The following is a 230,686-nucleotide window of genomic DNA, read 5'->3' on the forward strand; positions in this document are numbered from 1 at the left end:
TGCTCGGGGTGGGCTGCCAGGTACAGTTCCACCTCGCGGCGGCGCGCCGTCTCGAGGCGTTCGTCGACATAGGCGTGCAACTCGTCTTCGGACGGGATCAGCCGGCTCATTTCAACCTCCGCAATGCCGGGGGCGGCGTATTGCCCTCGGCCAGTTCTCGCATTGCCGCACGCGCCCGCGACAGGCGCGACATCACCGTGCCGATGGGCACGTCCAGGGCCTGGGCGGCCTCCTTGTAGCTCAGGCCCTCGACACTCACCAGCAGCAACAGCGCCCGTTGCTCGGTGGGCAGGCGCGCGAATGCGGCCAGGCCCGACTCGGCGAGCACGATATCCTCGGTGCTGCTGCCCACCGCCTCGTCGCGCCCGAACCACGCCAGCCAGCGGGCATGCCGGCGCTCGCGGCGCTTGGCGTCGATGAACAGCCGGTACAGGATCGCGAACAGCCAGGCGCGCAGGCTGTCATCGCCACGCTGCTGGCTGCGCCGGCTCAGGGCGCGCTCCACCGTGGCCTGCACCAGGTCGTCGGCGCTGCTGGCCTCGCGGGTCAGCCACAAGGCAAAGCGGCGCAGGCGCTGGAGCATGTCGCGCAACTGGTCGTCATCAAGATCGTTCATGGTCGGGGTTCTGGGCGGCTGGCAGTCAGTGTACGAGGCAGACGCTCGCCGCCGAAATTTATTCCCGCCGGCGTGGAATAAAACCTGGTGCGGTGCGTCGTACCGGCTCATTCACTGACCGGATCGCCGCCATGAGCACTCCGTTAAACGGTCGCGCCCGCACCCTGCGCCTGGCCGTCATCGGCCTGGGTATCGCCGCCCTGGGCGCAAGCTTTGCCTACGCTGCCGGCTGGATCGGCCCGCAGCGCCTGACCCCGCAACGTATCATCGACACCTTCGAGGCCCAGGCCGGGCACTACCCCGGCTATCGAAAGAACCACGCCAAGGGCCTGTGCGTGAGCGGCTATTTCGACAGCAGCGGCCAGGCTGCCAGCTGGTCGCGGGCCCGGGTGTTCAGCCAATCCAGAGTGCCGGTGATCGGACGTTTCGCCATCGGCGGCGCCAACCCGTTCAGCGCCGACGCCAGTGTCGCCACCCGCAGCCTCGCGCTGCAGTTCAGCAGCGACGACGGTCAGCGCTGGCGTACCGGCATGAACACCCCGCCAGTGCTGGCCGTCAGCGATGCCGCAGGGTTCTACGAACAGGTGCTGGCCTCGACGCCCGACCCGGCCACCGGCAAGCCGGACCCGGCGGCCCTGCAGGCGTTTTTCGCCAGGCATCCCGAAAGCGCCGCCTTCCGCCAGTGGGCCAGGGACTACAAGCCCTCCGACAGCTTTGCCAGCTCGGCCTTCAACAGCATCAACGCGTTTCGCCTGGTGGATGCGGCGGGCAAGGTGCAGTACGTGCGCTGGAGCCTGCAGCCGCACAGCGACTTCGCCCCGTTGCCAGCCCAGGTCGACGACAGGAACTTCCTTCAGCACGACCTGCAGCAACGCCTGGCCAAGGGCCCGCTGCGCTGGACCCTGCGCCTGACCCTGGCCGGCGCCGACGACCCGGTGGACGACCCCGCGCGCCCCTGGCCCGTCACCCGCCAGCAGGTCGATGCCGGCACCCTGGTGATCGACCACGTCGATGCGCCCGAGCAGGGCGAATGCCGTGACCTGAACTTCGACCCGCTGATACTGCCCGACGGCATCCAGGCCTCGGCCGACCCGATCCTGGCCGCCCGCTCGGCCGCCTATGCCGAATCCTTCAACCGGCGCAGCCGCGAAACCGCCCTGGGGGCCCACCCATGAACCTGCACCCGTCCACCCGCTTCCACCCGTTGGCGCGCCTGCTGCACTGGCTGATGGCCGTGTTGATCCTGGCGATGCTGTTTGTCGGCGTGAGCATGGTCGCCGACCTCTCGCCCCGCCACCCCTGGCTGGTCAGCCTGCACAAGGCCATCGGCCTGGCCCTGCTGGTGCTGGTGGTGCTGCGCATCGCCACACGCCTGCGCTACGCCACCCCGCCCCTGCCCAGCGACCTGCCACGCCTGCAGCAGTGGGCCGCCAAGGCTTCGCACCTGCTGCTGTACGGGTTGATGCTGGGCATGCCGCTGATCGGCTGGGGCATGCAATCGGCCGGTGGCTACCCGCTGCCGTGGCAACTGCCGGCCATCGCGCCCCACGACCTGCGCCTGTACGCCCTGCTGCGCGCCCTGCACGGCTGGCTGGCGTACCTGCTGTTTGCCACGGTGCTGGTGCATATCGCCGCCGCACTGGTGCACGGTTTTGTCCGCCGCGATAGCGTGTTGCGCAGCATGTGGCCGGGGCGCTGAGCGCGCCGGCGCAGCAACAGGCAACCTACCTGGCAACGGGCATAACGTTAACACGTTAACTTTTTTCGCTCGCAAGCCTGCAAAGGCTTTCGGGGCAAAAAGATAATATGTTAATTATATGCCCGCACCGCAGCAGCGGCTGCCGCCAGAACAACAACAAAAGGTAGATTGCATGTCGTTTTCCCGCCGTCCCCTGACGGCCAGCGCCGGCCTGTGCGCCGCGCTTGCGCCGTTGCTTGTGCAGGCCGATTTCATCCAGGACAGCAAGGCCAGCCTGGAGGCCCGCAACTTCTATTTCAGCCGCGACTTTCGCCAGCACGCCGCGCCCCAGAGCCAGGCGCGGGAGTGGGCCCAGGGCTTCATCCTGCGCATGGAATCGGGTTACACCGAAGGCACCCTGGGCGTTGGCCTGGATGCGCTGGGCGAGCTGGGCCTGAAGCTCGACTCCAGCAAGGCGCACCGGGGCACCGGCCTGCTGCCGTTCGGCGCCAGCCAGGAGCCGGCGCACGACTACAGCGAACTGGGCCTGACCGCCAAGCTGCGCCTGGGCAAGAGCGTGCTCAAGCTCGGCACCTTGCAGCCCACCTTGCCGGTTGCCTCGATCAACGACGTGCGCCTGCTGCCCTCGACCTACAACGGCAGCCTGCTGACCTCGCAGGACATCGACGGCCTGACCCTGAACGTGGGCCGCCTGGAAAAACAGAACCTGCGCGACTCCTCGAGCAACGACCAGATGAGCTATGCCGGTGTCCAGAGCAGCCACCTGGACCTGGCAGGCGGCACCTACGCGCTGCGCCCCAACCTGGCGCTGAGCTACTACTACGCACAGATGCACGACCTCTACCGCCAGCACTACGCCGGGCTGGTGCATGACATGCCGCTGGCCGAAGGCGTGAGCCTGCGCAGCGACCTGCGCTACTTCGACACCCGCGAACAAGGCAGCGCCAACCTGCGTTCCGCTGCGCGGGTGGACGGCGGGCGCATCGACAACCGCTTCTTCAACGGCATGCTGACCCTGGGCGTGGGCGCGCACAAATTCGGCCTGGGCTACCAGAACCTCTCGGGGGACGGCGACTTCGCCTACCCGGGGCTGGACCCGTACTCGGTCAACCTGGTGACGGTGAATGTGTTCACCAAGGCCGAAACCGATGCGTGGCAGGCGCGCTACGACTACAACTTCGCCGCGCTGGGGCTGCCGGGGCTGAGCTTCATGACCCGCTATGTGAATGGCAACCATATCCAGACCGCGACGGTGAGCGGCGGCAAGGAATGGGAGCGCGACACCGACATCGCCTATGTGGTGCAGAGCGGGCCGCTGAAGAACGTGAGCGTGCGATTGCGCAATGCGACGTTCCGTTCCAGTGGCGGGTTGACCAGCGATATCGACGAGAACCGCTTGATCGTGGGGTATACGCTGGCGTTGTGGTAATCGCCAAGGGGCCGCGTGGCGGCCCTTTCGCGGGGCAAGCCCGCTCCCACAGGCACACCGCTGCCTTGCAGGACGGTGCAGACCCCGTGGGAGCGGGCTTGACCCGCGATGCGCCCAGCGCTATTTCACCTGCCCTCTTCCTAACATTCTTGGGAATGCTTATCATCTGCATCCTTTTTCCCCGGAAGTCGCCAGGATGAGCGCCCCCACCTCACCCGCCAACGCCGAAGTCGGCCAGCTCTACCAGCACCATCACCTGTGGTTGCAGCACTGGCTGCGCCGGCGCCTGAGCTGCCCGCAGCGCGCCGCCGACCTGATGCAAGACACCTTCGTGCGCATCCTCGCCTCGTCCGAGTCGCTGGAGGTGGTGCGCCTGCTGCGCGAGCCGCGCAGCTACCTGGCGACCGTGGCGCGGCGGGTGATGATCGACCACTTCCGGCGCCAGAAGCTTGAACAGGCCTACCTCGAGGCCCTGGCCGCCCAGCCGGTGTACGAGGAGATCTCGCTGGAAGAGCGCCTGCTGATTCTCGAGACCCTGCGCGAAGTCGACCGCCTGCTGGCCGGGTGCGGCGCCAAGGCGCGCCAGGCGTTCCTGATGGCCAACTGGCTGGGCATGACCTATGGCGAAATCGCCACGGCGCTGGGCGTTTCGCTCAGTTCGGTGAAGAAGTACATGTACAAGACCACCGAGCGCTGCCTGCTGCTCGCCTTCGACGAGCAGCCATGAGCAACGACCGCGAAGCGCAGCGCCAGGCGCTCAAGGAAGCCGCCCGCTGGCATGTGCAGCGCATGGCCGGCGATGCCAGCCCCGGCCTGGAACGGGCCTGGCGGGCATGGTTGGACAGTGCCCCGCAGAACGGCTGGGCCTGGGCCCGGGTCGAGCAGTTGCATGGGCAACTGGCCAGTGTGCCGGGTGGGCTGGCGTTCGATGCCTTCAAGCGTGCCGAAGCCCAGGGCCTGACCCGCCGCGGCGTGGTCAAGGGGCTGCTGCTGGCGACCGGGCTGGGGCTGGGTGGCTGGGCCAGCTACCGCAGTACTCCGGCGCAGGCGTTGCTGGCGGACGTGCACAGTGGCACGGGTGAAATTCGCAGCGTCACCCTGGCCGACGGTAGCCAGCTGGTGCTCGATACGACGTCGGCGGTGAACATTCGCTTCGACAGCCGGCAACGGCTGATTCAGCTGGTGCGCGGGCGCATCCTGCTTACCAGTGGCAAGGATGTGCAGCAGCGGCCGTTGCGGGTGCAGACCGCGCAGGGCGTGGTGCAGGCGTTGGGCACGCGCTTCAGCGTGGCGCAGCAGGCCGGGCGCAGCGAGGTCGAGGTGTTCGAGCATGCGGTGCGGGTCAGCCCCTTGCTGGGGGAGGCGCAGCGCCTGGAGAGCGGGCAGGCGTGCGGGTTCAGTGATCAGCGGGTGGATAGCCCGCAGCTGGCGTCGGCGGCCCAGGCGGCGTGGAGCCTGGGGCAACTGGTGGTGGAGAACTGGCGGCTGGGTGATCTGCTCGACGAGCTGGGGCGGTACCGGCCGGGGTTGCTGACCTATGCGCCGCAGCTGGCAGAGCAGCGTGTGTCGGGCAACTTCTCGTTGACCGACAGTGATGCAGCGCTGTCGGCGCTGGCGCGCTCGTTCGATTTGCGAATCGAGCGGCATGGTCGGTACTGGGTGCGGGTGATGTAGGCGCCGGCCTTGTCTGGCCGGCTCTTGACCTGCACAGCGCAGTGTTTGATGCAGCAAAAAAAATTCCTCCCCCCGCGGTACCTTTTCTCATTCTCATCCGCCTTGTCTGAAACACCCCCTTTCGCGCATCCCTTCTGCATCCGACGAGGCCCCCATGTCACCCCGTTCCCCCCGCCTGCTCCCCGCCCACCTGCTGGCCGCCGCCATGGCCGCCAGCGTGCTGCCAGCCCCCTCGGCGATGGCCGATGAAGTCAGCAGCAGCCGCACGGCCTACAACATTCCGGCCGGTTCGCTGGCCAGCGTGCTCGGCGCCTTCGCCGCCGCCAGCAGCCTCAACCTGTCCTACGACGCCGCCCTCACCCGCGGCAAGCAGAGCCCCGGCCTGCAAGGCCAGTACGCCACCCTCGACGGCCTCGGCCGCATCCTGGCCGGCAGCGGGCTGCAAGCCTTCCCACAAGGCGACGGCAGCTACTCGCTGCGCCCGGCCCCCAGCAGCAACGGCGCCCTGGAACTGGGCGCCACCAACGTCGACGGCACCCGCACCAGCAGCACCGGCGACAGCACCGACAGCTACACCGTGCGCAGCGTCAGCATCGGCAAGGGTCAGCATTCGCTGCGCGAAACCCCGCAGTCGGTCACGGTCATCACGCGCAAGATGATGGACGAACAGAACCTCACCAGCCTCGAACAGGTGATGGAGAAAACCCCCGGCATCACCGTTCACGACTCGCCCATGGGCGGCAAGTACTTCTACTCGCGCGGCTTCATGATCGCCGGCCAGTACCAGTACGACGGCGTACCGCTGGATGTGGGCGGCAACTACGTGCAGGCCAACAGCTTCTCCAGCGACATGGCCTATTACGACCGCGTCGAGATCATGCGCGGCGCCGCCGGCATGATGAAAGGCGCCGGCAGCTCGGCCGGCGGGGTCAACTTCATTCGCAAGCGCGGCCAGGACAAGGCCGCCACCCACGTCACGCTGTCGGCCGGCACCTGGGACAACTACCGCGCCCAGGTCGACACCGGCGGCCCGCTCAACGACGCCGGCACCCTGCGCGGGCGTGCCGTGGTCGCCCAGCAGGACCGCAAGTACTTCTACGACATCGGCGAGCGCGAAGACCAGGTGGTGTACGGCGCACTGGACTACGACCTGAACGAGGACACCACCCTGGGCCTGGGCCTGGCCTACGAAAAGCTCGACGCCAAGCCCTGCTGGCAGGGCCTGCCGCGCTACAGCGACGGCAGCGACCTGAAGCTGTCGCGCTCCACCTGCCTGGGCGCGTCGTGGAACCACTGGGACAGCGAGCGAACCAGCCTGTTCGCCGACCTCACCCACCGTTTCAACGCAGACTGGGCGCTCAAGGTCGCCTCGATGTACACCCACAACGACCAGAACATGCAATACGCCATGGGCGAAGGCACCGTGCCGGTGGGCAGTACCCAGGGCGCCTCGAAGCTGTACTCCGGGCTGTTCGACTACGACCAGGACGACTACGGCTTCGACGCCAACCTGGACGGCCATTTCCAGGCCTGGGGCCTGGAGCACGAGATCATCGTCGGCGCCAACGCCAGCCGCTCCAAGGGCCGCGACCGCTACGAACTGATCAACCTGACCGAGCTGTACGGCGTCACCCAGAACCCGTTCAACCCCAACCCGCACATCCCCAAGCCGGGTGACTCGGTCTACGAGAAGGAGTCCTACCGCGGCGGGCCGATTCCGGTGACCTCCGACACCCGTCAGTTCGGCACCTACGCCACCCTGCGCCTGAAGCTGGCCGAGCCCCTCACCGCCGTACTCGGCAGCCGCGTCAGCTGGTACCGCAACAGCAGCGACAGCTACACCCAGGCCTGGGACTACTGGCAGCGCAACCGCAGCCAGGAAAACGGCCAGGTGACGCCGTTCGCCGCGTTGATCTACGACCTGGACGACACCTGGTCGGTGTACGCCAGCTACGCCGACATCTTCCAGCCGCAAAGCACCTACACCAAGGCCGACGGCAGTTCGCTCAAGCCCAAGACCGGTGCCAGCTATGAGGTGGGGGTCAAGGCCGAGTGGTACCAGGGTCGCCTCAATGGCGCCTTCAACCTGTTCCGCAACACCGAGCAGGGTCGCGCCGAGGCTGACTACAACACGGTATGCGGCGGGTCGTCCGACGGTTTCTGCTACACCGACAGCGGCAAGGTGCGCGCCCAGGGCTTCGAAGCCGAGCTGAGCGGTGAACTGATCGAGCGCCTGCAGGTGCTGGCCGGCTACACTTACACCCAGGTCGAATACCTCAAGCGCATCGACGACACCCGCCAGGACGCCACCTTCACCGCCAGCTACGTGCCCAGGCACATGGCGCGTGTATGGACCAACTACGACCTGGACGGCGCCCTGCAGCGCTGGAGCGTGGGCGGCGGGGTCAGCGCGCAGAGTGCCAACCACTTCGTGGACCGCAACACCAAGATGGTGCAGCCCGGCTACGCCCTGTGGAGCGCCCGCATCGGCTATCGCCTGGATGACAACTGGAGCCTGGCCCTCAACGGCAACAACCTGTTCGACAAGCACTACTACAGCAGCGTCGGCGCCGCTGGCTGGGGCAACTTCTATGGCGAGCCGCGCAACCTGATGGTGACCCTGCAAGGCGACTTCTAACCCACAGCAACAAGGCTGAAGTCAGTTAAATGATTATTACTATCGTTTACAGGCTTTAGCCTTGGGGACAGCTGCGGCACAATGGCCGCCTTGCTCCTCTGCCTTGGATAGCCATGAACACCGCCCAGCAACCCCCGCTGCTCAAAACCCCCGCCTTCGACCTGCGTCCGCTGATGGTGGTCAACATGGCCTGCACCATGGCGATGATGGCCTTCGTCGCCCTGATCGGCCCCATCGCCCGGGTGCTGGGCCTGGCAGCCTGGCAGGCGGGGGCGGCGGTCACGGTAGCCGGGGTGGTGTGGATGCTGCTGGCGCGCCCCTGGGGCCGGGCCAGCGACCGCTTCGGTCGCCGCCGGGTGCTGCTGGTGGGCACCGCGGGGTTCACCCTGGCCTATTGGGCCCTGTGCCTGTTCATCGATGGCGCGCTGCGCTACCTGCCGGCCACCTCCCTGGCCTTTGCCGCACTGGTGATCGGCCGCGGCCTGATCGGTGCGTTCTATGCCGCCCTGCCGGTCGGCTGCGCCGCGCTGATTGCCGACAACATGCAACCGCAACAGCGCGCCCGCGCCATGGCCTCGCTGGGTGCGGCGAACGCCGTGGGCCTGGTGATGGGCCCGGCACTGGCCGCGCTGCTGGCGCGCCACAGCCTGAGCCTGCCGTTCTATGCGATGTCGGTGCTGCCACTGCTGGCATTGCTGGTACTGCAGTTCAAGCTCAAGGGTCAGGAGCTGCACCTGAGGCAACCGCCCTGCCCCGTCAGCCTGACCGACCCGCGCCTGCTTCGCCCGCTCACGGTGGCCTTCGTGGCGATGCTGTGCGTGTCGCTGGCGCAGATCACCGTAGGCTTCTTTGCCCTTGACCGCCTGGGCCTGGCGCCTGCCGATGCCGCCCAGGCGGCGGGCATTGCCCTGACCATGGTGGGTGCGGCGCTGATCTTCTCGCAGGTGCTGGTGAGCAAGCTGCAATGGCCGCCGCTGCGCATGATCCGTGTGGGCGGCTGCATCAGTGCGCTGGGTTTTGCCAGCGGCGCCCTGGCCGACAGCGTGGGCATGCTGTGGGCGTGCTACTTCGTCGCTGCGGCCGGCATGGGCTGGGTGTTCCCGGCGTTCCAGGCGCTGGCGGCGAACGCGGTGGATGCCGGTGAACAGGGCGCGACCGCAGGCTCTGTGGGCGCGGCACAGGCGCTGGGCACGGTGATCGGGCCGCTGGCCGGCACCCTGATCTACGCCCTGGACCCGCGCCTGCCGTACCTGATGGCCGCCTTGCTGCTGCTGTTGATCGCCTTGTGGCCGGTGCCTGCACGCCAGTAGGCGGGTTCGGCGACGGAATGTGTTTTAATGCGTCGCCCATTATTTTTGACATCAAGGCGGCTATGGACACGGGGACACGACTCAAACTGGTACGTGAACGCACCAAGCTCTCGCAACGGGAGCTGGCCAGGCGCAGCGGCCTGACCAACTCGACGATTTCACAGATCGAGCAGAACCGCGTCAGCCCATCGGTGAGCTCGTTGAAAAAGCTGCTGGAAGGCATCCCGATGTCGTTGGCGGAGTTCTTCAGTTTCGACGAACCGCCGCGCGAAGAACGCTTCGTGTTCCGCGCCAACGAGCAGCCCGACCTGGGCAGTGGTGGCTTGCGCATGCTGCTGGTCGGCGCCAGTGTCGAAGGTCGGCAGATGCGCATGCTGCGCGAGCTGTATGCGCCGGGCGCCGACTCCGGCGAAGAGCCGATCGTGCACACCGAGGGCGAGGAATGCGGCCTGGTGACCCGTGGCACCATCGAGTTGCGGGTAGACGGCCAGGTCAGCGTGCTGAACTCCGGCGACGGCTACTACTTCCCCACCACCCTGCCCCACAGCTTCAAGAACATCGGCCAGGACGAAGCCGAGATCATCAGCGCCAACACCCCGGCGAACTTCTGATGAGCATCGCTGCAAGCGGCAAGCTGGCTCGGCCTCGCTTGCCGCTTGCCGCTTGCAACGGCCCTTCTACATCCAGCCCAGCCAGTGCCACCATGTTGCGGCGAACACCAGCATCAACCCGTACCCCACCAGCGTCACCACGATCCCGACCTTGGCAAACTGCCGCGCGTTGAAGGTTTCGGTACCCAGGCACACCATGTTCTGCGGTGCGTTGATCGGCAGGATGAACCCGTAGCTGACCACAAACCCCAGCACCATGGTCATGCCCAGGCGGCTGAAATCCCCCGGCAAGGTCTGCAGCACCGCGATCAGTATCGGCAGCAGCGCCGAGGTCAGCGCCGTGGCACTGGCAAAGCCCAGGTGGATCACGATCAGAAACGCCGCCAGAATCGAGAACACCCCCAGCGTGCCCAATTGATCCAGCCCGGTATTGGCCACCACCTGCCCGCCCAGCCATTGCCCGGCCTGGGTGGTCAACAGGGTGGTGCCCAGGCTGATGCCGACGCCGAACACGATCACCGTGCCCCACGGAATACGCGCCTGCACATCCTTCCAGGTCATCACCCCGAAGCGCGGCAGCAACAGCAGCACCAACCCGGCGTAGGTGGTCGAGGTGGTGTCGAAGTGATGCAGCTTGCCCTCGGTGGCCCAGGCCAGCAGCAACAGCAGCGACACCCCCAGCAGACGCTTCTGCGCCCCGCTCATCGGCCCCAGCGCCTGCAACTGCTCGGCCACCGCCGCCTTGCCGCCGGGAATGCTGTCGCTCTCGGGGGGCAGCATCCTGAGCACCAGCACGATCAGCACCACCGACATGATCAACGCCCACGGCGCCCCGGCGATCAGCCAGTCGATCCATGACACCCGTGCACCGAGCATCTTGTCCATGAAGCCGACCGTCAGCAGGTTCTGCGCGGCAGCGGTCTGGATGCCGATGTTCCAGATGCTGGTGCCCTGGGCCACGATGATCATGATGCCGGCGGCGATGTTGGAGCGCTTGTTCACGCCGAACGCGGCGATCACACCCATCATGATCGGCACCACGCAGGCACTGCGCGCCGTGGCACTGGGCACCACCAGGCTGAGCAGGATGATCACCACCATCGCCCCCAGCAGAATGCGTCGGGTGCTCACGCCCACACGGTTGAGCGTGACCAGCGCGATGCGCCGGTCCAGCCCGGTGTGGGTCATCGCCGCTGCGATGAACAGGGCCCCCACCACCAGTGCCAATGCCGGGTTGGCAAAGCCCGTCAGGGCCATGCTCACGGCTGCCGACGAGCCGTAGATCACCGACGGGTCGGCAAGGGTCGGTGCGGTGCCCAGCAAAAATGCCAGCAGCGAGGTGATCATGATCGCACTGGCTTCGTACGACACCGCCTCGGTGATCCAGATCACCACCGCAAAGGCCAGGATCGCCAGCACGCGGTGACCGGCCACCGGCAGGTCGGCCGGCAGCGGCAACAGCAGCACGCCGACCAGCGCGACGATGCCCAGCAGCAGGCCCACGGGCAACAGGGGTTGAGCGCCAGGCGCTGCGGGAGGATTGGCGGGGGTACTCATGGGCAGGACTTCTTTGGCAACAAAACAGGCCCCTATCATCCCCAGCGCCTGGCCGGTACGCGCTGACGCGGGTCAATACATGGCCAAGACGCCCTGACCAGAGCGCTTTGTAGGACATTCCAACAGCCGGTGGCGCGGCGACCCGTAAGCTCGAAAAAGACTGACCGGTCATTTGTAGTGAATAAAAAAAATCACTACAAAACCTATTGACGGCATTCGTTGCCCCTTGCATGATGAGGCCGTCTCCCTGATCGGGAGCGCTGGCAAAGGGTGTTCCAGACAGTTCGAGCGGTTTCGGGCTGTCCGTGGAGAGGGACTGTCCAAAAGGCAGAGTGAAGAAAGCCCCTGTTGCGACGCTGCTGTAGCAGCCTTGGTAGATCGCTACATGAAGTAGCGCAGGTTTGAACTCACCAACGACGAATAGGTAATAGGGGGCTTTATGATCAACTTGAACAACCAACCCACCATCGACCAATTGGCTCAGCTGTTCGCTGCCCGCAAGGACAGCCTTGATGACCACCTGCTGTGGGTCAGTGCCACAGGTGACGTGCACATCGACAAGATGCCGCCGCACACTGTCGAAGAGGCGATCGATGCGAAGCGTGAAATGCGCGCCCGTTTCAGGATGTTCCGCCGTGGCAAGGGCTACGTCGGCAAGAAGGCAGCGGCAGACACCGCGTTTGTCGCCAAGGTGCTGGAGACCCTGCAACAGGAATGGCCCGCCATCCGCGAGCGCCAGGACGTGAAGGTGATCGACCGGCTGTGCTGAGCCAGGCGAATTGAAAAAGGCGACCTTCGGGTCGCCTTTTTTATGCGTGCCTTATCGCCTCATCGCGGCTCCGGCTCGCCCCACCATCTGCGCACATTCCCTGTGCGCCACGACAGGGCGTAACCGCAGGCATCAGGCCTGTCGACGAAACCGCGGGTGCTCCATCGGCACGGCGTCGGTGGCCAACGCCCGGGCCCGGTCCACACCGCGCACCAGCGCACGGCTCATGGTTTCACCCGGGCACGAGGGGTAGTACTCCTCGAACAGCGCCTTGCCCCGGCGCCCGTACACCCCCAGGAACATCTGCGTGGCACCGGTGCGCGACAACCGCACCTGCACGTCGATGCTGGTGCCATCGCTGAGTTCTTCGTCATGGCTGCGGCTGTGCAGCTGAGAGTCGGCCCACGCCCAATAAGTCTCTTCCCTGATGCGCATCGCACTGCTCCTTGTTCGTTCGAACCGACAGTAAGGCATACAACCGCCAAGGGGGCTAGCGACAGCCGTCGCCCCATTGAGCGAGGTCAAGAAAGCCGCATAAAACGGCAGATTCAGCGTACCGGTCGTCTGTTTGCGGAATAGCCTACAACCCGCATGAAAAAGCCCCACACACCGCAGCACAGGCTGGATGGCGGGGCCTCTTCGGCGCCGTGGCTACTTCTTGCGCAGGCCCGGCAGAAACCGGCGGCGCTCGCTGCGCGGTGGCACCGTGGAGCGCACACGTACCGGCGCGTCTTCCAGGGTCATGTTGGCAAACCCCAGCTGGAACGCTGCTTGCCCGCAACGCACCTGGCTGTTGATGGGAAACTCGTCACCATCGTCTTCGAAATACGATTCCTTCATACCCGGCTCCCCTGCTGTGGATCACTACCGGCACGCAGATGAATGCCTAGGAAATAGTGACCTGTTGCTTTCAGAGACTAGCCGGACATTTGAAGACTGCCTGGTCACTTATTGTCGCACCCGACCAGTGGCCTATGGCTACCTGAGTTTGACCGCGGTGCCGGTGACGAACACCACCACCATGCCGCCACGGGCCGACGGCATGCTGATTTCGTAATCCAGGCCGATCACTGCATCGGCCTGCAGGCTGCGGGCGCGCTGGCGGATTTCGTCGGTGGCCTGGATGCGCGCTTCTTTCAGGGCGCTTTCCAGGGTTTGCGAACGGCCGCCGAAAAAGTCGCGAAAGCTGGTGAAGATGTCGCGTACCACGTTGATGCCCTGCACCGATTCGGCGCTGACTACATCCAGGTAGGCCGCGACTTCGCGCCCTTCGACAGTGCCAGTGGTGGTGAGGATCATTGCATACTCCTGTGCGTTGTCGGGACATGCCCCGACCCAAAAGAACGCGATGGTAACAAACCCGCACTTTCGCCGCCCGTCACTTGCGGCCCGCCCAAGTGCGGCTATTTTCATTGGAACGTTGTTACAGCGTATTAATACTTCGGACGGAGTCGAAGCATGTCGATACCACGTTGCATGAGCGTTCTTGCATTGGGCCTGGTGCTGGCCGGGCTGGCGGGCTGCAGCAGCATCGATGCCCGCACCACACAATACGTCGGGGCGCCCCATCCTTCGCCCACCACTGCGGCTACGGTCGAGGTACTGCGCAGCGAACCGACCCGCCCCCATGTCCGCCTGGGCGAGATCGTGGTCGATGCCAGCGTGTCCCCGCCGCCACCGATCACCGACGTGGAGCAGAAGCTGCGCGAACAGGCCGCCAGTATCGGCGGCGACGCCGTCGTGGTGGTCTACGACCGCATCCAGCCGGTTTCGGCCTATGTCAGTGGCCCGCTCTGGGACCGCGATATCCGCTCCATCGACGGACGCAAGCTCAAGGGCATCGTCATCAAGTATCAGTGACCCTGTGGTCGCCGGTGGTGCCGGCGCCAGCGTACGCGCCCATTCGCCCCCTGGGGCCCCTGCCTCGCTGGCAAGGCCGGCCCCTGCCCAGAAGCGCAACATTGAACAGGCACCACCGTCATGCAAAGGACCACCGCCACTTGTCTCGCGCTGCCCTGCGCCCTGCTGTTCCTGCAGCACGCCCTGGCGGACAACGCCGAAACCGCCAACAAGAGCAACAACCCGCTCAACCTGGCACCGGGCCTGAACCTGCAGGACTACTACACCCCCTCGGTGTACGACAGCAACGTGCATACCAACGATTTTCTGGTGCGCGGCACCCTGCCGGTCGCCCCTGGCGAACTGCTGCCGGTACCGCAACTGCTGCGCGCCACCCTGCCCATCAGCACCCGACCCGACCCCCACGGCGGCTACAGCACCGGCATCGGCGACCTCAACCTGTTCGACATCTTCCTGCTCAAGACCGAAGGCGTGCAGCTGGGCATCGGCCCGCAGCTCACCGCCCCCACTGCCGAGCACGACGAGCTGGGCACCGGCAAGTGGCAGGCGGGGCTGGCGGCGGTGGCCATCGACGCCTCGCCACGCGGGCTGCTCGGGGCGCTGGTGCAGTACCAGAGCTCGTTTGCCGGCGACCATGACCGCGCCCACGTCGAAACCGCCACCCTGCAGCCATTCATCATCCACAACCTGCCCAAGGGCTGGTACCTGCGCTCCACCGGCACCTGGACCTTCGACCTGAAGAACGACACCCACTACATCCCGCTGGGGCTGGGCGTGGGCAAGGCCTGGAAGGCCGGCAGCAACATCCTCAACGCCTTCATCGAGCCGCAGTGGACGGTGGAAAAGAAAGGTGACGGCCTGCCGCAGTTCACCGTGTTCGCCGGCCTCAACGTGACCTTCGGCAAGTAGCCAGCCCATGACCGGACCCTCCGGCAGCCAGCACCCTGTGCGTTCAATTGAAGGAGCACCACCATGCATACCCGACCTGTCCTGCGTTACCTGCCGGTGCTCGTGCTCAGTGGCGCGCCGCTGCTGGTGCAGGCCGACAACGCGCGTGACTGGCAGAACATCCCGATCGACCTGAACATGGTGTTCGGCTACTACAACCGTATCGACACCAACACCCCGATCGACACCGCCCTGCCCATCGACGGCCTGTCCCTGGATGCCGACCTCTACATCCTGCGCCTGGCGCGCTCGTTCAGCATCGACGGACGCAACAGCGCGATCCAGCTGGTGCAGCCATACGCCGACGTGTCGGCCTCGTTCGACGATGCACGTTTCTTCAATGGCACCAAGCACAACGGCGGCATGGGCGACACCCAGATCGTGTTCGCCCACAACTTCTTCGGCGGCCCGGCGCTGACCGCCGAGGAGTTCGCCAGCTGGACCCCGGAAACCTTCATGACCGGCGCCGTATGGCTCACCGTGCCCAATGGCGACTACGCCAAGAACCGCGTCATCAACATCGGCGCCAACCGCTGGGTGGTCAAACCCGAAATCGGCTTCGGCCACCCCATCGGCCCCACCTGGCTGGAGGTCAACACCTGGGTTTCGCTATTCGGCGACAACGACGACTACCTGGGCGACAACAAGCTGGAGCAGAAACCGCTGTATGCCGTCGAAGGCCACTACAGCTACACCATCAACCGCGGCCTGTGGGCTTCCCTCGACGCCACCTACAGCTTCGGCGGCGAAACCCGCATCAACGGCGAAAACCAGGACAACAAGCAGGCCAACACCCTGGTCGGTGCCAGCCTGGGCTTCATGCTCTCGCCGCAGTTCGGTGGCCTGATCGCCTACACCGACACCGTGTCCGAACGTACCGGCTCACCCGATGTGAACACCTGGACCTTGCGCCTGAACTACGCCTGGTAGCCATGGGAGGCCTGATGAAGCGTTCGCACCGACTCACCTGCCTGGCCCTGCTGGCCCTGTTGCCGGCCCTGGCAAAGGCTGCCGACCCGCTCGACCCCAGGGCCCTGACCGCGCTGTCGAACATGGGCAGTTACCTGCACCGCCTGCAGGCCTTCAGCCTGAGCACCCGCAGCGAAACCGACCAGCAGCTCGACAGCGGCCCCACGGTGACCTTCACCCACCACACCCAGGTGCTCGCCCGCCAGCCCGACAAGCTGTTCGTCAGCGTCGACCAGGGCTCGGCGGCGCGCCAGTTCTTCTACGACGGCAAGCAGTTCACCCTGTATGACGGTCGTCACGGCTACTACAGCAAAGGCACGGCGCCGGCGACCATCGAGCAACTGCTCGGACAACTGAGCGAGCGCTACGCCATCACCCTGCCGCTGGCCGACCTGTTCCGCTGGAACGCCCAGACCGCGAAACAGGTCGGCATCACCCAGGCCACGCTGATCGGCAGCGAATCCCTTGACGGCCAGGCCTGTACCCACTACGTGTTCCGCCAGCCCGACATCGACTGGCAACTGTGGCTACGCGAAGGCGCGCAGCCGTTGCCGTGCAAGCTGATGATCACCCGCCGCGACGACCCCGAGCGCCCGCGCCACAGCGTGACCTTCGACTGGGACCTGAGCACGCCCATCAACCCGGCAGCCTTCGACTTCACCCCGCCGGCCAAGGCCGTGGCGGTGCCGCTGCGCGAACCGAACGAGGGCCGCCAGCCATGACGCCACTGCGTACCTGCCTGCACCTGGGCCTGAGCGCCTGCCTGCTGACACCGCTGATGGCCGACGCCTGGCAACTGCGCGGCGGCGGTGGCGGGCGTACCTTCGTGGTGCCCTATCACGCCGGGGGCGGCCATTTCGCCCCCCCGCCGCCGCATTACCAGCCCATGCCGCACCCGATGCCCCCGCATCCGCAGCCGATGCCGCCCCACCCGGCGCCGCCTCCGCATCCGCAGCCCGGCCCGGGGCCGCACCCACCGGGCCCGCCACCGCATCCACCGGGCCCGGGCCCTCACCCGCCCGGCCCCGGCCCGATGCCGCCACCACCGCCACCGCCACCGCCGCACCCGGACGACTGGTATCACCCCTGGGCCGCCGCTACCGTGGTCGGTGCCACCACTGCCACGGCCATCGCCATCGGCACCCAGGTGGCCGAGGTACCGCCGGACTGCGTGTCGGTGGTCGCCAACGGCGTGGCCTACCAGCACTGCGGCGCCACCTGGTACCAGCCGCAATACGTCGGCAGCAACGTGCAGTTCATCGTGGTGCCTGCGCCATGGTGAAACCACCCGACCCAAAGGAATGCCCATGAGCGCCCTCACCGACATCAATGCCCTGCACGCCGCCATCGCCGCCTCGGTGCTGGGCCAGGACCAGGTGATCCGCCAGATCCTGGTGGGCCTGCTGGCCAACGGGCACGTGCTGCTCGAGAGCCTGCCGGGCCTGGCCAAGACCCGCACGGTCAAGGCACTGGCCCGGCACCTGGATGCACGCATGAGCCGCATCCAGTTCACCCCCGACCTGCTGCCCTCCGACATCACCGGCGCCGAGGTGCTGCAACAGGTCGAGGGCCAGCACCAGGTGCGCTTCCAGCCCGGCCCGCTGTTCGGCAACCTGATCCTGGCCGACGAGATCAACCGCGCCCCGGCCAAGGTGCAGGCGGCGCTGCTCGAAGCCATGGAGGAGCGCCAGATCACCGTGGCCGGCACCAGTCACAGGCTGCCCGACCTGTTCATGGTGATCGCCACCCAGAACCCCATTGAGCAGGAAGGCACCTACCCGCTGCCCGAGGCGCAGATGGACCGCTTCCTGATGAAGGTGCTGCTGGATTACCCCGCGCCGGCCGATGAAAGCCAGGTGTTGCAACTGCTGCGCCAGGAGGAACAGCGGGCGGCGGCCAAGGCGGCCAGCGACAGCTTCAGCCTCGGCCAGGAGGTGATCTTCCAGGCCCGCCGGGAAGTGGCGGCCATTCACGTGGCCCCGGCCATCGACAGCTACCTGATCGCACTGGTCAACGCCACCCGCCACCCCGCCGACTACGACGCCGACCTGGCGCGCTGGCTGCAACTGGGCGCCAGCCCACGCGGCGGCATCGGCCTGGACCGCTGCGCGCGCGCCGATGCCTGGTTGCAGGGCCAGGACTTCGTCTCGCCCGACAACGTGCGCGCCATGCTCCACCCGGTGCTGCGCCATCGCCTGCAACTGAGCTACGACGCGGTGGCCGACGGCGTGACCAGCAGCGAGGTACTCGACCGCCTGCTCGACAAGGTGGCCATCCCGGCCTGAGGACCGCATATGCCAGCACCGGCGCAGCAACCCGACGGGCACGTCTACGTATCGCTGGCGCAGCTGATGGCGCTGGCGTTCGATGCCCGCGGCCTGAGCTTTCTGGCGCGCCAGCCCAGGGCCAGCGTGCTGGCCGGCAGCCACGCCTCGCGCCTGCGCGGGCGCGGCCTGAACTTCGACGAGCTGCGCCGCTACCAGCCCGGCGACGACCTGCGCCATCTCGACTGCAGGGCCAGCCTGCGCACCGGCACGCCGGTGGTACGCACCTTCACCGAAGAACGCGACCGCCCGGTGCTGGTGGTGCTCGACCAGCGCATGTCGATGTTCTTCGGCTCGCAGGTCAGCTTCAAGTCGGCGCTGGCCGCGCAACTGGCCGCGCTGTGCGCGTGGATCGCGCTGGCGGCAGGCGACCGGGTCGGCGCCCTGCTGTTCGACGACACCCGCATCGAATACCTGGCGCCGCTGCGCAGCCGCAGCCGGGTCCAGGCGATCTGCGCCAGGGCCGCACAGTTCAACCAGGCGCTGTCGGCGGATGTACCCGATGGCGATGCTGCGCACGGCCTCGACACAGTCCTGCAGCGCTGCCTGGCGCTGGCCGCGCACGACTGCCTGATCTGCTTCATCAGCGACTTCGCCGGTGCCGGCGAACGTACCCTGCATCAGTTGCGCCAGCTGCGTACCCACAACGACGTGATCGCGTTGCAGGTCTACGACCCGCTGGCCCTCGACCTGCCACGCCAGGGGCGCCTGCTGGTGACCCAGGGCCAGTTGCAGGTGGAGCTGGCGGTGGAGCGGCGTCAGGTGCACAAACCCTTGAGCGAGTTTCTCAGTGGCCGCCTGCACGACGTGGCGCAGATGCTGCGCCGCAGCCAGGTGCCGCTGCTGATGTTCAGCACCGCCCTGCCTGCCGCCCAACAGCTGCGCATGGAACTGGGCAAGCTGCGCAGGCCACCGGCATGAGCGCGCCAGTGCCCAGCGTCGACCAGCTCAAGGAGCTGGCGCTGCCGCCCGCCGTCAGCTACTGGCCACAAACCTGGGGCTGGGCGCTGCTGGCGGCATTGCTGCTGGCCGGGCTGCTGCTGTGGGCGGCGCTGCGCCTGCGCCGCTGGCAGCGCGACCGCTACCGCCGCCAAGCCCTGGCACGCCTGCGCCAGCTGGAACAGGCAATGGCAGATCAAACCCGGCGCGTGCAGGCCCTGCGCGAAGTGCCCGAGCTGCTCAAGCGCGTGGCCCTGTCGATGCCCGAGGCTCCGGCCGTGGCCCCGCTGCATGCCGCCGACTGGCAGGCGTTTCTGGTGAGCCATTCACGCACCCCGCTGCCCGCCGACTTCGCCTGGCAACTGGCGCAGCTGGCCTATGCCCCCGACAGCCGCCTGCACGAAATCGATGCGTCAGCGCTGTTGGGCTACAGCCGCGACTGGGTGGAGCATCATCATGTGGCAGCTTGATTACCCCTGGCTGTTGCTGATGCTGGCGCTGCCCTTGCTCGGCTACCGCTACCTGCCGCCCTATCAGGAAGCCCGCAGCGCCTTGCGCGTACCGTTCTTCGAGGCCATCAGCCAGGCCACCGGGCAGGGTCCGCGCCTGCCCGGCACCCGGGCCAATCGCTGGCAGCTGCTGTTGCACTGGCTGGTGTGGGCACTGCTGTGCCTGGCCGTGGCACGCCCGGTGCTGGTCGAGCCCCCCATCGAGCACCAGGCACCGGTACGCGACCTGATGCTGGCCATCGACATCTCCCAGTCGATGCAGACCGTCGACCTCAAGAACGCCGACGGCAAACCGGTTTCGCGCATCAGCGCGGTCAAGGCGGTGGTCGCCGACTTCATCGCCAGGCGCCAGCAGGACCGTCTCGGCCTGGTGGTGTTCGGCAGCGGCGCCTACGCCCAGGCTCCGCTGACCCTGGACCACGCCAGCCTGTCGATCCTGCTGCAGCAGACCGACGTCGGCATGGCCGGGCCCAACACCGCCATCGGCGATGCCATCGGCCTGAGCCTCAAGCTGCTGGAGCAGGCTCACGAGCCGCAGAAGGTGCTGATCCTGCTGACCGACGGCAACGACACCAGCAGCGCCATCACCCCCGCCCACGCCGCCCAGATCGCCGCGGCCCGCGGGGTGTTGATCCATACCATCGGTATCGGCGACCCGCAGGCCGAAGCCGAGGCCAAGGTCGACCTTCCGACCTTGCAGCAGATCGCCACCGTCACCGGCGGGCAGTTCTTCCGGGCCCAGGACCGCGATGCCCTGCAACAGGTGTACGCCACCCTCGACACGCTCACCCCGCACGCGGTGAAGACCTACAGCCACCAACCCAAGCGCGACCTGTTCTGGCTGCCGCTGGGCGCGGCCCTGTTGCTGCTGACGCTGTACCACCTGCTCGCCCTGGCGGCAGCGTGGTGGCGCAGGCGCCTGCCAGCGGAGGCGCCCGCGCATGGACATTGACCTGAGCAACCTGCATTTTCTGCGCCCGCTGTGGCTGTGGCTCTGGCTGCCCGCCGTGCTGCTGGTGCTGGCCTGGCGCCGCCAGCGCGGCCAGGCGCTGAACGTGAGCATTGCCCCGCAACTGCTGGCGCACCTGCGCATGGACGGCCACGACCGGCACCGCATTCGCCCCATACACCTGCTGGCGGCCCTGCTCACACTCGGCGCACTGGCCGCTGCCGGCCCCACCTGGGAGCAGGACCGCCCGCAGTTTCTCGACAACCGCGCGCCGTTGATCCTGGCCCTGGACCTGTCCGGCTCGATGGACGCCAGCGACCTCTCGCCCACCCGCCTGGAGGCCGCCAAGCACAAGCTGCACAGCCTGGTGCAACGCCGCCAGGGCGCAGCCACCGGGCTGATCGCCTATGCCGGCAGCGCACACCTGGTGCTGCCCCCCACCCGCGACCCGGCGCTGCTCGACAGCTTCATCCAGGCGCTGGGCAGCGACCTGATCGAACAGCCTGGCAAGAACGTTTTGGCCGTGGTGGCGCTGGCCCGCCAACTGATCGCCGCCGAGCCCGGCCCCGCCACCCTGGTGCTGCTCACCGACGGTGCCGACACCACGCAACTGGCCCCGCTGGGCAAGGCCCTGGACGCCAGCCTGCTGCAGGTACTGGTGCTGGCCGTGGGCAGCAGCGATGGCGGCCTGGTCAGGGGCGCCGACGGTCAGCCGCGCACCGACAGCAACGGCCGGCCGCAACTGGGCCGCTTCGACAAGGCCGGCCTCGAACAGCTGGCCAGGGCGCTGGATGCACCACTGGGCAGCCTGACCCTCGACGATGACGACCTGGACTGGATCGAGGCCCATGCCCAGCAGCACTTCGCCGACGCCGACCCGGCCAGCCAGCAGCTGCGCTGGAAAGACGCCGGCTACTGGCTGTGCTGGCCGTTGCTGCTGATCGCCCTGTTGTGCATCCGCCGCGGCTGGAGCCTGAACTGGAGCGCGTGCCTGCTGCTGGGCCTGGTGCTGGCCCCGGACGGGGCGCGCGCCAATGCCCTGGTGGATGCATTCATGACCCCCGATCAGCAGGGTCGCTGGGCCTTCGAACACCACCACCTGCCCGCCGCGGCGGCGCACTTTCAGGACCCTTACTGGAAGGGCATTGCCGCCTACCAAGGGGCCGACTACGACCTGGCGCTGGCCAGTTTCGCGCGCCTGCACACCGCACCGGCCTATTTCTACCTGGGCAATATCTACACCCGCCGCTTCAAGTTCGACCAGGCCATCGCCGCCTATCGCCAGGCACTGGCCCTGCAACCTGGGTTTGCCGAGGCCCAGGCCAACCTCGCCCTGGCCATCGCCCTGCAGAAGGACACCGAGTCGGCGCAGCAGAACGCCCCAGAGGTGCAGGCCGACCAGGTGGCCTTCGACAAGCCGGCCGGCAAGGGCCCGAGCAAGCAGGTGCAGACCCCGCAGGCGACCTCGGACGCCCTGTGGCTGCAGAACCTCACCACCTCGCCCGCGCAGTTTCTCAAGCGCAAGTTCAGCCTGCAGGACCAGGCTGCCAGGGGGGCGCCATGAGGCTTGTCGGCCTGCTCCTGGCCTGGCTGCTGTGCAGCTGTGCGCTTGCCGCCGACCCGCAGTTGCGGGTGCAGGCGCAACTGCTGGGGGGCGACAGCGTGGTGGTGGGTGAAACCGTGCAGTTGCAGCTGGACGTGCTCACCGACACCTGGTTCACCGGCGCCCCGCAGTTGCCGACGCTGAGCGTGCCCGGCGCACTGGTCACCCCACCCGGCGACCAGGCCCAGCACCTGACCCTGAACCTGGACGGCAGCACCTGGTTCGGCATGCGCTACCTGTACCCGATCACCGTGCAGCAGGCCGGCACCCTGGACATTCCCGCACTGACCGTGACGGCCCGGCCGGGCAATGCCGCGGCCGCCCTGAGCGCCACCACGGCGGCGCTGCACCTGCGCGTGCAACTGCCGGCCGGGGTCGAGCCGGGCCAGGCGGTGCTGGTGGCCAGCGCCCTGAGCCTGACCCAGCAGGTGAACCCGGCAAGCAGAACACTCAAGGTGGGTGACAGCCTCACCCGCAGCGTGACCCTGCAGGCCCAGGGCGCGCCGAGCCTGATGCTGCCGGTGACGGCGCTGCAGGCCGTGCCGGGCCTGAGCCTCTACCTCAAGTCGCCCCAGGTGCAGGCCCTCGACGATGGCCATGGCCATGTCGTGGGCGGCCAGCGCATCGACACCGCCAGCTACCGCATCGAGCAGCCCGGCAGCTACCAGCTGCCCGCCGTGCAGGTGCACTGGTGGAGCACCACCGAAAAGGCCCTGCGCAGCACAACGCTGCCCGCCGTGCCCTTCACCGCCAGCGCCGGCCCTGCCTACACCCCGGTGTTCTCGGTGGCCGACGATCTGCAGCGCCTTGGCCAGCAGGGCCGCCTGCACCTGTCGCGGCACTGGCTCGGCGCCGCTTTGGTGCTCGCGGCACTGGGCCTGGCGTGGCGGGTGTGGCGTAGCCGCGGGCCGACCTGGCTGGCCCGCTGGCGGCACTGGCAGGCCCGACACCAGGCCCGTCGCCTCGCCTCTGCCGAGCATGCATGGCAACAGGTGCCCGTTGATCTGGCCAGGCATCCGCCGCAGCTCACTGCGCTATACCTGTGGTTCAGGCGCAGCCAGGGCAGCGTGCGCCTGACCACGGCCGACGACACCACCCTGCTGGCGCTGCTGCGACGCGGCTACGGCGCAGACGGCGCCCCCGATACGCTGCTCGCTGCGCTCAAGGCCGAACTTGCACAGCTTCATGCACGGCATTCACCGCGCCAGCCTGCCGCGCCCGCGCGCCACGGCCTGCGCCCGCTCAATCCAATGCAGAACAGGGAGTCGCGATGAAATCCAGTCCGAGTGTTCGTGGGTGGCTGCTGCTGGTGTTGCTGCTGCACTGGCCATTGTCGGCCCAGGCCGATGCGCCGCTGCCCTCATGGCACCAGGGCGCCGCCAGGGCCGCCCTCGTGCAGTTCGTCGAAAGCGTCACCCGCGAGGGCGACCCGCAGTTCGTGGCCCCCGCGCAACGCATCGCGGTGTTCGACAACGACGGCACCCTGTGGAGCGAACAGCCCGCCTACTTCCAGGTGCTGTTCGCCTTCGACGAGATCCGCCGCATGGCCCCCGAGCACCCCGAGTGGAAGACCACCCAGCCGTTCAAGGCGGTGCTGGAAAACGACCAGAAGGCCCTGGCCGCCGCCGGCATGGACGGCCTGCTGAAAATCATCGGCGTGACCCACACCGGGGTCAGCACCGAAGCCTTCATCGGCCATGCCAGGGCCTGGCTGGCCAAGGCCCGTCACCCCACCCACCAGCGCCCCTACACCGAGATGATCTACCAGCCCATGCACGAGCTGCTCGACTACCTGCGCAGCCAGGGCTTCAAGGTGTACATCGTCTCCGGGGGCGACACCGCGTTCATGCGCGCCTTCGCCGACGAGGTGTACGGCGTGCCGCCCGAGCAGGTGATCGGCTCCAGCTTCGTCACCGAATACCAGCTGGTCGACGGCGTGCCGGCCCTGCTGCGTACCGCCAGGATCGCGCACAACGATGACGGCCCGGGCAAGCCCGAAAGCATCGACGCGATCATCGGGCGCCGGCCGATCCTGGCTTTCGGCAACTCCGACGGCGACCTGCAGATGCTGCAATGGACCGCCGCCGGCAAGGGCCCGCGCTTCATGGGCCTGGTGCACCACACCGACGCGAAACGTGAGTGGGCCTACGACCGCCAGTCGCAGGTCGGACGGCTGGACAAGGCGCTGGACGAAGCGCGCCGCCAGCAATGGACAATCGTGGACATGGCGGCCGACTGGGCCCGGGTATTCCCGTTCGAGCCTGCCTCCACCCCGCAATCGCAGTGACGCGGTAACGAGCAAAGCAGTGATGCAACCGACATGTCGCCTGCGGGCGGCTCGAATGGCGAAAGGGAGGCAAGTCAGATGACTCGCATACGCAGATGGGCACCGCAGCTCGCGCTGGTCGCGGCCACGGTGATGGGGCTCGCGACAGGGGCGGCAAGTGCCGCCGACAAGCCGAATATCCTGGTGATATTCGGCGACGACATCGGCCAGACCAATATCAGTGCCTACTCGATGGGGGTGGTCGGCTACCAGACCCCCAACATCGACCGCATTGCCAAGGAAGGCATGCTGTTCACCGACTACTACGCGGAAAACAGCTGCACCGCCGGCCGCTCCAGCTTCATCACCGGGCAGACGCCACTGCGCACCGGCCTGTCCAAGGTCGGCGCACCGGGGGCGCCGGTGGGCCTGCAGGACCGCGACATCACCATCGCCCAGGCACTCAAGTCGCTGGGCTACGCCACCGGGCAGTTCGGCAAGAACCACCTGGGCGACAAGGACGAGTACCTGCCGACCAAGCACGGCTTCGACGAGTTCTTCGGCAACCTCTACCACCTCAACGCCGAAGAGGAGCCCGAGCGCCCCTACTGGCCCAAGGACCCGAACGACCCCTACGTGAAGAACTTCAGCCCGCGCGGGGTGATCCACGCCTTCGCCGACGGCAAGATCGAGGACACCGGTTCGCTCAACAAGAAGCGCATGGAAACCATCGACGATGAAACCACCGGCGCGGCCGAGGAGTTCATCAAGAAGCAGGTGGCCGCCGACAAGCCGTTCTTCGTGTGGATGAACACCACGCGCATGCACGTGTACACCCATGTGCGCGACTCGATGAAGGGCCAGAGCGGCATGCCCGGCAACGAATACGCCGACGGCATGCTCGAGCACGATGGCGACGTGGGCAAGCTGCTCAAGACCCTCGACGACCTGAAGATCGCCGACAACACCATCGTGATTTACACCACCGACAACGGGCCCAACCAGTTCTCCTGGCCGGACGCGGCGACCACGCCGTTTCGCAGCGAGAAGGACTCCAACTGGGAAGGCGCCTTCCGCGTGCCGGCGATCATCCGCTGGCCGGGCAAGATCAAGGAAGGCACGGTGTCCAACGAGATGTTCTCGGGCCTGGACTGGTTCCCCACCCTGCTGGCGGCTGCCGGTGACACCGGCGTGAAGGACAAGCTGCTCAAGGGCTGGGCACCGACTGCCGGTGGCAAGAACTTCAAGGTGCACCTGGACGGCTACAACCAGCTGCCCTACCTCACCGGCCAGCAACCCAAGGGCGCACGTGACGAGTTCTACTACTTCAACGACGACGGCGACCTGGTGGCGATGCGCTTCGGCGACTGGAAGGCGGTGTTCTGCGAACAGCGTCGCCCCGGCGGCTTCGAAGTGTGGCAGGACCCCTTCGTGTGCCTGCGCGTGCCGAAGATCTTCAACCTGCGCATGGATCCGTATGAGCGCGCCGACGTGGTCTCTGACCAGTACAACGACTGGCTGGCAAAGAACGTCTACCTGACCGGCATCGCCACCATGAAGGCCTCGGTGTTTCTCGAAACCTTCATCGACTACCCACCCAGCCAGCACCCGGCCAGCTTCAGCGTCGACCAGGTGCGCAAGCAGGTGGACGCGAAGATCGAGGAGAAGATGAAGCAAGGCAAGCAATAGGCGGCAAGCTGCACACGGATGCCTCGTCCCTGACGGGGCATTTTGCCGACTGCGATACCCGCCAACCCGCCAATCTGCTGCTAGGCTCAAGCACTGGTTGTCCCTCCCGCGAGGGCGTATTCCCAGCACTCACCACAAGGCCCCTTGCCCTGATGCCGGTCGCCAGCCGCTCCTCCCGACACGCCAAAGCCCCCGCCGCCTGCGCTCCACCCCGCACACTGCCCCTGGCAGCGACCCTGCTGCTGGTCTCCGGCAGCGCGGCGCTGATCTATCAGGTGCTGTGGATCAAGCAGCTGTCACTGGTGGTGGGGATGGAAGTACATGCGATCACCACCGGCATCAGCGCATTCTTCGCCGGGCTGGCGCTGGGCGGCTGGTGGCTGGGGCGTCACGCCGATCGGCTGCGCCAGCCGCTGCGCCTGTATGCGCTGCTCGAACTGGCCGTGGCCGTGGTCGGCATCGCGGCCACCCTGGCCCTGGGCAGCAGCGCCGGGTTGTTCGCCCGCCTGCAGGGCAGCATCGGGCTGCTGGCCTGGGCGCTGCCGTTCAGCCTGGTTGCCCTGCCGGCGCTGCTGATGGGCGGCACCCTGCCGGTGCTGGTGCGTGCCGTGACCGCGCAAGGGGCAACGGCCGGACGCGCCGGCGGGCAACTGTACGCGGCCAACACGGCCGGGGCGATTGTCGGCACCCTGCTCGCAGCCTTTGTGCTGATCCCGCTGCTGGGGGTGCGCGGCAGTGCCTGTGCCGCCGCCGTGCTCAACCTGCTGGCCGGGGCCGGCGCACTGTGGCTGCTGCGCCTGACACCGGACGTCGAAGCCGACACCGTGGTAACCGCCAGCGCCCCGCGCAGCCCGGCGGCGCGCCTGGCCCTGGCCCTGTACGCGGTGGCCGGGGGCATTGCGCTGGGCTATGAGGTGATCTGGTCGCAGGCCCTGGTGCAGTTCATGAGCACCCGCACCTTCGCCTTCGCGGTGATGCTGGCCACCTACCTGGCGGGGCTGATGCTGGGCAGCGCACTGATTGCCCGGCGCGTGGAGCGGCTGCGCGACCCGTGGGCCACCTTTGCCATGCTGATCGGTGCGGCGGGGCTGCTGGCGCTGCTGGAAATCGCCGGGCTGGGGCGCTGGCTGATCAGTGCGCAGACCCAGGCCGAAGCGCTGGTACTGGGCCTGGGCGGCAGCGCACTGGCGGGCATGAGTGCCCGCTTTGCGGTGGTGGCGGTGAGCGTAGTGCTGCTGCCCACCACGCTGCTGGGGGCGGCGTTCCCGGTGGCGCTGCGCCTGGCCTGCGCGCCGGGCCATGCGGGGCGCGACGTGGGCGCAGTGGTGGCGCTCAACACCCTGGGCGGGATTGCCGGGGTGATGCTGTGCGGGTTCGTACTGGTGCCCGCGCTGGGGCTGGTGCGCAGCCTGGGGGTGCTGGCGGTGCTGGCGGCAGGGGTCGGGGTAATCGCGGTCGTGGTGGGGGCGGGCCTGGCCGCTTCGCCGGCAAGGCCGGCGCCTGCAGGTACAGGCTCAGGATCTGCTCGAACCCTTTGGGAGCGGGCTTGCCAGCGAACAGGCCTGCTCAGTCAACCCAGATTCATCGCCCTCTACGCCATTGCCCTGGCCAGCCTCCTGACCGCCCTGCTCACCCCACCCCAGCGCCTGGCCAACCTGCTGCCCGGCGCGCGCAGCGGCGAGCTGGTGTTCTATCAGGAAGGCCGTGACGCCACGGTCGCCGTGGTCGAACAGCACAAGCCCCAGGGCAGCTTTCGTCGCCTGTACATCCAGGGCGTGTCCAACACCGGCGATGCCATGCCGTCGCTGCGCTACATGCGCCTGCAGGCCCTGCTGCCGCTGTTGATCCACAACGGCGAGCCGCGCTCGGCGCTGGTGATCGGGCTGGGCACCGGCATCACCGCCGGCGCCCTGCTGCGCTACCCGGGCCTGGAGCAACGCGTGGTGGCCGAACTGCTGCCGGCGGTGGTGCACGCCTCGACGCTGTTCCAGGGCAACTACCACGCCGCCGACGATGCGCGCCTGGACATCCGCCTGCGCGACGGGCGCCGTGAACTGCTGGCCAGCCCGCAGCCCTACGACCTGATCACCCTGGAGCCACCACCCCCCTCGGCAGCCGGCGTGGTCAACCTGTACTCGCGTGACTTCTACCAGCTGGCCGCCAGCCGCCTCAACCCCCAGGGCCTGGTCGCCCAGTGGCTGCCGCTGCCCACCCAGAACATCGACGACAGCCGTGCCCTGGTGCGCAGCTTCATCGACGTGTTCCCGCATGCCTCGCTGTGGACCACCGAGTTCCATGAAATGCTGCTGGTCGGCTCGCTGCAGCCGGTGCGCCTGGACCTGCCGCGCATCAGCGCGCGCCTGGCGCAACCCCACGTGCAACGCACCCTGGCCGAGGTGGGCGTGGACTCGCCGGCCGCACTGCTGGCCACCTGGGTCACCGACCGCGCCGGCCTGGAGCGCTTTGCCGCACAGGCCCCGGCCGTCACCGACGACCAGCCACGCATCGAGTACGCCCCCTGGGTGCGCAGCGACGAGATCACCCGGGTGTTGCCGGCCCTGCTGGCGCTGGGCAGCCCGGTGCCGCTGGAAGGCGCCGATGCCCTGGCCAGCCTGCGCCTGAACGACCAGCGCCAGCGCCTGCAGCGCTTCTACCAGGTGGGCCTGAGCGCCTACCGCGGCCAGCGCGACACCTGGGCGCGACAGGTTCAGGGCGTGATGCGAGAAGATGGCAGCAACCCGTACTACCGTTGGTTCCTGGGCATGCCGTGAAGCGCGCCGCCTGATTGAAGCGCCCCTTACCCCAACAACATGGACGTCTGCATGTCGAAAAAGCGCGCCGTTACGCCGCCCCAACAGCCCCCCGTGCGCGGCACCAGCCTGCTCTGGCCGGTGCTGGCCGGGGCGGTCCTGCTGGCCCTGCTGGGCACCTGGTTCGCCCTCGACCGTGCCCCGGCACGCCTGCCGGTGGCCGCGCAGAGCACGCCACCAGCCCCGCCGGCGCCAAGCAGCCCCGCCCCGGCGCTGGTCGACGAAGCCACCTGCCAGGGTTGCCATGGCGAACAGGTTCGCCAGTGGCAAGGTTCCCATCACCAGCTGGCGATGCAGCCGGCCACCGCCCAGACCGTGCTGGGCAATTTCGCCGACGTGCAGTTCAAGAGCGACCGCGAGACCACGCGCTTCTTTCGCCAGGGCGACCGCTTCTGGGTCAACACCCCAGGCGCCGACGGCCAGCCCCAGGATTTCGAGGTGGCCTATGCCTTCGGCATCGAGCCCCTGCAGCAGTACCTGATCGACACCGGCGGCGGGCACCTGCAGGCGCTCGGGGTGGCCTGGGATACGCACCAGCAGCAGTGGTTTCACCTGTACCCCGGCCAGGGCGTGGACTTCAAGAACCCGCTGCACTGGAGCAAGCCGCAGCAGAATGCCAACTTCATGTGCGTGGAGTGCCATACCACCGGCTTCAAGCGCAATTTCAACGCTGCCAGCGCCACCTTCGACAGCCACTGGAACAGCCTGGGCGTGGGGTGCCAGGCGTGCCACGGCCCGGCCTCCGGGCACCTGGCGTGGGCGGCGCAAAAGCCGGCCAGGCAGGTTGCCCATGCCGGCTTCCAGCAGAGCCTGGTGGAGGGTGGCAACCTGGCCGAAGTCGAGACCTGTGCCCGCTGCCATGCGCGCCGCGCGCCGCTGGGCGATGGCTTTCACAACGAGCGCCGCCTGATGGACGACTACCTGCCCAGCCGCCTGACCCGCGAGCTGTATGAGCTGGACGGCAAGATCAAGGACGAGGTGTTCGAGTACGGCGCCTTCACCCAGAGCAAGATGTTCGCCAAGGGCGTGCGCTGCAGCAATTGCCACGAGCCCCACAGCACCCAGCTCAAGGCACCGGGCGACGGGGTGTGCCTGCAGTGCCACAACCCTGCGGGCAAGACCGGCGTGGCCGGGGTCGACGGCGCCGGGCTCAAGGCCCGCGACTATACCGCCACCGAGCACCATCACCATGCCCCCGGCAGCCCCGCGGCGCAGTGCGTCAGCTGCCACATGCCCGGCAAGTTCTACATGGTCAATGACTATCGCCACGACCACGGCTTCAGCATTCCGGCACCGGCCCAGGCACTGGCGCTGGGCACGCCGGATGCCTGCCTGGGGTGTCACAAGGGCAGTGCCGGGCAGCGCGTCAGCGAGCAGTTCGCGCTGTGGTACGCCGACCGGCCCTCCGACACACCGGCCTACGCTGCCAGCCTGGACCTGCTGCGCAGCGGCAAACCCGGTGCCGCCCAGGCGCTGCTGACGCAACTGGCCAACAGCGAACTGCCGGCGATCCGCCGCGCCACCCTGCTCGCCGAACTGCCCAACTACCCGAGCGAACGTACCCTGCAGGCGGCGCGCAGCGCCCTGGGCGACAGCGCACCGCAGGTACGCGCCGCGGCGGTGGAAGCCCTGGCCGCGCTGCTGCCCCCGCAACAGCGAAGCATGCCGCTGGCCCCCTTGCTGCGTGACCCGGTGCTGGCCGTGCGCATCGCGGCCGCCTACGCCCTGCTGCCGGCACGGGCAGCCGGGCTGGGCGCGGCGCAGGCGGCGTTCGAGCAGGCGCTGGGCGAATACGAAAGCGTGCAGCTGAGCCTGCTCGAACGCGCCGAAGCCAACCTCAACCTGGCCCTGCTGTACCAGGCCAGCGGACGCACCGATGCGGTCGAGCCGTACCTGCGCAGCGCGGTGCTGCGCGACGCCGACTTCCTGCCGGCCCGTGTGGCCCTGGTGCAGTGGCTGGACAGCCATGGCCGCCAGGACGAAGCACGCACGCTGCTGGAAGACAGCCTGCGCCAGCACCCCGACTCGGCGCTGTTGCAGCAGGCCCACGGCCTGGCCCTGATTCGCCAGGGCCGTCGCGACCAAGCGCTGGTGGCGCTGCGCAAGGCCGTGCAGCTGGCCCCGCAGAACGCCGGCTACGGGTATGTGCTGGCGGTGGCCCTGCACGATCAGGGGCAGCGCGAGCCGGCAATGCAACAACTGTGGAGCAGCCTGCAACAACAACCGTTTAACCGTGATGTTCGGCTGGCCTTGATGCATTATCTGCAACAGGCCCGGCAGGTGGACACAGCCAATGCCCTGCTCGAGTCGCTGCGCCAGCTCAACCCCTACGACCCGATGCTGCAACCGCGCCCCGCCAGCGGGAGCTGAGGGCCTGCAATAAATTTGATGAAGGCAATATCGAACTAGAATCAGGCCTGCACACTCAGATGCGCATGTGCCTTACCTACCCTGCTCAGGAGCTTGTCCAAATGGCTGCACTGCAACCTGTCACCCTCACCGCCATCCGCACCCACCAGGCCTCCCTGGTAGCCGAATGGCTGGCCGGGCTGGACGCGTCGGGTGCCACGCGCAACCTCAAGGCCGACGACCTCAAGCGCCAGACCGAAGAGTTTCTCGACCTGCTGCACGCCGGCCTGCAGAACGGCGATGCCAGCAACCTCAACGCCGGTGCCTGGGACGATGTGCGCCTGTTCCTGGAAAAGCTCTCCCATAGCCGCGCCCTGCTCGGCCAGGACTCGCAGCAGACCGCCACCTTCATCTTCTCCCTCAAGGGCCCGCTGTTCGCCCTGCTGCAGCGCGAGTACAGCGAGCAGCCGGCGCAACTGGCCAACCAGCTGCTGCAGGTGTCCGAACTGCTCGATGCCCTGGGCCTGCACACCATCCGCACCTTCCAGAAATCCCGCGAGGCGGTGATCAAGCGCCAGCAGGAAGAACTGCTGGAGCTGTCCACCCCGGTGGTCAAGCTGTGGGACGGCGTACTCGCACTGCCGATGATCGGCACCCTGGACTCGCAACGCACCCAGGTGGTGATGGAATCGCTGCTGCAGCGCATCGTCGACACCGGCTCTGAAATCGCCATCATCGACATCACCGGTGTGCCCACCGTCGATACCCTGGTGGCCCAGCACCTGCTCAAGACCGTGACCGCCATCCGCCTGATGGGCGCCGACTGCATCATCAGCGGTGTACGCCCGCAGATCGCCCAGACCATCGTGCACCTGGGCCTGGACCTGCAGGGCGTGGTGACCAAGGCCAACCTGGCCGACGCCCTGAAGCTGGCCCTGCATCGCCTGGGCCTGTCCGTCGCCAAGGCGGGCTGAAGCCATGGAGCGCATCCCGATTCTGCAAATCGGCGAATTCCTGCTGGTGACCATCCAGGTCGACATGCATGACCAGCTGGCCATGACCCTGCAGGACGACCTGTCCGAGCGCATCAGCGCGACCTCGGCCAAGGGCGTGCTGATCGACATCTCGGCGCTGGACATGGTCGACTCCTTCATTGGCCGCATGATCGGCACCATCTCCGGGGTGTCGCGCATCATGGACACGCAGACCGTGCTGGTGGGCATGCAGCCGGCCGTGGCGATCACCCTGGTCGAACTGGGCCTGACCCTGCCCGGCGTGCGTACCGCGCTCAACGCCGAGCGCGGCATGCGCCTGCTCAACAACTCGGCTGCACCGCAATGAGCGCCGAGCAAAGCGGCACCCAGCCCATCCTGCTGGAGCAGGATGTGGTACGTGCACGGCAACTGGCGCGCACCCTGGCCCAGGGCTGCGGCATGAGCCTGATCAACCTGACCAAGCTGGTCACGGCGGTCAGCGAGCTGGCCCGCAACGCCGTGGTGTATGGCGGCGGTGGCCACATGGACTGGCAGGTGGTCGAGAAGGACCATCGCAAGGGCCTGCGCCTGACCTTTCGCGACGAAGGGCCGGGCATCCCCGACATCAAGCTGGCCATGACCGATGGCTGGACCAGCGGCGGCGGCCTGGGCCTGGGCCTGACCGGGGCAAAGCGCCTGGTGGACGAGTTCGAACTGGATACCGCCCCCGGGGCCGGCACGCGCGTGACGATTCTGCGATGGGCCTGAGTATCCTGGGCAGCCTGACCCAGGTGCTGCCGATAGAAGACGAGAGCCAGGTCGGTCATGCCCGGCGCTGCGTGCAACGCCTGGCCGAACAGCAGGGTTTCGATGCCACCGACGCCGGGCGCGCCGCGCTGCTGGCCACCGAGCTTGCGAGCAACCTGCTCAAGCATGCCGGGCGCGGTGAACTGCACCTGCGGGTGCTGCCCAACAGCGGCTACAGCGGGCTGGAACTGATCGCCATCGACCGTGGCGCAGGCTTCGACCTGCACCACTGCCTGGCCGACGGGTTCTCCACCGGCGGTACCCAGGGCATCGGCCTGGGCGCGATCAAGCGCCTGGCCGATGTGTTCGATGTGTACGCCGACAGCCGTGGCGCCGCCGTGCTGGCGCGCCTGTACCCACGCAGCAGCGCGGCCTGCGACCTGCGCTGGGGCGCCAGCCAGCACAGCCTGCATCACGACCCGGCCTGTGGCGATGCCTGGTACCTGGCCTACGACGGCCAGCGCATCAGTGCCCTGGTGGTCGACGGGCTGGGCCACGGCGAGCTCGCCGAACGGGCCGCCCACGCCGGCACCCAGGCCTTTGCCCAGGCCCCGTTCGCCGACCCCGCGCAGGTGCTCGAGGCGATGCACGTCAACATGCAGGGCACCCGTGGCGGCGCCGCGGCCTTCGCCCAGTACGACAACGGCGCGCTGCGTTTCAGCGGCGTCGGCAACATCGGCGCGCACCTGCTCGCACCCGGTAGCAGTCGTGGCCTGGCCTCGCACCCGGGTATCGTCGGCGGGCAATTCCGTCGCGTGCGCCCCTTTGACTATGCTGATGTGCATGCCAACCTGCTGGTGCTCTACAGCGACGGGCTGCAATCGCGCTGGGACCTGCAGCAGTATCCTGGCCTCATGCATCAGCACCCGGCACTGATCGCCGCCGTGCTGCATCGCGACTTCTGCCGAGGCCGCGATGATGTCACCGTGCTGGTTGTTGCCCTGGAGACCCTAAGTGGCTGATTCCCCTACCCTTGCCGACACCGAGGCGCAGGCGCTGATCGCGCGGCTGCGTGAAGAGGGCGACGCCCTGCGAGCCGAACTCGAAGAAACCAACCAGGGCGTGCTGGCCCTGTATGCCGAGCTGGATATCCAGGCCGAGCAACTGCGCCAGGCCTCGGACCTCAAGAGCCGCTTCCTGTCGTACATGAGCCACGAGTTTCGCACGCCGCTGGGTTCGATCCTGAGCATCGCCCGCCTGCTCAGCGACGAGCTGGACGGCCCGCTGAGCCCCGAGCAGCACAAGCAGGTGACCTTCGTCAGCAATTCGGCGCGCGAACTGAGCGACATGGTCGACGACCTGCTCGACCTGGCCAAGATCGAGGCCGGGCGCATCACCATCTCGCCGGCCTGGTTCGACATGCTCGACCTGTTCGCGGCCCTGCGCGGCATGTTCCGGCCGATCGTCGATGCCTCGGCGGTCGACCTGATCTTCGAAGAGCCCCAGGGCCTGCCGCGCCTGTACAGCGACGACAAGAAGCTGGCGCAGATCCTGCGCAACTTCATTTCCAACGCGCTGAAATTCACCGCCCGCGGCGAAGTGCGGGTGTCGTCGCAACTGGAAGACGACGGCCAGATCCGCTTTGCGGTGCACGACACCGGCATCGGCATCCCGGGCGAGCTGCACGACACGCTGTTCGAGGACTTCGCACAGATCGACTCGCCGCTGCAGAAGCGCCTGCGTGGCACCGGCCTGGGCCTGTCGCTGTGCAAGCGCTTCGCGGCGCTGCTGGGTGGCCGGGTCGGGGTCGAGAGTACACCCGGGGTCGGTTCGACCTTCTACGTAGTGATCCCCTTGGCGCTGGCCCAGGAGCCTGGTGATGAAGCCTGACATCCGCCTGCTGATCGTCGACGACAACATCGTCACCCGCTATGCCCTGCGCCGGCGCCTGGAATGCCATGGCTACCGCATCGACGAGGCCGGCACCGGTGGCGAGGGCCTGGAGCTGATTGCCAGCCAGACCTACGACGCGCTGATCCTGGATGTACACCTGCCGGACATGAGCGGCTTCGATATCGTGCGCATCCTGCGCGCCACCCCGGCCACCGCGTTGCTGCCGGTGATCCACGTATCGGCGGCCGCCATCGGTACCGGCGACATCATCACCGGGCTGGACGCCGGGGCCGACGCCTACCTGATCCACCCGGTCGACCCCGAGGTGTTGCTGGCCACCCTGCGCACGCTGCTGCGGGTACGCGACACCGAGCAGGCGCTGCGCGAGAGCGAGGCGCGCTTTCGCGAGATCTTCGTCAGCACCGCCGCGCCCATCGCGCTGCTGGGCACCGGGCTCAAGGTGCACGAATGCAACCAGGCGTTCGCCCAGCTGATCCAGGACAACCTGAGCCCCGACACCCTGGTCGAGTGCTTTGCCGACGACCAGCAGCCGGTGATCGACGAACTGCTGCGCAGGCTCGGCACCCGGGACCGCTGGAAGGGCCTGCTGCACATGCGCGTCAACGGCCAACTGCGCGAGACCCAGTGGCAGGTGTCGCCCTACCGCAGCGGCGAGTCGAGCCTGATCTTCGTCGAGGACGTGACCGAACAGCGCCACCGCGAACGCACCCAGCGCGCCGAACTGGACAGCGCGACCACCCTGCTGGCCCAGGAAGTGGCCGAGCGCGCCCGTACCGAGGCGCAGTTGCTGCAGGTGCAGAAGATGGACGCACTGGGCAAGCTTACCGGCGGCATCGCCCATGACTTCAACAACATGCTCACCGGCATCATCACCAGCCTGGAGCTGATCAAGAAACGCATCGAGCAGGGCCGCGTCGACAAGGTGCAGTCCTACGCCGACGCTGCACTGGGCGCCGCCATGGGGGCCGCCACCCTGACCCACCGCCTGCTCGCCTTTGCCCGCCAGCAACCGCTGGACCCCCGCCCGGCCGACATCAACCAGCACATCCGCTCGCTGGAGGAACTGCTGCGACGCACCATCGGCGAACACATCAGCCTGCACCTGAACCTGAGCGAGCACCTCAGCGTGGCCCTGGTAGACCCGATCCAGCTGGAGAACGCCGTGCTCAACCTGGTGATCAACGCGCGCGACGCGCTGCCCCAGGGTGGCAACATCTGGATCAGCACCTACGCGGCGCACACCCAGGACGACCTCAAGCTGGCCGATGGCGCCTACGTGGCATTGTCGGTGCGCGACGACGGCAGCGGCATCGCCCCCGAGGTGATCGGCAAGGTCTTCGACCCGTTCTTCACCACCAAGCCCATCGGCCAGGGCACCGGGCTGGGGCTGTCGACCATCTACGGCTTCGCCCGCCAGTCGGCCGGCGACGTGCAGATCCGCAGCACCGGCGGGCGCGGTACCGAAGTGACGCTGCTGCTGCCGGCCAGCCAGAGCCCGCTGTTGAGCATCACCGAACCCACACCCGACACCGTGATCAGTACCGCCGGCGAGCATGTGCTGGTGGTGGAGGACATGTCGGTGGTGCGCAGTTTCGTCTGCGAGGTGCTGACCGATGCCGGGTACCGCTGCACCCCGGCGCCGGACGTCGAAAGCGCCCTGCAGAAACTGCATGCCGACCCGAGCATCGCCCTGCTGCTCAGCGACGTGGGCCTGCCGCACATGAACGGGCGCGAGCTGGCCAATGTCGCGCGCATGCTGCGCCCGAGCCTGCCGGTGCTGTTCATGACCGGCTACGCCGAGAACGCCATCGACCGGCAGCATTTTCTCGGTGAGCGCATGGACATCGTCACCAAGCCGTTCCAGATCCACGAACTGCTGGACAAGGTTCGGCGCAGCCTCGACGCCTGAGCCGCCTCAGCCCAGGGCCCGGGCCAGAAACGGCGCGGTACGGCTGTGGGCACTGGCCGCCACCTGCTGCGGCGTGCCGCAGGCCACCAGCGTGCCGCCCTGGTCCCCCGCCCCCGGGCCGATGTCGATCACCCAGTCGCTCTGGGCCACCACGCGCATGTCGTGCTCCACCACGATCACCGTATGCCCGGCATCCACCAGGCGCCCCAGTTGCAGCATCAGCCGGTCGATATCCTGCGGATGCAGGCCGTTGGTGGGTTCGTCGAGCACATACAGGGTGGCCCCGCGGGCCATGCGCTGCAGTTCGGTGGCCAGCTTGATGCGCTGCGCCTCACCGCCCGACAGCTCGGTGGCCGGCTGGCCCAGGCGCAGGTAGCCCAGCCCGATTTCGTGCAGCACCGCCAGGGCACGCTGCACCGCCGGCTGCTGCTCGAACACCGCCAGCGCCTGGGTCACCGTCAGCTGCAGCACCTGGGCGATGTTCAGGCCCTGCCAGGTGACCGCCAGGGTCTGCGGGTTGTAGCGGGCGCCATGGCAGGTGGGGCACGGTGCGTAGACGCTGGGCATGAACAGCAGCTCGACGCTGACAAAGCCTTCGCCTTCGCAGGTTTCGCAACGGCCCTTGGCCACGTTGAACGAGAAGCGCCCGGCATCGAAGCCCTGCTCGCGGGCCGCATCGGTGGCGGCGAACAGTTTGCGCACGTGGTCGAACAGGCCGGTGTAGGTCGCAAGGTTCGAGCGTGGGGTACGGCCGATGGGCTTCTGGTCCACCTGCACCAGCCGGCGGATGTGCTCCAGGCCCGCCGTGACCTGGCCGCCGCTGGCCTGCGCCACGTCATCCTCCAGGCTCTGCTCCTGGGGCTCGCTGGGCGCAGTGGCCTGGCCCAGGTGCGCGCCCACCAGCTCCAGCAGCGCCTGGCTGACCAGGCTGGACTTGCCCGAGCCGGAAATCCCGGTGACGGCCGTGAAGCACCCAAGGGGGAAGGCCGCATCGAGGTTGTGCAGGTTGTTGCGCGTCACGCCCTCCAGGCGCAGCCAGCCGCCGGGTTCACGCGGGGTGCGCGGCACGGCGGCCTGGGCGCCGAACAGGTAGCTGCGGGTCTGCGAGGCCTCGACCTCGGCCAACCCGGCCGGGGGCCCGCTGTACAGCACCTGGCCGCCCTGCTCGCCCGCCGCCGGGCCCACGTCCACCAGCCAGTCGGCGCGGCGGATGGTGTCCAGGTCGTGCTCGACCACGAACACCGAATTGCCCGCGGCCTTGAGGCGCAGCAGGGCCTCGTACAGCGCCTCGCCATCGGCCGGGTGCAGGCCGGCCGAGGGTTCGTCCAGTACATAGATCACCCCGAACAGCTGCGAGTTGAGCTGGGTGGCCAGGCGCAGGCGCTGCAGCTCGCCCGAGGACAGGGTCGGCGTGCTGCGCTCCAGGGCCAGGTAACCCAGGCCCAGGTCGATCAGGGTGGCCACCCGTTCGAGCAGGTCCTGGGCGATGCGCTGCGCGGCCAGGCGTTTTTCCAGCGAGAGGTTGGGCGTGTGGCGCACGTCCGGGCCGCCGGCATGGGCGTTGTCGCCCCTGGCCGCGCGCTGCTGGCGGGCGTCACGGGTTTGCGCGTGGGTCAGCACCGCACCCTGCTCGTCGCCATGCTCGACATAGGTGGCGCTGGCCACCGGCTTGAGCACCTCGGCCAGCTGCAGCAAGGGCAACTGCGCCAGCTCGGCAATGTCCAGCCCGGCGAAGGTCACGGTCAGGGCCTCGCGCTTGAGCCGCTTGCCCGCGCACAACGGGCAGGCGCTGGCCCGCATGAACTGGCTGACGCGCTTGCGCATCAGCGCGCTCTGCGAATGGGTGAAGGTGTGCAGCACATAGCGCCGCGCGCCGCTGAAGGTGCCCTGATAGCTGGGTTCGAGCTTGCGCTTGAGGGCGTCGCGGGTCTGGGCCGGGGTCATGCCGGCATACACCGGCACAGTGGGGGTCTCTTCGGTGAACAGGATCCAGTCGCGCTGCTCCTGGGGCAGGTCGCGCCACGGAATGTCGACGTCATAGCCCAGGGTCACGAGGATGTCGCGCTGGTTCTGGCCCTGCCACGCCAGCGGCCACGAGGCCACCGCACGCTCGCGGATGGTCAGCGACGGGTCGGGCACCATCGAGGCCTCGTCCACCTCGTAGACCCGGCCCAGGCCGTGGCACTCGGGGCATGCGCCCTGGGGCGTATTGGGCGAGAAGTCCTCGGCATACAGCATCGGCTGGCCGTCCGGGTAACTGCCGGCACGCGAATAGAGCATGCGAATCAGGCTCGACAGCGTGGTCACGCTGCCCACCGAGGAGCGCGCGCTGGGGGTGCCGCGCTGCTGTTGCAGGGCCACCGCCGGCGGCAGGCCTTCGATGGCGTCCACATCCGGCACCCCGACCTGGTCGATCAGGCGTCGCGCATAGGGCGCCACCGACTCGAAATAGCGGCGCTGGGCCTCGGCATACAGGGTCGAGAACGCCAGCGACGACTTGCCCGAGCCGGACACGCCGGTGAACACCACCAGCGCATCGCGGGGGATGTCCACATCCACGTTCTTCAGGTTGTGTTCGCGCGCGCCGCGCACCTTGACCATGCCGGCCGGGCCGGCATGGGGCGTGGTGGATCGAGGTGAATTCATGGTCGGACCTTGGTCGGCGAGGGTCTGGAATTGGAGCGGCGTGCGCGGCGGATCGTTCCACCGCCGCCCTGGGGCCTCAGCTCAGCGCGGCCCGCAGACGTTGACGCAGGCGCGAGCCGAACACGTTGATCAGCAACCCCACCATCACCAGCACCCCACCCCAGCATTGCAGGGTACTCAGGCGCTCACCCAGCAGCAACGCCGAGGAGCTCAGCCCCACCACTGGCACCAGCAGCGAAAACGGTGCGACCTTGCCCGCCGGGTAGCGCGACAGCAGGCCGCTCCACAGGCTGTAGCCGAGCATGGTGGCGATGAAGGCCAGGTACGCCAGGGCCAGGATCGAGTTCAGGCCGATGCCGCGCAGCGAGCTTTCGATCAGCGCCGGCCCTTCGAGCCACCACGACAGGGCGAAGAATGGCAACGGCGGGATCAGCGCGCCCCAGATCACCAGCGCCACCAGGTCGATGTTGCCGAAGCGGCGCGTGATGATGTTGCCCATGGCCCAGCATGCGGCGGCGCACAGGGTCAGCACCAGCGCCAAAAATGGCACGTGGCTGCCGTTCTCGCTGCCGATCAGCGCCAGGCCCCCGGCGGCCACCAGCAGCCCCAGCAGGCTGGCGGCGCGCAGCCGCTCACCGAGAAACATCGCGGCAAAGAACAGCGTGAAGAAGGCCTGCGACTGCAGCACCAGCGACGCCAGGCCCGGCGGCATGCCGTTGCCCATGGCCTCGAACAGAAAGGCGAACTGGCCCAGCGAGATGGTAGTGCCGTAGGCCAGCAACCAGCGCCACGGCAGTTGCGGGCGCTTGATGAAGAAGATCGCCGGAAACAGCACCAGCACGAAGCGCAGGCCACCCAGCAGCATGGGCGGCAGGCCGTCGAGGCCGACCTTGATCACCACGAAATTCAGGCCCCAGGCGACGATCACCACCAGCGCCAGCAACAGGTCCTTTAACGGCATTCTGCCCTCACCAATTTGTAATATTTCGAAACAGCATATCCTTATTCCCAGGTTCAGTTATACCCGTCGGCGGCGCATGCCTGTGTGACCAGGAGCTGCCCGGCAGCCCACACCACAAAAAACGCCGCGCAACCTGCAGAACCGTCGTATAAATACCGGCCCGGTGCCTAACGCCCCGTCCTGCCAGAGGCCAGTCTCCATGCCCCTCAAACCCTTCTGCGGTGCCAAACTCGCCCTGCTGTTCCACGACCACCTGCTCACCTACAAGCGCGACGTGAAAAGCACCATCCCCTTCCCCGGCTGCTGGGACTTTGCCGGCGGGGGGCGCGAAGGTAATGAGACCCCGGTGGAATGCGCGCTGCGCGAGCTGGACGAAGAGTTCGCCCTGCGCCTGCCCCCCGAACGCATCGAATGGCGCCGCAACTACCCCAGCCTGGCCAGACCTGGCTGGGAGTCCTGGTTTTTGGTGGGGCACATCACGCAGGGGGAAATCGATGCCATCGAATTTGGCGACGAAGGCCAGTACTGGCAGATGATGCCGATCAGCGATTACCTGAAACACGCTGAAGGTGTGTGGTATCTGCAGGATCGGCTGCGGGACTATCTGGCGCAGGCCAGTTGAACCCGTTGGGTGGCGAACCACCCGGCAGGAACGGATTGCGCCGGCGCAAGGGCCGGCGCGGCGGGTACTTACATGTGGCTGTGGTCGTGCATCGAGTGCTCGCCGTGACCGTCGGTGGCGGTCAGCGAACGCACCGGGGCGTCGACCTTGATCGACTCCTTCTGGCCCTTGGCGTCTTCGACGATCAGGGTCAGCGGCACCGTGTCGCCTTCCTTCACCTGCTTGACCAGGCCCATCAGCATCACGTGGTAGCCATTGGTGTCGAGCACCACCGGCTTGCCGGCGGGCAGGTCCAGCGCCTTGACTTCACTCATGCTCATCACGTCGTTGTGCATCTGCATCTGGTGCACCTGCACGGTCTTGGCCACCGGCGACTCGACGCCCACCAGCTTGCTGTCGGTGCTGGCAGTGAGGGTCATGAACGCACCGGTCGACTGCTGCTGCGGCACACTGGCGCGCACCCAGGGCTCGCCCACGGTGGTCTGGGCAACGGCGGGCAGCGCCGCACCGAACAGGGACAGCAACGCCATCGCGCCAAGCGCGTGTTTCACGGGAGAACGCATTAACAAACCTCCATTACGGTAAGCAGGTCTTCGGTGCATTCCCTGGCATTGAGGGAGTGCGAGAGGCCAAGGCGCAGCACGCCACGCGAGTCGAACACGTAGCTGGTCGAGCTGTGGGAAATGGTATAGGTGTCGCCGGCCGGCACCTTCTCGTAGAACACGCCGAATTCCTTGGCCACTGCGGCCGTCTCTTCCAGGGTACCGGACAGTGCCACGAACGAGGGATCGAAGGCCTTGACGTAGGCGTCCAGCACTTCGGGGGTGTCGCGCTCGGGGTCCAGGCTGATGAACACCACCTGCAGGAAATCGGCGTCGCGGCCCATCAGCTTCTTGATCTGCACCGCGCGGGCCAGGGTGGTGGGGCACACCGCCGGGCATTGGGTGAAGCCGAAGAACACCATCGGCATCGAGCCCTGGAAGCTCGACAGGGTCATCACGTTGCCTTGCGGGTCCTTGAGCTTGAAGGTGCGGCCGAGGATCTTGTTGCTCAGGTCCTTGCCGTATTTGAAGTCCAGCGCGCCGGAGTTGTTGCAACCTGCCAGGGCACCGAGGCCGAGCAGGCCGAGCCCGGCGATCACCGTGCGCCGGGTCAGTAAATCGTTCATGTAACCATCCTTTTGGGAAGGTGCCGGCCCCGAGAGCGGGAGCCTTGTGCAAGGGTTTTGCGAGGCGGCATTTTGTCACGCAGGGTCGACGGGTTCCAGCGCGCAGCGCCAGATGGGTGCGGTCTGATGTCGCAGCATGGCAGTCAAGATTGTAAGGAAGATTTACCGAGCGAATAGAAATGTTATACAGTAACCATTCAATTCGCCCCCTCTGCCTGCGACCTTTCAATGACTAGCGCTACTGCCCTCCCCGCCGCCAGCAAACCGAGCCAACGCCTGCTGTCCATCGATGCCCTCAGGGGCCTGGTGATCCTGTTCATGCTGCTGGACCACGTGCGCGAAACTTTCTTCCTGCACCGCCAGGTCAGCGATCCGATGGCCATCGACAGCACCGAACCTGCGCTGTTCGTCAGCCGTACGCTGGCCCACCTGTGCGCCCCGGTGTTCGTGCTGCTGACCGGGCTGTCGGCCTGGCTGTATGGCCAGAAGCACCAGGGCCGGGGCGATGTGTCGGCCTTTCTGTTCAAGCGCGGGCTGTTTCTGGTGGTGCTGGAGTTCACCCTGGTGAACATCGCCTGGACCTTCCAGCTGCCACCCAGCGTGATCTACCTGCAGGTGATCTGGGCCATCGGCATCAGCATGATCGCCCTGGCGGCCCTGGTGTGGTTGCCGCGCCCGCTGTTGCTGGTGCTGGGCGCCGCGATCGTGGCCGGTCACAACCTGCTCGACGGCCTGCACTTTGCGCAGGGCTCTGCGCTGCACGTGCCGTGGGCGATCCTGCATGACCGCGGCTGGCTCGAGTTCTCCGACAGCCTGCGCCTGCGTACCTCGTACCCGGTGCTGCCGTGGGTCGGCGTGATCGCGCTGGGCTACGGCCTGGGCCCCTGGTTCGCCCACTCGATGCCGGCCACCACGCGCCAGCGCCGTCTGCTGCTGGCAGGCCTGGCAACCCTGATCGGCTTTGTCGCCCTGCGCCTGCTCAACGGCTACGGCGAGGCGCCATGGACGGTTCAGGCCGATACCGCGCACACCCTGATGAGCTTCTTCAACATCACCAAGTACCCGCCCTCGCTGCTGTTCCTGGCCCTGACCCTGGGGGCTGGCCTGCTGTTGCTGCTGGGCCTGGAGCGCGCCGGGCAGCGCCGGTGGATCAGCACCCTGGCGGTGTTCGGCGCCGCACCGATGTTCTTCTACCTGCTGCACCTGTATGTGCTGAAAGTGGCGTACCTGGCCTGCGTTGCACTGCTGGGCCTGAACCAGGGCAATTACTTCGGCTTCGATGGTATCTGGGCGGTGTGGCTGACCGCCGTGCTGCTGGCCGTGGCGCTGTTCCCGCCGGTGCGCTGGTTTGCCGCGTTCAAGGCCCGCCGTCGCGACATTGCCTGGCTCAAGTACCTCTGAGGCTGGCGGGGTTTTGTTTCCCTGCGGGCGGCGTGATCGACTACCATGCCGCCCGCCGGTTTCCACACGGAATCAATAGGGAATCCGAGACGCCACTGCATGGCGTCAAACGGAACTGCCCCCGCAACTGTAAGTGCCGAGCCTGCTCCTGAAATGCCACTGGGTGACCCCCGGGAAGGCCGGAGCCAGGTGACGACGCACCAGTCAGGAGACCTGCCGGCACAGCAACAATCACTAACCGGCGGGGTGTCCGGGGAGTACATCTGTGCCGCGAGCGCCCCGCGCGCCGAACGGCCTTGCCCTGCCCGCGCGGCAGCGCCTGTCGATGTGTTTCCAGGTTGTACACCCCTGCCCGTGTACGGTTCGAATGGAGATCGCATCATGCAGTTGCCCCGCCTTGTCACCCTGCTCGCGGGCCTGGGTCTGTCGACCCTGGCCCAGGCCGCCCCGACCCACTACCCGCTCACGCTGCAGAACTGCGGCATGCCGCTGACCTTCCAGCACGCGCCCGACAGCGCCGTGACCATCGGCCAGGCCGGCACCGAGATGTTCTACGCACTGGGCCTGGGCGACAGGCTGGTCGGCACCTCGCTGTGGTTCAACGATGTGCTGGCGCAGTACAAGGTGCAGAACGACAAGGTCGAGCGCCTGGCCGACAACGACCCCAGCTTCGAGGCGGTGATCGGCAAGCGCCCGCAACTGGTGGCGGTGCAGCTGGAGTGGATGGTCGGCCCGCAGGGCGTGGTCGGCACCCGCGAGCAGTTCCATGAGCTGAACATCCCCACCTACCTGATGCCGTCCGACTGCGAGGGCAAGGACAACCTGGTCGGCGCCGACGGCACCCGCCTGGAGCCGTTTCGCATCGACAGCATCTACAACAGCATCAGCCAGCTGGCCGAGATCTTCGACGTGCAGGCGCGTGGCGAGCGGTTGAACAGCGAGCTCAAGGCACGCCTGGCCAAGGCTGCCGCCACCGTGAAAGGCAAGGATCTGAAGGACACCAGCGCCCTGTTCTGGTTCTCCAGCGCAGACCTGGACATCGACCCGTACGTGGCCGGGCGCAAGGGTATCCCCGACTACATGCTGCAGACCCTGGGCGTGCGCAACGTGGTGCAGTCCGATGAGGAATGGCCGACCGTGGGCTGGGAAACCATCGCCAAGGCCAACCCCACCTTCCTGGTGATCGCGCGCATGGACCGTCGTCGCTTCCCGGCCGATGACTACCAGAAGAAACTCGAATTCCTGCGCAGCGACCCGGTCACGCGCAACATGGACGCGGTCAGACACAACCGCATCGTGATTCTCGATGCGCACGCCATGCAGGCCAGCACGCGCCTGTTCAGCGGCATGGAGACCCTGGCCTCGGCCATCAACGGCTTCGACCTGGCGCCATGACAGGCAGCGTTGTGCGCGGCCTGCTCGCGTGGCTGGCCCTGCTGCTGGCGATACTGGCAGGGGTGGCGATTGGCGAAACGCCGATCGCCCCCTCGGTGGTGCTGCAGGTGCTGGCCAACAAGCTATGGGCCGCCGGGCACCTGCTGGACCCGATCGATGAAGGCATCGTGTGGAACTATCGCCTGACCCGTGCGCTGGTGGCCGCCGCCTGCGGCGCGGGGTTGGCCACCTGCGGGGTGGTACTGCAGTCGCTGCTGCGCAACCCGCTGGCCGACCCGTACCTGCTCGGCATCTCGGCCGGCGCCTCCACCGGCGCGGTGCTGGTGGCGCTGCTGGGGCTGGGCGCGGGGGCGATCACGCTGTCGCTGGGCGCCTTCGTCGGGGCCATCGCGGCCTTCGCGCTGGTGGCGCTGCTGGCCCGTGCCAGCGGGCCGTCCAACAGCACGGGGCAGATCATCCTCGCCGGGATCGCCGGCTCGCAGCTGTTCAACGCGCTCACCGCCTTTCTGATCACCCGGTCGGCCAGTGCCGAGCAGGCGCGCGGCATCCTGTTCTGGCTGCTGGGCAACCTCAGTGGCGTGCGCTGGCCGTCGGTGTGGCTGGCGGTGCCGGTGGCGCTGGCCGGCCTTGCGGTGTGCGTGTGGCATCGGCGGGCGCTGGACGCCTTCACCTTCGGCAGCGACTCGGCTGCCTCGCTGGGCATCCCGGTACGCCGCGTGCAGGTGCTGCTGATCAGCTGCGCGGCGCTGGTGACGGCAGTGATGGTGTCGATCGTCGGCGCCATCGGCTTTGTCGGGCTGGTGATTCCGCATGCGATGCGGCTGCTGTTCGGTACCCCCCATGCGCGCCTGCTGCCGGCCAGCGCGCTGGGTGGCGCGCTGTTCCTGATTGCCGCCGACGTGCTCTCGCGCACCCTGATCAAGGGCCAGGTGATTCCGGTGGGGGTGATCACGGCGCTGGTCGGCGCACCGGTGTTCGCATTGATACTGATTGGCCGCAGGAGCGCCCGATGAACGCTGTCACCCACCCGCTGGATGAAGCTGCACTGCGCTGCACCGGCCTGGGTTTGAAGATGCGCGATGCCGTGCTGCTGGACGCGGTCGACCTTGAGGTGCGCCGTGGCGAGACCCTGGGTATCGTCGGCCCCAACGGCTCGGGCAAGTCCACCCTGCTCAAGCTGCTGGCCGGGCTGCGCACGCCCACCTGCGGCGAGGTGCAGCTGGGCAGCAACGCGCTCAGGCAGCTGCCACGCCGCGAGGTGGCGCGGCGGTTGGCAGTGGTCGAGCAACAGGCCGACACCAGCGATGCGATCAATGTGTTCGATGCCGTGGCCCTGGGCCGCACGCCGTGGTTGTCGGCGTTGCGCCCGTGGTCGGCAGACGATCACGCTATCGTGCAGCAGGCCCTGGCCGACGTGGATGCCACCCACCTGGCAACACGCAGCTGGCGCAGCCTCTCCGGTGGCGAGCGCCAGCGCGTGCACATCGCCCGGGCCCTGGCGCAACGCCCGCAACTGCTGTTGCTCGACGAGCCGACCAACCACCTCGACATCCAGCACCAGCTGGGCATTCTGCGCCTGGTTCAGGCGCTGCCGGTGACCACCCTGATCGCCCTGCACGACCTCAACCAGGCCCTCACCTGCGATCGCCTGGCCGTGCTCGAGCGCGGGCGCCTGGTGGATGTCGGCCCGCCGTTGCAGGTGCTGACCTCGCAACGCCTGCAGGCCACCTTCGGGGTGCAGGCGCACTACCTGACCGACCCCTTCGACGGCGCGCAGATCCTGCGCGTTCGTTCCTCTTGACCTGAAATGGATAGCCCGCCCATGCGCCTTGCCGCCTTGCCCCTGCTGCTCGCCAGCGCCCTGCTCGCCCCTTCGGTATCGGCCGAGGTGCACGAAGTGAAAATGCTCAACCGTGGTGCGACCGGCAGCATGGTGTACGAGCCGGACTACCTGCGCATCGCCCCCGGCGATTCGGTGAAGTTCATCGCCACCCAGAGCGGGCACAATGCCGCCTCGCTGCCCGGCCTGCTGCCCGAAGGCGCCGAGGCGTTCAAGGGCAGGATCAACCAGCAAATCGAGCACACCTTCAACGTGCCGGGCCTGTACGGCATCCAGTGCATCCCGCACCTGTCGATGGGCATGGTGATGCTGATCCAAGTCGGTGAGCCCGCCGCCACGCCACCGAGCCTGCCGAGCACCTTGCCCAGGCGTGCAGCAGATCGTCTTGCCGCCCTGCTGCAACGCGAGGCCGCACAATGATCGCACTGCGCACCCGTTCGGCCCTGCTGCTGGCATTGGCCGGGCCGGCGCCCCTGGTGCTGGCCGAATCGGCCCAGGAGCAGGCCAACGGCCTGGTCGAAGACAGCACCTGGAGCCTGCTCAACCGCAGCGTGTACGACAACCGCGAATACCGCCACGGCGCGCGCAACAGCGGCGCACGCAATGCCTACAAGCCCCGTGCCGAGCGCAACGGTTATGCCGAGGAATGGGCCTATGGCCTGATGGGCACGTTGCAGTCGGGCTTCACCCAGGGCCTGATCGGCGTGGGCGTGGATGCCCATGCCTACCTTGGCGTGCAACTGGACAGCGGCGGCGGACGCGCCGGCAAGGCGCGCCTGCTGGGGCTGGACAACCACGGCCACCCCAAGAACGAATTCAGCCGCGGCGGCGCGGCGGTCAAGCTTCGGGCCTCCTCCACCGTGCTGTCGTATGGCGAACAGCGGGTCAAGACCCCGGTGTTCAGCTCGTCCGACAGCCGCCTGCTACCCGAAACTGCCACCGGGGTATTTGTCACCAGCACCGAATTCGATGGGGTGAAACTGGTAGGCGGGCACTTCACCGAGAGCACCGACCGCAACGCCAGCAGCCATGACCAGGGGTTCGTGGTGAACTACTCCAACGCAGCAAAGGGCGATGCCTTCGACCTGGCCGGGGTGGTCTACAGTGCAAGCCCGAGCCTCAGCGCCAGCCTGTACACCTCGCGCTACGAAGACACCTGGAACCAGCACTACCTGGGCGGCACCTTCAGCCATGCACTGGACGCCAATCGCTCGCTCACCTTCAACCTCAACCTGTACCGCACCACCGACACCGGCAAGGCGTTGTCCGGGCAGATCGACAACACCACCTGGAGCCTGCTCTCGACCTACGCCCAGGGCCCGCACAGCTTCAGCCTGGGCTACCAGAAGGTCGATGGCGACACACCGTTCGACTATGTGACCCGTGGCGCGATCTTCATCAGCAACGCCGTGCAATTGTCGGACTTCAACGCCCCCAACGAGCAGTCGTGGCAGGCCCGCTACGACCTGGCGATGACCCCGTGGGGCCTGCCCGGGCTGGTGCTGAGTGCGGCGTATGTGCGCGGCAGCCGCATCGATGGCAGCCACGTCGACCCGCGTGGCGGCTATGCGTACCTGGGCTACGGCGAAGGCGGCAAGCACTGGGAGCGCGACCTGGAGGCGCGCTACGTGGTGCAGGGCGGCGTGGCCAAGGGCACCACGGTGTCGCTGCGGCACAACGTGCACCGGGGCAACACTGCCCAGGCCGAGCTGGATGCCGACCAGATCCGCCTGGCGGTGGAATACCCGCTCAACGGGCGCTTCTGAGGTTCAGCCGGCGGGCAGGCGACATTGCATGTGGGTGGTCTGCCACACCGGGTCGGCTTCCACATCGATGATCTCGAAGCCATGTTTTTGCCAGAAACCAATGGCGCCTGGCAGAAACGGATGGGTGTGCAGGTACAGCACCTGCACCTGGTCCTGCAGCGCCAGCTCACGCAACGCGCGGTACAACTCACCGGCCAGCCCGCTGCGGCGATAGGCCGGCAACACGAACAGGCGCACCACTTCCACCACCTTCTGCCCACGGTAGTCGAGCTGGCGGAAGCGGTGGTCGTAAGGCAGGTAGCCGATGGCCGCGACGATCTGGCCATTGCAGCGGGCCAGCAGGAAACGCCCCGCGCCGTGCAGGTAGACCTGTTCGAACTGCTGCAGGTCTGCCGGCATCCCGGTGGCGGCGAGTTTGGGGAACAGCGCGGCGCGGGCCTGCATCACGAACGCGACGGCAGCCTGCCTGTCGTCGGCGCCGGCCTGGTGCAGCGTGATCGGCTCAGGGCGCATAGCGCAGCGGCAGGCGGGTGGAGTACTTGATCTGCTCCATGGAGAAGCTGGAGCTGATGTCGGACAGGCCCGGAATGCGGATCAACTGCTTGTACACCGCGTCGTAGGCGGCCACGTCCGGCACCACCACGCGCAGCAGGTAGTCGGTGTCGCCGGCCATGCGGTACACCTCCAGCACTTCGTCGATACCGGCCACGGCGGCATGAAAGCCGGCCAGCCAGTCGGCGTTGTGCTGGGTGGTCTTGATCGAGACGAACACCACTACGCCGACATTGAGCTTCTTGCCGTCGAGCAGGGCCACGCGGCCGCGGATGATGCCGGCCTCTTCGAGCTTCTGGATGCGCCGCCAGCAGGCGGTGGTGCCCAGGCCGATCTGCTCGGCGATATCGCCCACCGCGCGGGTGCAGTCGGTTTGCAGAAGGTCGAGTATTGCCCGGTCCAGCTTGTCCATGCAGAAGCCTTTTGGTGGGGAGAGGCATCGGGCATTTTCCATCAGGTGGGCGGGGTGTGTCACGGGGCAGGCAGCAGTGCGGTGACGGTGGCGGCCCCTTGCAGGAGCTGGCCTTGCCAGCGAAGGGGCCGGGGAACCGTCAGACACGAAACCCCGGGCCTGTAAAAACGTTACCGCATGCAAACGCCTACAGCGTCGCCACACTGCTCACGATGCGCAGCGAAAGGCCCTCATAGCCATCCAGATTGATAGTCATCTCCCCCGCTTCGCTCAGCTCGCCCTCCAGCCGTTCGTTGATCATGTCCACCACCGCGCCGGGGCTTACATCCGGCAGATGCAGGGTTTCGCTCAGTGGCTCGGCACCGAAGTTGAGTGCGGTGATCTGGATGCCCTTGCCTGCCGGCAGCTCGTGCACCATCAGCAGCAAGGCCGGGTTGGCCACCTCGGGGATCAGGATCTGCCGGCTCGCCGCAATCGCGTAGGCCTGGCGCACAGCGAGCATGCGTTTCAGGCTGCTGGCAAAACTGTCGGGCTGCTGCAACTGGCTGGCCAGGCTGCCATACAGCGAACGCGCACGCGGCAGGCCTTCGGCCGAGAGCTGCGCCTCCACGTCCAGGTCGGCCAGGTCATAGGCGCCGCGATGAATCCAGCGGGTGTCGCCGTCACCCATCAGCCCCTCCACCTGCTCGGGCTCCAGCGGCAAGGCGCCGACCAGGTCCCAGCCCGACAGCGCAAACACCCCCGGCTGCATGGCGTTGTACATGGCCAGCAGCAGGTGCACCTTCTGGATCAGCGCCAGCTGCTCGGCGTCGATGCTGCCCAGGTCGCGAATGCCCAGCGCGGCAGTGATGATGCTGACCGTGGTGCACGACACGCCATTGGTCACGAACTTGAGGTTGTACGGTGCGTGCTCGCCCGCCAGGCCCTCGTACATCTCGCTGCGGATATGCTCGCGCAGGATATTGCCGGGGAAGGTCTGGCCCTTGTACAGGTAGCTGTCGTTGGCGTGCAGGGTCCAGAAGTGCACCAGCTCCAGGGTCAGTTCATCGTGGTTCTGCAGGGCATGGATCAACGAGGCCGGGTCGATCTTGAACGCATGCATCTGGTGCAGCATCAGGCGCAAAAACTCGGTGTCGCCGGTCAGCAGCGCGTGCTGGTAGGCCGGGCGCGTGACGAAGTCGTAGGACAGGTCGGCGCCGCCGTGGGACATGTTGGCGATGTCGTCCAGGGTCAGGTTCAGTTCCTGGAAGCTGAAACCGCCGGCCTTGCGGATCATGCCGCCCAGCAACTGGTTGCCGGTGACCGACAGCGGGTGGCTCTCCGACCAGGCCGGCCCTTCGGCGCGCCGCTCCACGCCGAGAAAGCCATTGGCATCCAGACGCAGGCCACGGGCGCCGAGCACGTCGATGGCGTGCAGGGCGTCGCCGATGATCAGCTGCTGCGCGGCAAAGCTTGGGTCCAGCCAGTTCAGCGATGGCTGGCCCTCCTTGAAGTAGTGCAGGTACACCCAGCGTCGCAGCTTGCCGTCGACCCCGAGTACCGGCGGCGTGGCGCTCCAGTCGGTTTCCTTGATGCCGGGTTCGAAGAAGATCACCCGCTGCAACTGGCCAACGATGTAGTGGCGGGCCTTGAGCTCGTCGCACATGGCCGGCGTGAGGTTGGCCGCATCGCGCCCGGCCGGCACCTCGGGCAGCAGGCCCCAGTCGGCTTCGCGGATCTCGATCATGTGGTACAGCCCGGGATAGTCGCCGTAGGCCATCTCGGCCAGGCGAAAATCGGCGCCCTTGCCGGTGTGCGCCGGGATCGAGTCGTCGATGGTCACCGCGTTGTGCGCCGAGGCCACCTTGCTCAGGTGCACCAGCTCGGCCTCGCTGCCGTAGCGCGGGTCGATGTCGAAGCTGATGCGGTCGAAGTTGCCGTCCACGCTGGGGGTGAACTCGCGCTGGGTGATGCCGCCCGAGCGCTTCAACGGCCCGGTGTGCACGCCCTGGATGCCCAGCTCCGACAGCGCCTGCCACAGCTGCTCATGGGCCAGCGCCTGCAACACCGAACCGCCCTCCTCGACGATGATCGAGGCCGGGTACACCGTCAGCCACACCGAGGCGATGGCACTGGCGTCGCGGGCGCGGGCCTCGGCGTAAGGGTGCAGCCACATGCGCGCCTGCCCTGCATACAGCCGGGCGCGGTCGCGGGCGGCTTGCAGCATGGACTGGCCTTGCAGCCATTCGATGGTGTCCTGGCCTCGCTGGGTCATACGCTTGCTCCTTCGACGGGGGGCGTGGGGTCGTGCCCTCAAGGTGTGAGTGGGTTTGACTGCAATCGTTCGCATTTTTTGCTGCGACCAGCGGGCAGATGTGGCAGAGCTCCGCCGCACGGCGCGCCTACCCCGGCCCACACGCCCTCAAACCCACCCCTCCAGCCGCAACGTCGCGCGTACCAGCCGCTGCTCCTCCTCCTCGATCTCCTTGAGGTTCGCGCAGATGCCCTGGATATGCGCAATCGCCGCCTTGCGCGCCTGCTCCGGCATTCGCCCGGTCACGGCGTTGTACAGCCGCGCATGCTGGCGGTCGATCTGGCGCTTCTGCACATCGCGGTGGTACAGGTTGTTCACCGAGGCGAACACCGAGTTCAACAGCAGGTCGGTCAGCGAGCGCAGCGTCTGCACCAGCACCGGGTTGTGCGAGGCCTCGCAGATCGCCAGGTGAAACGCATGGTCCAGGTGCGCATGCTCAGAGGCCGTCAGTGGCTGCTCATGGGCCGCCAGCAACGCCTCGTAGCTGCGCCGTATGAGCACGAAGTCCGCCTCGGTGCCGCGCAGCGCCGCCAGGCGTGCCGACTCCCCTTCCAGCAGGCTGCGCACCTCGAACAGGTCGTACAGGGTGCGCGGCTGCGAACTGAACAGGTGCATCAATGCCGAGGTGCTGCCCTGCCCCGACAACTGCGCGACATATGAACCCTTGCCATGCGCAGTCTCGATGATGCCTTTGGCGCGCAGCAGCTTGAGCCCTTCGCGCAGGGCCGTGCGCGACACGCCAAGCTTTTCGGTCAGGCGCCGCTCCGACGGCAGCGCCTGGCCGACCTTGAGCACGCCATCGACGATCAGCCGCTCGATGCGCTCGCACACCACGTCTGCCACCTGCATTGAAAGCGGTTCGCCCATCGTTCCTCCAACTGGTATGACCAGACACCGTGGGCTTTATTACCCTTGCCAGATCAATACATAACTAACTGTATTTATTGAATATTCATGAAAAAGCCGGAAAAACCGCAGCAACAAACTGGTTCGACCAGTGATTTGAGCGATAGACACTAAGCCGCCGCCGGCCAATGATGCAAGTGAGCCGTGTTCCATCGAGCTTCCATAACAACAAGACAAGGGTCGTTAGCCTGCCCATGAACATTCTCTACGACGAACGCGTCGATGGTGCGCTGCACAGCGTCGACCGGGCCGAGTTCCTGCACACCCTTCAGAGCCGCCTGCCCGACCTGGATATCCTGCACGCCGCCGAAGACCTCAAGCCCTACGAGTGCGACGGCCTCTCGGCCTACCGCACCACGCCGATGCTGGTGGTGCTGCCGCGCCATCTGGAAGAGGTGCAGAGCGTGTTGCGCCTGTGCCACGAGCGCAAGGTGCCGGTGGTGGCACGTGGCGCCGGCACCGGTTTGTCCGGCGGCGCGCTGCCGCTGGAAAAGGGCGTGCTGCTGGTAATGGCGCGCTTCAACAAGATTCTTGAAATCGACCCGGCCGGGCGCTTTGCCCGCGTGCAGCCCGGCGTACGCAACCTGGCGATTTCCCAGGCTGCCGCGCCGCATGGGCTGTACTACGCACCCGACCCCTCCTCGCAGATCGCCTGCTCGATCGGCGGCAACGTCGCCGAGAACGCCGGTGGCGTGCACTGCCTCAAGTACGGCCTGACCGTGCACAACGTGCTCAAGGTCGAGATGCTCAGCGTCGAGGGCGAACGCATGACCCTGGGCAGTGATGCCCTGGACGCCTCCGGCTTCGACCTGCTGGCGCTGTTCACAGGTTCCGAGGGCATGCTCGGCATCATCACCGAAGTCACCGTCAAGCTGCTGCCCAAGCCGCAGGTGGCCAAGGTGCTGCTGGCCGCCTTCGACTCGGTGGAAAAGGCCGGCCGCGCCGTGGGCGACATCATCGCCGCCGGTATCATCCCCGGCGGCCTGGAGATGATGGACAACCTGGCGATTCGCGCCGCCGAAGACTTCATCCACGCCGGTTACCCGGTAGAGGCCGAGGCCATCCTGCTGTGTGAACTGGACGGCGTCGAGGCCGACGTGCACGACGACTGCGAGCGCGTGCGCGTGCTGCTCGAACAGGCCGGTGCCACCGAAGTGCGCCTGGCCCGCGACGAAGCCGAGCGCGTGCGCTTCTGGGCCGGGCGCAAGAACGCCTTCCCCGCCGTGGGCAGGCTGTCGCCCGACTACTACTGCATGGACGGCACCATACCCCGGCGCGAACTGCCCCACGTGCTGGGGGCCATCGCTGACCTCTCGGCCGAGTACAACCTGCGCGTGGCCAACGTGTTCCATGCCGGCGACGGCAACATGCACCCGCTGATCCTGTTCGATGCCAACACCCCCGGCGAGCTGGAACGCGCCGAGGCGTTCGGCGGCAAGATCCTCGAGCTGTGCGTGAAGGTCGGCGGCAGCATCACCGGCGAGCACGGCGTGGGCCGCGAGAAGATCAACCAGATGTGCGCCCAGTTCAACAGCGACGAGCTGAGCCTGTTCCATGCGGTAAAGGCTGCGTTCGACCCGCTGGGCCTGCTCAACCCGGGCAAGAACATCCCCACCCTGCACCGCTGCGCCGAATTCGGCGCCATGCACGTGCACCACGGCCAACTGCCCTTCCCGGACCTGGAGCGCTTCTGATGAGCACCGTACTGTTCGACCCGGCCCACGGCAGCGACCGCAGCGCCGACCTGCTGGCCCGCGTGCAGCAGGCCATCGCCGAGCGCACCCCGCTGTTCATCCGCGGCGGTGCCAGCAAGACCTTCTACGGGCGCCCCGTCGATGCCCAGCCACTGGACCTCGCCGGGCACACCGGCATCGTCTCCTACGACCCCACCGAACTGGTGATCACCGCCCGCGCCGGCACGCCCCTGCGCGAGCTGCAGGCCGCGCTGGAGCGTGGCGGGCAGATGCTTGCCTGCGAAGTGCCGTGCTTTGGCGACAACGCCACGGTCGGCGGCATGCTCGCTGCAGGCCTGTCGGGCCCGCGTCGCCCATGGGCGGGTTCGGTACGCGACTTCGTACTGGGCACGCGCATGATCAGCGGCCTGGGCACGCACCTGCGCTTTGGCGGCGAGGTGATGAAGAACGTCGCCGGCTACGACCTGTCGCGCCTGCTGGCTGGCAGCCTGGGGTGCCTGGGGGTGATCACCGAAGCCTCGTTCAAGGTGCTGCCCAAGTACCGCTGCCGGGTCAGCCTGCGCCAGGCCATGCCGCTGCAGATGGCCCTGGACAAGCTCGGCGAATGGGGCCAGCAGCCGATCCCGCTGACCGCCGCCAGCCATGACGGCAGCACCCTGTACCTGCGCCTGGAAGGCAACGAGGGTTCGGTACGCGCCGCCGCTGAACGCCTGGGCGGCGATGCGCTGGATGACAGCTACTGGGACGACCTGCGCGAACAGCGCCTGGCGTTCTTCGACGACCCGCGCCCGCTGTGGCGCCTGTCGGTGCCGGCACTGACGGCGCCGCTGGCGATCGAGGGCGAGCAACTCGTCGACTGGGGCGGCGCGCAACGCTGGCTCAAGAGCAGCGCCGATGCCGACAGCATCCGCCAGCTCGCCGCCGCCGCCAACGGGCACGCCACCTGCTTCACCCCGGGCGTGGTGGACAGCCCGTTCCAGCCGCTGGCCGCACCGATCCTGCGGTTTCACCAGACGCTCAAGCGCAACCTGGACCCTCAGGGCATCTTCAACCCCGGCCGCCAGTACGCCGACGTCTGACCCAGGAGCCACCATGCAGACCAACCTGAGCGAAGCGGCCAAGCGCCTGCCCCACGCCGACGAAGCCGAACGCATCCTGCGCAGTTGCGTGCACTGCGGCTTCTGCAATGCCACCTGCCCCACCTACCAGGAACTGGGCGACGAGCTGGACGGCCCGCGCGGGCGCATCTACCTGATCAAGCAGTTCCTCGAGCAGGACACCGTCAGCGAGAAGACCCAGCAGCACCTGGACCGCTGCCTGACCTGCCGCAATTGCGAAACCACCTGCCCATCGGGGGTGGAGTACCACAAGCTGCTGGACATCGGTCGCGACGCCATCGAGGCCCGTGTGCCCCGCCCGCTGGGCCAGCGCCTGCTGCGCAGCGGCCTGCGCGCCGTGGTGCCGCGCCCGGCCCTGTTCCAGGCGCTGGTGAGTACCGGCGAGCTGTTGCGCCCAGTGCTGCCCGTGGCATTCAGGACCCACCTGCCACGCAGCGTGGCACCGGCCCGGCAACGCCCCCAGGCCACCCATGCACGGCGCGTGCTGATGCTCGAAGGCTGCGTGCAGCGCAGCCTGTCGCCCAACACCAACGCCGCCACAGCGCGCGTGCTCGACCGCCTGGGCATCAGCATCACGCCGATTGCCCAGGCCGGCTGCTGCGGCGCGGTGGACTATCACCTCAACGCGCAGGACACCGGGCTTGAACGTGCGCGGCGCAATATCGACGCCTGGTGGCCAGCCGTGGAGGCCGGCGCCGAAGCCATCGTGCAGACCGCCAGCGGCTGCGGCGCCTTCGTCAAGGAATACGCCTACCTGCTGCGCGACGACCCGGCCTACGCGGCCAAGGCCGAGCGCATCAGCGCCCTGGCGCGGGACATCGTCGAAGTGATCCGCGCCGAACCGCTGGAGCGCTTCGAGGCCTGCTGCGACCAGACCCTGGCCTTCCACTGCCCGTGTACCCTGCAGCACGCACAAAAACTTGGCGGCGCAGTTGAAGCCGTACTCAAACGCCTGGGCTTCAACCTTACCGAGGTACCCGACAGCCACCTGTGCTGCGGTTCGGCCGGCACCTATTCGCTGACCCAGCCGGTGCTGTCCAGGCAACTGCGCGACAACAAGCTCGATGCGCTGGAAAGTGGCCACCCCGACGTGATCGCCACGGCCAACATCGGCTGCCAGACCCACCTCGACGGTGCCGGGCGAACCCCCGTGCGGCACTGGATCGAACTCGTTGACCAAGCCCTCAACCCAGGAGCCTGATTTCATGCAAAGCAAACCCGTAATGACCCTGAGCGACGTGCAGCAGATTCTCGCCGCCGCCCGTGCCGAGGCCCAGGCCAACCAGTGGGCCGTGAGCATTGCCGTGGTCGACGACGGCGGCCACCCGCTGGGCTTCGAACGCCTGGACGGCTGCGCGCCGGTGAGTGCCTACATCGCCACCGAAAAGGCCCGCAGCGCGGCGCTGGGCCGACGTGAAACCAAGCTGTACGAAGACATGATCAATGGCGGGCGCACGGCGTTCCTGTCGGTGCCGGTGATCACCGGCACGCTCGAAGGCGGCGTGCCGGTGATCGTCGACGGCCAGGTGGTCGGCGCGGTGGGTGTGTCGGGGGTCAAGTCCGAACAGGACGCCCAGGTGGCCAAGGCCGGCGTTGCCGCCGTTAAAGACTGATCAGGAGCAACCGAACATGAACGACCGTATTCAGCGTCAACGCCTGCAGGTCGCGAGCGCCCTGCAGCACTTCATCGAAACCGAGGCCCTGCCCGGCACCGGTGTGCCGGAGGCCAACTTCTGGCAAGGCTTCGACGCCCTGGTGCACGACCTGGCGCCGAAGAACCGCGCCCTGCTCGCCGAACGCGACCGCCTGCAGGCCGCGCTGGACACCTGGCACCGCGCCCACCCGGGCCCGGTGGCCGACATGCCGGCCTACCGCGCCTTCCTGAGCGAGATCGGCTACCTGGTGCCGGTGCCTGAACAGGTGGCGGTGAGCACCTCCAACGTCGACAGCGAGCTGTGCGAACAGGCCGGCCCGCAGCTGGTGGTGCCGGTGATGAACGCGCGCTATGCGCTCAACGCCGCAAACGCACGCTGGGGCTCGCTGTATGACGCGCTGTATGGCACCGATGCGATCAGCGACGCCGACGGCGCCGAGGCTGGCGAGGGCTACAACCCGCGCCGTGGCCAGAAGGTCATCGCCTTCGCGCGCAAGGCCCTGGACCAGGCTGCACCGCTGGCCGGCGGCTCGCACGCCGAGGCCAAGGCCTACCGCATCGAGGACGGGCAACTGCGCGTCGACCTCATCAGCGGCCTGACCACCACACTCAAAGACCCCGCCAAGTTCGTCGGCTTCCAGGGTGATGCCGCCCAGCCGAACGCGGTGCTGCTGAAGAACAACGGCCTGCACCTGGAGATCCAGATCGACCCCACCAGCGCCATCGGCCAGACCGATGCGGCCGGGGTCAAGGACGTGCTGGTCGAAGCCGCCCTGAGCACCATCCTCGACTGCGAGGACTCGGTGGCCGCGGTGGATGCCGAAGACAAGACCCTGATCTACCGCAACCTGCTGGGCCTGATGAAAGGCGACCTGAGCGAAGCGATCAGCAAGGGCGGCAAGACCCGCGTGCGCCGCCTCAACCCGGACCGCGTCTACACCGCAGCCGATGGCGCAACACTGACCCTGCATGGCCGTTCGCTGCTGTTCGTGCGCAACGTCGGCCACCTGATGACCAACCCGGCGATTCTCGATGGCGATGGTGCCGAGATTCCCGAGGGCATCATGGACGCGGTGCTGACCGGCCTGATCGCCATCCACGACCTGCAGCGGCGCGGCAACTCGCGCAGCGGCAGCGTGTACATCGTCAAGCCGAAGATGCACGGCCCTGCCGAAGTGGCGTTTGCCGCCGAACTGTTCGGGCGTGTCGAAGACCTGCTGGCGCTGCCGCGCAACACCCTGAAGATGGGCATCATGGACGAGGAGCGGCGCACCTCGGTGAACCTCAAGGCGTGCATCGGCGCAGCGCACGAGCGGGTGGTGTTCATCAACACGGGCTTTCTCGACCGTACCGGCGACGAGATGCACAGCGCCATGGAAGCCGGCCCGATGCTGCGCAAGGGCGACATGAAGTCCACGCCGTGGATCACCGCCTACGAGCGCAACAACGTGCTGGTGGGGCTGGCCTGCGGGCTCAAGGGGCGCGCGCAGATCGGCAAGGGCATGTGGGCCATGCCCGACCTGATGGCCGACATGCTGGTGCAGAAGATCGGCCACCCCAAGGCCGGTGCCACCACCGCATGGGTGCCCTCACCCACGGCCGCCACGCTGCATGCGCTGCACTACCACCAGGTGGACGTGCAGGGGGTGCAGAGCGAATTGCAGCGCATCGACCTGGCCGGCGAGCGTGACAGCCTGCTCAACGACCTGCTGACCATTCCGGTATCGCCGCGTCCGAACTGGAGCGATGCGGAAAAACTGCAGGAGCTGGAGAACAACTGCCAGGGCATTCTCGGCTACGTGGTGCGCTGGGTGGAGCAAGGGGTCGGGTGCTCCAAGGTGCCGGACATCCACAACGTCGGCCTGATGGAAGACCGTGCGACCTTGCGTATATCCAGCCAGCACATTGCCAACTGGCTGCTGCATGGCACGGTGAGCGAGGCCAAGGTACGCGAGGTGCTCGAACGCATGGCGGTGGTGGTCGACCGGCAGAATGCCGGGGATGCGGCATACCGCCCGATGGCGCCGGACTTCGCCACCTCGATGGCGTTCCAGGCCGCCAGCGACCTGGTGTTCAAGGGGCGTGAGCAGCCGAGCGGGTATACCGAGCCGCTGCTGCATGCGTGGCGCTTGAGGTTCAAGGCGGCGAACTGACGGGCCTCTTCGCCCGCAAGGCTGGCTCCTGCAGGAACCAGCCTTGCGGGCGAAGGCCCCGGCAACTACACGATGGGCAACCCATTGTTGACCACTTCCCGCGTATACGACGCCAGCTGCTTGGCATCCATGCTGGCCACCAGGTCGGCCTCGATGGGCCGGTGCGCCACGATACTCACATCGGTGCAGCCCAGGGCGTTGTGGCGAATCCGGCGCACCGCCGGGCTGATGGTCACGGGGATGATGCCGATGCCCATTTCCTTGGCGATGCGAAATGCACCGGTCTTGAACGGCAGCACGCCCTGCCCGGTGTTGCGCGTGCCCTCGGGGAAGATCCAGAGCGATGTCTTGCTGTCGGCCACGCGGGTGGCGATGCGCCGCAGGCTGGTGATCGACGCGCGCGGGTTGCTGCGGTCGATGAACAGGCTGCCGGTCAGCCAGTACAGTTGCCCGGCCAACGGCAGCCAGCGCAACGACTGCTTGCCCACGATCACCGTGCCTGGGCGCAGCGCCTGGGCCACGACAAATGCATCGTGGTTGCTCTGGTGGTTGGCCACATAGATGTAGGAGCGGTCGGGCGCGATGGCGTCGAAACCACCGACCTCGACGCGCACGCCAAAGATCCAGTTGATGGCCCTGTAGACCTTGCAGGCCAGGTAGAGGTTGTCCTGCTTGCGCGGGTTGAGCAACAGCACCAGGCACAGGAACGGAAACGTCACCACCACGAACAGCACGACCAACAGCCAACGCACACACGCAATCATTGCTTTACCACCTTCCCTCGACATGTTCACCCGTCACGCTGCCAGTTGCAGTGCGCGGGTCGTCTGGTCATCGATTTCGATCCAGAAGGCCAGCACCGGCTTGTCGTCAATCATCTGCGGACGCGCGATTCTTCGCGTGGTCACGCCCATGCGCTTGAGCAACCGCTCGTTACCCATTGCAGTAAAGGCAATCAGCCTGCGCGCCCCCTGGGCACGGGCCACATCGATCACCTTGCCGACCATCGCCACGGTATTCTGCCAAGCCTGTTCAGCCGACAGGTATTGGCCTTTGGGCGAACTCATGGCGAAGCGCGAGAGCTCCCATATGTCCTGCTGATAGGGGAGCGGCGCATCGCCAACCAGGTGCGGAAACACTTCTGCCAGCAAGTACGGGCGATGGGTGGGGATCAGGCGGGCACAACCGAAAATATTCTGTTGCTTGTCGCATGCCAGCACATACAGCGTATCGGGGCGGTCGAACTCATCCCACTCCTGGCCCTCGGGACACTGCAATGGCCAGCCCAGCTCCCTTACAAACACCTGGTAGCGGTACTCGGCCAGTGCGCTCGCCATGGTGCGCGGAAAGTCTTTGATGGTCCCGGTTACAGCAGTGAACATGAAAACGCCCCAACTCAAAGAGCTGGGAGTACAACAAACCCTCCGGGGCCTATATAGCTGCCCGAAAGGGCAGGTTTATTCGTAGGAAAAACCTGAAATACCAGCGCACTGATGGCCATTTGCTACAGAAGTTTTCCGCGAAAACTGTACCGTACGGTATAATTCCGGCCTGTTTGCACTCTCCATTGGCCGAGCACATTCCACCCATGAAAGGCACATTGCGTGAATGACTGGCGCGAGCACTTCATTGCCGTGGTGACGGGGTGCCGCAACGAAGGCGAGCTGTTCAGCGAGCTGACCCGTCTTACCCGCGAGCTGGACTTCGAGTTCTGTTCCTATGGGCTGAAGAATCCGCTGCCGATCGCCGCCCCGCAGTTCATCCTGCGCTCCAACTACCCCAGCGCCTGGGAAGCCAGGTACGTGGCCGAGGACTATTTTTCCTGCGACCCGACGGTGGCCCACGGGCTGACCCGCACCACGCCCCTGCAGTGGGCCGCCGCGCAACAGCAGCACCAGCAGGCATTCTGGGAAGAGGCGCGGCACTACAGCCTGGACCACGGCTGGTGCCTGTCGGTGCAGGGCGACTACGGCACCATCGGCCTGCTGTCCCTGTCCCGCCCGGATGACCCGATCTCCACACTTGAACTGGACGCCAAGGAAGCCAAGCTCATCTGGCTGTCGCAACTGGCGCACAGTGCCATGACCGGCTTCTTTGCCCAGACCCACCTGCCCGAAGCCCAGAAGGCCCTGACCGCACGGGAGAAAGAAGTGCTCAAATGGACCGCCGTGGGCAAGACCTACAGCGAGATCAGCATCATCCTCACCATCGACAGCCGCACGGTGAAGTTCCACCTGGTCAACGCCATGCGCAAGCTGCAGGCCAGCAACAAGGCCGAGGCGACGGTGAAGGCGATTCTGCTGGGGATGCTTTTCTAGGCCAGGGCTGCATCAATAGCTGAAAATTCCCGACACAGCGACTAAGGTAGGCACAGATCGGTGCCCGCCCCTGGCCCGAGACAACAAGATGACGGTGAGCCGCCCCTGCGCGCGCCACGGTCGACGGGAGCCCAGCATGCAGCATACCCAGACCAGCCCGAGCGATCTCGCGGCCTTCGTCGACGATCACTTCCCCGAGCGCGGCATCCGCCCCGACCCTGTCATTGCGCAGTCCTGGTACCGCAGCGTGGTCGAGCATCGCCTCGACCCCGGCGCCGCCGGGCGTACCCACGTGCTGGGCGCCGACGCCATCCGCCAGCATCAACAGCAGCACCAGCAATACCTGGCCATCGCCAGCCAGGGCGTCAGCGGCCTGGCCAGGCGCGTGGTGCCGGCCGGGTTCGCGGTGCTGCTCAGCGACGAACACGGCATCACCCTCGACACCCGCCTGCCCGAAGCCAGCCACATCTATACCCAGGCCGGGCTGGTGGTGGGCGCGCGCTGGGACGAGTCGATTGCCGGCACCAACGGCATCGGCACCACCCTGGCCGCCGCGCAGCCGCTGATCATCCACCGCGAAGAGCACTTTCTGGCCTCCAACTTTCGCCTGAGCTGCTCGGTGGCGCCGATCTTCGACGCCCAGGGCCTGCTGCGTGGCTGCCTGAACGCCACCTGCCTGAACAGCAACGGGCCCAAGGAGGCGCAGTACCTGACCCTGCAACTGGTGATCCTGTATGCGCGGCTGATCGAGAACGCGCACTTTCGCGAGTGCTACCGCGACCGCCTAACCCTGTCGCTCAAACCCATCGACGACATAGCCGACCTGGCCAACGAGCAGTTGCTGGCGCTGGACGACAACGGCCGCATCATCGGCGCCAACCGCGCCACCTTCGTTGCCCACCAGCGCGATGCGGCGCCGCTGCTGGGTGCGCGCATCGACAGCCTGCTGCCAACCTCGGTGGATGAACTGCTGCACCTGACCCAGGGCGGTGCACGCGGCGTGCGCCTGCGCGGGCAGCAGGACGACGCCTTGCTGGATGTGGGCCTGCGCATACCGTCGCAGCGCCACCGCCCTGCCCCGGCCAGACCGCCGGTGCGCAGCAGCCACCCCGACCTGCAGCAGCTGGCCGGCGGCGATGCGCGCCTGCAACAGGCGGTGCAGCGGGTGCGCAAGGTGCTCGACAAGGACCTGCCGATACTGATCACCGGCGAGACCGGCACCGGCAAGGAGGCATTCGCCCGCGCCATCCACCAGGCCAGTGCGCGGCGCGCCGGGCCGTTCATCGCGCTCAATTGCGCGGCGATTCCCGAGACGCTGATCGAGAGCGAGCTGTTCGGCTACCGCGGCGGCAGCTTTACCGGGGCCGACAAGAAGGGCATGAAGGGCAAGCTGGAACTGGCCGCCGGCGGCACGCTGTTTCTGGACGAGATCGGCGACATGCCGGCGCACCTGCAAACCCGTTTGCTGCGGGTGCTGGCCGAGCGCGAGATCTTCCCGATCGGCGCCCAGGCGCCGGTGGCGCTGGACGTGCAGGTGGTGTCGGCGACCCACCAGGACCTGCACGGGATGATTGGCGACAAGCGCTTTCGCGAGGACCTCTACTACCGCCTGGGCGGCATGAGCCTGGCGTTGCCGGCCTTGCGCGAACGCAGTGACCGGGGCGCGTTGATCGAGCAGTTACTGGCGGCGCAGAGCAGCGGCGTGCGGCTGACCGAACAGGCCCGCCAGTGCCTGCATGCCCATGCGTGGCCGGGCAACATTCGTCAGTTGCTCAATGCGTTGCGCTACGCGGTGGCGTTGGCCGAGGACGGGGTGATCGACGTGGATTGCCTGCCGGCGGAAGTGGTGCAGGTGGTGCGCGACGAGCCGCTGCGCATCGACAGCCAGGACCCGGCCAGCGAGTTGCTGCAAAGGTTGCGGCGCCATCGCTGGAACATCAGTGCGGTGGCGGCTGAACTGGGGGTGGCGCGCTCGACGCTGTATCGGCAGATGAAGAAGTACGGGGTGGTGCAGCCCAATGATCGGTTGTGATGGCAGGGGTTGCTGTGCAACCCATCGCGGGTCGAGCCCGCTCCCACAGGCTGTGGGAGCGAGCTTGACCCGCGATGAGGCCCTAACAGGCTACCTGGGCCTCAGATCTGGATATAGACCACATGGGTATGCGTGTACTCATACAACCCATGCTTGCCATCGGCCCCACCGATCCCCGACTTGCGCGTGCCGGCATGGAAGCCCTGCATGGCCTCGAAGTTCTCGCGGTTGATGTAGGTCTCGCCGAAATCCAGCGCGTTGCTGGCATGCATCGCTGCACTCAGGCTGCGCGTGTACAGCGATGAAGTCAGCCCGTATTCACTGTCGTTGGCCAGCGCAATCGCCTCGTCCAGGCTCTCCACGATCTGGATCGGCAACACCGGCCCGAAGATCTCCTTGCGCATGATCTCCATGTCGGCCGAGCAGCCGGCCAGCACCGTCGGCTGGTAGTGGAAGCCCTGCCCGCGATCGGCCACCGCGCCCCCGGTCACCAGCTGCGCGCCCTGCCCGGTGGCGGTGCGCACCATCTGCCCGACCTTGTCCAGGGCGGCCTGGTTGATCAGCGGGCCCATGTCCAGGTCCGCCTCGGCCAGCGGGTCACCATAACGGGTGGCGGCCATGGCGCTGGCCAGTTTTTCGGTGAACTCATCCGCCACCTCGCGCTGCACGTAAACCCGCTCGGCGCAGTTGCACACCTGCCCGGTGTTGATCACCCGCGACGCGGTGATCGACTTGACCGCCAGCTCCAGGTCCGCATCAGCCAGCACGATGGCCGGCGCCTTGCCGCCCAGCTCCAGGTTGAGCTTGGTGATGTTCGGCGCCGCCGCGGCCATGATCCGCGAGCCGGTGCCCACGCTGCCGGTGAAGCTGATCAGGTCGATGCCGGCGTGGCTGGTCAGGCGCTGGCCCACGGTCGCCCCGGTACCGCACACCACGTTGAACACACCGCTGGGCAGGTCGGTCTCGGCCACCAGGCGGGCGAACTCGAAGCAGTTGATCGGTGTTTCTTCGCTGGGCTTGATCACGATGGTGTTGCCCGTGAGCAGGGCCGGCGCCATCTTGCGGGCGATCAGAAAGAACGGGAAGTTCCACGGCAGAATCCCGGCCACCACACCCAGCGGCTTGCGCAGCAGAAAGATGCTTTCACCGGCGCGGTCGCTGGTGAGCACCTCGCCTTCCAGGCGTCGCGCCCACTCGGCCATGTAGTCCAGGTAGTCGGCGGTGAAGTTGACTTCGACCAGGGCCAGACCGAGCACCTTGCCCTGCTCGGCGGTGATGATGCGCGCCAGGCGCTCGGCGTTGTCACGCACCTTGCTGGCGATCTTGCGCAGGTAGCCGGCGCGCTCGATGGCCGGGCGCGTGGCCCAGCTCTTCTGGGCCTTGCGCGCGGCGGCAATGGCCTGCTCCACCTGCGCGTCACTGGCCTGGGGTACGCGCCCCAGCAGTTGTCCATTGGCCGGGTTGTGCACCTCGATCTGCGCGTCGCTGTCGACGAACGCATTGGCGATGTAGTTCTGGTAGATGACGTCACTCATGGGTCAATGGCTCCTTTTCAATGGGATGACTTGGCGCTGAACTGCTTCCAGGTATCGCCTTCCTGATGAAGGTCGTGGGCGCGCTTGATCAGGTACTGGTGGATCTGGTCGACCTGCTCGGGGGTGAAGGCGTCGGCGAACGACGGCATGCCATCCGGCACGCGGCCACCGAAGAGGATGCCCAGGAACATCTGGTGTTTTTCCGGGGTGAGCTTGCGCAGGTCGGGCAGCACGCCGCCGCTGACCGCGTGGATACCGTGGCACTGCGAGCAGTAACCGTCGTACAGCTTGGCGCCCGCCTCGATCGATGCGGTGTCGTTGCTCAACGCGGGTGGTTTGGGGGTGTCCGGGCGTGGCGCCGGCTCTTGCAGCTTGGCGGTGCCGCCCAGCTTGTAGGTCAGCACCTGGGCGTACGGCTGCACGCCGGCCCGCAGCGACAGGGCCCCGGCAAAGGTGGAGAACGCGCCGCCCCAGCCGGCCATGAAGGTCACGTACTGCTCGCCGTCCACGCTATAGGTGACGGGCGCGGCCATCACGCCGCTGGCAGCCGGTTGCTCCCAGAGTTTTTCGCCGGTGTCGGCGGCATAGGCGATCACCCGCCCGTCGGCGCTGCCCTCGAACACCAGGTTGCCCGCAGTACTCAAGGTGCCGCCGTTGAAGATGGTCACGTAGGGCACTTCCCAGGCGGCCTGCTGCTTGACCGGGTCCCAGGCGATCAGCTTGCCCGACCAGCTCTTGGCCATCTCCAGCAGGCCTTCGGCGCCTTCGGGCATCATCCCGGTGCGCAGGCCCAGCTGGTACATGCTCTTGAACGGGTTGCGCTTGGGCGCCTCGGGGATGTGCTCGTAGTAGGCCGACATGATGTGCGCCGGGATGTACACCAGCCCGGTGTCGGGGTTGTACGACATCGGCTGCCAGTCATGCGCGCCCCAGAACGCCGGGGTCACCAGGTTGCGCTTGCCGTTCTTCCAGTAGGCGGCGTTCTCTTCGTCCAGGATCGGCCGCCCGGTCTTCATGTCCATGCCCTTGGTCCAGCTCTGCGGCACGATGCCCTTGGCCGACAGCAGCTCGCCGGTGGCGCGGTCGATCACATAGAAGAAGCCGTTTTTCGGCGCCTGCATCAGCACCTTGCGCGGCTTGCCGTCGATGGGCAGCTCGGCCAGGATCATGTGCTGGGTGGCGGTGTAGTCCCAGGCATCGCCCGGGGTGGTCTGGTAGTGCCACACGTATTCGCCGGTGTCGGCATTGACCGCCACGATGGACGACAGGAACAGGTTGTCGCCCTTGGCCTGGCTACGCCATTTGGGGTCCCACAGCGAGCCGTTGCCCACGCCGATGTACAGCAGGTTCAGCTCCGGGTCGTAGGCGAACGAGTCCCAGGCGGTGCCGCCACCGCCCTGCTCCACATAGGCATCGCCGAACCAGGTCTTGGCGGCGATCTCCATGCCCTTGCCCTCGGGCGGCAGCTTGGGGTCGCCCGGCACGGTGTAGAAGCGCCACGCCTCCTTGCCGGTTTCGGCGTCGTAGGCGGTGACATAGCCCCGCACGCCGAACTCGGCGCCGCCGTTGCCGATCACCACCTTGCCGTTGACCACCCGAGGGGCGCCGGTGATGGTGTAGCTGCGCTTGTGGTCGGCGCGGGTGTCGACCGACCAGGCGCGCTGGCCGGTCTTGGCGTCGATGGCCTCCAGGCGCCCGTCGAGCACGCCCACGTAGACCTTGCCCTTCCACACCGCCACGCCACGGTTGACCGCGTCGCAACAGGCTTCGCCGGCGCGGTGGCGGTCCGATTGCGGGTCGTACTTCCAGATCAGCCTGCCGTCGCGCGCATCCAGCGCGTACACCACCGAGAACGGCCCGGTGGTGTACATCACCCCGTCGACCACGATGGGGGTGGCTTCCACGCCACGGTCCAGGTCCAGCTTGTAGCTCCAGGCCAGGCCCAGCTGGCCGACGTTCTGGTCGCTGATCTGCTTGAGCGGGCTGTAGCGCTGTTCGTCGTAGGTGCGCCCGGTGCTCATCCAGTTACCGGGCTCCTTGTCGGCGGCGATGATGCGCGCGCCATCGACGTTGGCCGGGATGTCCGCAGCCAGCGCCGGTGTACCCGCCAGGCTCAGCAGCACGGCAACGGCAAGGGATTTGAGGGGAAGCGAGGCGAGGCCAGTCTGTCTCATGGGAGTGTCCTGTTCTTATTAGTGGCGCAGTCTTCGCGCTGCGCCATCAGCTCATCGCAACCGCCATGCCAGCTGTGACATGAACCGCCACAACCGCTCTGGCACGCGGCTTTGCGCGCGCCGCACCGATGCCGCCCACGCTGCAATTAACGCTACAGGTGTTGCATCACCCGCTACACAAGGCGCACACCTGTAGCGCAGTGCTGGCCCGGCGCACGCCACATTCAAAAATCGAATGGCAGGGATTTCAACATTTAATTTGTGGATAGCTAAAGATGGTCATAACGTAGCGGTGCAATCCCTGAACGGGGCCGCCCGCCGCAGGCTGGCCCGGGGGACACAACAACAAACATCGAGACTGTCCATGTCCAGAACCACTTACTTCGCCCCCCACGGCGGGCACCCGGCTCAGACCGAGCTGCTGACAGACCGTGCCATGTTCACCGAAGCCTACGCGGTGATCCCCAAGGGCGTGATGCGTGACATCGTCACCAGCCACCTGCCCTTCTGGGACAAGATGCGCATGTGGGTCATCGCCCGTCCGCTGTCGGGTTTCGCCGAGACCTTCTCGCAGTACATCGTCGAAGTTGCCCCTGAAGGCGGCAGCGAGCGCCCGGAGCAGGACAAGAACGCCGAGGCGGTTCTGTTCGTGGTCGAAGGTGAAGTCGACATCACCCTGCAAGGCAAGCCGTACACCCTCAAGCCAGGCGGCTACGCGTTCATTCCGCCGGGCGCCGACTGGAGCCTGCGCAACAACAGCGCGGCCAACGTGACCTTCCACTGGATCCGCAAGCACTACCAGGAAGTCGAAGGCCTGGCGCACCCGGAAGCGTTCGTCACCAACGAACAGGACGTTACCCCGATCCCGATGCCGGGCACCGATGGCGCCTGGGTCACCACCCGCTTCGTCGACATGGCCGACATGCGCCACGACATGCACGTCAACATCGTGACCTTCCAGCCGGGCGGCACCATCCCGTTCGCTGAAACCCACGTGATGGAGCACGGCCTGTACGTGCTGGAAGGCAAGGCGGTGTACCGCCTGAACCAGGACTGGGTCGAAGTGGAAGCCGGCGACTTCATGTGGCTGCGCGCCTTCTGCCCGCAGGCCTGCTACTCGGGTGGCCCTGGCCCGTTCCGCTACCTGCTGTACAAGGATGTGAACCGCAACGTGAACCTGACGCTGAACCCAAAGCGTTAAGCAGGTAGCAATGCAGAAAGCCCGCCGTGACTGGCGGGCTTTTTTGTGGGGAAGTGACCCGCAGGCTCACACCGCCTGTGCTTCGAGCAGGCCAGTCAACACGCCCGCCAGCGCTCGTACCATCGGGTCGGCCGTCTGGCGATGCAGAATCAGAATCTCGTAGCTGTCGATCACCGGCAGGCCATCCGCCTCGCCGAGCACCCGGTGCTCGGCGGTGACGGCGCGTGGCGGCAGCAGGCTGATGCCCATGCCGTCGGCCACGGCGGCCTGAATGCCGCTGAGGCTGGAGCTGGTGAACGCGATGCGCCAGCGCCGGCCCAGGCTCTCTACTGCGCTGATGATTTCGTCGCGGTACAGCCCGCGTGGCGGAAAGGTCACCAGCGGGATCGGGTCCAGCGCCAGGGCCGGGTTGTGCGCGCTGTCGATCCAGCGCAATTGCTCCGGCCAGCTGGCCACCCCTTCGCGACCGTTGCGCCGCTGCTTGAGCAGCACCAGGTCGAGCTCGCCGTTGTCGTAGCTCTGGCTGAGGTCGCGGCACAGGCCGCTGGTGACTTCGAGCTTGACCTGCGGGTGCTTGCGGTTGAACGCCGACAGCGCGTTGGTGGTGCGCCCGCCAACGAAGTCTTCGGGTACGCCCAGGCGCAGGGTCACGCCGACCGTGGCGCCGGCCAGGGCTTCGAGCATCTGGTCGTTGAGGGCGAGCATGTGGCGGGCATAGCCGAGCAGGGTCTGGCCGGCGTCGGTGGGCAGCACCTCGCGATTGCCGCGCTCGAGCAGGCGGTGACCGACCATCTCCTCGAGGCGCCGGACCTTCTGGCTGATGGTCGACTGGGTGGAATGCAGGCGCGTGGCCGCCGTGGTGAAACTGCCGCAGTCGGCCACCACCACGATGGCGCGCAGCAGGTCGAGGTCGAACAGAGACCTGTTGGGTTTGAGGCTGAGGCTCATGGCGGGATTCAGGTTTTGAATGGGTAGGCGGTTTTCTAGCATGTGCCGGGGGGTTGGGCAAATGCGCGAACCTGCAGGAGCCGGCCTAGCCGGCCAAAGGGTTGGGTTACCCCAGCAGGTTCGGCACAGACGAAATCAGCAGCGAGACACCCGAGGCAGTCAGCAAGCCCAGCACGATGCGGCGAAACTGCAGGTCGCTGATGCCGATGTACAGGCGCGTACCAAGGAAGGTCGGAATCAGCATGGCCGGCGCGACGATGGCGAAGAACGGCAGCATGTCCACCGTAACGATGCCGGTGCCCAGGTAGGTGAGCATGGTCACGAACAGCATCGACAGGTTGAAGTTCTGGATGATCGAGCGCTGCAGGTCGCGCTCGTAGCCCTTGAGGGTGCACCACAGCGTCGGGACCGTGCCGGTGAAACCGCCAAGCCCACCCATAACGCCACCGATCACACCGATGACGCCATCGACCAGCCGGCCGGCCAGCGGGATTCTCGGCAATCTGCCGGCCAGCAGCATGACCGGGCACCAAGTCACCAGCAGGGCCCCGAGCAAGGTCTTGAACCAGTGCATGTCCAGGTTGGGCAACAGCGCAACACCCAGAGGAATACCGGCCAGGCCACCGAGGATGAAGGGCAGCAGGCGTTGCAGGCTCAAGCCCCGGCGCACCGAGAACGCGGCCACCACCTGCCCGGTGAGGCCGCCGAACACCGCCAGGGTGGCGGCCAGCTTCGGGTCGAGCACCCAGGCCCAGAACGACATCGCGACCATGCTGAAGGCGAAGCCCGAAAGCCCCTGGACGAACCCCGCAACAACGGCCCCGAGAGCGACCACCAGGTAGATCGTGAGCATCTGCAAGACATCCGGGGTGACTGTGAACGAGTTAGCGATGATGCCATCGCGCAGGGGGGGCCTGTCCAGCATGTCAGCCCCCACTGCAACATCGTCACACCGCCAGCAGCACGCCCCACAACGGCAACGCTGCGGCCAGCCAAACCATTGCACGCGGCCAGTACGGCAACAGCATCGCCACCCCGAACCCCGCCAGTGAAATACCGCCAAACCAGGCTACCGGCCCCATCGCCCAGCCCCAGGCCACGCCACTGACCCACAGGCTGATGGCCAGCGCCGACCAGCCCGCCGACCGCAGGGCCACCCTCAACCAGGGTGCAGGTGCCCTGCCCCACACCTGCTTGTAGTGCCGCTCCAGCCCCAGGCACAACGCCAACATGCCCACATAGGCAAACACCACCACGCCGATCATCAGCATGTCATTGCCCCTCCACCGCTACCGTCGCACGCTTGCGCGCAGGTTTTTCTTCACGCGGCGCCACGCAGCGCCATGCCGCATACGCCAGCAACCCACCCAGCACCACGCTGGTGGCCTCCAGCACGCGGTGCGCCGGGTCGTGCTGCGCGGTCAACGCGCCCAGCACCGGCAGGCCGATGCACAGTACCGCGGTCAGCCCCAGCTGCTCGGCCCAGGCGCGCTGCGCCGGACGCAAACCGGCATGCAGCAGCGACAGCAACCACACCGCGAAGAACGCCTTGACCTCCCAGTTGGCCCGCTGCGCCAGCTCCACCGGCAGCAGGCGGTTGGCCCACAGCAAGCCTGCGCAGGCCAGCATCAGGCCGGCGACGAACGCCACGTTGAAGCTCTCGGCCACCTTGTACCAACGCTGCGCCGACACCGAGGCACTGGCGTACTTGCGCCGGCGCTTGACGCAGAACAGCACCAGCCCGGTGCCGATCATCGCGGTGCTGACCAACGCACACACGAAGTACAGCCAGCGCATCGGATAGCCGCCGAACTGCGCGAAGTGCAGCCCCGCCATCACCCGCTGGGTGAGCACGGCAGGCCGCATGTCGGGCACATCGCGCAGCAGCTCGCCGCTGACGCCGTCGAACACCATGGCCTGCCCCTTGCTCAGGGCGATGCGATAGCCCAGGGTCGGGCGCACCTCGATCCGCGCGGCGGCCGTACCGGGGTTGGAGATACCGATGCTGCTGATGGCGCCCAGCCGCTCTTGCGCGCTGGCCAGTACCGGGGCCAGGTCGACCAGCGCGGCTGGCTGCTTGAGCGCCGCGCGCGGCGTGGGCAGACGCTGCTCGCCCTGGGCCTTGTAGTACGCCTGGTTGTCACCCTCGAACAGCGCATCCACCGCCGCCGGCATGTAGATCAGCAAAAAGATCACCAGCCCGGTGTAGGTGATCATCAGGTGAAACGGCAACAGCAGCACCGCGCTGGCGTTGTGAAAATCCAGCCACGAGCGCTGGCCCTTACCGGGGCGGAAGGTGAAGAACTCCTTGAAGATCTTCTTGTGGATCACGATGCCGCTGACCAGCCCCACCAGCATCACGATCGCCAGGGCGCCGACCACGAAGATGCCCCAGTTGCGCGGCAGGTTCAGGGTGAAGTGAAAGCGGAAGAAGAAGCTGCCGCCGGCCGTTTCGCGCACCTCGATCGGCTCGCCGGTATGCGGGTCGAGCGCGGTGCCGCCACCGCGTCGACGCTCGCCGGACGCTACCTGCAAACCGGGCGAACGCGCATCCGGCAGGCTGATGTTCCAGTTGCTGGCGCCCGGTGCATGCTGGGTCAGGTAGGCCAGCCCGCGTTGCGCGGCCTGCAACTGGGTGAGGTCGTGGCTGCGCACCTCGGGGCGCATCCAGTTGTCGATTTCGCTGTCGAACACCGCCAGCGTACCGGTGGCGAATATCGCGAACAGCAGCCAGCCGAAGATCAAGCCGGCCCAGGTGTGCAGCCACGCCATGGATTGGGTGAAGGTATTTTTCATCTCACAGGCTCCACAACTGCGGCCAGAAGCCGACCGCCGCCAACGGCACCGCCAGCGCCGCCGGCCACCACGCACGCAGGGCATCGCGACTGGCGAAGGCCCACAGGAACGCGCAGGTGTAGAACGCAAAGGACGGCAGGCTGGCCACGATCACCGCATCCACCGCAGGCATTGGCAGCACACGGGCCAGAAAAGCCGTGGCCGCATAGCTGAATGCATAGCCGCCCAGCAAGGCGGCCGCCGCGCGCGACACAATCAACAACCAGACCGGTCGGGTGTTGCTCATCAGGTTTCTCCTTGTGCTGCCGCTGGCAGGCGCAGGTTCACGCGCAGGCCCGGCTTGAGGTTCTGTGCCCATACCTGGCCGCCCTGCAACTGCACCCGGCAACGGGCGATCGTCAGGCCCAGGCCGAAGCCGTCGCCGCCCGGGCGTGCGACGTCGAGTCGGGTGAAGGGTTGGAAGATGGTCTCCAGCGCAGCCTCGGCCACGCCGGGGCCCTGGTCGTCGATCCACAGGTGCCAGCAATCGCCATCGCGCCGGCCGCCCAGGCGCACCTGCCCGTTGGCAGGCGAATGGCGGATGGCATTGCGCACGATGTTTTCCATCGCCTGGGCCAGGCCGTTGAGGTGGCCGCGCACCAGGCAGTCTTCGGTGAGCGCCATGGGCAGTTGCCCCTCGCGCCAGCCGGACTCGAAACAGGCGTTCTCGCGTACCACCTCCCACAGGGTCTGCACCTCGACCGTGTCCAGCGCCAGTTGCGGGCGCTCGGTGCCGAGCCACACCAGCTCCAGGGTGTCGTCGACCAGCTGGCGCATGCACTGCACCTCGCGGGTCAGGCGCTCGCGCAACACGTCATCGTCGGGCTCGTTTTCGGCGGCCATGTGCAGGCGCGTCAACGGCGTGCGCAACTCGTGGGACAGGTCGGCGAGCAGGCGCTGCTGCAGCGACACGGTCTTTTCGAGGCGCTCGGCCATGTGGTCGAAGGCCCGCCCCAGATCGCCCAGTTCGTCGCTACGCCGGGAAATCGCCGGGTCGACCCGGGTGTCCAGGCGGTCGGCACGCAGGGCATTGGCCTGGGCGCGCAGGTGCGCCAGCGGGCCGATCAGCACGCGATACAGCAGAAAACCCGCCAGCAGTGCCAACAGCGCCGGCAGCAGCCCGTGGATCAGCAGTTGCACCAGCAGCGGACGCATCGACGGCATGAAGCGCTCGGGCAACTGGATCACCAGCCTGCCGGCCTGGGGCGCCTCGGGGAACGGCACGCTGATCGCCGGCAGCTCGGGGGAGCGCTTGCTCATGGGCCAGTCGAGCTCGCGCATGAACGTCACGTACTTCTGCTGCTCATCGGTCAGCGTCTGGCTGCTCAACGAGCGCAGGTCGCTGCCCAGCACCAGCGCCCAGCCCGGCTCGCGGATCTTCAGGTCGGCCAGCCACCGGTCGACGCCTGGCGTACCGCCGCTGCGCCACGCCGCGTGGGCCTCCACGGCGTAGCCCTTGAGCACCTGGCGCGCCTCCTCGCTCAGGTGATAGCTCCTGCGCTCCAGGTGCGCACCGCCCGAGCGGCTGAACCAGATGATCGACAGGCACAGCACCACCAGAAGCGCGCACAGTTTCCACAGCAGCGAGTGACGTCCGGGCAAGCTCATGCCGGCACCTGTGTCAGCACGTAGCCCTTGCCCCATACCGTGGCCAGGCGGCCGGCATAGCCGATGGCGGCCAGCTTGCGGCGCACATGGCTGACGTGCATGTCCAGCACGCGGTCCTGCTGGGAGAACGGCCTGTGCAGCACCTGCTGGTAGAGGAACGGCTTGCTCAGCACTTCCTCGGGGTGCGCCAGCAGCACTTGCATCAGGCGGTACTCGATGGGGGTGAAGCTGGCCACCGCGGCGCCCAGCTGCATGTCCTGGCGCATGTCCTTGCGCAGCGCCGCCGGCTCGCCCTGCGCGCCTTCCGGCGCGGCCCGCTCATAGGCAACCCGGCGCAGCACCGCATCGATGCGCACGTCCATCTCGTTCATGCTGAACGGCTTGGGCAGGTAGTCGTCGGCGCCCTGGCTGAAGCCGACGATGCGGTCCTGCTCGGCACCCAGTGCCGACATCAGGATCACCGGCACCATGAACCGCTCGCGCAATTCACCCAGCAGTTGCAGGCCGTCGCGACCGGGCAGGAGGATGTCCATGAGGATCAGGTCGAAGGCCGTCCAGGCCTGCAGGTCGGTGCTGTCGTCCACGCCATGACAGACGCTCACATCGAAACCGCGGCGACGCAGGTGCTGTTCCAGATGGGCCGCCAGCAGCGGATCGTCCTCGACGGCCAGAATCTTCGTGGCAGGTTGTGCTGATAGATAACTCACGCTTCACCTTGGGTAGTACGGGTGTAGAGGGCCTGAAAACACAAAAAAGCCGCCCCGGGCCGATCGATGCGCGATCGACCCGGGGCAGCCTGTAGGCAATGGCGGCTCAGAACGAGATGTTCAGTGCCGCGAACAGCGCCCGGCCCGGCTGGTTGTAGGTGTTGGCGCCCGAACTGCTGGCGTTGCCACCCCGGTGGATTTGCTTGTCGAACACGTTGTTCACGCCAAAGCGCACGTCGTAGTTCTTGGTGATCTTGTAGCCGGTGCTCACATCGACCAGGCCGTAGGCTTCGACGTCCTGCTGGGCATCCAGGTCGTAGTTCTGCTGGGTGCGGTAGTTGTAGGTCGGCGACTTCTGCTTGCCGAAATAGGTACCGGCGACCTGGAACGACAGCTTGTCGGTGGCACGCCAGTCCAGGGTGCTGTTGACCGTGTACTTGGGAATCACGCTCAGCGGCTCGCCGGTGTCGCGGTTGTCGTTGTTGAGCATCAGGGTGAGGTTGGTGTTCCAGTCCAGCGACGGGGTCAGCTCGACGAAGAAGTTGCCTTCCACCCCTTCCACCAATGCCTTGCCGGCGTTTTCCCAATGGGTCACGCGGCGACCGCTGTTGATGTCGTAGATCACGTCGGTGCCACCGATGATCTTGTTCTTGTAGTCGTTGCGAAAGTACGTCGCGCTGGTGCGCCAGGTGCCACGGTCGTAGAGCAGGCCGATTTCCTTGTTGACGCTGGTTTCGGGGTCGAGGTTGGGGTTGCCCTGCAGGTAGCAGCCACCGTTGTTGGTCTGCTGGGTGCTGCAACCGTTGCCCCGGCTGTAGAGCAGGTAGTTGGGGTTGGCCTGGTACAGGTTCGGGGTCTTGTAGGCCCGTGCGATACCGCCCTTGACGGTGAGGTCGTCGGTGAGCTTGTGCGCCACGTTCAGGCTCGGGCTGTAGTTGTCGCCGAACTCTTCGTGGTGGTCCAGGCGCAGGCCCGGGGTGATGGTGGTGTCGCCGATCACGATGTTGTCTTCGGCGAACAGGGCGAAGCTCTTGGCCGACATCTTCGAGTCGCTGCGATCGAAGCCTGCGATTTCATTGCCGGCACCACCGCTGGGGTCGAAGCTTTGCGGGCGCAGCGAGCCCTTGTCGTTGAGCACTTCGTACAGGTACTCGCCACCCAGGGTCAGCACATGTTCGCTGCTGTCGAGGCTGAACGGCAGGTTCACTTCGCTGGACAGGCGCGTGTTGCGCAGGCGTGACATGTCGGCACCGGTGTCGTTGATCGAGCCTTCCGGGCCACCGGCCAGGCCTTCGTTGAGGCGCCAGTTGCGCACGTATTCATACGACAGAGACGACTTGGTCGAGCCCCACTGGAAGTCGCCCAGGTGCGTGAGGTCGTAGGTGCTGCGTTGCATCACGTTGGTTTCGTGGCCGTACAGGCTGGAGATGCGCTCCACGTCACCGCCGCCGTTGCTGTTCATGGTGTCGCCGGCGTAGATATTGCCCTGGCGGCTGTAGCCGCTGCCCAGCTCCAGGCGGTGTTCATCGTTCAGGCGCCAGCTGAGCAGGCCGTTGATGTCCTTGTTGCGCACGCCTTCGCGGCCGGCCACCAGCGCGCTGTTGGCGCTCTTGGCGTTGATGTCCAGGTCATCGGCGTCGGTCTTGGCCAGGCCGCCATACACACGGAACGCCAGGTCGTCGGTGAGGCCGCCGCTGAGGCTGAAGTTGGTGCGCTTGCTGGCGCCTTCGGCGTGGTCTTCGGGCAGCGTGGTGAACAGGCTGACGTTGCCCTGCAGCTCCTGGGTGGGGCGCTTGGTGATGATGTTGACCACCCCGCCCATTGCGCCGGAGCCATAGCGTGCAGCAGCCGGGCCGCGCAGGATCTCGATGCGCTCCACCGCCTCGGCCGGTACCCAGTTGGTTTCGCCACGGGTGTCGCGGTCGCCGTTCCAGCCGTAGCGCACTGCGTTGCGGGCGCTGGAGGGCTTGCCGTCGATCAGGATCAGGGTGTTTTCCGGGCCCATGCCGCGCAGGTCGATCTGGCGGTTGTTGCCGCGCGCGCCGCTGGCGCTGTTGCCGGTGAGGTTGACCCCCGGTTCGCGACGGATGATGTCGGACAGGTCGTTGGCGGGCGGGTGACGCTTGATGTCCTCGGCGGTGATGATCGAAGAGCCCAGTGCCTGCTTGGCTTCCTGCTCGGCGGTGACCATGGTGTTCTGGATCACCAGGGTGTTCTCGCCGTTCTGCTCGTCATCGGCCTGGGCCGAGGTGGCAATCAGGGCCGGCGATGACAGCGCGACAAAGGCCCAGGCCAGGCTGTTGTGGGTACTTCTGGACTGCATTTCACGTCTCCGTCACATCAAGCACAAGGGCAGCCTGCACGGCAGGGCTGCCACAAAGAGACGCCAAATATAATGATTCTCAAATGGGTTTAAATCTTATTTACGAAATTTACACATGGTTTCGCCTGGGCTGATAACCGATCTGTCTAATTTAATAAACAAACCATCAGTCATCACCCGCGAAAAAACGGAAACATCGGCAATTTTTCGTTTTATCTGCGAACACCCCGCCTCAAAGTGGAAATATTAATTGACACTTGTCTGTCAATTTTCTTATGGTCCGTGCCTCCTGTATGCCATCACTGCGCCACCCCTGCCGAGCACCGCCCAACGATGCCCACCCGCGATCCAGAGCGGGCCGTTGCTGCTCGACACCGTGAAATCAAGGACCTGATCATGTTGCTGCGTCGCCTGCGAATTCAATGGAAGATCACCTTGCTGGCGGGCCTGTGCCTGCTGGCCGTCGTGGTGGTGCTGATGGTGGCGACACGGGTGCAGTCCTCGCGCAGCGCCACGCTGGTGAGCAGCGCCAGCACCCAGATGCTCGACCAGAACGCGCGCCTGCGCCTGCACACCTACGCGCAGCTGCAGGCGGCGCAGATCCAGCGCTACTTCCAGAGCGCCTACCTGTACGGCAACGGTTTTGCAGACCTGGTGATGTACCTGCGCGCCCAGGGCAATGGCGACCTGCGCCAGGCCCTGACCCGCGAAACCGAACGGGCGCTGGGCAACAACCCCGAACTGCTCGGGCTGTACCTGGTGTTCCTGCCCGATGCGCTGGACGGCAAGGACGCGGCCTTCGTCAACCAGGCCGGCGCGGGCAGCAACGAGGCCGGACGGTTCTCGTTGTACTGGTCGCAGCCCAGCCCCGGCACCCTGGAGCGCGAGGCGATGCCTGAATCGATGCTCGCCGACACCAGCGTGTCGGCCAATGGCTCGGTCTCCAACCGCTGGCTGACCTGCACCCTGGAGAGCGGTGACACCTGCATGGTGGAGCCCTACTTCGACACCGTGGGCGACCGCACCCCGCTGACCACCAGCATCTCCATCCCGCTCAAGCACAACGGCAAGCTGATCGGCGTGCTGGGTGTGGACATCAGCCTGGACAACCTGCAGCTGCTGAGCCTGGAGGGACGCAAGGACCTGTTCGACGGCAACGGGCAGGTGAGCATCGTCAGCGCGACCGGCCTGCTGGCCGGCCACAGCGAGGACAGCGGCCAGTTGAGCAAGCACTTCGAGCAGGTGTTCGGCACCGACTCCAGGGCCCTGGCCGAACAGATGCGCGCCGGCAAGGCGGCCGAATTCAACGACAACGGCCTGCTGCAGGTGAGCCAGTCGTTCGCCCCGGTGCCCGGTGCCCAGCCGTGGAGCGTGCTGCTGGAGGTGCCCGAGCAGGTGCTGCGTGCGCCGGCCGTGGCACTCAACAATCGCCTGGACACCTACAATGCCAGCGCCAACCTCAGCAGCCTGTTGATGGCACTGGTGGCCGCGGTGGTGGGGTTGCTGGTGATCTGGCTGACCGCGCGCGGCGTGACCCGCCCGATTCTGGACGTGGCGGCGATGCTCAAGGACATCGCCAGTGGCGAGGGCGACCTGACCCGGCGCCTGGAGTATGCGGGCAAGGACGAGCTGGGTGAGCTGGCGGGCTGGTTCAACCGGTTTCTCGACAAGCTGCAGCCGGTGATTGCCGACGTGAAGGCCTCGGTGCACGACGCACGCGGCACCGCCGACCAGTCGGCGGCACTGGCCAGCCAGACCAGCGCCGGCATGCATCAGCAGTACCGCGAGGTGGACCAGGTGGCGACGGCGTCGCACGAGATGAGCGCGACTGCGCAGGATGTGGCGCGCAACGCCGCGCAGGCCGCCGAGGCTGCGCGCGGCGCCGACCATGCCAGCCGCGAAGGCCTGGAGCTTATTGGCGACACCACCCGCGCCATCGAACAACTGGCCGGCGAGATGACCACCAGCATGCAGGAGGTGGAACACCTGGCCACGCGCAGCGAGCAGATCGGCTCGGTGCTGGACGTGATCCGTTCGATTGCCGGGCAGACCAACCTGCTGGCATTGAATGCCGCCATCGAGGCAGCGCGGGCGGGGGAAGCCGGGCGCGGCTTTGCGGTGGTGGCCGATGAAGTGCGCAACCTGGCCAAGCGCACCCAGGACTCGGTGGACGAGATTCGCGTCGATATAGAAGGGTTGCAGCAAGGCACCCGCGAGGTGGTGGAGGCCATGCACAACAGCCACCGCCAGGCGCAGGACAGCGCGGCGCGTGTGGAGCAGGCATTGCCGGCCCTGCAGCGCATTGGCGATGCGGTGGCGGTGATCACCGACATGAACCTGCAGATCGCTTCGGCGGCGGAGGAACAGAGTGCCGTGGCCGAGGAAGTGAACCGCAACGTGGCGAGCATTCGCGACGTGACCGAATCGTTGTCCGGGCAAGCCGAGGAATCGGCGCAGATCAGCCAGACACTCAACCGGCTGGCCAATCATCAGCAGGGGCTGATGGCGATGTTCAGGGTGTGATGCGGTTGGCGAGGCGCAACGGTTTAGGCATGAATACGGTCGGCGGCGCGCCATAACGAAAAAAATACTAACCCTTTGGATTCAAATAGAAGATTTTTTCTAAAAACACCAAACAAACCGAACAACAGTCAAAAATTTTCTCCGTCATCGTCGGTAGGCTACCTACCTGCCCTTCACGTGCACAAAAAGACGATGACCATGCCAGAACTACCGCTGTACCTCGACTACGCCGCCACTACTCCGGTCGATGACCGGGTGATCGAAGCCATGCTGGCCTGCCTCGGCCGCCAGGGCAATTTCGGCAACCCCGCCTCCACTGGCCACGGCTATGGCCAGGCCGCCCGACAGGCCGTGGACCACGCGCGCCAGCAAGTGGCCGACCGGGTTGGCGCTACCGCACTCGCCCTTGTATGGACCTCGGGCGCCACCGAGTCCAACAACCTGGCCCTCAAAGGCATTGCCCAGGGCCAGCCTGGGCGCCGTCACCTGATCACCAGTTGCCTGGAGCACAAGGCGGTGATCGACACCGCCCATGAACTGGAGCGCCAGGGCCACACGGTCACCTGGCTCAAGCCCGATGCACAGGGGCTGATCCAGCCCGAGGCCGTGCAGGCGGCCTTGCGCGAGGACACCGCACTGGTGTCGTTGATGTGGGTGAACAACGAACTCGGCACCCTCACCGACATCGCCCGCATCGGCGACATCGTGCGCGAACACGGCGCACTGCTGCACGTGGACGCGGCGCAGGCGGTGGGCAAGGTGGCCATCGACCTGGGCACGCTGGCGGTCGACCTGATGTCGTTTTCGGCGCACAAGGTCTATGGGCCCAAAGGCATCGGTGCGCTCTACGTCGGCCCGCGTGCGCGCCCCGTGCTGCAGGCGCAGATGCATGGCGGCGGGCACGAGGGCGGTATGCGCTCGGGTACGCTGGCCACGCATCAGATTGTGGGCATGGGCGCGGCGTTCGAGCTGGCGGGCGTGCAAGGTGATGCGCAAAGCATGCGCATCGAGCAACTGAGCCAGCGCCTGCGTGAAGGCTTGCTGGCCCTGCCGGGCGTGACCCTGAATGGGTGCGCTCAGCAGCGTGTCCCGCACACCTTGAACCTGTGCATCAGCCGCAGCGGGTTCAACAGCGCGCAGGTGGCCGGCAGCCTGGCGCTGTCGTCGACCTCCGCGTGCAGCTCGGCCACCCAGGCCCCTTCGCATGTGCTGCTGGCACTGGGGCTGGATGCCGGCCAGGCGCTGAGCAGTGTGCGGGTAAGCGTGGGGCGGTATACCGAGATGGCGGATGTGGAGCGGGCGATCGAGGTGTTCAGGGCTGCGCTGCAGGCGCCGGCAGGGTTCTGGTAAAGCGGCCTGCAGGAGCCGGCCTTGCCGGCGATGGTGCGTATAGCACCCCTGGCCCGGCATGGCCGGGCATCGCCAGCAAGGCTGGCTCCTACACCCTTGCCACGGCTTACTCGGCTTGCACGTAAGCCGCCGGTTTGTCGGCCACCCGGTTGCGCTTCACGAAATAGGCCACCACCACCAGCACCGTGGTGGCCGCGATGAACCACAGTTGCAGGCGCGATGCCGGGTCGATGGCCTGGCTGCCGATCACGGCGAGCAGCGCAAGCAGTGCCACGACGTTGGCATAAGGGAAGAACCAGGCGCGGAAGGCCTTGGGGTCGACCGGTTCGTGACGGGTTTTCAGGCGCATGGCCAGGTGGGCAATGATGATGAAGATCCACACGATCATCACGAAGGTGCCGCTGCTCTTGGCCAGGGTCATGAACAGGTCGCCGCCGCTGAGAAAGTGCACGGTCAGAATCGTCAGGCAGATGCACAGGCTGAGCAGCAAGGCATTGAGCGGCACGCCCTTGGCCGTGGTGTGCGAGAACAGCTTGGGCGCATGCCCACGCTGGCTCAGGGAGAACAGCATGCGCGAGTTGGAGAACATGAACGAGTTCATCACCGACATGAACGAAACGAACAGCACGATCTTCATCGCCACCGCCGCGCCACCGAACCCGGCCAGGGTGAACAGCGACACATAGGGCGACGCCAGGTTGGCCTTGTCGGTCCACGGCAGGCACAGGATCAGGATCGACACCGAGCCCACGTAGAACAGCATCACGCGCAGAATCACGCTCTTGATCGCGCGGATCACGTTGCGGCGCGGGTTCTCGGACTCGCCAGCCGCCACGGCGGCGATTTCACTGCCGCCCAGCGAGAAGATCACCACGATCACCCCCGCCATCACCGGCGACAGGCCATTGGGCATGAAGCCGTCGTGCGCGGTCAGGTTCACCAGGCCAGGGGACGGGATGTCGCTGTGCAGGCCGAGCAGTATCGACACGCCCAGCAGCATGAAGATGAGGATGGTGGCGACCTTCAGCGCGGCCAGCCAGTACTCCACTTCGGCGAACGACTTCACCGAGTAGGCGTTGCTCGCCATCAGGGTCACCAGCATGATGAACGCGCCCGCCCAGATCGGCAGCCAGGGCAGAAAATCATGCAGGATGGCGCCCAGCAGCACGGCCTCCAGGGTGATCGTCATCATCGACTTGAACCAGTACAGCCAGCCGACGGTAAAGCCGGCCCACTCGCCCAGGTACATGTTGGCGTAGGTGGAGAACGACCCCGCATCGGGGGTGCGGCAGGCCATCTCGCCAAGCATGAACATCACCAGGGTGACCACGATGCCGCCGATGAAATACGACAGGATCGCGGCGGGGCCGGCCGACGCGATCAGCGAGCCGGAGCCCATGAAAAGCCCAGCCCCGATCACGCCCCCCAGCGCGATCATGGTGATGTGACGTTGCTTCAGGCTCTGCTTGAGACTGTTGGATTGCATTTCCTTTACCTCTCTTATTATTGGGAGAAGACGGCAACGTTCTGCAGCGAGATGACGCGTCACGCTTGCAGAAGGCCGCTCCTCACGCAGGCATCGTCATGTGCCTGCGCCGCACGCTTCAGCCTTTTTCAGGCAATGGCTATCAGGGTGGCACCTTGGACGGCAAGGCCGGCTACCTCAAGCGATTTCTGCGCACAACATCCTGCATTTTTTTCCTGAGGGGCTGCAGCGGGTTTGTGGTAGGCGGCGAGCGAGTGGGCCCTGACGGTCATGTGCCGGCAGGGCTCGCAACTATCGGATAAATAAAACTTTATTCACCCGGTTATTACTTGATAACTTCACCTGCCGTGAAGCGGTTGATAACGTTTTAAGTCTCGCGCCCTAAGTAGTACGACTCTCGACCCGGCTCCCCTTCTTTGGTATTCCCCCACCGCGGCTTGCTTGACACACAAGTACCGCCCTCGCAATGCTTGCCCCCAGCAAAACCCCACGATGAATAACAACAATAACAATTGAACAAGGAGTTCGCCGATGCTTGGCTACTATGCGCAATACAGTAGTGTGTACATCACCACCCTGATGATCGTGACCACGCTGTTCTTCGCCCTGCCGATCTTCATTGCGCCACTCACCTGGGCGCGCCTGATGCAATGGACCATCCCGGAACATACCCACCTGGCCATCTATTTCGGCCGCTGCCTGGGCGCGTTCATTCTGGTGGTTGAAGTGGCCATGTTGCGCTCGGCCACCACCGGCACCAGTTTCAGTTATGCCTTCGACATACTCTTCGTGGTATTCACCCTGATGTTTGTGGTGCATGTCTATGGCGCGATAAAACGTATTCAGCCTATTACCGAAACACTGGAAATCGGCTTCTGGATGATTCTGTTCGTATTGAACATGCTGTTCTACCCCACCACCAGCATTACCCTTTAATACCTGACCCAGCCACTTGAAGGCTGACGCCACCGCGGCGTCGGCCTCTGTGTGCCTGCCCGTCGCCTGTCAACTTTTATTCAGGAATTGAAGATGCTCGATACCGAGGAAGCCCGTTCGCACGCCGCCTTGATGGATCTGGTGCGTCAACTGCTGGAGCAGGCGACCGGTGTCGAGGCCCACACCCTGTACAACGATGCGCCCTTCCACGAGATCGGCCTCACGTCGCTGGCCATCCTGAATTTCAACGAGCTGATCCAGCCCCTCTTCGCCGACCTGAACAAGACCCTGCTGTTCGACTGCCGCTGCATCCGCGACGTTGCCACGCACCTGCTGCGCGAGCATCCGCAGGCCAGCGCCAGCTACCTGCAGGGCCGCCCGCCCAGCCCGCCCCCACCAGCCGCAGGCGTCGAGGCCTGGCCCTCGATTGCCCCTCTGGCGCCGTGCAACGAGGAGCCCGCTGGCGATATCGCCATTGTCGGCCTGCATGGCCGCTTCCCCGGTGCCGACGACCTGGATGCGCTGTGGCGCAACCTGCTGGCGGGTGTCGACTCGGTGAGCGAGATACCCGCCGAGCGCTGGCCGCTGGACGGTTTTTTCGCCGCGGGCACCGACGCCCGCAGCAGCGGCCTGAGCTATGCCAAATGGGGCGGTTTTCTACCCGATATCGATCGGTTCGATGCGCAGTTCTTCGCCATCGCCCCGCGTGAAGCCGCCTGCCTCGACCCGCAGGAGCGGCTGTTTCTCGAATGCGCCTGGCATGCCCTGGAAGACAGCGGCCACCTGGGCGAGCGCGGCCAGTTGCTGCGCGGCGCCCAGGGTGCGCTGGATGTCGGCGTGTTCGTCGGGATCACCAGCAACACCTACCCCCTGCTCGGCCCTGCCCTGTGGCAGGCCGGGCAACCGGCGATCCCCAGTGGCCTGCCGTGGTCGGTGGCCAACCGGGTGTCGTTCGCCCTGGACTTGTGCGGGCCGAGCCTGGCCATCGACACCGCCTGCTCGTCATCGCTCACGGCATTGCACAGCGCCATCGACAGCCTGCGCAAGGGCGAGTGCCGGGCAGCGCTGGTAGGTGCGGTCAACCTCTACACCCACCCCGCCAAGTACGTGCAGTTGTGCCAGCAGCACATGCTCTCGCCCACCGGACGTTGCCATGCGTTCGGCAGCGAGGCGGACGGCTTCGTGCCCGGTGAAGGGGTTGCGGCCGTGGTGCTCAAGCCGCTCGAGGTGGCCCGGCGCGACGGCGACCGGATACTGGCAGTGATCAAGGGCAGTGCGATCAACCACAGCGGGCGCACCAACGGCTACACCGTGCCCAGCGCCGGTGCCCAGGCCGCGCTGATCGAGCGGGCGCTGGCCGATGCCAGGGTACCGGCCGCCAGCATCAGCTACATCGAAGCCCACGGCACCGGCACGCGCCTGGGCGACCCCATCGAGTTGCAAGGGCTCAGGCAGGCACTGGGCGGGCAACACTCGGCGACCTGCCATGTCGGCTCGATCAAGGCCAATTTCGGCCACCTGGAAGCGGCCGCCGGCATGGCCGGGCTGAGCAAGGTGGTGCTCCAGTTGCAGCACCGGCGCCTGGCGCCGTCGCTGCATGCCAGGGTGCTGAACCCCGACGCCGGGCTCGAGCACAGCCACCTGCAGATCGTGCGTGACACGCGCGATTGGACCAGCGACAACGGCCCGCGCCGCGCCGGCATCAGCTCGTTCGGCGCTGGCGGCGCCAATGCCCATGTGATTGTCGAACAGGCCCCCGAACCCACACCGTCGAGCGCCAGCACGGGCCCGGCGGTGTACCCGCTGTCGGCGCGCAGCCAAGCGCAAGTGCAAGAACAGGCCGCCGCCCTGCTGGCCTGGTTGCAACGCCACCCCGACGCATCGGCCAACCAGCTCGCCTACACCCTGCAATGCTGCCGCCCGGCGTTCGACCATCGCTTCGCGCTGGTAGCTGCCGACTTGACGCAGTTGCAGGCTGGCCTGGAGCGCTTCGTGCAATCGATGCCGGGGGGCTATCAGGGCCGGCTGCTGCACGGCACAGCAACGCGCGAGCTGAGCGCCAGCGCCCCCGATGAACTGGCAGCGGCCTGGGTAGACGGCACGCTCGCCCGCTGGGGCCGCTTCTGGCCGCAGCCGCCCAGCCCACTGGCCGCGCCGCTCTACCCCTTTTCCAGGGACCGCTACTGGGTGCCGCGTGTGGCGTCGGCCGCGCCCCACGCCAGCACCCAGCTGCACCTGGATGCCGGCCAGTTCTTTCTGCGCGACCATGTGGTGCAGGGCCAGCCGGTGCTGCCCGCCGCCGCCTACATCGACTTGTGCTGCAACCAGGCGCGCCGCCACGGCCTGGACCTGCCGCTGACCCTGCACAAGCTGACCTGGGCCAGCCCGATCCGCGTCGAGCCCGGCCAGCAGCGCAGCATCGAATGCCGCAGCGAACGCACCCACGACGGTGTGCGCCTGGCGTTCCAGCCGCTGCCGGCCAGTGACCCCACCCCCAGTTTTCGTGGCGAGTGCCGCGCCGTGCAGGTGCCCGCCGACAGCCTGCCAAGCCTGGCGCAGGTGCGCAGCGAGTGCACCCGACCGCTGGCCCTCGACGCGCTGTACCCCACCCTCGAGCGCCTGGGCATCGCCTACGGCCCCACCCTGCGCTGCATTGCCGGCGCGTGGCTGGGCGAGCAACAGGCGCTTACCGAACTGCACTGGCGCCCCGAGCAGCGCCAGGGCGAACCGCTGAGCACGCTGGACCCGGCGTTGCTCGATGCGGTGCTGCAAAGCGCCTTCGTCACCGCCGCCCAGGGCAATGCACAGATCGACACCACCTTCGTGCCCTACGCCTGCCAGGCCCTGCACGGCTACCGGCCCTTGACCGAGCGCTGCTTCGTGCACGTGCGCCCGCGTGCTGCCCAGGGCAGCCAGATGCGCCTGTACGACTTCCGGGTGTTCGATGCAGACGGCCAGGTGCTGATGGACATCGAGGCCTTTGCCTTTCGCGAGTACCGCGTCGACCCCGAGCATGCCGTGCACCTGCTCGAACCCTACTGGCAGCACCAGCCCGCCGCCCCGGCCGCGCCCGGGCCGATGCCCACCACACTGCTGCTGTGCGACGACCCGCAAGCCTTCGCCCAGTTACCCGCGCAACTGCGTGACGCCGCCTGGCGACTGGTACCCGCGCAGCAGTTCCACTACACCTCACCACGCACCGTCGAGGCCGACCTGGGCGATGCGCGCCACATCGACCTGTTGCTGCGCCTGCTGACCAGCCAGCAGCAGGTACCCGCACGCCTGCTGATCGACCTGCGCAGCACCGGCAGCCAGGACGCCGGCCTGGGCGAAGGGCTGGACGCCGCCCTGGCTACCGCAGACCTGCTGCGCCACCTGTGCCAGGGCCAGAGCACCCCCGCGTTGCATACCCGGATCGTGCTGCACCCCGGCCCTGTCAGTGCCCTTGAAGGGCTGCTGCGCTCGGTGGTGCAGGAGATCCCCAGCCTGAGCGCCAGCCTGATCGAAACCAGCCACCAGCCCGGCAGCGCAGAGCGTGAAGCGCTGGCGCACGAACTGCTTGCGGCTGAGCAGCCCGGTGTCAACCGGGTATCGCTGTGCGAAGGGCAACGCCACGTGGCGAGCCTGCGCTTTGTCACCCCGGGTGCCGGCACAGCGCCGGCGCAACTGAGCGCCGGCGATGTGCTGGTGATCAGCGGCGGGCTGGGGGCCGTCGGCCGTGCACTGGGTGAAGCGCTGGCGAGCCTCGGTGGCCTGCGCCTGGCCGTGCTGGGCCGTCGCGCCCTCGATGCAGACGCTGCCCGATGGCTGCAGCGCCTCACGCACCTGGGCGCCGACGATGCCGCCTACTGGCAGGCCGACTGCGCCGATGCCGACTCGTTGCACACTGCCCTGGCCAGCATTCGCCAGCGCTACGGCGCCTGCCACGGGGTGATTCACTGTGCCGGGGTTCTGCAGGACGGGTTCTTCCTGCGGCAACCTGCCCAGGAGCGCGCCAGCGTACTCCAGGGCAAGACCCTGGCCGCCCGCCATCTGGATGCAGCCACCGCCGATGACCCGCTGAAACTGTTCATGGTGTGCTCGTCGCTGGCCGGGGTGTACGGCAATGTCGGGCAGAGCGCCTACGCGCTGGCCAACGCCTGGCTCGACCGCTTCGTGCAGGCCCGCCAGCAGCGCTGTGCCAGCGGCCAGCGCCAGGGCCGCTCGCTGTCGATTGCCTGGCCACTGTGGCAGACCGACAACGGCATGCAGGCCCCGGCGCCGGTGCGCCAATGGCTGGCTCGCCATGGCCTGGCCCTGTTGCCGAGCGATCAGGGGGTGGCCACGTTCCTGCGCTGCCTCGCCTTGGCGCAAGCGGTGTTGATCCCGGTGTGCGGCAAGCGCGACGCGGTTGCGCGGTTGTTCGGCATCGAGGCGCCGCCTGCGACGCCTGTGCAGGTCGCGCCGCAGGCGGCCAGCGACGCGCCCTGCCTGCTCGACTACCTCACCCGTCAACTGGCCGAGGTGACGGCCACACCGCTGGACAAGGTCGACCCCGACACCTCGCTGGAGGTATTCGGCCTGGACTCGATCCTGGTGATGGAACTCAACGGCCGGCTGGAACAGCACTTCCCCACCCTGTCGAAGACCGTGCTGTTCGAAGTGCGCAGCCTGCGCGAGCTGGCCGCCCTGCTCGGCAACGAGCACCCGGCCGAAGTCGCCCGGCTGGCACCGGGCCCCGTGGTGGTCGAGCCGCCAGCACCCGCGCTGTCGGTGGTCACGCAGGGCACTGCCGACACCCAACGCCAGGACATCGCGATCATCGGCCTGGCCGGGCGCTACCCCGGCGCACGCGATGCCCAGGCGCTGTGGCAGCACCTGGCGGCCGGCGATGACCTGATCAGCGAAGTGACCTCGCGCTGGGAGCAACCGGGCGGCGACGACCAGCTGTATGCGCGCTGGGGCGGCCTGGTGGATGATTTCGACTGCTTCGACCCGCTGTTCTTCGGCATCTCGCCGCGCGACGCCGAGCGCATGGACCCGCAGGAGCGCCTGTTTCTGCAAACCGCCTGGCATGCCGTGGAAGACGCCGGCTACACCCCGCAGAGCCTGTGCGGGCCGCGCCAGCCGGGCGTGGAGCGACGCCGCGTGGGGGTGGTCGCGGGGGTGATGTACGGCGAGTACCAGTTCTATGGTGCGTCGAGCTGGCCCGCACGGCCGGCGACCCTGACCAACTCCTCGTATGCCTCGATCGCCAACCGCGTGTCGTTCTGCCTGGACCTGGAAGGCCCCTCGTTCGCCGTCGACAGCATGTGTTCGTCGTCGCTCACCAGCCTGCACCTGGCCTGCGACCTGATTCGCAGCGGCAGTTGCGAGCTGGCCCTGGCCGGCGGGGTGAACCTGTCGCTGCACCCGTACAAGTACCGCATGCTGTGCGAGCTGAACTTCGCCTCCACCCAGGGCCAGTGCCGCAGCTTCGGCGCCGGCGGCGACGGCTACGTGCCGGGTGAAGGCGTGGGCGTGGTGCTGCTCAAGCCCCTGGCCCAGGCCCTGCGCGACGGCGACCACGTGTACGGGGTGATCCGTGGCAGCGAACTCAACCATGGCGGGCGCACCTCGGGCTATACCGTGCCCAACGCCGAATCGCAGGCCCAGGTGATCGGCCGCGCCCTGCAGCGCTCGGGCCTGCCCGCCGCCAGGCTGGGCTATATCGAGGCCCACGGCACAGGCACCAGCCTGGGCGACCCGATCGAGATCCGTGGCCTGGGCAAGGCCCTGGCCGCCCAGGTACCCAGCGAGTGGCGCTGCCCCATCGGCTCGATCAAGGCCAATATCGGCCACCTGGAATCGGCCGCCGGCATGGCCGCGTTGACCAAGGTGCTGCTGCAGTTCAAGCACCGGCAACTGGCGCCGTCCATCCATGCCCAGCCGCTGAACCCGAACATCGATTTCAGCAACACGCCCTTCGTGGTGCAGCAGCGCCTGGCCGACTGGCCGGACCCTGCAGATGGCCTGCCACGGGTGGCCGCCATCAGTTCGTTCGGGGCCGGCGGCGCCAATGCCCATGTGCTGATCGAGGACGCCCCGCTGCAAGCGCCACCCGCGCCCACCGGCCCCCAGGCCTTTGTATTCAGCGCGCACAGCGCCGGGCAACTGCGCAGCTACCTGCAGCGCTTTGTCGACTGCCTGGAGCATGAACACGCCCTGGCACCGCAGCACCCCGAGCACTACCTGGGCCTGCGCTGCTTCACCACGCGGGACGTCGCCAGCACCCTGCTGCACGGGCGCCAGGCGTTCGAGCAAGCACGGTTGGCCGTGGTGGCCGACGACTTCGACGCGCTGCGCCGGCAGTTGAGCGAATGGTTGATGAACCCGCCGGGCGACGACGCACGGGTGCTGCTCAGTGGCCCGGCTTCTGCGCCCGAGTGTGCGGCCCAAGCCCGCACCTGGCTCGATGCGCACCTGCCCGCGACGCCGCCAGCGGCGACCCAGGCGTGGCGAAAGGTGCCGCTGCCCGGCTATGAATTCTTGCGTCGTCGCTACTGGATCAGTACGCCGCCCACGGTGAGCAGCCCACCGCTGCCGGCGCCACCGCACGCTGCGCCCGCGGTGACGCCACAAGACATTCTCGACCGCCTGGCCCGTCGGGAAATCAGCCAGCAACAGGCCCGCGACCTGCTGCGCTCGATGCTCTGAATTCGCCTGTTTCCACCTTCAAGGGAGTGATGCAATGCAGCAGCCGACTATCGCCATCATCGGCGCCGGGGCCAGTGGCCTGGGCGTGGCAAAGGCCCTCGGCGAAGTGGGCCTGGCCTTCGAGATCATCGAGGCCACCGCGCGTTTCGGCGGCAACTGGCAGCCCGACGGCCCGGCCTCGAAAATGTATGAAGCGGTGCACCTGATCAGCTCCAAGCGCAACACCCAGTTCGCCGACTTCCCGATGCCCGAGCACTACCCGGACTACCCGCGGCACACCCAGGTGTTCGACTACCTGACGCAACTGGCCGAGCATTGCCAGCTGCAGCAGCACACCCGCTTCAACACCCGCGTCACCCACATGGACAAGACCGCCGACGGCTGGCTGCTGAGCTTCGACGACGGGCGCCAGGCCCGCTACGAGGCGGTGGTGGTATGCAACGGCCTGCTCGGCACGCCCAAGGTTCCGCAGTACCCCGGCACCTTCAGCGGGCAGGCCCTGCATGCCAGCGCGTACCGCAGCTCGGCACAGTTTCGCGGCAAGCGCGTGCTGGTGGTGGGTGGCGGCAACTCCGGTTGCGACATTGCCGTGGACGCCGCGCAAACCGCCAGCCTGGCGCTGCACTCGACCCGGCGCGGCTACCACTACATGCCCAAGTTCATCGATGGCCAGCCGACCCAGGAATGGCTGATGGACCAGGCGCCGAAATTTGCCGACGAGGACGAATACTGGGCGCACGTGGAGCGCAGCTTCAAGTTCGCCGGCTACGACGGGCGCGACTATGGCCTGCCCGCACCGGACCACCGCATTCGCGAATGCCACCCCATTCTCAACTCGCAGATTCTCTACTACATCGGCCATGGCGATGTGCAGGCCAAGCCCGACATCAGCCATTTCGACGGCCAGCAGGTGCACTTTTGCGACGCCAGCGTGGCCACCATCGACCTGATCGTATGGGCCACCGGCTACGGCATCGACCTGCCGTTTCTGCCGCTGCAGACCTTCGACTGGCAGCGCGATTTCGACTCGCTGTTTTTGCGCATGCTGCCGGCCGAGCACGACGACCTGGTGTTCGTCGGCTACCTCAACACGCCGTCGGGCATCGGCAACCTGGCCAACATGACCGGGCGCTTCGTGGCCGCCTACCTGCAGGCCCGTGCCTTGCGCAGCCCGGCCTGGCACACCGTGCAGCAGATCAAGCGTCAGCCGCAGCTGCTCGACCTGGGCCAGCAGCGCTTCATGCAGACCCAGCGCCACGCCCACGAAGTGGACCTGTGGAAGTTCATCCGGGCCGTGAACTTTCTGACCGCGCGGCTGCAGCCCTCGCCACCCTTGGCGCGTAGCGCCTGACCATCGACGACACGCCGGGGAACCGACCATGAACCAACCGACCCACCTGCCCCTGACGGGCGACCCGGACGCCGGCGCGCTGAGTGCGCGCCAGGCGCTGCTGCTGCTCGACAGCCTGGATGCCGGCGCCGCGCCGCCGCTGGAGCAGCGCCTGCTGGAGGACCTGCGCGATCTGCTGCTGGGCGTGCTGAAGATCGACCCGGCGGACTTTTCGCCCACGCGTGCATTGATGGACTATGGCCTGGACTCCATCGCCTCCACCGAAATCGGCACGCTGTTCACCCAGCGCTTCGGCATCAGCGTGCCACCGACGGTGTTCTTCGAGTTCCAGAACCTGCAGAGTTTCTGCGGCTACCTGCTGGCCAACCATCACGGGCAGTTGCTGGAGCATTACGGCGACAGTGCGCCCTTGCCCGCCCCCGCACCGGTTGTGGCTGCGGCGCCACCGATGGCGCAGGTGGTTGCGCCCGTGGCTGCCGGCGCAGTGGCCACACCCGCTACACAAGGCCCCTTGAGCATCGAGGCGCTGTGGCAACGCTATGAGCACCTCGCCCCCGCTGCCCCGGCGGTGGTCCAGGGCACGCGAGCGAGCAACGAGCACGAGCCCAGCCAGGCCCTGCTCGACGAACAGCTCAGCCTGTGCCAGCAGGCCACGCGGGTGCAGATCCACCGACCCGGCGCGCCGCGCCTGGAATGCGCGACCTATGGCAGCGGCACGCCGGTGCTGATGCTGGGCGGGCTGGTGATGCAGTACGACGTGATGTGGCGCCTGCAACTGCAGGCGCTGGGGCGCGGGCACCGGTTGATCATGCTGCACCTGCCCGGCTGCGGCGAGGCCGAGCTGCCGCCTGCGTTCGACATTGCGCACCTGGTGGCCGATATCGTGGTGCTGCTGGATCAGCTGGGTATCGACCAGCCGCTGCCGGTGATCGGCTATTCGTTCGGCGGCGTGCTGGCCCAGGCCTTTGCCCTGGCCCATCCGCACCGCTGCGCAGGGCTGTGCATCAGCGTCAGTTCGCCGTTCAGCGAAGGCGCGTCGAACTTCCCGGTACTGATGGGCGAGCTGCAGAAAAGCCCGCGCTTCATGACCCTCAATCGCGGCTGGAACATGGCAGCGCTGCCGGCCTACCAGCAGGTGATCGGCGACTTCGATCTGCGCCCGCAGTTGGGCAACCTGCACTGCCCGTGCAGGATCATCTGCGCCAGCGACGATGCCTATCAGCCGCCGGCCTATTCGGCGCTGATCGCCAACGCCGTGCCGCATGCCGAACTGATCGAGGTGCAGGGCGCCGGGCACCTGCTGGGCTTTACCCATCACCAACGCTACAACCAGTTGCTGCTGGAGTTCCTGCACAACCTGCCAACCCCCGAAGGCCCGGCCCGGCGCCCCGTGCCCCCGGTGTTTCAGCCGGCCACCGCGCACACCCTGCAGACGCTGGAAGACTACGTGCGCCAGGGCGAACAGGGCCACTGCGCGATCCTGTCGGCGCCCGCCGCGCAGACCGCCCTGCTGCTCAATCACCTGGCCAAGCGCGGCAAGCGCGAGCCTGCCGATTACCGCAGCTACTTCATGACTTCGCTGGAGGAAGCCCTGGATGCGGCCCTGCGCCTGGCCCGCCACCATGCACGCAACCGCACCCCCGACGGCCAGGGCGAACTGCTGCTGATCGACGACAGCGGCTACTGGGCGCGCTACTTCAACCCGCTGCAGCGCGCCGATGCCAGTGCGCTGGTACCCGGCATCCGGGTGGTGGCGAGCCTTGCCCAGGCGCTGGCCTACCAGCGCCAGCATGGGCCCGAGCAACTGGCGGCGGTGGCCTGCATCCAGGCCGCCGACGCCAACGCCGAGGCCTGCGATGCCTGGCTGCGCGAGCTGGCCGGCAGCGGCATTCTCAGCCTGGTGGTGGAGCCTGCCCGGCAGGCCGGGCACTGGCCGTTGCTGGCGCTGTGCGAAAGCCCCGACCTGATCGTGCTGGGCGAGGGCCTGAGCGGGTTCCAGGCGCCGCTGGGCGCCTGCCTGGTACATGAACGGGTGAAGAACCCGTGGCTGATGACGCCCAACGAAAGCTATGTGCGCCATGTGATGAGCAACTTCGGCCTGCCGTTCAAGCTGGCCTTCGAACACCTGATGGCGCAGTTCGCCGCCGGGCTGAGCGTGGATGAACAACGCGAACTGCGCCGCATCGCCAGCAGCAGCGAAGCGACCTACCAGGCGCACCTGTGCTACGGCAACCGCGGTTACGCGAAGATCGCCCGCATGCACGGCTTCGATGGGCGCTTCCACGAGGCTCGCGGGGTGCGCTCACGGCTGATGCACGATGGCGAACCCTCGCGGGAAATCATCGACTGCTTCGTCAACGTGGGCACCTGCCCGCGCGGCCTCAACCCGTTGGATGTGATCGAGCAGGTCGCGCGCCAGCACGACACCCGGCGCGACTACTGGGGCGAGCTGCAAGGCCTGCTGCAGCACAACACCGGCCTGCCGATGGCGCTGCCGGCCTCCAGCAACGTCACCGCCGTGGAGGCCGCGCTGACCCTCGGCCTGCTGGCGGCCAGGGGCGAGCGTCACAAACTGCTGTGCTTGAGCGGCGGGCTGGGGTTCTCGATGCTCAGCGCCGCGGCCTCGCACACGCTGGGCTTCGATATCTTCCGCGCGCCGTTCGAGCCACTGCATGCGCATACCGTGTTCATCGACCCGCTGGCCGAAGACGCCGAGGCGCAGTTGCAGGGCCACCTGCTGAGCGGCGAAATCGCCCTGGTGTGGTTCGAGACGATCCAGGTCGATGCCAATGCCTCGCGCCCGGTGCCGCCCCACCTGATCGCGATGATTGAGCGCCATCGCGACGCTGGCGGCTACCTGGTGGGCATCGACGAAACCCAGACCAACCTGATGACCGGGCGCTTTCTGCACAGCCAGGCACAGGTGCCGCAGCCGGATATCGTGGCACTGGGCAGCGCACTGTGCGACAGCCTGCTGCCGATGGGCGTGGTGCTGTGCAGCGAGGCCGTGACCCAGGCTGGCGCCCAGCGACAACCGCAGCGCGTGGCCGACCTGCAGGGGCGCGGCATCAGCCAGCTGAGCGCGCACCTGGCGCTGAACTGCCTGCAGGCACTGGAGCGCGAGGGTGCGCTGGCCCATGCGCGAACGCAGGGGGAGTACTTCCACCAGCGCCTGCTGGAGCTGCAACGGGCGTTCCCGCTGATTCGCGCAGTGCGCGCCGAGGGCCTGCTGCTGACGGTGGAGCTGGAGCTGGCCGGCACCCCGGCGTTTGTCGAGCGCAGCTTCGGCTACCTGCTGTGGGGCAGCCTGCTGCGCGACCCCGAAGGCGGGGTGGCGGCAGCCGTGTGCCCGATCCACAACCACTGCCTGCGCTACCTGCCGCCGCTGAACATCGACCGCGACAGCATCGACCTGATGGTCGCCAACCTGCGCCGGGCCCTGGCCCGGGGCGTGGACGGCGTGCTGCAGGACTGCGCCGAACACAACCGGCACCTGGGCGATACGCGCACTGCGCAGTTTCTGTCGAGCCTCACCCACCCTAAAAAAAAAGGACCCAACCTGTGACTGAGCACACTCGCGTCAACTCGCCAAGCCACGCCGCACCGGGTGTGGCCGCCATTCGCCCGCTGACCGGGCCAGGCCCCAGGGTGTGCATCGTCGGCGCCGGGGTCGGCGGCCTGTCGATGGCCCGCGCGCTCAAGCGCAAGCACATTGCCTTCGACTGCTTCGACAAGCGCGACCGCATCGGCGGTATCTGGGCCTTCGACCACACGGGCGAGCACACTTCGGTGTGGCACAGCATGAACATGAACACGCCCAAGGGCCTGTACCAGTTCAGCGACTTCCCCATGCCGTCGCATTACCCGGACTTCCCCTCGCACCGCCAGGTGCATGCGTACCTGGACAGCTTCGTCGAGCACTTCGCGCTGCGCGACAGCATTCACCTGGAGTGCCCGGTGCAGCACACCGAGCGCCTGGCCGACGGCACCTGGCGGGTGACCCTGGGCTCGGGCGAAGTACGCCACTACGACGCGCTGGTGGTCGCCAACGGGCACCACAACACGCCCAACCTGCCGGACTACGCAGCCACTGCCCGGATCGACAGCATCCACTCCAAGCACTACCGCTATCGCCACCCCTACCAGGACAAGACCGTGATGGTGGTGGGCGTGGGCAACAGCGGCGCGCAGATTGCCGTGGACGTGAGCCACGATGCACGCATGACCTACCTGTCGCTGCGCCGTGGGGTGTACGTGCTGCCGCACTACCTGTTCGGCATTCGCGTGGACAAGGTGATGGGCCCACTCAACGACTGGTGGGTGAAGAAGCTTCTGCCCTACCCGCTGACCGGGCTGATGTTCACCGGCCTGTACAAGCTGCTGATCGCCAAGCGCAAGCAACTGGGCATGCCCAAGCCCGACCACCTGATGATGTCGAGCCTGCCGACGCTGTCGGAGAACTTCGCCAACCGCGTGGGCGACGGCAAGCTCAAGGTGGTGCCGCAGGTGCAGCGCATCGACGGCAACACCGTGCACTTCGTGGATGGCAGCAGCCTGGAAGTGGACGCGGTGATCTACGCCACGGGCTATCACACCGACTTCCCGTTCTTGCCCCAGAGCCTGTTGCAGATCGAGGAAAACCGCATTCCGCTGTACCAGCGGATCTTCTTGCCCGAGGTGCCGAACCTTGCCTTCATCGGCGTGTTCCAGGCCGTGACCTGGGGCTTTCTGGACATGATGGAGCGCCAGGCCGAGGTGGCCGCCGACTACTTTGCCGGTGCGTACCAGCGCCCCGGTGCCGAGGCCGAGCGCGCGCATATTGCCGCCGAGCGCAAGGTGATCGAGCGCGAGTTCCTGGCCACCCCACGCAACAACTACGAGATGCACGGCCCCACCTACCTGCACTACCTGGCCAAGGAGCTGCGCCAGGGTCGCGAGCGGGCCCAGGCCGGCAATCGCCAGAGCCCGTTGCTGAGCATCGCCCACACCTATGACGCCAGCAGCGCTGCACACCACGTCCAAGAGCGGGAGCCGGTCTCATGCCCGTCGTGACGCCGGTCGCCGTGGTCGGCATGAGCGCTCGCCTGCCGGGGGCGCCAGACCTGCGCGCGTTCTGGCAGCTGTTGCGCGAAAGCCGCGATGCGGTCGGCCAGGTGCCGGCCGAGCGCTGGAACTGGCGCGACCACGACAGCACGCTGAACCCCGGGGAAGAGACCACCTACTGCCAGCGCGGCGGCTTCATGCCCTGGGTCGACCGCTTCGACGGGCGCTTCTTCGGCATTCTGCCCCGCGAAGCGCAAGGCATGGACCCGCAGCAACGGCTGTTCTTGCAGGCGGCCTGGGCGGCGCTGGAAGATGCCGGCTATGCGCCGGGCCAGTTGGCCAAACGGCGGGTGGGGGTGTTCGTGGGCGTGGGCCATGCCGACTACCCCACGCTGATGCGCCGCGACGGCGTGCCCAGTGATGCCTGGCGCGGCACCGGCATTGCGCTGACGGCCATCGCCAACCGGGTGTCGTACTGCCTGGACCTGCACGGCCCCAGCGAGGCCATCGACACCGCCTGCTCCAGCTCGCTGGTGGCACTGCACCGTGCCCGGCAGGCACTGCAGGACGGTGAATGCGAGCTGGCGATCGTGGGCGGGGTCAACCTGCTGCTGGGGCCTGAGCTGTTCATCGCCTTCGGCAAGGCCGGCATGCTCAGCCATGCCGGACATTGCCAGACCTTCGCTGCCAGTGCCGACGGCTATGTACGCGGCGAAGGGGTGGCCGCGCTGGTGCTTGCGCCGCTGGCGGCAGCCCAGGCCAACGGCGACTTCATCTACGGCCAGGTGTGCGCCAGCGCGCAGAACCACGGCGGCCGTGCCCACAGTTTTACCGCGCCCAACCCCAAGGCGCAGACCGAGGTGATCACCCGGGCCTGGCAGCAAAGCGGCCATTGCCCCAGCCAGGCGCGGATGATCGAGACCCACGGCACCGGCACGCCGCTGGGTGACCCGATTGAAATCAATGCGCTGAAAAACGCCCTGCCCACGACCGAGGCCGGCACGCCCATCGCCCTGGGCGCGCTCAAGAGCCAGATCGGCCATCTGGAAGCCGCGGCCGGGATTGCCTCGGTGATCAAGAGCCTGCTGTGCCTGCAGCATCGCCAGGTGGTGGGCAACCTGCACCATGACGCGCTCAACCCGCAGATCGAGCTGGCGGGCAGCCCGTTCTATCTGCCCGATGCCACGCATTCCATGGGCGAACAGGATGCACCGCTGCTGGCCGGGGTGAGCGCGTTCGGGTTTGGCGGGGTGAATGCGCATGTGGTGCTCAAGGCTGCCGACAGGGGGAGCGACAGCCCTGGCGTGCCCGACAGCCAGCCGTATCTGGTGCTGCTGTCGGCCAAGGATGAAGACGGCCTGCGCGCCCGTGCGCGGCAGTTGCTGGCGGCCTTTGGCGAGCCCTTGCCCGATGCCGGCGGCGCGCTGCGCCAGGCGCTGGACGAACGTCTGCGCGACCTGCTGGGGCTGATGCCAGGCAACGGTGTGGCCACCCGGCTTGCCGAGCTGAAGATGGACGCCGAGGATTTTGTAGGTTGCCTGGAGCAGGCGCTGGACGCCCTGCAACTGGACGTACCCATCGATGCATGGCGCGGTGCGGTAAGCCTTGAAGAGGTGGTCGAGCGGCTGGTGGGCGAAGCGGCGGTGCAGCCTGAAGAGGCGGCACGGCTGGAGAGCTTGAATGCGTTGCCGGGCGACCTGTCGGCCAGCCTTGCAGCCATCGCCCGCAGCCTGCAGGAGGGGCGCGATGCGATGGTGCGGCGGCTGGCGGTGGTGGTCGATAGTCGCGAGGCGTTGTTCGAACAGCTGCGGGCGTATCTGGGGTCGTCTGATTGCCCCTCGGATACCCGGTGGCACAGCGCTGATGGGCTGACCGCCAAACCGGCGCCGGAGGCAGGCAGTGGCCGGGCCGACCGTGCACTGCTCGAGCAATGGGCTGCGCATTGGGTGGCCGGCAAAGTGCCGAGCCCGGGCTGGGCCACGCTGTATGGCGACGAACCGCGGCCACACAAGTATCCCTTGCCGGCCTACCCTTGGCGGCTGGAGCGGGTGTGGTACAGCGCAGCCGTCGCAGCACCTGCGCCGGCCACGCCGGCACAGGCGTGGCTCGACTGCTGGGCGCCTGGCGCGGCGCTGCCGGGTTCATGCATGGCGCTGGCCGCCCTGGTGGACCATGTGGCCCAGCCAAGCAGCGTGCTGCACTGGAACGATGTGTGTTTTGGCCCGCCGGTTGCCCTTGCGGCAAGCGACACGCTGCACTTTACCCGCGCCCCACGGCATTGGCAGGTGAGTGTGAACGGGCAGGTGCTGCTGCAGGTCGAGACCGCGGCTGCGGTTGCTGCCGCGCCGGTATTGCAGGCGTTGCCCGTCACGGCAGAGGGTGTGCAGGCGACACTGCCTCAGGGCCTGGACGGCTACCGGCTGTGGGCTGCGCTGTTGACCCACCTGAGCACGGCGGCGGGCACCAGCCTGCCCTATCGCATTCGCACGCTGGCGCTTGATCCCCAGGCGTTGCGAGACGCGCGGCAGCTGAGTGTCGAGCGCCAGGGCATGACCTTCGATGTGGCCCTGTGCACGGCCGATGGCCGCTGCGCACTGCGCCTGGCGGGCATGCAGATGCGCGCCTTCGACCTTGTGCGCCAGCAGGTGAGCGCATGAAGGCGTGGTTGTTCCAGGGCCAGGGCAGCCAGCGCAAGGGCATGGGCGCGGCGTTGTTCGCGCGTTTTCCCGCGCTGGTGGCCGAAGCCGATGCGGTGCTGGGTTACTCGATCGAGCGTCTGTGCCTGGAAGACCCCGAGCAGCAGTTGAACCTCACCACCTTCACCCAGCCGGCCATCTATGTGGTGTCGTGGCTTGGCTACCTGGCGGCACGTGAGGATGGCGCCATTGCCAGCGTTGCGGCCGGGCACAGCGTGGGTGAGTACGCGGCGCTGACCGCTGCCGGCGCGCTGGACTTCAGCCTGGGCCTGCGCATCGTCATCGAGCGGGCGCGGTTGATGGCCCAGGTGCAGGGCGGCGGGCTGGTGGCGGTGCTGGGCCAGGATCGGCAGCGGGTGCAGGCACTGCTGGACGAACGGCCGGATGCAGGCCTGGCCATCGCCAATATCAACAGCCCCACACAGATCATCGTAGGGGGCACGCTGGCAGCCCTTGAACAGTTGCTGGAGCACTGCACAGCGCAGGGGATTCGGGCCATTGCGCTGAAGGTGAGCGGGCCCTTTCATACCGCGCACATGGCCGCTGTGGAGCAACCGTTTCGGGACTTTCTGCAACGCATGAGCGGAGCGTTTCGCGAACCGGCATTCCCGGTGATCGCCAACGTGCACGCGCGCCCGCATACCCGCGACGGGCTGGTGGAGGCACTGTCCACACACCTGACCCACCCGGTGCAATGGCAGCAGGTGGTCGAGCGGATGCTGGCCGAGGGCGTCGAGGATTTTATCGAGATCGGCCAGCCTGCGATTCTGGGCGGGATGCTCAAGGCTATTCGTGAGCAGCCTGCCGTTGAGCGGTCGAATGCCCCTGCGCGCCCTGTGCTGGTGATGGCGCCTGACGCCCCCGCGCTGCTGAGCGAACTGGCACGCCACGGGGCCATGGGGCTGATCGACAGTCACGGCCTGGACCAAAAACAGTTGAAGGCCCGTGTGCTGCGCCTGAGTGCCGAGCCGCAGGTGGGCGGCCGTTTCGGTATCCGCCTGCATGGCCGCGCTGATCCGGCACTGATTGATTGGCTGGCGGACCAGACACTGGCCTGCATCGAGGTGCCGGCCCACTGGCAGCCCCTGCGTGAGCGCTGCCCTGGGGTGCGTTGGCAGGTGCGGGTCGAGTGCATCGATGAGCTGGAGGCTGACGCCGATGCACTGGTGATTGCTGCCGATACACACCTGCCCCTGCTGCTGGCAGCGCTGGCCCGGCGCAAGCCTTGCGGGCCGAAGATCGGCGCCAGCGGCCTGATCGGCAGCCCTGCCAGCGCCCAGGCGATGTTCGATATGGGGGTGGATTTCGTGGTGTGCGGCAGCGTGTTTCTGCTGGGCAGCGAGGCCGGCCTGCCCGTCGAGCGTCAGCAGCAGCTTGCCGGCATGACACAGGCCGAGCATCGCCCGTTGACGGACTGGCGCTACCCCGAGTTCGCCAGCCGCACGCCCGGCTACGTGCTCGACAGCTTGCGCAACGAACAGGCCGAGGCGTTGCAGGCCTTCTACCTCAGCGACAGCGGCGGCGATCAGGCCGCGCTGCGCGACCGCCTTGGCGACGCTGCCAACCCCGCGACCCAAGCCACCTGCGCACGCCGCGCACTGCAGGCCCACATGCTCGCCGGCCTCAACCAATGGCAACAGCCGGGCGATGCCTCGCTGTGGCTGTTCAATCGCTGGCGCCGGCGCTGCCGGCCCGAGCTGCCCATTCCCATGCCCACGGAGCAATTGCTCAACCTGCTCTGCCCTCCCCTCTGCCCTTCAAGGACAACGCCATGACCCTGGTCGAGACGCTGCAAACGCGCATCAGCGAATTCATCTGCTGTGAAATGGACCTGCCCCCCGAGGACATCGACCTGGATACGCCCCTGGGTGCGTTCGGGCTCGGCTCGCTGGCGGGCATGAAACTGATCGGCAGCCTGGAGCAGCAGTTTGGCTTGCGCCTGTCGCCGACCCTGGTGTTCGAGCACCCGACCATCGCCGAATTGGCCCTCGCCATCGCGGCGATTGCCGCCCGTGGGGAGGCCGCGCATGTTTGACAAGAGCTGCCTGACCCCACAGGAACTGGCCAGTGCAACCGGCCTGCTGGCGGTGCACGATAGCCTGGCGCTGCGCGCCTGGGTGCACCCGCACAAGGTGCTGTTCACCCTGCTCGACGACCAGGGGGAAGAACAGCAGCAGGTCAGCTACCAGCAGTTGCTGGGGCGGGCCAACGCCATCGCCCGCCAGCTGCAGGCCGTGAGTGAGCCGGGTGATCGCGTGGCGCTGTTCTTCCCGCAGGGCCTGGACTTTATCGCAAGCTTTCTGGCCTGCCTGATCGCCGACCGCATCGCCGTCCCCGTCAACCTGCCGAACCGGCGCCGGGTGGAGCGTTGCCTGAGCATTCTGCATGACAGCGGCAGCCGCCTGCTGCTGGTGGCCGCAAGCGAACAGACAATGCTGCAGCAGGCATTTGCCGGCACCCCGGCGGCGGCGCTGGCGATGCTGAGCCCTACCGACGATTGCGACGCACCGCTGGCGTTCGCCCGGCCTGCGGAGCGTGACCCACAGCGCGTCGCCTTCTTGCAGTACACCTCCGGCTCCACCTCGGCGCCCAAGGGCGTGAGGGTGAGCCACGCCAACATCACTGCCAACCTGCGCATGATGCGCGACAGCTGGGCGCTGGACCACACCAGCGACTTCGTCACCTGGCAGCCGCACCACCATGACATGGGCCTGATACTCGGGCAGCTGCTGCCCATCGTGCTGGGCAACCACACGGTGATCATGGCGCCGGCGACCTTCGTGCGTCAGCCGCTGATCTGGCTGCAGGCCATTGCGCGGTACAAGGCGCGGTTGGCCGGGGGGCCGAACTTTGCCTACAACCTGGCGGTGGAGCGTTACGACGCCGAACGCCTGCAGGGCCTGGACCTGTCCCACTGGACCCACGCCCTCAACGGCGCCGACGTGGTACGCCCGGCAAGCCTTGCGCGCTTTGCGCAGCAGTATGCGGGGCATGGCTTCAGGGCCAGCGCGTTTGTGCCGTGCTATGGGCTGGCGGAGGCAACGCTGTTCGTGAGCGGCGGGCCGCATGGGCGGCCGGTGTGCTCGGTGGTGGTGCCCGTGGATGCGGGGGCATCGCAGGAGCTGGTGGGGTGTGGCGAGCCTTCGTGGGAGGTGGAAATCGCAATCGTCGACCCGGCCAGCCGACAACGCTGCACGCCTGGGCGCATCGGCGAAATCTGGCTACGCGGGCCGAGCATTGCACAGGGCTATTGGCAGAACCCGGCGGCGACCGAAGCGGGTTTCAAAGCGCGGATCGACGATGGCAGCCCCCTGGATTACCTGCGCACCGGCGACCTGGGTTTTGTCGGCCCCGACGACCGCCAGCTGTACGTGTGTGGCCGGCTCAAGGACCTGATCATCTGCGAGGGCCGCAACCTGCACCCCGAAGACATCGAGTACACCGTGATCGAAGCCCTGGACGAGGTGCGCCCGCAGAGTTGCGCGGTGTTCAGCCACGACAACGAGCAGCAGCGCCAGACCCTGGTGGCGGCCATCGAACTGAACCGCGAGATCAAGCGCTGGCTTCAGGACAACCCGCGTCAGCTCAAGGCGGTGGTACGCAGCGCAGTGGTGGACCAGCACGGCATCACCCTCAACCGCATCGTGTTCGTGCAGCCCACCAGCATGCACAAGACCACCAGCGGCAAGATCCAGCGCGCGAAGATGCGCCAGCTGTACCTGGCGAGCGAGCTGGACCTGTTCGATGAAACCCGCTGAGCCGCTGGTGCAGTGGCTGGCAGACGCCGAAGCGCCGGTCAGCCTGGTCTGCTTTCACTGCGCAGGCGGCAGCGCGCAGAGCTTCTTTGCGTGGAAGCAGGCGGCGGCTGGGGTGTGCGAGTTGTACGCCGTGGAACTGCCGGGGCGCAGCCGACGCTTGCGCGAGCCGTTCGCCCGCTCGGTAACGGAGGTGGCCGCGGCGTTTGCCGAGCAGTGCCAGGCGTTGCCCGACAAGCCGCTGGTGCTGTTCGGGCACAGCCTGGGCGCCCTGCTCGCCTACGAGACTGCGCGGGTGTTGCTGGCGCAGGGGGTGCGCAAGCCCGTGCACCTGCTGGTGTCTTCTCGCCAGAGCCCGGACTGGCTGCCCGTGTGCGCTGGCCTGCCAGCACTCAATGACCAGGCCTTGCGCGATTACCTGGCGAACCTTGCCGGCACGCCACGGGAGGTGCTGGCGAACCAGGCGATGATGGACCTGGCGGTGCCGATACTGCAGGCCGACCTGGAGTTGATTCTGGGGTATCGCCACACGCATGTGCGCGGCCTGGACATCCCGGTGGATGCGTTTGGCGGTATGGGTGACGAGCAGGTGCGCTTTGAATCGCTGGGTTGTTGGCAGCGCGTGACCGAGGGTGGTTTCAGCTTGCGCATGATCGAGGGCGGGCACTTTGCGGTGATGCAGCAGCCGCAGGTGGTGATGGCGCGGGTGCGGGTGATCGGTGACGGCCTTGCAGCGGCCGAGGGGCAGCATCGGCGCCCTTCGCCCGCTGCTGTGCGGGGTGGCTAGTCGGTGAGCATGGCGTGAGCCACGTCCTCGACCAGGGCTTTTGACATGCCGCTGAGGCAGTGCGCGGCCCAGATCAGCGAGGTGTCCTGCTGGGTGCCGGCTTGCAGGGTGAGCCTATACACGCAGCTCATCAGCGCGGCGGCTTGCTCCAGCGCGAACTGCGCATTGTGGCCGGGTTGCACGCGGAACAGCCGGTCGGCGTTGGAGGCTGCTTCGCCTTCGCCGAAGGTGCCGACGCCGATGGTTTTGACCGCGTTTGTGGCGGGTGCAATCGAATCCTTGTCCATCCAAAATGCTCCTGCAGCGTTGCCAATTTCAGGAGGTGTGGGGGCTCTACAGGCGCCGCATAACCTTGTAGGAGCTGGCCTTGCCAGCGAATGCAGACACCGCCGTAGCCGAATGCACACCACAAAACCCTGTAGGAGCGGGCTTGACCCGCGAACGACCGCAACACGGTCGCATAGCACCCAAGCCCCCTACTACCCCATCAGTGAACAGCCTGAACCCGACTCAACGCCACCTCCACCAACCCCCGCGCGTGTTCTATCTCATGCACGGCCGCCAGGCTGAGCATCTGCTGGGGGGCTTGGGAATGAAGTAGCACCGCGTGCTGCGACACGGTCTGTGCGCAGAGCAGGTATTCGGAGAGTTGGATGAGGATGTCCTCGAGGGTTTGGGGGGTGTGGTGCGGTGGGTCTGGGACGATTTTGAGCATGATGAACCTCTAGAGTCGATGAGGCTGCTACAGACCTGCTGTCAAACAAGAAGGTGGCAGCGGTACGCGGGTTGACAGACCGAGGACTCTAGAACTCGGCGCACACGAGTGTGCCCCACGTACAGCCGCCATAAAGGGTGCACGTGCGCCAAGAGTCAGGGACGGCCTGTCAAAGCCGGTCGTTGATGAGCAACGACGCGGAGGAGACTAGAGCGCTGACTGGGCCGGCGCAATGGCTGGCGTGCGGCGGGAGTATGATTGGGAAAGAGCCTACAGGGAATAGGGAAAGGCTGAGGTTTGGATGTAACGGATTGCAAATTCGTTGTGAGAAATGCGCTTTAGCAGGACTTTAGTTCGCTGGTTGATAGGCCAGGATCGCCTTCGCCAGTTGCATCTCGTCCTCAGTAGTTACCGTGCTTGCGGGCCGCAGCGCTGACAAGGCGGCTTGCAGCTCCACGCCCAGAATGGCGCCGTCGCTTGCCACGTAGGCCGCCGCGTCATTGCGGGCGTCTACGATTTTTTTATCCTGGTTTTTGCTGCTATTACGGCTGCTGGCTTCCGCGTCCTCGGTCAGGGTCACGGGAAACAGCGTCACGGCCAGAGAAGACGTAACGATTACTCCGAGGAACGTGGGTTCTACGGCGCGGCCATCCCCCGCCAAGGCGGGCAGAGAGCAGGAAAAACCGAGCACTATTGCCGCTAGTAAATGACGCACCTACTCGCTCCATGCGTTAGACCGATCATCAAAATCGAAATGTGCGCGCATTCTGGCGGAGTATCGCCTGGAGGAGAAGTGCTACTCACAAATGCCGAGCTCGGCATTTGCTGGGAAGTCCGGAATGACTTGCTGCGTCACGCCGTTCAAGCGTACGACCAGGTGGCAGCTATACGCAGGTTGACAGACCGAGTAAGCAACGAACCCGGCGCACACAAATGTGCCCCACGTAGAGCTGCCGGACTTACAACAGCGCAGAAAGATTAGAGAGCGATGGAGAGGATCGCAACGGCTGGAAGCGGCAAAAACACGATTGGGAAATGGACTACAGCGCGTAAAGAAGGGCCGGAAAACTAGCAAATCGATGGAGCTAAAAGGGGCGACAGATTTACATACTGACAGACGTTTCGTGATGGCCACTTGAAATTAATCAAGATATTGCAGCACCATGCTTTTCCTACATTTTCGCAGGAAAGGTCTGACAGTGACGAAAGCAACGCCGAAGGAGGGGGTGTCAGAAATTTTGTCACCGGCCAAGGCCGATGATTATTGCCCCCATTTAGACCAGGCCACCCTCGATAGCGCGTTGTCAGTACAACCAACGTTTGATGGCATTTTGCCAGAAACTATTGCTATCCTCTACCAACATCTGAAACGGAGGAAAGCATGTCTGGCGATCACAAATTCTTGGCTCATATCGAGTCGCCTCACAGCATCATCACAGCCATTGACCTAGCCGCCCGCTTCCCTGAAGTGCTAGCTAACAGCCAATCGCGCTATCAAAGCGACATTTCGCTTTTCGGCCTACTAGCAAACGAAGCTCCCTCTACCGCAGAGCTTCTGAACCGGATTCGCACAAACGAATTTAAAGCGACTCAGCGTATGACGCTACTCAAAATTTTTCGCCGCTGCGTATCGCCCATAATCGACACTGAGATGGCTAGAAAAATCAGAGTTCCCACCTCCTTACTGGTTGATAACTACGGTGACACCTTTAAGCCAATCGCGACTATTCGTGACCAATTCAATTCTTTTACAGCACTCGAAGAGGCAGCTCTGGCAGCTCTAGTGGGAGAGTATGACACTCGTGGTCAGCTTGGCTACAAACTCACTGACCGATTCTTTGAATGGTTTGAGCACACTTTTCAAGCACGCTTTACCATTGATGGCCCTCGTGGGGCTGGGCGCGATATAGAACTTCGAAAGGTATTCGAAAATTACAATGGTGACTACCCATGCGATTTTGTGATCAAGACAAGTCAGGGGCACGTTTGCGCAGTCGGATTTGCTCGATACGACTCAACTCGCGGCGGTGCTCAGTCAGATGATCGTACTGGTGGAAACTCGGATAAAGTTGCAAAAGCTATCGCGTTTTGCCAAGAGTTCGGCCATCAGTTTCGTCTCATTTTTCTCGCCGACGGACCTGGATTGGCACATAAAGACACATGGAGCGAAGCATGTAAGCTAGACGGAGCTTGGGAAGGCGCGGTGAGAGTCACTACTCTTAAAACCGCGCCTATGCGCATTACGCCGGAATGGCTTCTGGGACGCTATTGAGGGATTTGTATAGCTCCAACACCTCATCTTTGGCACTAGCAGCAGTCGAAGCGTCAATGTAGAGGTTCATACTCTCAAGAGTTTTCTCGTGCCTTCCTGCCGCTGGCTCACTAAACAGCGGCAGTTCTTCTTGTATAGCCTTGCCCTTCTTGACGAAATCGCCCAAAGGGGTGCGACCCTTCTTCAGTCTTTCAATCACAGTTTTAGCGGCTGTGAAAGACTCATCAATTCCGATCCATTTTCTTCCCAGAGCGCTAGCAGCATGGATAGTGCTTCCAGACCCACAGAATGGATCGATAACCAGATCTCCAGGATTACTACTTGCTTCGACAATCAGCTTCATCATGTCGAAATTTTTTTCAGTCGGGTATCCCGTTACCAAAATTGCCTGATGGTGCGCATCCCTGAACTCCTCCCAATAGTCTGTATAACCAATAGACTTGGTCTCTTCCAAGTAAACTTTCCTTCTTGGATTTCCATTTTTAGACCAGTGAATTTCACCATTTTCATCAAAAGCATCGAGCTTTTCCGGCACATACTGCCAGTGTTTTCCTGGCGGCGGCATCATCCCGCGCCACTCGCCACCTGTAGCACCATGCCTTACGCCAGGCGCATGTACAGGAACGAGTTTGTACTGCCCTTTAGCATCGACCTTCGGATACTCTTTTGCAATCCATTCAGGATCCGGCTTTTTTCCTGGCTTATTCCAGATATAATTCTTTCCTTTACCGTAAAAAAGAATATAGTCATTGAGGTTTGAATATTGCTTCTTAGTGAAGTTCTTACTACTACACTTCCTTCGAGTAATTAGATTGATGAAATTATCTCTTCCGAATATTTCATCCAGAATTAACTTCAGCTGACCAACCATCTGATGTCCGATATGGACATAGATGCTACCGTCTTCATCAAGCAGTTCGCGCAACAGGACGAGCCTACGACGCATAAACTCAAGGTATGCCGCCTCAGTCAGCGTGTCGTTATATGCATGCTCACTTGAACGCGACGCAAAACCTAGCCCTGTCGCATAAGGCGGATCAAGATAGATCAGCTTCGCCTTGACACCATCCTGCACAAGACGATTAAGCGCAAGCCAGTTGTCGGCCCAGATGAAACTGTCTTCTTGAATAGAACTGTCTTCAAGAGCACCGCTTTCAGCGATCTTTACAAACGGAACATTACGAGGCTGAAGGATACCTTCTTCATCCATCTTCCCTGGATAGCTGATTGTTACCCGAGCCCCTCTAGGCGGGAGGGATGGTGTAAGCTCGCAGGCCTCCGCTTTTCGAGCGTCAGGCCCACCGATTTCTTTTTTGTTCAGTCCCACTGCCATGATTTAATTCCGGTAACCAGGATACCTAAAAGTTGATTTTAGCCGCACAAAGATCAGGGATCAAACTAAAAATCCCTACCTCCCTTCGGCAGCTCTCGCCAACTCAACGTATACGCGGGCAAGAGTATCTCCCTCCGCATCTCCCATACCCGCCCACAGGCCACACCGTCCCCAACCGCCCCTCTACAGAACCTAGCGCTGAGCAGATCAATCGTTTCCATTAGCTTGCCGACGTTCCTCCTCGGCGGCTCAGCAAATAGATCCGGCGTGTACTCATCGCTTTGCACCAGCTTTGTCAGCAAATGCCCACCCCTCCCTGTGCATCTGGGGAGGGCGGCCTTCGAAACTACCTCCTACCCTCGCTCATGGCACAAGTCCATTCAACAAGGGCACACGCAACTCCCCCTGATGAGCTGATGTGCCCTATGTGTGCCCTAGAACCAAGGGCACATAAAAAATTGAGGCATAAAAAAATCCAATCACCGCTAAGTGACTGGATTTCTTGGAGTTTTTTGGTCGGGACGGAGTGATTCGAACACTCGACCCCTTGCACCCCATGCAAGTGCGCTACCGGGCTGCGCTACGCCCCGACTGGGCTTGAAGCATGTTCCCCTTGTTGCTGAGAACGATGAAGAATTTACCTTAACCTTTTGAATTATGGAAGCTTTTTTTCCAAAATTCCTGAAACGGCTTCGGTCACTTCTTCAACACCACCAGCACATCCTCCAATTCGACAATCATCTGCCGAATCATCTGTTTGTACTGGGTCGTATCATCCTTGGCTTCATCCCCCGAAAGGCGCAACCGCGCACCGCCGATGGTGAAGCCCTGGTCATACAACAGCGCCCGGATCTGCCGGATCATCAGCACGTCCTGGCGCTGATAATACCGGCGGTTACCGCGGCGCTTCACCGGGTTAAGCTGGGGAAACTCCTGCTCCCAGTAACGGAGCACGTGCGGTTTTACCGCACAAAGCTCGCTCACTTCACCAATGGTGAAGTAGCGTTTGCCTGGAATCGGCGGAAGCTCGTCGTTATGACTTGGTTCCAGCATAGGCCTCAACTCGGGCTTTCAACTTCTGCCCTGGACGAAAGGTGACGACTCGACGCGCCGTGATCGGGATCTCTTCACCCGTTTTCGGGTTGCGGCCCGGCCGCTGGCGCTTGTCACGCAAGTCAAAGTTGCCGAAACCCGACAATTTGACCTGCTCGTTGTCTTCAAGAGCGTGCCTGATCTCTTCAAAAAACAGCTCGACCAATTCCTTGGCCTCGCGCTTGTTCAGGCCCAGCTCCTCGTACAGCCGTTCGGCCATCTCAGCTTTCGTCAGAGCACCCATACGCTATTTCCTTAACGTGGTGTTCAACCTTTGTTCAAGCGAGGTGAGAATGTTTTGCGTGGTGGCGTTCACCTCATCGTCGTTAAGAGTGCGCGATGGATGCTGCCAGGTCAAGCCGACGGCCAGGCTTTTTCTATCAGGATCAATACCTTTACCCTGATACACATCAAACAGCCTGAGGTCGGTGAGCCACTCGCCTGCGTTTTCACGGATTACATCCAGCACCGCGCTGGCCGCCACATCACGCCCTGCGATCAACGCCAGGTCACGGCGTACTTCGGGGAAGCGTGACAGTTCGTGGAACTTCGGCAGGCGCCCTTCCACTACATCCGCCAGCACCAGCTCGAACACATACACGGTGCGATCCAGGCCCAGGGTCTTGACCAGCTCGGGGTGCAAGGCGCCCAGGTAGCCGACTTCGACGCCGTCACGCTCGATGCGCGCGGTCTGGCCTGGGTGCAGCGCCGGGTGTTTGCCGGGCACGAAGGTGAAGTCGTCGAGCGAACCGGAGAAGCCCAGTACCGCTTCAACGTCGGCCTTCACATCGAAGAAGTCGATGGTGTCGCGGCCGTTGGCCCAGCCTTCCGGCAGGCGGCTGCCGCAGACCACACCAGCCAGCATCGGCTGTTGCTTTAGGTCGCCCAGCTGGCCGACGAAGCGCTGGCCGCTCTCGAACAGGCGCACACGGTCTTGCTGGCGGTTGAGGTTGTGCTGCAGTGCCTTGACCAGGCCCGGCCACAGGCTGACACGCATGGCCGCCATGTCGCTGGAAATCGGGTTGGCCAGCAGCAGCGGCTCTACGCCAGGGTTGAACAGCTCGAACTGCTTGGGGTCGATGAAGCTGTAGGTGATCGCTTCCTGGTAACCACGGGCAACCAGCAGGCGACGCAGCGCAGGCAGTTCGCCACGCACTTCAGACCTGGCCTGCGGGGCCAGGCGCGCTTGCGGGTAACGGACCGGCAGGCGGTTGTAGCCGTACAGACGGGCCAGCTCTTCGATCAGGTCCACTTCCAGGCTGATGTCGAAGCGATGGCTGGGCACTTCGACCTGCCACTGCCCGGCCTCACCGCTGGTTTTCAGGCCCAGGCCGTTGAGCAGTTGCTCGACTTCGGCGCTGTCCATCTCCATGCCCAGCATCTGGGTGATGCGCTCGGCACGCAGGGTGACCGGGGCGATGTTGGGCAGGTGCTCTGGGCTGACGGTCTCGATGATCGGGCCGGCTTCGCCGCCTACGATATCCAGCAGCAGGCCAGTGGCGCGCTCCATGGCTTCGCGGGCCAGCTGCGAGTCCACGCCACGCTCGTAGCGGTGCGAGGCATCGGTGTGCAGGCCGTAGGAGCGGGCCTTGCCAGCCACCGAGATCGGCTCGAAGAAGGCGCTTTCAAGGAAGATATCCTTGGTGGTGGCCGCAACACCGCTGTGCTCGCCACCCATCACGCCGGCAATGGCCAGGGCGCGATCGTGGTCGGCGATGACCAGCGTGTCGGCACGCAGGGCAACTTCCTGGCCATCGAGCAGGACGAGCTTCTCGCCCTCCTCGGCCATGCGCACCCGGATGCCACCGTTGATTTCAGCCAGGTCGAAGGCGTGCAGCGGCTGGCCCAGCTCGATCATCACGTAGTTGGTGATGTCGACGGCAGCATCGATGCTGCGCACGTCACTGCGGCGCAGACGCTCGACCATCCACAGCGGGGTCGGGCGTGACAGGTCGACGTTGCGGATAACGCGGCCCAGGTAACGCGGGCACGCGGCCGGCGCCAGCACGTCTACCGGACGCACGTCGTCGATGCCTGGCGCAATGGCCGGAACGGTCGGGCGGGTGACAGGGGCGCCGTACAGGGCGCCGACTTCACGGGCAAGGCCGGCCAGGGACAGGCAGTCGCCGCGGTTCGGGGTCAGGTCGACCTCGATGCTGGCATCGTCCAGGTCCAGATACACGCGGATGTCCTGGCCAACCGGGGCGTTTGCCGCCAGTTCCAGCAGGCCGTCGTTCTCTTCGCTGATCTGCAGTTCGGCAGCCGAGCACAGCATGCCGTTGGACTCGACGCCACGCAGCTTGGCCTTCTTGATCTTGAAGTCGCCTGGCAGTTCGGCGCCGATCATGGCGAACGGGATCTTCAGGCCAGGGCGCACATTCGGCGCGCCGCACACTACCTGGAAGGTCTCGCTGCCATTGCTGACCTGGCACACGCGCAGCTTGTCGGCGTCGGGGTGCTGCTCGGTGCTCAGCACCTCGCCCACCACGATGCCGCTGAATTGACCGGCGGCCGGGGTTACGCTGTCGACCTCAAGACCGGCCATGGACAGACGTGCCACCAGCTCGTCACGGGATACCTGCGGGTTGACCCAACCGCGCAGCCACTTTTCACTGAATTTCATCCTGCTCTCCTAAAGATTCGTTACGGGTGCGCGACCTAGCGAAATTGCGCAAGGAACCGCAAGTCGTTGTCGAAGAACAGGCGCAAATCGTTGACGCCGTAACGCAGCATGGCCAGGCGCTCGGCCCCCATGCCAAATGCGAAGCCCGAGAACTCTTCGGGGTCGATACCAGACATGCGCAGCACGTTCGGGTGCACCATGCCGCAGCCCATGACTTCGAGCCAACCGGTCTGCTTGCACACACGGCAGCCCTTGCCGCTGCACATCACGCACTGGATATCGACTTCAGCCGAAGGCTCGGTGAAGGGGAAGAACGACGGACGGAAACGTACCGCCAGCTCTTTTTCGAAGAACACGCGCAGGAATTCTTCGATGGTGCCTTTGAGGTCGGCAAAATTGATGTCGCGATCGATCAGCAGGCCTTCGACCTGGTGAAACATCGGCGAGTGGGTAATGTCCGAGTCGTTGCGGTACACGCGACCCGGGCAGACAATGCGAATCGGCGGCTGAGTGGACTCCATGGTCCGCACTTGCACCGGCGAGGTGTGGGTGCGCAGCAGCATGTTGGCATTGAAGTAGAAGGTGTCATGCATTGCCCGGGCTGGGTGGTGGCCGGGAATGTTGAGCGCTTCGAAGTTGTGGTAGTCGTCTTCGACTTCCGGGCCTTCGGCGATGCCGTAGCCGATATGGGTGAAGAACTGCTCGATGCGTTCGAGGGTACGGGTGACAGGGTGCAAACCACCGGAGGTCTGGCCACGGCCAGGCAAGGTGACGTCAATGCACTCGGCAGCCAGGCGAGCGCTGAGCTCGGCTTCTTCATAGGCGGCTTTGCGGGCGTTGAGCACCTCGGTCACGCGTTCCTTGGCTTCGTTGATCAGCGCGCCGACTTTGGGCCGCTCTTCAGCCGGCAGGTTGCCCAGGGTCTTCATCACCTGAGTCAGTTCGCCTTTCTTGCCAAGGAATTGAACCCGGATCTGCTCCAGGGCATTGATGTCTTCAGCGCGCTCCACAGCCTCGAGGGCTTGGGAGACCAACGCATCCAGGTTTTCCATGTACAGACTCCAGATACAAAATAGGGGAAGAGCTTACAGGCTCTTCCCCTATCTATGACGTTTAACATCCGCCGCCGACATCGACGGCGAATGATTGTCGTGGGTACTTAAGCCAGAACGGCTTTAGCCTTTTCGACAATCGCAGCAAACGCCGCTTTTTCGTTCACTGCCAGATCAGCCAGAACTTTGCGGTCGATTTCGATCGACGCTTTTTTCAGGCCAGCGATCAGGCGGCTGTAGGACAGACCGTTGACGCGAGCACCAGCGTTGATACGAGCGATCCACAGAGCGCGGAACTGACGTTTTTTCTGGCGACGGTCGCGGTAGGCGTATTGGCCTGCCTTGATGACCGCTTGCTTGGCAACACGGAATACGCGCGAGCGAGCGCCGTAGTAACCTTTAGCCAGTTTCAGAATTTTCTTGTGACGCTTACGAGCGATGACGCCACGCTTTACACGAGCCATGAGTAATTTCCTCTATCTATAACCAAAAATTAACGAAGGCGCAGCATGCGCTCGACTTTTGCAACGTCCGACGCGTGCAGCAGGCTGCTACCGCGAAGTTGACGCTTACGCTTGGTCGACATTTTGGTCAGGATGTGGCTCTTGAAAGCGTGTTTGTGCTTGATGCCGTTAGCCGTTTTCAAGAAACGCTTGGCTGCACCGCTTTTGGTTTTCATTTTTGGCATGTTCGGATACTCCGCATTCAGTTGATAAACATAACCGCAAGGCCTGCCGTGCCCTGGTGGTTATTTCTTTTTCTTGGGGGCGATGACCATCAAAAGCTGGCGTCCTTCCATCTTAGGATGCTGTTCGACGGTCCCGTATTCGGCAAGATCAGCTTCGATCCGCTTCAACAGTTCCATACCCAGCTCCTGGTGGGCCATCTCACGACCACGGAATCTCAGAGAGATTTTGGTCTTGTCCCCATCAGTAAGGAAACGTACCAGGTTGCGTAGTTTTACCTGGTAATCCCCTTCCTCCGTCCCTGGACGAAACTTGATTTCTTTGATCTGGATGATCTTCTGGTTCTTCTTCGCCGCAGCCTGCTGCTTTTTCTTCTCGAACAGGCTTTTGCCGTAGTCGAGGACTTTGCAGACAGGCGGAACGGCGTCAGCAGAAATTTCTACCAGGTCCAGTTTCGCTTCTTCAGCGATACGAAGCGCTTCTTCAATCGAGACGATGCCCAACTGCTCGCCGTCAGCGCCAATTAACCGAACCTCACGTGCCGAGATATTCTCGTTGATCGGGGCTTTCGGTGCAGCTCGTTTATCTTGTCTCATATCACGCTTAATAGTAATTACTCCGAATCTTGGCGACCACGCCGGGAAACCGCTTGCGCGAGCAGGTCCGCAAATTGGGCGACGGGCATGGAGCCCAGGTCAGCACCTTCGCGGGTACGCACAGCGACAGTTTGCGTTTCGACTTCCCGATCCCCGATAACCAGGAGATAGGGAACCTTGAGCAAGGTATGCTCGCGGATTTTAAAGCCGATTTTCTCATTTCTCAAGTCGGACTTGGCACGGAAGCCGCTTTCGGCCAGAGTTTTTTCCACTTTCTGGGCGAAATCCGCTTGTTTGTCGGTGATATTCATGATCACCGCCTGCGTAGGCGCCAGCCAGGCTGGGAATGCACCTTCGTAGTGCTCGATGAGAATTCCGACGAAACGCTCGAACGAACCGAGGATGGCACGGTGCAGCATTACTGGATGCTTGCGGCCGTTGTCTTCGGAGACGTATTCGGCGCCCAGACGGATCGGCAGGTTGAAGTCGAGCTGCAGGGTACCACACTGCCACACACGGCCAAGGCAATCCTTCAGCGAGAATTCGATTTTCGGGCCGTAGAACGCCCCTTCACCCGGCTGCAGGTCGTACGGCAGGCCGGCGCTGTCGAGCGCGGCGGCCAATGCGCCTTCGGCACGGTCCCACAGGTCGTCGGAGCCCACGCGCTTTTCAGGGCGCGTCGAGAGCTTGAGCTCGATGTCCTTGAAGCCGAAGTCCTTGTACACATCCAGGGTCAGCTTGATGAACGCGGCGGACTCGGACTGCATCTGTTCTTCGGTGCAGAAGATGTGCGCATCGTCCTGCACGAAGCCGCGCACACGCATGATGCCGTGCAGGGCGCCCGAAGGCTCGTTGCGATGGCAAGCGCCGAACTCGGCCAAACGCAGCGGCAGCTCGCGGTAGCTCTTCAGGCCCTGGTTGAACACCTGTACGTGGCACGGGCAGTTCATCGGCTTGATGGCGTAGTCGCGGTTCTCGGACTGGGTGGTGAACATGTTGTCACCGTAGTTGGCCCAGTGCCCGGACTTCTCCCACAGCGTGCGGTCGACCACTTGCGGGGTCTTGATTTCCAGGTAGCCGTTGTCGCGTTGCACCTTGCGCATGTACTGCTCGAGCACCTGGTACAGGGTCCAGCCATTGGGGTGCCAGAACACCATGCCCGGCGCTTCTTCCTGGAGGTGGAACAGGTTCAGGCGCTTGCCGATCTTGCGGTGGTCGCGTTTCTCGGCCTCTTCGATGCGCTGGATGTAGGCGGCCAGCTGCTTCTTGTCAGCCCAGGCCGTGCCGTAAACACGTTGCAGTTGCTCGTTCTTGGCGTCGCCGCGCCAGTAGGCACCGGACAGCTTGGTCAGCTTGAACGACTTGAGAAAGCGCGTATTGGGCACGTGCGGGCCGCGGCACATGTCGACGTATTCTTCATGGAAGTACAGGCCCATGGCCTGTTCGTTCGGCATATCTTCGACCAGGCGCAGCTTGTAGTCTTCGCCACGGGCCTTGAACAGCTCGATCACCTCGGCGCGCGGGGTGACCTTCTTGATGACGTCGTAGTCCTTCTCGATCAGCTGCTGCATGCGCTGCTCGATCGCCGCCAGGTCTTCCGGGGTGAAGGGACGCTCATACGCGATGTCGTAGTAGAAGCCCTCGTCGATGACCGGGCCGATCACCATCTTGGCGGTCGGGTACAGCTGCTTGACGGCATGACCGACCAGGTGAGCGCAGGAGTGACGGATGATCTCCAGCCCCTCTTCGTCCTTGGGCGTGATGATTTGCAGGCTGGCGTCCTGCTCGATCAGGTCGCACGCGTCGACCAGCTTGCCGTCGACCTTGCCGGCCACGGTGGCCTTGGCCAGGCCTGCACCAATGGATGCGGCGACCTCGGCTACGGTTACGGCCTTGTCGAACGAACGTTGACTGCCATCGGGAAGAGTAATAGTGGGCATGGCGCCTCCTCTCCTAGTGGTGACCCCTACCAAAGGTCACGTGGGTTGGGATGAGCCAGTACGCGATTCGACCCTGTCTTTGCAATGCAAAGCCTGCCTCACAGTGGCAGAAGCCCAAGGGCCTGCCAGGGTACGAACCAGAGTGACTGGATACATATATATAGAAAGATTTGAGCGGCAAGACGAATCGGCCAAATCCTGAGCCAGGCATGCTAGCACAAAGCTTTCGGCGCGTAGGGCCATGGGCCGGGGATATGCAGAAATATTCTGAATTTAGACCGATGCGGTGAACTTGAGCGGTTTTTTTCCGCTCAGAGATTAGGAAGCGACCTACTCTAGATACACCCGACCTAATAAAGGAGTGACCGGTATGCGACTTCATTCTCTTCTGGCCTTGGCGGCCACTGGTGCCCTGCTGCTGCCGCTTGGCGCCAACGCAGGCACTGTTCCACCAGGCTACCTGACGTCCTGCGTGGCCACCGCCTCTGCCCAGCCGGGCATGACGAAACAATCCGCCGAAAAGCACTGCAGCTGCAGCGTGAATGTGATCGAAAAAAACTTTTCGGACGCAGAGATCAAAGAGCTCAACAGCACTGACGGCGTAGACCAGAAGCTCATAGACAAGGCAACCCAGCTGGTTACGAAGGCCTGCAAGCCCCAGAAATAAGGGCGTAGGCCATACAAAACTCAGTTAATTTGCGCCAGATCAGCATTCGGCACACGTAAAAGTCACCACAAGCGCAAAATTAGACTATGATGCCTCTGTGCACCTTGTTGGCCTCGGCGACACCGCACTACTGAAAAACATCATGTTTCCTGGAGATACACCCATGTCCAATCGCCAAACCGGCACCGTCAAATGGTTCAACGATGAAAAAGGCTTCGGCTTCATCACTCCACAAGGTGGCGGCGACGACCTGTTCGTACACTTCAAGGCCATCGAGTCTGACGGCTTCAAGAGCCTGAAAGAAGGCCAGACCGTCTCCTTCGTTGCCGAAAAAGGCCAGAAGGGCATGCAGGCTGCACAAGTTCGTCCAGAGTAAGTTCTGACGAATTAAAAAAACCCGTCCTTGGACGGGTTTTTTTGTGCCTGCCGTTTATGCAACGGCAGGCCCGGGGCGGAATCAGCCGCAGTTGACCCGGGTGACCACGCCCTTGTCGTCGGCGTTGAGGTTCAAGCGCTCGGAACGGTACTCCAGGGTGATCATGTCGGTCGGCTTGAGCACTCGGGCGATCTGCGCCCCGCTCGCCTTGCGCGCCTGCTCCAGCAGCTCGGGGGTTGCCGGCTTGCCGACGGTGAATGCGGCGTTGCTGGCATCGCAGCGACCATCGAGGTTCGGTGCTGCCGCTACCTCTGGCGCCTTGGACGATGAGCCATCGGTACTGCAACCTGCCAGAACCACGGCTGCCAACAGGCTCGCCAATGTTGCACGCGTGCGGAACATGAATCCTCCTTTCAAATACTGGAATGCTGTCTGATACGACAGTTTTAAGCACTTTTGGTTGCAAAAACGTCCCAGTCTGCCTGAGACGTGCTCGTCAGGGAAACCTCAATCGTGACCGGATTTTGCCTGAGCGCAGCGGTTCAGTAGATATCGATGTAGTCGCTGGCGGGCTTGGGCCAGTTGCTGGCCAGCACGTTGTACACCTGCATGACCCAGCGTTCGTCGTCGGCGGCAACAGGGCCCACGCAGCCCGAGCCGGCGGCCCAGGTCTCGAGGCGAAACAGCAGGCCATCGAGCTCGCGCCCGCCGGTAATCTGCGACAGGTAGGCAATGCCGCCGCGGGTGACGCGCAACTGGTTGTGGATTCGGTCGTTGCCTTCGGCCAGCAGCTGGCGCACCTGCTGGGGGGTGAGCTGCTCGGGGGTGTTCAAGTCGATCTGCACGGGGTGTCCTCGGGCGTGCGCGGTGGCTGTGGGGTGCAGGGTACATCAGGCGGACTCTGTACGCCCTCTTCGCTGGCAAGCCAGCTCCACGGCTACCGCGCCGACCCAAGTGCCAACGAAGAATCGGTACAGACGTCACGAATAGGCGAACCCAACCACCATTTAGTTTGCCTAGCCCCGCTGCTTATGCATAAGTAGCAGTGCCGGCCCTGTTGCAACATGTTTAACTTGTACCAGTTGGCGGAGCGCAATCATGCCCCCGCTGTAGACGCCAGGGCCCGGCATCTGCACCAAACAGCACGCGTATTTTCGATCGAGACCCCCATGAATAGCCCCACCCTGGACACCAACATCAAGGTCACATGGCCTGACGGCCATCGTTCCTACAGCCCCGGCACCACCGAAGAGCTGTTCATCATCGCCGCCGACCTGCTGCTTCAAGACCTCGGCCACGAAGCTGCCCGCACCTTCGTCGACCAGGTGTTCGAACGCCACTGGCCCGCGACCGAACACCAGCCCACACCCATTACTGCAATCGAGCAAGACGCTCGCTGAGCAAATCGAAAAAGCCCTGGGCATCGCCGCTCTCGATCCACATCACATTGGCCGGTAGCTCGAGCGTGCCGTACCAGTCCGCAATGGTCTGACCAAAGGTCGGGCCTTCGCGGCTATCCACGCTCATGTGAATCTGCCGGCCACTGAACAGCTCGGGCTTGAGCAGGTAGGCAATCACGCTGGCATCGTGCACCGGCCCACCCGGCAGGCCGTAGTGCGCCATGTCCCCCTTGACGTAAGCATCCAGAATATCGCCCACCAGCTTGCTGGCGTGGTTGTTCAACCCGCGAATCTGCTTCAGGCGCGCCTCGCTGGTGAGTACCTTGTGGGTCACATCCAGCGGCAGGTAGGTGAGCTTGACCCCGCTGCGCAACACGACCTCTGCCGCCTGTGGGTCGGCGTACAGGTTGAACTCGGCCACCGGGGTGATATTGCCGCCATTGAAGTGGGCACCGCCCATCACCACCACTTCCTTGATGCCCTTGACGATCTGCGGGGCCTGAATCAGCGCCAGTGCCAGGTTGGTCTGCGGGCCGAGCATGGCAAGGGTGATGCTGTTGGGTTCAGCGCCACCGAGGGTGTCGATCAGGTACTGCACCGCGCTGCCCTGGGCCAGGCCCTTTTTCGGCTCGTGCACCGCCACGCCAGGCAAGCCCTCCTCGCCATGGATGTTCTCGGCATAGATCGGCGTGCGCACCAGCGGCGTGGGCGCGCCGGCGTACACCGGCACCTCTTCGCGCCCCGCCCACTCCCGGGCCAGCCGTGCGTTGCGCGAGGTCTTGTCGAGTCGCACATTACCGGCCACGGTGGTAATGGCGCGCACCTTCAGTTCCTCTGGCGACGCCAGGGCGAACAACAACGCCACCACGTCATCCGCGCCGGGGTCGGTATCGATGATCAGGTCGCGGGGCGCGGCCAGCACGGCAGTACTCGACAGGGCAGACATAAGCACTAAACCTCGTAGCAAACGTTTGGCTTTTTGGACACGTTCAGGCATTGGGCACTCCTTGTGCTCAGGGGACAACAGTCAAAAGGTCACGCCCGCCACCAGCGCGATGTTGGTATAGGGCTGGCATTCGCCGGTGCGCACGATGGCCCTGGCCTGCGCACCGAGCTGCTTGAACGCCGCATGGCTCATCAAATGGCGCGCGCCCAGCTCGCCGCGGGCATGCAGCAGCTCGATGCCTGCCAGGGCCGGCGGCCTGTGTTGCAGGGTCTCGTCGGCCAGCACGTGGCTTTCGACCTGCATTTCGGCCAGCACCGTTTGCAAGGTACTGATGAAATCCGGTATGCCGGGCGTCAGTGCAAGGTCGATCAGCTCGACACCGGCAGGCACGGGCAGGCCGGCGTCGCCGATCAGCACCACATCGCCATGCCCCAGCGACGCGATCAGGCGCGACAGGGCGATATTGAGCAACGGAGTCTTCTTCATGGCGTGCTCCCCTGCAGTTCACTCAGATACGGAATGGAGGGCTGGGCACCGGCGCGGGTGACCGAAATGGCGGCGGCCTGCTGGCCAAAGGCAATGGCCTCGCGCTCCGACCTGCCAGCGGCCAACGCAGCGGCAAAGCCACCGACGAAGGTATCCCCGGCCGCCGTGGTGTCCAGTGGCTGCACCCGCGTCGCCGGAAAATGCGCAAAACCCTGGCCATCGGCGAACAGAGCGCCTTGCGCGCCCAGGGTGACGATCACCTTGTCCACCCCCAGCGCCAGCAGTCGGCTGGCGGCTGCCTGCGCCTCCTGCAGCGAAGCCACCGGCAGCCCGGTCAGGGCGCTGGCCTCGCTCTCGTTGGGGATCAGGTAGTCGATGTTGGCAAACCAGTCAGCCGGCAGCGGCCCGGTGGCCGGTGCCGGGTTGAGGATCACGGTCTTGCCCAGCGCCCGGCCACGGGCCAGGGTGTGTGCCACGGTGGCCTGCGGTACTTCGAGCTGGCAGATGATCACATCGGCAGCCTGCAGCAGGCGGTCCAGGCGCTGTACCGATGCCGGCAGCAAGTGCCCGTTGCCACCGGCCACGATGACGATGGCGTTCTGGCTGCTGGCATCCACCACGATCAGTGCCACACCACTGGAAACACCCGCCGCCGTGTCCACGCCCTGGCAATCGATGCCCTCGTCGAGCAGCGCCTGACGCAACTGCGCACCGTAGGCGTCCTCCCCCACACAGCCGATCATTGCCACCGCTGCCCCCAACCGCGCAGCTGCTACCGCCTGGTTGGCGCCCTTGCCGCCCGGCACGGTGCCGAACCACTCGCCGGCCAGGGTTTCCCCCGCCTGCGGCAGGCGCTCGGCGCGGGTCACCAGGTCCATGTTCAGGCTGCCTACCACCACTACATTCGCTTGCATGGCATGTCGGTCCTAGCGGTAATCATTGAAGAGGTCGGGACGCGGCCCGGTGGACTCGCGCAGCACGATGCTCGGTGCGACGATGCGCTGCTCCACCCCACTGCGCTGCGGCTCACCGATACGCCGCAGCAACAGCTCGGACGCCATCTCGCCCAGCTCGCGGATCGACTGCCCTACCGTGGTCAGCGAAGGGTAGACGTACTGGCTCATCTGGATATCGTCGAAACCGATCACCGACAGTTCGCTCGGCACGCAGATGTTGCGCTCGGCCGCGGCACGCAGCACGCCCATGCCGATCATGTCGTTGGCCGCGAAGATCGCGGTCGGGCGGTCGTGGCCCAGCAGTTGCGCTGCGGCGCCATAGCCGCCCAGGCTGGTGAAGTCGCTGTCCACCACGCGGCCCTCGCGCAGGGGCACCCCGGCCTGGGCCAGTGCCCGGTGAAAGCCGGCCAGGCGCATCTTGGCCACGCTGGTGTGTGCCGGACCGTTGATGCAGGCGATGTCCTGGTGCCCCAGCTCCAGCAGGTGCCGGGTGGCCAGGTAGGCCCCCTGCTCGTGGTCGATGCGCACCAGGTCGGCGTCGACGCCCGCCAGCGCGCGGTCGACGATCACCATGGGCGTGCGCACGCTGGCCAGGCTGTCGAGCAGGTCGGCCTCCTCGCCCACCGAAGCCACGATCAGACCGTCGATGCGTTTCTCCAGCAGCACGCGCAGGTAGCTGCGCTGCTTGCGCGGGTCGTCATCGGAGTTGCACAGGATCACGCAGTAGCCATTGCGCTCGCAGCCATCCTCGATGCCCCGCGCCAGTTCGGCGAAATACGGGTTGACGCTGTTGGGCACCAGCAGGCCGATGGTGGCCGTGCAGCGCGCCTTGAGCGAGCGCGCCACCGCACTGGGCACGTAGTCCAGCTCGGCAATCGCCGCCTCTACCTTGCGCCGCACCGGTTCGCTCACCGGGCGGGTCTTGTTCAGCACGTGGGAAACGGTGGTATAGGAAATACCCGCCAGCGCCGCTACATCTTTGATGGTTGCCATTGTTCAGGTCCGCCGGCGCGCGCGCCGGCTGCGGTAAGTGTCGAGAACCACGGCGATCACGATGACCGCCCCGGTGATGATGCGTTTGGTCGGCTCGCTGGCGCCGATCTGCGCCAGCCCTGCGGCCAGCACCGAAATGATCAGCACACCGAAGAAGGTGCTGATGACCGAACCGCGACCGCCCATCAGGCTGGTGCCGCCGATCACCACGGCGGCAATCACCTGCAGCTCCAACCCGGAGCCGGCGTTGGGGTCGGCGGCCTCCAGCCGCGAGATCTGGAACAGCGCCGCCAGGCCGGCCAGCAGGCCCATCAGCGAGAACACCAGAATCTTGTACGGGCGCGGATCGATGCCGGCCAGGCGCACGGCCTCTTCGTTGGTGCCGATGCCGATCAGGTAACGGCCGAACACGGTGCGGGTCAGTACCAGTTGCGCCACCACGATCACCAGCAAGGCGATGATGAAGGCCGGCGAAATGCCGAAGGCCACCGGCTCCGACAGCCAGGCAAAGGCATCACCGATGTACGCGGTGCGCGAGTCGGTGAGCTGGTAGGCCACGCCACGCGCCATTTCCAGCACACCCAGCGAGACGATGAACGAAGGGATGCGCCAGGCCACGGTGATCGAGCCGGTAAGGGTCCCGGCCAGTGCCGCGCACCCCATGCCGAGCAGTGCCGCCGGCAGCACGCTCCAGCCCCAGCCCAGAATCGCCACGCTGACCGCCGACGCCGCCAGGGCCAGTACCGAGCCCACCGACAGGTCGATGCCGCCGATGATCAGCACGAAGGTCATGCCCACCGCCAGCACCATCAGGTCGGGGATCTGGTTGGCCAGGGTGCTGAAGGTGCCGTACGACAGAAAGTGGCTGCTCAGCAACGAGAACAGCACCACCATCGCCAGCAGCGCACCGGCCAGGCTCAGGTAGGTCCCCAGGCCGAGGTAGGTACCGCTGCGCCGGGCCGGTGGGCCAGGCGGTGTGTCTATCGGGGAAGTGTTCATGCGGGGTTCCTGGGCACTGCGTCTTGCAGCAGCGCGTCACGTTTCTGATAGCCGGCAAAGGCGGCGGCCAGTAGCTGGTCCTGGCTCCAGTGCTCACGCTCGAAGGTTTCAATCAGGCGTCCTGCCGAAAGCACGCCGATGCGATCGCAGATCAGCATCAGTTCGCGCAGGTCGCTGGACACCACCACCAGCGCCTTGCCCTGGCGGGTCAGCTCGGCGAGCAGCCCATAGATGTCGAACTTGGCGCCCACATCGATACCGCGCGTGGGCTCGTCGAACAGCAGCACGGCGCAGTCGCGCTCCAGCCAGCGGCCAATCACCACCTTCTGCTGGTTGCCACCCGACAGCTCGCCCACCGTTTGTGCGGGCCCGGCGCTGCGGATGCGCATGGCCTGGATCTGGCGCTCGGCCAGGGCACGCTCGGCAGCACCGTCCACCAGGCCCGCGCGTGAGATCGCCGGCATGTTGCCCAACGCCAGGTTGGCACTGACCGACTGCGACAACAGCAGGCCTTCGCCCTTGCGGTCTTCGGTAATCAGGGCCACGCCGTGGCGCACTGCAGCCATGGGCGAGTCGATACGCACCGGGCGCAGCGGGCTGCCCAGCTCGATGCTGCCACTGTCGGCCGTGTCGGCACCGAAGATCAGGCGCAGCAGCTCGGTACGCCCGGCACCGATAAGCCCGGAGATGCCGAAGATTTCGCCGCTGCGCACCTCGAACGAGACGTCCTGCACCTTGTCGCCCCGGCCCAGGCCGCTGACACGCAGTACCGGCTCGCCGATCGTGCGGCGCCCCAGGTCGATATGCTCGCCCAGCTCGCGCCCCACCATCAGGTTGACCAGTTGCTCGCTGCTGTAGCGCTGCATCGGTTCCACGCACACCAGCTTGCCGTCGCGCAGCACGGCAATGCGCTGGGCGATGCGCTTGAGCTCTTCGAGGCGGTGGGAAATGTAGATGATCGACACACCCCGTTGCTGCAGGCGCTCGATCTGGCGGAACAGCAGCTCCACCTCGCGTGCGGTGAGCATCGCGGTGGGCTCGTCGAGAATCAGCACATGGCAGTCGCCGATCAGGTTGCGGGCGATCTCCACCATCTGCTGATGGCCGATGCCCAGCTCGCCGACCAGCGTATCGGGGTCGATCGCTTCGAGCCCCACCTGCGCCATTGCCGCGGTCGCCAGTTGGCGCAGGCGCGTGCGATTGACCCAGCCGGCGCGGCTGGGCAGGTTGTGCAGAAACAGGTTCTCGGCCACGCTCAGGGTGGGCAGCAGGTTGAGCTCCTGCATCACCATGCGCACGCCCTGGCGCTCGGCCGCGGTGCGGCTGGCGGGCTGATACACCTGGCCCTGGTAGAACATCTGCCCGGTGGTGGGGGTTTCGAGCCCGCCGATGATCTTCGACAGGGTGCTCTTGCCCGCACCGTTCTCGCCAGTCAGGGCCAGCACTTCGCCGCGCAGCAGGGACAGTTCGATATCGCCCAGCACGGGCTGGGCGTAGGTCTTGCCGATTGCACTGACCGACAACACGACATCCGCAGTCGCCGACATAAGGTGTTCTCCTGGCGCCCGCACCACGGCAGGCACCGTCAGCGGGCTAGGGCTGCTTGACCAGCTCGACCGGGGTCTGGATGACGTTGTCGGCATCCACGTCCGGCTTCTCGCCGCGCAGCATCTTCAGGGCCGCCTCGATACCGAACACCGCCTGCTTGGCGGCGTATTGATCGGCCGTGGCCAGCACGCGACCGTCGCGCAGCATCGGCTGGATCGCCTTGATGTTGTCGTAGCCCACCACCTGCACCGCGCCGACCTTGCCTGCCGCGCGCACCGCCGACACCGCGCCGAGCGCCATGCTGTCGTTGCCGGCCAGCAGCGCCTTGAGGTCGGGGTATTCGTTGAGCATGGCCGAGGCCACGGCATTGCCCTTGTCGATCTCCCAGTTGCCCGATTGCACCGAGACGATCTTGATCTTGGCTGCCTCCATGGCGTCCTTGAAACCGGCAGTACGCTGCTGGGCGTTGGTGGTGGTCGGCACGCCCTCGATGATGCCGACCTGATCGCCCACGCTCAGGCGGGTGGCCAGGTACTCGCCCACCAGGCGCGCGCCCTTGCGGTTGTCGGGGCCCACGAAGGGCACGCTGAGGTTCTTGCTCTTGAGCACATCCGGGTCGAGGCGGTTGTCGATGTTGACCACGGTGATCCCCGCGTCCATGGCCTTCTTGACCACTGGCACCAGGGCCTTGGAATCGGCCGGGGCAATCACCAGCGCGTTGACGCCGGAGACGATCATCTGCTCGACGATGCGGATCTGATTGCTGGTATCGGACTCGTCCTTGATGCCATTGGATACCAGGTCGAACTCGCCTGCGTGGTCTCTCTGGTAGGCCTTGGCGCCGTCTTCCATGGTGAGGAAGAACTCGTTGGCCAGCGACTTCATCACCAGGGCCACCTTGGGCTTGGCGGTGTCGGCATGGGCGTGGCTGAAGGGTACGGCGGTGGCGAGGGTGGCCAGCATGGCAACGGCCAGCAGGCGTCCAGCGAAGGGCAGCGTCATGGGTTCACTCCGAATCTTATGATTTTTGTCGGGTCGCAAACGTTTGCGGTTAACAACTATGGAAACGCTACCGGGTTTTGTCAAATCTGCCGACCGCCCTTCATGGCCCCAATAGTGCCGGGAATTATCCTTAAAATCTTCGGAAAACCGAACATCCGACACCGCAATAATTCGGGTTTCCGAAAGCATTGCCAGGCAATACGGGGCATAAGCCTAAATAAATTTATTATAAATCAATGAATTGACGTCAACGCTCAGTTAATTGGGCAACTGGTACGCTTTCTGCTGAACTTGTGTGGGCAACACAGCAATTTCACTCATAAGGAACAATAACGATGAAAGCTGCGCTTCACTCCTTCGCTCCGGCCGCCCTGGCCCTGTTCATGTTCTTCCCTGCTGGCGCCTACGCCAAGGAAGCCGAAACCCAACAGAAACTCGCCAACGTGGTTATCCTCGCCACCGGCGGCACCATTGCCGGTGCTGGTGCCAGCGCCGCCAACAGCGCTACCTATCAAGCCGCCAAGGTGGGCGTCGACAAGCTGATTGCCGGTGTTCCGGAGCTGGCCAACCTGGCCAACGTGCGCGGCGAGCAGGTGATGCAGATCGCCTCCGAAAGCATCACCAACGAAAACCTGCTGCAACTGGGCAAGCGCGTTGCCGAGCTGGCCGACAGCAAGGACGTGGACGGCATCGTGATCACCCACGGTACCGACACCCTCGAAGAGACCGCCTACTTCCTCAACCTGGTGGAAAAGACCGACAAGCCGATCGTGGTCGTGGGCTCCATGCGCCCCGGTACCGCAATGTCGGCTGACGGCATGCTCAACCTGTACAACGCCGTGGCCGTGGCCAGCGACAAGCAATCGCGCGGCAAGGGCGTGCTGGTGACCATGAACGACGAGATCCAGTCCGGTCGCGACGTGAGCAAGTCGATCAACATCAAGACCGAAGCGTTCAAGAGCGCCTGGGGCCCGATGGGCATGGTCGTGGAAGGCAAGTCGTACTGGTTCCGCCTGCCGGCCAAGCGCCACACGATGGATTCGGAATTCGACATCAAGACCATCAGCAGCCTGCCTGCCGTGGACATCGCCTACAGCTACGGCAACGTCAGCGACACCGCCTACAAGGCCCTGGCGCAAAATGGCGCCAAGGCCATCATCCATGCCGGTACCGGCAACGGTTCGGTGTCCTCGCGCGTAGTGCCGGCCCTGCAGGAACTGCGCAAGAACGGCGTGCAGATCATCCGTTCGTCCCACGTCAACCAGGGCGGGTTCGTGCTGCGCAACGCCGAGCAGCCTGACGACAAGAACGACTGGGTAGTGGCGCACGACCTGAACCCGCAAAAAGCGCGCATCCTGGCCATGGTCGCCCTGACCAAGACCCAGGACAGCAAAGAGCTGCAGCGCATCTTCTGGGAATACTGAGTGCAGTAGCCCGGCAGGCCGCCCTTCCTACAGCAGGGCGGCCTAACCTCTTGTAACCTCGCCACTTTTATTTTGCCCACGGTGCAGCAAAGCCTGCGCCGTGTGGTCACATGGGTTCTTTGAGCGACACGCAGTTGCGAAAAGCCTTACAGTAAAATACTGTATGCGCATACAGCAAAAACAAGGAACCTGTACCTGTGGCCACCTCCTCTGCCGCCAAGCCCGTCAGCAGCTACGAGCAACTGGGCATCCGCATTCAGAAAATCATCAACTCGCCAACCGCGCAGAAGTCCCGCGCGGCGCTGATCTTTCGCCTCGAGCACGAGTCGCCTGCCGACTGGGAGACCCTGCTCGAGGAAATCGCCGAAAACGACAACGTCACCCTGGCCTACCGGGATGACGGCGGCGTGCAGATATTCTGGGTTGTGCCCAAGGAAGACTGAAGCCGTCGCCAGGCGCTGCCCGCCCACCCTGCTCCGACTTGTCGCCCTTCTGGGCGATGGTGTTATCCGTAGAATCTGGAAGTAATGATGTTCAAGAATCTTGCAGCTGCAGTGATGCTGCTGATGTTGTTGTGTGGCCAGGTGTTTGCTGAAACGCGTATCGGCACCTGGAACCTGGAACACCTGAGCGACCGCCCCAACAAGGACTTCAAGGCCATTGCCAAGGTCGCCAAAAATGTGGATTTTCTGGCTGTGCAGGAGCTGATGAGCGAAGCGGCCCTGGACAAGCTGGCCAGGGAACTCAGCCGCCAGAGCGGCGAGCCCTGGAGCCACATGGCCTCCGATGCGGTAGGCAGGTCTTCGTACAAGGAAATGTATGGTTTCGTGTGGAAGGACAGCAAGGTCGCCTATGAAGACGGTGCGGTGTCCTACCTGGACCGCAAGAAGATCTTCGAGCGCGAGCCCTACTCCGCGCGCTTCAAGTCACTCACCGACAATGCCTATTTCGTGGTGGCCACGGTGCATATCGTGTACGGGAAAAAGCCGTCTGACCGGGTCGCGGAAATCGATGCGCTGTCGAGCTACTGGACCTGGCTGAAGGAAGTCTACCCCGGCAACAATCACATCCTGCTGATGGGCGACTTCAACATGCCACCCACTTCACCTGCCTGGAAGTCGCTCAATGCCGCCGCCAGACCACTGGTGGTCGCAGGCGCCAGCACGCTGTCAACAACCGACGGCAAATTCGCCAACCTTTACGACAATATCTTCGTCAGCCATTCCTCGCCGCTGAAGGTCAACAGCGTGGGCGTGTACGACTACCCGAAACACCTGGGCATGACTCACCAGCAAGGCCGGGCGAACATCTCCGATCACGCGCCGATCTTCCTGCGTGCAGAGCTTGGGCAAGGCAAGGGCACGGCCACGACCGCCGCGTCACCGGCAAGGCCCGCTGCACCCGCAAAAACCAAGGCTGCAACCGTGGCCGACGCCACCGGGCAAGTGCGCGGCAACCGGGCCAAGAAGCGCTACCACCGCCCGGACTGCCCGTCGTACAACAGCATTGCCGAAAAGAATCGGGTCGAGTTCAGCAGCGAATCTGCCGCCCAGGCAGAGGGCTACAGCATCGCCGGCAACTGCCAGAAGGCCGGCTGAGGGGATAACGGTGCAGCCTTGACGCCAAGGCTGCACCTGAAGGTCACTTGACCAGCTGGAACTGACTGGCGCCCTGCAACTCCAGACGCGGCACGCCCTTGTACTGCTCGATACGCCCTATCACGCACACCGTGCGCCCCTCCAGCGGCTGCGCCAGCAACGAGGCGAACGCCGGGCGATGCTCGCCCCATACCACCAGCCCCAACCGTCGCTTGCTGGGGAAGCTGGCACCCAGGTCGATCCAGGTCGGCTGGCCCCTGGACGACGGTTTGTAGGTCACCTTCATGATCGGGCCCAGCACCGCAGCGCTCTGCCCGATATGGTCGGCGGCCTGACGCCAGTCCAGCGGGTTGTCGCAGGTGGCGCCCTGCAAGGTGGCGGGTGACGCCGGCGCCGCCACTGCCTGGCTGACCACGACCGAGCCTGCAACCGACTCGGTGCCCTTGAACGCAAACACCACGATCAGAACCCCGATCAGCGCAGTGAATGACATGATCGTGTACTTCATGACCGAAACCTCCTTGTTGAGCCCTTTGATCCGGCTGCCCTGCGCCTGCGCCAACTGCTGCACGCTGGCGCTCTGGCGCGTGCTCGACAGCAGGTCGTGGGCTTTTTTTCGCTCGGCATCGAGCAGTACGCTGATATCCCGAGCACAACGCTGCGGATGATCCCTGACGTCGCGGTTGGCAAAGCGCAGCACCCGCCAGCCCTGGGAAGTGAGTGCAGACTGTCGCCGCTGCCAGTCGATGAACTCGGGGTGCGACATTCCGGTACCCGTACCGCTTTTGTCATAGCCATCGATTTCGATGGCGATGCGCACGTCTCCCTCTTCATTGATGACAAGGTCGCAGTAGCGTTGCTTGCCGTCATTGTCCTTGAAGGGGTATTGCGCACTCAGCGACTCGTAACGGATGCCCGCCACGAGGCTGAGCACGTTGCTGGCGAACAATCGTTCGTAGTCACTGCCGAAACGCGCCGCATTGGCCTTCAACCACTCGTCCTGGGTCATGTGCTGTCGTCTGCGCTGGAAAGTCGGGCCGGTGCAAAAGCACCCACTCTCGACCGATGCAGTCAAAAAGCCATAACGCAGCCGAGCCGCCGATTCTGGCCGACTCTGTAGGAAAAGTCGATTTTCAGGTGGGATCAGGCGGCGGTCATTCGGGCGCCTTCGCCGGCAAGGCCGGCCCGTGCAGCGGGTGACCGGTGGCGCTCAACATGGCTTCGCCCACTGCTGGTTTGCCCGACGCCTTCAACCCCTGGGCGGCGCCCTGGATATCCCGCGCCTCCTTGTTCTGGCCCAGCTTGAACTTGCCGACCAGACGGGTGATCTCGATCTCGAGCCCGACGATGGCCTTGAGCATGTCGCGGATGTAGTCCTTCGGCGCGTCGGACATCTTCCACGGCACGGGCTGGGATGCTTCGTGGGTGCGCGTGAGCAGGGCCACCAGGCCACGCACGTAGTGCTCGTCATCGTGCAAGGTCACGCGGCCATGGGCGTGCACCACCTGATAGTTCCAGGTGGGCACCTGTTTGTGGGTCTCGTGCTTGCTGGGGTACCAGTTGGGCGAGATGTAGGCATCGGCGCCGCGAAAGATCACCAGCACTTCATCGCCATCCTTGAGTTCGCGCCACAGCGGGTTGGCCCGCGATACGTGAGCATGCAGCACCCCCTGCGTGCCCTCCTGCGGCCTGAAGTGGAACGGCAGATGGTTGGCATCCAGCCCACCCTCGCCGTGGCTGACCAATACACCCAGCGGGTTCTGCATGATCAGTTGATGCAGCACCTCGGGGCGCGACTCGTTGAAAGACTGCGGTACGTACATGGTTTGCATCCATCCGGCACAGGGCGATGGCAAATTGTGTGGCGCAACTGGCCCATGGTATAGATCCACTATCGAACAAAATGACTGGACCAGAAAACATGGCGCGCAAAGCCAACGTGGTGGATATTCCTTCGCTGGGCACGCTGGACCGCAGCAGCGGCCAACTGGGGCGCCAACTGGCCCAGGCGCTGCGTGCGGCGATCCGGCGCGGCGACCTCAAGCCCGGCGAGGCGCTGCCCTCGACCCGCATGCTGGCCAGATCGCTGATGATCGCGCGGGGCACGGCCATCGAGGCGTTCGAGCAACTGACGGCCGAGGGGTTTCTGGAGTCCCGCGGCCGTGCCGGCACGCGGGTCGCGCACAGCCTTGAAGAGCCACCTGCCACGCACACGACAGGTGTGGCGCGGCCCGCCGCCAGCTCGGCACGCATCGAACGCTTTGCACAACTTGCCCGCCGCTTCGGCGAGGTACCCCAGGTACCGTTCGCCGTCTCGGTACCGCTGGGCAAGGCCGCGCCGGATGATATCTGGCGGCGCCTTGGCAACCGGGTGCGCGCCCGCGGCCCGGGCGCCCCTTCCGGCTATGGCGACCCGCTGGGGGAAATCGAGCTGCGCGAGGCGGTGGTGGACTATGTGCGCAAATCCCGCTCGGTACGCTGCGAGGCCAGCCAGGTGATCATCACCTCCGGCACACAGCAGGGCCTGTATCTGGCCTGCCAGGTGCTGCTGGACATCGGCGACTTCGCCTGGGTCGAAGACCCGGCCTACCGCGGTATCACCGCCATTCTCGAAAGCGCCGGGCACAGCGGGCAGATGGTGCGCGTACCGGTGGACGCCGAGGGCATGGACGTGGAACACGCCGTCGCCACCTGCCCCCACGCCCGCGCCGCCTTCGTCACCTCTTCGCACCAGTACCCGCTGGGCATGCCGATGAGCATGACCCGGCGCGAGGCACTGCTGAGCTGGGCCAGAACCCACAATGCATGGGTGATCGAGGACGACTACGACGGCGAGTTGCGCTATGCAGGGCACCCGTTCCCCTCGTTGCAGGGGCTGGACCCTGAACGGGTGATCTACCTGGGCACCTTCAGCAAGATCCTGTTCCCGTCACTGCGCCTGGGCTATGCGATCGTGCCGCCGGACCTGGTAGACGCCTTCTGCGGTGCCCGCGTGCTGATGGACCGTCATCCGGCCAACGCCGACCAGCAGGTACTGGCGGCCTTCATCAACGAAGGCCATCTGGACCGGCACATCCGCCGCATCCGCGGTGTGTACGCCACCATCCACCGCCAGGTGAACGAAGCGGTGGCGCGCTGGCTGGAGCCTGAGCTGGCCTGGTTGCAACCGACCGACCAGGGCATGCACCTGGTGCTGTGGCTGGCAGCCGGTATCGACGACAGGCAGGTAGCGGACCAGGCCGCAGAGGCCGGGGTGGTGGTGCGCGCGGTATCCCCCATGTATGCGGGGCCGCACGGCAGGCCCGGGCTGGTGCTCGGCCTGGGTGGGTTCAGTGGCGAAGCCATCGATGCGGCGATGCAGCGCCTGGCACGGGTGATCGAAAGCGCCAGCGTTCAGGCCAGCGCCTGCAGGTAGGCGCTGGCCTGTTGATAGCGCTGCAGGCGCGCGATGTCTTCGGGGCCGGGCATGGCGATGCGCGAAAGGTCGCTGTTGTCGGCAAGGTCGGCAAGCTTTACCACCCGTGCCAGCGGGTCGCTGCCCAGCCGCGCGACGAAGGCCTCGTAGCTTTCGTCATCGCGCCGGCTCAGCGCCTGCACCGCCGCCAGTATCTTCAGGGCGAAGCCTTCGCGGGCCAGGTCCGACAAGCTCATGCTGGTATCTTCAAGCACGTCGTGCAGCACCGCGACGATGCGCTGTTCGGTGGTCTGCACCCTCAGCATCACCCGCAACGGGTGCAGGATATACGCAGTGCCGCCCTTGTCCTGCTGCCCTTCATGGGCCCTGGCGGCAACCGCAATGGCTCGCTCCAGTGTGGACATAAGCCCCCTCCTCTAACCCTCGCGCCGTCGCAGGCGCGCCATGCTGCAGGCATCGGTGAACACACCGTCACGTAAAGCATAGTCGCGCAAATGCCCTTCCACCTCGAAGCCGTGGCGCCGGTACAGCGCCAGTGCCGGCTGGTTATCGGCGTAAACAGTGAGTTCGACGCGCTGCAGGCCCATCCAGTTGTCCGCCACCTCGAGCACCGCCGACAACAGCCGTGTGCCCACCCCCTGCCCTTGCCAGGCCGGGGCGACACCCATGCCGATGCCGCCGCAATGACCGCGACGTACACGAATGAACTGCTCGAGCGTACAGCTGCCGATCACCTCGCCTTGATGTAAGGCCACCAGAAACACCATTCGTTCGTTGTCGGTGGCGATGCGTTTGCGCCACAGGTCGGCGCTCTGATACGGCATCTGCAGCACCTGCCGCGCCACCTGCGGGTGGTTGTACAGGGCCGTGAGCCCCTCGACGTGCTGTTCGGTACAACGTTGAAGGGTAATGGCGAAGGGCGAATCACTCATGACGGCTCATCCTTGAAGACAAGCCGTGAGTGTAAGAGGCGCCGCCGCGTGCTGGCTAGCGCTCGGCGCCGTGCTGGATGACCACCGAATCGGTACCCAGGCGCGCCATCACATCGTTCTTGCTGGCCAGGGCCTCCTCTTTTGTCGGGTAAGGGCCCAGGAGTACCACCGGCTTGCCGTCGCGGTACACCACCGAGGATGGAATCTGTTTTTCGATCAGGCGCGCGGTCATGTCGCTGAGGGCGCCCATGTTCGGGCCCTGGATGATCTCGACGTCCCAGCCTTCGGGCGCGGGCTGGTCGGCCAGGGCATCGGCACGGCGCTGCAGGTCGGCACCACCGCAGATTTCGCGGATGCGCAGGTCGCCGCCGGTTTCGTCGATGATGATCTGGTAGTCGTCGCCCTGCTTGATGGCCACGTAGCTGCGGTAAGGCTGGAACACACCGGCCGCGTCCTTGCCACGGAACTGGCCGCAGATATCGCCCTGCTTGTTGAATCGCACGTTGGCGAACTTGGCCGTCTTCGGGTTATCCAGATGCTCGGCAACCTGCTTGTGTACCCGTTCGGCATCGTTGTCACAGCCGGCCAGGGCCAGCACTGCCATTACCACCGCCACTTTGCGCACGCGTCTATCTCCAGGTTTCAAGCGGCGGATTTTAGCATCTGTGCAAGGCCGGGGGTTACAATCGCCCGGCCTTGAACTTCCATAGGGCCTTCCATGCGCCAGGTACTGCTGATTATCGACGTACAACCCTCGTTCAACCCGCCGCAATGGCTGGTAGACGGCATAGCATCACTGATCGGCCGCATGCCGTCGGTGGCGAGCGTGGAGCGCCATGATGAATCGGTGACCCCGTTTCAACGTCAGCTGGGCTGGCAACCGGCGGCGCACGACCAGAGCCTGGTGGCGGCAGATCGTATCTTCATCAAGCATGGCTACGCCCCTACGGCCGAGATGCTGGATTACCTCAGGCAATTGAACCCCGAGCGCGTGCTGGTGTGCGGCATACAGACCGACACCTGCGTGCTGGCGGCGGGGTTCGCGCTGTTTGATGCGGGGCTGCAGCCGACCCTGATCAGCGACCTCACGGTAGGGTCGTCGCTGGATCGCTCGGGGCAGTTGGGGGTGAGCCTGTGGCGGCATCATTTCGGGCACGTGGTGAGTACGCAACAGTTGCGGTGAAGGCTTCGCCGGCAAGGCCGGCGAAGCGGCCAGCACAAACCATCCCTCATTCGCGGATGCAATCCACCGTATACACGTCCCCCACCTCATGCTGCAGCCCGTGCACATCGGCCACAAACCCGGGGAACCCACGGTCGAACGCCCGTGCAAAGCCCAGGTAGTCGATGATCGAGCGCGTCGACTCGGTAAAGCGCTCCCCGGGCATGATCAACGGAATCCCCGGCGGGTACGGCACCAGCATCACCGCCGCCACCCGCCCGATCAGGCGCTCGATCGGCACCGCCTCGACCTCGCCGCGCACCAGCTTGTCATACGCATCCCCCGGCTTCATCACCACCTCGGGCAAACGCGTATACAAGCGCTTGAGCTGCTTGGCGGTGGCGTTGGCGCGGTAGCATTCGTGCAACTGCTCGCACAGGTCGCGCAGGCCCATGCCGTGGTAGCGCAACGGGTCCAGCTGCGCCACGCACGGCAGGCTCTGCAGCAGCGCGGTATTGGCGTCGTAGTTGCGCTTGAACTCCAGCAGTTCGGTGAGCAAGGTGCTCCACTTGCCCTTGGTGATCCCCATCGAGAACAGCACCAGAAACGAATACAGGCCGGTCTTCTCCACCACCAGCCCGCGCTCCCACAGGAACTTGCTGACCACTGCCGCAGGAATACCATGCTCGCCCAGGCTGCCGCCCGCATCCAGCCCCGGCATCACCAGCGTGACCTTGATCGGGTCGAGCAGCACGTAGTCTTCGCTCACATCGCCAAAGCCGTGCCATTCGGCCTGGGGTTGCAGCAGCCAGTCCTCGGTCGCCACGCGGTGAATGCCACCCACCTGCGGCGGTTGCCAGATACTGAACCACCAGTCGTCGTCGGCCAGGTGCTCGCGCAGGTTGGCCAGCGCACGCCGAAAGCTCAGCGCCTCGTCGAACATTTCCTGCAGCAGCGAGCGCCCAGCCGGGCCTTCCATCATCGCCGACGACACGTCCAGCGAGGCCAGGATGCTGTACTGCGGCGAGGTGGAGATATGCATCATGAACGCCTCGTTGAATCGATCACGGTCGAGCTGGCGTGCACCGCCGTCCTGCACGTGGATCATCGAGGCCTGGCTGAACGCGGCCAGCAGCTTGTGGGTGGAATGGGTGCTGAACACCAACGGGCTGTCGGCACTGCGCGAAGTACCCATGGCGTAACGCCCGGCAAAGAATTCATGAAACGCCGCGTAGGCGTACCAGGCCTCGTCGAAATGCAGCACCTCGACACTGTTGCCCAGCACCTGCTTGATCATCTCGGCGTTGTAGCACAGCCCGTCATAGGTGGAGTTGGTCACCACCGCCATCTTCACCCGCGGCTCGCGCCCTGCGGCCAGCGGGTTGGCCTCGATCTTGGCCTGGATCGCCTCGCGGCTGAACTCGCTCAGCGGGATGGGGCCGATGATGCCCAGTTCGTTGCGCTCCGGACACAGGTACAGGGGGATTGCGCCGGTCATGATGATTGCGTGCAGCACCGACTTGTGACAGTTGCGATCCACCAGCACCAGGTCGTCACGCCCGACCATCGAGTGCCAGACGATCTTGTTGGCGGTGGAGGTGCCGTTGATCACGAAGAAGGTGTGGTCGGCGCCGAAGTTGCGCGCCGCACGCGCTTCGGCCGCCGCCAGGGGGCCGGTATGGTCGAGCAGCGAACCCAGCTCCGGCACCGACACCGACAGGTCCGAACGCAGGGTGTTCTCGCCGAAGAACTGGTGAAACGCCTGGCCCACCGGGCTCTTGCGATACGCCACGCCACCGCCATGGCCCGGCGTGTGCCACGAGTAGTTCGATTGCGCGGTGTGCTGCACCAGGGCCTTGAAGAACGGCGGCAGCAGGCCGTCCAGGTAGTTGTGCGCCGCCCGCGCCACTTGTCGGGCCAGAAACGGCACGGTGTCTTCGAACAGGTAAAGGATGCCGCGCAACTGGTTCAGTTCGCTCATGGCGTCGGCCGGGGCGTTCTCCAGGGTCACCTGCTCGCCCAGTGCGAAGATCGGCAAGTGCGGTGCGCGCACACGCGCCAGGCGGATCAGCTCGACCATGTTCTGCAGCAGGTGGGTGTTTTCCCCCGCGCCTTCGGCCGCAATCAGCATGCAGGCCAGGCCGTGGTGGGTGGCCGCTACCAGGCGGCCCTCGGCGTAGTCCACCGCCGGCAGAATGGTAAAGCCGTCCTGGGCCAGTTCCTGGGCAATGCCGCGCACGCGATCACCGGCCACGCTGTCGGCCTTGATATCGCGGTGCACGATGAGTATCGGAAACTTGAGGTCCTTGTACATGGGCGCCGGCACCTTCTGAGCGACAGGCCGTGAGGCCGTTCATTTCAGGGTAGAAGGTCGGCGCCAGGTACGCGGCGGGATTTGCTTCAGCGGGCCTCGAGCAGTTGCTGCCACAAGGCCGGGCCACCGGTGGATTTTGCCACTGCTTCAAGGCGCGCCATGTGCGCTTGCAGCTCTGCCTCGGTGGCCGGGATGATGCGCCCCGGCTGACGCCCCACCAGCCGACGGATCTCGCTGCCCTGGCTGGACTGGCCTTCGCCCTCGCTGTCGCTGCCGGCCAGTGACAGGCTGGTCTGGCCGCCGGTCATGGCCAGGAACACGTCCGCCAGCAACTCGGAGTCGAGCAACGCGCCGTGCAGTTCGCGGCCGGAGTTGTCTACGCCATAGCGTTTGCACAAGGCATCGAGGCTGTTGCGCTGGCCGGGGTGACGCTCGCGGGCCATCAGCAGGGTGTCGAGCACCTCGCAGTGCTGTGCGATATCGGCGCGATCGTGCTGGCCGAGCATGGCGAATTCGTTGTTGATGAAACCAACGTCGAACGCCGCGTTGTGGATGATCAGCCGCGCGCCCTTGATGTACTCGAAGAACTCGTCGGCGATTTCGGCGAAACGCGGCTTGCCCACCAGGAATTCGTCGGTGATGCCGTGCACCCCGATCGCGCCCTCGTCGCTTTCGCGGTCGGGCTGCAGGTACACGTGGAAATTGCGTCCGGTCATGCGCCGGCCGACCAGCTCGATACAGCCGATTTCGATGATGCGGTGACCATCGGCCACCGGCATGCCGGTGGTTTCGGTGTCGAGCACTACCGACCTGTTGTTCTGCATCTCCACGTCGGTCATCTCCTGCCGCGTACTGCCTGAATATTGAAAGCGGCGAATTTTACCTCACCCGGGGCAGGATGTGGCGAATTCGCTAAAGGGAGGGTTCAGCGTTGCTTGCGCAGATCGTCGACGCCGCGGTTGGCCAGCTGGTCGGCACGCTCGTTGCCGGCGTGGCCGACGTGCCCGCGCACCCACTGCCATTTCACGTTGTGGCGGTTGACCTGTTCGTCGAGCTGCTGCCACAGGTCGGCGTTCTTGACCGGCTCCTTGGCGGCGGTCTTCCAGCCACGCTTCTTCCAGTTGACCATCCACTCGGTGATGCCTTTCATCACGTACTGCGAGTCGGTCACCAGCAGTACATCACACTGGCGCTTGAGCGCCTCGAGGCCCTTGATGGCGGCCATCAGTTCCATGCGGTTGTTGGTGGTTTCGCGCTCGCCGCCCCACAGCTCCTTTTCGACGCCCTTGCAGACCAGCAGCGCGCCCCAGCCGCCCAGGCCAGGATTGCCCTTGCAGGCACCATCGGTGTAGATCTCGACGCTTTCGACGCTTTCGCTCATGTACAGCCTTTATTCATCATTGAAGGTGCGGCCCTCGGGGTGAGGCGTGCGCCGGTTGACCTTGGCCATCGGCAACGGCAGCAGCTTGCCCATCGGCTCGCGGCGCACCTGGCGCAGCGGGCGCAGGCCCACCACCATCTTGCGCGCCACCAGCACGTACACACCGCCACCGGATATCTGCCAGCGCCCGGCAGCACGCTCCCAGCCAGACAACCGTGCCTGCCAGGCCGGCGAGGCAAGCGGCGGACGATAGCACCCGAAGCGGCGTTTCTCCAGCGCGAAGCCCAGCAGGTTGAGCCAGTCGCCCACCCGCGACGGCGAGATGCAGCGCGCCTTGCGCAACGCATCATGGGCAAACACCCGGCGCAGGCCCCAGGTGCTCCAGGGGTTGATCCCGACGATCAGCAGGTGCCCGCCAGGGCGCACGCTGCTGGCCGCCTCGCGCAGCAGGCCGTGGGGCGAGAGGCTGAAGTCCAGCCCGTGCTGCAGCACCACCACGTCGGCGGCGTGCTCGCTCAGGGGCCAGGCCTGTTCTTCGCACACGATCTCGACGCCCGGCAGCGGCGCCCCCAGGCGCACGTTGCGTTGCACCTGCGGGGCATTGGGCGGTGCCTCGGCGCAAGGGCCGTAATGCACCAGGTAGCCACCGAAGAAGCGCCCCAGCTCCTCTTCGAGCAGGCGCTGTTCCCCGGCGAGCAGCTGCTGGCCCAGCGGGCCGGCGAACCACTCGCGCGCCTGGCTGATCAGCTCGAGCCACTGCGGGTCGGCCTGGGCAAAGGCTTGATCGGTCATTGCTGTCTCCCTTGGAAGGTTCTCGACAACGCACATAGCTACTAAGATGCACCCATGTCCACCGTTTGGCGAATCGCACGATGATACAGATACAGGCCCTGCCCGCTTTCAGTGATAACTACATCTGGTTGTTACAAGATGCCGTGAACCAGCGCTGTGCGGTGGTCGACCCGGGCGATGCCGCCCCCGTGCTGGCCTGGCTGCAGGCGCATGCCGACTGGCAACTGACCGACATTCTGATCACCCATCACCACCACGATCATGTGGGCGGCGTTGAGCAGCTCAAGGCGCACACCGGCGCCCGCGTCAGCGGCCCGGCCAACGAACGCATACCCGCCCGCGACCAGGCCCTGAACGACAATGACCGCCTCGAGGTGCTGGGGCTTGAGTTCCAGGTGTTCGCCGTACCCGGCCACACCCTGGGGCACATCGCCTATTACTGTGCCCAGCCGCAGTTGCCGATGCTGTTCTGTGGCGACACGCTGTTCGCCGCCGGCTGCGGGCGCCTGTTCGAGGGCACGCCGGAGCAGATGCACCACTCGCTGGAGTGCCTGGCAGCGCTGCCGGCGGCCACCCAGGTGTATTGCGCCCACGAATACACCCTGAGCAACCTGCGCTTTGCCTGTGCGGTCGAGCCGCAGAACCCGCACGTTATCCAACGCTTCGAAGACGTTACCGCACTGCGCGCGCAAGATCGCATCACTTTGCCCTCCACCATCGCGCTGGAGAAGCTGACCAACCCGTTTTTGCGGGTAGCAGAAACATCCGTTAAACAAAAAATAGACGAACGGGTGGGCCGCATAAACCCTACGCCCAGTGCTGTTTTGGCGGGGTTGCGGGCCTGGAAAGACACGTTCTAAACAGGCGCTGTGAAGGTCGGAAAATTCTCAAAGGTTGACCGATGGGGGGTGCCTTTCTAGAATCGCCCGACATTTTTGCCCGGAACTTTCCCCCAGCCAATGTCGTCCCCTAGCCGCAGAACCTTCAATTCCGTTGCCCTGACGCGCCTGGCCCAAGCCAGTGCGCTGGCCCTGGCCGCCACCCTCGTGGGCTGCCAGAGCACGCGCCAGGTCGATGAATCCGATAGCGTTCGCGCGCACAACTTCCAGGCGCGGATCAAGCAGAAACCGATCTTCGTGCATGACAAGAAGCCGGTCGAGCCAGCCGTGGCCCAGGACGTCTGGGAACGCATGCGCCAGGGCTTCCAGTTGCAGGACGGCATTGCGGTGAACCCGCGCATCGAGCAGCAGCGCCTGTGGTTCGCCAGCAACCCTTCGTTCCTGGAAGGCGCCGGCGACCGCGGCAGCCTGTACATCCACTACATCGTCGAGCGTCTTGAAGAGCGCGACATGCCGCTGGAGCTGGCCCTGCTGCCTGCAATCGAAAGTGCCTACAACCCGATGGCCTATTCCCGCGCCCACGCGGTGGGCCTGTGGCAGTTCATCCCGTCCACCGGGCGCTACTTCAACCTGCGCCAGACGCGCTTCTACGATGGCCGTCGCGACATCACCGCCTCGACCAACGCGGCGCTGGACTACCTGACCCGCCTGCACGACATGTTCAACGGCGACTGGCTGCTGGCCCTGGCGGCCTACAACGCCGGTGAAGGCACGGTCAGCCGCGCCATCGAGCGCAACGAGAAGCTCGGCCTGCCAACCGACTACTGGAACCTGCCGCTGCCCAAGGAAACCCGTGACTACGTGCCAAAGCTGCTGGCCCTGTCGCAGGTGGTACTGACCCCGCAGGCGTACGGCGTGAACCTCAACCCGATTGCCAACGAACCCTACTTCGAAGCCGTGGCGATCAAGGACCGGCTCGACCTGTCGCGGGTCGCCGCACTGGCCGAGATCGACGAAGACGAACTGTTCCAGCTCAACCCGGCCTTCAAGAAACGCATGACCGTGGACGGCCCGCAGCAGTTGCTGGTACCCACCGCCAAGGCGCAACTGCTGACCACCAGCCTGTCGAACATGAAGCCCGAAGAGCTGCTCAGCCTGCAGCCGAAAAAGGCGGTATTCGAGGCAGCCCTGGCCGAAGCCTCGACGCCGGTGCGCAACAGCCGCTACCGGGTCAAGCGTGGCGACAACCTGGGCAGCATCGCCCGGGCCAACAAGGTCAGCGTCAAGGACCTGCAGCGCTGGAACAAGCTGCGCGGCAACAACCTCAAGGTCGGCCAGACCCTGGTGATGCAAGGTGCGCAGCCTGCCAGCGCGGCCGGCAACCAGAAGAAGCCTACCCAGTACAAGGTGCGCAAAGGCGATTCGCTGTACATGGTGGCCAAGCGTTTCAACGTTGAAATGCAGCACCTCAAGCGTTGGAATCCGCGCAGCGGCCACGCCCTCAAGCCCGGCCAGACCCTCACCGTCTACCTGCCGCACTGAGACCCGGGCCAGGCCCGCCTGGCCGCGGCCCCGGCGATCTCCGGGGCTGCTCTTTTTCCTGCCGATACAAGCTGTTACTGTAGCCGGAATAAAGCCCAAGCCCGGATCGGATCGCCGACTTGATACGTCCCCTCCTGTTGCTGTCATTCAGCCTGGCCTTGAGCTTTCCCGCGGGCGCGACCATCAGCGAAAGTCACGGTTACGCCCAGTTCGGCACGCTCAAGTACCCAGCCAAATTCACCCATTTCGATTGGGTAAACCCGCAAGCGCCCAAAGGCGGCACCTTGCGCGCCATGGCATTCGGCACGTTCGATACCCTCAACCCCTATACCTTCAAGGGCTCAAGCCCGGTCACCACGCCAAACTTCCTGCAGTACGGGGTGAACGAGCTGAACGAGACCCTGATGGTCGGCACCGGCCAGCGCGACCCCTCCGGCGATGAAGCCACCTCCAGCTACGGGCTGATCGCCCGTTCGGTGGAGTACAGCGAAGACCGCAGCTGGGTGGTGTTCAACCTGCGTCCCGAGGCACGCTTTCACGATGGCCGGCCGATCACCGCCGCCGACGTGGCGTTCTCCTACCGCACCCTGCTCAAGGAAGGCCACCCGCTCTACCGCACCAACCTGCAGGAAGTGCAGCGAGTCGACATCCTCAACCCCAAGCGCATCCGCTTCGTGTTCAAGCGTGCCGGCAACCCGCTGCTGATCTTGCGCCTGGGCGAAATGCCGGTGCTGCCCCAGCATTACTGGAAAGGCCGCGACTTCAAGGCCACTACCTTCGAACCGCCACTGGGCAGCGGCCCGTACCGCATCACCCAGGTACAGCCAGGTCGAAGCCTGGTGTTCGAGCGGGTCAAGGACTACTGGGGCAAGGACCTGGCAGTCAACCGCGGCAAGTACAACTTCGACCGCGTCGAGTTCGAGTTCTACCGCGACAGCGATGTGGCCTTCGAGGCCTTCAAGGCGGGTGAATTCGATGTCTACATCGAGCACCAGGCCAAGAACTGGGCCACCGGCTACAACTTCCCCGCTGTGCGTCGTGGTCAGGTGATCCAGGCGCAGATCGCCCACCAGATCCCGACCCAGACCCAGGGGTTGTTCATGAACAGCCGGCGCGCCGCCTTCAGCGACGACCGCGTGCGCCAGGCCCTTGGCCTGATGCTGGACTTCGAATGGACCAACCGCACCCTGTTCAGCAGCGCCTACAAGCGCGCCAGCAGTTACTACCCCAACAGCGAGTTCAGCGCCACCGGCCTGCCGGTGGGCAAGGAGTGGCTGCTGCTGGCGCCGTACCGCGACCAACTGCCTGCCGCCCTGTTCACCCAGCCCTACAGCGTGGGCAAGACCAACGGGCGCGGTATCGACCGCGATACCCTGCGCCAGGCCCTCAACCTGCTCGGCCAGGCAGGCTGGAAGCTCAGCGGCCAGCGCCTGCTCAACAGCAACGGGCAGCCGCTGAAGCTGGAAATTCTGCTGGTGAACCCGAACCTGGAGCGGATCCTGCAACCTTATGTCGAAAATCTTGCCAGCATCGGTATCGACGCGCGCTTGCGCACGGTAGACCGGGCCCAGTACAAACAGCGGCTGGACCAATTTGATTTCGACATGATTCTGATGACCCTGAACCAGACCCTGAGCCCGGGCCTCGAGCAGTGGCTGTATTTTCATTCCAGCCAGGCCGCCACCAAAGGCAGCAAGAATTACGCGGGCGTGAAGAGCCCGGTGGTCGACCACCTGCTAGAGTCCCTGCTCAATGCACAGAGCCGCGACGATCAGGTGGCTGCGGCGCGCGCCCTCGATCGAGTGCTGCTATGGCAGCACTACATGGTTCCCAACTGGTATCTCGACTATCACCGCCTGGCCTACCGCAACCGGTTTGCCTTTGTCGCCACGCCGCCCTACACCCTGGGGCTGAACAGCTGGTGGCTCAAGCCCACGGAGAACGCCCAATGATGCCATTGCCGTGCCTGCGCCTGATCGCAGGCGGCCTGCTGCTGGCCAGCCTGAGCCTTCAGGCCCTGGCCGCCCCGCAACATGCAGTGACCCTCTACGACGAAGCGCCCAAGTACCCGGCCAACTTCAAGCATTTCGACTATGTGAACCCCGACGCGCCCAAGGGCGGCACCTTTCGCGTCAACGGCTCCGGCAGCTTCGACAGCCTCAACCCCTTCATCAACAAGGGCGTGCCGGCCGACAACATCGATCTGGTATACGACACCCTGGCGCGCAACAGCCTCGATGAGCCATTCACCGAATACGGGCTGCTGGCCAGGCAGATCGAAAAAGCCCCCGACAACAGCTGGGTGCGCTTCTACCTGCGCCCCGAGGCGCGCTTTCAGGATGGCCATCCGGTTCGTGCCGAAGACGTCGTGTTCACTTTCAACACCCTGGTCACCAGCGGCGCACCGCTGTACCGCGCCTACTATGCCGACGTCGACGAAGTGATCGCCGAAGACCCGCTGCGTGTGCTGTTCAAGTTCAAGCACAAGGGCAACCGTGAACTGCCGCTGATCCTCGGCCAGTTGCCGGTGCTGCCCAAGCACTGGTGGGCCACCCGCGACTTCACCAAAGGCAACCTGGAGATCCCCCTGGGCAGCGGGCCGTACAAGGTCGCCGAGGTCAAGGCCGGGCGCTCGGTCCGCTACGTGCGCGACCCCGACTACTGGGGCAAGGACCTGCCGATCAACCGCGGCTTCTACAATTTCGACACCATTCGCGTCGACTACTACCGCGACAACACCGTGGCGCTCGAGGCGCTCAAGGCCGGCCAGTTCGACTACTGGCTGGAGGTCAGCGCCAAGAACTGGGCCACCGCCTACAACATCCCGGCAGTACGCCAGAACCGCCTTATCCGCGAAGAGATCGCCAACGGCAACCCGACCGGCATGCAGGGCTTCGTGTTCAACCTGCGCCGCCCGATCTTCCAGGACGTGCGCGTGCGTGAGGCACTGAGCCTGCTGCTGGACTTCGAGTGGACCAACAAGCAGCTGTTCAATGGCGCCTACACCCGCACCACCAGCTACTTCGAAAACTCCGACATGGCGGCCAGCGGCCTGCCGGATGCGGCCGAACTGAAACTGCTGGAACCGCTGCGCGGGCAGATCCCCGACAAGGTGTTCACCGAAGCGTTCAAGAACCCGGTCACCGATGGCAGCGGCATGATCCGCGAGCAGCAACGCCAGGCCTACAAGCTGCTGCAGGAAGCCGGCTGGCGCATCCAGGACGACAAGATGGTGGATGCCCAGGGCAAGCCGGTGGTGATCGAGTTTCTGCTCGCCCAGACCGAGTTCGAGCGCATCCTGCTGCCCTACAAGCGCAACCTGGCCGACCTGGGCATCGAGCTGAACATTCGCCGGGTGGACGTATCGGAGTACATCAACCGCCTGCGCTCGCGCGACTTCGACATGATCGTGGGCGGCTTCCCGCAATCCAACTCGCCGGGCAACGAGCAACGCGAGTTCTGGCAGAGCGCCAGCGCCGACAAGCCCGGCAGCCGCAACTTCATGGGCCTCAAGGACCCGGCCGTGGACACCCTGGTGGACGGTCTGATCAATGCCGACTCGCGCCAGAGCCTGATCGAACACACCCGTGCCCTGGACCGCGTGCTGCAATGGGGCTACTACGTGGTGCCCAACTGGCACATCAAGACCTGGCGCGTGGCGTACTGGAACCATATCGGCCACCCGGCCACGCCGCCCAAGTACGACATCGGCATCAACACCTGGTGGATCAAGCCGGATGTGAAACCGGTGGTGCCGGGGGCCGCAGATGCCGCCCCAGCCGATGCTGCCCCAGCGGGCGAGGCACCTTGACATGCTCGCCTATATCTTTCGCCGCCTGTTGCTGATCATCCCCACCCTGCTGGGTATCCTGATCATCAACTTCGTGATCATCCAGGCCGCGCCCGGTGGCCCGGTGGAACAGATGATCGCCAAGCTCGAGGGCTTCGACGGCGCCACCAGCCGCATCGCCGGTGGCGGTTCGGAAGTATCCGTGGCCGGCTCCAACTACCGTGGCGCCCAGGGCCTGGACCCTGCCCTGGTCAAGGAAATCGAGCGCATGTACGGCTTCGACAAGCCGGCGCCGGAACGCCTGTGGATCATGATCAAGAACTACGCCCGGCTGGATTTCGGCGACAGCTTCTTCCGCGACGCCAAGGTCATCGACCTGATTGCCGAGAAGATGCCGGTGTCGATCTCGCTGGGGCTGTGGAGCACGCTGATCATGTACCTGGTGTCGATCCCCCTGGGGATCGCCAAGGCTACCCGGCACGGCAGCCACTTCGACGTGTGGACCAGTTCGGCCATCATCGTCGGCTATGCGATCCCGGCATTCCTGTTCGCCATCCTGCTGATCGTGCTGTTTGCCGGCGGCAGCTACCTGGACTGGTTCCCCTTGCGCGGGCTCACCTCGAACAACTTCGATGAACTGAGCACCACGGGCAAGATCCTCGATTACTTCTGGCACCTGACCCTGCCGGTGACCGCGCTGGTGATCGGCAACTTCGCCACCATGACCCTGCTGACCAAGAACAGCTTCCTCGACGAGATCAACAAGCAGTATGTGATCACCGCCAAGGCCAAGGGCCTGAGCCCCAACCGGGTGCTCTACGGGCACGTGTTTCGCAACGCGATGCTGCTGGTGATCGCGGGCTTCCCCTCGGCATTCATCGGCATCTTCTTCACCGGCTCGCTGCTGGTGGAGGTGATCTTCTCCCTCGACGGCCTGGGCCTGATGAGCTTCGAGGCGGCCATCAACCGCGACTACCCGGTGGTGTTCGGCACGCTGTTCATCTTCACCCTGCTGGGCCTGGTGGTGAAGCTGATCGGTGACCTGACCTACACCCTTGTCGATCCGCGTATCGACTTCGACAGCCGGGAGCACTGAGATGACCCTATCCCCTCTCAACCGCCGCCGCTTCGAACGCTTCAAGGCCAACCGCCGAGGCTGGTGGTCGCTGTGGCTGTTCCTGATCCTGTTCGGGCTGAGCCTGGGCGCCGAGCTGATCGCCAACGACAAGCCGCTGGCGGTGCGTTACGACGGCGAATGGTACTTTCCCGCCCTCAAGCGCTACCCCGAGACCACTTTCGGCGGCGAGTTCCCGCTGGAGGCCAACTACAAGAGCCCGTACATCCGCGAGTTGCTGGCAGCCAAGGACAGCTGGGTGCTGTGGGCACCGATCCCGTTCAGCTACCAGAGCATCAACTACGACCTGAAGGTGCCCGCCCCGGCCCCACCCTCGGCGCAGAACCTGCTGGGCACCGACGACCAGGGCCGCGACGTGCTGGCGCGGGTGATCTACGGCTTTCGCATCTCGGTGCTGTTCGCCCTGACGCTGACGGTGTTCAGCTCCATCATCGGGGTGATCGCAGGCGCCCTGCAGGGCTTCTATGGCGGCTGGGTCGACCTGGCCGGGCAGCGCTTTCTGGAGATCTGGTCGGGGTTGCCGGTGCTGTACCTGCTGATCATCCTGGCCAGTTTCGTGCAGCCCAACTTCTGGTGGCTGCTGGGCATCATGCTGCTGTTCTCGTGGATGAGCCTGGTGGACGTGGTGCGCGCCGAGTTCCTGCGCGGGCGCAACCTGGAATACGTGCGCGCTGCGCGGGCGCTGGGCATGCAGAACGGCGCGATCATGTACCGGCACATCCTGCCCAACGCGATGGTCTCGACCATGACCTTTTTGCCGTTCATCCTGACCGGCGCCATCGGCACCCTCACGGCGCTGGACTTTCTCGGCTTCGGCCTGCCACCGGGCGCGCCGTCGCTGGGCGAGCTGGTGGCCCAGGGCAAGTCCAACCTGCAGGCGCCGTGGCTGGGCATGAGCGCCTTCGCGGTACTGGCACTGATGCTCAGCCTGCTGGTGTTCATCGGCGAGTCCGCCCGCGATGCCTTCGACCCGAGGAAATGAGATGAGCAACGACACCTTGATCGAAGTGCGCGACCTGTCGGTGGAGTTCGTCACCGGGGCGCAGCAGCAACGCGTGGTCGAAGGCATCAGCTTCGACATCCGTCGTGGCGAGACATTGGCACTGGTGGGCGAAAGCGGCTCGGGCAAGTCGGTGACCGCGCACTCCATCCTGCGCCTGCTGCCCTACCCGCTGGCCCGCCACCCCAGCGGCAGCATCACCTACGAAGGCCAGGACCTGCTCAAGCTGGAAGAAAAACAGATGCGGCGCATTCGCGGCAACCGCATCGCGATGATCTTCCAGGAGCCGATGACCTCGCTCAACCCGCTGCACAACATCGAGAAGCAGATCAACGAGATTCTCATGCTGCACAAGGGCCTGCGCGGCAAGGCGGCCACCGAGCGCACCCTGGAGCTGCTGGAACTGGTGGGCATTCCCGACCCGGTCAAGCGCCTCAAGGCCCTGCCCCACGAGCTGTCGGGCGGTCAACGCCAGCGGGTGATGATCGCCATGGCCCTGGCCAACGAGCCGGAGCTGCTGATCGCCGACGAACCGACCACCGCGCTGGACGTCACCGTGCAGCTGAAAATCCTCGAATTGCTCAAGGACCTGCAGGCGCGCCTGGGCATGGCGCTGCTACTGATCAGTCACGATTTGAACCTGGTGAAAAGAATTGCCCACCGCGTATGTGTCATGCAGCGCGGTTGCATCGTCGAACAGGCGTCGTGTGACGAATTGTTCCGTGCCCCGCAGCATCCGTATACGCAAATGCTGCTCGGTGCCGAGCCCAGCGGCAAGCCTGCCGACAACCCGGTGGGCCCGCCGCTGCTGGAGGTCGAGGACCTGCGCGTGTGGTTCCCGATCAAGAAGGGCCTGCTGCGCAAGACCGTGGACCACGTCAAGGCGGTGGACGGCATCAACTTCAGCCTGCCCCAGGGCCAGACCCTGGGCATCGTGGGCGAGAGTGGTTCCGGCAAGTCTACCCTGGGCCTGGCGATCCTGCGGTTGATCGGCAGCCAGGGCGCGATACGCTTTGAAGGCCAGGCGCTGGACGGCCTGACCCAGCAACAGGTGCGGCCGTTGCGCCGCCAGATGCAGGTGGTGTTCCAGGACCCCTTCGGCAGCCTGAGCCCGCGCATGAGCGTGAGCGATATCGTCGGAGAGGGCCTGCGCATTCATCGGATTGGCACGGAGGCAGAGCAGGAACAGGCGATCATGGAGGCGCTCGAGGAAGTAGGACTGGATCCGCAAACCCGGCACCGCTACCCTCACGAGTTCTCCGGTGGCCAGCGACAACGTATTGCCATTGCCCGGGCACTGGTATTGAAACCGGCGCTGATACTGCTGGACGAGCCCACTTCGGCGCTCGACCGGACCGTTCAGCGCCAGGTGGTGGAACTGCTGCGTACGCTGCAGACCAAGTACAACCTGACCTACTTGTTCATCAGCCATGACCTGGCGGTGGTCAAGGCGCTCAGCCACCAGTTGATGGTGGTAAAGCAGGGCAAGGTGGTGGAACAAGGTCCGGCTACGGGTATTTTCAGCGCCCCGCAACATCCCTATACACAGCAGCTGCTGGAAGCCGCCTTTTTGGCCCCCACAGCTGTCGATTAACCTGAAGAGGAACAACACATGGGTTTTCTCGCCGGTAAGCGCGTACTGATCGTCGGTGTCGCAAGCAAACTGTCCATCGCATCCGGCATCGCTGCCGCCATGCATCGCGAGGGTGCAGAACTTGCCTTCACCTACCAGAACGAAAAGCTCAAGGGCCGCGTCGAAGAGTTCGCCGCTGGCTGGGGCTCCAGCCCTGAGCTGTGCTTCCCCTGTGACGTTGCCAGCGATGAAGAAATCGCCAAGGTCTTCGAAGAACTGAGCAAGAAGTGGGACGGCCTGGACTGCATCGTGCACTCCGTAGGCTTCGCGCCGGGCGACCAGCTCGACGGCGACTTCACCCAGGCCACCACCCGTGATGGCTTCCGCATTGCCCACGACATCAGCGCCTACAGCTTCGTGGCCCTGGCCAAGGCCGGTCGCGACATGATGAAGGGCCGCAATGGCAGCCTGCTGACCCTGTCGTACCTGGGCGCCGAGCGCACCATGCCCAACTACAACGTGATGGGCATGGCCAAGGCCAGCCTGGAAGCCGGCGTGCGCTACCTGGCGCGCAGCCTGGGCCCGGAAGGCACTCGTGTGAACGCCGTTTCGGCCGGCCCGATCCGTACCCTGGCAGCCTCGGGTATCAAGAACTTCCGCAAGATGCTGGACGCCAACGAAGCGCAGACCCCGCTGCGTCGCAACGTCACCATCGACGAAGTCGGCAACGCCGGCGCGTTCCTCTGCTCGGACCTGGCGTCGGGCGTGAGCGGTGAAATCATGTACGTGGACGGTGGCTTCAACACTACCGCCATGGGCGACCTTACCGAGTAAGGTTGGCAGGATGGGAAAAGGCCGCTGATGCGGCCTTTTCTTTTGTCCGGGATCTGGCCATTCGCCGGCAAGGCCGGCTCCTGAAGAGGTTGCGATCCCTGTAGGAGCCGGCCTTGCCGGCGAACGCCCCCGTACAACCAACACAAAAACAGAAAGGGCCGCATCAGCGGCCCTTTCCGTTTACAGCAGCATCACTCAGTAACGGGTGATGTCCGCCTTCTCTTCCAACTGCTTGCGGTACGCAGCGAAGTCCTGCTGGCCAGCACGCGACGCCAGGAAGCGACGGTAGGCCGCCTTCTCTTCGTCACTTGCCGCAGCACCTTCGTTGACGCCGTTCAGGCGCAGGACCACAAAGCTGCCGTCGTTCAAGGTGACGCTACCGAAGGTCGGCTTGTCCTTGGCTTGCGGCTTGCTCATGCGGAACACCGCCTGCAGCTCGGCTGGGTCGATGGCCTCCTGGTTGCGTGTGACCGCTTCCTGGACCTTCCAGCTCTGCCCTTCCTGGCTGGCTGCCAGTTCGACCTTGCCGTCGCGCAGGCCGGCGATCAGCGCCTCGCCCTTGGCCTTGGCCGCCGCACTGGCGTGCTCCCTGGCCAGGTGCTTGCGAATGCTTTCGCTCACCACTTCCAGCGGCAGTTGCTCAGGCTTGCGGTGCTCCTTGACACGGATGACCACGACCGTCTCCGGGTCCAGCTCGATGGCGGTGCTGTTGGCACCCTCTTCCAGCACTTCCGGGCTGAACGCCGCCTGGATCACCGCACGGTTGGCCGTGATGCCATCGCCACCTTCACGGCCGAACGGCGCCGAGGTGTTCAGCTTCAGGCCAAGCTCCTGGGCCGGCTGGGCCAGGTCGGAGGCTTCGAACGCCGAGTCCTCCAGCTGCTTGGTCACTTCGACGAAGCGCTGTTCGACCTGCTGGGTCTTGAGCTCGCGGGTCAGCTTGTCTTTCAGGCTGGCGAAGGTCGGCACTTCAGGTGCCTGCACATCCAGCAGCTTGATCAGGTGCCAACCGAAGTCGGTACGCACCGGCGCCGATACCTGGCCCTTGTTCAGCGCATACAACGCCTCTTCGAAGGCCGGGTCGTAGACGCCCTGGCCGGCATAGCCCAGGTCACCACCCGTGGCGGCAGAGCCCGGGTCCTGGGAGAACTCCTTGGCCAGCTTGGCAAAGTCTTCGCCTTTGTCCAGACGCTGCTTGATCTCTTCGATGCGAGCCTTGGCCTGGGCATCGTCAAGCTTGTCGTTGACTTCGATGAGGATGTGCGCGGCATGACGCTGCTCGGCCAGGTTGGCGATTTCCTTCTGGTACAGCGCCTGGAGCGCCTCGTCGTCGACCTTGACCTGGTCGAAGAACGCGGCCTTCTTCAGCTCGATGTAGTCGATGACCACCTGATCGGGGCTCATGAACTCCTTGGCGTGCTCGTCGTAGTGCGCCTTGATCTCTTCGTCGGTGACCTTGACCGCGGCCGGGTCGGCCTTGAAGGTCAGCGAAGCGAAATCACGGGTCTGCTTCTCCAGGCGGGCAAATGCCTCGACCTGCGAATCGGTAACAAAACCGCTGCCGGCCAGGCCAGCACGCAGTTGGCCGATCAGCATTTCCTGCGCCAGCATGTCGCGGAACTGCAGGCGACCGTAGCCCAGCTGACGAATCACCTGGTCGAAACGCTCGGGGCTGAACTTGCCGTCAACCTGGAACTCCGGCGTTTGCAGGATGACCTGGTCAAGCGCGGCTTCGGAGAAGCTGAACTTGGCATCCTTGGCGCCCTGGAGCAGCAGCTTGCGCTCGATGAGGCCCTTGAGTGCTGCTTCACGCAGCATTTTTTCATCCAGCAGGGAGGCGTCGAAATCCTTGCCCAGCTGTTGCATCAGTTGCCGACGTTGCATGTCGACAGCCTGGCTCAGCTCATTCTGGCTGATGGTGTCGCCATTGACCTTGGCAGCGTCCTGGCTATGGGTGGTGGCCTGGAAGATGGCATCGAAGCCGGTCAGCGCCATCAAGGCCACGATGACACCGATGATGGTCTTGGCAATCCAACCTTGTGAATTGTCCCTGATATTTTGAAGCATGCGTCCCCCAGAAACGGCCGTACTAAATAAACAACCGCGGAGCGTGGGTAGAGTCCTGATAGAAGAAAGGCGCATCCGAGGATGCGCCTTCTCGTAACTGGCGAAGCACACGGGAATCTGTTTTTGCGATTCCCCGTGCTGCGCTACCAGGCCAGGCGAAACCCGACCCGGTTAGGCGAAGCCTGAAAGAGACGCCTTAGTTGACGGCTTCTTTCAGTGCTTTGCCGGCCTTGAAGCCTGGCTTCTTGGCAGCAGGAATTTCCAGAGTCTTGCCGGTTTGCGGGTTGCGACCGGTACGGGCAGGACGATCGGTTACCGAGAAGGTACCGAAACCGACCAGCACCACGGAATCACCGGCTTTCAGGGCGCCGGTGACGGATTCGATGACTGCGTCCAGCGCACGGCCGGCAGCAGCTTTCGGGATATCAGCAGATGCGGCAATAGCGTCAATCAGTTCCGACTTGTTCACTCTAAGTCCCCTTATCTCTATTTGAGTTTGTTTCTAAGTATGTAATGAAAAGCAAAACGATTGCCGGGTGGCCCACCGACAAGTGGGCGCCGCTTTATAACAAGGGCCCGAATTAACGTCGTGGAGGCCCCCCAGCCAAATACGTACTAATGGGTACTGATTCGTTCCTTGGAATCGCTGTCGCGCTTTTCATCCTTGGCGACAATCTCGGGAGCCACATCTGGCAAGGGCTCCGGGGCGTATTGCAGCGCAATTTGGAGGACTTCGTCAATCCATTTGACAGGTTTAATCTGAAGATCCTGTTTAATATTGTCAGGAATTTCCTTCAGGTCGCGCACATTCTCTTCTGGAATGATCACGGTCTTGATCCCGCCGCGGTGTGCTGCCAGCAGTTTTTCCTTCAAACCGCCAATGGCCAGCACCTGGCCACGCAGGGTGATTTCCCCGGTCATGGCCACATCGGCGCGCACCGGAATCCCGGTCAGGGCCGACACCAGTGCAGTGCACATGCCGATGCCAGCGCTTGGGCCGTCCTTGGGGGTAGCCCCTTCCGGCATGTGAATGTGGGTGTCGCGCTTCTCGTGGAAGTCGGCCGGGATCCCCAGGCTGCGTGCACGGCTGCGCACCACGGTCTGCGCGGCAGTGATCGACTCGACCATCACATCGCCCAGCGAACCGGTCTTGATCAGTTGACCCTTGCCCGGAATCACCGCGGCCTCGATGGTCAGCAGCTCGCCGCCCACCTGGGTCCACGCCAGGCCGGTTACCTGCCCTACCTGGTCCTGCTGCTCGGCCAGGCCGTAGCGGAACTTGCGAACGCCCAGGTAATGCTCGAGGTTGTCACCATCGACCTTGACGGCCACCTGCTTGAGCCCGGCATGTTCCTTGACGACCTTGCGGCAGATCTTGGCGATCTGGCGCTCCAGGCCCCGCACACCGGCTTCGCGAGTGTAGTAGCGGATGATGTCGCGGATGGCGGCAGTGTCGATCTCCAGCTCGCCCTTCTTCAGGCCGTTGGCCTTGATCTGCTTGGGCGAGAGGTACTTGACCGCAATGTTGATCTTCTCGTCTTCGGTGTACCCCGGCAGACGAATCACTTCCATCCGGTCGAGCAGCGCCGGCGGGATATTCATCGAGTTGGAGGTGCACAGGAACATCACGTCCGACAGGTCGTAATCGACCTCCAGATAGTGATCGTTGAAGTTGTGGTTCTGCTCGGGGTCGAGCACTTCGAGCAGTGCCGAGGCCGGGTCGCCACGCATGTCGCTGCCCATCTTGTCGATTTCATCGAGCAGGAACAGCGGGTTGCGCACACCCACCTTGGTCATCTTCTGGATCAGGCGACCTGGCATCGAACCGATGTAGGTACGGCGGTGACCGCGAATTTCTGCCTCGTCACGCACGCCACCCAGGGCCATGCGCACGAACTTGCGATTGGTGGCGCTGGCAATGGATTCGGCCAGGGAGGTCTTGCCCACACCCGGCGGGCCGACCAGGCACAGTACCGGGCCGCGGATCTTCTTCACGCGCTTTTGCACGGCGAGGTATTCGAGGATGCGTTCCTTGACCTCGTCCAGGCCATAGTGGTCGGCATCCAGGATCTCTTCGGCCTTGGCCAGGTCAAGGCGCACCTTGCTCTGCGCCTTCCACGGCACCTGCACCAGCCAGTCGAGGTACGAGCGCACCACGGTGGCTTCAGCCGACATCGGCGACATCTGCTTGAGCTTGTTCAGCTCGGCCTGGGCCTTGGCGTAGGCATCCTTGGGCAGGCCGGCAGCGTCGAGGCGCTTTTTCAGCTCTTCGACTTCGTTGTGGCCTTCGTCGCTGTCGCCGAGCTCTTTCTGAATGGCCTTCATCTGCTCATTCAGGTAGTACTCGCGCTGGCTGCGCTCCATCTGCTTCTTGACCCGACCACGGATGCGCTTCTCGACCTGCAACAGGTCGATTTCGGCATCCAGCAAGGCCAGGACGTGCTCGACCCGGGCGCCCAGGTCGATGATTTCGAGAATTTCCTGCTTCTGCTCGATCTTCAGGGCCATGTGGGCGGCCATGGTGTCGACCAGGCGGCCCGGCTCGTCGATGCTGTTGAGCGACGAGAGGACTTCAGCGGGGACCTTCTTGCCCAGCTGCACATACTGTTCGAATTGCGACAGCAGGCTGCGCACGAAGACTTCGGACTCGCGATCGGCGGCCTCGACTTCGTCGATCAGCGCCACATCGGCGCGAATATGCCCGTCGACTTCGACAAAGCGCTCAACCGCACCGCGCTGCTCGCCCTCGACCAGCACCTTGACGGTGCCATCGGGCAGTTTGAGCAGTTGCAGTACGGTTGCGATGGTGCCGACACGGTACAGGGCATCTTCACCTGGATCGTCATCAGCTGGATTCTTCTGGGCCAGCAGGAGGATCTGCTTCTCGCCCGTCATCGCGGCCTCGAGGGCCTCGATGGACTTTTCACGCCCCACGAACAGCGGGATGACCATGTGCGGGTAAACGACGACATCGCGCAATGGCAAAAGAGGCAAGTCGAGGGTTGTCTTCATGATTTCGCCTCTACAGCGGCCTTATGGCCGTAATCCGATGGAAATTTGAGCATGGAGTTAATGTGGGGGCAGGCCCGCAAAAAAACAAGCTCTGCGACAGGAAAAGCAAAGGGGCCCGTAGGCCCCTTGCTGGTTTGCTGCCGTCACCCGACTCAGGCGTCGGGTGCAGCCTTGGCTTGCGGCTCGCTGTTCTCGTAGATCAACAGCGGCTTGGACGAGCCATCGATGACGCTCTCGTCGATCACCACCTTGCTGACATCCTTCTGCGAAGGAATCTCGTACATGGTGTCGAGCAGGATGCCTTCGAGAATCGAACGCAGGCCACGGGCACCGGTCTTGCGCTCCAGTGCCTTGCGGGCCACCGACTTGAGCGCATCGCTGCGGAACTCCAGGTCGACGCCTTCCATCTCGAACAGCTTGCCGTATTGCTTGGTCAAGGCGTTCTTCGGCTCGGTGAGGATCTGCATCAGCGCAGCCTCGTCGAGCTCGTCGAGGGTTGCCAGTACCGGCAGGCGGCCGACGAACTCGGGAATCAGGCCAAACTTGACCAGATCGTCCGGCTCGACTTCACGCAGCGACTCACCAACCTTCTTGCCTTCTTCCTTGCTGCGAACTTCCGCACCAAAGCCGATGCCACCGCGGGTGGAACGGTTCTGGATGACCTTTTCGAGGCCCGAGAACGCACCGCCGCAAATGAACAGGATGTTGCGCGTATCGACCTGCAGGAACTCCTGCTGCGGGTGCTTGCGGCCACCTTGCGGCGGTACCGAGGCAACCGTGCCCTCGATCAGCTTGAGCAATGCCTGCTGCACGCCTTCGCCCGAAACGTCACGGGTGATGGACGGGTTGTCCGACTTGCGCGAGATCTTGTCGATTTCGTCGATGTAGACAATGCCCATCTGGGCCTTTTCCACGTCGTAGTCGCACTTCTGCAGCAGTTTCTGAATGATGTTCTCGACATCTTCACCGACATAACCCGCTTCGGTCAGCGTGGTGGCATCGGCAATGGTGAACGGCACATTCAACAGACGCGCGAGGGTTTCGGCGAGCAGGGTCTTACCCGAGCCCGTCGGTCCGATCAGCAGGATGTTGCTCTTGCCGAGCTCGACATCGTCGTTCTTCTTGTCACGTTGGTTCAGGCGCTTGTAGTGGTTGTACACCGCTACGGCCAAGACTTTTTTCGCGCGCTCCTGACCAATGACGTACTGGTCCAGGATGCCGCTGATTTCTTTCGGCGAAGGCAATTTATGCGCGCTGCTCTCGGCCTGGGCTTCCTGCACCTCCTCACGGATGATGTCGTTGCACAGGTCGACGCACTCGTCGCAGATAAAGACCGAGGGGCCGGCAATCAACTTGCGTACTTCATGCTGGCTTTTGCCGCAGAAGGAGCAATAGAGCAATTTGCCGTTGTCCTCGCCGTTACGGGTGTCAGTCATTCGATCGATCCAATCCGGTAGGCTTGCAACACAAGATGAAGGCAATTGCGGGCTTTTTCAAGTCCACAGGTGGCGGGAAGGCCCGGCCACCCGCTTGGCTGCCTATCAAACAGGCCGCTTGTGGAGCACCGAGTCGATCAGGCCGTATTCGGCAGCACGCTCGGCGCTCATGAAGTTGTCGCGGTTGGTGTCACGCTCGATGGTTTCGAGGTCCTGCCCGGTGTGATGGGCCAGCAGCTCGTTCAGACGCGAACGGATCTGCAGGATTTCCTTGGCGTGGATCTCGATATCCGAGGCCTGACCCTGGAAGCCACCCAGCGGCTGGTGAATCATCACCCGCGAGTTCGGCAGGCAGAAACGCTTGCCATGGGCACCGGCAGCCAGCAGGAACGCGCCCATGGAGCACGCCTGGCCGATGCAGGTGGTGGAAACGTCGGGCTTGATGAACTGCATGGTGTCGTAGATCGACATGCCTGCTGTCACCGAACCACCCGGCGAGTTGATGTAGAGATGGATGTCCTTGTCCGGGTTTTCCGCTTCAAGGAACAGCAATTGCGCTGCGATCAGGTTGGCCATGTAGTCCTCTACCGGGCCGACCAGAAAGATCACCCGCTCCTTCAACAGGCGCGAGTAGATGTCATAGGCGCGTTCGCCACGAGCGGATTGCTCGATAACCATCGGGACCAGGCCGCCTGCGGCCTGGATGTCAGAGCTCTGCTGATAATAAGAATTGCGGGACATGTCCTGCACTCACTCCCAAATAGTCATGTCTTGAATACGCACAAGCCAGCTCGAAGGCTGGCTTGTGGTGTTTTCCTACAAGAGAAGGAAATCAGTCAGCGGCAGGTGCCTGCACCGGCTTGACAGCTTCTTCGTAAGAGACCGATTTGTCGGTCACAGTCGCTTTCTGCAGAACAGTATCCACAACTTGTTCTTCCAGCACAACCGAACGGACTTCGTTCAGCTGCTGGTCGTTCTTGTAGTACCAGGCCACGACTTGCTCAGGCTCCTGGTAGGCCGAGGCCATTTCCTGGATCATTTCGCGAACGCGGTCTTCGTCTGGCTTGAGGTCGAACTGCTTGACCACTTCGGCGACGATCAGGCCCAGCACGACGCGGCGCTTGGCTTGCTCTTCGAACAGCTCGGCCGGCAGTTGCTCAGGCTTGATGTTGCCACCGAACTGCTGAACGGCCTGCACGCGCAGACGGTTCACTTCGTTTTCCAGCAGGGCCTTTGGCACTTCGATCGGGTTGGCAGCCAGCAGGCCGTCCATTACCTGGTTCTTGACCTTGGTCTTGATGGCCTGGCGCAGTTCACGCTCCATGTTCTTGCGAACTTCGGTGCGGAAGCCTTCGATGCCGGTTTCCTTGATGCCGAACTGGGCGAAGAACTCTTCGGTCAGCTCAGGCAGTTTTGGCTCGGAAACGCTGTTGACGGTAACGGTGAACTCGGCGGCTTTGCCAGCCAGGTCCAGGTTCTGATAGTCCTCGGGGAAGGTCAGGTTCAGAACGCGCTCTTCACCGGCCTTGGCGCCGACCAGACCTTCTTCGAAGCCTGGGATCATGCGGCCGGAACCCAGCACCAGCTGGGTGCCCTGGGCCGAACCACCGGCGAACACTTCACCGTCGACCTTGCCGACGAAATCGATGTTCAGCTGGTCTTCGTTCTGGGCAGCACGATCGGTCGCTTCAAAGCGAACGTTCTGCTTGCGCAGCACTTCCAGCATGTTGTCCAGGTCGGCGTCAGCCACTTCGGCGCTCAGGCGCTCGACGTTGATCGACTCGAAACCGGCAACGGTGAACTCAGGGAACACTTCGAAGACGGCAACGTATTCCAGGTCCTTGCCCGCTTCGAGCGACTTCGGCTCGATCGACGGCGAACCGGCCGGGTTCAGCTTCTGCTCGACCACGGCTTCGTAGAAGGAGGACTGGATCACATCGCCTACTGCTTCCTGGCGAGCGTCAGCACCGAAACGGCGCTTGATTTCGCTCATTGGAACTTTGCCTGGACGGAAGCCAGCGATCTTGGCCTTTTGGGCGGTCTGCTGCAGACGCTTGTTGACCTGGCTCTCGATACGCTCAGCCGGCACGGTGACGCTCATGCGGCGCTCGAGAGCGGAAGTATTTTCAACAGAAACTTGCATGGATATTCCTCGTTGCACAGACGTTAGCCGGCGATACCGACTCCAGAATCAAGGGCAAGCATTCTAGTGACTCAAACACCAGAAGTCACCCCGTTCAAATCAAGGAGAACAGGCCGCGGCACATTTGAATTTCGCACAACTGCCCCGAAGCCTCTTGCCCGGGCGCCGGAACCCGCCGTTGAAGGCGTTGCGGCCTGACCGGCGGGCATCCCGATGCCCAGTGGAGGCTATGGAACAGAAACTTTTCAACACACTACCGCGCCTCAGGGCGCAGCATCTTCAATTTCGTTGAACTCGCAGTATTCCTGCCAGCTCAGGCCCAATGTCTCGGCCACTTCGCGGTGCACTTCAAGACGCATCTCGCGCAGTTGTTCGGGCGACTCGGCAATCAACTCCAGGGTCAATTCCCAGGATTGAAGGCCACGCTCCTGCGCCTGGTCATCGAACGCCCACTGGATCTGCTGCTGTTGCTCGTGGGCATTGAGCCCGGCTATCTCTTCGAGCAACTGCGGGTTTGCCTGGGCAAATCGCTCTAGCGCGACCGCCTGGCGTGATTCTTTTGCAATCATGGTGCATTCCTTCCTGCGGCCGATAACCCGGCCACTGCTTCAACCGCCTGAAATCTATCAGCTTTGGCTTATTTGTCACTAGCCAGGGTGACATCGGCGACAGGTGAACAGCAGAATGCCGCGCACCTTAACATCTGGCCCTGTGCCACCCAAGCGCTGCAGCAAATCAACAAACGGCCGCCCGGTTTCTGCCAGACTCACCGGCGTCTTCTTTTCGGATACCTGCATGAATCACGAATTGTTCTGGGTCCTTGGCCTGCTGTTCAGCGCCGTCGCGCTGTTTGTCATCAATCGCCCGCGCATGGACGTGGTGGCGCTGCTGGTGATCGTCGCCCTGCCCCTGCTCGGCATCCTGAGCGTGCAGGAAGCCCTGGCCGGCTTCAGCGACCCCAACGTGGTGCTGATTGCCGCGCTGTTCGTGATCGGCGAAGGGCTGGTGCGCACCGGCATCGCCTACCGCATCGGCGAGTGGATGGCCGAACGCGCCGGCAACAGCGAAACTCGCCTGATCGTGCTGCTGATGGTGTCGGTGGCAGGCCTAGGCTCGGTGATGAGTTCGACCGGCGTGGTGGCGATCTTCATTCCGGTAGTGCTGAGCATCGCCGCACGCATGAAGGTGTCGCCCAGCCGCCTGATGATGCCACTGGCCTTCGCCGGGCTGATCAGCGGCATGCTCAGCCTGGTGGCCACGCCTCCCAACGTGGTGGTGCACAGCGAGCTGGTACGCCACGGTGAAACCGGTTTCAGCTTTTTCAGCTTCACCCCTTTCGGCCTGGTGATCCTGGTGCTGGGGGTGGGCTACATGCTGCTGACGCGCAACTGGCTGGGCAGCGCGACGCGCAAGGACGGCAGCACCGAAACCCGCCGCACCCTGCTCGACCTGATCATCGACTACAAGCTGGCCGGGCGTGAACGACGCCTGCGGGTCAGGCCCCATTCGCCGCTGATCGGCCACAGCCTGAGCGAGCTGAAGCTGCGCACCGAGCACGGTGCCAACGTGGTCGGCATCGAGCGCCAGCACAAGTTCAGCACCCGCGTGATCAGCCCCGACTCCAGTACCCTGGTGCACGAAGGCGACGTGCTGCTGCTTGACCTGTTCTCGCCCAAGGACGACCTGCGCAGCCTGTGCCAGACCATGCGCCTGGAGCCTCTGCACTTCAAGGCCGCCTACTTCATCGACCAGTCGCGCGAAGTGGGCATGGCCGAAGTGGCGCTGCCACCGGGCTCGCAGTTGATCGGCAAGAACCTGCTGGAGCTGACGTTCCGCAGCCGCTGGGGGCTGAACGTGGTGGGCCTGCGCCGCGACCAGGCGGCCATCGACGAGCAACTGGTGGAAGAAAAGCTCAAGCTGGGCGACACCCTGCTGGTGATCGGCACCTGGAAGGCGATTCGCCAGCTGCAGACGCAACCGCGGGACTTTCTGGTGCTGAGCCTGCCGGCGGAAGTGGACAACGTGGCCCCGGCCCTGAATCAGGCGCCTTATGCGCTGATCAGCCTGGCGGTGATGGTGGGCCTGATGATCAGCGGCCTGGTGCCCAACGTGATCGCCGCGCTGATCGGCTGCCTGCTGATGGGCGCCAGCCGCTGCATCGACATGGAGAGCGCCTACCGGGCGATCCACTGGCAGAGCCTGATACTGATCGTGGGCATGCTGCCCTTTGCCCTGGCGTTGCAGAAAACCGGAGGCATCGCCCTGGCGGTGGACGGCCTGGTGGGCGTGCTGGGCAGTGCAGGGCCCTACGTGATCCTCGCCACGCTGTTTGCGATCACGGCGCTGATCGGGCTGTTCATTTCCAACACCGCAACAGCGGTACTGATGGCGCCGGTTGCGATCACCACCGCACAGCAACTGGGCGCATCGCCCTACCCGTTCGCCATGATCGTGGCGCTGGCCGCATCCGCCGCGTTCATGACGCCGGTGTCGTCGCCGGTGAACACCCTGGTGCTGGGGCCGGGGCAGTATCGCTTCGCCGACTTTGTGAAGGTGGGGGTACCGTTCACGATCCTGGTGATGATTGTGAGCGTGCTGATGGTGCCGTGGATTTTTGCTCTGTAGACGGCGGTGCTGCCTTCGCCGGCCATGCCGGCTCCTGCAGGAGCCGGTTTGGCGGCCACAACCCACTAACAATAACAATTATCATTTGAGAAATAATCTCGTTATACTCCGCAGCCTCATCAGCCCTGCACCGATCGCACTCGATGGAATCCAGCCCACACGCCCCTGCCAGCGCCCATGCGTACCTGCAGACGCTGTACACCGATCACCATCGCTGGCTACGCCAATGGCTGCGCAACCGAATGGGTTGCCCGGAGTCGGCGGCTGACCTGGCCCAGGACACGTTCCTGAGCATCCTGGCCTCCAAGGACCTGTTCAGCATCCGCGAGCCGCGCTCGTTCCTGTCCACCGTGGCGCGGCGCCTGATGGCGAACGTACACCGGCGCCGACTGGTGGAGCAGGCCTATCTCGAAGCCCTGGCCAACCTGCCCGAAGCCGTGGAGCCCTCGCCCGAGGTGCGCACCCTGGCCCTTGAAGCCCTGACCCTGCTGGACAGGCTGCTCGACGAACTGCCGGCCAAGGTCCGCGAAGCGTTTCTGCTGTCGCACCTGCAGGGTCTGAAAATCGCCGAGATCGCCGAGCGCCTGCAAGTCAGCACACGCTCGGTGAAGCTGTACCTGGTGCGCGCCAACCAGCACTGTTTTTTTGCGCAACTGCCATGAGCACACCGCAACCGGCCTTCAAGCCCCGCACCACCCGTGAGGCTGCCCACTGGCTGACCCTGTGGATGGACGGCGACCTGCCGCCCGAGCAGGCCCAGGCCTTTGCACGCTGGCGCGCCGCCGACCCGGACAACGAACGCGCCTGGCTGCACATAGAAAGCCTGCGCGGTCGCCTGGCCGGGCTGGAGCCCACCGCCGGCTACCGCAGCCTCAGTCACGGCGGCAGCAGTCGTCGGCGGGTGGTCAAGGCATTGCTGCTGCTTGCCCTGGCCGGCGGCACCGGCGGCCTGGCCTACCGCGAGCCCTGGCGCAGCGGTGCGGGCCTGGCCTACCACAATGGCGCCAGCGCCCCTCGACACATCACCCTGGCCGATGGCAGCCAACTGACCCTGGATGCCGACAGCACGGTGGAGGTGGACTTCACCCCCACCCAGCGCACCCTGCACCTGCGCAGTGGGCGGCTGCTGATCAGTACCGGGCATGATGACGCGCAGCGCCCCTTCAGCGTGAAGACCGCCCAGGGCAGCGTCCTCGCGCTGGGCACCCGGTTCGTGGTGCAGGTGCAGCCCGAGCGCACCGATGTGCAACTGTTCGAAGGCGCGCTGAAACTCAGCCCGCTGCACACCACGCCACAGCGGCTCAGTGCCGGTGAGCGCACACGCTTTACTGCCATGCGCATCGACGACAGCACCCGGGTGGGCCGCGAGCCTTCATGGGGCGTAGGTGCACTGGAGGCCGACGACATGCGCCTGGGGCACTTCATTGCCGAACTGTCGCGCTATCGCCCCGGCCTGTTGCGCTGCACCAGTGAAGTGGCCGACCTGCGCATCTCGGGGGTCTACCCGCTGGCCGACAGCGATGCGGTACTCGACGCGCTGACCCAGTCGCTGCCGGTCAGCATCAACCGGCGCTCACGCTACTGGGTCACGGTCAGCGCCCGCTGAGGGAACTGGCCACTCAGCACGCCAGCTCGATGCCCACCGCGTGGCCGGGCCCCGCCGTTACACTGACCTGAGCCCCGAACACCGTCTCGATGGTATGTGCATTCAGTACCTGCGCGGGGGTCCCGCTGGCGCACAACCGGCCCTTTTCCATCAGCCACAGCCGGTCGCAGTAGCGCGCCGCCAGGTTGAGGTCATGCAGCACGCACACCACCGCGATATGTGGCAGGCGGGCCAGCCGGCGCAACAGGCGCATCAGATTCTGCTGCTGGCCGATATCCAGCGCGCTGGTGGGCTCGTCGAGCAGCAGCAGGCGCGGCGCCTGGCCCTCGGTGGGGCCCGCAGGGCTGATGGCCAACTGGTTCAGCGCGCGGGCGATGGTCACCCGCTGCAACTCGCCGCCCGACAGCGACAGCACACCGCGGTCGAGCAGATGAGTGATGTCCATGGCCTCGACGATGCCGGCGCACGGCAACCCCGCATGCCCCTGGCCCAGCTGGATGAATTCGCCGACCTGCCAGTCGAACGCACTGTCCATGTGCTGGGTGACCAGGGCGCGGTTGCGCGCCAGCTGGCGCGGCGAATAGGCGCTCAACGGCTGATCGAGCAGCCGCACTTCGCCGCAGTCGGGCGTGATATAGCCGGAGATCAGCGACAACAATGTGCTTTTGCCTGCGCCGTTGGGGCCGATCAGCCCCAGTAGCTGGCCGCCCTGTATGGCCTCGGTGACCGGGCTGAGGGCAAATGGCCGATGCAGGCCGACAGCGAGAAGATCGAGCATTCAGAACTCCCGGACCTTGCGGCCCAGCAACAACCAGAGAAAGTACGGCCCGCCGATCACGCTGGTGACCAGGCCGACCGGAATCTCGGCAGGGCTGACCAGGCTGCGCGCCAGGGTGTCGGCAAGCAGCAGCAGAATCGCCCCGCACAGCATCGAGGCCGGAATCAGCAGACGGTGGCCCGGCCCGAAGTACAGGCGCAGGCAGTGCGGCACCAGCAGGCCGATGAAGCCGATGATGCCGGTGAGTGCGACGCACAGGCCCACGCCCAGCGAGGAGGCCAGCACAATGCGATTTTTCAGGCGCTCGGCATTGAGCCCCGCCGCATGGGCAGACACCTCACCCAACTGGAACAGGTCCAGGTCGGCGGCGCTGCGCACCAGCACCAGCAAGGTCAACGGCAACACCACCAGCGCTACGCTCAGGGTCGACCACTCGGCACTGCCCAGGCTGCCCATGCCCCACAGGCTCAATTGGCGCAACTGTTCTTCGCTGGCCATGAAGGTCAGCATGCCGCCCACCGCGCCGGTCAGGGTATTGATCACCAGGCCGGCCAACAGCAGGGTGATGGTCGATTCACGACCTTTGTAGCCGCGCCCGATGCGGAAGATCACCAGCGTTACCAGCAACGCCCCGACAAACCCGGCCAGAAACTGCCCATACAGCTCCAGGCCGGCAAAACGCCCATTGAACAGCACGATCCAGATCGACACCGCCAACCCCGCACCGCTGGCCTGGCCCAGCAGCGTGGGGTCGGCCAGCGGGTTGCGAAACAGCCCCTGCATGGCGGTGCCGCCTGCTGCCAGGGTCGAGCCCACCAGCACCGCCAGCAGCAGCCGCGGCAGGCGTACCTCGCTCCACACTTGCCATTCCAGCGGCGCGGGCAGATGGCCCAGCAGGATGCGCGGCGACAGGCCGATGCTGCCCACCAGCGAACACAGCGCCAGCAAGGCGCACAGGCCGGCCAGCATCAGCAACAGCGTGGGCAATGAGCGGGTGTGCGAGCGCGTCATGGGAACAGCGCCCCGGCATCACGGCGCAGTTGCAGCATGGCCGCCACGGTGCGTGGGCCCAGGTTGAGCAGCGCCTGATCGTCCACCTGCACCAGGCGCCGGTGCTGACCGGCCGGGGTCAGCGCCAGGCCGCCGAGCTTCCACAGGTTGTCCTCGCCGCCCAGGGCCTGCAACCCGGCGCGGCTGATGATCACGAAATCCGGTGCAAGCGACACCATCGCTTCGGCCGCCACCTGCTTGTAGGCACTGAACGGCGCGCAGTTCTCGATGCCCGCCTGCTCCAGTGCGGCATGGGCTTCGGTGCCGCGCCCCATGATCAGCGGGATCATGCCCGCTCGATTGAAGATGAACAGCGCCCTGGGGCCCTTGAGCGGCGCCAGTGCAGCCAGCTCGGCGGCCAGACGTTGCTGCTCTGCAACCAGCGGCGGGCTCAGGGTTTCACGGTCGAAGGCCTTGGCCACCTGTTCTATCTTGCGTGGGATATCGGCGATGCGCTTGCCCCTGGGCACTTCGATGACCTCAACGCCCACGGTATCCAGCTGGCGCAGCACCACGGCCGGACGCGCCGCATCGCTGAGCACCACCCGCCGCGGATGCAGGCTCAGGATGCCTTCGGACGACAACTGGCGCAGATAGCCCACCGACGGCAGGCGAGCCACTTCGGGTGGGTAGTGACTGGAATCGTCACGCCCCACCAACCGCGAAGTGGCCTGCAACTGCGCGGCAATCTCGGCCAGGTCGTTGCCGATGACCAATGTGTCGGCCTGATCGGCATGCACGGGCGCTGTACCTATTAAAAGAAGCAGGCACACACTCAGCAGCCGAGCGCTCATTGCCCCGCCTCCAACCGATCGAGCAACTCGCGCCAGGCTGGCTGTTCGGGCTGCCCGGCAGGGCGACGCCCGAATAGTTGCACGATCAGGCGCTGCTCGGCATCGAAGATCTCCAGGCTGTTGACCCCGCCTACCGCGTTGGGTTTGTACACGCGCCAGGCTTCGGCTTCGACAGTGTCACGTATGCCGAAACGGGTTGGTGCGGCGTCACCGTCACCCGGCATGTCGAACACCAGGCTGTCGCCCTGCCGCGTGGCGCCGTCGAGCTTGCCGGTGTAGATCTGCGTGGAGCCGGGGCTATAGATGAAGACCATCAGTTCCAGCCCGCTGTCGGCCAGTTGCCCGAGCAGCGCCGCAGTGCCCGCGCTGCCGATACGCCGGGCAAACTGCGGGGCCACGCCCTGGTTGCCCTGATAGCGGGTCAGGCCATGACGCTTGAGCAGCGCGAAGTGGTCATGCACATCCCCCATCGCTGCCCAGTCGTCGACCAGCCCGGCGACCTGTACATCTTGTTTGACCAGCGCCTCGCGCGGTGTGAAGTGCGGGTGCTCCAGGCTGCCCTGGGCATACAGCTCGGCCCACGCCTGCAGGTTCGAGCCGGGTAGCGACGCCAGGCGCAACAGCGGCGCGGCATGCCGGTCGAACACCCTCAGCTCGAAATCACCAGCGGCCTGGCCACGGGTGAGGCACAGCCAGTGCCAGGCGCGCAGGTTCAGGCGCAGGTCCAGGCCATCTTCGCCAAGCACCAGACCGACCTGGGCAACATCGTCCGACCGTGGGAAGCGCCCCACCTGGTCGAGGAATGCATGACTGGCCTGGGTCATGACCCTCAGCGGGCCAAGGTGATACAGCCGGGCCGCCACTTCGGCGGCAGGCAGGGCGAGGCTGAGGCAGTCATGCCCAAGGCGTTGGCGGAGGTCGCTGGCAGTAATAGCAGGCATGTGGGGATTCCTTGTGAGCAGAAAAGGTTCAGTGAAGGGCTGGCTGCAAGGGTGCGTCGCAGCTGGCAGCCGCCGGGGCAAGCGCAACGCCGTCGCCGTCCTGGCTGGGCAACAGCCACACGAAGTCGGCATCCTGCACGGCTGGGGCCTGGCCCTCCTCCCCCAGCACCAGCACCTTCAAACCGGGATCGCGCGCGCCATGCCTGAGGTACTGGGGCGCGCCCTGGGACTTGAGGGTGTGCAGCACACCGGCGAACAACAGGCGCGGGGCCGGCGCGGCGTCGAGCACCTGGGCCATGCGCCGGTCGCGACCGTGCTGAATGGCGAGCATGGCGTTCAGTCGCGGCAGGTCGATCTCGCCACAGTGCATCTGCACGATGCGCTGACGCTGCACCTCGGCGATTGCCGCTTGCGGAAACAGGCTGGCCGCATCCGCGGGCGCGTCGGCTGCCACCTGCTTGCGTTCGCGGGAAGACAGGTTGCCGGCCAGCACCGGTGCCGGGGCCTGCATCAGTGCCTGCATCAACGGGCCGTATTGCTCCCAGCTCCAGCGCTCATCCCACTGCATGATCTTGCGCAGACGCGCCAGCCGCACGCGGTTGCCTGCGCCCAGCCACGCCTGCACATCGCCAACCGGGCGCTGCTGATCGCTATCGAGCATCTCGAGCACCACGGCGCCTTGCTGGCGCCGCTCGGCCAGGCCGGTGGCCAGCCACTGCTCGATCAGGTGATGAGCCACGTTGTCGTGGGTCTCCCCCACCATCACCGTGGGGGCTTGCGCCAGTACGTCGAGCAATTGCCCGGCATCGATCTGCTGGCCGCTGCGCACATCAACGATCGCGCCCCAGCCGGGGATGTTGGCTTCGACACGGGCATAGGCGGTCTGGGCCGGCGGCGCATTGACCGTGGCGCAGCCGACGAGCAGGGCAAGGCACGCCCCAAGCAGGCAGTTCGTGTACATGAGAGGGTCCTGTGGGGTCAGTATTCGAACGTGACGCCGAACGAGGTGGTACGCCCACGCCCGGTACCGCGGTCCAGTGAGGCGGACATGATCGAGTCCACCGAGGCGTTGTAGCTGTAGGTCTTGTTCTCCACGTTCTCGACGTTGAAGAACAGGCTGACGTTCTGCTGCACCTGCCAGCTGCCGTAAAGGTCCCAGATCACGCCGGTAGACTGTGTCTTCCTGGTTTCGTACCAGTCCCAGCTTTCTTCGGCAGGGCCGGAGTACTCGCCGCGGGCGCCGAGCACCACGCGCTCGTCGAACCAGCGCGTGCCCAGATCGAGGGTCCAGTAGCGGTCGGGCTGGCTGTTGATGTCTTCGAGTTCGATGCCCGAGGTGGTCGGCGCCTTGGTGGTGGCGCGGGTCCAGGAGAGGTTGGCGTAGACGAAGCCTGCGTCGTAGCGGCCCTCGATCTCGTAGCCGCTCATGCGCACCTGCTCGGGCCAGTTGACCCAGTTGGCCTTGGCCGAATATTCGCCGTCGTCATCGACGATGTCGAACGACTGCGGGGTGATATAGCCGTCGATCTTGCTGATGAAGCGGTTGACCTTGAGCTGGGCGTAGTCGTTGCTGCTGAACAGCCCGGCGCGACTGAGATTGAAGCCGAACTCGTAGTTGGTGGAGCGCTCCTGGCGCAGGTAGGGGTTGGCCCCCACGCCGTCGGCATCGCTGGCATCGGCGGTCATCGGTACCTTCTCGAAGAACATCTCCTGCACCCGCGGTGCACGCGAGGTGCGCGACCAGCTGGTATAGAGCTGCATCCAGTCATAGGGCTTTACGGCAAAGCCGATACGCGGGTTGAAGCTGTGCTCGCGGCGGGTGATGTCCACATCGCCCCCGCCGATACCCGCGCACTCGCGCAAAATCGAGCACTTGGGCACGTGGCCGCTGACCTTGTAGCCGTCGTAGTGCATGCCCAGGGTCATGGCATAGATGTCGTAGTCCAGCTCCAGGGTACTGAACAGGCTTTCGGTCTGCTGCTTGCCTTCGGGGTTGGCCCCGCGTTTTTCCGGCGTGTCGGCAACGAAGTCGTCGGTGTAGTAGCGCATGCCGTTGCTCCAGCTCGCTTCCACCGGGCCGAGGTTGAAACGGCTGAGGTTGGTGAAGTCGAAACCGTGGGCATCGTCGTGGGTCTTGCGGCCGATGAAGGTGGATTCCTCCACCGGCGGGTAATCGAGCTGGGTCTTGTTCTGGTAGGCGTTTACCGTCAGGTTCACCCATTCGTTGTAGGGCGTGTAGGCGTACTTGGCGCGGTAGGTTTCGTTGCGCAGTTCCCATGGGTAGTTGTGGTAGAACTCGTTGCGGTACTGCACGCCGCTGAGGTCCAGGCGGTGCAGGTCGTTGGGCTGCAGGCGCACCTTGAGCAGGCCCGAGCGCGGGCTCTGCTTGGTGGTGTCGTAGTGGTTTTCCTGGCCGGAGCTGGTCTTGTATTCGCCGGTTTGCGAACTGCTGGCGGCGGCGACGATGCCGTACACGCCTTCGCTATCCTCGGGACGGGTTCGTGCGCCGGCGGCGAGCATGCGCGTGTTGCCGTAACCGTTGTTGCCGGTGCGGTAGGTGCTGCGCACACCCACGCGGTGATCGGGCTTGACGATGTCGTCGATATCGAAGGTGCGGAAGTTGGCGGTGCCCCCCAGGGTATTGGCACCTTCGGCGCCGTCCACCGCGCCGCGCTGCACATCGACACCGGCCAGCAGGTTGGGGTCGACGAAGGCCATCGGCCCGCCTGAACCGTGACCGGCGTTGTTGCGGAAGGTCTGGGTCACGCCGTCGATCATGGTGTTGACCCGCCCCAGGCCCGACAGCCCGCGGATGTTCACCGAAACCCCGGGCTGGCTGCGCGAATGCAGGGTGTAGGTACCGGGCATGGAACGCACCAGGCTGTTGAGGTCCTGGCGTTCGGCGTGCACTTCGCGGCTGCTGCGGATCACGCCCGGGCGCTCGCCCAGTGCGTTGACCAGCGTGGGGCCCACCTCCAGCGCGCTGCGGCTCTGTTCCTCGGCGCGCAGCACGAAGCTCTTGTCCTTGAGCTGCACGATGCGCAGCCCGGTACCCATCAGCAGCAGGTCGAAGGCTTCCTTGCGGTTGTACTCGCCATCCAGGCCCTGGGTCTGGCGCTTGTCGGTCAGCTCCGGGGCAAAGGTCAGCATCACGCCGGTGGCGCCCGCCAACTGGTTGAGTGCGGGCGCCAGCGGGCCTGCCGCAATCTGGTAATGCTTGCGTACAGCTGCGTGCTGAGCGGTGGGCGCCTCCATGGGCGCCGCCATTGCAACGCTGGCACCACTGACGGCAAGCGCCAGCACAGTAAGCGCGCCCTGCGCCGCCTTGAAAACACGGTGCCTGTCGGGCTGCTGGCCTGGATTTACGGTCGGCGCGATGCGTTTCACGTGAAGCTCCCTGGAACGTTGCAATGGTCTTGCAATAGAGGTCACGTGAGGCAGTCAAAAAGGGAAATGAAAATCAGTATTATTTTTAAAATCATTCATCAGCATGCGCGCGGATAAATGTTGGAACAGTTCTGCCCGTGATGTTCACGCGCCTACGGCGCAAAGGACGCTATGCTTGCAGGGCCTTCCGTTGACGAACGGTGCCACAGCACCCGCACACGGAACGGCCGACTCGAGTGGCAGGGAGGCCGTGATAAAGGAACCGCACATGGAAAAATACCGATTGGCCGCTGCGCAGCTCGACGAGAGCCTCAGCAGAATTCGCGAACAACGCGATCACCTCCTCGCCCTGGGGGAGGCGGAGCAAGCCGCTCCACTCACCAGAATCCTCAACATCGTTCGACTGGAGCTTGAGCTGTCACCGGTAGGTGGGCCCAAGGCGACCAGGCACTGACGCGAGGGCACTGAAACGCGAAAGCCACCTTGATAGGTGGCTTTTCTGTTCTATAGAGTGGCGCGTCGCTTGATAGCCCTACTCTCCTGGACCCTGCCCCATGACTGATCGCCAGATTATCGTCCCCGACGAGATGAAATTGCTTTGCGAGCGTGCTGGTTATGCCCCCGCGGTAAAGGTGGGCAGAACCCTGTACTGCGCCGGGCAGGTGGGTCGAACGCCGGAGCTGGAGGTGATTGAAGACCCGGAGCAGCAGTTTCTGGCGGCCTGGGAAAACCTTCGCCTCGTGCTCGCGGCGGGCGGTTGCGGGTTTGACGACGTGGTCGAAATGACGACCTATCACATCGACATGCAACGCCATATGCCGCTGTTCAGGAGCGTGAAGGACAAGGTCTTTCCAAGGAGCACCTGTGCATGGACCTGCATAGGCGTCAGCGAACTCGCCCGACCAGGGTTGCTGGTGGAGATCAAGTGCATTGCGGTGCAGCGGTAGGTGCGGGTAAGGAGTAGAAGCCCAGAAACGAAAAAAGCCGCTCAAGGCGGCTTGTTCCGGGCTTCAACGCACTTCAGCGAAGGGCGGTGAAAGCATCTATGGTGCGGACGAAGAGACTCGAACTCTTACAGCTTGCGCCGCTGGAACCTAAATCCAGTGTGTCTACCAATTTCACCACGTCCGCGTGAAGCTTTTAAAGCAAAGGCGCCGGATTTTCATCGGGCGCCTTTTAGAATATGGGGTGGACGATGGGGATCGAACCCACGACAACAGGAGTCACAATCCTGTGCTCTACCAACTGAGCTACGCCCACCATATTGCTTTACTGCTTTTACTTGTGCCAGCTGCCTGTATTGGCGCACCCGGCAGGACTCGAACCTGCGACCATCCGCTTAGAAGGCGGATGCTCTATCCAGCTGAGCTACGGGCGCATATTTAATCTGCTTTCTGTTAGGATTACAAATTAACTTTTAGTCATACCGAACAAGCTATCAAAACCACTCATTCTGCCTGACCTTGCTAACCAGTGCTAGGCTCTGCCCGACAAGTGCGATGAATGTTATAGACGAGCGGCAAAGTCGTCAACACTTTTTTGAAAAAAATTCATTTTATTTAAGGGGTTAGGGGAATTGCCAGACCAAGCGCCTTTGCCCTGCGCCCCGGTCATGCGAGAATGCGCGCTCTTTTTATTCCCTCTCGATGGTTAATCACGCGTCATGACTGCACAACTTATCGACGGCAAGGCGATCGCCGCCAGCCTGCGCCAGCAGATCGCCCAACGTGTCGCGCAACGTCGCGAGCAAGGCCTGCGCACCCCCGGCCTGGCAGTGATCCTGGTAGGCAGCGACCCCGCCTCCCAAGTCTATGTTTCGCACAAGCGTAAAGACTGTGAAGAGGTCGGCTTCAACTCCCAGGCCTATGACCTGCCCAGCGACACCACCCAGCAGGCGCTGACCGACCTGATCGACCGCCTAAATGAAGACGCCGACATCGACGGCATCCTGCTGCAGCTGCCACTGCCGGCGCACCTGGATGCCTCGCTGCTGCTCGAGCGCATTCGCCCCGACAAGGACGTGGACGGTTTCCACCCTTATAACGTAGGCCGCCTGGCCCAGCGCATCCCGCTGCTGCGCCCGTGCACCCCCAAAGGCATCATGACCCTGCTGCACAGCACCGGTCAGGACCTGTACGGCATGAATGCGGTGGTAGTGGGCGCCTCGAACATCGTCGGCCGCCCCATGGCCATGGAGCTGCTGCTGGCCGGCTGCACCGTGACCGTGACCCACCGCTTCACCAAGGACCTGGCCGGCCACGTCGGTCGCGCCGACCTGGTGGTGGTGGCTGCCGGCAAGCCGGGGCTGGTCAAGGGTGAATGGATCAAGGAAGGCGCCATCGTCATCGACGTGGGCATCAACCGCCAGGAAGACGGCAAGCTGGTGGGCGACGTGGTCTACGAGACCGCCCTGCCCCGCGCCGGCTGGATCACTCCGGTGCCAGGCGGCGTCGGGCCGATGACCCGGGCGTGCCTGCTGGAGAACACCTTGTATGCGGCCGAAGAGCTGCACGGTTGACCCCGCTGGATTTAAGTTCCAGCGGCGCTAGCCACTAAAGGAACGGCACCTGAGAAGGTGCCGTTTTTTTTGGCCTGGAACAAACGCACGCTCGTCAGCAAAGGCCGTCAGGTTGACGAACGGTCATGACAATGGTCAGATGCGGCCCAGTTTCAGGTGCCTGCTGCCGCCGTGCAGCAGGTGAAACGGGAAGCCGGTGCGTCTTGCATGACTAGTCCGGCGCTGCCCCCGCAACGGTAAGCGAGTGAAGCATCCAACAGGCCACTGTGCGCAACGCATGGGAAGGCGGATGACTTCGAGCCTCGCAAGCCCGGAGACCGGCCTGCAAACCCACGACTGTTGAAAGGATGCGTTCAGTCATTTTGGCAAACCTGCGGTGGGCGGGCACGAGCCGGTATTCTGGCGCGCGTTCGCCGGAACCCTCCTGTGCGCTTCCCGAAAAATCCTTTTTCGAGAAGTAGATGAAGACACGTCGTTTTACCCTGATCGGTTGCCTGATCGGCAGCCCGGCCCTGGCGGCCAGCGAACCCCTGACCCTCGACCAGCAGATCGTTTCCGCACCCTCGGTGGAGTCCACCACGGTGGCCGAGATGGCGCGCTATGGCAGCAAGGTGGAGGTCGTGGACCGCGAGCAGATCGAGCGCGCCGGCCCCAGCGCCGACATCACCCGCGTGCTGCAGATGTTCGTCCCCGGCCTGTATGTGGCGCCCAAGCAGGGGCCGTTCGACTATGGCACCTATTCGCTGCTGGGCGGGCGCAACGACGACACGCTGATCATGCTCGACGGGGTGCGCCTGAACAACCGTCTCTACGGCGGCATCTATATAGACACCCTGCCCGCCGCCGCCATCGAGCGCATCGAGGTACTCAAGGGCGGCCAGAGCCTGCTGTTCGGCACCCAGGCCGTGGCCGGGGTCATCAACATCGTCACCCGTTCGGCCCATAGCCGCGACCCCTCGGGCCAGGTCAACCTGGGCGTCGACAGCTTCATGGGGCGCAACGGCGATGCCCGTATCGAGCGCATCTTCAGCAACGGCCTGGGCGACCTGGGGCTGCTGGCCTACGTCAGCCACAACGTGTCCGAGGGCTACCAGCCCTACCACAGCAGCCAGATCACCTCGACGGTCAGCGACAAGAAGCGCAGCTACGAGGTCAACACTTTCGGCGCCAAGGCCGCACAAAGCCTGGGCGATGACAGCCGCCTGGAGCTGTTCTACCAGTACAGCGCCGCCAACCTGGACTTCCTGCGCCCGGACGCCAACCGCCGTACCACCAACGACCGCGTGCAGCAGATCGCCACGGCCACTTTCGAGCAGCGCCTGAACCCCGACTTCAGCTACTTCGTCAAAGGCCACATGAACGATTGGGATACGCGCTACACCCGCATCTACAACAACACCGACGGCAGCACCCGCACCCTCAACCACGACGACTACTGGGGCTTCAGCGACTGGGGCATGCAGGCCGAAGGCAAGGCCGTGCTCCCCGACGAGCACACCCTGGTGTTCGGTACCGACAACCAGTGGTTCAAGGGCAAGGACGACGTGCTCAAGATCGATAACAACCAGGCCGAGGCCCATGCGCTGTATGTGCAGCTGCGCCCTGTCATCGACGCCCTGCCTGACTGGCACCCCAGCATCGGCGTGCGCCGCGAGCACCTGAGCGGTGGTGACAGTGCCACGGTGGGCATGCTCACCTCGCTCTACGACCTGACCGACCAGCTCAAGCTGCGCGGCCAGTTCGGCACCGCCTACAAGCTGCCCAACGCCGAGCAACTGTACGTCAACGAACCGGGCGACGAGATGGGCAACCCCAACCTCAAGCCGGAGAAGAGCCGCAATGCCGAACTGGGCCTGGACTACACCGGCCTGATCCAGGGCCAGCCTTACAGCCTGAGCGGTACGCTGTTCACCCGGCGCATCGAGGACCTGATCACCATCGTGGATGCACAATGGGTCAACGGCGATGGCGAGATCCAGGTGCGCGGCGTCGAGGTCAACGGGCAGTTCCAGCTCAGTGACCGCTGGCAGCTGGCGGCAGACATGACGCGCAACCTGAGCGAGTCGCGCAACGGCGCCACCCTCAACAACATTCCCGGGTTCTTTGCACGCAGCCGGCTGGGGTACGAGTCGGGTGACCGGATGTGGGGCGCAGGCGCGGCGGTGCGCTACATCGGCACGGTGAAAAGCCCGCGGGATGTGGACTACGGGCATTACACCGTGGTGGACGCCGATGCCTACCGCTACCTGGACGGCGCCCGCCAGCATCGCCTGAGCCTGCTGCTGGAGAACCTGCTGGACCGCGACTACACCACCAGCATGGACAGCGGCGCGCGCAAGGTGCAGAACCTGGGAAGGCCGTTCACCAGCGAAGTGCGTTACACCTACAGCTTCTAGAAGCAGCGCGGGTCAAGCCCGCTCCCACAGGCTCATCCGTCACCTGTGGGAGCGGGCTTGACCCGCGAAAGCCGCACCACGGACTCAAGGACAAGCCCATGCCCATCCCCAGCAAACCCGAGTGGTCGCACATTCCCGCTCACGCCCGCCACGTGATGCTGTGCACCGGCCCGCGCTGCACCCAGCGCGGCGCGCAGCAGGTGTGGAAAGTGGTGCGCAACGAACTGCTCGCCGCCCAGCGCATGGAAACCGCCGACGGCGTGCTGCTGACCCGCACCCACTGCCAGTTCCCGTGCAACCTGGGCCCGGTCGCCACCGTCTACCCCGAGCGCTGCTGGTACCGCATCGCCAGCGCCGACGATGCCCGCCGCTTGGTGCGCGAGCACCTGGTCGCAGGTACCCCGGTCAGCGCACTGCTGCTCAATGGTGATACCCCATGACGCGCCTGCTCTGCCTGCTGTTGTGCCTGCTCGGCACCACGGCCCATGCCCAGACCTACCGTAACTGCGGCCAGGACTGGACCCTGCCGCACGCCCCGCCGCAGCGCATCCTGGCGCTCAACCAGCATGCCGCCGACCTGCTGCTGGCCCTGCAGGTCGGCCCGTCGCTGGTTGCGGTGAGCTACATCGATGACGACCCAGAGGCGCTGGCCTCCCGGCGCTACCGCGGCGTGCCCCTGCTGTCGCGGCTGTATCCCTCGCCGGAGGTGTTCTATGCCCAGCGCTACGACCTGGTGGTCGGCGGTTTCGCCAGCGCCTTTCGCGATGGCGTGGGCGCCCGTACCCACCTGACCCGCAATGGCATCGGCAGCTATCTGCTGGAGAACGCCTGCGACCCGCGCCCGGCCTCCGGTTTCGCGGCCATCGAAGACGACCTGCGCAGCCTGGGCAAGCTGCTGCAGCGCGAACCCCAGGCCGCTCGGCTGATCGCGCAGCAACGAGCAGACCTGGACCGCGCCCGCCAGCTCGCCGCGCAGCATGCCCCGCTTTCGGTGTTCTACCTGGACAGCGAGCACCAGGGCCTCGACAGCGAGGGCAGCCGCGGCTTCATCACCCAACTGATCCAGGTCGCCGGTGGGCGCAACCTGTTCGCCGACGTCGACCTGCACCGCGTGACCGTCGACCCCGAAACCCTGCTGCAACGCGACCCGGACGTGATCATCCTGGCCGACGCCGTCTGGTCGCCGGCCCGGCGCAAGCGCGAGTACCTGCACAACCACCCGGCCCTCTCGAAGTTGCGTGCGGTGCGCGAGGGCCGGCTGATCGACCTGCCCTTCACGCACCTGGTGGCAGGCGAACACAGCGCCCGTGCTGCCGTCGCGCTGGCCAACCAGTTGCGTGACATGGCCGAGCACCTGCCCTGAACCGGCACAGCCGATTACGCTGCAATACCCCGCTTTTCAGCTTTCCCCGCTGAGCGCCCTGCGCGCTTCAGCCGGGATTGCAGCGCCACTGCATCGACAATAGACGCACTGCCAACCCCGGATGCGTGCCTCGATGCAAACCACCAATACAGTCTTGATGATCCGCCCCGCGCGGTTCGCCTTCAACCCGGACACCGCACTCAACAACCGCTTCCAGCAGCCTGCACTGGACCCCGACCAGGCACAGCATAAAGCGCTGGAAGAGTTCGACGGCTATGTGGACACTCTGCGCCAGCATGGCGTCGAGGTGCTGGTGGTGCAGGACACGCCGGCCCCGCACACGCCTGACTCGATCTTCCCCAACAACTGGTGGAGCAGCCACGCCGACGGCAGCCTGGTGCTCTACCCGATGGAGGGCCACAACCGCCGCCTGGAACGCGACAAGGGCGTGCTGCAGGTGCTCGCCGACCGTTTCAGCATTCACAACACCATCGACCTGAGCCCGCTGGAGCAACAGAGCATGTTCCTGGAAGGCACCGGCAGCATGGTGCTCGACCGCGAACACCGCATCAGCTACGCCTGCCACTCCGGGCGCACCCACACCGAAGCACTGCGCCAGTTCGCCGACAGGCTCGACTACCGCCTGTGCCTGTTTCACGCCGTCGACCGGCAGCGGGCGCCCATCTACCACTGCAACGTGATGATGAGCGTGGGCCGCGGGCTGTCGGTGGTGTGCCTCAAGGCACTGCCCGATGCCGACGAGCGCCGTACCCTGGAACACAGCCTGCGCGCCACCGGCAAGGACATCCTGGCCCTGGACTTCGACCAGCTCGAAGGCTTCGCCGGCAACATGCTCGAAGTGCACGACAAGCAAGGCCAGCCGCTGCTGGTGATGTCGCGCAGTGCCTGGCGCTCGCTGCACCCCGAGCAGCGCCGCCAGGTCGAGCGGCACACCCACCCGGTGGTGGTGAACATCGACAACATCGAACGCATCGGCGGCGGCAGCGCGCGCTGCATGCTCGCCGAAGTGCACCTGCCGGTGCGCAATTGACCGACCACAAGAAGGAGCTCCCCATGACCCGTTACATCGACGTCAACGACCTCAGCCAACTGGTCGCCCGCAAGGGCCTCACCACCTGCCTGGAAGAAATGGCCGAGTACATCCGCCAGGACTACCTGCGCTGGCACGACTTCGAAAAGTGCGCGCGCCTGGCCAACCACTCGCCAGACGGGGTGATCGAGCTGATGCCGGCCTCCGACGCCAACCTCTACGCCTTCAAGTACGTCAACGGCCACCCGAAGAACACCCAGCGGGGCATGCTCACCGTGATGGCGTTCGGTGCGCTGGGCGATGTCGACACCGGCGCGCCATTGCTGCTCAGCGAAATGACCCTGACCACCGCGATCCGCACCGCCGCCACCTCGGCCCTGGCCGCACGCTACCTGGCGCGTCCCGACAGCCGCAGCATGGCGCTGATCGGCAACGGCTCGCAGAGCGAATTCCAGGCCATCGCCTTCCACGCGCTGGTGGGCATCGAGGAAATCCGCCTGTACGACCTGGACCCACAAGCCACGGCCAAACTGGCCGCGAACCTTCGCGCCTTCCCGGCGATCAAGGTGGTACTGGCCAGCTCCGTGGCCGACGCGGTACGCGGCGCCGACATCGTCACCACGGTCACCGCCGACAAAGCCTACGCCACCATCCTGACCGCCGACATGATCGAGCCGGGCATGCACTTGAACGCGGTGGGTGGCGACTGCCCGGGCAAGACCGAGCTGCACCGCGACATCGTCGACGCCGCACGGGTGATCGTCGAGTACGAACCGCAGAGCCGCATCGAGGGCGAGATCCAGCAGATGCCAGCCGACTCGCCGATCACCGAGTTCTGGCAAGTGGTCAACGGCCAGGGCATCGGCCGCGAGAACGACACCCAGGTCACCCTGTTCGACTCGGTGGGCTTTGCCATCGAAGACTACTCGGCCCTGCGCTATGTGCTGGATGTGGCCAAGGCCCTGGATATCGGCCATGAAATCGACCTGGTGCCGGCCCTGGAAAACCCCAAGGACCTGTTTGCACGGCTGCTGCCCAAGGTTCAGGCGGTGCACAAGAAACGCGCCTAGACCGGGCCTGCACGTCAATCCAGGCGGCCGTGCACCTTGCACGGCCGTACACAGCAAGCTGCCCCGAAGCCAAAACAGGAGGTCATGCAGCCGATTCGGCTGACACCGAATCGCCAACAGCAGAATCCGGCAGCCAGCGCCGGCCCAAACGACACAAAAAAAATGCTGCCTTCACGCATTCTGACGCCAGACCGAAGAGTCACACACAGACCAAGGCTCAGGCCAACGAAGCGTTCACTGCCCTACATCAACTACAAGACACAGGGATACCTTTATGACCTCGCTGCGAAAGCTGCTCAGCGTGCTGCTCCTGCCCATGTGCGCGAGCACAGTCCAGGCCCAGGAATGGAAAGAAATCCGTTTCGGCGTGTTCCCCGAATACCCGCCCTTCGAATCCGTCGCCGCCGATGGCAGCCTGCAAGGTCTCGACATCGAGCTGGGCAATGCCATCTGTGAAAAGCTGCAGGTCAAGTGCACCTGGGTGCACAACGAATTCGACGGCATGATCCCGGCCCTGCGTGCACGCAAGTTCGACGCAATCATGTCGTCCATGGCGGTGACGCCGGCCCGTCAGAAGCAGATCGAGTTTTCCGATCGCCTGTTCCTCAGCCCCACCTCGGTGATCGTGCGCAAGGGCGCCGACTTCGGCGACACCCCCGAATCGCTCGAGGGCAAGACCGTTGGCGTGTTGCAAGGCTCGCTGCAAGAGGCCTACGCCCGCGCCAAGCTGGCGCCGCTGGGTGCCCGGGTCAAAGCCTACCAGGCCCAGAACCAGAACTATGCCGACCTCATGAACGGGCGCCTGGACGCCACCCTCACCGACAAGCTCGAAGCACAGCTGAACTTCCTCAACACCCCCGAAGGCGCGAACTTCAAGAGCGGCCCGGCAATCAAGGACCCCACCCTGCCCCTGGACATCGCCATGGGCCTGCGCAAGAACGACGCCGAGCTCAAGGCGCTGATCGACAAGGGCATCGCCGCGGTGCTGGCCGATGGCACCTTCGCCAGGATCCAGCAGAAGTACGTCGGCGACCTCGATATCTACAACGAGTAATCGCCTGCAGAGCCCGGGCCTGCACGGCCCGGTGCGCTGTCGCACCCGCCTTTGGTCCTACCGAGAGTTTTCCCGTGAACGACTTCCTCACCTCCGCCGGCTTGCAGGCGCTGAGCCTGCAGGGCTTCGGCCCGCTGTTGCTGCAAGGAACCTGGATGACCCTGCAACTGGCCTTTCTGTCACTGGGCCTGAGCCTGCTGCTGGGCCTGATCGGCGCCAGCGCCAAGCTGTCCTCGCTGCGCCTGCTGCGCATTCCCGCCACCCTCTACACCACGCTGATTCGCAGCGTGCCCGACCTGGTGCTGATCCTGCTGATCTTCTACACCCTGCAGCTGTGGCTCAACGACCTGACCGAGCTGCTTGGCTGGGATTACGTCGAGATCAACCCGTTCATGGCCGGCGTGATCACCCTGGGCTTCATCTATGGCGCCTACTTCACCGAGAACTTTCGCGCAGCGATCCTCAGCGTGCCCCATGGCCAGCTGGAAGCGGCTACCGCCTACGGGCTGAGCCGCGTGCAGCGCTTCCAGCTGGTGCTGTTCCCGCAACTGATGCGCTTCGCCCTGCCGGGGCTGGGCAACAACTGGCTGGTGCTGCTCAAGTCCACCGCGCTGGTGTCGATCATCGGCCTCTCCGACCTGGTGAAGGCTGCGCAGAACGCCGGCAAGACCACCAATGAGCCGTTGTACTTTCTGCTGTTCGCGGGGCTGGTCTACCTGCTTATCACCACCCTTTCCAATCGCCTGTTCAAGGTGCTGGAACGGCGCTACAACACCGGCATCAAGGGGTTGGCATCATGATCGAACTGCTTCAGGAATACGGCCGGGCCTACCTGTACAGCGATGGCGCGGGCATGTCGGGGCTGGCCATGACGCTGTGGCTGTTCATCGTGACCATGGTGCTGGGTCTGGTGCTGTCGTTGCCACTGGCGCTGGCGCGGGTGTCGCGCAAGCGCTGGCTGCGCTGGCCGGTAGAGCTGTACACCTTCGTGTTTCGCGGCACCCCGCTGTATATCCAGTTGTTGATCTGCTACACCGGGCTGTACGGGCTGGAGGTGGTGCGTGACAACGCGCTGCTCGACCAGTTCTTGCGCAATGCGCTCAACTGCACGCTGCTGGCCTTTGTGCTCAACACCTGCGCCTACACCGTGGAGATCTTCGCCGGGGCCATTCGCAACATCCCCCATGGCGAGATCGAGGCCGCCCAGGCCTACGGCCTGCATGGCTGGCGCCTGAACCTGTTCGTGGTGCTGCCGGCAGCCCTGCGCCGTGCGCTGCCGGTGTACAGCAACGAGCTGATCCTGATGCTGCATGCCACCTCGCTGGCGTTCACCGCCACCGTCGCCGACGTCCTCAAAGTGGCCCGCGACGCCAACGCCGCGACCTTTCTGACGTTCCAGGCCTTCGGCATCGCGGCCATTCTGTACATGTTGCTGTCCTTCGCGCTGGTCGGGCTGTTTCGCCTGGCCGAACGCCGCTGGATGCGTTTCCTTGTTCCTGCCCGAGGCTGACCCATGACCCTTTGCGCACACCCCCTGCCGGCCCATGGCCAGGCCCTGTACGAAACCCCTACCGCCCCACGCGTCAGCAGCGCCGCCATCAAACTGAGCGTGGATGCACTGCACAAGAGCTATGGCGATCACCAGGTACTCAAGGGCGTCTCGCTGCAGGCGCGCAAGGGCGACGTGATCAGCCTGATCGGTGCCAGCGGCTCGGGCAAGAGCACCATGCTGCGGTGCATCAACTTTCTCGAACAGCCGGACTCGGGCGTGATCACCCTCGACGACCAGAGCATCGAGATGCACCAGGGCCGCGCCGGCACCCGCGCGCCGAACCCGGCCCAGTTGCAGAACCTGCGCACGCGCCTGGCCATGGTGTTCCAGCACTTCAACCTGTGGAGCCACATGACCGTGCTGGAGAACATCTGCCTGGCGCCGCGCCGCGTGCTTGGGGTGAGCCCGCGCGAGGCCGAGGCCCGCGCCCGCGCCTACCTGGACAAGGTCGGCTTGCCAGGGCGCGCGGCCGATCAGTACCCGGCATTCCTGTCTGGCGGGCAACAGCAGCGCGTGGCCATTGCGCGGGCGCTGGCGATGGAACCGGAGATCATCCTGTTCGACGAACCGACCTCGGCACTGGACCCGGAACTGGTTGGCGAAGTGCTCAAGGTGATACAGACGCTGGCCGAGGAAGGCCGTACCATGCTGATGGTCACCCACGAGATGGGCTTTGCTCGCCAGGTGTCGAGCCAGGTACTGTTCCTGCACCAGGGCCGGGTCGAGGAACAGGGCGGCCCGCAGATGCTCGACCAGCCGCAGAGCGAACGCCTGCAGCAATTTCTTTCCAACCGTTTGAAGTGAACCGACGCCACCATGGACACCAAGGCCAACCGCTTGCATGACACGCCGCCTCTGGATCGGATCGACGAGGCGATCATCGACGTACTGCGCCACAACGGGCGCATCACCTACGAGAAGCTGTCTTCGCTGGTGCATCTGACGCCCAGGCCTTGCCTGGAGCGGGTGCGCAAACTGGAGCGACGCGGGGTGATACGTGGTTATGGCGCGATCATCGATGTGCAGCGGGTGTCGCCAGGGTTGTCGCTGCTGGTGCTGGTGGCGTTGTCCAACCAGAGCGGGCGCTCGGCCCAGCGGGCCTTCGAGGCCTGCATGAAGGCCTGCCCGCAGGTATTCGAGTGCCAGCTCATCAGCGGGCATTTCGACTACAGCCTGCGCATGCGCTGCCGGGACATGGAGCATTACCGGGTGCTGAGCGAAACCTGGATGAACAACGACGAGTTGCACATCGACAAGCTGGTGGCGCACCCGGAACTGGCGGTGGTGAAGAACACGGCGCCGCAGTTGTAGCGCCGGCCCTGCAGGAGCCGGCCTTGCCGGCCAAGGGCCCGATGCGGTATCACCCCTGGCGCAACACCACCCACTCATGCGGCTGCACATACTCGCGCACCCATCCCACCACCTCCGCCGCCGGCATCGGCCGGGCGATGCCGTAGCCCTGCGCCACATCGCAGCCAAGCCCCATCAGCACCTCGCCATGCTCCACCGTCTCCACCCCCTCGGCGATCACCTGGCGCCCGAAGGCCCGTGCCAGGCCGATCACCGCGCGGGTCAGGGCCAGGTCATCCTGGTCATGCAGGATGTCGCGCACGAACGACTTGTCGATCTTGATCGCCTGGGTGGGCAGGCGCTTGAGATAGCTCAGCGACGAATAGCCGGTGCCAAAGTCATCCAGTGAAAACTGCACCCCCAACTGCTGACACGCCTCCAGGCATTCGCTGACCCGCTTGATGTTCTCGATTGCCACCGACTCGACGATCTCAAGATCGAGCATGCGCGGCGCAACCCCGTCATGACGCGCAAGCAACAGGCGCAGGCGCTCGACGAAGTCAGACCGTTGAAAGTGGCGCGCCGCGATGTTCACGCTCACCGACCAGCGATACCCGGCGTCCTGCCAATGCTGCATCTGCGCCATCGCGCGGTCGATCACCCACTCGCCGATGTCCACGATCAGGTCGGTCTGCTCGATCAACGGCAGGAACTCCGCTGGCGGCACCAGCCCCTTGACCGGGTGCTGCCAGCGCAGCAAGGCCTCGAAGCCCAGCACCTCGCCACTGCGCATGTTCACCTTGGGCTGGTAGAACAGGCGCAGCTCGCCATTCTTCATGGCGCGGCGGACCCGCTCAACCGTCTGGTGCGTGGCCTTCACTTCCTGGTCCAGCGATACGTCGAACAGGTGGAAGCGGTTGCGTCCGCTCTGCTTGGCCACGTACATCGCCTGGTCGGCATGGCGCAGCAGGGTGTCGGCATCATCGTTGTCGGCCGGGTACAGGGTCACGCCGATACTGGCGCTGACACTGATCTGCTGGCCACGAATCGAATACGGCGCCGCCACCGCCGACAGCACCCGCCCCAGCACCGTGCGCAACTGCGCCTGGCCCTCGACATGGCGCAGAATCAGCACGAACTCGTCACCAGACAACCGCGCAACCGCATCGCCGCCACGCAGTATGCCCTTGAGCCGCGCCGCCACCTCGACCAGCAGCAGGTCGCCGCAGGCATGCCCATAGCCGTCGTTGACCGCCTTGAAGCCGTCCAGATCGAGCATGCACACCGCCAGCGGGAACTGCTCGGTGCGCGAGAATTCCAGGGCCTGGTTCAGCAGGTCCGAAAGGAATGCGCGGTTGGGCAGCCCGGTGAGCACGTCATGCCCCACGCGCCATTGCAGGGTGTGCACCAGCTGGCGTTTCTCGCTGACGTCGAAGCGGATCGACACATACTTGCGGACCTTGCCGGTGGCCGGGTCCAGCAGTGGCACCATGGTGCTGTCGACCCAGTACAACGAGCCGTTCTTGGCGCGGTTGCAGATCTCGCCCTTCCAGACCTTGCCGGCTACCAGCGATGCCCACATGCTCTCGAAGAAGTCACTGCCGTGCAGGCCGGAATTGAGGATGCGGTGGTTGGCCCCCAGCAGCTCTTCACGGCTGTAGCCGGAGATGCTGCAGAACTGCTGGTTGACGTAGGTGATGCGTCCGGCGAGGTCGGTTTCGGAAAAGATCGCGGCCGCGTCGACGGCCGCGCGGTAGTTGTCATCCATGCTCGTTCACTCGCCTGGCGGCTATCGGTTGAAGCGTTCAACCAAGGCACGCAGGCCGCTGGAAATATGCTCAAGCTCGCCACCACGGGTGGCGGCGGCATTGGCGTTGTCGGCAGTCTTCTGCACCGTGCCGGCTACCCGATTGATCTGCTGCGACACGTCCTCCGCCACGTAGGACTGCTCCTGCGAGGCGGCCGCCATCTGCTGGGTCATATCGGTGATGCGTGCCACCGCCTCGCGAATGCCTTGCAGTGCGCGCTGCGCCTCGACCACCTGCGCCACGCCCTGCTCGGCCTCCTGGATGCCCAGGTTGGCGATGCTCACCGCGTCATCGGCGCCGCTGCGCAGGGTCTCGATGATGCCCTGGATCTGCTGGGTCGACTGGCGGGTCTTGCCTGCCAGGGCGCGCACCTCATCGGCCACCACGGCAAAGCCGCGGCCCTGCTCGCCGGCACGCGCCGCCTCGATGGCAGCGTTGAGCGCCAGCAGGTTGGTCTGGTCGGCAATCGCCTGGATCACGCTGGCAGCCAGCATGATGTCCTGGGTCTGCCCGGCCAGGTGGCCGACCGCCTGGTTGATCTGGGTGACGGTGCTGGCCAGCAGCTGGATCGCCTCGCGCGAGGTACCGGCCACCTGGCTGCCCTGTTCGGCCAGCTGGTTGGCGGTGCCGGCCTCGCTGGCGGTCTGCTGTACATGCACCGCCACTTCGGCGATGGATGCCGCCATCTCGGTCATCGCCGCCGCGGTCATGTCGGTTTCGGCGCGCTGGTCGAGCAGCGCCAGCTCGGTGGCATTGGACAGCCGGCTGGAATCGCTGGCGGCCACGGCCATCTGGTTGGCCAGGTCGCTCAGGCGCGTCAGCGCGGTTTTCAGGCGCGCCTCTTCACTGATCAACACCATCTGCAGTTGCGCGGTCGGGCCCAGCGCTTCGCTGTAGGCCAGCGCGCTGATCGGGTCGGAGAACGTGTTGGGGGTGCTGCGCACGATCTGGCGCACTTCATGGCGCAGGCGATTGTGCCCCCACAGGCCCACCGCCACGAACAGCGCCAGCGTGATGCCCTGCCCGCCCCAGCCCGGCAACAGCCGGTTGGCGCCCATGGCCAAAGCGGCTGCCAGCAACGGCAGCGCAAGCACGCGGCCCTGCAGGGCCAGGCGACGCCCGAAGGGCACGGGGGGCTTGCCTTCACGCAGACGGGCATACAGCGCTTCGGCGCGCTGCACCTGATCGCGAGTGGGCTTGACCCGTACCGATTCGTAGCCGACCAGGCGGCCGTCCTCGAGCACCGGTGTGACGTAGGCGCTGACCCAGTAGAAGTTGCCGTTCTTGCAGCGGTTCTTGACGATGCCCATCCAGCTCTGGCCGGCCTTGAGGTACTGCCACATCAGGGCAAATACGGCAGGCGGCATGTCCGGGTGGCGCACCAGGTTGTGCGTGCTGCCGATCAGTTCCGCCTGGCTGAAGCCACTCATGGCGGCGAATTCGGCATTGCAATAGGTGATGTTACTGTCGGTATCGGTGGCGGAAATCAGCCGCTGATGGTCCGGAAAGGTCTGTTCGACAGCCGTGACCGGCAGATTGAGACGCACGTTAAAACTCCCTGAAGCGCACGCTAAAGCCTTGTCCAGCGGCCCTGAAACCTGCAGCGTAAATGTCGGTCCAAGTGAACGATTCTACGAAATACATCACATTTTGCAAGGAAAGGTGATGAAACGTGGCGTTGTGCAATGCCAATATTTATCGTTAAGTTCTTGATTCTAAATGGGAATCGAGCGATGGAATTATCTAGTTTGGGTCCAGCCATCAGACGCTATCGCAAGGTAGCCGGGCTTACTCAGGCTGAACTTGGCGAAAAAACCGGTTTTGACCCCAAAACCATAAGCCGCTTTGAAACCGGCACCTACACCCCCAGTGTCGAAGCGCTGTTCACCTTTGCCGACGTGCTGGGCGTCAAGCTCAATGCCTTTTTCGCCGACCTGGAAGATGCGGACGAGCAACGTGCCTACTTGTTCGGTGTTATTCACAAAGCTCCACCCAAGGACCTGGGAAAGCTGATTGCAGCGGTAGACCTGGCCCTTTCCAAGCCTTGATCACTGCCCTCGCAAAAGCGTGACAGGCGCCTGCCACTGTTGCTTGAAGCGCTTTTGTCGTCGATAAGTACTGTAACTGGTCAGACCGGTAAAACCGATCTGATGCCCTGGATTCGCGAAATACTTGCAAACCCGCAAAAACCCCGCCTACACTGCGCCTGCACTGGACATACCGGTAAGACCACAATAATTAAGTCTGTCGCTCGGCGCTTGTTGCCAGAAGCACGGACACCGACCAGAGATCCCTCCCCATGCTCAAATGGTGCTCGCGTTCGATCTTCCTCCAAGTGGTGCTCGGCCTGATGCTCGGCATCGCCTGCGGCCTGAGCTTTCCTGAAGTTTCCCTGCAACTCAAACCCCTCGGTGACGGCTTCATCAAGCTGATCAAGATGCTCATCGGGCTGATTGTGTTCTGCGTGGTGGTCAGCGGCATTTCCGGTGCCGGCGACCTCAAGAAGGTTGGCCGCATCGGCCTCAAGTCGGTGATCTACTTCGAAGTGCTGACCACCATTGCGCTGGTGCTGGGGCTGGTACTGGCATTCACCTCAGGCATCGGTACCGGTGCCAACATCCACCTCGACCAATTGTCGACCGCCGATGCCGGTGCGCTGGCCGAGCGTGGCCAGCATATCCAGGGCACGGCAGCGTTCCTCATGGGCCTGATACCCAATTCGGTGCTCGGCGCCTTCGCCGACAACAACATCCTCCAGGTGCTGCTGTTCTCGGTGCTGTTCGGCAGCGCCCTGAACCTGGTGGGCGAGGCCGCGTCGGGCATCACCCGGCTGATAAACGAACTGAGCCATGTGATCTTCCGCATCATGGGCATGATCGTGCGCCTGGCGCCGATCGGCGTGTTTGGCGCCATCGCCTTCACCACCAGCCAGTACGGCCTGGACTCGCTGCAACACCTGGGCGGCCTGGTGGCGCTGTTCTACGTGACCTGTGCAGGCTTCGTGCTGGTGATCCTGGGGACAGTGATGCGCGTCTCGGGCCTGAAGCTGTTCCCGTTCCTCAAGTACATGCGCGAAGAACTGGGCATCGTGCTGGGTACTGCTTCGTCCGATGCGGTCCTGCCGCAGATCATGCGCAAGCTCGAACACCTGGGCATCGGCAGCTCCACCGTCGGCCTGGTGATCCCCACGGGCTACTCCTTCAACCTGGACGGTTTCTCCATCTACCTCACCCTGGCCATCGTGTTCATCGCCAACGCCACCGGCACACCGCTGGCCATGACCGACCTGCTGACCATCCTGCTGGTGTCGCTGATCACCTCCAAGGGCGCCCACGGCATTCCGGGGTCGGCGCTGGTGATTCTGGCAGCCACCCTCACGGCAGTACCGGCCATCCCGGTAGTGGGCCTGGTGCTGGTGCTGGCGGTGGACTGGTTCATGGGCATCGGCCGCGCGCTGACCAACCTGATCGGCAACTGCGTGGCCACCGTGGCCATCGCCCGCTGGGAAAAGGACATTGATCTGGAACGCGCCAACAACGTACTCAACGGCAAGCAGGGCTTCAGCTTCCAGACGCGCAAGCTGCCCACCCCTGCCCATCAACAGGAATTCTAGGCAACGACGTATGCATGTGTTTTCAGGGAGCAAACAGTGATTACCTCATCGACGGTAGTGAATGCGGTAGTGGAGAAACTGCGCCAGGCACTGGCCCGTGGCCAGTGGCGCTCGGGCGAGATGCTCCCGGGTCAGCGAGAACTGGCCGAGCAACTGGGCATCAGCCGACCAAGCCTGCGCGAGGCGGTCACGGTGCTGGAGACCCTCGGCCTGGTGCGTTCCATGCCAGGCAAGGGAGTGCTGGTGCTCGACCCCGGCACCCAGGAGCTGGTACAGGCCCCCGCGGCCGTGGCCGGAGCCAGCCTGGAGGACGTGCTGCAGCTGCGTTACACGCTGGAGCCGTTCATTGTCGGGCTGGTGGCGCAGTCGGTCAGCAGCAAGGAAATCGGCCAGTTGCGCCTGACCCTGATGGACATGCGCGAGGCCCTGGAGGCCAGCGACAGCGAAGCCGGGGTGCGCGCCTACCTGGCATTTCACGAAGAGCTGTTCGCACTGACCGCCAACCCGATTTTCCAGAGTGTGGTGCAGCAGACCAGCAATGCCCTCAAGCAGAGCGCCCAGGTGCTGCACAACTCGCCCGAGCACCTGGCCGCGCGCCTGGAAGAGAACGAGGCGGTGGTGCGCGCCATCCGCAACAAGGACAGCGCCCAGGCCAGTGCGCAGATGCGCCGGCATATTCTGCAGGAAGGCCTGCGCATGGGCATCGAATTGACCATTCCGGATGAACACCCGGGCAACTGACCAGGAGAGCGACCATGAACGCCTGCCCTGCTACCCCGTCCGCGATCGCCCTGCCCGCGCTGCTGGCGGCCGGCGAGCAGCGCCTGAGCGCTGACGAGATCTACCCGCGCCTGTTCGATGCGATCCTCGAACAGCGCCTGGCGCCAGGGACCGCGCTGACCGAGCAGGCGCTGGGCCAGGCCTTCGGCGTGAGCCGCACGGTGATCCGCCGCGTGCTGGGGCGCCTGTCCGACCAGCAGGTGGTGGTGCAACGCCCGGCGCACACCGCCCGGCTGGCCGCACCCGACCCGCAGCAGGCGCGCCAGGTGCTCAGTGCCCGGCGCCTGGCTGAAACCACGCTGATCGGGCTGGCGGCGCGGCGCACCAGTGCCCCACGCATCCGCCAGTTGCGCGAGCTGATTGCCCGCGAGCGCAAGCACCACGAGCAGGGCCATCGGTGCACGGCGATTCGTCTGGGGGGCGAGTTTCACCTGAAGCTGGCGGAGATGGCCGACAATGCCCCGTTGACACGGTTTCTCAACGGGCTGGTGCCCATGACGTCGCTGATCATTGCCCAGTACGAGACCCAGCCTTGCGAACACTGCGCCTGGCAGGAACATGCAGCCCTGGTGGACGCACTGGAGGACGGCGACAGCGAGGCGGCGCTGCAGTTGATGCACCAGCACCTGGACCGCATCGAGGCCAAGCTGAGCCTGGATTGAGAATGGCGGTGCGCCTTTCGCCGGCAAGGCCGGCTCCTGCAGGAGGTGTTGTGCAGGAGCCGACCTTGCCGGCGAAGGGTCTTGCTGCGCTTGACCTGCCAGCGACAAACCGCGCAGCATCGGGCATTCCCACAAGAGCCCGCCCCGTGACCCCAGAACAACGCCACAACGTCCGCGCCCTGCTCTCCGAGTCGTTCGTCGACAGCTGGGTGGACTACGCCTGGATCGCCCGCGAACTCGAACCCTTCGACCTGGCCGAGCTCAAGCGCATCTTCTACGAGGAAGTCGCGCCGGTCTGCTACTACAACATCGTGGCGCCGGTACCACCGGTATGGACCGGTTTCGAGCCGGTATCGCTCAACGAAGAAATCGAAGAGCTGCTGGAGGCGCGCCGACGCAACCCGTTGCGCCGGCATTGGGACCGCCTGTGGGCCGCCACCTGGATCCGCCTGTGGAGCCAGGAATGCTGGGACGCGATCCACCAGGCCTGCCTCGCCCAACGGCAGGCCTGATACCTCGGCACGCTGGCCTCAGAAGTCCCAGCGAGTGGTCACCATCACGTTGCGCGGGTCGCCATAAGAGGCCGAGTTGTAGAAGCCGATATTGGTGAAGTAGGCCTTGTCGAACACGTTGTTGACGTTCAGCGTGGCCGACAGCTGCTCGCTGATCTGGTAACGCGCCATCAGGTCCACCAGCCAGTAAGGGTCCTGGGCAAACTCTTCGTCGCGCTTCTTGACATTGTTCGACAACACCTGCCAGCCCTTGCCCTGCCAACGCGCACCACCGCCGATGGTCAAGCGGTCGAGCGCCCCCTTGAGCTTGTAGCTGGTGTAGAAACTGACCTGGTCCTCGGGCTCCCAGGTCGACACCTTCTTGCCCTGGTCATCGCGGATCACCTTGTGGGTGTAACCCCCTTGCAGTTGCCAGCCCTCAGCCAGTTCGCCGGAGATCTCTGCCTCATAACCCTTGGTCTTGGCCTTGATGCCTTCGTAGGCATACTCGACCGCCGGGTTGGTCGGGTTGCCGTTGTAGGCCCGGTCCTCTTCGCCCCGGCTGCTCTGGTGAATCTCGAAATACGCCAGGCTCGCATTCAGACGCCCGTCCAGGAACTCACCCTTCAGGCCCACCTCGTAGTTCTGCCCTTCATCCGGGTCGAGCAGGCGGTTGTTGCGGTCGCGGTACCAGGCATCCTGCGGCATGAAGATATCGGTGTAGCTGGCGTACAGCGACAGGTAGTCATTGAGGTCGTACACCGCCCCCAGGTAGGGCAGCAGGCGATCGTCCTCGCGGCCGTTGGCGGTCACGCCGTTGATGCGGTAGTTGGCCAGGCGTGCACCGAGCAGCAGCGTCAGGTCGTCGGTGGGGTGCAGGCGGGTGGTCACGTAGGTGCCGGTCTGACGCACGCGGTCATCCACGGTCTGGGTCTGCTCCCCCCAGTCCGGTTCGGGGGTGTTGCCGTTCCAGCTGCCGTAGTCGACGGAGTTGCCATTGGGGTATCTGGCGCTCCACCAGCCCTTGCCTTCCCAGTGAGACTGGGCAAACGAGGTACCGATCACCAGTTCGTGCTCACGCCCCAGCAGCTCGAACGGCCCGCTGGCGTAGAGGTCGGCCGAATTGCTCACCGTCTCGCCCGTGTATTTGGCCGAATAGAGGCTGGCGGTGCCGTCGGCGCGCGGGTAGTAACCCTGGATCGAGCCCAGCGGCGCGTCATAGCCGTTGATCTTGTGGTCCAACTGCGCCTTGGCAACCCAGCCGTTGGCCAGGTGATGCTCCAGGCTGGCAAACACGGTGCGGGTGTACTGGTTCCAGTGGCTCCACTTGGCGCCGTTGTTGAAGTGGCGTGGCAGGTCGTTGCGGTTGCCCTGGGCATCGAACAGCGGAATGCTGCCCGACCAGCTCGAGCCTTCCGGCTTGTTGTCCTGGTAGTCACCGCCCACGGTGAGCAGGGTGTCCGGGCTCAGGTCGAATTCGAGGATGCCGTAGTAGACGTTGGTCTTGCGCTGGTAGTGGTCCATGAACGAGTGCTTGTCCTGGTAGGCCGCCACCGCACGGCCGCGCACGTTGCCGCTGTCGGTCAGCGGGCCGCCCACGTCGAGTTCGCTGCGATAGTTGTCCCAGCTGCCGGCGCCCAGGGTGAAATGCCCCTTGAAATCGGCAGTCGGCTTCTTGCGCACCAGGTTGATCGTGGCCCCCAGCGACCCCGCGCCGGTGAGCAGGCCGGTAGCGCCCTTGAGCACTTCCACGCGGTCATAGATGGCCATGTCGCTCAAGGTGTTGCCGGCCGAATAGCCGACGTTGCGCGCCGTCGAGGGGATGCCGTCGTACTGGAAGTTGTTGATCGAGAAGCCGCGGGCATAGTAGCTGGTGCGGTCGCTGTCGAAGGCCGACACGGTGATGCCCGGGGTATGGCGCATCACATCGTCGATGTTGTTGAGCCCGAAATCGTCCATGTGCTGACGGGTGACCACGGTGATGGTCTGGGGCGTTTCGCGCGGTGTCAGCACCAGCCGTGTGGCGGTGGCGATGGTGCCTGGCGTGTACGAGCCGCTGTCTTCGGTGATGGTACCCAACTGGTTGCTGGTGACTTCGGTCACGCCCAGGTTCAGCGCCCCGGCAGTTTGCGGCAGCGGTGCCAGGCTGTAGCGCCCATCGTCTTCACGCACGGCGATCAGGCCATTGCCCTCGAGCAACGCCTGCAGGCCCTGCTCGACACTGTAACGCCCGTGCAGGCCGGCGCTGGCCTTGCCCGCGGTCAGGCTCGGTGCGAACGACAGCACCACGCCGGCCTGGGCGGCGAAGCGGTTCAGAACCTGACCCAGGTCGCCCTGGTCGAGGTTGTATTCGGTCGGTGTGGTGCTGTCGGCGTGCGCCATGCCCGGCATCGCCAGCGGCCACAGCAGGGTGGAGCACAACAGCGTGGTACGCAGCCTTGCCGCGACCGGTGATCGGGTATTCATCGGTTCTTTTCTCTTCTGGTTGGCAGTCAGGCCATCACGCCTGCATGCCTAGAAGTCGAACGAAGGAGCGAATACCTATCATTTACGAAAAATATTTTTCAGGTGGTGAGGGGTTCGATGCTTACCCAGTATTTTGTGCGCCGCTCGACCCGCACCGGCAGGGTCTTGCCGATGGCGCGCAGAATCTGCTCGGTGTCGTCGAGCTTGAAGGTACCGCTGATACGCAGGCTGGAAACCTCGTTGGCACAGTTGAGCCAACCGGGGCGATAACGCCGCAGCTCGGCGATGAATACCCCCAGCATCTGGTCGTTGGCAATCAGCAGCCCCCTGCGCCAGGCATCGCGGTCGGGCTCCAGCGGCGAGCCAAGCACGAACTTGGGGTGTGAAAACCGCACCTGATCCCCGGCATCGACCACGGCCCCCCCCATGCCATCGCGCGGCATCACGCCCACCTGGCCCTGGTACACCGCCAGTTGCGTGCTGCTGGCGTCGCTGTCGCGGCGCACCAGAAAGCGCGTGCCCAGCGCCTCGACGGTGCCGTTGACGGTCTGCACCCGCAACGGGCGCCCGGCCTTGTCGGCGGCGCTGGTGATCATCACCTCGCCCTGGCGCAGTACCAGCAGGCGCTGCTGGTTGTCGTAGCGCACATCCAGGGCAGTGTCGGTGTTGAGTTCGAGCCGGGTGCCATCGGCCAGGGTCAATGCCTGACGCTTGCCGACGCGGGTATGGTAGTCCGCCGTCCACGGCCCGCTGCTCAGCTCTCGGTAGCCGGCCCAGCCCAGGCCGCTGGTGCCGGCCAGCACCAGTATGCCCTTGAGCACGCCGCGCCGCGGGATCGCGGCAGGCTGCCCGGCGATGTCCAGGGTACGCCCGGCCAGCCCGCCAGATAGCTGGCCAAGCCGCTGCTGAACCTGGACGACCTGTTGCCAGGCCCAGCGATGCTGGTCGTGGGCGTCCAGCCAGGTCTGCCACGCTTGCCGGTCGGTATCATCCACGGCATCAGCATTGAGGCGGGCGCGCCAAAGCGCAGCCTGTTCCAGCGCGGCGCGCTGGAGAGGGTCGAGAGTAGCCATGGGGTCACGAGTCGGCTTGCAGGCTGTACAGCGTACAGTGGTGAAAGGCCTTGGCGATATAGCGGGTGACCGTCACCTCGGAAACCCCCAGCTCCTCGCCGATCAGCCTGTAGGTCATGCCATCGAGCTGCGACAGCAGAAAGGCCCGGCGTATGCGCGGGCCGAGCCCCGCCAGCATGGCATCCAGCTCGCACAGGGTCTGCAGCAGGATCAGCCGCTCCTGCTCGGATATCTCCACCGCTTCGGGCTGCTCGGCCAGTGCCTGCAACCAAGCCCGCTCGAGGCGGGCACGGCGAAAGTAGTCGATCATCAAACGCCGCGCGATGGTGGCCAGGTAGCCGCGTGGTTCGCGTACCGCGCCTAGCCGGTCGCTGGCGTCCGGGGCGCTGAGCACCCGCACGAACACGTCCTGCATCAGGTCGGCCGCCAGGTGCCGACAGGCCACCCGCGGACGCAGCCAGCCCTGCAACCAGCGGTGGTGGTCCTGATAGATACGGCTGACCTGTTCGCGCAACGCGGGATCGGGAGTGGACATGGGCGACCGGGGGTACGAATGAGAATTCCTATCATTCTATGCCTAGCCGACGCTCAGAAGCAAAGCATCGCGGGCCTGCACGACCTACACGGCGGGCGATACCTGTGCCGATGCCGAACTCGGCAGCCCGAACACCCGATCGAACAGCCAGTTGTAGAGGAACGTGTAGCACGGGATCAGGATGATGAACGCCAGGTCCACCACGAAGGCCTCCCAAAGCGAAATCCCCAGCCACCAGGCAATCAGCGGGATCAGGTACACCACCAGGGTCAGCTGGAACCCGATCGCGTGCGCCACGCGCCGGGCCACGCTGCGCCCCCGTGTGGCCTGGCGGCTCTCCCAGTACTCGAACAGGGTGTTGTAGATGAAATTCCACACCATCGCGATGGTGGTGATCATTACGGCCAGCGGCCCGGTGTTGCTGGGCGCGGTACCGGACAGCAGCGCCAGCCCGAGTGTCGACAGGCACAGCCCGATACCTTCATAGGCCGTTACATACACCAGCTTGCGTTTCAGACCTTGCACCTTTTCACCCCTCGGCAAATCAAATTCGGCCGGCAGGATGCGTCAATCTTCTTGACAGAAAAAGTCAGCAGCTATCAGATCTACTGAAAGGAGAGGCTGATGAATTTTTCCAGCGACACTATCGAACTGTTTCTTGCAGTGCTCGACCGCGGCTCGTTCTCGGCTGCCGCCCGGGCATTGGGGCGGGTACCCTCGGCAGTCAGCATGGCCATCGCCAACCTGGAGGCGGAGCTAGGCTTTGCCCTGTTCGAGCGTACCCACCGTGAAACCCGCCCCACCCCGCTGGCCCTGGCGCTGGAGCCCCATGCCCGGCTGATCGCCGACCAGCTGACGCAGCTTCAGGTGCACGCCATCGAGCTTTCCCAGGGCCTGGAAAGCACCCTGGCCATCGGCGTGGTGCCCGACATCGATCACCAGCCGCTGCTCCAGGCCATCGGCCAGATCAGCCAGCGCCACCCGCTGCTGCAGGTGGAGGTGCTCAGCGCCCCGCAGGAAGATGCGCTGCACCTGCTGCACGAGGGTCGCGTGCAACTGTGCCTGGCGTTTGCCGGGCTGACGGTCGACCCGCGCCAGCGCTTCGAACAGGTCGGCATGGAGTCGCTGACCGCCACCCTCTCGCCCCATCACCCCGCGCTGGGCGAGCAGGTGCGCTACCTCGAAGACCTGGTCAACGTGCGCCAGATCGTGGTGGCCAGCCGCGATTTGCCGATGCTCGACCCCCGCGTGCTGATCGGTGCCTCGCACTGGCGCACCGACAGCCTCAGCATGGCCATCGAGATGGTCGAGGCCGGGCTTGGCTGGGGCGACTTCCCGCTGTCGCGCATTGCCCCGCTGCTCAAGGCCGGGCGACTGGTGCAACTGGATTTTCGCAACACCCGCAATGAACTGCGCCTGCCGGTGCATGCCTTCTGGCTCAAGCAGCAGCCGCTGCAACGCGCTGCCCAGGAGCTGGTGAGGTTGCTGAGACAGACCGCAGCCCTGGCCGACTGACCCCGCGTCAAAATGGTACGTAAATATTTCGTGGTTTCAGCCGATACCTGAAAGGTCAGTCGCGTGCAATTCACGATGGCGGTGCTCACAAGGCTCCGACCCGTGACGCCGTCACTTCCCCTATCTGGCTAAAGGTCTCGAAACATGAACCTGAAATTTCGCCACAAGATCCTGCTCAGCGCCAGCGCAGTCGTCGTGCTGGCCTTTGCACTGTTCACCCTCTACAACGATTACCTGCAACGCAACACCATCCGCCAGAACATCGAATCGTCGGTCAACCAGGCCGGCGCGCTGACAGCCAGCAGTGTGCAGAACTGGATGAGCGGGCGCATCCTGGTGCTGGAAAACCTGGCCCAGAACATCGCCCACCAGGGCGCCAATGCCGACTTCCCCGGGCTGGTCGACCAGCCCGCCTTCACATCGAACTTCCAGTTCACCTATGTGGGCCAGACCAACGGCGTGTTCACCCAGCGCCCGGACGCGAAAATGCCCGACGGCTACGACCCGCGCCAACGTCCCTGGTACACAGCTGCTGTCGCCGCCGGCAAACCCATGCTCACCCCACCCTACCTGGCGGCTGTCGGCGGGCTGGTGGTGACCATTGCGATGCCGGTCAAGAGCAACGGCGAACTGGTCGGCGTGGTGGGCGGCGACCTGAGCCTGGCCACCCTGGTGGACATCATCAATGCCGTGGACTTCGGCGGTATCGGCCACGCCTTCCTGGTCGACCGCGACGGGCAGATGATCGTCAGCCCGGACAGCGACCAGGCCATGAAGAACCTCAAGGACATCTACCCCGGCAGCAACCTGCAGGTCGCCGCCGGCCTGCACGACGTGACCCTCAACGGCGAACAGCGGATCATCTCGTTCGCCCCGGTCAGCGGCCTGCCGTCGGCCGACTGGTACATCGGCCTGTCCATCGACAAGGCAAAGGCCTATGCCCCGCTGAGCCAGTTCCGCACCTCGGCCATCATCGCCATGCTGATCGCCGTGGCCGCCATCGCCGGCCTGCTGAGCCTGCTGATTCCGGTGCTGATGCGCCCCCTCACCACCATGGGCCGCGCCATGCAGGACATCGCCCAGGGCGAAGGCGACCTGACCCGGCGCCTGACCGTGGAAAACAAGGATGAATTCGGCGAACTGGCCGGTGCCTTCAACCAGTTCGTGGAGCGCATCCATGCATCCATTTCCGAAGTGGCCTCGGCCACCCGCCAGGTGCACGACCTGTCGGAACGCGTGATGAGCGCCTCCAACGCCTCGATCATCGGCTCCGAGGAACAGAGCCTGCGCACCAACAGCGTGGCCGCTGCAATCAACGAACTGGGCGCCGCCACCCAGGAGATCGCGCGCAACGCCGCCGATGCCTCGCAACATGCCAGCGGTGCCAGCGACCAGGCCAACGATGGTCGCCAGGTGATGCAGGAGACCATCAGCGCGATGACGGCGCTGTCGCAGAAGATCAGCGAGTCGTGCGAGCAGATCGAAACCCTCAACGCCAGCACCGATGACATCGGCCAGATCCTCGACGTGATCAAGGGCATCTCGCAGCAGACCAACCTGCTGGCACTCAACGCCGCCATCGAGGCAGCACGGGCCGGTGAAGCCGGTCGCGGCTTTGCCGTGGTGGCCGACGAAGTGCGCAACCTGGCGCACCGTACCCAGGAATCGGCCGAAGAGATCCATAAGATGATCACCACCCTGCAGGTGGGGTCGCGCGAGGCAGTGCACAACATGAACGCCAGCCAGGTGTCCAGCGAGCAGAGCGTGCAGGTCGCCAACCAGGCCGGCGAACGCCTGACCAGCGTGACCCTGCGCATTGGCGAGATCGACGGCATGAACCAGTCGGTAGCAGCCGCCACCGAGGAACAGACCGCCGTGGTCGAGAGCCTGAACCTGGACATCACCCAGATCAACGTGCTCAACCAGCAGGGTGTGGCCAACCTCAACGACACCCTAAAGCACTGCGATGACCTGGCGCGTCAGGCCGGGCGCCTCAAGCAACTGGTAGACAGCTTCAAGATCTGACCCCCGCCCTCGCCCATCGGCCGCCCAGGCGGTCGATGGCACCCTCGCCTGCTGCGTTACGGTTATAAACTAATAACGAACAAGTCTATTTGGCTATAAAAAAACCTTTATGCTGGCGCCATCCGATCACGGGCTCGCTGGGTGTTTAGGTATTTATGGATGTAGGTTCTTTTGGTTTCACCATCGCAGGCCTGGTTGTTGGGTTCATTGTCGGCATGACCGGCGTTGGCGGTGGTTCGTTGATGACCCCGATCCTGCTCTGGTTCGGCATCAACCCGGCCACTGCAGTGGGCACCGACCTGTTGTATGCGGCCATTACCAAGGCCAGTGGCGTCTGGGTGCACAGCAAGCAAAAGAACATCGACTGGAAGATCACCGGGCTGCTGGCCATGGGCAGCGTGCCAGCGGCGGCCTTGACCCTGTGGTTTCTGAGCACCCTGCATACCGACACCCAGACGCTCAACGGCGTGATCAAGCAAGGCCTGGCGGTGGTGCTGATCCTCACGGCGCTGGCCATCCTGTTCAAGTCGCGGTTGCAGGCGTTTGCCAGCAAGCACGCCGGTGACCGCTACCACCTCAGCGAACGCAGCCTCAACGCCCTGACCGTGGTCACTGGCGTGGTGCTGGGCGTGATGGTGTCACTGACCTCGATTGGCGCGGGCGCCCTGGGCACTGTCGCGCTGTTTCTGCTGTACCCGTACCTGGTCACCCGGCGCCTGGTGGGCACCGAGATCGCCCACGCCGTACCTCTGACCCTGGTCGCCGGCCTGGGCCATGCCAGCATGGGCAACATGGACTGGTCGTTGCTGGGCTACCTGCTGCTGGGCTCGTTGCCGGGGATCTACCTGGGCAGCCACCTGACCGGGCGCATTTCCGACAACGTACTGCGCCCTTGCCTGGCGGGGATGCTGTTGCTGATCGGGTACAAGCTCGCGTTCTGAGCGCATCTTTCCGACAACGCGTCGACGCCATTCGCCGGCAAGGCCGGCTCCTACCGTGATCATGTAGGAGCCGGCCTTGCCGGCGAAGCTTTTTGCGGAACCACATATAGTATTTATACTATACATCACAGGTAGTACTTCCATAACAACCCGACATTGTTATATAAGATGCCCGGAGCCATCTGCGCTGCCGCCACCGACAAGGGGGCAGCTGACATCAAGAGCTAACAATCAGCCAACGGGTGCCACACATGTCGAATTCTCACCAGGGCCTCGCCCCTGCCTGTACGAGCCTGCTCAACCTCGGCTCACCCCCGCGCACGTTACCCCGCCCCGCGACCTGATCGCGGCGCGCCGGCGCCTGCCCCACCGCATTTACCGTCTGGCTGCGAGCCCTGCCCGCCGCCCTGACGCCCCACACCCGCAACAAAGTCGATGGCCCGCCCCAGGCAATAAAAACAACAAAGGAGCCCCACCCATGACGCACGCCCCAACCGATCACGCGCAGAGTTGCGACCGCATCCGCGCCAACCCCAAATTCCAGCAACTGGTGCGCACCCGATCGCGCCTGGCCTGGTCACTCAGCGCCGCAGTGCTGGGTGCCTACTACCTGTTCATGCTGGTGGTGGCGTTCTACCCGCAGGTGCTGCACACACCGCTGGGGGACGGTCGCCAACTGACCCTCGGCATTCCCGTGGCCTCGGCACTGATCGTGCTGTCGTGGCTGCTGACCGGCTGGTACGTGCGCAGCGCCAATACCCGCTTCGACAGCCTCAGCGCACAGGTACTGGAGGAGTCGAAATGAACCGCACCGCACTGCTAGTGCTGAGCAGCCTGCTGCTGACCCCGGCGGCTTTCGCGGCGCCGCTGGTGGCCGACAAACAACCGGTCAACCTGCACGCCATCGCGATGTTCTTCGTGTTCGTGCTGGGCACCCTGGCGATCACCTGGTGGGCCGCGCGCCAGACCCGCTCCACCTCCGACTTCTACACCGCCGGCGGCGGCATCAGCGGTTTCCAGAACGGCCTGGCGATTGCCGGCGACTACATGTCGGCGGCCACCCTGCTGGGCCTGTCGAGCCTGGTGTTCGCCAAGGGCTACGACGGCTTCATCTACACCGTGGCGTTCTTCGTCGGCTGGCCGATCATCACCTTCCTGATGGCCGAGCGCCTGCGCAACCTGGGGCGCTACACCTTTGCCGACATCGTGTCGTACCGCCTGGACCAGACCCGCATCCGCACCTTCGCCGCCTTCGGCTCGCTGACCGTGGTGTGCTGCTACCTGGTGGTGCAGATGGTGGGTGCCGGGCAACTGATCAAGCTGCTGTTCGGCCTGGACTACAGCACCGCAGTGATGGTGGTGGGCGCCCTGATGCTGGTGTACGTGATCTTCGGCGGCATGATCGCCACCACCTGGGTGCAGATCATCAAGGCCGTGCTGTTGCTGGCCGGTGGCACCACCCTGGCGCTGCTGGCCATGGCCGAGTTCGGCTTCAGCCTGGAAACCCTGGCCAGTCGCGCAGTGAACGTGCACAGCACAGGCTGGAGCATCATGGGCCCCGGCTCGATGCTGGCCGACCCGATCAACGCCGCGTCGCTGTCGCTGGGGCTGGTGTTCGGCATCGCCGGGCTGCCGCATATCCTGATGCGCTTTTTCACCGTGCCCAACGCCAAGGAAGCACGCAAGTCGGTGTTCTACGCCACCGGCTTCATCGGTTTCTTCTTTCTGGTGGTGATGGTGCTGGGCTACGCGGCCATCGTCATCGTCGGCACCGACCCGCAGTTCTACGTGGACGGCGACCTCAAGGGCGCGCTGATCGGTGGCGGCAACATGGTCGCCATGCACCTTGCAAAGGCAGTGGGCGGCAACCTGTTCCTGGGCTTCCTGTCGGCGGTGGCCTTCGCCACCATTCTCGCGGTGGTGTCGGGCCTGGCACTGGCCGGTGCGTCGGCCATCTCCCATGACCTCTACGCCACCGTGTGGAAAAAGGGCACCGCCAGCGAAAAGGACGAGATGCGCGTGACCCGTATCGCCACCGTCGGCCTGGGCATCATCGCGATCCTGCTGGGCATCCTGTTCGAGAAGCAGAACGTGGCCTTCCTGGTGGGCCTGACCTTCGGTATCGCCGCCTCCACCAACTTCCCGGTGCTGATCATGGCCATGTACTGGAAAGGCCTGACCACCCGCGGCGCGCTGGCCGGCGGCTTTGCCGGGCTGATCACCGCGCTGGGGCTGGTGATCCTGTCGCCGGCGGTGTGGGTGTCGGTGCTGGGCAACGCCCAGGCGATCTATCCCTATGACCATCCGGCACTGTTTTCCATGCCGCTGGCGTTCCTGGTCACGGTGATTGTGTCCAGGCTCGACCGCAGCGCCCGCGCAGCCCGCGAACGTGCCGCCTTCGACGACCAGTTCGTGCGCGCACAGACTGGCCTGGGCGCCGCCACCGCCGTCAGCCACTGAACCACTGCAACCCCTGTCACGGGCCGCTACGGCGGCCCGTGCGGGCATCGCTGCACCTCATAAAAACAAAAAAGAGGATTTACCATGCACCGCACTTTCCCACCGTTCAGCCTTGGCCTGCTGGCCACGGCAACACTCGCCGGCGTTTGCAGCACGGCCAACGCGGCCTTTGTCGATGACAGCAAGGCCAGCGTGGAACTGCGCAACTTCTACTTCAACCGCGACTTTCGCCAGCACGAGGCCCCGCAGTCCAAGGCCGAGGAATGGGCCCAGGGCTTTGTGCTGCGCTACGAGTCCGGCTTTACCGAGGGCACCCTGGGCGTTGGGGTGGACGCCATCGGCCTGCTCGGGCTCAAGCTCGATTCCAGCCCCGAACGCAGTGGTAGCGGCCTGCTGCAGCGTGACCGCGAGGCACCGCGCCGTGCCCAGGGCGAGTACAGCGAGCTGGGCCTGACCGCCAAGGTGCGCGCCAGTCACAGCGTGTTGAAGGTCGGCACCCTGATACCCAGGCTGCCGGTGCTGATGCCCAACGACTCGCGCCTGTTGCCGCAGACCTTTTCCGGCGGGCAGTTGAACGTGCAGGAGCTGGAGAACCTGAACCTCGACATCGGCCGGCTGCGCCAGGTCAACCAGCGCGACTCCACCGACTACGAGGACATGGGCGTGACCACGGGCGCGGCAAAAAACATCGTGGCCCGGCGCAGCGACAGCGATCGCTTCGACTTCGCCAGCCTGAACTACAAGTGGACCGACAGCCTGAGCACCAGCTACAGCTACGGTGCGCTCGACAACCTCTACCGCCAGCACTTCGTGGGCCTGAACCACACCTGGGCGCTGGGCGAGGGGCAGTCACTCAAAAGCGATATCCGGTTCGCCCGCTCCAGCGACGACGGCGCCAGCAACGTCGACAACAAGGCGCTGGGGGCGATGTTCACCTATGGCATACAGGGCCACGCCTTCGGTGTGGGCTACCAGCGCATGCGCGGCGACACCGGCTTTGCCTACCTCAACGGTGCCGATGCCTACCTGGTGAACTTCGTGCAGATCGGCGACTTCGCCAACAAGGACGAAACCTCGTGGCAGGCCCGCTACGACTTCAACTTCGCCAGCGTGGGCCTGCCGGGGTTGACCTTCATGACCCGCTACCTGCGCGGCGACGGCATCGACCTGGGTGCGGGGCGGCCCGATGGCAAGGAGTGGGAGCGCGACACCGATATCGGCTACGTGGTGCAAAGCGGCCCGCTGAAAAACGTCGGCGTGAAGTGGCGCAACGCCACGGTACGCTCCACGCATTTCGGCAACGACCTGGACGAGAACCGGCTGATTCTGTCGTACACCGTTGCACTCTGGTAATTGAACATTGGCCATTCGCCGATAACACTCAGGCGTTGCTCGTGGTCCAGAGGGCAACGTCTGACGTCATCAAGCGACGAACAACTGGAAGTCGCGCTTGAAAAAGTCCCACCTTGGGACCAGAATGGGGCCTTATGAGAATCATTGCCATCAGTCACCTGAAAGCATTTTCCGAGAAGCATCCTGCATCCAAGCAACCCTTGCTCTCATGGATTGACGAAGCCAGGCAGGCAAGATGGTCCACGCCTGCGGATATCAAGGCGCAGTTCGGCAATGCCAGCATCCTCAAAAGTCGCAGAGTGGTGTTCAATATCAAAGGCAATGACTATCGGATCGTGGCTGCCGTGGCCTATCGCTTCGAAGCCATCTACATCAAGTTTGTCGGTACTCACGAACAATACGATGGCATTGACGCCGACACCGTTGAGATGGAGTGATCCTGTGAACATTCACCCAATTCATACCGAGCAGGACTACAAGGCCGCGTTGAACGCAGTGTCCGAGCTGTTCGACAACGAGCCGGAACCCGGCACGCCCGAAGGTGATTACTTCGATGTCATGGTCACGCTGATAGAGGCGTATGAGACCAAGCAGTTTCCGCTCGACCTGCCCGACCCCATCGAGGCTATTCGCTTCAGAATGGAGCAGTCCGGCCTGAGCGCCGCCGACCTGGTACCGGCAATCGGCCGGAAGAACCGGGTCTACGAAGTACTCAATGGAACGAGAGCGCTGACACTGCCGATGATATGGCGGTTGCACGAAATGTTCGGAATTCCGGCGCAAAGCCTGATAAAACCTCGACAAGTACAGGGCGTCGACACTACACGTTGACTGCTTGCGCAGAGCTATCGAGCCAGGGAGGCCCGGCATGTTGCACGTTCTGTTCCACCGTTTTCCACTTGCCCTTGCCCTGAGCGCCCTGCTCGTCGCCTGCGTGCCCTACCCGCGAGAGCGCCCGGCCTATGCCGACCTGTGCGAGTCGCGCCAGGTGTTCGAGGTGCCGACCGCGCACGGGGTCAAGACTTTCTACCTGTACACCTACCTCTACGACCATGCGCTGATGTGGAGAGATCGACCCTACACGCAGGGTTACTTCAGCGTGCCCCATGGCTCGCCACAGCGCGAGTTCTACGTGCAGGTGATCGGCTTCAACAAGAATCGCCAGCAGCCTCTCAAGGCAGGGTCGGGCGAAGCGCCCATCCCCATGCTGTACGACAGCCGCAAGGCCTACCTGACCTTCGAGAATGGCCAGCGCCTGGCGGCCCGCCCGGACCTTTACCTGGGCGCGCTGAACAACGACTTCCCGCTTTCGGGCAAGGACTACGTGCGCCCCTCGCCGTTCGACATCAACAGTGACGAGGTGCACCGGCGCATTCCCAAGCTCACCAACAACAGCCGCTATGGCTCGGTCTACGTCGCGTTCAACACCCCGGACTTCAACGCCGACGCCAAGTGGACGATCAACCTGGGCACGTTGGAAATCGACGGGCAGTCGGTTACTGTGGCGCCACTGCAACTGTGCCACCACCCGAAAAAATCCTGGATCGGCGTCGAGCCGTTGATGCGGCCCTGAGCCCCGGTCCACTTCACGCCCACATTCAGCGAGGTTGCATGCAGATCGAGCTTCTGGAGGTTCGCGATCACCTCCACCGTTTCGCCCCTTTCGACGCCCTGCCCGAAGAAACCCTCAACGGCATTGCGCCACGAATCCAGGTGAGCTATTTCAAGGCCGGCAGCACCATCCTGGAAGCAGGCGCCAGCATCCAGGACCTGCACTACGTGCGCAGCGGTGCGGTGGAGATCTACCGGCGCAACGGCGAGCTCTACAACCGCCTGGGCGAAGGCGACATCTTCGGCCAGGCCGGGTTGCTGCGCAGCAACAAGGTGCGCTTTCCGGCCAAGGCGCTGGAAGACAGCCTGATCTACTTCATTCCGGCAGACCTGTTTGCCGAACTGTGCGAGCAGCACGACAGCTTTGCCGAGTTCGTGGAGGCCGAAGGACATTCGCGTCTCAAGTCCGCTGTCGAAGGCCAGGGCCGCGCCAGCGAGCTGATCCAGCTCAAGGCACGCACCCTGCTCTCGCGCAGCCTGGTGTGGGTGAGCCAGGACACTTCGATTCTGGACGCGGCGCGCCTGATGGCCGCCGAAAGCGTGTCGTGCGTGGCAGTGGTCGAACCGGTACCGGATGCCCCCGACAAACTGCTGGGGCTGGTCACCGACCGGGACCTGCGCACCCGCGTGCTGGCCGCCGACCTCAGCAGCAGCCTGCCCATCAGCACGGTGATGTCGAGCGATCCGGTGGTGATCCAGGCCAACGACTCGGTGTTCGAAGCCATGCTGTGCATGCTGCGGCGCAACATCCACCACCTGCCGGTGGTGCACAAGGGCCGCACGCTGGGGCTGATCAACCTGTCGGACATCATCCGCCACGAGTCCCAGAGCAGCCTGCACCTGGTCAACAGCATCTCCAACCAGAACAGCGTGGCCGGCCTGCGCTCGCTGCTGCGCGACCTGCGCGGCACCTATGTGCGCATGGTGCGCGATGGCGCCACCGCGCACATGATCGGCAGCGCGATTTCCGGTATCGGTCGCGCCTTCACCCAGCGCCTGCTTGAGCTGGCCGAACGCGACCTGGGCCCGCCGCCGGTGCCGTACTGCTTCATGGCGCTGGGCTCGATGGCGCGGGACGAACAGTTGCTGGTCACCGACCAGGACAACGCCCTGGTGCTGGACGACAGCTTCGACCCGGTGCAGCACGACGCCTACTTCCTCAAACTCGCCACCTTCGTCAGCGACGGCCTGGCCGCGTGCGGCTACAGCTACTGCAAGGGCGGGATCATGGCCACCAACGACCAGTGGCGCCAGCCGCTGCGGGTATGGAAGGGCTACTTCACCCAGTGGATCGACAAACCCAACGCGGCCACCCTGCTCAACAGCAGCATCTTCTTCGACCTCGACGGGGTGTATGGCCAGCTGGAACTGGTGGAAACCCTCAAGACCCTGTGCGCGCAGAAGTCCAGCGCCAGCCCCGCCTTTCTTACCGCCATGGCGCGCAATGCACTGAACCGTACGCCGCCGCTGGGGTTCTTCCGCACCTTCGTGATGGAAACCGACGGCCGCCAGAAACAGATCATCAACCTCAAGGGCCGCGGCACCGCACCGCTCACCGACCTGATTCGCGTACATGCCCTGGCCTGCGCCAGTACCGCGCAGAACTCGGTCGAGCGCCTGGAAGCCATCAGCGCCACCAAGCTGATGCAGCCGGCGGCCATCGAGCACCTGCGTTATGCGCTGGAGTTCCTGTCGATGGTGCGCATTCGGCACCAGGTGGACGCCCTCGAAAACGGCCAGCAGCCGGACAACTACATCGAGCCCGAGCGCTTCTCCAGCAGCGAGCGACACAACCTCAAGGAAGCGTTCCAGGTGCTGAGCCATGCGCAGAAGTTCCTGCGCTTTCGCTACCCTGGCATCGTGCGGCACTCGCGATGAAGCCGCGTGGTATCGACCGTATCGACTGGGCAACGCGCTTTCAGGCATTGGCAGCCCAGGCGCGCAACCCGCTGCTGAAGAACTTCTATGCCGCCGGCGTGGTGCCGGCTGGCACTCCCCTGGAGCAGGTGCCGTTGCTGGCGCTGGATGTGGAAACCACCGGGCTGGATGCGCAGAAGGACGCCATTGTCAGCATTGGCCTGATGCCCTTCACCCTGCAGCGCATCCGCTGCGCCGAGGCGCGCTACTGGGTGGTGAAACCGCGCACCGAACTGAGCGACGAGTCGGTGACCTTCCACCACATCACCCACAGCGACATCCGCCATGCGCCCACCCTGCCCCATGTGCTCAACGCGTTGCTGGGAGCCATGGCCGGGCATGTGATGGTGGTGCATTACCGCAACCTGGAGCGCGGGTTTCTCGACAATGCGGTGCGACGGCACCTGGGTGAGGGGTTGGAGTTTCCGGTGATCGACACCATGCAGCTGGAAGCACTGCTGCACCGTGGCAAACGCAGTTGGCGGGACCGCCTGCTGCGCCGGCCGCCAGCCTCGATACGCCTGGCCGACAGCCGCGCGCGCTATCACCTGCCGCCGTATCACGCGCACCATGCCCTGACCGATGCGTTGGCCACGGCCGAGCTGTTGCAGGCCCAGGTGGCACATCGGTTCGAAGCGGGAATGGAAATCGGGCGGCTGTGGGATTGAACGCCAGCAAACTGGCTTTGTGCAGAAGCCAGCCTTGCTGGCGATGCCCGGCTACGCCGGGCCAGGGGCGCCATGCACGCCATCGCCGGCAAGGCCGGCTGCTACGCCCCCACAATAAAGTTGCTGCGCCGGGCGGGCTTTAACCGCGCGGCTCCGACATCAGTCCCTTGACCAGCGACACACAGCCGAGCAGCAACACGATGGCGAACGGCAGGCCGGTCGACACCGCCATCGCCTGCAGCGCAATCAAGCCGCCACCGAGCAACAGCGCAATCGCGATCACGCCCTGCATCACCGCCCAGAACACCCGCTGCGGCACCGGTGCATCCACCTTGCCACCGGCGGTGATGGTATCGATCACCAGCGAGCCGGAGTCGGACGAGGTGATGAAGAACACCGCCACCAGCACGATGCCGATGAACGAGGTGATCTCCTTGAGCGGCAGGCCGCTGAGCATCGCGAACAGCTTGAGCTCCAGCACCGCATCGGTCACGCCGGCAAAGTGCTGGTTCACGGTCTGATCGATGGCGGTGCCGCCGAAAGTGGTCATCCACAGTACCGATACCAGCGAGGGCACCAGCAACACGGCGATGAGAAACTCGCGCACCGTGCGGCCACGGCTGACACGGGCGATGAACATGCCCACGAACGGCGACCAGCTGATCCACCACGCCCAGTAGAAGGCAGTCCAGCCCTGGGTGAACTCGGCATCCTCGCGCCCTACCGGGTTGGACAACGCCGGCAGGTACTCGATGTATGCCGTAAGGTTTCTGAAGAAGCCGGTGAAGATCGCCAGGGTCGGCCCGACCACGATGATGAACACCAGCAGCAGCAACGCCAGGCCCATGTTCACCTGGGACAGCATCTTCACGCCCTTGTCCATGCCGGCCAGCACCGAGCCCAGTGCGATGATGCTGATGCCGATGATCAGCAGCACCTTGCTGACATTGGTCGAGGGGATCGCGAACAGGTATTCGAGCCCGGCTGCCGCCTGCTCGGCACCGATCCCGAGGGAAGTGGCCAGGCCGAACAGCGTGGCGAACACCGCCAGGATATCGATCACATGCCCCGGCCAGCCCCACACGCGCTCACCCAGCAACGGGTAGAACACCGAGCGGATCGACAGCGGCAAGCCCTTGTTGTAGGTGAACAGCGCCAGCGACAACGCAACGATCGCGTAGATCGCCCACGGGTGCAGGCCCCAGTGATAGATGGTGGCCGCCATCGCCATGTCGGCCGCCACCTTGGCATCACCGCCTGCACCGCCCAGCGGCGCCCAGTCGGTACGCACGCCGTTGGCGTCGAGGGTGACCCCGCCCATGGCGGCCGAGAAATGCGACATCGGTTCGGCCACGCCATAGAACATCAGGCCGATACCCATGCCGGCGGCGAACAGCATCGAGAACCAGCCCACATAGGAATGGTCCGGCACCGCTTCGCGCCCGCCCAGGCGCACCTTGCCCAACGGCGAGACGATCAGGCCCAGGCACAGCAGTACGAAGATGTTCGCGGTGCTCATGAAGAACCACGCCAGGTTGGCGGTCAACCAGCTGCGCATGGCGCTGAACACCGGCTCGACTTCGTTCTGCAAGGCCAGGGTGAGGATGACGAACAGGAAGATGGTGGCGGCAGAGATGAGGAACACCTTGCCGTGGATGTCCAGCGAGAAGGAAAACTCGCCCTTGAAATTGTCCTGGCCGACGACGTAGTCGGTATCGATCAGGTTTACTTCACCGCTGGGAGCTGGAATGCCGTCGACGGTCGGCGGCTGAGAATGCCCGGGTGTGTCGTTGGAGGGGGTTCTTCCCACGAAATAGCTCCTTGAATTGCTGGCACGCTTCGACGTGCAGTGATCTGATAGCCCCGCTGTTCCTATGGCAAAACGAGAAATGTGAAGGCCACAGGGTAGCAGGCCTGAGGTCGGACCGCCGCACCCGTCATCGGTTCAAGGCTTTTTGCCATTATTTGCATTCACCTTGCCGGCCCTTTATTGCACGACTCAAGCGAGCCCCCATGTCCCGATACGCCATCGCCGTCACCGCCGCCGACCACAAGCCAGGGATCGTCAAGTTGCTGCGCCAGTGGTCTGCCGACAGCATCGGCGAGCTGATGCGCAAGGTGGGCACGCAAACGCCGGTCGTGCTGTTCGATACCACGGACTTCGCCCTGGAGGTGCCCAGCGAGCAAGGCACGGTGACGCAGCAGCAAACGCTGCTGGCAATCATCGATGCGCTGGAGCAGGCCGGCGCCAGCCTGCGCATCACCCACCATGCGGGCACGCTGGTGGAGCCGGTGACGCGTGAGATGCTGGAGAACCTGTTCGAAAGCGAGCTGCTCTACCTGGGCCAGGAGCACGACTGAGCGTTGCTACGCCCCGCCGTGCCCGTAACGCTTGCGGTACTCGGCAGGTGTCACCCCCACGTGCTTGAAGAACGCTCGGCGCAACGTGTCGGCGTTGGCGAAGCCGCATTTGGCGGCGACCTGCTTGGGCGCATCACCACCGGCCTCCAGCAGGGCGCGTGCAGCGGCCACCCGCGCCGACTCCACCCAGGCTGCGGGCGTGACGCCCACCTCGGCATGAAACAGCCGGGCAAAATGCCGGGGGCTGAGGCCGGCATGTTCGGCCAGTGCCTCGACTGTCAGCGCCAGCTGCGGGTTGGCGGCCACCCAGCGCTGCACTTGCTGCAACACCGAACGCCCGGCTGGCTGCGCCTCGCCCTTGCGGCTGAACTGCAACTGCCCGCCCGGGCGCTTGAAGAACATCACCAGTTGCGCCGCTACCCGCAGCGCGATTTCACGGCCCAGGTCTTCCTCCACCAGCATCAGCGCCAGGTCCAGCCCGGCAGTGACCCCGGCGGCTGTGCGCAGCTTGCCGTCGCGCACATACAGCGCATCCTCTTCCACGCTCAGGCTCGGGTAACGCTGTGCCAGGGCCTGTGCCGCGGCCCAGTGCGTGGTCACCCGCCGCCCATCCAGCAACCCGCTGGCCGCCAGCGCGAAGGCGCCGGTGCACACCGAGCCGAAGCGGCGCGACTGGCCCGCGCAATCGCGGATCCAGGCCAGCAGCGTGTTGTTCAGTTGCATCCGCGCCGCATCCGGCGCCCCGGCCACCAGCAAGGTGTCGAAGCGCTGCCCGGGCTCACCTGCCACCAGGTCGGGCAACAGCCGCGCACCGGACGAGCTGTGAATGGGCCCTGGCTCGCACGCCACCACCTGCAACGTGTAGACCTGCCGACCCGCCTCGACATTGGCCTGGGCGAACACATCCAGTGGGCCCGACACATCGAGCAGTTGAACACCGGGCAGCGCGAGTACGGCAATGGTTCTGGTCATGGCGAAGGGGCGAACCTGAAGGCGTCGTGATTTCACGTGAAATGGCAGTATATGGCGTATCACGCCATTTGAGGACAGCAGTGTCGAGGCTGACAATGGAGGCGAACCGCAACCCGGAGCCTGCCCCATGACACTCGACATCCACGGCATCAAGATCCCCGACAGCCAACTCGCCCGCGAAATCACCGAGGTGGTACGCGATACGGCCTCGCCCCTGCTGTTCCACCATTCCAGCCGCGTGTTCTACTTCGCGGCCCTGGCGGGCCAGAAGCGCGGTCTGAAGTTCGACGCCGAGTTGCTGTACTGCGGCTGCATGTTCCACGACATGGGCCTGACCCATCAGCACAGCAGCGCCTGCGAGCGTTTCGAAGTGGATGGCGCCAATGCCGCACGCGACTTTCTGTGCGGCCACGGCATCGCCCAGCAGGACATCGATACGGTATGGACCGCCATCGCTCTGCACACCACCCCAGGCATACCCGAGCACATGCACCCGGTGGTGGCGCTGGTGACGGCAGGGGTCGAGATGGACGTGCTGGGGCTGACCCACGGCCAGTACGGCGCTGCCGAGCGCGAAGCCATCGTCAGCGCCCACCCGCGGGGCGAGCATTTCAAGGAAGACATCATCCAGGCCTTCTACGACGGCATCCGCCACAAGCCGCAGACCACCTTCGGCAACGTCAAGGCGGATGTGCTGGCCGACAAGGACCCCGCCTTCAAGCCCGGGAATTTCTGTGCGGTGATTCGCGGCTCGAAGTGGGCGAGCTAGGCACCTGCTCTACAGCGTCACCAGCATGCAGGCCACGGTGATGGCCATGACCCCGGTGGCAATCCACCCAAGCCAGCGCAACCGCGGCCTGATCACGTGCTCGCCCATCGTTTGCGGTCGCGATGCCAGCAGCATCATGACCACCATGATGGGCACGGCGATCACGCCGTTGAGCACTGCCGACCAGAACAGCTCCTTCACAGGGTCGGTGGGCGTGAAGCACAGGATCACCCCGCCGACGGTCGCGGCGGCGATCAAGGTGTAGAACGCACGCCCTTCGCCCTTGTCCAGCCGCGCGCTGAGGCTGCCCGACCACCCCGCTGCTTCGGCCACGGCATAGGCGGCCGACCCCGCCAGCACCGGCACCGCCAGCAGCCCGGTGCCGATGATGCCCAGGCTGAAGATCAGAAAGGCAAAGTCCCCCGCGAGCGGGCGCAGCGCCTCGGCCGCCTGGGCCGAGGTCTGGATATCCGTGATACCGGCGGCACGCAGGGTTGCCGCCGTGCTCAGGATGATGAAGAACGCGATCAGATTGGAAAACGTCATGCCCACCACCGTATCGACCCGGATGCGCAGCAGGTGCCGGCGCACCTCGCGCCTAGCCGGTACCTGCTGGCCCGTGGTGGCGTCTTCCATTTCCTGTGCGGCCTGCCAGAAGAACAGGTAGGGGCTGATGGTGGTACCCAGTACCGCCACCACCATCAGCAGGGTGTCATGGTTGAATGCGATATCGGGGAACACGATACCCCGCGCTATCGCGCTCCAGTCCACGTGCACCATGAACGCCACCGCCACGTACGACAGCAGCGCCAGGGTCAGCCATTTGAGCCAGCTGACGTAGGCGCGGTACGGCATGAACACCTGCAGCACCAGGCACAGCAGGCCGAACGTGACGGCATAGATATGCGCCGATCCGCCCACCAGCAAGCGAAGGGCCTCGGCCATGGCTGCGATGTCTGCCGCCAGGTTCAGCGTATTGGCCACCAGCAGCATGCTCACCACGGCCCACAGCACGCTGGCGGGAAAGCTCTGCTTTATATTGGCGGCCAGGCCGCGACGGGTGATGTAGCCGATGCGTGCGCTCACCAGTTGAATCGCGATCATCAGGGGCAGGGTCAGCACCACGGTCCACAGCATGGAGAAGCCAAACTGTGCGCCGGCTTGCGAATAGGTGGCGATACCGCTCGGATCGTCGTCGGCAGCGCCGGTGATCAACCCGGGCCCAAGCCGTCGCAGGCTGCGGCGCAATCCGATTTTCCTGACAGGCTTCATGGCCGCGCCTCGATTCACCTGCGGGGGTGGGCCGCACATTGCGCAGGGGACAGCAACAGACTAGCCCGCCCACGGCCGTTTGGGCGCCGGCATGACGGGCTTGCAGGCGAAGGTTGCAGACTCTTGGTAAACTGGCGCACTTGTGTTTTTGGGGCTGGCCGGTGTGACGCGGTGTCAGCGCAGAACGCCCATCGCCCGAAACACCCCGAATTGGCTGCACCACACGTAGACGAACATGCTCTCAGAACCTGTTACAACTCCTGTAGATACGCGGCCCGAGCCGTCCCGCCGCTTCAGCGTTGCGCCGATGATGGATCGGAGCGCTTAAAGCGTATAACCCTTATTTTTCAATAGCTTGGTGCGTAATTGGATTTTGCTGTAGCAAAAAACAAGCAAAGGTCAGAGGAATGAAGTGAAACGCTTGCCGGTAAGTACCCCTCCGATCAACGATCTTTCTGACTGGCAAGGTTGGGTGGGCTGACAGAGCTAGCCCTCTGCAGGAGCCAGCACAACCCGTCGTACTTGGCAAAAGGGTAATTGACTATAGCCTTACGATCCTTGCGAATGTCAGTTCCCACGCTAGGAGTGAATGCGTGATGGTTAGTTATTACGTGGTTTGAGCGGCATAGGCTTTTAACAAAATTCATTATATCCACCGGTGCAGAAGTGAATAATAAATACATAGCAGGGATAGACGGCCTAAGAGCTGTAGCTGTAATTCTGGTAGTGCTATTTCATGCAGGCTTTACTCAATTCAGCGGCGGATATGTAGGCGTCGACGTATTTTTCGTAATTAGCGGTTTCCTGATTACTCGCCTTATAGTTGACGAAATCCATAGCAGCGGGACCTTTGACTTTGGGCGCTTCTATTATCGGCGAGCGCGCAGACTCTTTCCAGCAATGTTTGCGACAGTGGCCATAACGTCGATTCTAGCGGTACTACTATTCACTCCGCAGCACCTCAAAAGATTTGGCGGCGAAGTCATTTACTCGATATTCTCCCTGTCAAATTTTTTCTTCTTAACTGAAAGTGGCTACTTCAATACATCAGCTGATTTCAAGCCTCTCCTGCACACTTGGTCGCTTAGTGTTGAAGAGCAGTACTATATGATTTGGCCGGCAACACTCTATCTTGCATATAAACTAGGTAGACATAAAGCGATATTACTAACCATCGCAGCATTGTTTATTTTAAGTATTCTTTTGAACCTCTCATTCAGCGATGGAAAAAGCTTCCTAACAATTCCATTTGGACAAGCGATCACCCAATGGCTATCCGATGGTGCGGCAACGATTTATTTCTTCACCCCGATGCGCGCATTCGAATTCTGTATCGGCGCGGCGCTTGTCTTCATCCGCCGCCAAACCATAAATGGCACTTGCTCTGATGTGATTATGGCAATAGGACTAGCGCTTATCGCATATGCAACATTTGCGTTCGATGAAAACACCCTTTTCCCATCCTACAATGCATTAATCCCATGCTTGGGAACTGCCGCTGTTATTCTATGTTGTGATTCGCCTCGTACTGGAGCAATCATCAGAAGTCGTCCATTTGTTTTCACTGGGCTGATCAGCTACTCCGTTTATCTCGTTCATTGGCCGATTATAGTTTTTACGAAGTACTGGTTAATGAGGGATTTGTTCATCTATGAAAAATTCTTACTTGTGATTGCATCGATCATTTTCGGCTACGCTCTTTACAAGCTAGTAGAGACACCGTTCCGAAGAAGTAGCGCCACTGATCGAAAGTCTCAATTCGGTTTAGCCTGCATGACGCTCGCAATGCTATTGCTGCTGCCCGCATCAACAGTTTGGTCATCGGACGGCTGGAAGTGGAGACTAGATACTCTCCCTCCTGAAGTAGAGAAGCAACTAGCGAACTCTAAGCAGTTTCATGTAGACCAGTATGGTGGCGCCGGCTATCCATACAGCGGCTGGATTAACCCTCAGCCAAACGGCAAGGCTGACATAATCCTCATCGGCGACAGTCACGCACGCCACTATGCAAAAGGCTTGGACGAGGTCATAGCCAAGCCGCTGAATAAAAGTATATTTATATCATCGGTGAGCTGCCTAATGCTTCCAGGTATGACACGAATCACGCCAGGGATCGACTGGGACAATTTGTGTCAGAACAACTTAAATAAGGCGCTATCTATAATCAGATCAAGCCCAAAAAATTCGACAATAATAATCTCCCACAGCTGGGACGCTCAGCTTGCGAGGGCGGGCGTAGTTGGCTCCAAAGAACTATTGGAAAACGGAGATAAAGTCAAGGGCTATAGGTTTATCTCTTCAAAACTAAAAGAGCTCTCCGTAGCATCAGATGGCAGAAAGCTGATAGTGATCGGCAATGTTCCTGGCGCCGGAATGCAGGATATCGCCGGTTGCTTCAGTCGACCAAAATTTTTCCCTATCAACTGCAATACAAAAACCATCACCCCTCAAAAAGATCTTTCCACCAAGCTTGGGAACGAAATATTACGTGATGAGGTTTCAAAAATTCCAAACGCATTATATCTCGACCCGCAAGATGCGCTATGCGAAAAAGGAAAGTGCAGATCGGTTATAAATGGGTCGTTTCTATATAGCGACGCAGCGCATCTATCTAAGTCAGGCTCTATAATCGTGATACGTCAGCTTTCCAAGCCTTTGACAGAAGAGTTAAACAAAGAGATATAGAAAAATGCGGCGGGGCCTTTTCGCCCCGCCCTAATCAATAATTAGAACGGCACCCATAGCCCAACCTGCTCAACAATCAAGAACCTATTACCTCCTATCGGGCGTAGTCGTAAGTATGAGCCTGCGGTCGTAGAACGAAGGCCAATGATCGCGGCACTTAACCCCACGAAATACCCTGCAGCAGCACCCTGAATTGTTGCTTGGGCCGTACTCACCGTGCTTACAAGAATGTCAGGGCCGCCGGCCAAAAACGCTCCAGCAGCAATAGTGAATGTGGCGGCCGATGATGGGAAAAGTAGTGGTGCAGTTAATGACCCATTCAAAGTCGTTGACCCAGAAACCGGATTGGACCAGACACCATATTTATCAGAAAAGGTCCCGGTACCGGTGTGCAGCCCCTGAACTGTCAGGCCACTAAGTGTCACTGGATCGATAAAGTGGCAATTCTGCGCATACCCTGTGCCATTCACTGTATCCGTGAAAGAGAAAAGCGCAGGCACTGAGCCGCCATTTACAATCACCGTAGGCTCGATGATTCGTACGTTTCCAATTGGGTATGTGGTGCTTCTTCCAGATGGGCGGTTTGCTGTGAATACTGCCCCTATGCTTGCGGAGGTCAGACCTTCACGATTTGGGTTTCTCACAAAGGGCCTGATAACGTTGATCGCCGCCGTACCGGCACCATGATTCACCGACTGAAATGCTGGGCGCCTGCTGTTATACCAGCTTGGATCGAATATATTAATCGTTCCCCTTATGGTCCCCAGGGTGGGGTTGGCGCCAGAAACAGAGGCGCCAACAATGCTCCCGTCATCAACATGACCATGGATCTCGATATCGATGATTTTTGCTTGTGAACCACCGATCGCCCCAAGCTGAACCTGAATGCCAGGTCCTGCGCAGTTGATCGTTGAGGGGTTATAGATGCGCACCCCCATCATGAAATCTTCATTGCCATTTGGCTCAAGATCGATCCCCGCACCCGGCGAAGTGCCACCAATGTCTTTCCATTGCGGGTTCAATATTGTGAGGTTAATCACAGATGCGACGGAGCACCCTTGGCGCCGGCAAGCAGTAGCTGAGTGACGCTCGAAATAAACGTCTCTCGCAGGCGAGGTCAACGTCCTGCCGATGTAAGCACCGTCACCCCACATGTTGTTTGTGACAGCCCCGTCGAGGACGCGGTTGTTGTAGCCGCCCCGTATGTCGATCCCCATGCCGTACTCACCGCTTACTGCAGCGTTTAGATCTTTGCGCCCGTCCAGGTTAGCGCGGATGATAGAGCAGTTGTTTCGATCCCATAGCTTCAGCATCTGATAGATCGTGTTGTTATGCGGCAGCGCGGAGATTTTACCGTTGTAGGCAAACTCAAGCGTGGTGTTGTCATTGTTAAAGATCAGGCCGCCGCCCAGATTCGCGGTGTCGAAAGTGATTCCGAAGTGACCGTCAACGAGCACGTGCGGCCAGGCATTCAACGCTTCGTTCATTGCCAGGCGGTTGTCAGTGCCCGTGCTGCCCGTGTAGTCGGGGATCGCACCGGCCTGGGTCATGCGGAGCGGCCCTTCGAGCTGTATCAACCAGCGGCCCATAGCAACTCCGACTACCTGGATGATGGTGGAGTTGTTCGCAGTGGCAATAGATGATGCAGACCACTGGTAGCGCGCACCGCCGACGCCCGGCCGGGCAGTGCTGTACTGCATGGTTTCCGCAAAATCACCGTCGTATCGGCCGCGAAGTTCCCGCAGCTGGTCCAAACTATCAAGGTGGGTAGTTGCTCGAGCGATGTAGTACGCACCCTTTTCCGGGTCGACGACATCGACCATGTCTTGAACGGAGCCAAGCTTCCCGGTTGGAGTGATGTAACCTACACCCGAGGCAAGGTTTGGATTTCCGATCAGTCCTCCGACCAGTCCGCCAAGGTAGTCCTCAGACCAATTCTTTGTCGCTGCGTCTTGCGGGAGAACAGGATCTGCCACGCTTGCAATACGTCGCCCCTCGGCGTCGAAGTAGCTCTTTCCGATGGGTCGTTTGAGAGCCCTGTTCAGGCCAGCAAGCCCTTGCTGGATCAGCATGGTCAGCCGGTCAAAATCTTTCTCATGCGTCTCAGCCAAAAACTTGCCCTGGTTACGCAGATCTGTCGGCTGAACCGCAATCATCACTCGGTAAACGGTCAGCGTGGCGCCGGGCGTTGAAAGCACACCAGCAGCATATGTCGAGGTGAGCGTCCCGTCGGACTGTGAGCCTGCGCCCGTCAGTGTGTACTGAGCCCCCGTCAGCGTTTCGGCTGGCCTTCTCGATCGCGCCTGGCTTATACAGCTCCGCTTCGCGCCTCCTGATCCAGGCCTGGGTCGTCGCCTTCCGGTCGAACGCTTGGCTTTCCTGATAGACTGTCTCACCCTTTTTTACGTTCCGGATCTGCACAATATTCGCTGTCCATCCGTCCTTGCGCTTGCTCTGCGTGATGGTTCCCATGGGGCTTTGCTATATGACTGTTTGAGGTTGCTCACCTTGTAGCGACAAGCAAAGCAAAGCCAGCAAGAACCGGAATAATTCGGCATCAATCAGAGATACAGAAATGCAACAGATTCAAGCGGAAAACCCAACAACCCCAGGCAATACGGTCGTCAGGAGGTTTTCTGTAGCACCCATGATGGACTGGACCGACCGCCACTGCCGCTTCTTCCTGCGCCTGCTGTCGCGCAATGCCTTGCTCTACACCGAAATGGTCACCACCGGCGCCCTGCTGCATGGCGACGCCGAGCGTTTTCTGCGCCATGACGAAGCCGAGTACCCGCTGGCCCTGCAACTGGGTGGCAGCGTGCCGGCGGACTTGGCCGCCTGCGCCGTACTCGCGCAAAACGCCGGCTACAACGAAGTGAACCTCAACGTCGGCTGCCCCAGCGACCGCGTGCAGAACAACATGATCGGCGCCTGCCTGATGGGCCATCCGGGGTTGGTGGGCGATTGTGTCAAGGCCATGCTCGACGCAGTGCAGATCCCGGTCACGGTCAAGCACCGCATCGGCATCAACGGCCGCGACAGCTACGCCGAACTCTGCGACTTCGTCGGCCAGGTACGCGACGCAGGCTGCCGCAGCTTCACCGTACACGCGCGCATCGCCATCCTCGAGGGCCTCTCGCCCAAGGAGAACCGCGAGATCCCGCCACTGCGCTATGACGTCGCCGCGCAGCTCAAGGCCGACTTCCCGGACCTGGAGTTCATCCTCAATGGCGGCATCAAGACCCTCGCCGAATGCCAGCAGCACCTGCAGACCTTCGACGGCGTGATGCTCGGCCGCGAGGCGTACCACAACCCTTATGTACTGGCCGAAGTCGACCAGCAGCTGTTCGGCAGCGACGCCCCGGTGATCAGCCGTAGCGAAGCGCTGGCCAGGCTGCGCCCGTACATCGCCCAGCACCTGCAGAACGGCGGCGCCATGCACCATGTCACCCGGCATATCCTCGGCCTGGGCCAGGGCTTCCCTGGCGCTCGCAAGTTCCGCCAGCTGCTGTCGGTGGACATCCACAAGAGCACCGACCCCCTGGGCCTGCTCGACCAGGCGGGGCTGCTGCTGGAAGGACGCTAGGAACCTGCGCGCGGCAGGACACTCCAATCGTTACCCTCCCCCGATAGCCTGCCGCACAGCCCTTGAGCGGCCGGCAGCGCTCGGGTAATGTCGTCCAACCGCACAGGACAGAGCACGCTCATGACTTCCAAGCTGGAACAACTCAAGCAGTTCACCACGGTCGTCGCCGACACCGGCGATATCGATGCGATCAGCCGGCTCAAGCCGGTCGACGCCACCACCAACCCGTCCCTGTTGCTCAAGGCCGCCGCCATGCCCGGCTATGCCGAGCTGCTCGATGACGCGCTCAAGCACAGCAAGGGCGACCTGGGCCTTGCCTGCGATGCATTCGCGGTATCGGTGGGCAGCGGAATTCTCAAGGTGATCCCGGGCCGTATTTCCACGGAAGTGGACGCCCGACTGTCCTTCGACCAACCTGCCCTGCTGTCCAAGGCGCGCCAATTGATCGAGTTGTACGACAAGGCCGGCATCGGCCGCGACCGCGTGCTGATCAAGCTGGCCTCCACCTGGGAGGGCATCCGCGCCGCCGAGGTGCTGGAAAAGGAAGGCATCCAGACCAACCTGACCCTGCTGTTTTCCTTCGCCCAGGCGGCTGCCTGTGCCGATGCCGGGGTGTTCCTGATTTCGCCGTTCGTGGGCCGTATCTACGACTGGTACAAGAAATCGACCGGCAAGGAGTATGTCGGGGCCGAAGACCCGGGCGTGAAGTCGGTCACGCGTATTTACGATTACTACAAGGCCAACGGCTACGACACCGTGGTCATGGGCGCCAGCTTCCGCAACATCGGCCAGATCGAGCAGTTGGCCGGCTGCGACCGCCTGACCATCAGCCCTGAGTTGCTGCAGCAGCTCAGCGATGACCAGGGCACCCTGGCGCGCAAGCTCACCCCGGGCAAGGCTGGCGAGCCACGCCTGACACTCGACGAAAGCCAGTTCCGCTGGCTCTCCAACGAAGATGCCATGGCCACCGAGAAGCTCGCCGAAGGCATCCGCCAGTTTGCGCGGGATCAGGAGAAACTCGAGGCGTTGTTGGCTGCAAAGGCCTGATACAAATACGGTTTGCCAGGCAAGGTGTGAAGGCGGAGCATTAGCGGTTTTGCACGCTGGATCTTGCAGACCTCTTCGCCGGCAACGCCGACTCCTACAGGGCTGCACGATACTGTAGGAGCCGGCATTGCCGGCGAAGCGCCGAAGGCGCACCCATCCATCTTCGAGTAATCAATGCCCGAAAACACCCCGCTGCCCCTGGTACTGGCCGGCCCGTTGCTGCGCCGCCTGGAGCCTGCGCGCATGGTCCTGTGGCTGGTCGGCTCACAGCCGTTGCAGCCCGAACTGCACCTGCAACACTCCACCGAATACAACCTGAGCTGTCAGGTCATCCCCATCGGCCAGCACGCCTTCGTGCACCTGCTCGATATCCAGCTGCACACCCCACTGCCCACCGACGTGCAGATCGACTACGACGTGCTGGTCGGCGGCCAGGGCATCGCCACCTGGGCCCCACACCTGCTGTATGAAGGCGCCCGCCTGCCCAACTTCGTGATACGCGAGCGCCTCGACCAGTTGTTGCATGGCTCGTGCCGCAAGCCGCACCACCCCGCCGCCGATGGCCTGTTGTGCGCCGACCGCCTGCTGGCCGCGCCCCACGCACCCGCCGAGCGCCCGGCGCTGCTGATGATGAGCGGCGACCAGGTGTACGCCGACGATGTCGCCGGCCCCATGCTGCGGGCCATCCACGGGCTGATCGAACGGCTGGGCCTGTACCACGAGCACCTGGAAGGCGCCGTGGTGCAGAACAGCGCCGAGCTGTACCGCCACCCGGCCAGCTACTATCACCGTGCCGACCTGCTGCCAGCCCTGGAGAGCAACGAAACCCTGCGCGAGCGCTTTTTCGGCGGCACGCGCAAACCCATCTTCACCAGCAGCAACGCCGACAACCACCTGGTAACCCTGGCCGAGATCATGGCCATGTACCTGCTGGTCTGGTCGCCTGTGCCCTGGACCTTGGTCGACACCCCCATGCCATCAGGCCTGACCACCCAGCGCCAGGCCCGCTACCAGCGCGAACAGCACTGCCTGAAGGGCTTCGTCGAAGGGCTGGATGGCGTGGCGCGGGTACTGGCGCACCTGCCCAGCCTGATGATCTTCGATGACCACGACATCACCGACGACTGGAACCTCTCGGCCCAATGGGAAGAAACCGCCTACGGGCACGCCTTCTCGCGGCGCATCATCGGCAACGCGCTGATCGGCTACATGCTCTGCCAGGGCTGGGGCAACAACCCGGACGTGTTTGGCGAGCTGCTGCAAAGCTGCCAGGCCCTGAGCCACAGCGCCGATGACGACGGCTATTTCGACCGCGCTGCGCAAGATGGCCTGATCAAACAGCTGCTGCGCTTTCAGGAATGGCACTTCGTGCTGCCCACCCAGCCTGCGCTGCTGGTACTCGATACCCGCACACGTCGCTGGCGCAGCGAGAGCAAGCTGCAAAAGCCCTCCGGGCTGCTGGACTGGGAAGCGCTGTGCGAACTACAGCAGGCCTTGCTGGACCACCCCTCGGCCATCATCGTCTCCCCCGCCCCGCTGTTTGGAGTGAAGCTGATCGAAACCATCCAGCGCGTGTTCAGTTGGTGCGGCTATCCGCTGCTGGTGGACGCCGAGAACTGGATGGCGCACCGGGGGGCGGCGCAGGTGATCCTGAATATCTTCCGTCACTCGCGCACGCCAGGGCATTACGTGATCCTCTCGGGCGACGTGCACTATTCCTTCGTGTACGAGGTAATGATTCGTCACAAACGCGGCGCCCCGCACCTGTGGCAGATCACCAGCAGCGGCATCAAGAACGAATTCCCGCGCCGACTGCTCGATGTGTTCGACCGACTCAATCGCTGGCTCTATGCCCCACGATCACCGTTGAACTGGTTCACCAAGCGCCGCCTGATGCAGGTGGTGCCGCGTACACCCGCGCACAGCAAGGCCGGCGAGCGCCTGTGGAACAGCGCCGGGCTGGGCCAGGTGTTCTTCAACGCGCAGGGGCAGCCCGAGCGCATCTTCCAGCTCAACGCCAACGGCGCGCCGCCCACGGAGTTTCCCCGCGAGGCTGAATGAAAAGGTGAGTTCGGCGCCCGCTACAGGGCGCCAGGATCGATCAGGTCCGCTCCAGGGCGTTGACCAGGTCGTGGAAGGCTTCGCGGTTGGAGTCGTTCAGGCCCATGAGGATCTTGTGCGCTTCCAACACCTTGGCGCGCACTACCTCTTCGTTCTGGTCCTGGGACGGCAGATCGGTCAGGCACTCAGGGCACGGGATTGGACGATCGACGATGTTGAACACCTGATCGAACCCCATCGACTGCAGAAGCCGGGTGATATCGGCATGGGTAGTCACCACCGTGGGCAGCAGGCCGACCTTCTGCCGCGACAGGATCGACAACTTGGCCAGCAGGCCCAGAGTGGTGCTGTCGATACTGTTGGTTTCGGTAAGATCGATGACGATCGCCGAGAAATTCAGCGCCGTGAAGATCTTTTCAATCGTTGCATCCAGCGCCGAACACAGGGTCAGACGCACTTCACCGACGAACTTCAGAACAAAGGTGCCATTCTGCTCGGCAAACTGGATTCTTCCAGTACTCATTGAAGGTTCCTGCTCAACACCATTAGGGCGATATCATCCGGCATCTCCCCAAGCGTAGCCAATTCGAATCGTTGGCGCAGCCCATCCAGGCTGCCACCTGCTGCCTTGATGATTTCAGGCAAGGCAGCCTCCTTATCTTTGAGTGTGTCGCCAGGCAAAAGGTCCAGAATGCCATCAGACAGCAATGTGAGGCTGAACTGCGGCGGCAACTCCAGAACGTGATCCTGGTAGGTGGCCTCGTCGAACAGCCCCACCGGCAGGCCGCGCCCTTCGAGGTACCGGGTGTCGTCCGGGGTGTACAGCACCGGCAACGGCAGATGGCCGCCGATGCTGTAGGTCATCAGGCCGGTGTGCTCGTCGATCACGCCGCCCACCATGGTCACGTGCTTGCCCAACCTGCAATTGATCAGGCCGCGGTTGATATGCCCGAGCACCTCGGACGGCTTGAACTCGGGCAAGGTGCCGGCGCGCTTGAATTCGAACAGCAGGCGCGTGGTCATGAACTTGAGCAGCACAGTCACGAACGCCGAGGAGGCACCATGGCCGGACACGTCGGCCAGGTAGAACGCCACGCGTCGCTCGTCGACACGAAAGTAATCGGTGAAATCGCCAGACAGGTACAGAGACGGAATGATCTGGTGTTCGAAACGCAGGTCTCCGGCCTTCCACGGGTTCTCCGGCAGCATGTTCATCTGCACCTGGCGCCCGGCAGTCTGGTCTTCCTGCAGCAGGTGCAGGCTGGCCTCCAGCTCACGGTTGGCGGTTTCGAGCTTGTCGCGGTAACGCTGGTTTTCCAGTACCAGATGCGCCCGATCCAACGCCCGGCGAACCGAGTGCTCCAGCACTGCCAGGTCTTCCAGGGGCTTGATCAGGTAGTCGGCAGCACCCAGGCGCAACGCTTCGACGGCATCGTTCATCACGCCCGCGCCCGACACCACGATCACCGGCAGGTCGGGGGCACGCTCGGTAACCTGGCGAATCAGCTCCAGGCCGCCCATTTGCGGCATGCGCAGATCGCAGATCACCAGATCAGGCTGTTCCTGCTCGAAGACCTGGAGACCCTGCTGGCCGTTGCTTGCCTGCAGGACGCTGAAGCCGCTGTCTTCCAGGTAGGCGGCGAGGCTCGCACGCACTACATCGTCATCATCGATTATCAGCAGCGTTGCACTGTTTTTCTGCATGTGGGCAAACGGCGCCAGAAATAGGTTGGGGTAGGCGGCCAGGCAAAACGAGGCCCGCTTACTGGATTCACTTCTAGCCACTCTTGCATTTCAGGTGTAGGACAAAAGGCCTGCCCGGCAAATGTCAGAGGTGCCCTGTAAGGCGCAGACGGTACTCCCATCCGCCGGGGGTTTCAAGCATGCACCGATGGTCGCCTGTGCTCTTTACAGCACAAATCACCGGGAGTTATAAAAACCCCTTCTATCGCAACCCAATGGAAGGATGCAGGCATGAGCCAGAACCACGCCGACTATAGCGAGAAGCGTGATTTCATCAGGATGCGGGTAGATACCGACGTTACCCTGATACATGCCGAACAAGTGATTGCGGCGGTGTGCCTGGACCTCTCGAGCAGCGGCATGCAGGTACAGGCAGCGAAAACCTTTCAGGTTGGAGACAACCTCAGCGTCAGCATCGATTCGGACCACCCTTCACTCAAGGGCCTGCACGCCACAACGCAAGTGGTGTGGATTGCCGATCAGCCCCAGGGCCAGCAGAAGCTGGGCCTCAAGATCCTTGCGATGAGCTGAACAGCAGGCATGAAAAAGGCGGCCATGGCCGCCTTTTTCATGCATCACGATCAGAAATCGTCTTTTACATCCCCGTCCTTGACCTTGAACTCGCGGTTCTGCAGGTAGGCGTTGCGGATGAAGCTGTACTTGTCGCCACGGATCATCTTCTCGGCCGACAGCAGGCTGGCACGGGTGTCCACCACGTCCACCGCGATTGCGGTATTGCGGGTGGGCACATGGTCCATGTAGCGGTAGGGTTCGGTGTAGGTGTCCGGGTACTTGGCGATCGCATCGCGCACGGTGCTCGGCCCAAGCAGCGGCAGCATCACGTACGGGCCACTGCCTACACCCCAGTAGCCGAGGGTCTGGCCGAAGTCCTCGTCGCTGCGCTGCAGGCCCATCTTGGTACCCACATCGAAGAAGCCGGCCAGGCCGAAGGTGGTGTTGACGATCAACCGCGCGGTATCCACGCCGGCTGCGTGGGGCTTGAGCTGCAACACGTTGTTGGCAAGGTTGGTCACGTCACCGAGGTTGCGGAACATGTTGTGGATGCCGTCCTCGAGAAACTGCGGCGTCGCCCACTGGTAGCCCTGGGCCAGCGGCTTGAGCGCGTAGGTATCGATCGTGTCGTTGAACCGGAAGATCGGCCGGTTGATGCTCTCCCACGGGTCTTCCTCGGTCGCCGCCTGGGCCAGTACCGGCGCCAGCAGCAGGCTCGCGCAGACACAGGCACGGGTCATACGATCGATCACGCCAGCACCGATCCCACGCATAAAATTTCTCCTAGGCAAACATTGCACTGCGCCGGCATCAGGCCGTCGACAGCCAAAAGGAAACAAGTATAAAGCCTCTCTGGCAGATTAGGCAGCTTCCTCCAACCTGCGTCGATATTTTGTGAAAGCCGCCTGAAGGTCATCAAAGCGTCACGCCACGGTCACACCCCGACGTTAGCCTTGCTGGTTATTTCAGGGACGTTGCCATGCCCCATTCCCCCGCCTTCACCGCCGTGCTGTTCGGCCTGCGCGGCTGCCTGGTCGACTTCGGCGCACGATGCCAGGCGCCCGGCAACGCACCGGCCAGGCCTACACCAGGCGCCCTGCCCGCCCTGCACTGGCTGCGGGAACACGGCGTGCCCTGTGCCTGGCTCGACGAACTGCCGGCTGCCCTGGGCCAGCACCTGAGCCAGGCGCTGCCCGCCTGGGTGCGCCGACCGGATACCACCGGCCACGCGCCCTGGCCCGCGCCGGATGCCTGCTGGCACGCCCTGATGCAGCTCAAGGCCGACCGGCTCGATGGCTGCGTGCTGGTCAGCGGCGAGCCGCGCCTGCTGCAGGCCGGGCTCAACGCCGGGCTGTGGACCGTGGGCCTGGCCTCGTGCGGCTCGCTGTGCGGGCTGGACGAGGCTACCTGGCAGGCACTGGAGGAACGCGAGCGCGAACTCAAGCGAGGCAAGGCTACCGTTCACCTGTTCGGGCTGGGGGTGCATTCGGTGATCGACCAGCTGGAACAACTGGCCGATTGCCTGGCCGATATCGGCCTGCGCCGCCTCAAGGGCGAAAAACCCTGATACAGGCACATTGATCAGGGTCATGCAAAGCGGCGCCGGGTGGATTAACCTGAACAGCGAGGCACGGACCTTTCGCCCGCGCGCGGGGTCCATGTCTGAGCCTATTCATAGAGGGAGAACACCCATGCCTGCCCGCGAACTTCAAGCGCAACTCGACGCCCTGCGCGAGCAACTGGAGCAAAACCCACCGCTCTCGGAACAGGAGCGTGTCGAGCTGCACGAACTGATGGCGCAGATCCAAGCAAAAATCGAACTGGAGGCCGTAACCCCGGACAACAACCTGGTCGACGGCGTCAACCTCGCCGTCGAACGTTTCGAAGTCGAGCACCCGGGCCTGACCGCCACCCTGCGCAACATCGTTCAGAGCCTGCAAAGCATGGGCATCTGAACCCCGCGGCAAAAACGAAAGCCCCGTCACACTGGACGGGGCTTTTTCGTTACTGGCGAACCAGGCGCAGGTTCTTCAGGGTGACCGGCCCGGTGCTGCGGTACGGGTTGATGTCCAGCCCGCCCCGGCGCACGTAGCGCGCATACACCGTGAGGGTCTCAGGGTTGAGCAGGCGCTTGAGGTCCAGGTAGATACGTTCCACGCATTGCTCGTGGAAGTCGGCATGCTGACGGAAGCTGATCAGGTAGGTCAGCAGGCTGGCATGGTCCAGCGCCGCGCCACGGTAATGGACGGTCACGCTGCCCCAGTCCGGCTGCCCGGTCACCGGGCAGTTGGATTTGAGCAGATGGCTGTGCAGGGTCTCTTCCACCACACGCTCGGCATCGCAGCGCAGCAGCTCCGGTTGCGGCTGCTCGTAGTTGCTGATGCTGACCTCCAGGTCATCGATGCAGGTGCCCGGCAGCGCCATCACACCCTCGCGCTGAACCTCGGCCAGGCTGCGGATACGCACCCCTACCGGCTTGCCGGCTGCCGCAGACAGGTCCTTGACCAGACAGGCCTGCACCGCCTGCGCCGAGGCGAACTCGGTCTGGTTCAGCGAGTTCAGGTACAGCTTGAACGACTTGGACTCGATGATGGCCGGCGAATCGGCCGGGATGGCGAACTCGCCGATGGCCACCACCGGCTTGCCCGAAGGCAGCAGCCAGGACAGCTCGAAGCAGTTCCAGTAATCCACACCCGACCACGGCAACGTTTGCGCGGTGACCCCAAGCTCGGCCCATTTGGCTGCACGCGGGATGGCGAACAGCAGCGACGGCGTGTAGGTGCTGATGTATTCACTGGACTTGCCCAGTGGCGAATGTTCGGCGGCGGGATGCATGGCTCAAACCTGAAGGACGAAATTGGTCTAGTTTATCGGGTTTGCGCGCTGCATTGGTCATTTGGCGATAGTCAGCTTGCCCACCATGCCGGCCTGGTAATGCCCCGGCACGTTGCAGGCGAACTCGATCGGCGTGCTCTGGCTGAAGGTCCAGGTCAGTTCGGCGCGCTTGCCCGGCGCCACCATCACCATGTTCGGGTCGTCATGCTGCATGCCGCCGCTACCCATCGCACCATGATCATCACCGCCATGATTCATGCCGCCATGTCCCATTGCCGAATGATCCATCTGCCCCTGCATGGCGAGCATCTCCTGCTGGTGCCGGGCGTGCATGGCCGCATCCCCCAGGTTGAACTCGTGGGGCACCTGGCCGTTGTTCACCAGCACGAAACGCACCGTTTCGCCGGCCTTGACCTGCAGCGCGCGCGGCTCGAAGTACATGTCGCCCATCACGACCTCCACCGTGCGCGTGGCCTGCGCCGCCGCAGCCGGCTTGCCGAAGGCGTACTCGTGCCCGGGTGCCGCCAGCAGCGGCAGGCTCCACAGCGCCAGGGCGCTCGCGATCATCAAGCGTTTCATCGTGCATCCTCTATCATGTGCAAGCTCATGCCCCGCACTGTAGAAAACTGCCGCTGGCAACCACCTGACGAAAACATTACAACTTTGTCAGCTTTGCCCCGCGCACCCTGCCACAGGGTATAAACCCAGCCCCCAACGCTGCCGAGAAGCCCATGAAACTGTTGATCGTCGAAGACCAGCCCAAGACCGGCCTCTACCTGCGCCAGGGCCTCAACGAAGCCGGCTTCAGCACCGAACTGGCCACCGACGGCGATACCGGTCAGCACCTGGCCCTGAGCGGCGACTACGACCTGCTGATTCTCGACGTGATGCTCCCTGGGCGTGACGGCTGGCAGATTCTGCAAGCCGTGCGCGAGGCCGGCTTCGACACCCCGGTGCTGTTCCTCACGGCCCGCGATGCGGTAGAAGACCGCGTGCATGGCCTGGAACTGGGCGCCGACGACTACCTGATCAAACCCTTTGCGTTCTCCGAACTGCTGGCGCGGGTCCGCACCCTGCTGCGCCGCGGCGCCAGCCCGCCCCAGGAAACCACCCTGAACCTGGCCGACCTGCGCCTGGACCTGATTCGCCGCCGGGTGGAACGCGCCGGGGCACGCATCGACCTCACCGCCAAAGAGTTCGCCCTGCTCGAACTGCTGCTGCGCCGCCAGGGCGAGGTGCTGCCCAAATCGCTGATCGCCTCGCAGGTGTGGGACATGAACTTCGACAGCGACACCAATGTGATCGAAGTGGCGATCCGGCGCCTGCGCCTGAAGGTCGACGATGGCCACGACAACAAGCTGATCCACACCGTGCGCGGCATGGGCTACGTGCTCGAGGAGCGCCCGGCGTGATGCGCAGATTGTCCCTGGGCGCACGCCTGGCGCTGTTGTTCGCCGCCTGCACGGCGGCGGTGTCACTGACGGCGGGGCTCCTGTTCAGCCGGGCCAGCGAGGCGCACTTCATCGAGCTCGATCAGCAGTTGCTCGACAGTCGTCTGTCGGTACTGCGCCAGGCGCTCGTTGGCGTGCACGACCGCCCGAGCCTGGCAGCGCGGCTACCGCTGCTGCGCGGCGAACTGAGCCACCAGGCCGACCTTGCACTGCGCATTCGTGGCAGCGACGGGGCGCAGTGGTTTGCCAGCCGCCCCGGCCTGCCTGACGCACCCGACACACCGGGCCTGAGCACCCTGCGCAGCGAGGGCATGGATTTTCGCAGCCTGTGCGTGGTGCTTGAAGGCGGCAGCCGGCTCACTCTGTTTCTGGATATCACCCACCACCAGCACTTTCTGCAACGCATGCAGCGCCTGATCTGGCTGACGATGGGCCTTTCGGCGCTGGCCACCGCGCTGCTCGGTGCCTGGGCCGTGCGCCGTGGCTTGCGTCCGCTGCGCCGGATGGGCGAGGTGGCAGCCGGCGTTTCGGCACGCTCGCTGACCACACGCCTGCCCCAGGCCCAGATGCCGCCAGAGCTGGCGCAACTGGCCGGCACCATGAATGCCATGCTCGAACGTCTGGACGATGCCTTCCAGCGCCTGTCGGCCTTCTCGGCCGACATTGCCCACGAGCTGCGCACGCCGCTGTCCAACCTGCTGACCCACACCCAGGTCACCCTCACCCGCCCGCGCAGCCTGGAGGAGTATCGCGAGGCATTGCACGGCAACCTCGAGGAACTGCAATGGATGGCGCAACTGGTCAACGACATGCTGTACCTGGCCAAGGCCGACCACGGCCTGCTGATGCCCAATCGCGAGCCCCTGGCGCTGGACCAGGAGGCCGATGCCTTGATCGAGTACTACGCGCCACTGGCCGAGGATGCACAGATCAGCCTGAGCCGCGAAGGGCTGGCCGAGCTGACGGGAGACCGCAACATGCTGCGACGGGCCCTGTCCAACCTGCTGGACAACGCGCTGCGCTTTACCCCGGCACAGGGCGAGATACGGGTCGAGATTGCGCAGGGTGATGGCAGGGTTCGCCTGGTGGTGGCCAATCGCGGGGCGCCGATCGATGCAGCGCTATTGCCGCGGCTGTTCGACCGGTTCTACCGGGCCGACCCGGCACGCCGGGAAGGCAGCAGCGAACATGCGGGGCTGGGGCTGGCGATCACCCGTTCGATCGTGCAGGCGCACGGTGGGGTGATCAGTGCCGAATCGGCGCAGGGGTGGACGCGGTTCCTGATCGACTTGCCGGAACACAACGCAGCCCTGTAGGAGCCGGCGTTGCCGGCGAATCGGCGCATGCGGCATGCCTGAACATGGCCAGGCAGTGTGTCCGCTTCGCCGGCAACGCCGGCTCCTACAAGAGCGGTGGCATCACTCGTACCGCAAGGCGTACGCCGGCTCGACCTGCGAAGCACGCCACGCCGGATACAGGGTGGCCAGAAAGCTCATCATTAACCCCGCCGTGCAGATCAGCGCCACATCGCCCCATTGCAGTTCCGATGGCAGCGTACTGATGAAGTACACGTCCGAGGTAAAGATATGCTGCCCGCTGACCCGCTCCAGCCAGCCGACGATCTGGCTCACATTGAGCGCCGCGATCACGCCGAGCACACCACCGATCAAGGTACCCACCACACCGATCAGGCTGCCCTGCACCATGAACGTGCCCATGATCTGCGCCGGCGTCGCGCCGATGGTACGCAGGATGGCGATGTCCGCGCCCTTGTCGTTCACCACCATGATCAGGGTGGCGATGATGTTGAACGCCGCCACCGCAATGATCATCATCAGCAGCAGGCCGATCATGGTCTTTTCCATCTTCATGGCACTGAACAGGCTGCCCTGTGTGTGGGTCCAGTCATCGGCACGGTACTGCTCGCCCAGTTCGCCCACTATCGCCCTGGACACCTGCGGCGCGGCATACAGGTCCTTGACCTTGAGCCGCACGCCCTGCACCTGGTTCGGCGCCCAGCGCTGCATGCTCGCCGCATCGGCCATGTGGATCAGGCCCATGGAGCCATCCAGCTCGGCGCCCACCTTGAACACGCCGACCACGTTGAGGCGCTGCATGCGCGGGGTGATGCCGCCGGGCGCGGTGCTCACCTCGGGCACGATCAGGGTCAGCTTGTCACCGACCCTGAGGCCAAACCGACGCGCCGTCATCTCGCCTACCACCACGCCGAACTCGCCCGGCTTGAGGTCGTCGAGTCGGCCCTGAACGATGTGGTCGGCCACGATCGAGACCTTGCCTTCCTGCGCAGGGTCGATGCCGCTGATCTGGATCGGCTGCATCGCGCCCTTGTAGGAGAGCATGCCTTCCATCTCGGTCAGCGGCGCAGCGGCCAGCACTTCGGGGTTCTTCAACGCGGCATCGGCCACCGCCTGCCAGTTGTCCAGCGGCTGGGCGCCCAGCACGGCGGCATGCGGCACCATGCCCAGGATCCGCGCACTCATTTCACGCTGGAAGCCGTTCATCACCGACAGCACCACGATCATCGCCAGCACGCCCAGGGACAGGCCGATCATCGAGGTCATCGAGATGAACGAGATGAAGTGGTTGCGGCGCTTGGCACGGGTGTAACGCGCACCGATGAAAATTGACAAGGGTCTGAACATGAACTGAAGCACCCAGGTAAAGAAAAGAAACACGGGGCCCGCCATGCACGGCGGGCCACCTGTACTGCCAGGTCAGATCGAAACCAGACGCCCGTCTTCCAGGCGCAGCACACGGTCCATCTGCCGCGCCAGGTTGAGGTCGTGGGTCACCACCAGGAACGCGGTCTGCGAGGAGCTGCTCAGCTCCTGCATCAGGTCCTGGATGCCCTGTGCGGTGTGGTGGTCGAGGTTGCCGGTAGGCTCGTCGAGCATCACCAGCCCGGGCCGGTTGACCAGCGCCCGGGCAATCGCCACGCGCTGGCGCTCGCCGCCGGACAGCTCGGATGGCTTGTGCGTCAGGCGATGGCCCAGGCCGACACGCGTGAGCAGCGCCTCGGCACGCTCGCGCGCCTCGGGGATCGGCGTGCGGCCGATCAGCAGCGGCATGCACACGTTCTCCAGCGCGGTGAACTCCGGCAGCAGGTGGTGGAACTGGTAGACGAAGCCCAGTGCGCGGTTGCGCAGCAGGCCACGTGCACGCTCGCCCAGCGCCGACAGCTCTTCACCGGCCAGCCATACACTGCCCTGGGTCGGGGTATCGAGGCCACCCAGCAGGTTGAGCAAGGTACTCTTGCCCGACCCCGAACTGCCGACGATCGCCACGCGCTCACCCGGGTGCAGCTCCAGCTGCAGGCCCGACAACACTTGCACCGACTCCGGGCCTTCCTCGTAGGACTTGCCCAGGTTGCGGCAACTCAGCACTGCTCTATCACTCATGCCCAACTCACTCATAACGTAGCGCCTCCGCAGGCTGGGTGCGCGCCGCACGCCAGGCCGGATACAGGGTGGCGAGGAAACTCAGGACCAGCGCCGCACCGCAGACCATCCACACGTCTTCGGCCATGACCTGGGACGGCAGGTAGTCGATGAAGTACACGTCGGCGTTGAGGAACTTGTGCCCCATCAACCGCTCGAGGCCGGCAATCGCTGCACTCACGTTGAGCGCGGCGGCGATGCCGACCACGGCGCCGATCAGGGTGCCGACCACGCCGATCACGGTGCCCTGCACCATGAAGATGGCCATGATCTGACCCGGCGTGGAGCCCAGCGTGCGCAAGATGGCGATGTCGCCCTTCTTGTCGTTGACCACCATCACCAGGGTGGAAATGATGTTGAACGCCGCCACCGCGACAATCAGCAGCAACAGCAGGCCGATCATGGCTTTTTCCATGCGGATGGCCTGGTACAGGTTGCCGTGGCTGCGGGTCCAGTCACGGGCGTAGAACTCGTGCTCGCCCAGCTTCTGGGCGATGTTCCAGGCCTCGCGGGGTGCCTGGAACAGGTCGTCGAACTTCAGGC

Annotated in this window: 204 protein-coding genes, 4 tRNA genes, 4 pseudogenes and 2 riboswitches (1 of these 214 cut by a window edge); of the genes and pseudogenes, 118 read left to right on the forward strand and 94 right to left on the reverse strand. The window is 64.6% G+C overall.

Annotation, left to right across the window (positions count from 1 at the left end):
• Nucleotides 1-110, reverse strand: a pseudogene (locus FW760_RS15375) (anti-sigma factor); the annotation flags it as partial.
• Entirely contained in the window at nt 107-616 is a 510-nt protein-coding gene (locus FW760_RS15380; protein ID WP_116054857.1) for a sigma-70 family RNA polymerase sigma factor, read from the reverse strand. The pseudogene FW760_RS15375 and the gene FW760_RS15380, both read right to left, overlap by 4 nt.
• Nucleotides 617-747: 131 nt before the next feature.
• Between FW760_RS15380 and FW760_RS15385 the strand changes: the two genes are divergently transcribed.
• The 8 genes from FW760_RS15385 (at nt 748) to FW760_RS15420 (ending at nt 9,977) form a co-directional block, all read left to right on the forward strand.
• Nucleotides 748-1,791, forward strand: a complete 1,044-nt coding sequence (locus FW760_RS15385; protein WP_054915135.1) for a catalase family peroxidase — start codon at nt 748-750, stop codon at nt 1,789-1,791.
• On the forward strand, nt 1,788-2,315 hold the full coding sequence (locus FW760_RS15390) for a cytochrome b (RefSeq protein WP_054915136.1): 528 nt from the start codon (nt 1,788-1,790) through the stop codon (nt 2,313-2,315). Before FW760_RS15385 ends, FW760_RS15390 begins: the two co-directional genes overlap by 4 nt.
• 172 nt (nt 2,316-2,487) lie before the next feature.
• Complete coding sequence (locus FW760_RS15395; RefSeq protein ID WP_116054860.1) at nt 2,488-3,744, forward strand: OprD family porin; 1,257 nt, start codon at nt 2,488-2,490, stop codon at nt 3,742-3,744.
• Between the two features lie 196 nt (nt 3,745-3,940).
• On the forward strand, nt 3,941-4,471 hold the full coding sequence (locus FW760_RS15400) for a sigma-70 family RNA polymerase sigma factor (protein ID WP_116054863.1): 531 nt from the start codon (nt 3,941-3,943) through the stop codon (nt 4,469-4,471).
• Nucleotides 4,468-5,418 (forward strand): FecR domain-containing protein, encoded by a 951-nt coding sequence (locus FW760_RS15405; RefSeq protein WP_088515181.1) that lies wholly within the window; start codon nt 4,468-4,470, stop codon nt 5,416-5,418. The genes FW760_RS15400 and FW760_RS15405 overlap by 4 nt, the downstream gene beginning before the upstream one ends.
• Nucleotides 5,419-5,572: 154 nt before the next feature.
• Nucleotides 5,573-8,056 (forward strand): TonB-dependent siderophore receptor, encoded by a 2,484-nt coding sequence (locus FW760_RS15410; RefSeq protein WP_196932448.1) that lies wholly within the window; start codon nt 5,573-5,575, stop codon nt 8,054-8,056.
• Between the two features lie 113 nt (nt 8,057-8,169).
• The gene (locus tag FW760_RS15415; RefSeq protein ID WP_446443849.1) at nt 8,170-9,366 is read left to right on the forward strand and encodes an MFS transporter; all 1,197 of its coding nucleotides are present in this window, start codon (nt 8,170-8,172) and stop codon (nt 9,364-9,366) included.
• Nucleotides 9,367-9,428: 62 nt separating this feature from the next.
• Complete coding sequence (locus FW760_RS15420; protein ID WP_043859772.1) at nt 9,429-9,977, forward strand: cupin domain-containing protein; 549 nt, start codon at nt 9,429-9,431, stop codon at nt 9,975-9,977.
• A 66-nt stretch (nt 9,978-10,043) separates the two neighbouring features.
• Here the strand turns inward: FW760_RS15420 and FW760_RS15425 are convergent, their stop codons facing one another.
• Entirely contained in the window at nt 10,044-11,534 is a 1,491-nt protein-coding gene (locus FW760_RS15425) for a DASS family sodium-coupled anion symporter (RefSeq protein WP_054915142.1), read from the reverse strand.
• 439 nt (nt 11,535-11,973) lie between these two features.
• On the opposite strand from FW760_RS15425, the gene FW760_RS15430 reads away from it, so the two are divergent.
• Nucleotides 11,974-12,303, forward strand: a complete 330-nt coding sequence (locus FW760_RS15430) for a hypothetical protein (RefSeq protein ID WP_043859774.1) — start codon at nt 11,974-11,976, stop codon at nt 12,301-12,303.
• Nucleotides 12,304-12,435: 132 nt separating this feature from the next.
• On the opposite strand, the gene FW760_RS15435 is transcribed toward FW760_RS15430, so the two are convergent.
• The 3 genes from FW760_RS15435 to FW760_RS15445 all read right to left on the reverse strand — a co-directional run bounded on the left by FW760_RS15435 (nt 12,436) and on the right by FW760_RS15445 (nt 13,602).
• Nucleotides 12,436-12,738, reverse strand: a complete 303-nt coding sequence (locus FW760_RS15435; RefSeq protein WP_043859775.1) for a hypothetical protein — start codon at nt 12,736-12,738, stop codon at nt 12,436-12,438.
• Nucleotides 12,739-12,954: 216 nt separating this feature from the next.
• Nucleotides 12,955-13,143, reverse strand: coding sequence for a hypothetical protein (locus tag FW760_RS15440; protein ID WP_043859776.1), 189 nt, complete (start codon nt 13,141-13,143; stop codon nt 12,955-12,957).
• Nucleotides 13,144-13,281: 138 nt separating this feature from the next.
• Complete coding sequence (locus tag FW760_RS15445) at nt 13,282-13,602, reverse strand: YbjQ family protein (RefSeq protein WP_043859777.1); 321 nt, start codon at nt 13,600-13,602, stop codon at nt 13,282-13,284.
• A 177-nt stretch (nt 13,603-13,779) separates the two neighbouring features.
• Between FW760_RS15445 and FW760_RS15450 the strand changes: the two genes are divergently transcribed.
• From FW760_RS15450 to FW760_RS15550, 21 genes are all read left to right on the forward strand, one after another.
• A complete protein-coding gene (locus FW760_RS15450; RefSeq protein ID WP_408004359.1) occupies nt 13,780-14,163 on the forward strand; it encodes a hypothetical protein in 384 nt (127 codons plus the stop codon).
• Between the two features lie 120 nt (nt 14,164-14,283).
• Nucleotides 14,284-15,072, forward strand: a complete 789-nt coding sequence (locus tag FW760_RS15455) for a hypothetical protein (protein WP_446443850.1) — start codon at nt 14,284-14,286, stop codon at nt 15,070-15,072.
• A 63-nt stretch (nt 15,073-15,135) separates the two neighbouring features.
• Nucleotides 15,136-16,041 carry a transporter gene (locus FW760_RS15460; protein ID WP_043859780.1) on the forward strand — a complete coding sequence of 302 codons (906 nt, stop codon included), beginning with the start codon at nt 15,136-15,138 and terminating at the stop codon, nt 16,039-16,041.
• Nucleotides 16,042-16,055: 14 nt separating this feature from the next.
• Nucleotides 16,056-16,802 (forward strand): DUF2092 domain-containing protein, encoded by a 747-nt coding sequence (locus tag FW760_RS15465; protein WP_313326203.1) that lies wholly within the window; start codon nt 16,056-16,058, stop codon nt 16,800-16,802.
• Nucleotides 16,799-17,362: a hypothetical protein gene (locus tag FW760_RS15470; RefSeq protein WP_446443851.1), complete on the forward strand. Its 564-nt coding sequence runs from the start codon at nt 16,799-16,801 to the stop codon at nt 17,360-17,362. The genes FW760_RS15465 and FW760_RS15470 overlap by 4 nt, the downstream gene beginning before the upstream one ends.
• 25 nt (nt 17,363-17,387) lie before the next feature.
• Nucleotides 17,388-18,365 carry an AAA family ATPase gene (locus tag FW760_RS15475; protein WP_043859761.1) on the forward strand — a complete coding sequence of 326 codons (978 nt, stop codon included), beginning with the start codon at nt 17,388-17,390 and terminating at the stop codon, nt 18,363-18,365.
• A 9-nt stretch (nt 18,366-18,374) separates the two neighbouring features.
• A complete protein-coding gene (locus tag FW760_RS15480; RefSeq protein ID WP_043859762.1) occupies nt 18,375-19,325 on the forward strand; it encodes a DUF58 domain-containing protein in 951 nt (316 codons plus the stop codon).
• The gene (locus FW760_RS15485; RefSeq protein WP_446443852.1) at nt 19,322-19,813 is read left to right on the forward strand and encodes a DUF4381 domain-containing protein; all 492 of its coding nucleotides are present in this window, start codon (nt 19,322-19,324) and stop codon (nt 19,811-19,813) included. Before FW760_RS15480 ends, FW760_RS15485 begins: the two co-directional genes overlap by 4 nt.
• Nucleotides 19,800-20,804 (forward strand): vWA domain-containing protein, encoded by a 1,005-nt coding sequence (locus FW760_RS15490; RefSeq protein ID WP_446443853.1) that lies wholly within the window; start codon nt 19,800-19,802, stop codon nt 20,802-20,804. The genes FW760_RS15485 and FW760_RS15490 overlap by 14 nt, the downstream gene beginning before the upstream one ends.
• Nucleotides 20,794-22,365 (forward strand): VWA domain-containing protein, encoded by a 1,572-nt coding sequence (locus FW760_RS15495; protein WP_446443854.1) that lies wholly within the window; start codon nt 20,794-20,796, stop codon nt 22,363-22,365. Before FW760_RS15490 ends, FW760_RS15495 begins: the two co-directional genes overlap by 11 nt.
• Entirely contained in the window at nt 22,362-23,678 is a 1,317-nt protein-coding gene (locus tag FW760_RS15500; protein ID WP_446443855.1) for a hypothetical protein, read from the forward strand. Before FW760_RS15495 ends, FW760_RS15500 begins: the two co-directional genes overlap by 4 nt.
• A complete protein-coding gene (locus tag FW760_RS15505; RefSeq protein ID WP_043859767.1) occupies nt 23,675-24,691 on the forward strand; it encodes an HAD family hydrolase in 1,017 nt (338 codons plus the stop codon). The genes FW760_RS15500 and FW760_RS15505 overlap by 4 nt, the downstream gene beginning before the upstream one ends.
• A 78-nt stretch (nt 24,692-24,769) precedes the next feature.
• Nucleotides 24,770-26,359 carry an arylsulfatase gene (locus FW760_RS15510; protein WP_043859768.1) on the forward strand — a complete coding sequence of 530 codons (1,590 nt, stop codon included), beginning with the start codon at nt 24,770-24,772 and terminating at the stop codon, nt 26,357-26,359.
• Nucleotides 26,360-26,511: 152 nt separating this feature from the next.
• Entirely contained in the window at nt 26,512-29,130 is a 2,619-nt protein-coding gene (locus tag FW760_RS15515) for a fused MFS/spermidine synthase (protein WP_446443856.1), read from the forward strand.
• Nucleotides 29,131-29,181: 51 nt separating this feature from the next.
• Nucleotides 29,182-31,539: a cytochrome c3 family protein gene (locus FW760_RS15520; RefSeq protein WP_446443857.1), complete on the forward strand. Its 2,358-nt coding sequence runs from the start codon at nt 29,182-29,184 to the stop codon at nt 31,537-31,539.
• Nucleotides 31,540-31,640: 101 nt separating this feature from the next.
• Nucleotides 31,641-32,492: an STAS domain-containing protein gene (locus FW760_RS15525; RefSeq protein ID WP_043861204.1), complete on the forward strand. Its 852-nt coding sequence runs from the start codon at nt 31,641-31,643 to the stop codon at nt 32,490-32,492.
• Between the two features lie 4 nt (nt 32,493-32,496).
• Nucleotides 32,497-32,859 carry an STAS domain-containing protein gene (locus FW760_RS15530; protein ID WP_043861203.1) on the forward strand — a complete coding sequence of 121 codons (363 nt, stop codon included), beginning with the start codon at nt 32,497-32,499 and terminating at the stop codon, nt 32,857-32,859.
• Complete coding sequence (locus FW760_RS15535; protein WP_043861202.1) at nt 32,856-33,260, forward strand: anti-sigma regulatory factor; 405 nt, start codon at nt 32,856-32,858, stop codon at nt 33,258-33,260. The genes FW760_RS15530 and FW760_RS15535 overlap by 4 nt, the downstream gene beginning before the upstream one ends.
• Nucleotides 33,251-34,261 (forward strand): ATP-binding protein, encoded by a 1,011-nt coding sequence (locus FW760_RS15540; protein WP_178083069.1) that lies wholly within the window; start codon nt 33,251-33,253, stop codon nt 34,259-34,261. Before FW760_RS15535 ends, FW760_RS15540 begins: the two co-directional genes overlap by 10 nt.
• Entirely contained in the window at nt 34,254-35,129 is an 876-nt protein-coding gene (locus FW760_RS15545; protein WP_043861201.1) for a sensor histidine kinase, read from the forward strand. Before FW760_RS15540 ends, FW760_RS15545 begins: the two co-directional genes overlap by 8 nt.
• Nucleotides 35,119-37,062 carry a response regulator gene (locus FW760_RS15550; RefSeq protein WP_054915145.1) on the forward strand — a complete coding sequence of 648 codons (1,944 nt, stop codon included), beginning with the start codon at nt 35,119-35,121 and terminating at the stop codon, nt 37,060-37,062. The genes FW760_RS15545 and FW760_RS15550 overlap by 11 nt, the downstream gene beginning before the upstream one ends.
• Nucleotides 37,063-37,068: 6 nt before the next feature.
• Here the strand turns inward: FW760_RS15550 and FW760_RS15555 are convergent, their stop codons facing one another.
• A complete protein-coding gene (locus tag FW760_RS15555; protein ID WP_446443858.1) occupies nt 37,069-39,708 on the reverse strand; it encodes an excinuclease ABC subunit A in 2,640 nt (879 codons plus the stop codon).
• A 76-nt stretch (nt 39,709-39,784) separates the two neighbouring features.
• Nucleotides 39,785-40,669 carry an EamA family transporter gene (locus FW760_RS15560; RefSeq protein WP_054915147.1) on the reverse strand — a complete coding sequence of 295 codons (885 nt, stop codon included), beginning with the start codon at nt 40,667-40,669 and terminating at the stop codon, nt 39,785-39,787.
• Between the two features lie 199 nt (nt 40,670-40,868).
• Between FW760_RS15560 and FW760_RS15565 the strand changes: the two genes are divergently transcribed.
• Nucleotides 40,869-41,291, forward strand: coding sequence for an NUDIX hydrolase (locus tag FW760_RS15565; RefSeq protein WP_100633333.1), 423 nt, complete (start codon nt 40,869-40,871; stop codon nt 41,289-41,291).
• A gap of 68 nt (nt 41,292-41,359) precedes the next feature.
• On the opposite strand, the gene FW760_RS15570 is transcribed toward FW760_RS15565, so the two are convergent.
• A complete protein-coding gene (locus FW760_RS15570; protein ID WP_043861196.1) occupies nt 41,360-41,854 on the reverse strand; it encodes a copper chaperone PCu(A)C in 495 nt (164 codons plus the stop codon).
• Nucleotides 41,854-42,459: an SCO family protein gene (locus FW760_RS15575; RefSeq protein ID WP_054915148.1), complete on the reverse strand. Its 606-nt coding sequence runs from the start codon at nt 42,457-42,459 to the stop codon at nt 41,854-41,856. Before FW760_RS15575 ends, FW760_RS15570 begins: the two co-directional genes overlap by 1 nt.
• A gap of 228 nt (nt 42,460-42,687) precedes the next feature.
• On the opposite strand from FW760_RS15575, the gene FW760_RS15580 reads away from it, so the two are divergent.
• The 6 genes and pseudogenes from FW760_RS15580 to FW760_RS15605 all read left to right on the forward strand — a co-directional run bounded on the left by FW760_RS15580 (nt 42,688) and on the right by FW760_RS15605 (nt 48,861).
• Nucleotides 42,688-43,860: a DUF1624 domain-containing protein gene (locus tag FW760_RS15580; protein ID WP_446443859.1), complete on the forward strand. Its 1,173-nt coding sequence runs from the start codon at nt 42,688-42,690 to the stop codon at nt 43,858-43,860.
• Between the two features lie 40 nt (nt 43,861-43,900).
• A riboswitch (cobalamin riboswitch) is annotated at nt 43,901-44,095 on the forward strand.
• Nucleotides 44,096-44,241: 146 nt separating this feature from the next.
• Nucleotides 44,242-45,255 (forward strand): ABC transporter substrate-binding protein, encoded by a 1,014-nt coding sequence (locus FW760_RS15585; protein ID WP_058541263.1) that lies wholly within the window; start codon nt 44,242-44,244, stop codon nt 45,253-45,255.
• A complete protein-coding gene (locus tag FW760_RS15590) occupies nt 45,252-46,268 on the forward strand; it encodes a FecCD family ABC transporter permease (RefSeq protein WP_313326188.1) in 1,017 nt (338 codons plus the stop codon). The genes FW760_RS15585 and FW760_RS15590 overlap by 4 nt, the downstream gene beginning before the upstream one ends.
• A gap of 59 nt (nt 46,269-46,327) precedes the next feature.
• Nucleotides 46,328-46,804: pseudogene (locus FW760_RS15595) on the forward strand (ABC transporter ATP-binding protein); the annotation flags it as partial.
• A 273-nt stretch (nt 46,805-47,077) separates the two neighbouring features.
• On the forward strand, nt 47,078-47,515 hold the full coding sequence (locus FW760_RS15600; RefSeq protein WP_446443860.1) for a pseudoazurin: 438 nt from the start codon (nt 47,078-47,080) through the stop codon (nt 47,513-47,515).
• Nucleotides 47,512-48,861 carry an OprD family porin gene (locus FW760_RS15605; protein ID WP_302100255.1) on the forward strand — a complete coding sequence of 450 codons (1,350 nt, stop codon included), beginning with the start codon at nt 47,512-47,514 and terminating at the stop codon, nt 48,859-48,861. Before FW760_RS15600 ends, FW760_RS15605 begins: the two co-directional genes overlap by 4 nt.
• Before the next feature lie 3 nt (nt 48,862-48,864).
• Here FW760_RS15605 and FW760_RS15610 read toward each other — a convergent pair whose 3' ends face one another.
• The 4 genes from FW760_RS15610 to glcC form a co-directional block, all read right to left on the reverse strand.
• On the reverse strand, nt 48,865-49,374 hold the full coding sequence (locus FW760_RS15610; protein ID WP_043861188.1) for a GNAT family N-acetyltransferase: 510 nt from the start codon (nt 49,372-49,374) through the stop codon (nt 48,865-48,867).
• On the reverse strand, nt 49,364-49,825 hold the full coding sequence (locus tag FW760_RS15615) for an Lrp/AsnC family transcriptional regulator (protein WP_043861187.1): 462 nt from the start codon (nt 49,823-49,825) through the stop codon (nt 49,364-49,366). Before FW760_RS15615 ends, FW760_RS15610 begins: the two co-directional genes overlap by 11 nt.
• A gap of 187 nt (nt 49,826-50,012) precedes the next feature.
• On the reverse strand, nt 50,013-52,079 hold the full coding sequence (gene treS / locus FW760_RS15620) for a maltose alpha-D-glucosyltransferase (protein ID WP_043861177.1): 2,067 nt from the start codon (nt 52,077-52,079) through the stop codon (nt 50,013-50,015).
• A gap of 147 nt (nt 52,080-52,226) precedes the next feature.
• The gene (gene glcC, locus FW760_RS15625) at nt 52,227-52,985 is read right to left on the reverse strand and encodes a transcriptional regulator GlcC (RefSeq protein ID WP_078481750.1); all 759 of its coding nucleotides are present in this window, start codon (nt 52,983-52,985) and stop codon (nt 52,227-52,229) included.
• A 233-nt stretch (nt 52,986-53,218) separates the two neighbouring features.
• Here glcC and glcD point away from each other — a divergent pair, with 233 nt between their 5' ends.
• The 5 genes from glcD to FW760_RS15650 are packed head-to-tail and all read left to right on the forward strand — an operon-like array spanning nt 53,219 to nt 59,643.
• Nucleotides 53,219-54,718, forward strand: coding sequence for a glycolate oxidase subunit GlcD (gene glcD, locus FW760_RS15630; protein WP_353228137.1), 1,500 nt, complete (start codon nt 53,219-53,221; stop codon nt 54,716-54,718).
• Nucleotides 54,718-55,797 (forward strand): glycolate oxidase subunit GlcE, encoded by a 1,080-nt coding sequence (gene glcE, locus FW760_RS15635; RefSeq protein ID WP_274096716.1) that lies wholly within the window; start codon nt 54,718-54,720, stop codon nt 55,795-55,797. The genes glcD and glcE overlap by 1 nt, the downstream gene beginning before the upstream one ends.
• A gap of 13 nt (nt 55,798-55,810) precedes the next feature.
• Nucleotides 55,811-57,037, forward strand: a complete 1,227-nt coding sequence (gene glcF / locus FW760_RS15640) for a glycolate oxidase subunit GlcF (protein WP_058541269.1) — start codon at nt 55,811-55,813, stop codon at nt 57,035-57,037.
• A gap of 4 nt (nt 57,038-57,041) precedes the next feature.
• A complete protein-coding gene (locus tag FW760_RS15645; RefSeq protein ID WP_446443861.1) occupies nt 57,042-57,449 on the forward strand; it encodes a heme-binding protein in 408 nt (135 codons plus the stop codon).
• A 16-nt stretch (nt 57,450-57,465) separates the two neighbouring features.
• The gene (locus tag FW760_RS15650) at nt 57,466-59,643 is read left to right on the forward strand and encodes a malate synthase G (protein WP_054915156.1); all 2,178 of its coding nucleotides are present in this window, start codon (nt 57,466-57,468) and stop codon (nt 59,641-59,643) included.
• A gap of 65 nt (nt 59,644-59,708) precedes the next feature.
• Here FW760_RS15650 and FW760_RS15655 read toward each other — a convergent pair whose 3' ends face one another.
• Nucleotides 59,709-60,395 carry a lysophospholipid acyltransferase family protein gene (locus FW760_RS15655; RefSeq protein WP_210015277.1) on the reverse strand — a complete coding sequence of 229 codons (687 nt, stop codon included), beginning with the start codon at nt 60,393-60,395 and terminating at the stop codon, nt 59,709-59,711.
• A gap of 45 nt (nt 60,396-60,440) precedes the next feature.
• On the reverse strand, nt 60,441-61,025 hold the full coding sequence (locus FW760_RS15660) for an acyl-homoserine-lactone synthase (RefSeq protein WP_043861164.1): 585 nt from the start codon (nt 61,023-61,025) through the stop codon (nt 60,441-60,443).
• Nucleotides 61,026-61,247: 222 nt separating this feature from the next.
• On the opposite strand from FW760_RS15660, the gene FW760_RS15665 reads away from it, so the two are divergent.
• Both FW760_RS15665 and FW760_RS15670 read left to right on the forward strand, forming a co-directional pair.
• Nucleotides 61,248-61,961, forward strand: coding sequence for a LuxR family transcriptional regulator (locus FW760_RS15665; RefSeq protein ID WP_043861163.1), 714 nt, complete (start codon nt 61,248-61,250; stop codon nt 61,959-61,961).
• Nucleotides 61,962-62,097: 136 nt separating this feature from the next.
• The gene (locus FW760_RS15670) at nt 62,098-63,993 is read left to right on the forward strand and encodes a sigma-54-dependent Fis family transcriptional regulator (RefSeq protein ID WP_274096713.1); all 1,896 of its coding nucleotides are present in this window, start codon (nt 62,098-62,100) and stop codon (nt 63,991-63,993) included.
• A gap of 101 nt (nt 63,994-64,094) precedes the next feature.
• Here FW760_RS15670 and aldA read toward each other — a convergent pair whose 3' ends face one another.
• Entirely contained in the window at nt 64,095-65,528 is a 1,434-nt protein-coding gene (aldA, locus tag FW760_RS15675) for an aldehyde dehydrogenase (RefSeq protein WP_446443862.1), read from the reverse strand.
• Nucleotides 65,529-65,545: 17 nt separating this feature from the next.
• Nucleotides 65,546-67,702 (reverse strand): PQQ-dependent dehydrogenase, methanol/ethanol family, encoded by a 2,157-nt coding sequence (locus FW760_RS15680; protein WP_054915158.1) that lies wholly within the window; start codon nt 67,700-67,702, stop codon nt 65,546-65,548.
• Nucleotides 67,703-68,066: 364 nt separating this feature from the next.
• On the opposite strand from FW760_RS15680, the gene FW760_RS15685 reads away from it, so the two are divergent.
• On the forward strand, nt 68,067-68,903 hold the full coding sequence (locus FW760_RS15685) for a bifunctional allantoicase/(S)-ureidoglycine aminohydrolase (protein ID WP_043861160.1): 837 nt from the start codon (nt 68,067-68,069) through the stop codon (nt 68,901-68,903).
• Between the two features lie 66 nt (nt 68,904-68,969).
• Here the strand turns inward: FW760_RS15685 and FW760_RS15690 are convergent, their stop codons facing one another.
• The 8 genes from FW760_RS15690 to FW760_RS15725 all read right to left on the reverse strand — a co-directional run bounded on the left by FW760_RS15690 (nt 68,970) and on the right by FW760_RS15725 (nt 77,324).
• Nucleotides 68,970-69,851 carry a LysR substrate-binding domain-containing protein gene (locus FW760_RS15690; RefSeq protein ID WP_043861159.1) on the reverse strand — a complete coding sequence of 294 codons (882 nt, stop codon included), beginning with the start codon at nt 69,849-69,851 and terminating at the stop codon, nt 68,970-68,972.
• Between the two features lie 106 nt (nt 69,852-69,957).
• Entirely contained in the window at nt 69,958-70,776 is an 819-nt protein-coding gene (locus FW760_RS15695) for a sulfite exporter TauE/SafE family protein (RefSeq protein ID WP_231390634.1), read from the reverse strand.
• A 22-nt stretch (nt 70,777-70,798) separates the two neighbouring features.
• Nucleotides 70,799-71,122: a DUF3325 domain-containing protein gene (locus FW760_RS15700; RefSeq protein ID WP_054915159.1), complete on the reverse strand. Its 324-nt coding sequence runs from the start codon at nt 71,120-71,122 to the stop codon at nt 70,799-70,801.
• A gap of 1 nt (nt 71,123) precedes the next feature.
• Entirely contained in the window at nt 71,124-72,647 is a 1,524-nt protein-coding gene (locus FW760_RS15705; RefSeq protein ID WP_054915160.1) for a PepSY-associated TM helix domain-containing protein, read from the reverse strand.
• A 1-nt stretch (nt 72,648) separates the two neighbouring features.
• Nucleotides 72,649-72,933 carry a hypothetical protein gene (locus FW760_RS15710; protein ID WP_043861156.1) on the reverse strand — a complete coding sequence of 95 codons (285 nt, stop codon included), beginning with the start codon at nt 72,931-72,933 and terminating at the stop codon, nt 72,649-72,651.
• Nucleotides 72,933-74,294, reverse strand: coding sequence for a histidine kinase sensor domain-containing protein (locus FW760_RS15715; RefSeq protein ID WP_446443863.1), 1,362 nt, complete (start codon nt 74,292-74,294; stop codon nt 72,933-72,935). Before FW760_RS15715 ends, FW760_RS15710 begins: the two co-directional genes overlap by 1 nt.
• A complete protein-coding gene (locus FW760_RS15720) occupies nt 74,291-75,001 on the reverse strand; it encodes a response regulator transcription factor (protein WP_104572668.1) in 711 nt (236 codons plus the stop codon). Before FW760_RS15720 ends, FW760_RS15715 begins: the two co-directional genes overlap by 4 nt.
• A 106-nt stretch (nt 75,002-75,107) precedes the next feature.
• Nucleotides 75,108-77,324 (reverse strand): TonB-dependent siderophore receptor, encoded by a 2,217-nt coding sequence (locus tag FW760_RS15725; protein ID WP_116054935.1) that lies wholly within the window; start codon nt 77,322-77,324, stop codon nt 75,108-75,110.
• Nucleotides 77,325-77,981: 657 nt separating this feature from the next.
• Between FW760_RS15725 and FW760_RS15730 the strand changes: the two are divergent.
• The 3 genes and pseudogenes from FW760_RS15730 to FW760_RS15740 all read left to right on the forward strand — a co-directional run.
• Nucleotides 77,982-78,989, forward strand: a pseudogene (locus FW760_RS15730) (PDC sensor domain-containing protein); the annotation flags it as partial.
• Between the two features lie 102 nt (nt 78,990-79,091).
• A complete protein-coding gene (locus FW760_RS15735; RefSeq protein ID WP_370409154.1) occupies nt 79,092-79,847 on the forward strand; it encodes a methyl-accepting chemotaxis protein in 756 nt (251 codons plus the stop codon).
• Nucleotides 79,848-80,045: 198 nt separating this feature from the next.
• Complete coding sequence (locus FW760_RS15740; RefSeq protein WP_446443864.1) at nt 80,046-81,197, forward strand: cysteine desulfurase family protein; 1,152 nt, start codon at nt 80,046-80,048, stop codon at nt 81,195-81,197.
• A 106-nt stretch (nt 81,198-81,303) separates the two neighbouring features.
• Here the strand turns inward: FW760_RS15740 and FW760_RS15745 are convergent, their stop codons facing one another.
• Nucleotides 81,304-82,683 carry an amino acid permease gene (locus FW760_RS15745; RefSeq protein ID WP_043861150.1) on the reverse strand — a complete coding sequence of 460 codons (1,380 nt, stop codon included), beginning with the start codon at nt 82,681-82,683 and terminating at the stop codon, nt 81,304-81,306.
• Nucleotides 82,684-83,214: 531 nt separating this feature from the next.
• On the opposite strand from FW760_RS15745, the gene FW760_RS15750 reads away from it, so the two are divergent.
• The 10 genes from FW760_RS15750 (at nt 83,215) to FW760_RS15795 (ending at nt 103,926) form a co-directional block, all read left to right on the forward strand.
• A complete protein-coding gene (locus FW760_RS15750; RefSeq protein WP_043861149.1) occupies nt 83,215-83,619 on the forward strand; it encodes a hypothetical protein in 405 nt (134 codons plus the stop codon).
• Nucleotides 83,620-83,712: 93 nt separating this feature from the next.
• Nucleotides 83,713-90,294 (forward strand): SDR family NAD(P)-dependent oxidoreductase, encoded by a 6,582-nt coding sequence (locus tag FW760_RS15755; RefSeq protein WP_446443865.1) that lies wholly within the window; start codon nt 83,713-83,715, stop codon nt 90,292-90,294.
• A gap of 34 nt (nt 90,295-90,328) precedes the next feature.
• On the forward strand, nt 90,329-91,645 hold the full coding sequence (locus tag FW760_RS15760; protein ID WP_229589357.1) for an NAD(P)-binding domain-containing protein: 1,317 nt from the start codon (nt 90,329-90,331) through the stop codon (nt 91,643-91,645).
• 28 nt (nt 91,646-91,673) lie between these two features.
• Nucleotides 91,674-95,210 (forward strand): alpha/beta fold hydrolase, encoded by a 3,537-nt coding sequence (locus FW760_RS15765; RefSeq protein WP_446443866.1) that lies wholly within the window; start codon nt 91,674-91,676, stop codon nt 95,208-95,210.
• A complete protein-coding gene (locus tag FW760_RS15770) occupies nt 95,207-96,697 on the forward strand; it encodes a flavin-containing monooxygenase (RefSeq protein WP_078481915.1) in 1,491 nt (496 codons plus the stop codon). Before FW760_RS15765 ends, FW760_RS15770 begins: the two co-directional genes overlap by 4 nt.
• The gene (locus FW760_RS15775) at nt 96,685-99,345 is read left to right on the forward strand and encodes a beta-ketoacyl synthase N-terminal-like domain-containing protein (RefSeq protein WP_446443867.1); all 2,661 of its coding nucleotides are present in this window, start codon (nt 96,685-96,687) and stop codon (nt 99,343-99,345) included. The genes FW760_RS15770 and FW760_RS15775 overlap by 13 nt, the downstream gene beginning before the upstream one ends.
• Nucleotides 99,342-101,159, forward strand: a complete 1,818-nt coding sequence (fabD, locus tag FW760_RS15780) for an ACP S-malonyltransferase (protein WP_446443868.1) — start codon at nt 99,342-99,344, stop codon at nt 101,157-101,159. The genes FW760_RS15775 and fabD overlap by 4 nt, the downstream gene beginning before the upstream one ends.
• Nucleotides 101,156-101,419: an acyl carrier protein gene (locus tag FW760_RS15785; RefSeq protein ID WP_043860793.1), complete on the forward strand. Its 264-nt coding sequence runs from the start codon at nt 101,156-101,158 to the stop codon at nt 101,417-101,419. Before fabD ends, FW760_RS15785 begins: the two co-directional genes overlap by 4 nt.
• Entirely contained in the window at nt 101,412-103,142 is a 1,731-nt protein-coding gene (locus FW760_RS15790; RefSeq protein WP_446443869.1) for a fatty acyl-AMP ligase, read from the forward strand. The genes FW760_RS15785 and FW760_RS15790 overlap by 8 nt, the downstream gene beginning before the upstream one ends.
• Nucleotides 103,129-103,926 carry a thioesterase II family protein gene (locus tag FW760_RS15795; protein ID WP_236176648.1) on the forward strand — a complete coding sequence of 266 codons (798 nt, stop codon included), beginning with the start codon at nt 103,129-103,131 and terminating at the stop codon, nt 103,924-103,926. The genes FW760_RS15790 and FW760_RS15795 overlap by 14 nt, the downstream gene beginning before the upstream one ends.
• Here the strand turns inward: FW760_RS15795 and FW760_RS15800 are convergent.
• The 3 genes from FW760_RS15800 to FW760_RS15810 all read right to left on the reverse strand — a co-directional run bounded on the left by FW760_RS15800 (nt 103,923) and on the right by FW760_RS15810 (nt 105,356).
• Entirely contained in the window at nt 103,923-104,213 is a 291-nt protein-coding gene (locus FW760_RS15800) for a DUF3077 domain-containing protein (protein WP_196932473.1), read from the reverse strand. The two genes, FW760_RS15795 and FW760_RS15800, sit on opposite strands and share 4 nt — an antisense overlap.
• Nucleotides 104,214-104,413: 200 nt before the next feature.
• A complete protein-coding gene (locus tag FW760_RS15805) occupies nt 104,414-104,641 on the reverse strand; it encodes a hypothetical protein (RefSeq protein WP_078481922.1) in 228 nt (75 codons plus the stop codon).
• A 349-nt stretch (nt 104,642-104,990) separates the two neighbouring features.
• Nucleotides 104,991-105,356: a DUF2388 domain-containing protein gene (locus FW760_RS15810; RefSeq protein WP_078481923.1), complete on the reverse strand. Its 366-nt coding sequence runs from the start codon at nt 105,354-105,356 to the stop codon at nt 104,991-104,993.
• A gap of 666 nt (nt 105,357-106,022) precedes the next feature.
• On the opposite strand from FW760_RS15810, the gene FW760_RS15815 reads away from it, so the two are divergent.
• Nucleotides 106,023-106,913, forward strand: a complete 891-nt coding sequence (locus FW760_RS15815) for a hypothetical protein (RefSeq protein ID WP_446443870.1) — start codon at nt 106,023-106,025, stop codon at nt 106,911-106,913.
• On the opposite strand, the gene FW760_RS15820 is transcribed toward FW760_RS15815, so the two are convergent.
• From FW760_RS15820 to thrS, 11 genes are all read right to left on the reverse strand, one after another.
• Nucleotides 106,882-108,246, reverse strand: a complete 1,365-nt coding sequence (locus tag FW760_RS15820) for a site-specific DNA-methyltransferase (RefSeq protein ID WP_446443871.1) — start codon at nt 108,244-108,246, stop codon at nt 106,882-106,884. The genes FW760_RS15815 and FW760_RS15820 overlap by 32 nt on opposite strands.
• Before the next feature lie 65 nt (nt 108,247-108,311).
• Nucleotides 108,312-108,467 (reverse strand): DUF4113 domain-containing protein, encoded by a 156-nt coding sequence (locus FW760_RS15825; protein WP_446443896.1) that lies wholly within the window; start codon nt 108,465-108,467, stop codon nt 108,312-108,314.
• Nucleotides 108,468-108,759: 292 nt separating this feature from the next.
• A tRNA-Pro gene (locus FW760_RS15830) sits at nt 108,760-108,836 on the reverse strand.
• A 106-nt stretch (nt 108,837-108,942) separates the two neighbouring features.
• Nucleotides 108,943-109,299: a MerR family transcriptional regulator gene (locus tag FW760_RS15835; protein WP_043860798.1), complete on the reverse strand. Its 357-nt coding sequence runs from the start codon at nt 109,297-109,299 to the stop codon at nt 108,943-108,945.
• Complete coding sequence (ihfA, locus tag FW760_RS15840; protein WP_002553164.1) at nt 109,280-109,582, reverse strand: integration host factor subunit alpha; 303 nt, start codon at nt 109,580-109,582, stop codon at nt 109,280-109,282. The genes FW760_RS15835 and ihfA overlap by 20 nt, the downstream gene beginning before the upstream one ends.
• A gap of 3 nt (nt 109,583-109,585) precedes the next feature.
• Nucleotides 109,586-111,961 carry a phenylalanine--tRNA ligase subunit beta gene (gene pheT / locus FW760_RS15845; protein WP_446443872.1) on the reverse strand — a complete coding sequence of 792 codons (2,376 nt, stop codon included), beginning with the start codon at nt 111,959-111,961 and terminating at the stop codon, nt 109,586-109,588.
• Between the two features lie 35 nt (nt 111,962-111,996).
• Nucleotides 111,997-113,013, reverse strand: coding sequence for a phenylalanine--tRNA ligase subunit alpha (gene pheS / locus FW760_RS15850; protein ID WP_054915262.1), 1,017 nt, complete (start codon nt 113,011-113,013; stop codon nt 111,997-111,999).
• Between the two features lie 107 nt (nt 113,014-113,120).
• Nucleotides 113,121-113,477: a 50S ribosomal protein L20 gene (gene rplT, locus FW760_RS15855; RefSeq protein WP_043860801.1), complete on the reverse strand. Its 357-nt coding sequence runs from the start codon at nt 113,475-113,477 to the stop codon at nt 113,121-113,123.
• A 29-nt stretch (nt 113,478-113,506) separates the two neighbouring features.
• Nucleotides 113,507-113,701, reverse strand: coding sequence for a 50S ribosomal protein L35 (gene rpmI / locus FW760_RS15860; RefSeq protein WP_027620572.1), 195 nt, complete (start codon nt 113,699-113,701; stop codon nt 113,507-113,509).
• 60 nt (nt 113,702-113,761) lie between these two features.
• Nucleotides 113,762-114,313, reverse strand: a complete 552-nt coding sequence (gene infC, locus FW760_RS15865; protein WP_173925091.1) for a translation initiation factor IF-3 — start codon at nt 114,311-114,313, stop codon at nt 113,762-113,764.
• Nucleotides 114,313-116,235 carry a threonine--tRNA ligase gene (gene thrS / locus FW760_RS15870; protein WP_043860803.1) on the reverse strand — a complete coding sequence of 641 codons (1,923 nt, stop codon included), beginning with the start codon at nt 116,233-116,235 and terminating at the stop codon, nt 114,313-114,315. Before thrS ends, infC begins: the two co-directional genes overlap by 1 nt.
• Nucleotides 116,236-116,605: 370 nt before the next feature.
• Here thrS and FW760_RS15875 point away from each other — a divergent pair, with 370 nt between their 5' ends.
• Both FW760_RS15875 and FW760_RS15880 read left to right on the forward strand, forming a co-directional pair.
• Nucleotides 116,606-116,902 carry a hypothetical protein gene (locus FW760_RS15875; protein ID WP_043860804.1) on the forward strand — a complete coding sequence of 99 codons (297 nt, stop codon included), beginning with the start codon at nt 116,606-116,608 and terminating at the stop codon, nt 116,900-116,902.
• Between the two features lie 163 nt (nt 116,903-117,065).
• Nucleotides 117,066-117,278: a cold-shock protein gene (locus FW760_RS15880; RefSeq protein ID WP_003179963.1), complete on the forward strand. Its 213-nt coding sequence runs from the start codon at nt 117,066-117,068 to the stop codon at nt 117,276-117,278.
• An 81-nt stretch (nt 117,279-117,359) separates the two neighbouring features.
• Here the strand turns inward: FW760_RS15880 and FW760_RS15885 are convergent, their stop codons facing one another.
• Together FW760_RS15885 and FW760_RS15890 are read right to left on the reverse strand one after the other, a co-directional pair.
• The gene (locus FW760_RS15885; RefSeq protein WP_043860805.1) at nt 117,360-117,680 is read right to left on the reverse strand and encodes an I78 family peptidase inhibitor; all 321 of its coding nucleotides are present in this window, start codon (nt 117,678-117,680) and stop codon (nt 117,360-117,362) included.
• 140 nt (nt 117,681-117,820) lie between these two features.
• The gene (locus FW760_RS15890; RefSeq protein WP_054915264.1) at nt 117,821-118,123 is read right to left on the reverse strand and encodes a hypothetical protein; all 303 of its coding nucleotides are present in this window, start codon (nt 118,121-118,123) and stop codon (nt 117,821-117,823) included.
• A 324-nt stretch (nt 118,124-118,447) separates the two neighbouring features.
• Between FW760_RS15890 and FW760_RS15895 the strand changes: the two genes are divergently transcribed.
• Nucleotides 118,448-118,678: a hypothetical protein gene (locus tag FW760_RS15895; RefSeq protein WP_043860807.1), complete on the forward strand. Its 231-nt coding sequence runs from the start codon at nt 118,448-118,450 to the stop codon at nt 118,676-118,678.
• Here the strand turns inward: FW760_RS15895 and FW760_RS15900 are convergent.
• The 7 genes from FW760_RS15900 to FW760_RS15930 are packed head-to-tail and all read right to left on the reverse strand — an operon-like array spanning nt 118,650 to nt 125,608.
• Nucleotides 118,650-119,675 carry a nucleoside hydrolase gene (locus FW760_RS15900; RefSeq protein ID WP_054915265.1) on the reverse strand — a complete coding sequence of 342 codons (1,026 nt, stop codon included), beginning with the start codon at nt 119,673-119,675 and terminating at the stop codon, nt 118,650-118,652. The two genes, FW760_RS15895 and FW760_RS15900, sit on opposite strands and share 29 nt — an antisense overlap.
• A gap of 30 nt (nt 119,676-119,705) precedes the next feature.
• A complete protein-coding gene (gene rbsD, locus FW760_RS15905) occupies nt 119,706-120,110 on the reverse strand; it encodes a D-ribose pyranase (protein ID WP_104572738.1) in 405 nt (134 codons plus the stop codon).
• Complete coding sequence (rbsK, locus tag FW760_RS15910; protein ID WP_446443873.1) at nt 120,107-121,024, reverse strand: ribokinase; 918 nt, start codon at nt 121,022-121,024, stop codon at nt 120,107-120,109. The genes rbsD and rbsK overlap by 4 nt, the downstream gene beginning before the upstream one ends.
• A 12-nt stretch (nt 121,025-121,036) precedes the next feature.
• Nucleotides 121,037-122,059, reverse strand: a complete 1,023-nt coding sequence (locus FW760_RS15915) for a LacI family DNA-binding transcriptional regulator (RefSeq protein WP_446443874.1) — start codon at nt 122,057-122,059, stop codon at nt 121,037-121,039.
• 3 nt (nt 122,060-122,062) lie between these two features.
• On the reverse strand, nt 122,063-123,058 hold the full coding sequence (locus tag FW760_RS15920; RefSeq protein ID WP_446443875.1) for an ABC transporter permease: 996 nt from the start codon (nt 123,056-123,058) through the stop codon (nt 122,063-122,065).
• A complete protein-coding gene (locus tag FW760_RS15925) occupies nt 123,055-124,605 on the reverse strand; it encodes a sugar ABC transporter ATP-binding protein (protein WP_229589438.1) in 1,551 nt (516 codons plus the stop codon). Before FW760_RS15925 ends, FW760_RS15920 begins: the two co-directional genes overlap by 4 nt.
• A gap of 46 nt (nt 124,606-124,651) precedes the next feature.
• Complete coding sequence (locus FW760_RS15930; protein WP_043860814.1) at nt 124,652-125,608, reverse strand: sugar ABC transporter substrate-binding protein; 957 nt, start codon at nt 125,606-125,608, stop codon at nt 124,652-124,654.
• 335 nt (nt 125,609-125,943) lie between these two features.
• On the opposite strand from FW760_RS15930, the gene FW760_RS15935 reads away from it, so the two are divergent.
• The 3 genes from FW760_RS15935 to FW760_RS15945 all read left to right on the forward strand — a co-directional run bounded on the left by FW760_RS15935 (nt 125,944) and on the right by FW760_RS15945 (nt 128,630).
• Nucleotides 125,944-127,032 (forward strand): asparaginase, encoded by a 1,089-nt coding sequence (locus FW760_RS15935; protein ID WP_043860815.1) that lies wholly within the window; start codon nt 125,944-125,946, stop codon nt 127,030-127,032.
• A gap of 197 nt (nt 127,033-127,229) precedes the next feature.
• Nucleotides 127,230-127,475, forward strand: a complete 246-nt coding sequence (locus FW760_RS15940) for a DUF1654 domain-containing protein (RefSeq protein ID WP_043860816.1) — start codon at nt 127,230-127,232, stop codon at nt 127,473-127,475.
• Between the two features lie 87 nt (nt 127,476-127,562).
• A complete protein-coding gene (locus tag FW760_RS15945; protein ID WP_054915269.1) occupies nt 127,563-128,630 on the forward strand; it encodes an endonuclease/exonuclease/phosphatase family protein in 1,068 nt (355 codons plus the stop codon).
• 43 nt (nt 128,631-128,673) lie between these two features.
• Here FW760_RS15945 and FW760_RS15950 read toward each other — a convergent pair whose 3' ends face one another.
• A complete protein-coding gene (locus FW760_RS15950) occupies nt 128,674-129,639 on the reverse strand; it encodes a DUF559 domain-containing protein (protein WP_116054988.1) in 966 nt (321 codons plus the stop codon).
• 145 nt (nt 129,640-129,784) lie between these two features.
• Nucleotides 129,785-130,453 carry an FMN-binding negative transcriptional regulator gene (locus tag FW760_RS15955; protein WP_446443876.1) on the reverse strand — a complete coding sequence of 223 codons (669 nt, stop codon included), beginning with the start codon at nt 130,451-130,453 and terminating at the stop codon, nt 129,785-129,787.
• Nucleotides 130,454-130,551: 98 nt separating this feature from the next.
• On the opposite strand from FW760_RS15955, the gene pdxR reads away from it, so the two are divergent.
• Nucleotides 130,552-132,045, forward strand: a complete 1,494-nt coding sequence (gene pdxR / locus FW760_RS15960) for a MocR-like pyridoxine biosynthesis transcription factor PdxR (protein ID WP_446443877.1) — start codon at nt 130,552-130,554, stop codon at nt 132,043-132,045.
• Here pdxR and FW760_RS15965 read toward each other — a convergent pair.
• Genes FW760_RS15965 through FW760_RS15975 form a run of 3 tightly spaced genes read right to left on the reverse strand, consistent with a single transcriptional unit; the run spans nt 132,024 to nt 133,602 of the window.
• Complete coding sequence (locus FW760_RS15965; protein ID WP_043860821.1) at nt 132,024-132,449, reverse strand: HD domain-containing protein; 426 nt, start codon at nt 132,447-132,449, stop codon at nt 132,024-132,026. The genes pdxR and FW760_RS15965 overlap by 22 nt on opposite strands.
• A gap of 12 nt (nt 132,450-132,461) precedes the next feature.
• Entirely contained in the window at nt 132,462-132,977 is a 516-nt protein-coding gene (locus FW760_RS15970; protein WP_043860822.1) for a GNAT family N-acetyltransferase, read from the reverse strand.
• 55 nt (nt 132,978-133,032) lie between these two features.
• Complete coding sequence (locus tag FW760_RS15975) at nt 133,033-133,602, reverse strand: SPOR domain-containing protein (protein ID WP_054915273.1); 570 nt, start codon at nt 133,600-133,602, stop codon at nt 133,033-133,035.
• A gap of 93 nt (nt 133,603-133,695) precedes the next feature.
• Between FW760_RS15975 and FW760_RS15980 the strand changes: the two genes are divergently transcribed.
• Nucleotides 133,696-134,160: a cysteine hydrolase family protein gene (locus tag FW760_RS15980; RefSeq protein WP_043859730.1), complete on the forward strand. Its 465-nt coding sequence runs from the start codon at nt 133,696-133,698 to the stop codon at nt 134,158-134,160.
• A gap of 46 nt (nt 134,161-134,206) precedes the next feature.
• On the opposite strand, the gene FW760_RS15985 is transcribed toward FW760_RS15980, so the two are convergent.
• The 4 genes from FW760_RS15985 to FW760_RS16000 all read right to left on the reverse strand — a co-directional run bounded on the left by FW760_RS15985 (nt 134,207) and on the right by FW760_RS16000 (nt 138,626).
• Nucleotides 134,207-136,453, reverse strand: coding sequence for an Orn/Lys/Arg family decarboxylase (locus FW760_RS15985; protein ID WP_043859729.1), 2,247 nt, complete (start codon nt 136,451-136,453; stop codon nt 134,207-134,209).
• 86 nt (nt 136,454-136,539) lie between these two features.
• On the reverse strand, nt 136,540-137,292 hold the full coding sequence (gene dnaQ, locus FW760_RS15990) for a DNA polymerase III subunit epsilon (RefSeq protein ID WP_229589435.1): 753 nt from the start codon (nt 137,290-137,292) through the stop codon (nt 136,540-136,542).
• An 86-nt stretch (nt 137,293-137,378) separates the two neighbouring features.
• On the reverse strand, nt 137,379-137,834 hold the full coding sequence (gene rnhA, locus FW760_RS15995) for a ribonuclease HI (protein ID WP_043859728.1): 456 nt from the start codon (nt 137,832-137,834) through the stop codon (nt 137,379-137,381).
• A gap of 9 nt (nt 137,835-137,843) precedes the next feature.
• Complete coding sequence (locus FW760_RS16000; RefSeq protein ID WP_043859727.1) at nt 137,844-138,626, reverse strand: class I SAM-dependent methyltransferase; 783 nt, start codon at nt 138,624-138,626, stop codon at nt 137,844-137,846.
• Between the two features lie 80 nt (nt 138,627-138,706).
• Between FW760_RS16000 and gloB the strand changes: the two genes are divergently transcribed.
• From gloB to fabI, 8 genes are all read left to right on the forward strand, one after another.
• Nucleotides 138,707-139,486 carry a hydroxyacylglutathione hydrolase gene (gloB, locus tag FW760_RS16005; protein WP_415378078.1) on the forward strand — a complete coding sequence of 260 codons (780 nt, stop codon included), beginning with the start codon at nt 138,707-138,709 and terminating at the stop codon, nt 139,484-139,486.
• Between the two features lie 99 nt (nt 139,487-139,585).
• On the forward strand, nt 139,586-141,007 hold the full coding sequence (locus FW760_RS16010; protein WP_043859725.1) for a LysM peptidoglycan-binding domain-containing protein: 1,422 nt from the start codon (nt 139,586-139,588) through the stop codon (nt 141,005-141,007).
• A gap of 119 nt (nt 141,008-141,126) precedes the next feature.
• Complete coding sequence (locus FW760_RS16015; protein WP_054915278.1) at nt 141,127-142,959, forward strand: extracellular solute-binding protein; 1,833 nt, start codon at nt 141,127-141,129, stop codon at nt 142,957-142,959.
• Nucleotides 142,956-144,818: an extracellular solute-binding protein gene (locus tag FW760_RS16020; protein WP_058541305.1), complete on the forward strand. Its 1,863-nt coding sequence runs from the start codon at nt 142,956-142,958 to the stop codon at nt 144,816-144,818. The genes FW760_RS16015 and FW760_RS16020 overlap by 4 nt, the downstream gene beginning before the upstream one ends.
• 1 nt (nt 144,819) lies before the next feature.
• Nucleotides 144,820-145,893: a microcin C ABC transporter permease YejB gene (locus tag FW760_RS16025; RefSeq protein WP_043864486.1), complete on the forward strand. Its 1,074-nt coding sequence runs from the start codon at nt 144,820-144,822 to the stop codon at nt 145,891-145,893.
• A gap of 1 nt (nt 145,894) precedes the next feature.
• Nucleotides 145,895-146,914: an ABC transporter permease gene (locus FW760_RS16030; RefSeq protein WP_043864487.1), complete on the forward strand. Its 1,020-nt coding sequence runs from the start codon at nt 145,895-145,897 to the stop codon at nt 146,912-146,914.
• Between the two features lies 1 nt (nt 146,915).
• Nucleotides 146,916-148,526 carry an ABC transporter ATP-binding protein gene (locus tag FW760_RS16035; protein WP_043864488.1) on the forward strand — a complete coding sequence of 537 codons (1,611 nt, stop codon included), beginning with the start codon at nt 146,916-146,918 and terminating at the stop codon, nt 148,524-148,526.
• Nucleotides 148,527-148,544: 18 nt separating this feature from the next.
• Complete coding sequence (gene fabI / locus FW760_RS16040) at nt 148,545-149,339, forward strand: enoyl-ACP reductase FabI (protein WP_043864489.1); 795 nt, start codon at nt 148,545-148,547, stop codon at nt 149,337-149,339.
• 195 nt (nt 149,340-149,534) lie between these two features.
• On the opposite strand, the gene FW760_RS16045 is transcribed toward fabI, so the two are convergent.
• The 7 genes from FW760_RS16045 to FW760_RS16075 all read right to left on the reverse strand — a co-directional run bounded on the left by FW760_RS16045 (nt 149,535) and on the right by FW760_RS16075 (nt 158,566).
• Nucleotides 149,535-151,406 (reverse strand): SurA N-terminal domain-containing protein, encoded by a 1,872-nt coding sequence (locus FW760_RS16045; RefSeq protein ID WP_446443878.1) that lies wholly within the window; start codon nt 151,404-151,406, stop codon nt 149,535-149,537.
• Between the two features lie 196 nt (nt 151,407-151,602).
• Entirely contained in the window at nt 151,603-151,875 is a 273-nt protein-coding gene (locus FW760_RS16050) for an HU family DNA-binding protein (protein WP_003183171.1), read from the reverse strand.
• A 146-nt stretch (nt 151,876-152,021) separates the two neighbouring features.
• Nucleotides 152,022-154,418, reverse strand: a complete 2,397-nt coding sequence (lon, locus tag FW760_RS16055; RefSeq protein ID WP_043864491.1) for an endopeptidase La — start codon at nt 154,416-154,418, stop codon at nt 152,022-152,024.
• A gap of 152 nt (nt 154,419-154,570) precedes the next feature.
• A complete protein-coding gene (clpX, locus tag FW760_RS16060) occupies nt 154,571-155,854 on the reverse strand; it encodes an ATP-dependent Clp protease ATP-binding subunit ClpX (protein ID WP_043864492.1) in 1,284 nt (427 codons plus the stop codon).
• 105 nt (nt 155,855-155,959) lie between these two features.
• A complete protein-coding gene (clpP, locus tag FW760_RS16065; RefSeq protein ID WP_043864493.1) occupies nt 155,960-156,595 on the reverse strand; it encodes an ATP-dependent Clp endopeptidase proteolytic subunit ClpP in 636 nt (211 codons plus the stop codon).
• A 91-nt stretch (nt 156,596-156,686) separates the two neighbouring features.
• Complete coding sequence (gene tig, locus FW760_RS16070) at nt 156,687-157,997, reverse strand: trigger factor (protein WP_043864494.1); 1,311 nt, start codon at nt 157,995-157,997, stop codon at nt 156,687-156,689.
• Between the two features lie 263 nt (nt 157,998-158,260).
• Entirely contained in the window at nt 158,261-158,566 is a 306-nt protein-coding gene (locus FW760_RS16075) for a DUF6388 family protein (protein ID WP_229589432.1), read from the reverse strand.
• 226 nt (nt 158,567-158,792) lie between these two features.
• Here FW760_RS16075 and FW760_RS16080 point away from each other — a divergent pair, with 226 nt between their 5' ends.
• The 3 genes from FW760_RS16080 to FW760_RS16090 all read left to right on the forward strand — a co-directional run bounded on the left by FW760_RS16080 (nt 158,793) and on the right by FW760_RS16090 (nt 162,228).
• Entirely contained in the window at nt 158,793-160,622 is a 1,830-nt protein-coding gene (locus tag FW760_RS16080) for an SLC13 family permease (protein WP_446443879.1), read from the forward strand.
• Nucleotides 160,623-160,765: 143 nt separating this feature from the next.
• A complete protein-coding gene (locus FW760_RS16085; protein WP_043864497.1) occupies nt 160,766-161,284 on the forward strand; it encodes a sigma-70 family RNA polymerase sigma factor in 519 nt (172 codons plus the stop codon).
• The gene (locus tag FW760_RS16090; RefSeq protein WP_058541307.1) at nt 161,281-162,228 is read left to right on the forward strand and encodes a FecR domain-containing protein; all 948 of its coding nucleotides are present in this window, start codon (nt 161,281-161,283) and stop codon (nt 162,226-162,228) included. Before FW760_RS16085 ends, FW760_RS16090 begins: the two co-directional genes overlap by 4 nt.
• A 13-nt stretch (nt 162,229-162,241) precedes the next feature.
• Here FW760_RS16090 and FW760_RS16095 read toward each other — a convergent pair whose 3' ends face one another.
• The 6 genes from FW760_RS16095 to FW760_RS16120 are packed head-to-tail and all read right to left on the reverse strand — an operon-like array spanning nt 162,242 to nt 169,178.
• A complete protein-coding gene (locus FW760_RS16095) occupies nt 162,242-163,006 on the reverse strand; it encodes an ATP-binding cassette domain-containing protein (RefSeq protein WP_043864499.1) in 765 nt (254 codons plus the stop codon).
• Nucleotides 163,007-164,017, reverse strand: coding sequence for a FecCD family ABC transporter permease (locus FW760_RS16100; protein ID WP_054915286.1), 1,011 nt, complete (start codon nt 164,015-164,017; stop codon nt 163,007-163,009).
• Complete coding sequence (locus FW760_RS16105) at nt 164,014-164,796, reverse strand: heme/hemin ABC transporter substrate-binding protein (protein WP_052504327.1); 783 nt, start codon at nt 164,794-164,796, stop codon at nt 164,014-164,016. Before FW760_RS16105 ends, FW760_RS16100 begins: the two co-directional genes overlap by 4 nt.
• A 50-nt stretch (nt 164,797-164,846) precedes the next feature.
• A complete protein-coding gene (locus FW760_RS16110; RefSeq protein WP_213605994.1) occupies nt 164,847-165,791 on the reverse strand; it encodes a ChuX/HutX family heme-like substrate-binding protein in 945 nt (314 codons plus the stop codon).
• 28 nt (nt 165,792-165,819) lie between these two features.
• Entirely contained in the window at nt 165,820-166,752 is a 933-nt protein-coding gene (locus tag FW760_RS16115; RefSeq protein WP_258659429.1) for a ChaN family lipoprotein, read from the reverse strand.
• Between the two features lie 17 nt (nt 166,753-166,769).
• On the reverse strand, nt 166,770-169,178 hold the full coding sequence (locus tag FW760_RS16120; protein WP_446443880.1) for a TonB-dependent receptor domain-containing protein: 2,409 nt from the start codon (nt 169,176-169,178) through the stop codon (nt 166,770-166,772).
• Nucleotides 169,179-169,446: 268 nt separating this feature from the next.
• Between FW760_RS16120 and FW760_RS16125 the strand changes: the two genes are divergently transcribed.
• Both FW760_RS16125 and FW760_RS16130 read left to right on the forward strand, forming a co-directional pair.
• Nucleotides 169,447-169,632, forward strand: a complete 186-nt coding sequence (locus FW760_RS16125) for a hypothetical protein (protein ID WP_054915290.1) — start codon at nt 169,447-169,449, stop codon at nt 169,630-169,632.
• Between the two features lie 100 nt (nt 169,633-169,732).
• On the forward strand, nt 169,733-170,125 hold the full coding sequence (locus FW760_RS16130; RefSeq protein WP_446443881.1) for a RidA family protein: 393 nt from the start codon (nt 169,733-169,735) through the stop codon (nt 170,123-170,125).
• Between the two features lie 99 nt (nt 170,126-170,224).
• On the opposite strand, the gene FW760_RS16135 is transcribed toward FW760_RS16130, so the two are convergent.
• The 3 genes from FW760_RS16135 to FW760_RS16145 all read right to left on the reverse strand — a co-directional run bounded on the left by FW760_RS16135 (nt 170,225) and on the right by FW760_RS16145 (nt 170,556).
• Nucleotides 170,225-170,309: transfer RNA gene (locus FW760_RS16135), tRNA-Leu, on the reverse strand.
• A gap of 53 nt (nt 170,310-170,362) precedes the next feature.
• Nucleotides 170,363-170,438: transfer RNA gene (locus tag FW760_RS16140), tRNA-His, on the reverse strand.
• A 41-nt stretch (nt 170,439-170,479) separates the two neighbouring features.
• Nucleotides 170,480-170,556 (reverse strand) — tRNA-Arg (locus FW760_RS16145).
• A gap of 285 nt (nt 170,557-170,841) precedes the next feature.
• Between FW760_RS16145 and folD the strand changes: the two genes are divergently transcribed.
• The 11 genes from folD (at nt 170,842) to FW760_RS16200 (ending at nt 181,493) form a co-directional block, all read left to right on the forward strand.
• Nucleotides 170,842-171,696 carry a bifunctional methylenetetrahydrofolate dehydrogenase/methenyltetrahydrofolate cyclohydrolase FolD gene (gene folD / locus FW760_RS16150; protein WP_054915292.1) on the forward strand — a complete coding sequence of 285 codons (855 nt, stop codon included), beginning with the start codon at nt 170,842-170,844 and terminating at the stop codon, nt 171,694-171,696.
• A 137-nt stretch (nt 171,697-171,833) separates the two neighbouring features.
• Nucleotides 171,834-172,036, forward strand: a riboswitch (cobalamin riboswitch).
• Between the two features lie 121 nt (nt 172,037-172,157).
• Entirely contained in the window at nt 172,158-174,092 is a 1,935-nt protein-coding gene (locus tag FW760_RS16155; protein ID WP_446443882.1) for a TonB-dependent receptor plug domain-containing protein, read from the forward strand.
• Between the two features lie 98 nt (nt 174,093-174,190).
• Entirely contained in the window at nt 174,191-174,532 is a 342-nt protein-coding gene (locus FW760_RS16160; protein WP_043864507.1) for a (2Fe-2S) ferredoxin domain-containing protein, read from the forward strand.
• Entirely contained in the window at nt 174,529-175,455 is a 927-nt protein-coding gene (locus FW760_RS16165) for an ABC transporter substrate-binding protein (RefSeq protein ID WP_043864508.1), read from the forward strand. The genes FW760_RS16160 and FW760_RS16165 overlap by 4 nt, the downstream gene beginning before the upstream one ends.
• Before the next feature lie 133 nt (nt 175,456-175,588).
• On the forward strand, nt 175,589-176,506 hold the full coding sequence (gene ctlX, locus FW760_RS16170; protein WP_446443883.1) for a citrulline utilization hydrolase CtlX: 918 nt from the start codon (nt 175,589-175,591) through the stop codon (nt 176,504-176,506).
• Nucleotides 176,507-176,529: 23 nt separating this feature from the next.
• The gene (locus FW760_RS16175) at nt 176,530-177,576 is read left to right on the forward strand and encodes an ornithine cyclodeaminase (protein ID WP_446443884.1); all 1,047 of its coding nucleotides are present in this window, start codon (nt 176,530-176,532) and stop codon (nt 177,574-177,576) included.
• 274 nt (nt 177,577-177,850) lie between these two features.
• On the forward strand, nt 177,851-178,630 hold the full coding sequence (locus tag FW760_RS16180; protein ID WP_054915295.1) for an ABC transporter substrate-binding protein: 780 nt from the start codon (nt 177,851-177,853) through the stop codon (nt 178,628-178,630).
• Between the two features lie 74 nt (nt 178,631-178,704).
• Nucleotides 178,705-179,430, forward strand: coding sequence for an ABC transporter permease (locus FW760_RS16185; protein ID WP_446443885.1), 726 nt, complete (start codon nt 178,705-178,707; stop codon nt 179,428-179,430).
• Entirely contained in the window at nt 179,427-180,140 is a 714-nt protein-coding gene (locus tag FW760_RS16190) for an ABC transporter permease (RefSeq protein ID WP_043864512.1), read from the forward strand. The genes FW760_RS16185 and FW760_RS16190 overlap by 4 nt, the downstream gene beginning before the upstream one ends.
• Before the next feature lie 3 nt (nt 180,141-180,143).
• Nucleotides 180,144-180,986, forward strand: coding sequence for an ABC transporter ATP-binding protein (locus FW760_RS16195; RefSeq protein WP_229589384.1), 843 nt, complete (start codon nt 180,144-180,146; stop codon nt 180,984-180,986).
• A 12-nt stretch (nt 180,987-180,998) separates the two neighbouring features.
• The gene (locus FW760_RS16200) at nt 180,999-181,493 is read left to right on the forward strand and encodes an Lrp/AsnC family transcriptional regulator (RefSeq protein WP_043864513.1); all 495 of its coding nucleotides are present in this window, start codon (nt 180,999-181,001) and stop codon (nt 181,491-181,493) included.
• Nucleotides 181,494-181,542: 49 nt separating this feature from the next.
• Here FW760_RS16200 and FW760_RS16205 read toward each other — a convergent pair whose 3' ends face one another.
• Nucleotides 181,543-183,240: a putative bifunctional diguanylate cyclase/phosphodiesterase gene (locus FW760_RS16205; RefSeq protein ID WP_446443886.1), complete on the reverse strand. Its 1,698-nt coding sequence runs from the start codon at nt 183,238-183,240 to the stop codon at nt 181,543-181,545.
• A 21-nt stretch (nt 183,241-183,261) separates the two neighbouring features.
• Nucleotides 183,262-184,827 (reverse strand): methyl-accepting chemotaxis protein, encoded by a 1,566-nt coding sequence (locus FW760_RS16210; protein WP_043864515.1) that lies wholly within the window; start codon nt 184,825-184,827, stop codon nt 183,262-183,264.
• A gap of 186 nt (nt 184,828-185,013) precedes the next feature.
• On the opposite strand from FW760_RS16210, the gene FW760_RS16215 reads away from it, so the two are divergent.
• From FW760_RS16215 to FW760_RS16235, 5 genes are all read left to right on the forward strand, one after another.
• The gene (locus FW760_RS16215) at nt 185,014-185,328 is read left to right on the forward strand and encodes a helix-turn-helix domain-containing protein (RefSeq protein WP_043864657.1); all 315 of its coding nucleotides are present in this window, start codon (nt 185,014-185,016) and stop codon (nt 185,326-185,328) included.
• 251 nt (nt 185,329-185,579) lie between these two features.
• The gene (locus tag FW760_RS16220) at nt 185,580-186,893 is read left to right on the forward strand and encodes a C4-dicarboxylate transporter DctA (protein WP_043864516.1); all 1,314 of its coding nucleotides are present in this window, start codon (nt 185,580-185,582) and stop codon (nt 186,891-186,893) included.
• Nucleotides 186,894-186,929: 36 nt separating this feature from the next.
• On the forward strand, nt 186,930-187,634 hold the full coding sequence (locus FW760_RS16225; protein WP_054915296.1) for a FadR/GntR family transcriptional regulator: 705 nt from the start codon (nt 186,930-186,932) through the stop codon (nt 187,632-187,634).
• A gap of 14 nt (nt 187,635-187,648) precedes the next feature.
• Nucleotides 187,649-188,335, forward strand: coding sequence for a GntR family transcriptional regulator (locus tag FW760_RS16230; RefSeq protein ID WP_043864518.1), 687 nt, complete (start codon nt 187,649-187,651; stop codon nt 188,333-188,335).
• Nucleotides 188,336-188,481: 146 nt separating this feature from the next.
• Nucleotides 188,482-188,847 carry a DUF7079 family protein gene (locus FW760_RS16235; protein ID WP_063612014.1) on the forward strand — a complete coding sequence of 122 codons (366 nt, stop codon included), beginning with the start codon at nt 188,482-188,484 and terminating at the stop codon, nt 188,845-188,847.
• A gap of 18 nt (nt 188,848-188,865) precedes the next feature.
• Here the strand turns inward: FW760_RS16235 and FW760_RS16240 are convergent, their stop codons facing one another.
• The 4 genes from FW760_RS16240 to FW760_RS16255 all read right to left on the reverse strand — a co-directional run bounded on the left by FW760_RS16240 (nt 188,866) and on the right by FW760_RS16255 (nt 193,425).
• A complete protein-coding gene (locus FW760_RS16240) occupies nt 188,866-191,292 on the reverse strand; it encodes a TonB-dependent siderophore receptor (protein WP_213606001.1) in 2,427 nt (808 codons plus the stop codon).
• A 98-nt stretch (nt 191,293-191,390) separates the two neighbouring features.
• Nucleotides 191,391-192,365: a FecR domain-containing protein gene (locus FW760_RS16245; protein WP_043864520.1), complete on the reverse strand. Its 975-nt coding sequence runs from the start codon at nt 192,363-192,365 to the stop codon at nt 191,391-191,393.
• A gap of 4 nt (nt 192,366-192,369) precedes the next feature.
• Entirely contained in the window at nt 192,370-192,900 is a 531-nt protein-coding gene (locus FW760_RS16250) for a sigma-70 family RNA polymerase sigma factor (protein ID WP_043864521.1), read from the reverse strand.
• 84 nt (nt 192,901-192,984) lie between these two features.
• Nucleotides 192,985-193,425, reverse strand: a complete 441-nt coding sequence (locus tag FW760_RS16255; protein ID WP_043864659.1) for a PACE efflux transporter — start codon at nt 193,423-193,425, stop codon at nt 192,985-192,987.
• 99 nt (nt 193,426-193,524) lie between these two features.
• Here FW760_RS16255 and FW760_RS16260 point away from each other — a divergent pair, with 99 nt between their 5' ends.
• From FW760_RS16260 to FW760_RS16310, 11 genes are all read left to right on the forward strand, one after another.
• Nucleotides 193,525-194,415: a LysR family transcriptional regulator gene (locus FW760_RS16260; RefSeq protein WP_043864522.1), complete on the forward strand. Its 891-nt coding sequence runs from the start codon at nt 193,525-193,527 to the stop codon at nt 194,413-194,415.
• 144 nt (nt 194,416-194,559) lie between these two features.
• Entirely contained in the window at nt 194,560-196,440 is a 1,881-nt protein-coding gene (locus FW760_RS16265; protein ID WP_116055018.1) for a methyl-accepting chemotaxis protein, read from the forward strand.
• 155 nt (nt 196,441-196,595) lie between these two features.
• Entirely contained in the window at nt 196,596-197,381 is a 786-nt protein-coding gene (locus tag FW760_RS16270) for a sulfite exporter TauE/SafE family protein (RefSeq protein WP_043864524.1), read from the forward strand.
• 478 nt (nt 197,382-197,859) lie between these two features.
• Entirely contained in the window at nt 197,860-198,186 is a 327-nt protein-coding gene (locus tag FW760_RS16275; protein ID WP_043864525.1) for a DUF485 domain-containing protein, read from the forward strand.
• Nucleotides 198,183-199,841 carry a cation acetate symporter gene (locus FW760_RS16280; protein ID WP_058541320.1) on the forward strand — a complete coding sequence of 553 codons (1,659 nt, stop codon included), beginning with the start codon at nt 198,183-198,185 and terminating at the stop codon, nt 199,839-199,841. Before FW760_RS16275 ends, FW760_RS16280 begins: the two co-directional genes overlap by 4 nt.
• Before the next feature lie 84 nt (nt 199,842-199,925).
• Nucleotides 199,926-201,194, forward strand: a complete 1,269-nt coding sequence (locus FW760_RS16285; protein ID WP_313328501.1) for an OprD family porin — start codon at nt 199,926-199,928, stop codon at nt 201,192-201,194.
• Nucleotides 201,195-201,328: 134 nt separating this feature from the next.
• Complete coding sequence (locus FW760_RS16290; RefSeq protein ID WP_054915303.1) at nt 201,329-201,631, forward strand: type II toxin-antitoxin system HigB family toxin; 303 nt, start codon at nt 201,329-201,331, stop codon at nt 201,629-201,631.
• 4 nt (nt 201,632-201,635) lie between these two features.
• Nucleotides 201,636-202,025 (forward strand): helix-turn-helix domain-containing protein, encoded by a 390-nt coding sequence (locus tag FW760_RS16295; protein ID WP_043864529.1) that lies wholly within the window; start codon nt 201,636-201,638, stop codon nt 202,023-202,025.
• A gap of 37 nt (nt 202,026-202,062) precedes the next feature.
• Nucleotides 202,063-202,767: a hypothetical protein gene (locus FW760_RS16300; protein ID WP_058541322.1), complete on the forward strand. Its 705-nt coding sequence runs from the start codon at nt 202,063-202,065 to the stop codon at nt 202,765-202,767.
• Nucleotides 202,768-202,805: 38 nt separating this feature from the next.
• Entirely contained in the window at nt 202,806-204,683 is a 1,878-nt protein-coding gene (locus tag FW760_RS16305; RefSeq protein ID WP_043864531.1) for a DUF294 nucleotidyltransferase-like domain-containing protein, read from the forward strand.
• Nucleotides 204,680-205,390: a 3'-5' exonuclease gene (locus FW760_RS16310; RefSeq protein ID WP_043864532.1), complete on the forward strand. Its 711-nt coding sequence runs from the start codon at nt 204,680-204,682 to the stop codon at nt 205,388-205,390. The genes FW760_RS16305 and FW760_RS16310 overlap by 4 nt, the downstream gene beginning before the upstream one ends.
• A 139-nt stretch (nt 205,391-205,529) precedes the next feature.
• On the opposite strand, the gene FW760_RS16315 is transcribed toward FW760_RS16310, so the two are convergent.
• A complete protein-coding gene (locus FW760_RS16315) occupies nt 205,530-207,200 on the reverse strand; it encodes a BCCT family transporter (RefSeq protein ID WP_054915306.1) in 1,671 nt (556 codons plus the stop codon).
• 203 nt (nt 207,201-207,403) lie between these two features.
• Between FW760_RS16315 and FW760_RS16320 the strand changes: the two genes are divergently transcribed.
• Entirely contained in the window at nt 207,404-207,751 is a 348-nt protein-coding gene (locus FW760_RS16320) for a hypothetical protein (protein WP_054915307.1), read from the forward strand.
• Between the two features lie 6 nt (nt 207,752-207,757).
• On the opposite strand, the gene FW760_RS16325 is transcribed toward FW760_RS16320, so the two are convergent.
• Nucleotides 207,758-208,723 (reverse strand): GlxA family transcriptional regulator, encoded by a 966-nt coding sequence (locus tag FW760_RS16325; protein ID WP_078479611.1) that lies wholly within the window; start codon nt 208,721-208,723, stop codon nt 207,758-207,760.
• Between the two features lie 127 nt (nt 208,724-208,850).
• Between FW760_RS16325 and FW760_RS16330 the strand changes: the two genes are divergently transcribed.
• Entirely contained in the window at nt 208,851-209,492 is a 642-nt protein-coding gene (locus FW760_RS16330) for an HD domain-containing protein (protein WP_043864536.1), read from the forward strand.
• Between the two features lie 9 nt (nt 209,493-209,501).
• On the opposite strand, the gene FW760_RS16335 is transcribed toward FW760_RS16330, so the two are convergent.
• The gene (locus FW760_RS16335; protein WP_446443887.1) at nt 209,502-210,740 is read right to left on the reverse strand and encodes an NRAMP family divalent metal transporter; all 1,239 of its coding nucleotides are present in this window, start codon (nt 210,738-210,740) and stop codon (nt 209,502-209,504) included.
• A gap of 690 nt (nt 210,741-211,430) precedes the next feature.
• Here FW760_RS16335 and FW760_RS16340 point away from each other — a divergent pair.
• Nucleotides 211,431-213,449: an acyltransferase family protein gene (locus FW760_RS16340; protein WP_446443888.1), complete on the forward strand. Its 2,019-nt coding sequence runs from the start codon at nt 211,431-211,433 to the stop codon at nt 213,447-213,449.
• A 41-nt stretch (nt 213,450-213,490) separates the two neighbouring features.
• Here FW760_RS16340 and FW760_RS16345 read toward each other — a convergent pair whose 3' ends face one another.
• Nucleotides 213,491-215,647 (reverse strand): hypothetical protein, encoded by a 2,157-nt coding sequence (locus FW760_RS16345; RefSeq protein WP_158554944.1) that lies wholly within the window; start codon nt 215,645-215,647, stop codon nt 213,491-213,493.
• Nucleotides 215,648-215,729: 82 nt separating this feature from the next.
• Nucleotides 215,730-215,921: pseudogene (locus tag FW760_RS16350) on the reverse strand (site-specific integrase); the annotation flags it as partial.
• A 103-nt stretch (nt 215,922-216,024) separates the two neighbouring features.
• Between FW760_RS16350 and dusA the strand changes: the two are divergent.
• The 3 genes from dusA to FW760_RS16365 all read left to right on the forward strand — a co-directional run bounded on the left by dusA (nt 216,025) and on the right by FW760_RS16365 (nt 220,143).
• Nucleotides 216,025-217,035, forward strand: a complete 1,011-nt coding sequence (dusA, locus tag FW760_RS16355; RefSeq protein WP_054915310.1) for a tRNA dihydrouridine(20/20a) synthase DusA — start codon at nt 216,025-216,027, stop codon at nt 217,033-217,035.
• A 120-nt stretch (nt 217,036-217,155) separates the two neighbouring features.
• Nucleotides 217,156-218,082 carry a transaldolase gene (gene tal, locus FW760_RS16360; RefSeq protein WP_043864539.1) on the forward strand — a complete coding sequence of 309 codons (927 nt, stop codon included), beginning with the start codon at nt 217,156-217,158 and terminating at the stop codon, nt 218,080-218,082.
• A gap of 174 nt (nt 218,083-218,256) precedes the next feature.
• Nucleotides 218,257-220,143, forward strand: coding sequence for an alkaline phosphatase D family protein (locus tag FW760_RS16365; RefSeq protein ID WP_116055031.1), 1,887 nt, complete (start codon nt 218,257-218,259; stop codon nt 220,141-220,143).
• Between the two features lie 40 nt (nt 220,144-220,183).
• Here the strand turns inward: FW760_RS16365 and rssC are convergent, their stop codons facing one another.
• Complete coding sequence (rssC, locus tag FW760_RS16370; protein WP_043864541.1) at nt 220,184-220,666, reverse strand: anti-sigma factor antagonist RssC; 483 nt, start codon at nt 220,664-220,666, stop codon at nt 220,184-220,186.
• Nucleotides 220,663-221,847 carry a two-component system response regulator RssB gene (gene rssB / locus FW760_RS16375; RefSeq protein ID WP_043864542.1) on the reverse strand — a complete coding sequence of 395 codons (1,185 nt, stop codon included), beginning with the start codon at nt 221,845-221,847 and terminating at the stop codon, nt 220,663-220,665. The genes rssC and rssB overlap by 4 nt, the downstream gene beginning before the upstream one ends.
• Nucleotides 221,848-222,117: 270 nt before the next feature.
• On the opposite strand from rssB, the gene FW760_RS16380 reads away from it, so the two are divergent.
• Entirely contained in the window at nt 222,118-222,417 is a 300-nt protein-coding gene (locus FW760_RS16380) for a PilZ domain-containing protein (protein WP_043864543.1), read from the forward strand.
• Between the two features lie 50 nt (nt 222,418-222,467).
• On the opposite strand, the gene FW760_RS16385 is transcribed toward FW760_RS16380, so the two are convergent.
• Nucleotides 222,468-223,172 carry an MlaA family lipoprotein gene (locus tag FW760_RS16385; protein WP_446443889.1) on the reverse strand — a complete coding sequence of 235 codons (705 nt, stop codon included), beginning with the start codon at nt 223,170-223,172 and terminating at the stop codon, nt 222,468-222,470.
• 206 nt (nt 223,173-223,378) lie between these two features.
• On the opposite strand from FW760_RS16385, the gene FW760_RS16390 reads away from it, so the two are divergent.
• Both FW760_RS16390 and FW760_RS16395 read left to right on the forward strand, forming a co-directional pair.
• A complete protein-coding gene (locus FW760_RS16390) occupies nt 223,379-223,966 on the forward strand; it encodes a hypothetical protein (protein ID WP_054916180.1) in 588 nt (195 codons plus the stop codon).
• A 124-nt stretch (nt 223,967-224,090) separates the two neighbouring features.
• Nucleotides 224,091-224,354 carry a DUF4404 family protein gene (locus FW760_RS16395; protein WP_043864546.1) on the forward strand — a complete coding sequence of 88 codons (264 nt, stop codon included), beginning with the start codon at nt 224,091-224,093 and terminating at the stop codon, nt 224,352-224,354.
• A 49-nt stretch (nt 224,355-224,403) separates the two neighbouring features.
• Here FW760_RS16395 and queF read toward each other — a convergent pair whose 3' ends face one another.
• Together queF and FW760_RS16405 are read right to left on the reverse strand one after the other, a co-directional pair.
• Nucleotides 224,404-225,234 (reverse strand): NADPH-dependent 7-cyano-7-deazaguanine reductase QueF, encoded by an 831-nt coding sequence (gene queF, locus FW760_RS16400; protein WP_100633167.1) that lies wholly within the window; start codon nt 225,232-225,234, stop codon nt 224,404-224,406.
• A 57-nt stretch (nt 225,235-225,291) separates the two neighbouring features.
• Nucleotides 225,292-225,813, reverse strand: a complete 522-nt coding sequence (locus FW760_RS16405; protein ID WP_043864548.1) for a cupredoxin domain-containing protein — start codon at nt 225,811-225,813, stop codon at nt 225,292-225,294.
• A 152-nt stretch (nt 225,814-225,965) separates the two neighbouring features.
• Between FW760_RS16405 and FW760_RS16410 the strand changes: the two genes are divergently transcribed.
• Both FW760_RS16410 and FW760_RS16415 read left to right on the forward strand, forming a co-directional pair.
• A complete protein-coding gene (locus tag FW760_RS16410; RefSeq protein WP_043864549.1) occupies nt 225,966-226,646 on the forward strand; it encodes a heavy metal response regulator transcription factor in 681 nt (226 codons plus the stop codon).
• Entirely contained in the window at nt 226,643-228,001 is a 1,359-nt protein-coding gene (locus FW760_RS16415; RefSeq protein WP_078479607.1) for a heavy metal sensor histidine kinase, read from the forward strand. Before FW760_RS16410 ends, FW760_RS16415 begins: the two co-directional genes overlap by 4 nt.
• Nucleotides 228,002-228,103: 102 nt before the next feature.
• Here FW760_RS16415 and FW760_RS16420 read toward each other — a convergent pair whose 3' ends face one another.
• The 3 genes from FW760_RS16420 to FW760_RS16430 all read right to left on the reverse strand — a co-directional run.
• Nucleotides 228,104-229,348: a lipoprotein-releasing ABC transporter permease subunit gene (locus FW760_RS16420; protein ID WP_446443890.1), complete on the reverse strand. Its 1,245-nt coding sequence runs from the start codon at nt 229,346-229,348 to the stop codon at nt 228,104-228,106.
• 72 nt (nt 229,349-229,420) lie between these two features.
• Complete coding sequence (gene lolD, locus FW760_RS16425) at nt 229,421-230,104, reverse strand: lipoprotein-releasing ABC transporter ATP-binding protein LolD (RefSeq protein ID WP_229590327.1); 684 nt, start codon at nt 230,102-230,104, stop codon at nt 229,421-229,423.
• Between the two features lie 7 nt (nt 230,105-230,111).
• On the reverse strand, nt 230,112-230,686 hold the end of the coding sequence (locus tag FW760_RS16430) for a lipoprotein-releasing ABC transporter permease subunit (protein ID WP_446443891.1). 676 nt of this gene lie beyond the right edge of the window; only the last 575 of its 1,251 coding nucleotides appear in the window; its start codon lies beyond the right edge, outside the window; its stop codon occupies nt 230,112-230,114.

The organism is Pseudomonas sp. 1176_21 (genome assembly GCF_052850635.1).

Coding starts and splice junctions, on each gene's coding strand:
- FW760_RS15380 (WP_116054857.1), bottom strand. CDS start 616: ATGAACGATCTTGATGACGACCAGTTGCGCGACATGCTCCAGCGCCTG.
- FW760_RS15385 (WP_054915135.1), top strand. CDS start 748: ATGAGCACTCCGTTAAACGGTCGCGCCCGCACCCTGCGCCTGGCCGTC.
- FW760_RS15390 (WP_054915136.1), top strand. CDS start 1,788: ATGAACCTGCACCCGTCCACCCGCTTCCACCCGTTGGCGCGCCTGCTG.
- FW760_RS15395 (WP_116054860.1), top strand. CDS start 2,488: ATGTCGTTTTCCCGCCGTCCCCTGACGGCCAGCGCCGGCCTGTGCGCC.
- FW760_RS15400 (WP_116054863.1), top strand. CDS start 3,941: ATGAGCGCCCCCACCTCACCCGCCAACGCCGAAGTCGGCCAGCTCTAC.
- FW760_RS15405 (WP_088515181.1), top strand. CDS start 4,468: ATGAGCAACGACCGCGAAGCGCAGCGCCAGGCGCTCAAGGAAGCCGCC.
- FW760_RS15410 (WP_196932448.1), top strand. CDS start 5,573: ATGTCACCCCGTTCCCCCCGCCTGCTCCCCGCCCACCTGCTGGCCGCC.
- FW760_RS15415 (WP_446443849.1), top strand. CDS start 8,170: ATGAACACCGCCCAGCAACCCCCGCTGCTCAAAACCCCCGCCTTCGAC.
- FW760_RS15420 (WP_043859772.1), top strand. CDS start 9,429: ATGGACACGGGGACACGACTCAAACTGGTACGTGAACGCACCAAGCTC.
- FW760_RS15425 (WP_054915142.1), bottom strand. CDS start 11,534: ATGAGTACCCCCGCCAATCCTCCCGCAGCGCCTGGCGCTCAACCCCTG.
- FW760_RS15430 (WP_043859774.1), top strand. CDS start 11,974: ATGATCAACTTGAACAACCAACCCACCATCGACCAATTGGCTCAGCTG.
- FW760_RS15435 (WP_043859775.1), bottom strand. CDS start 12,738: ATGCGCATCAGGGAAGAGACTTATTGGGCGTGGGCCGACTCTCAGCTG.
- FW760_RS15440 (WP_043859776.1), bottom strand. CDS start 13,143: ATGAAGGAATCGTATTTCGAAGACGATGGTGACGAGTTTCCCATCAAC.
- FW760_RS15445 (WP_043859777.1), bottom strand. CDS start 13,602: ATGATCCTCACCACCACTGGCACTGTCGAAGGGCGCGAAGTCGCGGCC.
- FW760_RS15450 (WP_408004359.1), top strand. CDS start 13,780: ATGAGCGTTCTTGCATTGGGCCTGGTGCTGGCCGGGCTGGCGGGCTGC.
- FW760_RS15455 (WP_446443850.1), top strand. CDS start 14,284: ATGCAAAGGACCACCGCCACTTGTCTCGCGCTGCCCTGCGCCCTGCTG.
- FW760_RS15460 (WP_043859780.1), top strand. CDS start 15,136: ATGCATACCCGACCTGTCCTGCGTTACCTGCCGGTGCTCGTGCTCAGT.
- FW760_RS15465 (WP_313326203.1), top strand. CDS start 16,056: ATGAAGCGTTCGCACCGACTCACCTGCCTGGCCCTGCTGGCCCTGTTG.
- FW760_RS15470 (WP_446443851.1), top strand. CDS start 16,799: ATGACGCCACTGCGTACCTGCCTGCACCTGGGCCTGAGCGCCTGCCTG.
- FW760_RS15475 (WP_043859761.1), top strand. CDS start 17,388: ATGAGCGCCCTCACCGACATCAATGCCCTGCACGCCGCCATCGCCGCC.
- FW760_RS15480 (WP_043859762.1), top strand. CDS start 18,375: ATGCCAGCACCGGCGCAGCAACCCGACGGGCACGTCTACGTATCGCTG.
- FW760_RS15485 (WP_446443852.1), top strand. CDS start 19,322: ATGAGCGCGCCAGTGCCCAGCGTCGACCAGCTCAAGGAGCTGGCGCTG.
- FW760_RS15490 (WP_446443853.1), top strand. CDS start 19,800: ATGTGGCAGCTTGATTACCCCTGGCTGTTGCTGATGCTGGCGCTGCCC.
- FW760_RS15495 (WP_446443854.1), top strand. CDS start 20,794: ATGGACATTGACCTGAGCAACCTGCATTTTCTGCGCCCGCTGTGGCTG.
- FW760_RS15500 (WP_446443855.1), top strand. CDS start 22,362: ATGAGGCTTGTCGGCCTGCTCCTGGCCTGGCTGCTGTGCAGCTGTGCG.
- FW760_RS15505 (WP_043859767.1), top strand. CDS start 23,675: ATGAAATCCAGTCCGAGTGTTCGTGGGTGGCTGCTGCTGGTGTTGCTG.
- FW760_RS15510 (WP_043859768.1), top strand. CDS start 24,770: ATGACTCGCATACGCAGATGGGCACCGCAGCTCGCGCTGGTCGCGGCC.
- FW760_RS15515 (WP_446443856.1), top strand. CDS start 26,512: ATGCCGGTCGCCAGCCGCTCCTCCCGACACGCCAAAGCCCCCGCCGCC.
- FW760_RS15520 (WP_446443857.1), top strand. CDS start 29,182: ATGTCGAAAAAGCGCGCCGTTACGCCGCCCCAACAGCCCCCCGTGCGC.
- FW760_RS15525 (WP_043861204.1), top strand. CDS start 31,641: ATGGCTGCACTGCAACCTGTCACCCTCACCGCCATCCGCACCCACCAG.
- FW760_RS15530 (WP_043861203.1), top strand. CDS start 32,497: ATGGAGCGCATCCCGATTCTGCAAATCGGCGAATTCCTGCTGGTGACC.
- FW760_RS15535 (WP_043861202.1), top strand. CDS start 32,856: ATGAGCGCCGAGCAAAGCGGCACCCAGCCCATCCTGCTGGAGCAGGAT.
- FW760_RS15540 (WP_178083069.1), top strand. CDS start 33,251: ATGGGCCTGAGTATCCTGGGCAGCCTGACCCAGGTGCTGCCGATAGAA.
- FW760_RS15550 (WP_054915145.1), top strand. CDS start 35,119: ATGAAGCCTGACATCCGCCTGCTGATCGTCGACGACAACATCGTCACC.
- FW760_RS15555 (WP_446443858.1), bottom strand. CDS start 39,708: ATGAATTCACCTCGATCCACCACGCCCCATGCCGGCCCGGCCGGCATG.
- FW760_RS15560 (WP_054915147.1), bottom strand. CDS start 40,669: ATGCCGTTAAAGGACCTGTTGCTGGCGCTGGTGGTGATCGTCGCCTGG.
- FW760_RS15565 (WP_100633333.1), top strand. CDS start 40,869: ATGCCCCTCAAACCCTTCTGCGGTGCCAAACTCGCCCTGCTGTTCCAC.
- FW760_RS15570 (WP_043861196.1), bottom strand. CDS start 41,854: ATGCGTTCTCCCGTGAAACACGCGCTTGGCGCGATGGCGTTGCTGTCC.
- FW760_RS15575 (WP_054915148.1), bottom strand. CDS start 42,459: ATGAACGATTTACTGACCCGGCGCACGGTGATCGCCGGGCTCGGCCTG.
- FW760_RS15580 (WP_446443859.1), top strand. CDS start 42,688: ATGACTAGCGCTACTGCCCTCCCCGCCGCCAGCAAACCGAGCCAACGC.
- FW760_RS15585 (WP_058541263.1), top strand. CDS start 44,242: ATGCAGTTGCCCCGCCTTGTCACCCTGCTCGCGGGCCTGGGTCTGTCG.
- FW760_RS15590 (WP_313326188.1), top strand. CDS start 45,252: ATGACAGGCAGCGTTGTGCGCGGCCTGCTCGCGTGGCTGGCCCTGCTG.
- FW760_RS15600 (WP_446443860.1), top strand. CDS start 47,078: ATGCGCCTTGCCGCCTTGCCCCTGCTGCTCGCCAGCGCCCTGCTCGCC.
- FW760_RS15605 (WP_302100255.1), top strand. CDS start 47,512: ATGATCGCACTGCGCACCCGTTCGGCCCTGCTGCTGGCATTGGCCGGG.
- FW760_RS15610 (WP_043861188.1), bottom strand. CDS start 49,374: ATGCGCCCTGAGCCGATCACGCTGCACCAGGCCGGCGCCGACGACAGG.
- FW760_RS15615 (WP_043861187.1), bottom strand. CDS start 49,825: ATGGACAAGCTGGACCGGGCAATACTCGACCTTCTGCAAACCGACTGC.
- treS (WP_043861177.1), bottom strand. CDS start 52,079: ATGACCCAGCGAGGCCAGGACACCATCGAATGGCTGCAAGGCCAGTCC.
- glcC (WP_078481750.1), bottom strand. CDS start 52,985: ATGGGCGAACCGCTTTCAATGCAGGTGGCAGACGTGGTGTGCGAGCGC.
- glcD (WP_353228137.1), top strand. CDS start 53,219: ATGAACATTCTCTACGACGAACGCGTCGATGGTGCGCTGCACAGCGTC.
- glcE (WP_274096716.1), top strand. CDS start 54,718: ATGAGCACCGTACTGTTCGACCCGGCCCACGGCAGCGACCGCAGCGCC.
- glcF (WP_058541269.1), top strand. CDS start 55,811: ATGCAGACCAACCTGAGCGAAGCGGCCAAGCGCCTGCCCCACGCCGAC.
- FW760_RS15645 (WP_446443861.1), top strand. CDS start 57,042: ATGCAAAGCAAACCCGTAATGACCCTGAGCGACGTGCAGCAGATTCTC.
- FW760_RS15650 (WP_054915156.1), top strand. CDS start 57,466: ATGAACGACCGTATTCAGCGTCAACGCCTGCAGGTCGCGAGCGCCCTG.
- FW760_RS15660 (WP_043861164.1), bottom strand. CDS start 61,025: ATGTTCACTGCTGTAACCGGGACCATCAAAGACTTTCCGCGCACCATG.
- FW760_RS15670 (WP_274096713.1), top strand. CDS start 62,098: ATGCAGCATACCCAGACCAGCCCGAGCGATCTCGCGGCCTTCGTCGAC.
- aldA (WP_446443862.1), bottom strand. CDS start 65,528: ATGAGTGACGTCATCTACCAGAACTACATCGCCAATGCGTTCGTCGAC.
- FW760_RS15680 (WP_054915158.1), bottom strand. CDS start 67,702: ATGAGACAGACTGGCCTCGCCTCGCTTCCCCTCAAATCCCTTGCCGTT.
- FW760_RS15685 (WP_043861160.1), top strand. CDS start 68,067: ATGTCCAGAACCACTTACTTCGCCCCCCACGGCGGGCACCCGGCTCAG.
- FW760_RS15690 (WP_043861159.1), bottom strand. CDS start 69,851: ATGAGCCTCAGCCTCAAACCCAACAGGTCTCTGTTCGACCTCGACCTG.
- FW760_RS15695 (WP_231390634.1), bottom strand. CDS start 70,776: ATGCTGGACAGGCCCCCCCTGCGCGATGGCATCATCGCTAACTCGTTC.
- FW760_RS15700 (WP_054915159.1), bottom strand. CDS start 71,122: ATGCTGATGATCGGCGTGGTGGTGTTTGCCTATGTGGGCATGTTGGCG.
- FW760_RS15705 (WP_054915160.1), bottom strand. CDS start 72,647: ATGAAAAATACCTTCACCCAATCCATGGCGTGGCTGCACACCTGGGCC.
- FW760_RS15710 (WP_043861156.1), bottom strand. CDS start 72,933: ATGAGCAACACCCGACCGGTCTGGTTGTTGATTGTGTCGCGCGCGGCG.
- FW760_RS15715 (WP_446443863.1), bottom strand. CDS start 74,294: ATGAGCTTGCCCGGACGTCACTCGCTGCTGTGGAAACTGTGCGCGCTT.
- FW760_RS15725 (WP_116054935.1), bottom strand. CDS start 77,324: ATGCAGTCCAGAAGTACCCACAACAGCCTGGCCTGGGCCTTTGTCGCG.
- FW760_RS15735 (WP_370409154.1), top strand. CDS start 79,092: ATGCATCAGCAGTACCGCGAGGTGGACCAGGTGGCGACGGCGTCGCAC.
- FW760_RS15740 (WP_446443864.1), top strand. CDS start 80,046: ATGCCAGAACTACCGCTGTACCTCGACTACGCCGCCACTACTCCGGTC.
- FW760_RS15745 (WP_043861150.1), bottom strand. CDS start 82,683: ATGCAATCCAACAGTCTCAAGCAGAGCCTGAAGCAACGTCACATCACC.
- FW760_RS15750 (WP_043861149.1), top strand. CDS start 83,215: ATGCTTGGCTACTATGCGCAATACAGTAGTGTGTACATCACCACCCTG.
- FW760_RS15755 (WP_446443865.1), top strand. CDS start 83,713: ATGCTCGATACCGAGGAAGCCCGTTCGCACGCCGCCTTGATGGATCTG.
- FW760_RS15760 (WP_229589357.1), top strand. CDS start 90,329: ATGCAGCAGCCGACTATCGCCATCATCGGCGCCGGGGCCAGTGGCCTG.
- FW760_RS15765 (WP_446443866.1), top strand. CDS start 91,674: ATGAACCAACCGACCCACCTGCCCCTGACGGGCGACCCGGACGCCGGC.
- FW760_RS15775 (WP_446443867.1), top strand. CDS start 96,685: ATGCCCGTCGTGACGCCGGTCGCCGTGGTCGGCATGAGCGCTCGCCTG.
- fabD (WP_446443868.1), top strand. CDS start 99,342: ATGAAGGCGTGGTTGTTCCAGGGCCAGGGCAGCCAGCGCAAGGGCATG.
- FW760_RS15785 (WP_043860793.1), top strand. CDS start 101,156: ATGACCCTGGTCGAGACGCTGCAAACGCGCATCAGCGAATTCATCTGC.
- FW760_RS15790 (WP_446443869.1), top strand. CDS start 101,412: ATGTTTGACAAGAGCTGCCTGACCCCACAGGAACTGGCCAGTGCAACC.
- FW760_RS15795 (WP_236176648.1), top strand. CDS start 103,129: ATGAAACCCGCTGAGCCGCTGGTGCAGTGGCTGGCAGACGCCGAAGCG.
- FW760_RS15800 (WP_196932473.1), bottom strand. CDS start 104,213: ATGGACAAGGATTCGATTGCACCCGCCACAAACGCGGTCAAAACCATC.
- FW760_RS15805 (WP_078481922.1), bottom strand. CDS start 104,641: ATGCTCAAAATCGTCCCAGACCCACCGCACCACACCCCCCAAACCCTC.
- FW760_RS15815 (WP_446443870.1), top strand. CDS start 106,023: ATGTCTGGCGATCACAAATTCTTGGCTCATATCGAGTCGCCTCACAGC.
- FW760_RS15820 (WP_446443871.1), bottom strand. CDS start 108,246: ATGGCAGTGGGACTGAACAAAAAAGAAATCGGTGGGCCTGACGCTCGA.
- FW760_RS15825 (WP_446443896.1), bottom strand. CDS start 108,467: ATGGAAACGATTGATCTGCTCAGCGCTAGGTTCTGTAGAGGGGCGGTT.
- FW760_RS15835 (WP_043860798.1), bottom strand. CDS start 109,299: ATGCTGGAACCAAGTCATAACGACGAGCTTCCGCCGATTCCAGGCAAA.
- ihfA (WP_002553164.1), bottom strand. CDS start 109,582: ATGGGTGCTCTGACGAAAGCTGAGATGGCCGAACGGCTGTACGAGGAG.
- pheT (WP_446443872.1), bottom strand. CDS start 111,961: ATGAAATTCAGTGAAAAGTGGCTGCGCGGTTGGGTCAACCCGCAGGTA.
- pheS (WP_054915262.1), bottom strand. CDS start 113,013: ATGGAAAACCTGGATGCGTTGGTCTCCCAAGCCCTCGAGGCTGTGGAG.
- rplT (WP_043860801.1), bottom strand. CDS start 113,477: ATGGCTCGTGTAAAGCGTGGCGTCATCGCTCGTAAGCGTCACAAGAAA.
- rpmI (WP_027620572.1), bottom strand. CDS start 113,701: ATGCCAAAAATGAAAACCAAAAGCGGTGCAGCCAAGCGTTTCTTGAAA.
- thrS (WP_043860803.1), bottom strand. CDS start 116,235: ATGCCCACTATTACTCTTCCCGATGGCAGTCAACGTTCGTTCGACAAG.
- FW760_RS15875 (WP_043860804.1), top strand. CDS start 116,606: ATGCGACTTCATTCTCTTCTGGCCTTGGCGGCCACTGGTGCCCTGCTG.
- FW760_RS15880 (WP_003179963.1), top strand. CDS start 117,066: ATGTCCAATCGCCAAACCGGCACCGTCAAATGGTTCAACGATGAAAAA.
- FW760_RS15885 (WP_043860805.1), bottom strand. CDS start 117,680: ATGTTCCGCACGCGTGCAACATTGGCGAGCCTGTTGGCAGCCGTGGTT.
- FW760_RS15895 (WP_043860807.1), top strand. CDS start 118,448: ATGAATAGCCCCACCCTGGACACCAACATCAAGGTCACATGGCCTGAC.
- FW760_RS15900 (WP_054915265.1), bottom strand. CDS start 119,675: ATGCCTGAACGTGTCCAAAAAGCCAAACGTTTGCTACGAGGTTTAGTG.
- rbsD (WP_104572738.1), bottom strand. CDS start 120,110: ATGAAGAAGACTCCGTTGCTCAATATCGCCCTGTCGCGCCTGATCGCG.
- rbsK (WP_446443873.1), bottom strand. CDS start 121,024: ATGCAAGCGAATGTAGTGGTGGTAGGCAGCCTGAACATGGACCTGGTG.
- FW760_RS15915 (WP_446443874.1), bottom strand. CDS start 122,059: ATGGCAACCATCAAAGATGTAGCGGCGCTGGCGGGTATTTCCTATACC.
- FW760_RS15920 (WP_446443875.1), bottom strand. CDS start 123,058: ATGAACACTTCCCCGATAGACACACCGCCTGGCCCACCGGCCCGGCGC.
- FW760_RS15925 (WP_229589438.1), bottom strand. CDS start 124,605: ATGTCGGCGACTGCGGATGTCGTGTTGTCGGTCAGTGCAATCGGCAAG.
- FW760_RS15930 (WP_043860814.1), bottom strand. CDS start 125,608: ATGACGCTGCCCTTCGCTGGACGCCTGCTGGCCGTTGCCATGCTGGCC.
- FW760_RS15935 (WP_043860815.1), top strand. CDS start 125,944: ATGAAAGCTGCGCTTCACTCCTTCGCTCCGGCCGCCCTGGCCCTGTTC.
- FW760_RS15945 (WP_054915269.1), top strand. CDS start 127,563: ATGTTCAAGAATCTTGCAGCTGCAGTGATGCTGCTGATGTTGTTGTGT.
- FW760_RS15950 (WP_116054988.1), bottom strand. CDS start 129,639: ATGACCCAGGACGAGTGGTTGAAGGCCAATGCGGCGCGTTTCGGCAGT.
- FW760_RS15955 (WP_446443876.1), bottom strand. CDS start 130,453: ATGTACGTACCGCAGTCTTTCAACGAGTCGCGCCCCGAGGTGCTGCAT.
- pdxR (WP_446443877.1), top strand. CDS start 130,552: ATGGCGCGCAAAGCCAACGTGGTGGATATTCCTTCGCTGGGCACGCTG.
- FW760_RS15965 (WP_043860821.1), bottom strand. CDS start 132,449: ATGTCCACACTGGAGCGAGCCATTGCGGTTGCCGCCAGGGCCCATGAA.
- FW760_RS15970 (WP_043860822.1), bottom strand. CDS start 132,977: ATGAGTGATTCGCCCTTCGCCATTACCCTTCAACGTTGTACCGAACAG.
- FW760_RS15980 (WP_043859730.1), top strand. CDS start 133,696: ATGCGCCAGGTACTGCTGATTATCGACGTACAACCCTCGTTCAACCCG.
- FW760_RS15985 (WP_043859729.1), bottom strand. CDS start 136,453: ATGTACAAGGACCTCAAGTTTCCGATACTCATCGTGCACCGCGATATC.
- dnaQ (WP_229589435.1), bottom strand. CDS start 137,292: ATGACCGACGTGGAGATGCAGAACAACAGGTCGGTAGTGCTCGACACC.
- rnhA (WP_043859728.1), bottom strand. CDS start 137,834: ATGAGCGAAAGCGTCGAAAGCGTCGAGATCTACACCGATGGTGCCTGC.
- FW760_RS16000 (WP_043859727.1), bottom strand. CDS start 138,626: ATGACCGATCAAGCCTTTGCCCAGGCCGACCCGCAGTGGCTCGAGCTG.
- gloB (WP_415378078.1), top strand. CDS start 138,707: ATGATACAGATACAGGCCCTGCCCGCTTTCAGTGATAACTACATCTGG.
- FW760_RS16010 (WP_043859725.1), top strand. CDS start 139,586: ATGTCGTCCCCTAGCCGCAGAACCTTCAATTCCGTTGCCCTGACGCGC.
- FW760_RS16020 (WP_058541305.1), top strand. CDS start 142,956: ATGATGCCATTGCCGTGCCTGCGCCTGATCGCAGGCGGCCTGCTGCTG.
- FW760_RS16025 (WP_043864486.1), top strand. CDS start 144,820: ATGCTCGCCTATATCTTTCGCCGCCTGTTGCTGATCATCCCCACCCTG.
- FW760_RS16030 (WP_043864487.1), top strand. CDS start 145,895: ATGACCCTATCCCCTCTCAACCGCCGCCGCTTCGAACGCTTCAAGGCC.
- FW760_RS16035 (WP_043864488.1), top strand. CDS start 146,916: ATGAGCAACGACACCTTGATCGAAGTGCGCGACCTGTCGGTGGAGTTC.
- fabI (WP_043864489.1), top strand. CDS start 148,545: ATGGGTTTTCTCGCCGGTAAGCGCGTACTGATCGTCGGTGTCGCAAGC.
- FW760_RS16045 (WP_446443878.1), bottom strand. CDS start 151,406: ATGCTTCAAAATATCAGGGACAATTCACAAGGTTGGATTGCCAAGACC.
- lon (WP_043864491.1), bottom strand. CDS start 154,418: ATGAAGACAACCCTCGACTTGCCTCTTTTGCCATTGCGCGATGTCGTC.
- clpX (WP_043864492.1), bottom strand. CDS start 155,854: ATGACTGACACCCGTAACGGCGAGGACAACGGCAAATTGCTCTATTGC.
- clpP (WP_043864493.1), bottom strand. CDS start 156,595: ATGTCCCGCAATTCTTATTATCAGCAGAGCTCTGACATCCAGGCCGCA.
- tig (WP_043864494.1), bottom strand. CDS start 157,997: ATGCAAGTTTCTGTTGAAAATACTTCCGCTCTCGAGCGCCGCATGAGC.
- FW760_RS16075 (WP_229589432.1), bottom strand. CDS start 158,566: ATGATTGCAAAAGAATCACGCCAGGCGGTCGCGCTAGAGCGATTTGCC.
- FW760_RS16080 (WP_446443879.1), top strand. CDS start 158,793: ATGAATCACGAATTGTTCTGGGTCCTTGGCCTGCTGTTCAGCGCCGTC.
- FW760_RS16085 (WP_043864497.1), top strand. CDS start 160,766: ATGGAATCCAGCCCACACGCCCCTGCCAGCGCCCATGCGTACCTGCAG.
- FW760_RS16090 (WP_058541307.1), top strand. CDS start 161,281: ATGAGCACACCGCAACCGGCCTTCAAGCCCCGCACCACCCGTGAGGCT.
- FW760_RS16095 (WP_043864499.1), bottom strand. CDS start 163,006: ATGCTCGATCTTCTCGCTGTCGGCCTGCATCGGCCATTTGCCCTCAGC.
- FW760_RS16100 (WP_054915286.1), bottom strand. CDS start 164,017: ATGACGCGCTCGCACACCCGCTCATTGCCCACGCTGTTGCTGATGCTG.
- FW760_RS16110 (WP_213605994.1), bottom strand. CDS start 165,791: ATGCCTGCTATTACTGCCAGCGACCTCCGCCAACGCCTTGGGCATGAC.
- FW760_RS16115 (WP_258659429.1), bottom strand. CDS start 166,752: ATGTACACGAACTGCCTGCTTGGGGCGTGCCTTGCCCTGCTCGTCGGC.
- FW760_RS16125 (WP_054915290.1), top strand. CDS start 169,447: ATGGAAAAATACCGATTGGCCGCTGCGCAGCTCGACGAGAGCCTCAGC.
- FW760_RS16130 (WP_446443881.1), top strand. CDS start 169,733: ATGACTGATCGCCAGATTATCGTCCCCGACGAGATGAAATTGCTTTGC.
- folD (WP_054915292.1), top strand. CDS start 170,842: ATGACTGCACAACTTATCGACGGCAAGGCGATCGCCGCCAGCCTGCGC.
- FW760_RS16155 (WP_446443882.1), top strand. CDS start 172,158: ATGAAGACACGTCGTTTTACCCTGATCGGTTGCCTGATCGGCAGCCCG.
- FW760_RS16160 (WP_043864507.1), top strand. CDS start 174,191: ATGCCCATCCCCAGCAAACCCGAGTGGTCGCACATTCCCGCTCACGCC.
- FW760_RS16165 (WP_043864508.1), top strand. CDS start 174,529: ATGACGCGCCTGCTCTGCCTGCTGTTGTGCCTGCTCGGCACCACGGCC.
- ctlX (WP_446443883.1), top strand. CDS start 175,589: ATGCAAACCACCAATACAGTCTTGATGATCCGCCCCGCGCGGTTCGCC.
- FW760_RS16175 (WP_446443884.1), top strand. CDS start 176,530: ATGACCCGTTACATCGACGTCAACGACCTCAGCCAACTGGTCGCCCGC.
- FW760_RS16180 (WP_054915295.1), top strand. CDS start 177,851: ATGACCTCGCTGCGAAAGCTGCTCAGCGTGCTGCTCCTGCCCATGTGC.
- FW760_RS16190 (WP_043864512.1), top strand. CDS start 179,427: ATGATCGAACTGCTTCAGGAATACGGCCGGGCCTACCTGTACAGCGAT.
- FW760_RS16195 (WP_229589384.1), top strand. CDS start 180,144: ATGACCCTTTGCGCACACCCCCTGCCGGCCCATGGCCAGGCCCTGTAC.
- FW760_RS16200 (WP_043864513.1), top strand. CDS start 180,999: ATGGACACCAAGGCCAACCGCTTGCATGACACGCCGCCTCTGGATCGG.
- FW760_RS16205 (WP_446443886.1), bottom strand. CDS start 183,240: ATGGATGACAACTACCGCGCGGCCGTCGACGCGGCCGCGATCTTTTCC.
- FW760_RS16215 (WP_043864657.1), top strand. CDS start 185,014: ATGGAATTATCTAGTTTGGGTCCAGCCATCAGACGCTATCGCAAGGTA.
- FW760_RS16220 (WP_043864516.1), top strand. CDS start 185,580: ATGCTCAAATGGTGCTCGCGTTCGATCTTCCTCCAAGTGGTGCTCGGC.
- FW760_RS16230 (WP_043864518.1), top strand. CDS start 187,649: ATGAACGCCTGCCCTGCTACCCCGTCCGCGATCGCCCTGCCCGCGCTG.
- FW760_RS16240 (WP_213606001.1), bottom strand. CDS start 191,292: ATGAATACCCGATCACCGGTCGCGGCAAGGCTGCGTACCACGCTGTTG.
- FW760_RS16245 (WP_043864520.1), bottom strand. CDS start 192,365: ATGGCTACTCTCGACCCTCTCCAGCGCGCCGCGCTGGAACAGGCTGCG.
- FW760_RS16250 (WP_043864521.1), bottom strand. CDS start 192,900: ATGTCCACTCCCGATCCCGCGTTGCGCGAACAGGTCAGCCGTATCTAT.
- FW760_RS16260 (WP_043864522.1), top strand. CDS start 193,525: ATGAATTTTTCCAGCGACACTATCGAACTGTTTCTTGCAGTGCTCGAC.
- FW760_RS16265 (WP_116055018.1), top strand. CDS start 194,560: ATGAACCTGAAATTTCGCCACAAGATCCTGCTCAGCGCCAGCGCAGTC.
- FW760_RS16270 (WP_043864524.1), top strand. CDS start 196,596: ATGGATGTAGGTTCTTTTGGTTTCACCATCGCAGGCCTGGTTGTTGGG.
- FW760_RS16275 (WP_043864525.1), top strand. CDS start 197,860: ATGACGCACGCCCCAACCGATCACGCGCAGAGTTGCGACCGCATCCGC.
- FW760_RS16280 (WP_058541320.1), top strand. CDS start 198,183: ATGAACCGCACCGCACTGCTAGTGCTGAGCAGCCTGCTGCTGACCCCG.
- FW760_RS16285 (WP_313328501.1), top strand. CDS start 199,926: ATGCACCGCACTTTCCCACCGTTCAGCCTTGGCCTGCTGGCCACGGCA.
- FW760_RS16290 (WP_054915303.1), top strand. CDS start 201,329: ATGAGAATCATTGCCATCAGTCACCTGAAAGCATTTTCCGAGAAGCAT.
- FW760_RS16300 (WP_058541322.1), top strand. CDS start 202,063: ATGTTGCACGTTCTGTTCCACCGTTTTCCACTTGCCCTTGCCCTGAGC.
- FW760_RS16305 (WP_043864531.1), top strand. CDS start 202,806: ATGCAGATCGAGCTTCTGGAGGTTCGCGATCACCTCCACCGTTTCGCC.
- FW760_RS16310 (WP_043864532.1), top strand. CDS start 204,680: ATGAAGCCGCGTGGTATCGACCGTATCGACTGGGCAACGCGCTTTCAG.
- FW760_RS16320 (WP_054915307.1), top strand. CDS start 207,404: ATGTCCCGATACGCCATCGCCGTCACCGCCGCCGACCACAAGCCAGGG.
- FW760_RS16325 (WP_078479611.1), bottom strand. CDS start 208,723: ATGACCAGAACCATTGCCGTACTCGCGCTGCCCGGTGTTCAACTGCTC.
- FW760_RS16330 (WP_043864536.1), top strand. CDS start 208,851: ATGACACTCGACATCCACGGCATCAAGATCCCCGACAGCCAACTCGCC.
- dusA (WP_054915310.1), top strand. CDS start 216,025: ATGCAACAGATTCAAGCGGAAAACCCAACAACCCCAGGCAATACGGTC.
- tal (WP_043864539.1), top strand. CDS start 217,156: ATGACTTCCAAGCTGGAACAACTCAAGCAGTTCACCACGGTCGTCGCC.
- FW760_RS16365 (WP_116055031.1), top strand. CDS start 218,257: ATGCCCGAAAACACCCCGCTGCCCCTGGTACTGGCCGGCCCGTTGCTG.
- rssC (WP_043864541.1), bottom strand. CDS start 220,666: ATGAGTACTGGAAGAATCCAGTTTGCCGAGCAGAATGGCACCTTTGTT.
- rssB (WP_043864542.1), bottom strand. CDS start 221,847: ATGCAGAAAAACAGTGCAACGCTGCTGATAATCGATGATGACGATGTA.
- FW760_RS16380 (WP_043864543.1), top strand. CDS start 222,118: ATGAGCCAGAACCACGCCGACTATAGCGAGAAGCGTGATTTCATCAGG.
- FW760_RS16385 (WP_446443889.1), bottom strand. CDS start 223,172: ATGCGTGGGATCGGTGCTGGCGTGATCGATCGTATGACCCGTGCCTGT.
- FW760_RS16390 (WP_054916180.1), top strand. CDS start 223,379: ATGCCCCATTCCCCCGCCTTCACCGCCGTGCTGTTCGGCCTGCGCGGC.
- FW760_RS16395 (WP_043864546.1), top strand. CDS start 224,091: ATGCCTGCCCGCGAACTTCAAGCGCAACTCGACGCCCTGCGCGAGCAA.
- queF (WP_100633167.1), bottom strand. CDS start 225,234: ATGCATCCCGCCGCCGAACATTCGCCACTGGGCAAGTCCAGTGAATAC.
- FW760_RS16405 (WP_043864548.1), bottom strand. CDS start 225,813: ATGAAACGCTTGATGATCGCGAGCGCCCTGGCGCTGTGGAGCCTGCCG.
- FW760_RS16410 (WP_043864549.1), top strand. CDS start 225,966: ATGAAACTGTTGATCGTCGAAGACCAGCCCAAGACCGGCCTCTACCTG.
- FW760_RS16420 (WP_446443890.1), bottom strand. CDS start 229,348: ATGTTCAGACCCTTGTCAATTTTCATCGGTGCGCGTTACACCCGTGCC.
- lolD (WP_229590327.1), bottom strand. CDS start 230,104: ATGAGTGATAGAGCAGTGCTGAGTTGCCGCAACCTGGGCAAGTCCTAC.